The following is a 229,086-nucleotide window of genomic DNA, read 5'->3' on the forward strand; positions in this document are numbered from 1 at the left end:
TTCACACCGAATCACTAAATATCGTCAACCTGTCGCGGAAGATTTTTGCGCAGCTCCAGCGAAAACGCTGTACAGAGTCCCCAACTTTCACATCAGTCACAGATCTCCTAGCCGGGGGGTAATCGTCGGGGGTACTACATGTAGTACCCTCCCCCTATCCTGTGAACAATTCCAAGGTTTCTTCGGCGTGTCGCCACCCAGTCCGGCAAAACACATGGATCTCATTCGCACCACGAAAACCACGAGTCACGGCCACGTGTATCGCTTAGCCTTCGGTGCCGTTACTAATACACAAGAAAAGGAAAGCGCCGAGAGACACCCCCCTGCTCTCCGCGCTTTCCTATCGCTTTATTCCACTGCGCGGCAGCACTTAGGCGTCGGAACTAAAACGCACGCCCGCGTCCGGAATGCTCACACCAGGGAAGACGCGCATGCCGCCCTGCAGTTCGCAGCGCGCGCCAATAGTGGCGCCTTCACCGATAACGCAGCCATCGATATGCGCGTTGGCGCCGATGTGCGCACCCGAGGCAATGATGGAGTTATTGATGATGGCACCCGGCTCAATGGTCACGCCATCAAAGACCACCGTGCCATCCAAACGCGAACCCGCCCCAATGACGGAACCGCGGCCCACCGCCGTACCAGACAGAAGGAGCACGCCACCGGCAATACCCGCGGACTCATCCACCACGGACTCACCCGTGCGGCCCACCAACAACGGCGAATGCGCAATACCGCGCACCAGATCAGAGGAACCGCGGACGAAATCATCCGGACGGCCCATATCGCGCCAGTAGGAGTTGTCCACGTGTCCAACCACCAAGCGGCCGGACTCTAGCAGCTGCGGGAAGGTCTCACGCTCTACAGAAACCACGCGGCCTGCCGGGATAGTCTCGATAACATCCTTCTTGAACACGTAGCAGCCAGCATTAATCTGGTTCGTCGGCGGATCCTCAGTCTTCTCCAAAAAGGCCGTCACCCGGCCCTCAGAATCCGTCGGAACACAACCAAAAGCGCGAGGATCAGCAACGTTGAGCAGGTGCATCGTCACATCCGCATCCTTGGAGTGATGCGTATCGAGGATGCCGTTCAGATCCATTCCGGACAAAACGTCACCGTTGAACACCATGACCGTATCCTGGCGCAACTTGTCATAGACATTGCGGATACCGCCACCAGTGCCCAGAGCGGTCTCCTCCACCACGTACTCAATCTCCAAGCCCAACTCGGAGCCGTCCCCGAAGTACTCCTCAAAGACCTCCGCCTTATAGGAAGTAGAAAGCACCACGTGCTCGATTCCTGCTTCCTTGATACGAGCAAGCAAGTGCTGAAGGAATGGGTAGTTGGCCGTGGGCAACATCGGCTTCGGCGTGCCAATCGTCAGCGGGCGCAGACGGGTGCCGCGACCTCCCACCAGAATGACGGCATCGGCCGTCGATCCCCACTGGGGCGCTGATTCAGTCATATCGTTCCTTAGTCTCTTTTCAGATAAGCCACCGTTAGTGTATAAGCGCCCCAGCCCTAGGAGCCGTCGCGGCACGCGCTTAAAACCAGCCCGCGCACCCGCAACCCCAGCCACAAAGCCGCGCGCAGTGGCGCTTGGTACCAGTACGGGTGCCTATCCGCTTGGAAGCGATAGGCGGAGTCATGGTGGGCACGCAGCATCGCGCCGCGATGGGCCTGCGTCGAATGGCCCTTGGCGTGGGTAATCACCGCCGTGGGGCAGAAGATATTGCGCCAGCCGGCGCGGACAAAGCGGTCACCTAAGTCCACGTCCTCCAAATACATGAAGTAACGCTCATCAAAGCCGCCAATCTGCTCAAAAGCCTCCCAGCGCACCAACAGACAGGAGCCGGATAGCCAGCCGGCCGGGCGCTCGCTGTCCATGTCGGCATCATCGCGGTAGGCGCGCGACCACGGATTGGAAGGCCAGATTGTGCCAAAGAGCGCATGGCCAACACCCGTCAGCAACGTCGGCACCGCGCGAGCAGAGGGATAGTTGCTACCATCCGGCTCCACGATGCGCGGCCCCACCGCCGCGGCATCTGGGTGGCGGCGCGCACACGCGATCAGCTCATCCAGAGAACCTTCGCTAAACGTCACGTCCGGGTTAGCAATGAGAAAGAACTCTTCATCGACGCCCTTCGCCCGAGCGAAACGCGCGCCGGCATTCATTCCGGCGCCATAACCGAGGTTTCCCCCGGTATCGAGGAATTCCACGTCCGCGTGCTCCCGCGCGGCAGCTTCCGGCACCCCATCGGTCGAGCCGTTATCGGCGAGGATGGTGAGGGTTGGACGGGACGTCGCCAAGCGCAGCGAGGACAAGAAATCGCTGAGGTAACGGCCAGGAGAAAAGGTCACGGTGACCACGGCCAGGGGTTTCTGTATATTCTTCACGATAAATTTGAGCGTACCCAACGCCAGTGCGCGCACGCGCCCGCGACACTGCTTCACGTTTTTGCAGCGAGCTCACCTAAACTAGTCCCGTGACTTCCCCGAACTCCCCGCGCGCCGCCCGCCATATCCAGGCCGCGCCCTCGCAGTCCGCGCCCACCGCCCAACGAGGATCGACGCCGGTGAAAGCCGTCGTCGCGTTCCTGTCTGCTGTCGTCCTGGTGCTCTCCGGCGTGGGCTACTTCACCGTGGGAAAGCTGGGAAATGATATTTCCTCCGCCTCCAACCTGGCGCTGGGTAACCAGGGTGGTTTCAAGGACAGCAGTCTCGATGGCGCGGTCGATATCTTGCTCGTGGGCAAGGACTCCCGCACCGATGCCAAGGGGAATCCGCTTTCCGAACAGGAGCTGGCAGACCTGCATGCCGGCGTGGACGAAGGTGAAGAAAACACGGACACCATCATGGTGATCCGTATTCCCAACGATGGCTCGCGCGCCACGGCAGTATCCATTCCGCGCGATACCTATGTCCACGACGAAGACTTCGGAAACACGAAGATCAACGCCGTCTTTGCGCAACACAAGGTAGCCAAGATGGAGGAGCTGCAGCAGGACAACGCGGAGGCTGAAGCAGCGGGCAAAAAAGCACCTCACACGGACAAGGAGATTGAGAAGGAAAGCACGGAGGCCGGCCGTTCTGGCCTCATTTCGATGGTGCACCAACTCACTGATGTCAGCGTTGATCACTACGCAGAGGTGGGATTGCTGGGCTTCGTGCTGCTTACCGACGCCGTCGGGGGCGTCGACGTCTGCCTCAACGACGCCGTCGATGATCCGATGTCGGGCGCCAAGTTCCCGGCCGGGCGCCAAACCTTGCAGGGATCCGAGGGCCTCTCCTTCGTGCGCCAGCGCTATGATCTCCCGCGCGGTGACCTTGACCGCATCGTGCGCCAGCAGGCCTACATGGCATCGCTGACCTCGAAGGTACTGGACTCGGGCACGCTGACCTCCCCTGGCAAACTCAACAAGATTGCCGATGCCGTGGAGCGCTCCGTGGTCATCGATGACGGTTGGGACATCATGGGCTTCGTCACCCAGCTGGCCGGGCTGGCCGGCGGCAACGTGACCTTTACGACGATCCCGGTGACCTCAATTACCGGCGTGGGTGACTATGGCGAATCGGTGGTGACCATCGATACCGCAGAGGTCCACCGCTTCATGGAAGATTTGGCCAAGTCCCAAGAAGAAGCCGAGGAAGAAGAAAAGTCTGAGGATGCCGCCTCGGACGAGGGCGGCGACAACGGCGAGAAGCCCGTGGCTGAAAACCTCAACCTGCACGTCTTGAACGCCGGCAACGTCGACGGAATGGCCGGCGGAATCGGCGCGTGGCTGAAGAACGTGGGCTACACAGTTGAGCGCACGGCCAATGCGCAGTCGGGCCTGTATACCGAGTCCCAGATTGTGGCCGCGGATGCTAACGATGAGCGCGCCCGGGCCCTGGCTGAGCAGCTCGGCGGACTGCCAGTCACGGCCAACGAAGAGCTCGAGCCGGATACCTTCATCGTGGTGGCTACTGATGATTACTCCGGCCCGAAGGATGACTCCGCGCAGGAAGAAGAGGCTGCTGCGGAGCCCAGCCAGGGTGGCGACACTCAGCAGGTTGGTACCCCGGGCGATGATTTCGGTACCGCGGAGGTTTCGCCTGAGATCGACGCTGGCGGCGATGGCCCGCGCTGCGTGAACTAGTCTGCTGCGAGGTGAACTCGCAGTAGACTCAAGGGCCTAGTCACCGGTCGTTCGTGGCGGGCTGAGCGCCTGCCACCTACGATGGGCGGACATGGAACTCCTACAGCATCTCCTGTCCGCCGATGCCTCTGCTCCCCGGCTCAGTGTTTATAACGAAACTGACGGCACCCGCATGGACTTCTCGGCGCAAACGCTGGAGAACTGGACCTCCAAGATTGCCAACATGCTGTTGGAAGAGCTCGACCTCGAACCAGACACGGATTCTCGCATCCTCATTGACCTTCCGGTGTCCTGGCAGGCTGCCGTCATTGCGCTTGGGGCGCTCGCCGCCGGAGTCCCCTTCGACATTAAGAATGGTGCGGTTGCTACAGAACCGCACGCCGACGATATCGCCGTGGTTTTCACCTCCCCGGAGACCTATCTCAAGGCTGCGGCGGGCGCCGACTCTGCGTCAGCCCCACTGGTCGATACGGTGCTAGTCACGCAGGATCCTTTTGGTCGCGGCGTTGTCGAAAGCGGCGGCGAGCTGCCGCTGGGCACCATCGACTTCGGCCCCACCGTGCGCTTCTATGGTGATCACTTCTATGGCACCACGACCCCACTGCCGGAGCTTTTCCCCACGGATTTGGGCGCTGAGCGCGTGCTTTCACAGGGCTGGACGGACACCGCTTCCTTCCAGCGTGCAGTGCTCGAACCGCTGGCCGCGGGCGGCTCCGCCGTCATCGTGGCGGGCCTGTGCTCAGCCGACCGTTTGCAGGAAATCGCAGACAACGAGAAGGTCACCGTCCGCTCCTAAAAGCCTTCATGAGATAGTAGAACAATGTTCAGCTGGCTCTACATCTTTATCGGCGTGCTCATCCTCGTGGGGACAATCTGCCAGGGCACCATCGGATTTGGGCTGAGCACCATCGCCACCCCCATCTTGGCGCTGATCAAACCGGAGCTGGTTCCCACGCTCATTCTCTTGCTGGCCTTCGTCATTTCCACCACGACGATGCTCAAAGCGCGCTCGGCGGTGTCCTGGGACATCGTGGCCATCTCCTCCATCGCGCGAATACCCGGATCCCTGCTCGGCGCGTGGGCCATTGCTTCCCTCTCCCACCGCGGGCTCTCCCTATTCATCGGCTGCGCGGTCATCTTTGCCATGACTTTGTCCAGCCTCGGCTGGTCCCCCAAGCGCACCACCACCAACATTGCGGTGGCAGGCGTTGCCTCTGGGTTCCTGGGAACATCCACCTCCATCGGCGGCCCGCCCATGGCGCTGGTACTCAAGGGCTATGACCCAGCCCGCATACGCGGCACCCTGTCGGGTACCTTCATCATCGGCTGCACCATCTCGCTGGCGATCTTGGGCTTAAGCGGGCAAATCACCAGCCTGCAGCTCACCGCTGCCGCGGCTTACCTGCCGGTAGCCATCGTGGGCCTCATCGCCGCCAGCTACCTCAACCGTTTCATCAACGCCAAGGTGCTCAACCGCATCGTCCTCGTCGTGGCTATCAGCGCGGCCCTGGCGCTCATCGTTGAGGGGCTGGTTGCTGCCTAGCGTCAGCCGTATGCTGCCGGGCACAACTGCCAGGAACATGCCCCACACTGCCCGTCCTGCCAAAGTTTTCGCCTCTGACTCAAGATCTGGCAATAACTTCGTCACCTAGGGCAGTCGGGTGGCTCCGGGAAGTCGGGCGGTTCTGGATAGTCGGGTGGTTCCGGCGGCACAGGCGGCACATACCCCAAGTGCTCGCTGTATTCCCACGGTTTCGGCTTGGGCGGCAACACTCCCTCGTGCCAGAAACCGATGAACTTGAAGTAACGCTTCTCAAAGTCCGGATTCCTGGCATTAGCTATCTGGTCAATGACATAGTCCAGATGATGCGCCACGCAATGACCTGTATAGCGCAGCGTTAGCCACCCAATCAGTGCGCCCTCATTGTTCTTCCAATGGTCCCGCAACCATGACTCTTGCTGGGAATGGAATTTCATCCCGTTGATTTCTACCGCAACTTTGAGCTCTGGGAGCACGATGTCCCAGGTGTAGTGGCCGATAACAACGTTGCACTCGACCTTGAGCCCACGCCTTTTCAGCCCCTTGGCTACTTTCACCTCCGCACCAGAATCCGTGAACAACGCGGCCTGCTCTAGCATTCGTTGGCTTGCAACAGGGGTGACATTGAGTGCTTCGCGGTGACTATCCAGTCGGGCGCGTCCGGCCTTCGAGGAGTAGATGGACTCAAACACGCGAATCCCCAGTTCAGGACTAACAGATTTCATGGCGACAAGAGGATTAAGGACCCGGATCCCAGACGAGGTAACGAAACTCTCGACGCTCACCCGCGAGTGCACATAAAAGGTTGATGTCGGCATTCTCTCCACACTGGCGAGCCGCAGTGGAAAAGTCACGGTCTCGCCAAGAAGCACCTGGGCAGCCGTTGTTCCTGTCGCCTTAAGGAATGGCCTGTGCTCCTGTAATAGCTTTAATAGTTCTAATGGCTCGGGCCTGCCCCAGACATAAAGCCCCTTGGCAAGTCGCGTAATCTCTCCTCGGCGCACGCGAGTTGCAAGCGCACCTTTAGATAGGCCGCACACAATGCCATGTTTCATGTCATTCCCCCCCGGAAAGTTAGGCTCCAAGGTAACACGGCACGCCGCTGTGTGCTGCGCAACCGCCCTACTCGCCAAAGTTATTGTCTCCGCCTCAAGATCTGGCCAGATCTTTGGCAACTGGGGCAGTTTTGTCGACTGCGAAACTAGGCGCGCGAAGCGCCCAGCGCCAAGAAAACGCCCTAGCGAAGCGACCCCTCAATAAAACTGCGGAACCGTTGGGCAATCTGCGCAATCTCTTCCCCCGCATAGTGTCCCGGGGACCAGGCCGCGACCAGCGGTACCCCTGCCAGAGCGCGCTCACCATCGACCACGTCGAAGCCCACCAGCCGCACTGGTTGCAGCTCCGTCATGAGCGCTACGGCTCGCCCAGCACGCGCCAAGGCGCATAACGTTGCCGTATCATCGCACTCCACGTGCGAGCCTAAGGCGTAGCCAGCCGTGCCCACGAAGGAATCCACCACCCCGCGAGACACACTTCGCCGCGAGGGCAGCGCCACATTTTCCTGCAATAACCGTTTAACCTCCACGCTGGTCGAACCCGCACACTCCAGTGCTAAGGGATGCGTCGGCGGCACCCAGGCACGCACCGGAATCGTGCCCAAAGCCAGCGAGGCCACGTCATTGCCTGGCGGAATGGTAGCAATCACCACGTCGGCGGCGCCTTCCAGCGCGTCGAAAACGTCATAGTGCGTGACCGGGGTCGTGGTGAGCAGAGGGATAGTTGAGCCAGCGGCCTCAATAAAAGGGGCAAGTAGCGTCGAAATCGTCGTTGGCGTAGCCGCCACACGCAACGCCGGGACACTGCCCGCCCGAAGTGCCTCCACCGCCTGCCCGGCGCGCGCGGATTCCGCGAGGAGGCGGCGGCAAGTCGGGATGAGGGCATGCGCCGCATCGCTGAGCGCTAGCGAGGAACCAGCCCGCACGAAGAGCTCCAGGTCCAGTTCTTTCTCAAAGCGCCTAAGCTGCCGACTCAGCGCCGGCTGAGTTATTCCAAGGCGTTCCGCAGCAGCAGTCACCGTGCCGGAATCCACAACCGCAAGGAAATATTTGGCCTTCACCATGTCCATTTCCCTACTTTTACCACCAACCATGCCCTGAGGGTTTGGCTTTCCAGCTTTTTAGACATTAGACAACATGACATCACCAAAGAATAATGAGACCACCAACACAACTACTTCAGGGAGGTTTCCATGTCACACGTCGGCGCCGCCATTGCCGAATCCCTCGCCGCGCACAACGTCACCCGCGCATTCCTCGTGCCCGGCGAAAGCTTCCTTCCCGTGCTCGACGGCCTCTACGATTCCCCTGTGAAGGCCATCGTCACCCGGCACGAAGGCGGTGCCACCTACATGGCTGAAGCCCACGGCAAAGCCACCGGCCAGCCGGGCGTCGCCATGGTCACCCGCGGCCCCGGGGCGGCCAACGCCTACGTGGGTATCCACACCGCTTGGCAGGACGCCACCCCGCTCGTCCTCTTCGTGGGCCTCATCCCCACCTCCGACCGCGACCGCGAGTCCTTCCAGGAATTCGACCCTAAGGCCTGGTTCGGCACCCAGGCCAAGCAGGTCTTTGTCCTCGATGATCCAGAGCGCGCCTCCCGCGTTGTGGCCGAGGCATTCTTCCAAGCCCAGCAGGGTCGCCCCGGCCCCGTCATCGTGGGCCTGCCGGAGGATGTTCTCCACCAGGAGTTCACCGGTAGCATCCACCCACCCATCCCGGTATCGGAGGGCGCGCTTTCCGACGATCACCTGGACCTCCTTTCCCGCGAACTGAGTCACGCAGAGCGTCCACTCATTTTTGCCGGCGGTCCGCGCTGGACCCCGGAGGCCGCAGAGAAGATCACTCGCTTCGCCGAAGAGCACCGCATCCCGATCGTTCAAGACTTCCGCGCCGCTGACCGCGTGCCTTTCGACTCCCCCGCCAACGCCGGCTGGCTCGGATATGGCCGTGATCCGCGCGCAGCGCAGCTACTCGAGGACGCCTCCCTGGTCATCGAGGTAGGAGCTGTGCTGGGTGACGTCCCCACCGACGGCTACACCCTGCGCCAGTCTCCGCAGGCACGCAACATCGCCATCAATCCCGATACCAGCCTGCGAGGCCACTCGGTGGCGCTGCTAGAACACATCGTGGCAAGCCCCGTGGCCTTCGCTAACACGCTGGACCGCCTAAACGTCGAGGGCAAGGATAAGCGCGGCGAGTGGTTTGATACCGCGCACGCGAACCACCTCGACTTCGCCACCCTCCCCGAGCCAGCGAACTACCGCCCCGGAAAAGACGGCACCGCCCACATGGAGGCCATCCTCGCAGCACTCCACGAGCAGCTGCCGCAGGATCCCATCTACACCTTCGGCGCCGGCAACCACTGCATCTGGGCCCAGCAGTTCCTGCACTCGCAGGTCTACCCCTCCCAGTTCAGCGTGCGCAACGGGTCGATGGGCTACTCCATCCCGGCCGCGGTAGCCACCAAATTGCAGTTCCCGGAGCGCACCGTCGTCACCATTGCTGGCGACGGCGAATACCTCATGAACGGCCAAGAGCTAGCCACCGCGCTGCAGTACGGCGCGCCCTTCCTCATCATCGTCATGTCCAATGGCGAGTTCGGAACCATCCGCGATCACCAGAAGAAGCACTTCCCCGACCGCGTCTCCGGCACGCAGCTTATAAACCCGGATTTCGCGGCCGTCGCCCGCGGCTTCGGCGCGCATGGCGAGCTCGTCACCGATGACTCGCAGGCACAAGAGGCGGTAGCCCGGGCCTTGCGTGCCATCACCGAGGACGGCGTACCGGCGCTCATCAACGTCATCACCGACCAGGACCACTCCCTGCCCATCGAATAGAGGAGGCTCACCATGAGCTCTGCCAATACTCCACCAACACCATCCACGCCGCCCACCACTGAGCTGAAGGAAGGCGAGCACATTGTGGGCGAGGGGGACGCTGCCAAGCAGCGCCCCGCCGCCTCCACCGCATCGTGGATCATTACGCTCTTCGGCACCGCGGTGGGTGCGGGCATCCTCTTCCTTCCGCTCAATGCGGGCGGTTTCGGTTTCTGGCCGCTCGTCTTCGCTACGGTCTTCATCCTTCCGCTGGTGTATTTTTCACACCGCACCTATGCACGCATCGTTGCGGGCGCACCCAAGGAGGACCATGGCAAGGACATCCTCGAGCTGGTTTCGCAGTACCTGGGCAAAGGCCAAGGAATTGGCTTCGCGGTGCTGTACTGGATCACGGTCTTTTCCACCGTCCTGATCTACGGTGTCTCCATCACCAACGCAGTGGATAGTTTCATCGTCAACCAGCTTGGCGGGCCCTCCATCGACCGCTGGCTGCTCGCCACCATCTGCGTCGGAATCATGACCGGCGGCTTCGCCATCGGCCGCAAACCCATGATTTGGCTGGCCCAAGTGCTGGTCTACCCGCTGATTATTGCACTGGCAATCACCTCCATCTACCTCATTCCGCGCTGGGACCTGCACAGCTTCATCCATTTCGACGATGGTGCCGATGGCTGGGGCCAGATGCTCAAGGGCATCTTCCTCATCCTTCCGGTGCTGGTCTTCTCCTTCTCCCACATGGCGGCGCTTTCGCAGTTTGCCATCGACATGCAGCCGCAGTACGGCGAGAAGACCGAGAAGCGCGTCTCCCGCACGGAGTTCTACACCGCCATCCTGCTCGTCGTCTTCACCATGTTCTTCGTGTGGTCCTGCGTCCTCGCACTTGGCGCCGACGGCATGAATGAGGCACTCGAGCAAAATATTCCGGTGCTCTCCTACTTCGCTAACGTCACGGGCACTCCGTTCATGGCCTACATGGCCCCCATCGTGGTCATCTGCGCCATCGTTTCCTCCTACTTCGGCCACATGCTCGGTACCGAAGAGGGAACGGAATACCTGCTGAAGAACGCCGCGCCACAGCTGGCGGAAAAGGTCTCGCACCGCACGCTGCTCAACATCATCTATGTCATCGTCTTCGTGTGCACCACGCTAGTTGCCATCTTTAACCCCTCCATTATTTCGATGATTTCCGTGGTCTCCGGTGTCTTCGTGGCGTTCATCGTCTATCTGGTTCCGGTGTACATGTTCAAGAAACTGGACGTGTACAAGCAATTCCGCAATGACCCGTGGAACTACTTCGTCTTCGGCATGGGCCTGCTGATCATGGCCGTGACCATCTGGGACATGATTTAGAAAGGACGTGATTATGCTCCGTAGTGATCTCTCAAGCTTCCCCGAGTACAAGGTGGGCAAGGATTTCCCCAATGCCCTGAAACTTTCCTCCAACGAGGTCCCCTTCCCTCCCGCCGAGGACATCATTGCCGCGGTTGCCGACGCCGCCCGCACCACCAACCGCTACCAACAGCCCGGCAGCTTGGAGCTCACCAATGCCTTGTGCAATTACTTAGATGTTCCGGCGGATAATATCTTCGTCTCTGCGGGTTCCACGCCCATCCTGCAGGCCACCATCTTGGCTTCTTGTCAGACGGGTGATGAGGTCATCGTGCCCTGGCGCAGCTTCGAGGCCTACCCCCTCTACGTGCGTATGGCCGGAGCGGAGCCAATTCTGGTCCCGCTCACGGAGGATTACCGCGTCGATCTGGAAGCAGTGCTCGATGCACTGACAGACAAGACCAAGCTCATCATCCTGTGCAATCCCAATAACCCGACGGGCACCGTCATCACGCGCGGTGAATTCCGCGCTTTCATGGAACGGGTGCCCCAAGACGTCGTCGTACTGCTCGATGAGGCCTATTGGGAGTACAACGACGCCTCCGATACCCCGGATTCGGTGGAGGAATACCAGCGCTACCCCAATCTGCTCGGCGTGCGCACCTTCTCCAAGGCGTGGGGTTTGGCCGGCATGCGCGTGGGCTACGCGGTGGCAGGACCGGAAATCATCAACGCGCTGCGGCTACTCTCCCTACCGCTGACGGTGACCGCCATGGCAGAAACTGCCGCGGTGGAGGTGCTCAAGCGCCACGACGAGCTTGACGACGCCGTCGAGATCACCAAAGCACAACGCGACCGCGTCTGCACAGAGCTGGGAGCCGAGAAGTCCTACGGCAACTTCGTCTGGCTGCCGCGCCCAGATGCCGAAGAGGTGGAAACGAAGATGCTTGATGAAGGCGTGGTCATCCGCCGCTACCTCGATGAGGGCGTGCGCGTGTCTATCACGGACGAAGCCGAGACCACCCAGTTCTTGGAGGCCTGGCGCCGCGCAGGGATTCAGCCTTGGAGAAACTAACCAATTTTCTCCTCTGGAAGGTCCGCAAGGAGAGCTTCAAGGCCCAAGCGGAACGGCTCATCTGCATAAGGGTTGCTTTCCTCCGCGCCTTTCTCGGCAGAGGCAGCCGGCAAGAAAGCACCGCGCGCATCGGCTAGTGCCGGTGCGCGAGCTTCGCTATCCATTGGTAGATCAAAAATGTCCTCGGGGGCGTGGACATCGTAGGCGCTGCCGTAGATGAAGGATTCCAGCGCCACGATGCGGGGCATAATGGCCGAATTCGGCAAGCCTGTTTGTTTTAGGACTCGGGCTAGCACCTCGTACATCTCTACTGTGCGGGGCGCTCCGGAAATGGGGGTCAACGCAATAATCCGTACCAGCGGGACATGCCGTGCGCAGACGTCACGGTAGGACGTCGCCCAGCTAACTAGAGCATCACGGGGTGAAATCTTCGGGTCACTCTCAAGCGCGGCATACAAGGAACCACACTCCACCTGCTCCATAACCGCGTCTTCGATGAGCGCGAGCAAGTCCTCCTTCCCCGAAAGGTGGTTATACAGGGCACTGGTTCCCACATTCAATTTGCGTGCAATACGAGCCATTGTGAGCTTTTCATAGCCATCCTCCCCCACAATGGTTAGCGCAGCTTTAGCAATTTTTTCACGAGTGACCAGCGCTTTATGGGGCCGTCCTTTGGGGCGATGAGAACTCACAGCGTTTAAACCTTGTCTTGCGTTACGTTCCTTCTGTACAGTGATACGAGACACAAAATGAATGTTGTTCATTTTGCCGTATCTACCCTTCTATCGTCCCATAGGAACGGAGACACCTTCATGACTTCCCCCGTTAATTCCGACAAGGCCGTTATCGAGCGCGATGTCGTTGTCATTGGCGCTGGCCCCGCCGGACTCATGGCTGCCCACACCCTCAAGAAAAAGGGCTTGAGCGTAGCCGTCCTCGAGGCTCGCGAGCGCGTCGGCGGCCGAACCTGGAACGGGAAGGTTAAGGATGCGCAGGGTGTCGAGCACTTCGTCGAGTTAGGCGGCCAATGGATCTCCCCTGACCAGACCCGCCTCATCGAGCTCGTCGACGAACTTGGACTTGAGACCTTCTCCCGGTACCGCGAAGGTAAATCAATCTATGTTTCCCCGGATGGCACCCGCCACGAGTACGAGGGCACCGTATTCCCCGCTGATGAGAAGACCATTGCTGAAATGGATCGTCTCATCAAGATCATGGATGAGCTTGCGGCAGAGATGGACCCAGCAAACCCCTGGTCACACCCTCGCGCGAAAGAGCTCGACTCCATCTCTTTCCGCTCTTGGCTTGAGGAGCTTTCCGACGATACCGAGGCCATCGACAACGTTTCGATTTATGTGGCGTCCGGCATGCTGACCAAGCCTTCCTACACGTTCTCCACTCTTCAAGCAGTGCTCATGGCTTGTTCCGCAGGCTCCTTCAGCAACCTTGTGGATGAGGACTTTATTCTAGATAAGCGCGTCGTCGGCGGTATGCAGTCCGTCTCCTTAACGCTTGCCAAGGGCTTGGGCGACGATGTCCACCTCGGCACACCTGTGCGCGAGCTTCACTGGGCGGAGCCGGATGCATCTACCGCGGACGAACTCAACAACATCAAGGCAGATGTTCGCAACGGTGTCGCGGGAAATGGCGAGGCCGGAAACGTTACCGCCATTTCGGAGAAGGTCACTGTAAAGGCCCGTTTCGCTGTACTGGCTGTTCCGCCAAACCTGTACAACCGCATCTCCTTCGTCCCGCCGATGCCGCGCGACCAGCAGATTGCGCACCAGCACATCTCCATGGGACTGGTTATCAAGGTCCATGCCATCTACGACACCCCGTTCTGGCGCGAAGAAGGACTCTCCGGCACCGGCTTCGGTGGCGGCCGCCTCGTTCAGGAGGTTTACGACAACACCAATTACGGCAAGAATTTTGCCGAATCGACCGCAGACAAAGAAGACACCTACGGCACCCTCGTGGGCTTTGTCTCCGACGTTTATGCAGAGGAGATGTGGCACCTGCCGGCTGAAGAGCGCAAAGAACGCATTCTCGACGCCATAGCAGATTACCTTGGGCCCAAGACCAAGGAGCCCATCGCTTTCTACCTGTCCGATATGGCAGCCGAGGAATGGACCCGTGGCGCCTACGCTACCTCCTACGACCTTGGTGGACTCTCGCGTTGGGGACACCTTCAGAATCAGCCGACTGGTCCTATTTACTACGCATGCTCCGACATCGCTGCGGAAGGTTACCAGCACGTCGACGGCGCAGTACGCCAGGGCGAGATCGCCGCACTGGCTATCGCAGAGCAAGCGGCGAAGGCTTAAACATGGCTCCCGCAAGTTTCCCTCGCCGCAACACTAGTGGTTGTATCCTCGTGGGTTACGTCGCTACCGATTTCGGCAAAGACGCGTTGCGTTTAGGAATTGCTCTCGCAAAAGAGCGCAACGTGCGCCTCGAACTCGTTATGGTAGCCCCCGCTCATAGCTCCTTCTCGGGCGTTTATCCGCACGACCGTGGCTATGACTCCATTGTGGAGGAACAAATCGCTGGATGGCTGGAGGAGGCTCTCGCAGAGGTTCCTGAAGCAATCACTGCAACCGCACGCATCGTGACGGGGGATTCCGAAGCTGCCGCGCTCTGCGAAACTGCAGAGACCCTTGGTGCCGACTTGCTCGTCGTTGGTGCCCGGAAGGGTGGCCTCTTCGGACGTTTCCAGATGGGTTCCGCGGTCAATGCGCTCTTGCACTCTGCCCCCGTTCCTGTCGCGCTCGCGCCGCGCGGATACTCCTACCAAGGCCCTATCACTCGAGTCACGACCTTTTTTGGCCCTCGCCGTGGCACCTCCGACGTCATTGCGATCGGCCTTGATCGTGCACGTCGCCGTGAGATTCCCTTGCGCCTCGTCTCGCTCGTCCTAAGCGGTGAGTCTGACATGCATGGGCTCGGAACCGACGTGCCCAGCGCGCTCAATGCTTATGCCAACCGTAAACTGGCTGACTCCGCTCAGCACATGCTTGACGCCGGGCACGCCACCACCGAGGTGGCGTCTGGCAAAGACGTCAGCACAGCCTTGGAAAAGCTGAGCTGGCAAGACGGGGAAATCGCCGTTGTCGGTTCCTCCCGCATGGCCGTTCCTGGGCGTCTCTTCTTAGGCTCGACTGCGTCTCGAATGCTCCGCTTGATCCCAGTCCCCATGATTGTTGTGCCCGCCGGCTATATGCAGGCCGGCGAAGAGAACAATCTTCTATCGAAAGGTGGTGACAGCTCATGACCACCACGACCCCTTCGACGCCAACCACCCACTCTGTTAAAGAGACAGCATCAGACAAAGGGCTAGCTACGGGCCGCGTCGGATTGCTTGGTGCAGTAGTTATTGGCATCAGTTGCATCGCCCCTACCTATACGCTGACCTCCGGTATTGGCCCAACGATTTCAGCAGTGGGTCAATACGTCCCGGCAGTACTGTTGCTGGGCTTTATCCCCATGCTGCTTGTAGCGTTTGCCTACCGCGAGCTCAACAACGCAGTCCCTGATTCCGGTACTTCCTTCACGTGGGCTACGAAAGCCTTCGGCCCGTGGGCCGGCTGGATGGGAGGATGGGGACTTATCACCGCCACGATTCTGGTGCTATCAAACCTGGCGGCAGTGGCCGTAGATTTCTTCTACCTGCTTCTTGGCCAGCTCTTCAACAACCCGGCTATTAGTGATCTGACTCGGAACCTGTGGGTCAATATCCCCACTACCTTCGTCTTTATCGCTATCGCGGGCTACATCTCTTACCGCGGACTCGACTCAACGCAAAAGCTGCAGTATGTACTCGTTGCGATTCAGATTGCTGCCATTGTGCTTTTCGACGTCGTTGCAATCCACAACGCCTATAACAACGGCGGATTCGACTTCACACCGATTTCGCTCGAGTGGTTCAACCCGGTTGGCATAGGAAGCTTTTCCCTCATCGCGGCGGGCATTTCACTGTCTATCTTCATGTTCTGGGGATGGGACGTAACCCTCACGATGAACGAGGAAACGAAGAGCCCCGAGAAGACTCCCGGTCGTGCAGCTACGATTACGGTACTCATCATCATCGCGCTGTACATCCTCACCGCGCTGGCAGTTATCTCTTGGGCCGGCACAGGTGACACGGGCCTGGGCGCTGGTAATCCAGAGAACCAGGAATCAATTTTCGCGGTGCTTTCAGAGCCTGTCTTGGGCAAGGCCTCGATTCTAATCTATATCGCGGTCCTGTCCTCTTCCTTCGCCTCCCTGCAGTCCACGATGGTGGGCCCCGCCCGCACCTTGCTGGCTATGGGCTACTACCGCGCATTGCCGCCGGTGTTCGCCAAAATTAGCCCACGCTTCCGTACACCGTCGACGGCCACCATTGCGTCCGCTGCAGCGGCAGCCGTGTTCTACGCGGTAACCCGGCTTATTTCGGAAAACGCGCTATGGGACACCATCGCTACGATGGGCCTCATGGTCTGTTTCTACTATGGAATCACGGCCGTGGCCTGCATCTGGTACTTCCGAACTGAATTGTTTAGCTCGATGCATAACATCGTGTTCAAGTTCCTCTTTCCCACTGTGGGCGGCGGATTCTTGCTCATGATGTTCTTCATCACTGCATTCGATTCCATGGATCCGTCCTACGGATCCGGGTCTGAAATCGGTGGTATCGGCATGGTCTTCATATTGAGCGTCGCTGTCTTAGGGCTCGGCGTATTCATCATGCTGTTCACTCGCTTTGCCCATCCAGGATTCTTCAAGGGCGAAACCCTCACGCGAATTTCCTCGCGCGACGACGACCAGCAACCGCTGGTCTAACTACACACGAGAAAAGGAGTAATCAATGTCCAACACCTATCGCGTACAGAACCCCGTGACCAATGAGGTAGTCGAAACCTTCGATACCGCTACAGACGCTGAAGTCGAAGCAGCACTGGCAAAGTCCGCCGCGGCTTATAAAGACTGGTCTGCACGCCCCATCTCTGAGCGCGCAGAAATCATGACCCGCGTCAGCGAGCTCTTCGAGGAGCGCAAGGAAGAACTAGCCCAGATTGCCGGCGAGGAGATGGGCAAGTTCCACTCCGAGGGCATCGAGGAAGCTGAGTTCTCGTCTGCCATTATCAAGTACTACGCCGATAACGGCGCAGACTTCACCAAGGACCAGGAGATCCCGACTGCTTCCAACGGCACGGCAGTCATTCGCCGCTTGCCTATCGGCCCGTTGCTCGGCATCATGCCGTGGAATTTCCCCTACTATCAGATCGCCCGCTTCGTGGCGCCCAACCTGATGCTGGGCAACACCATCATTCTCAAGGATGCGGAAATCTGTCCGCGCTCAGCCCTTGCCGTTCAGAAAATCATGGATGACGCTGGCGTTCCTGAGGGCGTGTACAACAACGTCTTTGCTTCCCACGACCAGATTTCCACCATCATCGCGGACTCTCGCATCCAAGGTGTATCTCTTACCGGTTCTGAGCGCGCAGGTTCCATCATCGGCGCGCAAGCCGGCGAACACCTCAAGAAGGCAGTTCTCGAGCTCGGCGGCTCTGACCCGTATGTCCTGCTCGATACTGACAACGTCAAGGCAGCTGCGGAGCTGGCATGGGGCACGCGTATGTACAACACCGGACAGGCTTGCAACTCGAACAAGCGCATGATCGTTATGGACGATATCTACGACGAGTTCGTCGCTGAGCTTGAGCGTCTTGCGAACGCAGCCGTTCAGTCCACGCCGGACAACCAACCAGAAGGAGCATACTCTGCTCTTTCGTCCCGCGAAGCAGCAGAAAAGTTGCGTGACCAGCTAGACCGCGCTGTAGCGGCTGGTGCCAACTTGCGCGCCGGAGGTGAGCTGTCTGAGGTAGGTGCCTACGTCTCTCCTGCTGTCATCACCGATATCCCGGTAGGCTCCGACATCTACTACGAGGAGTTCTTCGGCCCGGTCGCCACTGTTTACAAGGTCAGCAGTGATGAAGAGGCCCTCGACTTGGCCAACAACACCCAATACGGACTCGGCGGCACCGTGTTCTCCCAGGACACCGAAAGGGCCGCTGCCATTTCCCGACGCCTCGAGTGCGGCATGGCCAACGTGAACACCCCTGCGGGTGAGGGCGAGGAGATGCCCTTCGGTGGCGTGAAGCGTTCCGGTTTCGGACGCGAGCTCGGCCCATTGGGCATGGATGAATTCGTCAACAAGCAGCTCTATTACGTAGAGAAGTAGACGAAAATAGAACAGTAAAAAGGACGTTGGGATTATCAAAAGATAATCCCAACGTCCTTTTTATTTAATCACCCCCTCACTCGAGAAAACTTGGTTACTCCGCTCCCTTTTAAATGCGGCCCTACCCCTCCGCTTAGCGGCAACATTAAACACACCTTATTCATTTCCAAAAACTAATACTGGATACACCTTTCCCATACATCTACCCCACCAGATCCCCCTAATAAAACCAGAAAAATAGGCCACTCACCATTAGTCCATCTTTAAATAACCTGGGCATTTAATGGACGTACCCCGATCTATACCCCCATGAGGGGGTGGTAAGCCTTTGGGAAAATTAGATACCAAATACCTATTTCCCCGTAAGTTCAGACCTATAATGGCAGCTCGATCGAAACACATCCATTGATAAAAGAGAGGGGATTAAATGGCTTTAAGGAGAAGTTAACCTATCGCTGAAATAGGGTCGTAAAAGGTTTCGCAAATCACATTTGCCAAGTACTATTGCCCACAACACCATACCGAGAAGAAAGGATTTTGAATGGCCACCAAAAATCAAAAGACAAACTCTGTTGGCTACCTCTGGGACACGCTCTACGGGTGGCACGATACGGGCACAGGTGGCAATGCTCCAGCGAATCCAGCCCAGGGCCTACAGCCCGTAAATCGCCACTTCTCTTCACCAGAACCGAAGCGGCGTCTACACGAGTTGGTGCAAGCCTCACAGCTTCGCACACACCTCACTAACCTTTCAGCTAAGCCGGCAACGAAGGTGCAATTGGAGCGAATTCACTCTACCCGGCACATCGACTCGATGCTCCAACAGTCGCAACTCCCGAAGGGTGGCGATTGCGGAGACGGGGGCTCGCCTTTCGGACAAGGAGGCGCTGACATTGCAATGTTGTCTGCTGGCGGCGCAATTGAAATGACGCGAGCTGTACTTGACGGTGTCGTCGACCGAGGGTACGCACTGATTAACCCTCCGGGCCACCACGCTGAGCGGAACCGCGGCCTAGGATTCTGCCTTTTCAACAATGCTTCGGCTGCAGCTTCCTTCGCCCTTGAAGAGCGAGGTCTAGAGAGAGTCGCAATCGTGGATTGGGATGTGCATCACGGTAACGGAACCCAGGATATCTGGTGGGAAGACGACCGCGTACTCACGGTATCCATCCATCAAGATAGAAACTTCCCAGTCGATAGTGGATTCGTTGAGGAACGGGGAACAGGAAAAGGTGAAGGTTTCAATCTGAATATCCCACTTCCTCCAGGAAGCGGCGACCTAGTGTACGAAACCGCGTTGACTGAGATTGTCGTTCCCGCCCTTAAGGACTTCAAACCAGAATTAATCATCCTTAGCACTGGCTACGATGCCGCAATGATGGATCCCCTTGGCCGCATGATGGTGACAACCTCAGGGTATTTCAACATGACACAGACCCTCCGAGCTGCCGCAGACACTCTTTCTGAGGGCAAGCTCGTGGTGGTTCAAGAAGGTGGCTATTGCCAGTATTACGTTCCTTTCTGTGGCCTAGCAGTTTTAGAGAGCCTGACAGGTGAAAGCTCTGGTTTCAAGGATGAATACGCCGAGATCGTGGAAGGACAAATTCGAAACACGTTCACACATGAACAAATCGATTATCTAAAAAAGGCCTATACCACTCACTTTGGTAAAAGCAGTCCGGCGCTCGAAAGCCACGTTCCTTCAATTAATGATGGTGCCGTATGAGCGAGAAGATTCGTACTCTTAAGACCCATAACATCGTCTTTCTAGTTATTGCGGCAGCTGCTCCTTTAACAGTCGTTTCTGCCGGAGTAACCGCGGCATACGCCACGTCTGGAATGTCAGGGGTTCCTCTCGGATACCTGCTTTGCGGAGCACTCGTCGCATTCTTTTCGGTCGGCTTCTGCGCTATGGCCAAGGAGATACCCAATACAGCTGCATTCTTCTCCTACGTCTCTGCCGGCCTCGGAAAAAGTCATGGATTAGCAGCATCTTCACTGGCGATCGTCTCTTACACTGCTATGCAGATCGCGCTTTACTGTCTCCTGGGATACACAGCATCTAGCCTGTTTGAATCAATAACAGGAACCCATGTCCATTGGGCTGTGTGCGCACTAATTGCATTAGCACTAGTGGCATTTCTGGGCATTAAATCTGCTGATGCCACCTCGAGAGTTCTAGGAGTACTCCTCCTTTTGGAGTCTTGCGCCATTGTTTTCTTCTGCATTCTCGCAATTGCCAACCCGGCAGATGGGATTTCAGTTGACACCCTGTCTCCTTCGGCACTGATTGGAGCTGGGACAGGAACTCTTCTCGCCTTCACTATCGCTGGGTTCATGGGCATTGAGAGCAGCGCTATGTACGCCGAAGAAGCAATCAATCCAGAGAAAACGATCCCAAACGCGACTCTTATATCAATTCTGATTATCTCCGGCTTTTATGGGTTCTCGTCATGGTCGATTGCCCAAAGCTCTGGAGAATCTCAGGTAGTCGAGGCGGCAAAAGAGTCAGGTTCGGATCTTTTCTTTAATTTCATCGCGAGCCAGGGATACCAATCTATCGTTCCGCTAATTCAGCTTCTCCTGGTCACGTCTCTCTTCGCCGCCGTTACAGCCTTCCACAATTCGATTTCGCGTTACCTCATGGCTATGGGGCGCGAGCAGGTTATCTGGAAGAACCTCGGCACCACTAGCGAGAGCGGCGCTCCTGTTACTGCGTCACTTTTCCAATCGTGCTTCGGTTTTATCGCTCTGTCCGCAGCCCTAGTCGCACAGATACTTTCGGGCTATGACGACAGTTTCCCATCAGCAATCGTATTCAGTTGGATGAGCAACGCTGGTGGTTTCGGACTCGTCTTCTTGCTTTTGACTACTTCGGTGTCGGTTTACTTCTATTTTAGGAAACACGAGGGGTTATACCCAGTTTTCGTCACGAAGGTCGCGCCATCTGTCGCCATAATTGGGTTCGGCACAATGTTCGTCCTAATCTTGGCCAACTTCGAGAACCTCATTGGCGATGCCGAGCTGTGGTATTTGGTTTTCGTGATTCCAACCATGATTCTCTTGTGTGGAGTAGCTGGTTTTCTTCGCGGTGAGCTGCTCAAACGTTCTCGCCCGCACATCTATAACAACATCGGCTCTGGACATCCCCCAAGCAAAAGCCACGTCCAGAGCGAAGAAAACACTGAGCCAGCCCGCCTAGCCACATCGGCACAAGATTGATCCAAAACCCGAAAGTGTGATTGCGGTATTAGTCGTACGCGGGACCCCTTGGGTCATTGGCCCCGCTTGCCTAGGGCTAGCAAATGAATCTAGCTGGGAGCGGCTTGGGCGGTGATGAAGCTACTTCACAGTAACGCCATCACCGCCCAAGATCATCGCTAGCTTGAGTCTAAGTTCTCTAACTTCTCTCAGAGCTATTCGCCAGTTTTAAGCCCAGCCTGCCGGCACCAACCCAAAGATGGAAATGATCGAGTAGATGAAGGCCAAGACGTAGACCACGATGATGGTGCCCTGGATTACCGGGTGTGCGAGTCCGCCCACGTTCCAGCCTGGGTCGCGGTCGCCCTTCTTTCGGGAAGCGTGCAACAGCATCACCGGGATGACGGACATGATGGCGCCCGCGAAACCACCAGCATAGGACAACGCCGCAACGAAGCCGCCGAGACCAGCAATGGAAATCACCAATGGCGGAACAACCGTCAGTGCTACTGCCACGATGCGCTGTCCCTTCACGCCTTCCCAGTGGAAGATGTCCAAGACGTTGCGCATGGTGGTAAAACCAATCGCCAGGAAGGAGGTCAACATAGCCGCCAGGGCAAAGATATTGGCCATGTAGTAGGCCACCGGGCCAAGGGCCTCGCCCCACGCGATGGTTACTACTTCGGTGACCTCCATGCCGAGCAGACCAAGGGCAGCAAAAGGAACCAACGCCAGGGTAAAGCCCGTGATGACCATGCCCATAACGATTGCCCGCGCGGTCTGCTGCGGCTTAGCCGGGTCCATGCCTTGCACCAGCTCCGGAACCACGTACTGCGCCAAGAAAGAAAACACCGCCAGGTTCAGAATCGGGACGATGAAGAACGGGTGAAGAACCAAAAGGTTCTCAATCTTGATTCCCGGGCCTAGGATCGTCCATCCGCACAGGACAGCGATGATGATGGCCATGCCTGCGGTGATGGCTCCTTCAGTCTTACCCGTGGTGTGCAGCCCGCGGTACATCACCCAGGAACCGAACCCAAAGAAGACCAATGTGCCGAGGAGCGGCGACAACCCGAAAATATTGTTGATCAGGTCGCCCGAACCAGCGGCATAAGCAATGAGCGCGCCGATGCCGTTGACGATGATGGCCACGAAAACCAACCACCGGCCCCATTGCCCCAGGTAATGTTCCGCCAATCCGGAAACCTGTAGCGGCGCCTTGGTGCGCATGGCAGACTCCGCCACGTACAGCATAGAAATGGTCGTCAGCGTACCGGCCACGAGCAAGGCGATAACGAGTGCGAGGAATCCTCCGTTGCGAGCGGCATAAGGAATGGAAAGGACTCCAGCACCGATGTTGGTGCCGAAAATAAGGGCGATGCCCTGCACGAAGGACAGCGCGGGTTTGAATTCCGCCGTGGACTCATCCCTCTGCGGCACGGAAATGTTGTTGGACAAAGACTTCTCCGATAACTAAGGACTAATAAAACAGGAGCTCACCCGGAAAGATCCGGGTGAGCGACAAAATGAACTACTTGTATTCGTTGAACTGCTTCACGACGACCTGCAGCGCTTCACGCCACAGATCTTCCGGAATAGCCAGGGAAGGCAGGAAACGGATGACGTTGTGGTCGAGGCCGCAGGTCAGCAGCAGGACGCCTTCGGCCTTGGCGGCGTCGGCAATCTTGTGCACCAGCTCGGAGTCCGGCTCACCCTCAGCGGTGACGAATTCGAGGGCGAGCATCGCGCCGCGGCCGCGGAATTCGGCCACGCGCTCATCGCCCAGGATGGGCTCCAGCTCCTCACGGGCAACCTTCTCTAGGTTCTGAGCACGCGCGCCGAAGTCCTTCTCTTCGAATTCCTTGAAGGTTGCCAGCGCAGCAGCACAGGCCACCGGGTTGCCGGTGTAGGTGCCGCCCAGGCCACCTGGCTGCGGGGCATCCATAATTTCTGCACGGCCAGTTACCGCAGACAGCGGCATGCCGGAGGCAATACCCTTCGCAATGGTCACCATGTCCGGAACAATGCCCTCATGGTCGGAGGCGAACCAGGTACCGGTGCGCATCATGCCTGCCTGGATCTCGTCGACGATGAAGACCACATCGTTCTCGTTGCACCATTTCTGGATTGCTGCGAGGTAGCCCTCGGCTGGGACGACGAAGCCGCCCTCGCCCTGAATCGGCTCAGCAACAACACAGGCTAGGTTGGCTGCACCAACTTCCTGCTCAATCATGGTGATGGTCTTCTGGGCTGCCTCGGCGCCGCTCAGGCCGTCACGCAGTGGGTAGGACATCGGCGCGCGGTAGATCTCCGGGGCGAAGGGGCCGAAGCCGTTCTTGTAGGGCGACTGCTTGGCCGTCATCGCCATGGTCAGGTTGGTGCGTCCATGGAAGGCACGGTCCATGACCACGACACCGCGCTTGCCGGTGTAGTTACGGGCAATCTTCACGGCATTCTCGACGGCCTCCGCACCGGAGTTGAACAGCGCGGTCTTCTTCGGGTGATCGCCCGGGGTGACCTCGTTGAGCTTTTCTGCCACGGCCACGTAGGACTCGTACGGGGAAATGGTGAAGGAGGTGTGGGTGAAGTGTGCGACAGCTTCCTGCACCGCGGCCACGACGGCTGGGTTAGAAGCGCCGGCAGAAGTCACGGCGATGCCGGAAGCGAGATCGATGAAGCGGTTGCCGTCGGCGTCGGCAAGAATGCCGCCATCCGCATCCACCACGTAGCCCGGAAGCGAGGGCGCCATGCCCGCGGGGAGGGCATTCTTACGACGCTCATCCAAGGCGGCACTCTTCGGGCCCGGGACCTGCTGGCCCAGGTGGCGGGACTGCTCAATGTGGTACTGAAGTTCCTGCATGGTCTTCCTTTTGTGTTCGGATGAATAGGATGCCACTTAGTGTGGCCCCTACCACCCTGACGCCACTATGGACAGGGTGTATAAATTTTTTGTGCATAGCTGTGTACTCTGTCCACCATGCGTGAGATAACCTTTCGCTGGCTTCTCAACCAGCGCTCTTTGAACCTGCGAAACATCGTCACCGGTAGCGCTACGTTCAACACTATCCACGCCTCCGAGCTCGCGGACCCCAGCGAGTTCACCTCCCCCGGCGCGCTCATGCTCACCCTGGGGCTTGCTTTTCAGGAAGAACCGGAGGGGTTTGAGCGCTATGGCGCGGCTCTGGCCACGGCCGGCGTGCAGGGCATCGGCTTCGGTACCGGGCTAGCCTTCGGTGAGGTCCCCACAGAACTTATCCGCGCCTGCTCCCAGCACAATCTCACCCTCTTTGAGGTCCCGCGCGCCACCCGCTTCGTTTCCATCACCACGGCCGTGGCTCAGGAACAGGCCCGCTTGGACAACAACGCGCACTTTGCACTCCACCGCCAGCAGGAGCGCCTCAACCAGGCGGCGGCCACGAGCATCGGCGCACTCATCGCACAGGCAGGCAAGGAACTCGGCGCCGCAGTAGCGGTAGCCAGTTTCTCCGGAGCGGTGGTCAGCCGCAGCGATCGCGGCCGGATCAGTGCGGCCGGCGCCGCGGTGGAGGCCGCGGAGCAGACGGGGCGGGGAACGGGGACGTCAACAAGCGCAGGCGCCACCATCACCAGCATCTTCGGATCGGCGGGACGACGCTGGGCCATCGCGGTAACGCGTGCAGGGAAGTTCGATTCCTACTCCCGCGCGCTCATCCGACACCTCGCGGGCCTGGCCAGCCTGCTCTTAGATCATCCCGACACCACTGCGCACACGATCCTCGGAGCCTTGGCGCTTGATGCCCAGCTGGCCGGCGTTGACTCCCCCGCCCTGCAGGCGGCTTTTCATATGGTCGATAGCCATGATCTCATCGATGTCCTGTTTCTCACGGCAGCTTCCCCCTCCCGCCTCGCGCGGGCTTTGAGCGAGATCGGAAAAGCCGAGCCTCTCAACCTCATCCGCCCGGAACACGATTCGGCGCTTATCGCGCTTCCCCCGGGCACCGCACACCCAGGTTTAAGCGGGAAACACACTCGCTACCTCCGCACATCCATCCTGCAGCGCACCCAATGGCAGGCGTTGACGCCGGCGCTCTTGTCCTCTCTCCAGAGCCACGCGCGCAGTCTGCCGCTCGGCGCTGTGGCGACCTTCGATTCGGCTGCCCCTACCTGGCTGTCAGAGCCCGGAGTACCCGAGGCCCTCACTGCCCGGCGCGCGGCGACGGTCAGCCGCCTGGCCGAACACGATGTTCAGCACAATACGGAGTTGCTCGCTACTTTGCGCGCCTTCCTCGTGGGCAACGCCAACCTAGCCACTGCCGCCGCGGAGCTTGGGGTTCACCGGCATACCGTGCGCGCTCGGTTGGATAAAGTGGAGCAACTTTGTGGCGTGGACTTGGCTAACCCCGTCACCCGCGCAGAACTCCTCTTACTCAGTATTGATTCTTAACTGACCGTTGAGGACTCAGTTCGGAACGCTGACCCCGAGGATGAGCAGCTCCGCCGCCACGAGAGGATCCTTGAGGTCGACTTCGAGGAGAGCCTCCAAGTCCGCGATGCGCTTGCGAACGGTATGCCGATGCGATTGCAGTTCCTCAGCGGTGCGGCTCACGTGGCCACCCGCGCGCAAATAGACCTCCAAGGTTTCCGCCAATTCGGTGCCGTGCTCCGCGTCGTACACGCGCACCTTGCCCCAGGTTTCTTCGGCGCGATTGTGCACCGCGCCCTTAACCCTGGGATCCCTGGTCCAGCTCAGCGTCCGCGATTCTGGTCCCGCCAACATTCCTGGCTGCAGCCCAAAGGCGAAGGATTCCAATTCACGGACAACTCCCACTCCCAGCTCGCCCCATGGCATGGGTTGCCCCACGACGATGCGCTTGCTTCCCCGAATATCACGCAACAAGTCCTGCAAGTTCTTCATCGAACGGCTCCCCCTAAAGAGCAGGAGGCTGGAGGAGTTATCCAGCGCGTACTCGAAAAGCAAGCGCCCGTGTTCCTGCAGTCGGGCGTCCAACGCCTGAATGAAGCGCTGGTGGGCGCGCTCCCCCTCAGATTTCACCAGCACAGGACGCACCCGACCCTGCGCATCACCCACCATGTGGAAGATGCGGCGCATGGGATCTTCCGGCTGGTCCATGCCCAACTGAATGGCCATGGCCATGGAGTTGAGTTCGTTTTGGGTGCGCCGCAGCTCCTGCGGGCGCTTCACGGTGAGTTCCGCGAGACCTGCAGCCTGTTTGAGCAGCGCGCGCTCGTTCACACCGAAACTCTCACGCGCCACCGCCAGCAGCCCGAAGGAGCGCGCACCGTGATCGGCCAAGCGCTGGGCCAAGACGTTCCACCCGCCGACGCGGCGTGCGGCGTAGAAGTTCTGCGCGCGGGTATCGGTAATTACCGGGCCCCACTCCACTGGGGGCAGGCCGGGGTGACTCGACTGCGCGAAGACCCGTCCGTCCTTATCCACGAGGCAGCAGTGCGCTCCCAACAGGCGTCCGGTCTTATCCACGAGGGCATCGAGACCGGCGATGGCGGCGTCGTTCAGCGCACCCTGCTGTGCAATGAAGAGTTCCAGGCCTTCCTCACGCTGACGCTGAAGCTCGTCGTGGAGACGCGCGAGCACGGAAACGAAGGGAACACGCCGTGCCACCGTGAAGAGCGAAATATCGCATTCCCGGGCGGCCTCCACCATGGAGGGCAGAACCTCGGCAAAGGCAATCCCAACGCCGAAGCCCACCCCCGTTACCCCACCTTCGGCCACCCTGTGGATGTACTCCGCCAGCTCTTCCGACTTCCCTTCAAAGGCCATGCCGGTAAGCAGGATAACCACCCCAGACCCCACAAACTCACGGGGATCGCGCAGTTCACACGGGTGCATTACGGAAAAAGGGCGCCCACAATCGTGCAGAATTTCTATCCCCAAATCAGGCTGATTAGCCAACCATCTCAGGGAAACGCTCCCCTCTTCCAGCCCGACCGCTACCCCCGTATCCATTGTGGACAAATTCTCACCATTCTTTCACCAGATTGTCTATGGCCCTTCTGAAGTTTAGCCATAAGAATGACCCACGTCATAAAAAATTCCGAGTATTAAGGAGCAGACAGCATGCAGGATCTCAAGCACCGCCTCCCCCAGGAGCGGAATGTCTCCACCGCAATCCCTGGCCCCCGCAGCCAGGAGCTGAATGCCGCCCGTGAAGCAGACGTCGCTGCTGGCGTCATCCCGGGCTACCCCTCCTACATCACCGACGGTGACGGTGGCGTGCTTGTCGACGTCGACGGCAACACCATCGTCGACTTCGCATCCGGCATCGCCGTGACCTCCGTCGGCGCCTCCAACCAGCGCGTTGCCAAGGCCGTGGCCGAGGCCGCCAGCCACCTCACCCACACCTGCTTCCTCAATGCTCCGTACCAGGGCTTCGTTGATGTCTGCAAGAAGCTCAATGAGCTGACCCCGGGCACCCACGAGAAGAAGACCTGCCTCTTCTCCACCGGTGCTGAGGCAGTGGAGAACGCCATCAAGATCGCTCGCCGCTACACCGGCAAGAACCGCGTTGTGGTCTTCGACGGCGCCTTCCACGGCCGCACCAACCTCACCATGACCATGACCGCCAAGAACAAGCCCTACAAGCAAGGCTTTGGCACCCTGGCCGCTGATATCTACCGCGCGCCGATGTCCTACCCGCTGCGCGACGGCCTCGACGGCAAGCAGGCTGCAGCGCGCACCCTGCGCTACATCGAGCAGTACGTCGGCACCGAAGAACTGGCTGCCGTCATCATCGAGCCGGTGCAGGGCGAGGGTGGCTTCGTCGAGCCTGCCAAGGGCTTCCTCCCGGCACTGCAGGAATGGTGCACCGACAACGGCGTTGTCTTCATCGCCGATGAAATTCAGGCCGGTATCTGCCGCACTGGATCCTGGTTCGCCTGCGACGATGAGGGCATCATCCCGGACCTCATCACCACCGCCAAGGGCGTGGGCGGCGGCATGCCGCTGTCCGCTGTGACCGGCCGCGCCGAGATCATGGATGCCCCGGACCCGGGCTCCCTGGGTGGCACCTACGCCGGTAACCCGGTGGCCTGTGCTGCTTCCCTGGCAGCTTTCGAGGAGATGGAGGAGCTGGATCTGGCTTCCCGCGCCCGCGAGATCGAGGCCATCACCCGCGAGGAGCTGGAGCCGCTGCTCGAGCTCACCACCGTCGCCGAGGTCCGCGGCCGCGGCGCCATGATCGCCATCGAGCTGGTCGACGACAACAACCAGCCGAACGCTGACCTCACCGCCAAGGTAGCCAAGACCTGCCGCGAGCAGGGCGTGCTCATCCTCACCTGCGGCCTCGATGGCAACGTCATCCGCCTCCTGCCCCCGCTGGTCATCAATGAGTCCACCCTGCGCGACGGCCTCCAGGTCCTGGCCGAAGCCATCCGCGCAAACTAATCCACACCACCACCGTCTAAAAGGAGACACACCACTATGAAGATCTACGATTGCATCATCCTCGGCACCGGCTACGGCGGACTGGGCATGGGCGCCCAGCTGGTCCGCGACGAGCAGAAAGACTTCCTCATCCTCGAGGCTGCCGATGAGGTCGGCGGCGTGTGGCGCGACAACACCTACCCAGGTGCTGCCTGCGATACCCAGGCTCTGATCTACTGCTACTCCTATTTCCTCAACCTTGGCGTCTCCCGCATGTTCGCCGGTCAGGACGAAATGCAGGGCTACCTCAAGGCTCTTGCTGAGGAATTCAACCTCTACGACCACATCAAGTTCAACCACCGCATCACCAACGCCGAGTGGAAGGAAGACCTCAAGGCCTGGGAGATCGAGGCCAACGGTGAGACCTACTACGGCCGCGTCTTCGTCGGTGCGTGGGGCCAGCTCTCCAAGCCGAAGGTTCCGAACTTCCCGAACCGCGAGGCATTCCAGGGCGTGCAGTTCCACTCCGCCGAGTGGAACCACGACGTTGACCTGGCCGGCAAGAAGGTCGCCGTCATCGGCAACGCTGCTTCTGCAGTTCAGCTGGTTCCGGAGGTAGCAAAGGTGGCGGAGAAGCTCTCCGTGTTCCAGCGCTCCGCTAACTACATCCTGCCGCGCAACCAGGTCATCTTCACCGATGAGGAACTTAAGGAGTTCCAGGAGAACCCGGATTCCTACCGCGCTATCCGCCAGGAGATCCACGAGGTCCGCGAGGAGGGCTTCGACCGCACCCGCAAGGGCACCGATTCCGCTGCTGAGGGTGTCGAGCAGGCCATGGAGCACCTGCGCTCCCAGGTCAACGACCCGGAGCTGGTGGAGAAGCTCACCCCGACCTTCGCCTTCGGCTGCAAGCGTATTCTGCGCTCCGATGACTTCTACCCCACCTTCAACCGTGACAACGTAGAGCTCATCACCGCTGGCATCGAGAAGTTCACCGAGACCGGCATCCGCACCGATGACGGAGCAGAGCACGACTTTGACGTGGTCATCTACGCCACCGGCTTCCACTCCCAGGAGTTCCAGGGTGATTTGCCGATTGCTGGCCGCGATGGCGTCGACCTGCGCGAGCGCTGGGGTAACTCCCCGGAGGCTTACCTGGGCATGACCGTGGACGGCTTCCCGAACTTCTTCATGCTCTATGGCCCGAACACCAACCTCAACCACCACTCCGTGGTGGCCATGCTCGAGGCACAGGACCGCTACATCTCCCAGGCCGTTGCTTACCTGCGCGAGAACCCGGAGGCAGCCCTCGACGTGAAGAAGAACGTCATCGACGAGTTCAACACCAAGATCCAGAAGGAGCTCGAGGCATCTGCGTTCTCCGCTGACTGCTCCTCCTGGTACAAGAACGAAGAAGGCCGCGTCATCAACAACTGGTCCGGCAACGTCGCTGAGTACTACGAGCTGACCGACAAGCTCGAGCTCAACGACTACGAGCTGGTCTAGGAGGTAGTTCACAATGCACACTCTGCACGACGATTTTTCCGGGCGTCCCGTCGCTGAGGATGCGTGGAAGGCGCTGAAACCTTTCCGCGATGGTGGGGCGAAGTCCTTCCATAACTTCCCCATCCCGCAGGTGCGTGAGAACTACGTAGCCTCGGCCCACGCCAACCCGCTCCACGAGGAGAAGGAACCCGCGACCACGGATTTCCAGGTTGACCAGTTCCAAGTTCGCCTCTACGACCCCCGCCCGGAGGCGGAGCGCGGCCAGGAGACCCCAGCGGTGCTCTACATGCACGGCGGCGGCTGGCTCATGGGCAACCTGGAGACCCACCACTCCTCGGTACGCCGTATCGCGGTGCTGACCGGTCTCCCGGTCGTTGCGGTGGACTATCGCCTTGCCCCGGAGCACACCTACCCGGCGGCTATCGACGATTGCCGCGCTGCCTACCGCTGGTTGTCCAACCCTGAGGCCGAGCACGGCCTGACCGTGACCTCCATCGCGGTAGCGGGTGACTCGGCCGGCGGCCAGCTCGCCGCTACCCTGGCGAACGAGTTCGTGGGCGAAGAAGACGTCGCCAAGCTCAGCTCCCAGATCCTGCTCTACCCCATCACGGATTGCTCCCGCGAGCGAACCGAGAACGGTGCCTCCTACAAGCGCTTGGAGGAAGGCTTCCCGCTGGCATCTGACACCATGCGCTGGTTCATCGATACCTTCGTCACGGAGGAGGCACAGCGCACGGCAACGGATCTCTCCCCGCTGTTGCTAGAAGAGCTACCGGAGGGCCTGCCCCCGTCACTCGTGATCACGGTGGATAACGATCCGCTCGCGGACGAGGGCATCGAGTACGCCGGCAAGCTGGCGAAGGCGGGCGTCGACGTCACGCACAAGCACCTTCTGGGCTACCACCACGGGCTGTTCACCTCCGCCGGTGTCATTGACCGCGGCGAGGAAGAGCTCGCAGTCGTCGCCGAGTTCATCAAGGCGGCAGCGAACTAGAAGCTTCCGCTCCATCACGCACGGGGCAGGCACCTTCAAAGGCAGCCTGCCCCGTTTGCATAAGTAGCTATTTCTGTCCACCTAAAGTTAGGTTCACCATGCTTAAACGCTCATTCGGCATCGCGATGGCCTTCATCGGCGTACTCGCGGGTGCCTCCTTCGCTTCCGGCCGCGAGGCCCTTCAATACTTCGTTGCCTTCGGCAACATGGGCATCGTCGGTGCCATCGTTGCTGCACTGGCCATGACCATCTCCGGTATCACTATTCTCCAACTAGGTTCTTATCACCGTGCCAAGGAGCACACCTCCGTCTTCAACGCGGTGTCCACCCCCATCGTGTCGAAGGTCCTCGACTTCGCCACGCTGACCTGTCTCTTTTGCATCGGCTTCGCCATGTTCGCCGGTGCCGGCGCCAACCTTAACCAGCAGTGGGGCTGGCCAGTATGGATCGGCGCGGTCCTCATGCTCGTGCTCACGCTGCTGACTGGCCTGCTCGACGTGGACAAGGTAACCATCGCCATCGGCGCTATCACCCCGTTCATCATCGTCCTGCTCACCATCGGCACGGTCTATACCGTGCTCACGTCCAACCCCGATTGGTCGCACCTCAACGAGCAGGCACAGCAGCTGCCGACGACGCTGCCGAACTGGTGGGTCTCCTCTATCAATAACCTGGGTCTTAACGTCATCGTCGTGGTCTCCATGATGATCGTTATTGGCGGTAACTTCCTCGATGCTAAGGAAGTGGGCTACGGCGGCATCCTCGGCGGCCTGTGCTTCCTATTCCTGCTAGCGGTCCTCGTCGGTGGCCTCTACGTCTCCGTGGGCCCGATCACCGAGGCTGAGATGCCAACGCTGGCCATGATTGAGCAGATTCACCCGTGGCTTGGTGTCGCCATGTCCGTTGCTATTTACGGCATGATTTATAACACCTCCATCGGCATGTTCTATGCCTTTGCCAAGCGCCTCACCCGCGGCAAGCCGCAGCACTTCTACAAAGTCTATGTCATCTCCGTGCTCATCGGCTTTGTCCTCTCCTTCATTGGCTTCTCCAACCTCATCGGCTGGGTTTACCCGATTCTGGGCTACATGGGCATCGCCATCATGTTCATCATCGGCTTCGCCTGGCTGAAGAACCGCGGGGAACTGCAGTCCGAGGCAGACCTGCGCCGCCGCGCACGCGAGCTCCTCAAGAAGCGCTTTGAGAATGACAACCACCTCTCCGATGAGGAGATGCGTGAACTCGTGGCCATTGCTCGCAACTCCTCCATCCCGGAGTCTGACTTCATCAAGGAAATCATGACGGAAGTTGATTCCGCGGATCTCCCGGAGGACATGCAGATTGGCGATGGCAAGCTCCACGCGCTCATCACCGGCAAGCCCATCCCACGCAGCAAGAAGAAGGTGTAGTTCTCTCCCCTCCCCCTCTCACTCTCTGCCCTCACACCTTCTCCGTGCCCCCGCATCCAGCCGCCTAGCGCTGCATACGGGGGCGCAGCGCTTTCCACAGCGCCCACAGGACCAGGTCTGCATCGGAGAAGCGGATACGTTCCGCCAGTGCCTCCAACCGGTGCCGGACCGTATTGGCATGTACACCCACGGCCTTGGCCGCACGGGCGACAGAAAACCCTTCGGCCTCATAAGCGTGGAAGATTTCTTCCCCATCTTTAATGGAGCCGATGGCGCGGTCGAGCTGCCGCACTGCATCTTCGAGGCCGCGCTGCCCCAGGTAGGCCGCTGCCTTCTCAATGGCACTGCACTGAGAAAACTCCATGCTCTGTAGATGCAGGGAATGTTTCCGTTCCACCACCACCGCGGCAAGCAATGCCTGCAGCCACGCCTGCGGGCCTTCCTCGACGGTATCGAAGCCGTCGGAAAGCCCCACTGAGCCGAAGAGCACATCCGCAATCTTGGTCTCAGTACCCGATTGCGTCGTCAGCACGCAGGTACGGCCAGCCACATATCCCAGCACCAGTGGCACGCCCGCATCTTGGGCCACGGCGAAAGCTTTGTCGCGCACATCACTGCGATAGGAATCCTTGATGGAATCGGAAACGATGAGGCGCATTTTCGCGTGTTCCGAAAAGCCCCGCCTGCGCAACGTGGTGGCCACTTCTTCCCTATTCGAATTCTCATCGCACAACGCCACCATCAACGCGCTCGATTCGGCAACGTGGTTGCGCAGGATGTTTCTCTGCGCCATGAGGGAAGCGGTGAGCAGTTCCTCCAGCGCTGCGAAAGCGGGGTCATCGAAGTCTGCATCCTGACTGGTCTGCCGCCCCCGGATCAGCCAGTAGCCATGGTCGAAGGAGGGGCTCTCACCAGCAATGTCAAGCCACCGAGCAAAGACCTTCCAACGCCCCACGTGCATGCTCGTGGTGCTGTGGTTGACCACCACCGACAGGGAACGTGCAATACTCCGCGCAGGCAGTTCGCCGGCGGCGGCAATAACCCGACCATCAACGGTCAACAACAACAAGGAATCTCCACTAAACCTGGCAAATCGCGCGAGGATCTCGGACTCCGGCGCCGGGTTAACCAACCCGGGGCTTAATTGCCCGATGGTGCTGAGCTTGCGCCAGGATGCCAGGTTGGGTTGGCGCCGCAAAAGCTCATCCACCGCGCGCCGGATATCTTGGCGCGTGATCCCATCGGTGCCGTACAGGAGGGCGCCGGTTCCCTCTACCGAGTCCAGGACTTCCTGCTCATCGAACTCGGAGTCGAGGAAGATGACCCCGGCGGCGTCGACCAGCCGGCGCTGGATGGTGCGTGGGCTTCCCTCCGGCTGGGGAAGGACTAGCCAGCCCGCCACGTCCCCATCGCCCTCGGCGCACAGCCCCACAAAATCCTCATCCTCGAGCGGCTTGCTCAGGCGCCGCAGCCGCGGTTCCATCACGACGAGATCGGCGATCCGCAGCACCGGATCATCTTGTGACGCCACTTAATCCTCCGAAAAATAGTGTCCTATCTTACTTTTAATCAGGTAATTCTAGCGCCCTTCAACCTGGCTTTTTGGAGTTTCCTCCACCGGTTTCCATCTTGATTCACTGTTTCTCCATTGCTCCCCTCCTCGTGCCATATCAAGATTCCTCTCAACCGAATTCACCATCTTTTGAAAGAGAGGTCCACACCATGACGGAGACCAAGCCTTTTCGCGTATCCGTTGACGTCGGCGGAACGTTCACCGACGTCGCGATTGTTAACACCGAGACCCACGAGTTGTCGGTAGCCAAGGTTCCCTCCACCCCGGATGACCCGATGAAGGCGGTGATGAACGGCCTCAAGTCGGCCGACGTCCAGCTCAACCAGGTCGAGGTGTTCTCCCACGGCACCACAGTGGCCACGAATGCGTTGATCCAGCGCCGCTTCCCGCCGGCAGCGCTCATCACCACGAAGGGCTTCCGCGATGTGTTGGAGATCCGTGACGGCACCAAGGATGAGCTCTGGGATGCCTACCACGACGTTCCGGATCCCTATATCCGCCGCCGCGACCGCTACGAGGTCGAAGAGCGCATCGACTTCGACGGCGCAGAGGTCACCCCGCTCGATGAGGCAGAGGCACGCCGCATCGCCGGCATCCTGCGCCGCAAGAAGATTGAGACTGTGGCGATTTGCTTCATCAACTCCCATGCCAACGCCTCCCACGAGGAACGCATGGCCGAGATCCTGCGCGAGGAGCTTCCCGACGCCGCTATCTCCACCTCCTCCGAAATCCTCCCGGAGATCTTCGAGCACGACCGCTTCTCCACGACCGTCGCCAATGCGGTCCTGGCCCCGCTCGTCTCCGGCTACGTCAACCGCCTATCCCGCCAGCTGGAGGAAGGCGGCTACGACGGTGACCTGCTGCTCCTCCACTCCGGCGGCGGTTCCATGACCCCGGAGATGGTCTCCCGCTACCCGGTCCGCCTGGCCGCCTCTGGAATTGCCGCCGGCGCCATCGCGGTGCAGGACATCGCTACGCGCTGCGGCTACTCCAACGCCATCGGCCTGGAGATGGGTGGTACCTCCACCGACATCGCCTTGGTCTACGAAGGTGATATTCGCATTACCAAGCAGTGGCAGGTCGAGTACGGCTTCCCCATCTGCTTCCCGTCCATTGAGGTGGGCACCATCGGTGCCGGTGGCGGTTCGGAGGCCTGGATCGATGAGGCAGGATCCCTGCGCAATGGTCCGCAGTCGGCCGGTGCGGATCCGGGGCCGGTCTGTTACGAGCGCGGCGGCACCGAAGCCACGAATACCGATGCCAATGTCACCCTCGGCCGCCTCGGCACTGAGCTCATCGGCGGCGCGCTGAAGCTCAACCCGGATGCCGCGCGTGAGGCCGTCAACAAGACCGTCGCCGATCCTCTGGGCCTCGATACCGAGACCGCCGCGGAAAACATCGTCCAGGTGGCCAACGCCAACATGGCTGACGCCGTTCGTCTACTGTCCATCCGCCGTGGTTATGACCCGCGTGACTTCGTCCTCGTCGTCGGCGGCGGCGCCGGCGCGCTGCACGGTGCCGAGGTGGCCCGCGACCTCTCCATCCCCACCGTCGTGGTCCCGCCGCACCCGGGCGTTACCTCCGCACAGGGCTGCCTGCTCGTGGATATCCGCCACGACATCACCAAGATGTACCAAGCACCCGTGGACGAGGTAGACACCGCGGACCTGCGCAAGGAATTCCAAGCGCTCATCTCCGAGGCCCGCGAGCGCCTCCACAAGGAGCACGTGCCTGAGGAGCGCATGAAGTTCAAGCTGACTGCGTCCATGCGCTACCGCGGCCAGTGGCGCTCCCTCACCGTGGAAATCCCCGAGTCCGATAACCCGCTCGATGATGCCGTCGCCATGTTCCACGACGAGCACGAGCGCGAGTACTCCTTCGCCGACCGCGAAGGCGCTGTGGAGTTCTACCAGATTGGCCTCATCGCTATCGGTGAGCTGGAGAACCCGCCTTTCAAGCACTATGACGTCGAAGAGCACGAGGCAGAGCTCCCGGAGACCACCCGCCCTGTGTACTTCTCCGCCCACGGCGGCTGGGCCGATGTCCCGATTTACCACCGCCCGGATCTGAAGGCCGGTGCAAAGCTCAACGGCCCCGCCATCATCGATCAATTCGACGCCACCACCGTCATTCCGCCTGGTGACCGCGCAGAAATTGATGAGTGGTCCAACATCCGCATCCACATCGGCAAGGCCACCAACGCCTAAGACGCTCGCCTAAGACTCTCCTTTGAAAGGAATCGACATGACTACTACTCAGACACAGCCACAGAAGCCGTCGCCGTCTTCTTCCAGCCGCCGTACGCTCGACCCGGTTACCTTCGAGGTGCTCAAGAACGCCTTTGCCACCTCGGTCAACCTCATGTCCGAGCAGATTCTTCGCACCTGCTATTCCTTCGTTATTTATTCGCGCGACTTCTCCTCCGCGCTCTGCGACGCCGAAGGCAACACCGTCATGCAGGGTGACCAGGACATCGCCGTCCACGTCGGTACGCTGCACTTCCAGTGCCAGGCCGTGCTCGAGGAATTCGGCGATGACATCCACGAAGGCGATGTTTTCGCCATCAATGACCCTTATCAAGGCGGCACGCACATGAATGACGTGTCCTTCCTGCGCCCCATCTTCTACGAGGGCACCCTGCTAGCCTTCGCGCAGAACAAGGGCCACTGGGCTGATGCCGGTGGCTCCGTCCCGGGCTCCTTCGATGTGTCCGCCACTAACTACTACACCGAGGGCCTGCGCATCACTCCGGTGCGCGTGTGGTCCAAGGGCGTGTTCCTCAAGGACGTGGCCAAGCTCCTAGCGGGCAACACCCGTAGCCCAGAGATCGTCATGGGTGACCTCAAGGCCCAGGCCGAAGCCACCGCGGTCTGTGAGCGTGAGATCCACCGTCTCGTGGACAAGTACTCGGTCGACATCGTGCGGACCGCGCTGCGTGAGGTCCAGGACTACGTGGAAGACATCGTCAGCGCCCGCGTCGCCGACTTGGAGGACGGCGAGTGGTCCACCACCGACTACATCGACCTCGACCCGGCCAAGGAAGAAGGCCTGGTTCCCATCAAGGTGACGATGCGCATCAAGGGCGGGCGCCTCTCTTACTCACTGGATGGTTCCGCACCGGCGGTCGCCAGCTTCCTCAACGCCGGCTATGGCTCCGCGTTCTCTGGAATCGTCGCCGGTACGAAGACTTTCTTCCCCGACGTTCCACTGAACTCCGGTCTTTACCGCGCCATGGACATCGACCTCGGCCCAGAGGGAACCGTGGTCAACGCCGGAATGCCGCACGCGGTGACCGGCTTCTGTTCCGGCCCCTTCGAGAAGATCATGAACGCCGTCTTCGAGCTGTGGTCCCAGCTCATGCAGGAGCGCGCCATGGCTTGCGCCTTCAACCTGGAATACCTGCTCATCGGCGGTTGGGATACGCGTGATGCGAAGAAACCGCAGGATAAGGGCGAGTTCTTCATGTGGTACGACTGGATGGCCGGCGGCTGGGGCGGTCGCGTCGACCGCGATGGTTCTTCTGCTACCGCACCGGTCTTCGGTCCGGGCCTGGCGGTCCAGCCGGTGGAAGGCCAGGAGCGCCTCTCCCCTGTGATCACCAGCCACCACGCGCTGGTCACCGACTCGGCCGGCCCCGGCAAGTTCCGCGGCGGCGTCGGCGTATCCAAGGGCGGCGTGCTCACGGACGCGAACCAGACCGTGATGAGCTACTGCTGTGACCGCTCCCGTTCGGTCACCTGGGGCATTGAGGGTGGTCTGCCGTCTATCCCGCAGGGCGTGTGGCTCAACCGCGGCACCCCGGATGAGAAGTACCTCGGCGCGCTCTTCTCCAACGTGCCAGTCGGCCCGGGCGATACCTTCGAACGCCCCTCTGCCGGTGGTGGCGGATTCGGCGATGCCCTGGAGCGTGACCCGCAGGCCGTGTTGGAGGACGTCATCGACGGTTACGTGTCCGTGGGCCGTGCTGCCAAAGACTACGGCGTTGTCATCCACGCCATCGACCCCGAGATCGATGAGTACGAGCTCGATGAGGAGGAAACCACGAAGCTACGTGAGGAACTTCGCTCCTCCCGCCTGGACAAGCTGGCGGAGGACCCGGAATCCGTGGCAGAGCGCTACAACGCGGGCGAGCTGGACCAGCTCGACCTGGTCCGCCACTACGGCGTCATCCTGGACTGGGCCACCGGTGAGCTCCTGCCCACCACCACTCAGCAATACCGCGAGCAGATGACCAAGCGTTCCTCTTCCCACTGGAAGTAGGTAGCGCTCTGACTAGCCCCTCGCTGTTAGCCAACAGTGGTTAACGGCGAGGGGAATTTCGTTTTGAAGTCTTTGGAAAATTCTAGGCTATTGGTTTCCTGTCCAGGTGACATCGTTAAAGACGGTCGGCATACCAGACTCAATGCGCAGTGCTGCGAGTGCTAACTGTACGTCTAGCAACCGCACCCCCTCGTTCCAGCCTTCACCTAATATTTCATCAATTCTCTTCATCCTGTTGCGAACAGTATTGACGTGAACATCAAGTTCTTCGGCTACGGTGGATGCTGAAAAGTGGTGCGAGAAAAGGGCTTGCATAGTAGGCACTAGCGCCTTTGAGTTTTCCCTATCATAGCGAAGCAAATTACCTATTGATTCGGCAACCAATGCTTTTCGCTGAGCATCAGTCATTCGCGCCAATAGACGCACAGACTGCGGAAGTGCAGCGTCGGTATACCACCCTGTTTCACTAGATAAACCCAGGGAAGCGATATCATCAAGAAACTGTATACAAGAGCGATATACTTCTGCCGCTCTACGAAAACCAGTAAATTTGTCTGACAGATACCCGTGAACTTTCAAGCGTCGCAAATCAGCAAGCTTTGAAAAGGTTTCAAAAAAGGATAAAAGCATGCTCGCCTCCCCTAAAACGCCAACCTGATCAGTAGACACACCAATCAAGAGCTTCCCCTTAGAGACCTCAGAACACCGTTGTGCAATCAGTCGAAGACCTGCTTCATCGCCAGAAAAGAGAAGTAAGCGATTTAAGCCATCCTCTACGATTTCCGCTTCGGTAAGCAAGCCTTGTTGGCGTGCCGTTAGCTGCGTTCTTCCAGAACTCACCAATGAAAAAAAGAGATTTGAGGACTCGACTACTCGCTGCGAATCAGCCTCCAACCCACTGACGTCTCTAATGCTCAAGGCGCGTGCTACCAAGTCAATAATCCGGGCTTCAGGGCTAGGCATGATCAAGTCGGCAACAACCACTCCCCAGGGCTTCCCACCACGAATTACGGGAGAGACATAGACCTCACGCTCACCCAACGATAAGGACTCCCCTCGTCCCGGCGAGGAAGTCCTCCGGACATAACTTTCGATAGGAGCGTAACCATCTACCGGAAGCCAGCCTCCAGCGCTATCGAGCATGAGGTCTTCCAAACTTGAAATGTGGATTTGAATCCCCATGTTTTCTGCAAGAAAAGCGGCTACGCGTGACTCAGTAAGCAAATCACTGACCATTGAAATGACCGTTTCTACAGTTTCTAGCGCTTTTGCAGAGTTCGTCAGCTCTACACGGCATTCTTCCGCAACCATCTTGAGGCTATCCACCTCCTTGTGGTGGCGATTCGACTCTTCCCCACGGACCCCTACCGCTAACACTTGGACTGCTAGCTGCTCAAGAATATAGATGTCGCCCGTGTGATAAATACGCTCATGCCTATCCGCAACGAAAAGAACTTGAAACCCTGACTCAGCTTCGACGGGAATCCCCAATAAGGACCGTATCCCTTCTCGCTTTATTGCAGTATCCAACACAGGATCATGTTCAAAGCCATCGTCTCTCAAGTAGTTTGCCACCTGCAATGGCGCAGCGACCTGATAAATCTCGAAAAAGAACCCCTTCTCGTTGGGCTCAACTTCTTGCAGTTCCGTGGTCCAGATTCCGCTGGAAAGAATAATGCTTGCACTGCCGGAAGTCTCATCAAGCTCCATAATGAACGCCGCATCTGCCCCCAACATCTGACGGGCCAAAGACAGAATTCTACCGAAAGCCACATCTACGTTCTCGTCACCATTGATGTCTAAGGACAGATCAGCAATTTCCGAAACCAGTGAACGGAGTTTGCGCGATGACTCGGCACGGTTACTAATCTCCAGCAGGACCTCTTTGAGTTCTGGAAACCTAGCTGAAACAACAGCATCTTGAAGCTCCTCCCGAAAGCTAACCGGTGTCAACTGCAACGCCTTACGGCATAGCTGTACCACGTCCCCAATCCCCAACTCCGACATTGATTGTCCTTTCCCACAATAACGAGGCCAACACTGTGTGATTAACCACTTTACGGGTGTGAGTTAGGCTGCGATACTCTTCCTCAAGTGATTCGAATCACCCGCATTTTCGCGCTACCTCACACCAAGGAAGGAGTAATCATGTCGAGCCCCAGCGATGCAGTTATTGTCGCCGGCGCACGTCTCCCTATCGGAAGAAAGGGAGGAACCCTGGCCGAATTTGATGGTGTACAGCTTGGTGCACGTGCCATCAAAGCCTTAATCGACAATCCAAGCATTAACGCACTTTTGAATGACGAGGCTATAACCGACGTCATCATGGGAAATACGCTTTCCCATTATGGGAATCCTGCTCGCGTCGCGGCGCTTAGCGCAGGACTGCCTGTAAATACTCCGGGACTTACGATCGACCGGCAATGCGGATCAGGAATCAATGCTGTAACGCTTGCTGGAAAGCTCGTGGCCTCTGACGGCGGAGTTTACATTGCAGGAGGAATGGAAAGTATGACTAACGAACCATTCCAATTATCACGCGCAAAGCGGGCGTACGATGCCACACCCCCGAGTTTCCTTCGCCGAGAGCTCTCTACAGCTGAAATAGGCGATCCCACAATGGGAGTAACAGCTGAGAACCTTGCAGAAAAATACTCCATCTCGCGGGAAGAACAGGATGAATTTGCTTTAAGAAGTCAAGAAAAATATGCAAAAGCAAAATCGCAAGGGAAATACTCGCATTTCCTAATTCCGACTGAGACCTCTAGCCATGGACCGGTGGAACACGATGAACACCCTCGGCCTAAGACCAGCGCAGAAAAATTAGCAGCATTACGCCCTGCTTTTATTTCCTCAGGCACTGTTACTGCCGGGAATGCCTCGGGAATTAACGACGGCGCTGCAGCAGTTTGCATCGTTTCAGCAGATAAGGCAATGCACCACGACCTCGCCCCCTTGGCACGCATCGGAGAAAGTTCTGTCGTTGGCGTTGACCCGAACTATATGGGAATTGGACCGGTACCTGCCATTCAGGCAATACTCAAGCAAACCGGACGGAATATCTCTGACTACGACTTCATCGAAATCAATGAGGCATTCGCGAGTCAAGTGCTTGCCTGCGCAAAAGAGCTTGCCCTCGACGTGGACAACATAAATCCACTGGGCGGCGCAATTGCCCATGGACATCCTATTGCCGCCACAGGCACCGTCCTAATCCAGAAGACAATCACCGAGCTTTCCGAGCGAGGCGGAGGCCGAGCAATCGTCTCAGCCTGCATAGGCGGCGGTCAAGGAATCGCTACTGAAATCATCGTGGAGGAGAAATAGCAATGAATCCAGCTGAATCTAGTGTCGCCATCTGCGGAGCTGGAACTATGGGTGCACAGATTGCCTTTCACTGCGCACTCAAGGGATACACAGTAACGCTTTACGACATCAATACTGACCAACTCGACCGTGCCGATTCCCTTCTACACGAGCTGATGGACAAGAAGCTAGCTAAGGGAAAAATCACACAAGACGAAGTTGACCAGGCTTTCGCTCGGCTAAAGTACGAAACCAGTCTCGAAGAAACTTGCTCCAACGCCAGCCTCATCATTGAAGCAATCATCGAAGACCTGCAAGCAAAGAAGAAGCTCTTCTCAGAGATTTCATCGTACGCCCCCAAAGAAGCGATTCTTGCCACTAACTCGTCCAGCATCGTCTCTTCGAAGTTAGCTAGCGAAGTCCACCATCCTTCTCGTCTGTGCAACATTCATTTCTTCAACCCGGCCCTGGTTTTGCCTCTTGTGGAGGTGGTCAAAGGCGACCACACCTCAGAGGATACTGTCGACCGAGCCATCGAATTTGTCGAGAGCATCGACAAAACGCCGGTCCGTTTGGAGAAGGAGATTTTCGGTTTCATCACGAACCGAATCCTTGCGGCGATTTTCGATGAAGCAATCTCCCTATACGAAAACGGGATTGCGGACTTTAAACAGATCGACACCGCTGTCAAGGCAGGGCTTAACCACCCGCTAGGCCCCTTCGAATTGCTTGACCTAACCGGAATCGATGTCAATTACGGCATCAAGGTATTAGAAGCTGAGGACTCCGGTGCCCCTTCTAAGGGCCCTTCTCAAACCCTTACGCGTCTCTATCAGGAAGGACGCCTTGGACGTAAGTCTGGCCAAGGGTTCTACGTGTACGAGAAGGAGAAGTGAGTGAGTATGTCTAATAACGAAAACTCAACGAACCCAGCTAACGTAGTCGAGTCCTCACATGAATCCGGGATCGGGATCGTCACTATTAACCGGCCCCGGCAGTTCAACGCATTAAACACTGAAGTTCTTAATGCGATTAACTCGGTACTGGATAAGTGGGAATCTTGCGACGCAGTGCAAGCCGTCATCTTCACCGGCGCTGGCGATAAAGCATTCGCTGCTGGAGCAGATATCAAGGAACTTTCTCAGCTGTCGCCCTGGCAGGTTGTCAATGAGTATCCGATGGCAGAGCTCTACAAGCGAATTGAGAGCTACCCCAAGCCCACTGTTGCAGCGGTTAACGGATTGGCACTAGGAGGCGGTTTCGAACTAGCTCTATCGTGTGACATTCGTATTGCGGATCCGCAATCTCGCTTCGCATTTCCAGAGCTAGGACTAGGAATCATTCCGGGTGCAGGTGGTACCCAACGGCTTCGTGAGGTCGCCGGTAAAGCTATCGCTTTAGACCTCATTCTGACACGCAAAGAACTCGATGCTGAAGCTGCGCTGCAATGGGGAGTCATCACCCGCATCAGTGATGATCCGGTCGCAACAGCGATGGAGATCTGCCACGTGCTTAATGAAAACGGACCGCTAGCTCAACGTGTTGCGCGGGAATCCATCAAAACAGGTGTGCTAGGCGGGCACCAACAGGAGCAGCTTTCACAAGGAATGGCCTTCAGCCATTCTGACCGTGCTGAAGGGCTGTCGGCATTCCTCGATAAGCGAGCCCCCAATTTCAACAGTTCTGTCTCTATCTCAACCGAAAAGGAAGAATCTCATGCCCCAACAAAATAGTCCGAACACCGACGACCTTGGCTTCTTTAAGCCATCGAAATTCCACCTTGGTTCGACAGTGTTCATCATCGCGCTTTCTGTCTTCGCCTTCCTGCCGATGAGCTTTAACACCATGATCAGCGGCACGACCCTAGTCAACTACGTTCTCGTAGCCATTATGGTCTTGAGCCTTATCATTCTGCTCGTCGATCTTGTCGTCAACAAGAATGACGATGGAGATGTTCACAATGCCTAAAGAGAATATTCTGCCCTTGGCCATACTGATCGTTTACATGGCCCTGACTGTCGGCATTGGTATTTATGCGCACCGTCAGAATGAAGACTCTTCTGCCAAGTCATTCCTGACCGGAGGCGGCGGTGTCGGCCTTTGGATCAATGGTTTCGCAATCTTCGCTGCTTTCGCGACCGGCGGAACTATGCTCGGAAACATCGGCCTATCCTATTCAGCTGGCTGGGGATACATCACTGCCTACAACGGTGGCGTCGCGCTGGGTTATCTCATTACGACGTTCTTCCTCGCAAAAGTCCTTCGTAATATGAATGTGGCTACTGTTCCTGAACTCATCAAGGCTCGATACAACCACCGCGCGATGAACCTAGTCGTACCAATCGTTCTCATCGGTACGCTAACTGCATACATCGTCGCACAGATGAAGATCGGCGGCTTGATCGGAGAACAAATTTTCGGCATCCCGTATAACTGGTCCGTTGTCCTTATCGGCGCTGTCTACGTGTTCTACACATTTGCCGGAGGTATGAAGGCTGTTACGCTGACTGATTTCCTTCAGGGGGTCATGATGATCGGCGTAGTTGTTGCAACTGGGTTCATCGCAGTTAACTCAAACGGCGGATTTTCAGTCTATGAGGTAGCCCAAGGCCTTCGCCCGGAATGGACAGGCGCTGAAACCTATCCTCCGATTGCATATATCGGTGCCTTCTTGATTTGGGCAACTTGTAATGCGGTTCTCCCTCACACGGTGATGCGTATCTTCGCTGCAAAGAACGAGCAAACAGGGCGTGCATCGTTGGCACTAGGACTGGGGCTGTACGTCATTACGTCTATTGCTACGTGTGTATTCGTCATCGCAGGAACCATTATCCTCACTGGTGGACAGGACATTGAGCAAAGCGATGGAGCTTTCCTCCTCTTCTTGGACCAGGCGGTACCTAATTGGCTTCGAGGTCTAGCATTCGCAGGAATTTTTGCTGCTGTTATGTCTTCTGTCTCGGCAATGCTCCTTGCATTGGCCGCAGCTCTTTCCTACGACCTGATCGGTCAGCTTAAGCCGAGCACGTCCGATGCGACAAAGCGTAAGATTACCAAGCTCGGAATTCTAGGATTTGGCGTACTCACGCTAGTTCTTTCTCTAAATCCGCCGCAATTCCTTACCCTTCTGTACTCAGCAGCAATGGGCCTCCTCGCTTCCTCCCTTTTCTTCCCGACGCTACTCGGAATTTGGTGGCGCAGAATTAGCGGTAGTGCCGCTTTCGTCGGTGCCAGCGTCGGTGGTATCGCATACCTTGTACTTCTCTTTGGATTCGATCTTCCACCGCTATCCGAGATTGCCTTCGCTCTGCCTTTGTCCGCTGTTGCTTGCATCATTAGCGCCTACATCTTCAAGCCTGCGACTCCAGAGCAAATTCGACGCATCACAATCGCTCACAGCCGTGAGGTAACTGACGCTGAAGCGGAGGAGTTTAATCGCATCGCCATGGCGGAGCTGAATGGAACACAGCCCTACGCTGATGCCAACGAGAGCTCCTTCGAAACGTCGAATTCTGGATCAGTCTCCAAAGAGGGAAACAATGTATAAGACGACTATCACGCCGCGCTTCAACGAAACTGACGCGGTTGGGCACATAAACAATACGAAGTTTCCTGCCTGGTTCGAAGCTGCGCGCAGAGATTTCTTCGCCGAGTTTGACCCTGATCTTGCGACAGATCCCTGGACGCTTCTCGTTGTTCGCTACGAATTGAACTTCTTAAAAGAAGTGAATTGGGTACCGGAAGTCGCAATCCACACGTCGATTTCGCGTCTTGGCAGAACTTCAGTGACCCTTCATGAGGAGCTCTACCAAGAAGGTGAACTGTGCGTTGAATCTGAGGTGACCTATGTAAACGTTGACCCGCGCACCAGAAGACCAGAGGAAGTACCCGAGCCGGTTCGAGTAAAACTGTCCGCGCACCTTAGCGCGCAGCCAAACGAATCTAATCAACAAGGAGCCAGTGATGCTTAAGTCTTTCACCGATAGCGTGGTGGTTGAAACTGAGGGTTCTATTGCTTCAATAACGCTCAACCGACCCGAATCCCTCAACGCTCTAACGTTCGAAATGCTGCGTGGCCTTGAAATTACGCTCGCGGAACTGGGCGATAATCCCGATGTTCGAGCGATTATTCTGCGCGGAGAAGGCAAAGCTTTCTGCGCAGGTGATGACCTCATCGATATGGGCACAGACAACTGTCCCGTGCCGGAGGACAAGATTCGAGAATTCTTGGACGGTTACCCAAAAGTCTGCACTGCGATTCGTGAATGCCCGAAACCTGTTGTTGCGGTATTGCACAAATTTGCTATGGGAGCCGGGCTAGAGCTTGCGCTTGCCTCTGACTTCATCGTCGCGTCTTCGAACACCAAGATCGGCCTTCCCTTCGTACTCCGTGGCTTCTCATCGGGAACAACCTTGCTCCCACGCCTAACAAACCGTCTTTTCGCAAACAGACTGTTACTAACGGGGGAATTTGTTCCTGTGTCCGAACTTTCAAACTTCGGACTCGTATCGACAATCTGTGAGCCCGAAGACTTGGATGCTGAAGCAGAGTCTCTTGCTAAGCAGCTAGCGTCACTGCCCACAAAGTCCATTTCGCTCATGAAGAAAACCATGGGCGCAACTCAGCATCTCGATGAAAGTGCAGCGTGGCTCATGCAGGCCCACTCCACGGTCTCGTCAACGCTTACCGAAGACCACATCGAGGGCCGTACTGCGTTCCGCGAAAAAAGGGACCCCTATTTCACCGGCCGCTAAACAAGAAAGGACTATCATGACCAAGCCATTGACCACATACGTTCCGGATGAAGGTCTGACCTTCTTCAAGCCGCAAACTTTGGCTCAGTATTTCTCGGAGCACGCCGAAAATACCCCAGAGAAAACCGCAATCTATTTTTACGGGTCTGAATTCACTTATGGATGGCTTGAGCAAAAAGCATTGGCGCTAGCAACGACCTTGGCCCACGAGGGGATCAGGACTGGAGACGTAGTCGCGCTTTACATGCAAAACTGTCCGCAATTTGTGATTTCTTATCTTGCTGTTCAGAAGCTAGGCGCGGTCGTCAGCCCTTGCAACCCCATGCTCAAAGCAAAAGAACTGTCATATCAGCTCAACGACCTGGAAGCAGTTGCACTCATCGCTAGCGAAGAATTGCTCGTCGAATATGAAAAGGCAGACGAAACCTCAGTTCATACTTTGATCGTCACTTCTTTCGACGATGCTCTAGATCGCGAAGAGCACTCACAGGAGTTCAACTTCCGTATGCCGGACCGGCGTACGACTGCGCTCGACCATATTTCTTGGGAGAAGGCAACGGCACAGAGCGATCCTGTGGACGAAGTTGAGTCTCTCCTTAAGCCAGAAATCAACCTTGATGAAGACTGCGCTCTAATCATCTACACCTCCGGTACTAGCGGGTTGCCCAAAGGCGCAATGCTGTCTTACACAAACTGCACTTTTAAAGCTAACTGCGTCGCAGCTAACTTTGGATATACACCGTCTGACAAGGTTTCCGCCTCGATGCCGATTTTCCATGTGGCTGGAAAAATTGTTGGAATGTCTGCTGTCTTCGTTGCGGGTGCTTCGATGATTCTTCAAGCGCGCTTCGATGGTGAGGACTTCGTAACTATGGCATCTCGGTACGGGATGACGGTCTCATACACAACGCCGCCGATGAATACTGAAATCCTAGCTACGGATCGTGCTTCTCAAATGGACAGGCTTCGTGTCTGCATGGGTACGAGCTTTGGCTCACAAATCACGGAATCACTGTCCGACCAGTGGAAAGAACAAACCGGTCAGGACTTCTTTGAGTTTGCCTACGGAATGAGCGAGACTCATACTGCGGATACGATGACTCCTCCTGACCAGATCGTTTGGGGAAGCACTGGGCGGCCTACTTTCCAGACCGACATCAAGATTACTGATCCGGAAGACCGCAACCGTGAGCTTAGCCCTGGCGAACTAGGAGAAATCAGTGTAGAAAGCCCAGCAGTCTTTCTCGGCTATAAGGGCAAGCCAGAAGCCACTGCAGCTGCGAAAATCGGTGGACGGTACTTCTCAGGCGACATGGGATATTTGGACGAGAATGGCTACCTCTTCTTCGAAGGTCGCTTCAAAGAGATGATCAAATCCAATGGTTATTCGGTCTTCCCAGAAGAAGTGGAGAAGTATCTCCAAGACCACCCTGCAGTCCAGCAGGCCGTGGCCGTTGGTTACCAGGACGACCGACGAGGAGAATCCGTCAGAGCTTTCATCGTGCTGCGTCCCGAATACAAGGGAGTGACCTCTGAAGAGGAGATCATTTCTTGGGCTAAGGAGAATATGGCTGCCTACAAGTATCCAAGGTCAGTGCGATTCATCGACGAGGTCCCCAAAACTGCGACTGGCAAGATGTTGCGGGCTAAGCTGCGCGAATAGATAAGCATAGTGGCGCCAATCCCGGCTACACTGCATGTAATCATGAGCGAGTTTGGCGAGATTCTAAACCACCTAAGCACTGGCACCCGTGTCCCCGACGAGCTGCGCGAGCAATTGGCGGCCGAGGAGCTTGGCGCGCTTCGGGCCATCGAGGAGACCATGCGCGCCAACCACACATGGCGGGTGATGTCGACCAAACTGCTCGACGTCTCCCACATGCTCAACTCCGGCCGCGAATCCACTGATATCTTCCAGGCCATCGTGCGCCACGCGCGCTCCACCATCGGCACCGACGTGGGCTATCTCAGCCTCAACGATGAGGACACCGGCTTTACCAAGGTGCTGGCCACCAGCGGTGTCGTCACGGAGGAATTCCGCACAATCAACATGCCGATGGGCTCCGGAGTCCTCGGCATCGTGGCCGCCACCAACCGCCCAGCGTGGACCTATGACCATTCCGCAGATCCCAACGTCACGCACGTGGATTACGTGGACCGCGCGGTAGAAGCCGAAGGAATCCGCGGAATCCTCGGCGCCCCGATCCGCATCGCCGGGCGCACGATTGGCGCGCTGCTGGTGGGCGACCGCCACCCCCGCCACTACACGCACGAGGAGATCGCGGCCCTCGAGGTGCTCGGCTCTATTACCTCCGTGGCGCTGGAGAATGCGCAAGTCATCGAGAGCCAAGGCGAATCCGTGGCCGAGTTGACCCGCTCCCAGATTGCGCTCAGCCGCCATGTCGAAGAACTGCAGTGGCTCAATGACGTCAACACGCAGCTGCTCCACGTGCTGATGAATAACGCGAGTTTTGAGGAACTCGAACGCGTGTTGGCTGAAAGCCTCGATGCACCGGTGATGCTGTGGACCACGGAAGGTGCCCCGAACACTCCCCCAACCAGTACCTTCCCCGTGGAGTTCAACGGGCGGGCCTTAGGCACGATTGGCGTGGACAAAGAGCTCAGCGATGCCGAACTGCGCGTCATCAGCCATGCCTCCGCTGCCTTTACTGCGATTGCTCTTTTTGCAGAAGCGCTTGTCGACGCCACCGCGCGCAAAGTCGATGACCTCGTCTACGCCGTGGCTCTGGGTAATGCTGGGCGCGAGGAGATCGCTCGTCTGCGCCACCTAACGGGAATCAGCCTGAATTCTTCGGTACAGCTCTATTTCGTCGGCTTACACTCGGCAAAGAGTTTGCCAACTCGCCCGCAACTAGAGCACCTTCTGCCGGGAAATGCCGCTATCACACACCACGACCAGCACGTGTGCGTGCTGTACCAGCCGGATCGAGCAATTGATAAGGCACTGGCCCCGCTGCTGTCTGAGTTTTCTGACTTGACGGTTTCTGCCATCGGCTTCGACGGGCTGGATTCGGCACGCAGCGCCCACGATTCCGCTATGGCCTACTTGGAGTCAGCTTTAGCGCTCGGCGTACAAGGCCGCTTAGTCACCGAAGATACCTTGGGCACCGTCGGCCTCATCTTGGGCGCGGACCCGCAGGCGTTGAGCGCGCTGTCCACGCGCACGATCGGCCCGTTGGTGCGTTATGACGCAGAGCATTCCACGGAGCTGACCGATACCGCGCACCACTACTTGCTCTCCGGCCACAGCATCCCGCAAACAGCTCGCGCCATGTTTATCCACCCCAATACGGTGCGCCAGCGACTCGACCGGATCGCTGAGCTCATGGGAGATGAGTGGGCCGTGGGCCAGCGCGGGCTCGATATCTTTGTGGCGCTGCGAGCCCACACACTCAGTAGGTAGAGAATTCTCCACCTGCGCATATATTGGGTGTAGTTTTTCCCATGCTGTTCTCGCCCTCTCCGACGTGACGTGGCGTACATTGCGATGCATTAACCCCATCCGATGTCTGGAGGTATCAATGTCTGACACGATTACCATTCGCGGCGCCGTTCTGGAGCGCTCCGGCGATGAGCGCCCCTACGCCGACTCTCAGCCCATCACCGTGAGCGAGCTCGAGCTCTCCGCTCCCGGCGAGGGCGAGATTCTGGTCAAGATCACCGCCGCCGGCCTCTGCCACTCCGACCTCTCCGTGGTCAACAACAACCGCCCCCGTCCGCTGCCGATGCTGCTAGGCCACGAGTCCGCCGGCATCGTCGAGGAAATCGGCCCGGGTGTTACCAACGTCAAGGTTGGCGACCACGTGGTCATGACCTTCCTCCCGCGCTGCGGCGAGTGTGCCGGCTGCAAGACCGACGGCAAGATGCCGTGTGAGGTTGGCTCCAAGACCAACAACGAGGGCACCCTCATCCGCGGCACCCGCCACCTCACCCGCAACGGTGAGACGGTTCAGCACCACCTCGGTGTCTCCGGCTTCGCCACCCACGCCGTGGTCTCCGAGCTCTCCGTCGTACCGGTGGGCTCCGATGTCCCGGCGGACATCGCCGCTATCCTCGGCTGCGCCATCCTCACCGGTGGCGGCGCCGTCCTCAACGAGATTGATCCGAAGCCGGAGGACAGCATCGCTGTCGTTGGCCTCGGTGGAGTGGGCATGGCCGCGATCATTACCGCCGCTGCACTCGGCGTGAAGGAGATCGTGGGCATCGACATGCAGAAGGACAAGTGCGAGAAGGCCCTCGAAATCGGCGCCACCTCCGCCATGACCCCACAGGAAGCCGAAGAGTCCGGCAAGAAGTTCACCGCCGTCGTGGAGGCTGCCGGCCACCCGAAGGCACTGGAGACCGCTTACAAGGTCACCGCACCGGGCGGCCTGACCGTCACCGTTGGCCTGCCGGCACCGGGCTCCACCATCACCATCGACCCGCTCGTAATGACCGGTGAAGCACGCCGCGTGCACGGCTGCTACCTGGGTTCCTCCGTTCCGTCGAAGGATATCCCGAAGTACGAACAGCTATGGCGTGAGGGCAAGCTCAACGCAGAGGCCCTCATCTCTGATCACATCAAGCTCGAGGACATCAACACCGCCATGGACCGCCTCTCCGACGGTGCAGCCCTGCGCCAGATCATCGAGTTCGACTAAACAGAGCTCGGCTAAACCTCAACAAATCTCTCACCTTTCCTCACCAAGCCCCGCGCGCTTCACGCCCGCTGGGCTTGGTCCCTTTTCTTTGAAAGGAGGCCGTCATGGCCGAAACCACCGAAGCCACCGAACCTGAAGACCAGGGCATCGGTCAAGCTTCGCCCCACTGGAAGATGGGGCCTTTCGATGTCCGCCTCCCCTTCGTGCACTACCGCATGGAATGGCCGGACTTCGCCCAAGGCCTGTTTATGTGCGTGGTCGACCTGGGCGCTATCCCCCTGATGACCGAGGCCCTCGGCATGCCCTACGAAGCGGCGCTGGCCGTCGTCATGCTCAATGGCCTTCTCTACCTCACCCACCACATCCTGGGCGACCCAGTTGTTCCCGGCTGGATTACCCCGGCCATTCCACTGTTGACGGTCTACATCCAGACCTTCCCGGAGGGTGAGCAGCGCATCTGGGCGCTGATCAGCTTCCAGCTCATGCTGGGCATATTCTCCTTAACGCTAGGCATAACGGGATGGGCATCGAAGGTCGTCCGCCTCATCCCCTCTGGCTTGCGCTCCGGCATCGTCCTTGGCGCTGGTATCGCTGCCATCATCTCGGTGTTCCAGGAAGGCGGACGTTTCCACTCCTTCCCCATTACCATCACCATCGCGGTGGCCGTGGCCTTCTTCCTCATGTACTCCCGTGGCTTCCAAGCCCTGCGACAGAAAGCCGCCGGCTGGCGCTTCCTGGCTTCGCTAGGCATCCTGCCTGCTATCTTCGTCGCGGTCTTCGTCGCACCGCTAGCTGGCGAGGCTCCCTGGCCGGACGTGGAGTGGGGTTTCTCCAAGCCGGACTTCATCACTCTGTGGTCTGAGTACACCGTCTTCGGCGTTGGTTTGCCGCCGGCGCACATGTTCCTTACCGCCATCCCCACGGTGCTGGCTGCCTACATCGTCGTCTTCGGTGACGTCCTGCAGGCCAACGCAGTGCTCAAAGAAGCCGACCACGTCCGCACGGACGAAGCCGTGGTCTACAGCCCGTCGCGCGCACACCTGCTTTTTGGTGGCCGCAACATGCTGATGTCCATTATCGGACCGGACGTCGCCATGTGTGGCCCGCTGTGGGCGGCAATGCACGTGGTCATCGTCGAGCGCTACAAGCAGGGCAAGCGCGCCATGCGCACCATCTTCGGCGGTGCGGGCTCCTTCCGTTGGGGCACCAACGTGGGTCTTCTGCTGCTGCCGATCACCTCCTTCGTTGAGCCCATCCTGCCGGTGGGTCTGGCGCTGACTCTCATCATCCAGGGCTTCGTGTCCGTGCGCGTGGGCATCATGGAATCCAAGAACCAAAAGGATCTTGGCATCGCAGGTGTCACCGCCGGCGTTCTCGCTACCCAGGGAGCCGCCTGGGGCTTCGCTGCCGGCATCATCATGGTGCTCGTCGTCTACGGCAAGGACATGTTCAAGGACGAGCGCGACGGCACCATCCGCAACTTCGATGAAATTGATCCGGAGGAAGGCTTCGCCGACGCGCAGGCCGACTTCACCGAACTGGCCGAGCTCAATGATCTGGATGCTGATGGCCGCCCGATCGATCCGAACGCCCCGAAGCCGAAAGACACGGACCTTAAAAAGCCCAGGTAGAACTTAGCTAGGCAGTTTCGAGTACCTATTTTTGCCCTCCCCGGTCATACGACACACCGGGGAGGGCTACGCGATCGTTGGCACGATTGCATTGATCAAGACGCCATGGCGTCTATAGGAGCGTTTGTATAAGCGCTTCCAGCCCCGCCTCAAAGGACCTGTCCGCACGAAGTCTAGCTTGTTCTTTTTCGTTAGATGATTGTTCTCTAAACTGCGCCAAGTAAATCGAATTCATCTTATTTAAAGCACTATCCTCGGGCCCCGGTGAAGCAAAAATATTCAAGGGGGCATGTACGTCATAGGCAGAGCCAAAAACCAATGCCTCAATTGCAACCAATCTCGTAATAACATCCCGTTCAGGTACACCAGCAAGTGAAATCACTTGAACTAGTGCTTCATACATCGCAATCGTTTGTGGCGATCCATAAAGAGGAAGCTGGGTAATCACGCGAATTAGAGGGATGTTGGCAGCCAGAATGTCACGATAAGACCATGCCCATTGTCGAAGCGCATCCACTGCCGAAATCTCGCCTGCGAGCGCACCTTGGAGCACTGAGATATCAACTTTGGCAATGATGTCATCCTGCACCAACGCCAATAACTCTTCCTTATTTGAAATGTGATTGTAGAGCGCTGCGGTGCTCACTTTCATAGATCTCGCCACCGCTGACATAGATAGAGCCTCAAGCCCTTTGCGCTCAACAATGTGCAATGCGGCTGAGGCAATTTTCTGCCGGTTTACCAGTGCTTTAACCGGACGCCCTTTGGGGCGCGAAACTTTTTCCACTGTGATCCCTACAATTCTCTCCGCAACTTTGTTACTGTAGTCACAGCGTTAAATTAAAGGGTTTAATTTAACGCTGGAGCACCGTCGTTCATACGAAGGTTCCCTCCCCCGCATACCTACTGCACGCGAAGGAGAAAAACTCCAATGGTCACACAACCAAATGGTAATACCAGCGCCGAAGAGCGCACAGTTGATGTTGTAATCGTCGGCGCCGGCGCTTCGGGTCTTATGGCTGCCCGCACCCTAAAGAAGGCAGGTAAGTCAGTCTGCGTTCTCGAAGCGCGCAATCGTGTCGGCGGCCGAACATGGAGCGGCAAGGTGCTTGATGCCCAAGGCACCGAGCATTTCATCGAAATCGGCGGTCAGTGGATCTCGCCCGATCAAACACGACTGACAGAGCTCGTAGAAGAGCTTGGTCTCGAAACCTTCGACCGCTACCGCGAAGGAAAGTCGGTTTATGTTTCCCCGGATGGCACGCGACACGAGTTCGAAGGAGATACGTTCCCGACCTCAAAGGAAACTGCTGCAGAAATGGATCGGCTGATTAGTAAGCTTAATCAGCTAGCCGAGGAAGTCGACGCGGATTCCCCTTGGGAGCACCCACGCGCAAAGGAATTAGACAGCCTATCGTTCCGCGACTGGCTAGAGAGCCTTTCCGACGATTCCGAGGCAATCGACAACATCTCCCTCTACATTTCCTCAGGGATGCTCACCAAGCCTTCTCGGACTTTTTCCGTGCTCCAAGCAGCCCTCATGGCTTCATCGGCCGGCTCATTCGACAACCTTGTTGATGAAAACTTCTTGCTTGACAAGCGCGTCGTTGGCGGCATGCAGTCCGTCTCCATAGCGATGGCTGAGGAGCTCGGTGACGACGTCATCTTGAGCTCACCTGTACGTACTCTCGAGTGGGCTACGCCAGATCCCTCGACGGCAGACGCCCCAAATAATGTTGAAGCGGATGTCCGCAACGGTGTAACCAACAACGGCGGCCCCGGCACCGTAACCGCCTACTCAGACCGAGCAACTGTCCATGCTCAATACGCAATCCTTGCGGTTCCGCCCAACCTCTACAATCGCATTTCCTATGTGCCACCGCTACCACGCGAGCAGCATGTTGCCCACCAGCACATTTCCATGGGCTTAGTGATTAAAGTTCATGCTGTCTATGAAACCCCCTTCTGGCGCGAAGACGGATTATCCGGTACTGCATTCGGCGGAGATCGACTTGTTGCCGAAATCTATGACAACACAAATTACGGAAAGAACTTCGCAGGCGGGGAGGAAGGAAAGGAAGATACCTTCGGCACATTAGTCGGCTTCGTCTCCGATGTTTACGCCGAGGAAATGTGGGCGCTCACCGCTGAAGAACGCAAGGAGCGAATCCTCGATGCAATGTCCATTTACCTTGGTGACAAGGTAAAGAATCCCATCGCATTCTTCCTCTCCGATATGGCGGCTGAAGAATGGACTCGCGGAGCTTACGCAACATCTTACGATTTGGGTGGATTATCGCGGTGGGGCCATCTCCAAAACCAACCAACCGGGCCGATCTATTACTCTTCCTCTGACATCGCTGGTGCAGGTTACCAGCACGTCGACGGCGCGGTACGTATCGGCGAAACCGTTGCGCAGCAGATCATTGGGCAGGGATAAGCGGTGACTGTCAATGAATCCACTCACCGATTTTCCACGCCGCAAAACTAGCGGCTCCTTGCTCGTCGCCTATATCGATACCAGTGATGGCCACGATGCACTCAACTTGGGAATCGCTCTCGCACGCGAGCGCCAAGTCACCCTAAAACTAGTCTCTGTCGTTTCGCCAATTACCCCCCAAGGGTTTGGCGTGCAGACTCAGGACCCTGGCTACAACGCAATCGTGCGAAAGCAAACTCAACAGCGTCTCACCGCCGCACTAGAGAGTCTTCCTTCTGATATCTCTGCGACGTGGCACGTTGTGGAGGGAACCGATCCCGCGCTCGCCTTGAATGACGCTGCGCAAGAACTTGAGTGCGATCTTATTATCGTCGGAGCACGCTCAGGCGGACTCTTGAACCGATTCCGCATCGGTACAGTAGCCAGCTCTTTGCTTTACACAGCGCAAGTCCCAGTCGCGCTAGCTCCCCAAGGCTATTCATATCCCGGACCGATAACGGGCGTTTCTGCGCTTGTCGGCCCGCGACAAGGACGATCAGATGTCGCTGCTATCGGGCTCGACCGCGCATTCCGTCGAGAAGTCCCGTTGCGCATCATTACTTTGAAGATTTCCGGAGAAGATTCCGGGGTCACTTTCGAGCAGCAGCTTTCCGAGGCGATCCAAGACGCGGTTTCCAAAGGCCGGGCGTCGCGCATCACCACATCGGGAGCAAGTGTCCAGTCAGCGCTACAAAACCTTAGCTGGAAAGAAGGCGAAGTAGCTGTGCTTGGTTCAGCACGTATTGCCAGTGAAGGTCGGCTCTTCTTGGGCGCTACCGCAAATCGAATCCTCAAGCATGTACCGGTTCCAACAATTGTTGTCCCTTCGGGCTACATGACGCTGAAAGGAGGTGAACGCTCATGAGTGAACAACCAACAGTTTCAGACAAAGGTCTGGCAGTCGGTAAAGTTGGTTTGCTCGGCGCAGTTGTCATTGGCATCAGCTGCTTAGCACCAACATATACCCTCACTTCGGGAATTGGACCTGCTATTTCGGCGGTGGGTGTCTTCGTTCCAGCCGTCCTCATTCTGGGCTTTATTCCAATGCTGCTTGTTGCTTTTGCCTACCGCGAGCTTAACAACCGTGCTCCTGATTCCGGTACCACCTTCACATGGGCAACAAAAGCTTTCGGTCCCTGGGTCGGATGGATGGGTGGCTGGGGCCTTATCGCCGCTACGATTCTGGTCCTGTCTAATCTGGCCGCCGTAGCCGTCGACTTCTTTTACCTGCTCATCGCACAGCTTGCAGGTAGGCCCGAGCTTGCTGAACTCACGCGGAACCTCTGGGTGAATATTCCAACAACCCTTGTGTTCTTGATTGCTGCAGCTTGGGTTGCATATCGGGGTATGGATACAACGCAGAAGATGCAGTACATCCTCGTCGCAATTCAAATCATCGCGATTCTCTCCTTCGACATTGCAGCTTTATGGCGGGCATACAACGGAGATGGCTTTGACTTCACTCCCATTCAATTCAGTTGGTTCAACCCATTCGAGATGAAGGATTTCTCGGTGGTCGCAGCCGGCATCTCGCTATCCATCTTCATGTTCTGGGGCTGGGATGTCACCCTAACCATGAATGAAGAAACCAAGAACCCAGAAAAGACTCCTGGACGAGCGGCTACCGTCGTAATCATCATCACAATCATCTTGTATGTTCTTACAGCGGTGGCTGTCATGGCGTGGGCAGGAATCGGTGAAAATGGACTAGGCGCTGGTAACCCCGATAATCAGGAATCCATTTTTGCGGTGCTTTCCTACCCGATTATGGGCCCGTTCGCCATCCTCATTTATATCTCGGTTCTAGCTAGTTCGTTTGCTTCCCTGCAGTCCACGCTTGTTAGTCCCGCCCGTACGATTCTTGCAATGAGCTACTACAAAGCTCTTCCCCCACAATTGGCGCGAATCAGTCCAAGGTTTCAGACTCCAACCGTCGCAACGATTATCGCAACCGCCGTTTCGGGTACGTTCTACGCCGTTACAAGGGTGCTCTCGGAGAATGCACTGTGGGACACAATTGCTGCTCTTGGTCTCATGATTTGCTTCTATTACGGGATCACGGCAGTAGCCTGTCTGTGGTATTTCCGAAAAGAGCTCTTCACTTCAGTGCGAAACTTCTTCTTCAAGTTCCTATACCCGCTGCTGGGCGGTGGCTTCTTGCTCATCATGTTTTTCATCACCGCCTATGACTCCATGGACCCGAGCTTTGGCTCTGGTTCTTCCCTCGGAGGCGTCGGAATCGTATTCATCTTAGGGGCCAGCATCCTAGTGCTTGGCCTGATCCTCATGATGATTACCCGTTTACGCAATCCCGATTTCTTCACCGGCTCAGTGATTAGCCGTAGTGATTCCAGTTCAGATAACACCCCAACCTTTTCCTAGGAGGAAAAATGTCTCAGTACCGTGTCCAGAACCCAGCCAACAACGAAATCGTTGAAACCTTCGATGCGCTAGATAATGCTGCCATCGAGCCAATCCTCGAAGCTTCGTCTGCGGCTTTCACAGAGTGGTCTACGACTCCCGTCGCAAAACGAGCAGAGATTGTAGCCAAGGCAGCCTCACTGTTCGAAGAACGCAAGGATGAGCTCGCCGCCATCATTGCTGAAGAGATGGGCAAGCCTCTGCCTGAAGGCGTCGAAGAAGCCGAGTTTTCATCTGCCATTATCCAGTACTACGCGGATAACGCGGAAAAGTTCCTCGCGGATCAGGAAATCCCCACGGAGGCTGACGGTAAAGCGTATATTCGCCGCCGCCCCTTCGGACCGCTGCTCGGCATCATGCCGTGGAACTTCCCGTACTACCAGGTAGCGCGATTTGCAGGTCCCAACCTTGTCGCTGGAAACACCATTATCCTTAAACACGCGGAGATTTGCCCGCGTTCTGCTCTGGCGATCGAAAAGATCTTTCTCGATGCTGGCGTTCCCACAGGGGTTTATACCAACGTCTTTGCAACCCACGAGCAAATCTCCACCTTTATCGCCGACCCCCGCGTTCAGGGAGTTTCCCTTACCGGTTCCGAACGTGCTGGGGCTATCGTTGGCGCTCAAGCTGGCGAGCACCTCAAGAAAGCCGTACTCGAGCTTGGTGGTTCAGACCCGTACATCATCCTCGACACGGACAATGTCAAAGCTGCAGCTGAGCTCGCTTGGGGAACACGCATGTACAACACTGGCCAAGCCTGCAATTCAAACAAGCGGCTCATTGTCGCAGAAGACATTTATGACGAGTTTGTTCAAGAACTAGTCAATCTTGCGCAGCACATGGAGCCGGGGCTGCCAGATGCTGCCGGCGGAACTGTGTATGCTCCGCTTTCTTCCCGTAGCGCCGCAGAGAATCTCAAAGACCAGCTCGACCGCGCTGTTTCAGCCGGCGGTCAATTGTTGGTTGGCGGAGAGCTTTCTGATGAAGGAGCCTACATCTCCCCAGCAGTAATCACAGATATTCCCCGTGGCAGCGATTCCTACTACGAGGAGTTCTTTGGTCCTGTAGCCACTGTCTACAAGTTTAAGACCGATGAAGAAGCACTCGAGATAGCGAATGACAATGTTTTCGGACTCGGAGCAGCGGTGTTCTCTCAAGACTCCAAGCGAGCCCAAGCTATTGCTGAACGCATCGATTCTGGAATGAGCAATGTCAACACCCCGACTGGTGAAGGCCCTGAACTGCCGTTTGGTGGTGTCAAACGTTCAGGTTTCGGCCGCGAACTTGGCTCACTCGGTATCGAAGAATTCATCAATAAGCAGATGTACTTCATCGCCAACTAGAAATAGTTAAGCCCGAAACCACTTGGAGGAGAGGTTTCGGGCTTATTTCTAGCTAAACGCCTGCTCCCCCGTCAGCACGCGCCCCAGAATCAACGTGTGGATCTCATCGGTGCCCTCGTAGGTGCGCACTGATTCCAGGTTGGCGGCGTGGCGCAGCGGCGAGTAGTCCGCGGTGATACCGTTGCCGCCCAGGATGGTGCGGGCTTGGCGGCAAATGTCGATGGCGGTGCGACAATTAGCCAGCTTGCCCACCGAAATCTGGTAGGGCTCCAGCGTGCCTGCATCCTTGGCGCGGCCCAGGTTCAGTGCCAGCAACTGCCCCTTGTTCAGCTCCACCGCCATGTCCACCAGCTTCTGCTGGGTGAGCTGGAAGGACGCCAGCGAGCGGTCGAATTGCTTGCGCTCCTTGGCATAGGCCAGAGCCGCCTCCAAAGAATCACGAGCAGCGCCCAAAGCGCCAAAGCTGATGCCGAAGCGAGCCTCGTTCAAGCACATAAACGGACCCTTGAGCCCTGGATGCTTGGGCAGCAGTGCATCAGCAGGCAGAGTAACGCTGCCCAATTCAATATCGCACTGAATGGAAGCGCGCATGGACAGCTTGCGGGTAATTGGGGTGGCGTTAAAGCCTGGCGTAGACGTCGGCACGATGAACCCGCGCACGCCCGCTTCCACCCCGGCAGCCGCCGCGTCCTCCTCAGAAACCTTCGCCCAGATGATGGCTACCCCAGCAACGCTCGCCAAACCGATCCAACGCTTCGCACCATCAATGACCCATTCACCAGAGCGGTAGCGCGCCACCGTCGCCATGCTTGCCGGGTCCGAACCGGCAGTCGGCTCCGTCAACCCGAAGCAACCGATGACTTCACCGGCGGCCATCTTGGGAAGCCACTGTTGCTTTTGATCCTCCGAGCCGTGCTTATAAATCGCCGACATTGCCAGCGATCCTTGCACCGATACCACCGTGCGGATACCGGAGTCCCCTGCTTCCAGCTCCTGCATGGCTAGTCCGTATTCAACCGCGGAGCACCCGGCGCAGCCATAGCCTTCCAGATGCATTCCGAACAGACCGGCCTCCGCGAGCACCGGGAAGATCGACTCTGGCAGCACCGCATCCTCGTACCACTGCCCCACATGCGGCCGAATGTGTTCATCCACCAGTGCGGCAACGCGGTCGCGGGTAGCTTTTTCTTTTTCACTCAGCAGAGCATCGATTCCCAGAAGATCTGTCATGGCATTCTCCTCACGATTCGAGCAACGAACCACAATTCGTATGTATAGTAGTGTGCATCACTCTACCCGCTTGCCCCAGGAGGAACAATGCGCGCGCCCGCCAACGCCATCCCGATACCCCTCGCCTTGCGGTGGTCCGACCAAGACGCCAACGCCCACGTCAACAACGCCACAGTGGTCACCCTCCTGGAGGAGGCGCGTGTCCGTGCAGCCGCCACTCTCACCGATCCCGTCGCCACCGATTCCTATGCTCACGTGGTGCGATCCCTCGAAGTCCAGTATGACGCCGAGCTCACCTACACCGATTCCATCGAGGCTCGCGTGTGGATCTCCCGCATCGGAAACACCTCCTATCAAGTCGCCCACGAACTCATTCAGGATGGCACCCCGTGCGTGTTTGCCACAGCGACGCTGGTACTTATCGACGTCTCCGCCCGCCGCCCCATCGCCCTGCCGGACGAACTTATCGAGCGCCTGCGTGCCCATTTTTCCGAATAACCATTCACTGCCCTTTTAGTTCAGAAACTCAGTCATCACTCCCCCACGCTTTCCCACCACGAAGGAGCACAACGCTCATGATTTCCACCCGTGTTACCGAGATGCTTGGCATCGAGCATCCCATCATCCAAGGCGGCATGCAGTGGGTCGGCCGTGCCGAACTCGCCGCAGCCGTATCTAACGCCGGTGGCCTCGGCGTCGTCACCGCGCTCACCCAGCCCACCCCGGAGGATCTGCGCCACGAGATTCGCCGCACCCGCGAGCTCACCGACAAGCCTTTCGGCGTCAACCTCACCATGCTCCCTGCAATTACCCCACCGCCCTATGCGGAATACCGCGACGTCATCATTGAGGAAGGCGTGAAGATCGCAGAAACCGCCGGTAACAACCCCAAGGACCACATGCCGGCTTTCAAGGATGCTGGCATCACTGTCATCCACAAATGCACCTCCGTGCGGCACGCGCTCAGCGCCCAGAAAGTCGGCGTGGACATCGTCAGCATCGACGGCTTCGAATGTGCCGGCCACCCTGGCGAGGATGATATCCCGGGCCTCGTCCTCATCCCCGCCGCCGCCGACCAACTCGACATTCCCATCGTGGCCTCGGGCGGCTTCGCGGACGGCCGCGGGCTAGCCGCCGCACTGGCATTAGGCGCCGAGGGCATCAACATGGGCACCCGCTTCGTGGCCTCCACGGAAGCCCCAGTGCATGAGAACGTCAAGCAAGCCATCGTGGAGCGCAGCGAGCTGGATACCCAGCTCATCCTCCGCGAATTGCGCAATTCCACACGCGTGGCCAAGAATGCCGTGAGCGATGAGGTGGCCGAGCGCCTCGCCCAAGGCGCTGATTTCGAGGATATCCGCCACCTCGTCGCCGGTAAGCGCGGCCGTGCCGTCTACGAGACTGGTGATTTGGATGCCGGCGTGTGGACCTGCGGTACCTCGCAGGGACTTATCCACGATGTCGCTCCGTGTTCTGACATCGTCTCTCGCATTTCCGCCGATGCCGCACGCATCATTTCCTCCCTCACCGAGCTTGTTAAGGACTAATCCATGACCGACGCCATCCTCACCCACCGCGAAGGCTCAGCGCTCATAGCCCAGATCAACAACTCCGCGCGGCGCAATGCCATTGCCAAGGAGCATTGTCTCGCACTCTCTGCAGCGCTTGCCACCGCCTCCCAAGACCCCTCCGTCCGCGCCCTCATCATCACCGGTGATGAGACGGCCTTTTGCGCCGGCGCGGATCTGGTCGCCGCCGCACACTCAGCAGCCGCCGCGCAGGCCGCGGGAAAAGCTCCTAACCCTGCCGAGTCCACCATGCTGCCGCAGCTCAATGCGCTTGTCACCGAAATCCAGGCCGCCGAGATTCCCGTCCTCGCCGCCGTCGAAGGCGCGGCCGCTGGCGCAGGTGCCTCGCTAGCCTTCGCCTGTGATCTCATCGTCGCTGGTGAAGAATCCTATTTCACGCTGCCTTTCGGCAAGATTGGCCTCATCCCCGACGGCGGCGTAAGCCTCACCGCGCTCGCCTCCGTCGGGCGTCACCGCGCACTTGCACTGGCACTTCTCCAGGACAAGCTCGGTGTCGCCGAAGCGGAGGCAGCTGGGATCGTCGCCCAACGCGCGCACCAGGGCCACGCCCTCGAGGCCGCGCTGCAGCTAGCGCAGCGCCTGCACATCGCGCCGCGCGATGCCCTGGCCAAGGCCAAGGAGGCCATCAACCGCACAGCCCTAGGGCAGCTCGATGAGCAGCTCGCGTGGGAGGAGCCCACGCAGTACGCGCAGATGGATTCGGACGGGCACAAGGAAGGCGTCATGGCTTTTCTGGAGAAGCGTCCCGCACGCTTTGATTAGGGCCAGTTTTGACTAGCAGAAAACTGCCAGGGAGAGCACAAGGTGATTCCAGCGTCGCCCGCCATACTTTGTCTTGTGCGTTTGAGAGAGCGCATGCGAGAGAGAGAACCCCTCACCCTCCAGAGGGCGGCCAATGGCTGATAGTTGGAGGGACTTGATAGAGACGCCGTTGGGCCCCTCCCCGAGGAATCGGAGGACGGGGCCCAACGGTGTTTTCACCTAGTCTGGTTCACATGAACTCCTGCTCAAGCGGCTCCAGCGCCCTGGACCTTCACTCCAGTGCCACCGCCCACGCCATGGAACTCCCTGGCGCCACGCTGACGCATCCTTTTGGACCAGACTGGGACGTGTTTAAGGTGCGCGGCAAGGTCTTCCTCCTTCTCACTGCGGTCACTGGCCGCCAGCAGGCCATCCTCAAGGCCGATCCCCTGGATGCAGAAGCGTTGCGTAGCGAGCACTCCTTCATCACGCCCGGCTACCACATGAATAAGAGACATTGGGTGTCGGTGCACCCAGCTCCCCAGCTGACCCCGAAACTTCTGGCCGAACTCGTGACGGACTCGTACCGCCTCGTAGTAGAAAAGCTCCCCCGTTCACAACGCCCCATCGATCCCTCCACCTTTGGATAGAGTTGCCGCTATAAACATTTGCGGCCACCAACCCCGAGCTCTTAGGCTTGATCACGTGACGGATTTTGACCTCATCGATGAGACCATCGCGGAATACCGCCGCTTCGAGCGCGCCCGCGCGCGCTTCGATACCGAAGCACGCCGCGAGTACGGCATCACCGGTTCGCACCTTTCGCTCCTCCGGCTCATTGATAAGAAGAGCCCCATTCCCATCTTGCAACTGCGCAAGGAGCTGGGTTGGCAGCCCGCCACCATCGGGCAGGCGGTCAAGCGCTTGGTGCGTGACGAGCTCATTGCCATCGACGATGATCCAGAGGACCTGCGCCGCCGCCTGTGCAGCATCACCGAGGAAGGCCGGCGCTTCCTGCTCCACGTCCCCCTCACCGGCCCGGCGCGCCTGCGCACCTATGAGTTCAGCGAGGAAGAGTTAACCACCATGAAGCGTGGGTTCGAGACCGCGCTGAAGGCTTTCGGGTATGTGCCGTGGAGTGATGAGGACTAGCGCGGATGACTAGTGCAGGACCGCGCTAGGGGCCTAATCCTCCCCGCAACCGTTTTCCACGAGGCGCTGCGCCACGTGCGCCAGCACGTCCAGCCCAGCCACGCAGTCTTCCTCCGTGGTGAATTCCTTTTCGTTGTGTGAGATGCCGTCGACGGAGGGGATGAAGAGCATGACCGTCGGCACCACCTCCTTGAGGTTGGTCGAGTCATGGCCGGCCACCGTGTAGATCTCCTGGTGCGAGTAGCCCAGCTCCTCCACGACCTCCTGGGCGAGCGCCACGCCGGCTGCTGGGTAGGGGTTGAGTGCCCACTCGTGCGTTGGGGATAGCTCGACCGAGGTGCGTGATTCCTCCTCTGCTTCGGCGATAATCTCCTGCAGGCGCGCTTGGGCTTTCTCCAGCACCTCCGTGGAGGGTGAGCGCACATCCACGTTGAAGCGCACCTCGCGGGCGATGGTCACGGGCGAGTTCGGCTCCAGTGTTAGCTGCGAGACCGAAGCCTGCAGCTGGCCTTCGGCGAATTCGTGGGTGAGGCGCTCTACTGAAGCAATGATGAGGGAGGCGCCGAAGAGCGCATCCTTCCTATCGGCCATCAGAGTGGAACCGGTATGGCCCTGCTCACCGGAGACCACCGCCTGGAATTTCTTCGCACCCCACGTGGCGGTAACCAGGCCAATCGTGTTGCCGGCAGCTTCAAGTTCCTTACCTTGCTCGACGTGGATCTCCGCATAGGCCGCGAGCTTCGGGGCTTCACCGCGCGGGGACCAACCGGCTTCCTCCTGGGCCTGCGCCACAGTGACGCCGGCAAGGTCGGTGGCGGAGTGGGCGCGATCAAGCGCCAGCGTCCCCACGAACACGGAACTGCCCATCATGGACGGCGCAAAACGCGAGCCCTCCTCGTTGAACCAGTTGATGACCGCCAGGTTATAGCGTGCCTTGGCGCCCGACTGCGCCACGCGCCCGGCAGCATGGGCTGCGGCCAGCACGCCATAAGCACCGTCGAAACGGCCTGCCAAGGGCTGCGAATCCAGGTGTGAGCCCAGGCCCACGTACTCGGCGCCGGGGGCGAGCTCAAAGAGCCCGTATTGGTTCCCGATCTCGTCATAGATGACGCGCGCCCCGAGGGACTCTAGGACCTCGTGGAACCAGGCGCGGTTGAGGTTATCGCCGGCACTGGCGGCTTGGCGCTCCACGCCACCGCCCGGAGTGGCACCGTTGGCGGACATGGCTTGGAAATCGGCCAGGAATTGTTCGTTGGTGGTTGCTCGCATGTCTACTCCTTAAAAGCTTCCGTAGCGCAGCTCGCCGCCCACGATGGTGGCGGCCACGTCGATGGTGGATAAATCTTCAGTCTGCAGCGGGTCCTGGGAAAGCAGCACGAAATCCGCCAGCTGCCCAGGCATTACCTGCCCCTTGCGCCCGGCCCAGCCCGTCGCCGCGGCCGAACCGGCGGTATAGGCGTAGAGCGCCTCGGCTGGGGTCAGACGATCCTTAGGCCCGTAGTCCCGGCCCGAGGCGGTGCGCCGCTCCACGAAGGCTTGCATGACCTCCAGGGGCACGCCTGGTGCCACGGGTTGATCGGAGCTGCCGGGGAGGATGAGGGAGGCGTCGAGAAGCCGCTTGCCCGGGTAGCTCCACGCGGTGCGCTCTGGGCCGAGGGCATCCGCCATCGCGTCACCGAAGGCCTGAATGAACAGCGGCTGTGGCACCACCACGATGGGCTTGCCGCGCAGGCGCTCAATCTGGTCGGGGCGCACCACCCCGCCGTGTTCGATGCGGTGCGGCATGGCGGGCACGCCATGCTTGTCGACGGCCTCCTCCAGCGTCTCTATCGCAAAATCTACCGCTGCATCCCCAATGGCGTGGATGGCCAGTGACCAGCCAGAATTCGCCGCTTGCAACGCGCGGGTGAGCATCTGTTCTGGGTCACCCTGGAAGTAGCCGTGGTGGGAGCAACAAGCATAATTTTCACTCAGCGCGGCAGTGGTTCCCAGCAGGGAGCCATCGCTGAAAATCTTCACTGGCCCGATCTGCAGCCACTCATCGCCGAAACCGGTGCGCAGCCCGCCATCCAGTCCCCAGCCGGTCCCGTCGGAGGCGTGTCCGGAAATCTCGTGGAGCACATCCATGGTCACCATCACCTGCATGCGGGTATGCAGGGTGGCGTTCTGATAGGCCGCAATCTCGCGCGGGCTGTGCCCAATCCAGCCGCCAGCCACACCGGCATCCGTGACAGAGGTCAGTCCACGTTCGAGGTAGCGGCGCGTGGCCAGTTCCAGGGCGCGGGCAATCTCCTCGCCGGATTCCGGCAGTGTCACCTCTTGGATAGCGCGCATAGCGTTTTCGTCGAGCAGCCCAGTGCAGTGGCCATCGGCATCGCAAACGAACTCGCCGCCTTCCACCTCCGGCGGGTTGGCGGGGTCAACGCCTGCCGCGTGCAGGGCCGCGGTGTTGACCGTATAGGCATGACCCGAGTTGTGTTTGATGAGCAGCGGAGCCCCGCCGGTCACGCGGTCAAGCTGCTCTATCTCCACCGGCGCATCCAGCCCGGAGGGGCGAAACCCTGCGGCCACTACCCAACCGTCGGGGTTGGGCTCGGCCTCGTGCAATGCAGAGTAGACATCCTCTGGCGTTGTGGCCTGGGAGAGGTCGACTTCCAGCAGCGTTTGGCCGAACCACACGGTGTGGGAATGCACGTCATTAAAACCAGGGCTCAGCGTGCGCCCGCCGACATCGCACACCTGGTCAGCTGGCAGGTCACGGGCGGCCTGCCCCACTGCCAGGATGCGCCCGTTGGCAAAGGCCACCGCATCCGTGACTGGCCGCGCAGGGTCTTGGGTCAGGATGTGGGCGTTGTCGATGCGCGTGATCATGCGTCCTCCTGTGTTCTCCTGTTTCTCCGACGAACTGCACGCGGTGCGTGCTGTGTCTGCCCCCACAGGTTAAACGTAGAAGTGATACGCCTCTCCGCATTGAGGGCAATTCACCAGTGACCACCGTGTAGCGTTGTGCACATGCACGAACAACGCTGGCACGATATCGTTGCGGAGGTCCAGGGCACCATCCCCCGGCTGGTGGAGGATTTCCTCACCGCCTTTAGCCGCTCAGGGCGCTATGGCGACTCACTAGTGAGCGAGGACGAGCTACGCCTTACAGCCTTTGAGGTCCTCGCTCGCATCTCCGATGTGCTGGTCGGCGCGATGGATGAGGAGGAGCTGCGCGCCCACGCGCAGAGCCTGGGTCGGCGGCGCGCACACCAGGGTGTGGAATTAGCAACGCTGATCGACGCCATCCAGCTCGACTTCACGGTCCTCTGGGAGCATTTACGCCGGGCCGCCGGCGCGGACCAGGAAGTGCTCATCGACCACGTGACCCAGCTGCATTCCGTTGTGACGATGTACAACCTGGTGGTACGCGACGCCTACCGCCTAGAAGAAGCGCGCGGGCAGCACGACGTGCACCGCGCCCACGCCCGACATTTGGAAAGGCTCTTTGCGGCCGAATCACTGGGCACGCTCGGCATTGCGGAAATCACCCGCGCGCTCAACCTGGATGCCGATTGCCACTTCGATGTCGTGGTGGCCCACCCCACTGCGGCGGTGGAGTTGCGCGCACTTCTCGACGAACCCATCTCCTCCGGCAAGGCCTTCGGCCACGGTGTGCGCGGGATGTTTGTGGCCTTTTGGCCCAGTGAACAGTGCCCCATCAGCCATTCCACAGGACGCAGGACCAAAGAGTTGGCAGATATTTCCGGGGTGCTCTTTCGCAACGTCACCGGACTAGCCGGAGCGCGCGCGGCTGCACATCAGGCACCACACATCTTCGACGCCACCGGGCCGCTGAACCAACTCACCGTAGCGCCCGATGCACTCTGGGCCGTCGCCGGGGATGCCCTCGCAGACTTCACCGCCAGCGGCATGACGGAGCTCACCCAGACAATCGCCGAGTTACGGCTTCACCACGCGCCGCTCTACCTGACCATCACCACCTACCTGGACTGCGGGTCCATCAAGGATTCCGCGGAAGCGCTGCACTGCCACCGCAATACCGTGCTCAACCGCCTACGCCACGTCAACGAACTCACCGGTCTTGACATCACTCGCCCAAAGGATGCCGCGCGAGCTTTGCTAGCACTCCATCGCACTGCCCGATAGCACTTGTGCACAGACACAACCACAACACTCAGTCAGTGGGGCAATGCATAGAAAACTCTCCACCCCATTCACCCCAAGGTGACACGCACCTAATGTTCCATAGAAAGGTAATGCATTTCACATAAGGAGCACCTCGATATGACTACCCATGCAGCGCCGGCCGCCTCGGCCCAATCCGGCGCCGAGGAAATCAAGGTCGACTCAAAGGACGTCTTCCGCATCGCCAGTTCCGCATTCGTCGGCACAGCCCTCGAATGGTATGACTTCTTCCTCTTCGGCACCGCCGCCGCGCTCGTCTTCAACGAACTCTTCTTCTCTGGAATGTCGGGCACCGGCGCCACCCTCGCCTCCTTCGCCACTTTCGGCGTAGGCTTCCTCGCCCGCCCACTCGGCGCGGTTATTTTCGGGCAAATTGGCGATAAGATGGGGCGCCGACCAGCCCTTATCATCTCCATCGTCGTTATCGGAGTAGCCACCGGAGTCATTGGCCTCCTGCCCACCTTTGACAGCATTGGCATCTGGGCACCTATCACTCTGGTCATCCTGCGTCTGCTCCAGGGAGTCGCCGTCGGCGGCGAATGGGGTGGTGCAACAACCATGGCTATCGAACACGCGCCGGCAGAAAAGCGCGGCCGTTACGCAGCCTTCGTGCAAATCGGCTCCCCCGCCGGTACGTTGCTCTCCTCCGGCGCCTTCGCGCTTGTACTCATGCTCGATGATGACGCGGTGAGCTCATGGGGCTGGCGCGTTCCCTTCCTCATCGCCTTCCCCTTCCTGGCAGTAGCACTGTGGATTCGCTCGAAGGCTGAGGAATCCCCGGTGTACAAAGCACTCGAAGAGGAGGCCGAGGCAGACGAAGCCGCGCACCAAGGCTCTCTGAAGGAGCTTTTCACACAACACTTCCCACAACTATGCCTCGCCTCTGCGGCAGCCTTCCTAGGCATCGGCGGGTTCTTCGTCATGAGCACCTACGTCCTCTCCTATGCCACAACCACGCTGGACTTCGAGCGCCAGACCGTCGTGAACGCCACCCTCCTCGGCGCTGTGTGCCAGATCTTTATCAACATCATCTTCGGCCGCCTCGGCGAAAAGATTGGCCCCGGTCGCGTTATCGGATACGGCGCGCTTGCCACCGCCATCATGGCGTGGCCGCTGTGGGCGATGATCGATACCGGCCATGCTGTACTACTCACGCTTGCTGTTTGCATTGGACTGTCCCTAGTTACAATCACCTATTCCGTGTCGGGCGTCCTACTCTCAGAGATCTTCCCGGCTAACGTCCGTTATTCCGGGGTGGCCATCTCTGCCAATATCGCCTCCGCAGTATCGGGACTGCTGCCTTTCCTCGCTACCGCGCTGAACGCCTCCAATGACACGCCTAGCTCTACACCGGGAATTATCATCCTGGCCGCCACCGCGCTCATTACAGCCTTCGGTGGCTTCGCCGGCGAAAGGCACCGCCGCGAGGACGACGTCACCATCGTCGACTAATACACAACCGCTCATAAGAAAAATAAGTTGGGACTCGGCGCCGCAAAGCAAGCTATGGCCTTGCCGGTCTCATCCTCATTCCAGCACTGGCGTCCTACGGCATGGCCATATGGAAAATCATCAACGGCGCCATTCCTGAACCGCTAACACTGTCCGGCACGGCCGTAGCCGCCATGCTCATCAATCTGCTCTGCGCGGTGTTATTGCTGCAACTGCGTCACGGCAGCGCGCTCACGCGCGGTGCTTGGTTGGCCGCGCGCAACGATGTTGCCGCCAACATTCTCATTCTTGGCGCCGGCCTTCTCATGCTGGCATGGGCAAGCCCGTGGCCGGATATCGTAGTCGGCCTCATCATCGGCACCATTAATCTGCGCGCCGCGGCAGAGGTCTTCGAGCAAGCCCGTTCGGAAGACCCGGAGATCGAAGAAGAATGACGCAGCCCCTTTAAGAAATCCCTTAATTCAGAAGCCTACGGCTGCGCCCACATCCCTGCCCCCTCAGGGCCAAACCACCCGCCGCCCATCCCCGACGCGCCCCTTAAGCACCCCTCGATGGGGTCATTCTTTAGTTTGTGAACGAACGGTCAAAGAGACGTTTTCCCAGAATACGGTCTACTGGGACAAAACCAAGGTTGGCGCAAATTTCTTAGTGAAATGTTCACGTCAGACCCACCCGATCGAAATGTACTTCCATGGGTAAAAATATTAACAATTCTAAGGGTGCGCGATCCTGAAAAGCGTCTTATCGTTGCAACACGTCACGCACTGGGCACAACAGCGCTCCTACAGCGCCACCGCAGTGCGTCACCACATTGCCCCAAAAATTTTCATCCAGGAGAACAACAATGACCAAGCGTCGTCGCACCGCCGGCCTCATCGCCGGCCTCGCGATTGCAGGCACTGCCCTCATCGCGCCGGCTGCCTCCGCAGCTACCCAGACCGAGTCCTACCCGGAGACCCCGGCCGTGAACGCCAAGCTACCCATCGTTCACACGTCCCACGGGTCCGACCACATGAAGGCCAACGTGCTCAACCCGCGCCCGGTCTGCAACCCGTGGGAGGACCACCGCACCGTGGTCTACAAGGTGACCGATAACTTCATGCCAGCAGGCACCATCTCCACCACCAACCAGACCAAGAAGGACATCCCGCTGCAGCAGGACCTGTCCAAGTCCCAGTCCATCACCTTGTCCGTCAACGGTGACCGCACTGAGACCACCTCCATGAACGCAGGCGGCAAGGGTTCCGGCAAGAACTCTGAGGGCTCCTTCGGCGTCTCCCACGAGATTGCTACCAAGCTCGGTGCTTCCGCGTCCTACTCCCTGTCCTGGGAGGCTGGCCAGTCCATCGGCCCGTACGATGTTCCGCCGAACCACACCGGTGAAGCTACCTACGGCTTCCGCGTTCTAAACATGACCGGTACCCAGCAGTACTGCAAGCCGAACGGCACCTGGTCCACCCCGACCTTCTGGTCCGCAATGCAGCCGATGAAGAACGAGGTTCGCGTCAAGCTCTACGACGACATCGCTGATTCCTACGCTCCGAACAAGGACGCTCAGAACACCACCGATGTCAACGACCCGAAGGTTGTTGAGGAAGAGAAGTCCCCGGAGGCTGACGCCGAGGTCATCAAGGACAACGAGGTCGCTCCGGAGGAGAAGGCCGTGTCCGAGGCTGAGGGTAAGAAGGAAGAGGAAGCCGACAAGAAGGTCCAGGAGGACCTTGATAACGGCAAGACCGATGAGGCCAAGCAGAAGCTGGACCTGAAGCCGGTTCTGACCACCTCCGGTGCTAAGCACGCTGGTTTCGCCGGCACCGTTGCTCTCCGCCTGGAGAACGTCGGTACCGAGCGCTACTACGGCGACTTCCCGGCTGTCCAGTACCGCGTTGACGTCAAGACCGCTGAGGGCCCGAAGGGCGTTGACCGCCTCATCACCCCGCGTTCCTCCAACGGTGCGCACATCCGCGACTTGGGCTTCGATGAGAAGACCTCCACCCGCTCCTTCGAGGTCACCCTGGCTAACCCGATTAACGCTGGCGAGAGCGCTCGCGTTGCCAACCTGGACTTCGGCGACGGCAACACCAAGGAAGGCCGCCTGAAGAACTACATCGAGGTGACCCAGATTTCCCGCCTGAAGGGTGATAACTCCACCGACAACGACCAGAACGTTGACTCCCGCGAGATCACCGTCAAGGACACCGGCAAGAAGGCTGAGGGCCTGTTCTAAGGAACACCCCACGCCCGCTTCACAGAGAGTGCAGCCCGCCGGCGCTTAGTCCGGCAGTGAGAGAGTGAGAGGAAACCCCCGACCGTGCGGTCGGGGGTTTCCTTATGCCTTGAACACCGCCGTTCCCGCGGACCTGTCAACGCAGACGCTTTTCGCGCTCCATGGGTAGTTGGCTATTGTGAACCAATGCATTTCTCTCGCACCGCACTAGCGGGCCTTCTTTCAGTGGGGCTGATCCTTTCCCCCACTCACGCTCAACCGGCGCACGCACAGGCGCCAGATGCGATGAGCAGCGATATCGCCAACATCGATCAACACTCCAGTGCCCTCGATCCCATAGCCCTAGGCCCACTAGCTCCAGTACTCTTTGCCGATAATATCTTCGCTGCCTGGGGGAAGTTACTTCAGCAAGTGAGAATCCCGACGGTCGCACCAGAAGCTACGCGCCCACCGGCGACCACCGCACCGGCACAACTGCGCGAACTGCGGCATATCCAAGACAACGTGTGGGAGCTTAAGGCCTATTCACCGGCCATGGACCGCGTGATCACCAACGACATCATTCTTCCTCTGGGAGGATTAGAGAATACTCAGCCTCGCCCGACCTATTACCTGCTGGGCGGCGCCGGCGGAGGCGAGGACGCACTGTGGTGGGACGGTGGCGGAGCTTCCGAGTTCTTCCGCGACAAGCACGTGAATGTCGTATCACCCCGCGGTGCTTATGGCTCGATGATGTCCGACTGGGCGCAGCCCCATGACACCCACGGAAAATACAAGTGGGCCACCTATCTCACCAAGGAACTCCCGCAGCTTATCGACGCCAAGTTTCACGGCAACGGCCGCGACGGCATCGCGGGCGTGAGCAACTCGGGCGGCCCAGCGCTGGAGCTTGCCACTTTTGATCCGCGGTTCAAGGTTGCTGGTTCCTTCTCCGGCTGCCCTTCGACCACAGGTATCCTCGCGCAGTCCTTCGCATGGGTAAGCGCGGCTTTCTACGGTACGGACCCAGCTCGTTCTTTCGGCGCGCCGTGGGATCCGGCGTGGGCGCAGCATTCGCCGGTTCTCAACCTCGATCACCAAAAGGGGCGGAAGACCTTTGTCATCGTCTCCCGCGGCGGCCCGGCAGACTTTGATGTCGATATTGAGGACTCACCGCTCCCAGCCTTGGGACTCAACGAACGCTTGGATTACTGGTGCAGTTCCTTTTACGCCAAGCGTGCCACCGCCGCTGGCGTTGATCTTGACTACTACGAGCTTCCGGCCGGGCGCCACACGTGGGGGCTCTTCCGCCGGGAGCTAGCCATCAGTTGGGCCACGGTGGGCCCGGCACTCGGCGTGGACTAGCACCGTCAATCACGCGCACAACTACATCGCGTGAGCTCTAGATCACCACGCACCGCGCACGTAAAATCAACATTCATGAATGTCATGGACACTTGGGAGCCCACGCTGGGCACCGGACCTCTATTAGGAATTGCGGTGGCGGCCATCGCCGTCATCCTCATCCTCGTCATCCACTTCAAGGTGCACGCCTTCGTCACCCTTGTCACGGTTTCCGCGCTCACCGCTTTGGCCGCCGGAATCCCGCTGGATGGCGTGGTTCCCACCATGACGAGCGGCTTCGGTTCGACTCTCGGTTCCGTAGCCTTGTTGGTGGGCTTGGGCGCCATGATCGGGCGCTTGGCAGAGACCTCCGGCGGAGCCAAAACGCTTGCCGACGCCCTCGTGAAACTCTTCGGCGAGGCCAAGGCCCCTTTGGCACTCGGCGTGGCTTCCCTCATCATGGGCTTTCCCATCTTCTTCGACGCAGGCCTCATGGTGATGCTGCCGGTCATCTTTGCCGTCGCCAGGCGCCTGGACGGCCCAGTCTTGGCCTATGGCATTCCTGCGGCCGGTGCTTTCTCCGTCATGCACGTCTTCGTGCCACCGCACCCAGGCCCCGTCGCAGCAGGTGAGTTCTTCAGCGCGAACATCGGTCTGATCCTTATCTTCGGCCTCCTCATCGCGTTGCCCACGTGGTATCTCTCCGGCTACCGTTTCGGGCTTCACTTGGGCAAGAAGTACCCCTACCGCCTTGAGGAGGCCATAACCGGTGCGCTGGTCAGCGATGCCGAATTGCCGGATCGCCCGGCCTCCCCGGCTTCAGTAATCAGCATCCTGCTCATCCCCATGGTCCTCATCTTTGGCAATACCGGGTTGACCACCTTGGGCACGGCTGGCGTTGTCGATCCTTCCGCCGCCTGGGTGCGCTTCTTCATCTTCTTAGGCCAGACCCCGATCGCGCTGATCATCACCACGCTTGCGGCGATGGCCGTGCTGGGCCTGCGCCGCGGGGAAGGCAAAAGCGCCATTGAGAAGACCATGGAGTCTGCGCTCGGCCCAATTTGCTCCGTCATCCTCATCACCGGTGCCGGAGGCATGTTCGGCGGGGTGCTGCGTACCAGCGGCATTGGTGATGCCCTCGCGGATTCTATGTCCGGCCTCGGCGTCCCCGTTATCTTGGCCTGCTACCTCATCGCGGTCGCCCTGCGCCTGGCGCAAGGCTCAGCCACCGTTGCCCTCACCACGGCCGCCGCGCTCATGACGCCTGCAGTGGAGGCCGGTGGCTTCAACGAAATCCAACTGGTCCTCATTACGCTGGCCACCGCGGCTGGCTCGGTCTTTGGCAGCCACGTCAATGACTCGGGCTTCTGGCTCGTGGGCCGCCTCATGGGCATGGATGTGTCGACCACACTGCGGACGTGGACAGTAAACCAGGCACTCATTTCCTCTATTGGCTTCGGCATTGTCCTTATCTTCTACGGTGCTGCCGCGCTGTTCTAGGCCTGCAGATACTCGGCCGCCGCGGCGACCAGCTCCTCCTTCTTCGCTCCCCTCGCAACGTGCAACATTTACGTGCCTTCATTGACATGCTGGAGGCGTCTGGCAAAAGGCATCAGTCATAAGGCGTTTTCACGGCTGAAAACGCCATTTACTTATCGCAGATGGCGTTTTTAGACCCAAAGATGCCTTTTGCCAGATGCCTTCTGCAGGACGCCCTTCAGACTTAGGCCATTTTAGTGCGGAACAATCCCACCCCACCGCCGAACAACACCAAGTAGCAGTGCAAGAGTGGCGTTGCTCATCCACCCATGACTTAAGTCAGGAAGCACCAGCTAAGCCCGCAAGTACTCGGCCGCCGCGGCGGCAAGCTTCTCCGGGGTGGCGCTGACGTCCAGCACCACTCCTGCTTCTTCTGGGCGCAGTTCCTCCAAGGTCTCGAACTGCGAATCAAGCAGGGATACAGGCATGAAGTGTCCGGAGCGTTGGCTCATGCGCTCTTTGAGCAGCTCATAGGAGCCGTGCAAGTGCACGAAGACCGTATCCGGCGCTGCGGTGCGAATGAGTTCGCGGTAGGAATGCTTGAGCGCGGAGCAGCCGACGATGGCTCCATTTTCTTGGTCTGCGAGGAAGCGCCCGATGGATTCGAGCCAGGGTTTCCGGTCATCGTCGTCAAGCGCCTGTCCCGAGGCCATCTTCTCGATGTTCGCTGCCGGGTGCATGTCATCCCCGTCCTGGAAGGGAAGGCCGGTGTGCTGCGCCAGCAACTCCCCGACCGTGGACTTACCGCAGCTTGAGACTCCCATGATCACAACGTGCTTGTGCATCATCCTCCTTCACACGCCACCCGATTTTATGCGCTACGCACTACGTGACGTAGCGCGGTTCAATACGGCGCGGCTTAGCCCAGCGGCGCGTAGCCAAAGTCACCGCGCTGCACCTGACTGCGGGCATTCCGGTCGAAGGTTGCGCACAAGGCAGCCGCCACGTAGCGCACACCGCCTGCCGGCGAAGAGGAGCCGACGCGCTCGGCGCAGTTCTCCAGGGCTGGCAGGCCGATACTCTCCCCAGGCGAAGTCATGGAGAAGAAGGACGCGGCCATCATGGTGTTGCCATCGGCGCGCACGTACTCTGAGGAGCCCTTAATAGCCTGCCAAGCAATCGCCCCGACGGGATCGGTGCGGAACTGGTCCCGCTCAGTTTGGGTCAGTTCGGCGTTAGCAGCAGGCACGGACAGTGTTGTGATGAGTAGTGCTGCTGTTGCAGCAAGGAGAGGAAACTTTTTCATAGGAACACTCTATCTCCCGCGCCACAGTTTTTCTCGGTATTGCCGGCCTCGGCTTAACTGATGACGCTGCGCAACTGTCGAATCTCGGCAGGCCCCACACGGCAACAGCCGCCCAGCAAGCTAACGCCTGCAGCCTGAAGCTCCACCGCTGCGTCGGTCAGGTTCATAGCACCGACGGGAGCAGGACGCCAGTCGCAAGCGCCGTGGTCCCAGTTCTCCCCGCTGTTGGGGCAGGCCAGAAGCGGCTTATCGGTGCCGCTTCGCAGTTGCTTCACCACCGCGCATGCCCGTGATGGGTCGACGCAATTTACGCCCAGAGCTCCCAGCCGCGGCAACTGGTTGGCAAGCTCAATAACCCGCGAGAGCTTCTCGGGGTCCGCCGCGATGGCGCCGGTAATACTCAGTGCGAAGGGCTTAGGCTGCTCCTCAAGGAGCTCGAGCAATGCGGCCGCCTCCTCGACGTTGGGAATGGTCTCCGCAAGGAGGAAGTCGGCATCAGTATCCGCGAGTACCGCTATCCTGCGGGCATGCCAGCGCTGTAGCTCACCGCGACGCAGATCATAAGCACCGTCATAGTCCGTCCCCTTCCCCGGACCCGCGCCATAGGGGCCGATGGATGCAGCGACCAGCAGATCACCATGGGCAGTGCGCTTGTCGACGGCCACTCGCACCGCCTCACGGGCCACTGCGACGCTGCGGCGAAGAAGCTTCTCCGCTTCTTCACCAAGCACATCGAAGGTGACTTGGTAGGAGGCCGCGGTAGCAACCTGCGCGCCGGCGGCGAAGAAGTCCACGTGCGCAGACTCAATGAGCGCGGGGTTCTCCCGCAACACCCGCGCCGACCACAGCGGGCCAGAGATGTCATGCCCCTGGGCTTCAAGGTGGGTTCCGAGGCCGCCATCGACAAGCATCGGCGCATCACACAGTGCCATGACGCACGAGCCTAGCAGCGCACCGTGCCCGCAAGGTCCAGCTCGACAACAGGAAGTTGTTATAGCTTCGTTATTTGCTTGAGATTGGTGGACTCCCACCGCGTCAGAACCCTAAGTATCCGCAGCACTCAGGCATGGGACTGCACTCTTCGCAACACGCGCCGCGAGCGCGCAGTTAACTGCGAAACCTGTCCGCAAGCTGATTTTTTGGTTGAAACAATCTGGATGTCATGACACGGTGGACGAGTTAGCGATTCCCGCAGCAAGGAGGGGAAATGGTAGCGATTACTGCCAAGAATCTGTACAAGGTCTTTGGCAAACATGCCAAGAGAGGGGTGGAATCCCTCAAGAATGGGTCTACTCGTGAAGATCTCCGCGAGCAGGGCCTCACCGCCGCGGTGATTGATGCCAGCTTTGAGGTTGAACCGGGGGAGATCTTCGTTGTTATGGGCCTGTCGGGCTCCGGAAAGTCCACGCTCATCCGAATGATCAACGGTCTGTGGGATGCCACCTCAGGCGAGATTTTCATTGGCGACCAAAACTTAGCAGCCATGTCGGAAGAGGAGCTACGCGCTGTAAGACGCGACCGCATCTCCATGGTTTTCCAGTCCTTCGCTTTGCTACCCCACCGCACTGTCGGTGAGAACGCGGCGTATGGGCTGGAAATCAAGGGCGTCGGAAAGCAAGAGCGTGAGACCAAGGCAGAGGAAGCCTTGGCCATGGTGGGGCTCGAAGGCTGGGCTGATTCCATGCCAGACGAGCTCTCCGGCGGCATGCAGCAGCGTGTGGGCCTCGCCCGTGCGCTGGCAGCAGATACAGACATCCTGCTCATGGATGAGGCGTTCTCCGCATTGGACCCGCTCATCCGCAAGGACATGCAGGATCAGCTCATCGACCTACAGGCTTCCCTCAACAAGACCATCGTCTTTATTACCCACGATCTCAACGAAGCCATGCGTATTGGTGACCACATCGCCATGATGCGCGACGGCCGAGTGGAACAAATTGGTACCGCCGAAGAGATTTTGCAAAACCCCGCCAATAATTACGTGGCCGACTTCGTTAAGGATGTCGACCGCTCCCGCGTACTCAATGCGGAGAATATCGTCGAACGCCCACAGAACACCCTAAACGCGAGCCAGGGCCCGCTCACCGCGCAAAAGCTCCTGCGCGAATCTCAAAACTCCTGGCTCGTGGTGCTCAATGCCGACCGCACACCAGCCGGCGTGGTCTGGGAAGAGGACATCGCCAAGGCGGTGCGCAACGGCAACAGCGAGCTGCCACTGGATTCCAGCACCACGCACATTGTCCATGAGGGCCAGAACATTGCGGAGCTCTTCGGATATGCCGCCGACACCACGACCCCTCTGCTCGTTGTCGACGGAAACGGCAAGTTCACCGGTGTTATTCCGCGCGTGACTCTCTTGTCCGCCGCATCGAGTGACATCGACACCACTGGAGAGGAGAACTAAGCCATGGATCAAAACGCATTGCCCCGCATCCCCGTGGGCGATTGGGTCTCGGACGGCATTGACTGGCTCACCGATAACGCCGCCGTGCTTTTCGACGCCTTCTCCGCCATCATGAGCTTCCTCATTGACGGTTTCTCAGAGGTGCTCCTCTCCGTCCCTGGCATCATCATGCTCGTCATCTTGGCGTTGTTGGGTTGGTTCTTCCGCTCGCCCAAGTTCGCCATCGGCTCCGCCCTGGGCTTTTTGCTGGTGATGTGCATGCGCCAATGGGACACCATGTTGGAGACCATGTCGCTGGTGCTCATTGCTACTTTGTCTGCCACCATCCTGGCGGTTCCACTGGGCATTTGGGCAGCAAAGTCGAACACTGCCAGCGCGATCATCCGCCCCATCATGGACTTCATGCAGACCATGCCGGCCTTTGTCTACCTCATCCCAGCGGTGACATTCTTCTCTATCGGCGTGGTCCCGGGCATTTTCTCCACCATCATCTTCGCGCTGCCTCCGGGTGTGCGCATGACCGAACTGGGCATCCGCCAGGTGGATAGCGAAACCGTAGAGGCCGGCAAGTCCTACGGTGCCACCAATTGGCAGATCCTCAAGGGCATCCAGCTCCCGCTGGCCGTGCCGACCATCATGGCCGGTATTAACCAGGTCATCATGCTCTCGTTGTCCATGGCGGTCATCGCCGGCATGGTGGGCGCGGACGGCCTAGGCAAGGAAGTGGTCTCCGCCATTTCCACCCTGGATATTGCGCAGGGTGTTGAAGCCGGACTCGCTGTGGTTATCTTGGCTGTCTTCCTTGACCGCCTCACCGCGGCTCTGGGTTCGCTCAAGAGCTACCCGGCCTCGATTCTGAACTTGGTGCGCAAGTAATACCGCGCACGGAGAAACCCTAGACAGACCGAAAACAGTCAACACAAAGAACAAGAAGGACTCACAATGTTGAAAAACAAGATAGTGGCCGCCGTTTCTATTGCGGCTTTAGCTTGTGGTTTGGCCTCCTGCTCTTCCTCGGGCGAGGATAAGACTCTTACCCTCGGCTACATGCCTGCGTGGACCGATACGGTATCCGGGGCCAACCTCCTCAAAGAACAATTCACCGAAGCAGGTTATGACGTAGAGCTCGAAGAGCTCTCCGACGCCGCCGTGTTCTACACCGCACTCGATAACGGTGACATTGATATCTTCCCGCTGGCATGGAGCGAGCGTACTCACAAGAAATACATGGACCAGTACGGCGAGAACCTCGAAGACTTGGGAATTGGGTACGACAAGGCCGAAAGCTTCTTCGCGGTTCCCACCTATATGGACGATGTCAATTCCATCTCTGATCTCAAGGGGCAGGCGGATCGCTTCGGCGGGAAAATCGTCGGAATTGAACCCGGTGCAGGCCTGACTGAGCTGTCCTCCAACACCGTCGATGCTTATGGCTTGGAGGATGAAGGCTACACGTTGGCAACCTCCTCCACCCCAGCGATGCTGGCTGAGCTAGAAAATGCCATCGACAATCAAGAGGACATCGTCGTCACCCTCTGGAGCCCTTTCTGGGCCAACAGCCAGTACGACATCAAGCGCCTAGAGGATCCGGAAGGTTCCATGGGAGAGCCAGAGAACATGCACTGGCTCGCACGCAAGGGCTTTAGCGAGCAGTTCCCCGACGTCGCTGACTACCTCGGGAACCTCACTTTGGATCAGGAGCAGTACGAGTCCCTCGAAAACCTCATCGTCAACGAGTACGAGGATGGCGACGAAGACAAAGCCGTCCAAGAGTGGCTCGGTACCCATGGCGATGCTTTGCCCAAGCTCAATGACGCTTAAACCTCCGGCGTGAGTGGCACCGCGCCTATCATTACCATTTCGATATCTGAAAGGACCATCAAAAATGTTCTCCCGTAAGATTCTGGCCACCGTCTCTGCCCTCGCGCTGAGCGCTTCCCTCGTGGCCTGCTCCTCTGACTCCTCGGACTCCGCATCTGGCTCCGACAATGACGGTGACAAGGGCACCATCACCATGGGCTACATTCCGTCCTGGACCGATGGCCTGTCCACTGCCCACCTTCTTCAGAACAAGCTGGAGGAGGCCGGCTACACCGTTGAGCACGAGCAGCTTAACGACGCCGCCGTGGTCTACACCGCCCTCGCTTCCGGCGACATCGACATCTACCCGTCTGCCTGGTCCGAGTTCACCCACAAGCAGTACATGGACAAGTACTCCGACAAGATTGAGGACTATGGCGCCTACTACGGAAATGCCCGCCTGACCTGGGCAGTGCCGGAGTACATGGATGATGTCAACTCCATTGAGGACCTGAAGGGCCAGGCTGACCGCTTCGGCGGCCAGGTCGTGGGTATCGAGCCGGGCGCAGGCCTGACCAAGGCCTCCCAGGAGACCATCGAAGGCTACGAGCTGGACGGCTACAACCTGTCCACCTCTTCCACCCCGGCTATGCTTTCTGAGCTGAAGTCCGCTACCGACGCTGAGGAGGACATCGTAGTCACCCTGTGGCGTCCGTTCTGGGCTAACGCTAAGTTCCCAGTCAAGGACCTCGAGGACCCGAAGGGCACCCTGGGTGATACTGAGGGTCTGCACTGGCTAGCCCGCGACGGCTTCGAGGAGGACAACCCTGAGGTGGCCGAGTGGCTCAAGGGCCTGAAGCTGGATGATGAACAGTACGGCACCCTGGAAGACCTCGTGGTCAACGAGTACGGCGAAGGCAAGGAGCTGGAGGCCGTCCAGGAGTGGCTGGACAAGAACCCGGACGTGGTAAAGGACATCAAGTAAACTCCCTCACCCGCTCCTAGCGCTGAACCCGTAGCGCCGAACTAGCCCCGCATTGCGTAATCTGACGTGATGCGGGGCTTTGCCGATCCCGCTGCTTAGCTCGGCTACTCACCGTACTGCCATGCCGAGCAAGCTTTCCGAGCGGCCCTTCTTGATATACCGGCAACCGCCACACCTCACTCAAATAGCCCACCCCAATAGCAGTATTATCTTTCCTAATCTTCAAACGGGACAAATGCCCCGCGCTCAAGCCCATTCGCGCTCGTCGTCGCACTTTCACTTGCCGTACCACCCCACTACACATAAGTGCACGCTATACGTTCACAGAAAGTCTCCATGCTTTTACAAAGAAACGGCCAAGGTTTCAACAATAGTTGCCCCCTTTTCACCTAAAACCCCTGAACACAAGGCTACAATCCTGAGCGAGCACCCCCGCACATTACCCCCACTGACTGAAACAATCGGCTCAACCTTTACAAAGTCGGGCCGAAAGTAGGGGAAATCTAAAGAAGCCTAAGGGGCGAGACATGAAAGGCGACAAACATAAAGGCAAAGCTTAAAACTGCTGGTCAACTGGTCTTTCTGCGCCAAAGAGAGCTTTAATTTTAAGTGAAAGTACCGATCGGTACGCGGCAAAAAGCTGCCACTTAACCCTGAAGCAGAAAGAGGTGCCCACTATGTTCCGCCTCCACTTTAGACATACCGCCACAAAAATTGTCGTCCCGATTGCTGCCACCGCAGCACTCTTCGCTGGCTCCCTCAACACCCCTGCTCAGGCTGCTAGTTCCTTCGGTTCTTCCGCCCCGGCCGCGCTCCTCAATACAAAGCCCTCTGCTAGCGGCCCAGCCGCCCCAGCTCCCCGCGCATCCGCCAGTGTGCAAGGCATTATTAAGCAAACCAATGCCCAACGCGTGGCCAATGGCCTCGCACCGCTGCGTGTTGACACGAATCTGACCAACCTCGCACAAGACTGGGCCAACACCCTAAGCCGCGATGGCAAGACCCGACACCGCCCGAACTACTGGACCCACTACCCCGCCGGCCTGCCAGCCGGGGGCGAGAACGTCCTCCAGGCATGGAGCGACTACTCCGACGCCCGCGTTGTCCAGCTGTGGATGGACTCCCCCGGCCACCGCAGAAACCTGCTCGACCCCCGAGCCACGTCCGTGGGCATCGGCATGGCCATCGGTGCTGATGGCAAGCTGTATGCTGTGCAGAACTTTGGGCGGTAGGCTTCGTGCGCCCCGCTACTAAAAGCGCCCGGTAGAGAGATGGTTTTCTCTTTACAGGGCGCCATTCAGGGATTTTTGGATCGGCAGCCTCGGTACGCCCCCCGATCCCAGCGTTCGTGAGGATCACACGCTGAGGCTGCTTGCTGTTCAGAGCGGAAAGCAGCTGAGGCTGCTCACCTAGCGGAGCAGAAAGCTCGGCAAACTGCACCCGTCCATCAGGTACCAGCCGCACCAGCGCCTAGATTGTCGGTGAACGACTATGTAGGCTGCTGCGCCTTTAAAGGCAACCACCCGATAACCAGCTTTAACGATAAGGTTGCCCCAACGCAGAAATCGACTGCATCTCGCGCGTACAAATTAGGTAGCCTGACTTGACAGCATCTCCAACGTCAGGAAATCACAATGAATGATACTCATGCTCTGAGCACTCCCCGGCTTCTCCTTGCGGTGCCGACGGATGCCGATATTGACGCCATCTTCGCCATTCACTCGGATGCCCGCACCTACGAGCACCGCCCTGAACTGGCTATGAAGACTAGGGAGGAAGCCGTGGAGCTGGCACGCGCATGGCAAGCCAATTGGCGAGAGAAGCAGCTGGGCTACTACGTGGTGTCCACGCTTGATGGCAGCACTATTGGTTTCACCGGTGTGCGCCATAGCGAGGAAGCTGGTGAAGAAGTACTCAACCTCTACTACCGCTTCGCACCCGAATCACAGGGACAGGGCTTTGCCAAGGAGGCTGCGTCCGTTGCGATTGCCAGTGCGCGAGAACGTTTCCCGCAGCTCCCTGTCGTCGCCATCATCGACCCCACCAACGAGGCTTCGATTGCTCTAGCATTGAAGCTCGGTCTGCAGCACGTTCCCGGCGCAGGTGTGCCGGATGACTACGAGGTGTACCGCCTCTCCTAGGTTTCGGCCTTCCACGGCACCAACCCCTTGGTCGGGTACCGCGAGTCGACAGTGAAACGCTGGCACACCACCTGAGTGTCATCGTTGATGTCTAACTGCCCGATGTATTCAACGAACTCGGGTGAGCGCCAGAATTGTTCATGCCCGGCGCGCCATTCGTCGGCATTGATGTAGCCCTCGCCCTCGGCGATGGCGTGCTCGTCGCTGACGTCGGCGAGCCGACAGACCTGGACCTCGGTGATACAGATGACGCACACAACGTTGTCGTGTGAATCGAGGACTGCTTCGAGGTTGCCCACGTCCTCCTGCGGTCTGTAGCCGTGCGGATATTCGGCCAACAAGGACGTCGTAGTGGTCTTGGTGCTGTTCAGGATGGCGGTGACGAGGGCGTCGCGAAGCGGGCCAGGGAATGCGAACTCACCGCGGGGCAGTTCCGCTATAGGTTTCAAAGCGTCCTGAGTCATACGTTTACAGTACGTGGCCAGTTAAATGTTGCTGAGTGAGTACGTGCTCGCTTTCTGTTCAACCCGGCGGGATGCTCGCTCCCCCAAACTCGATTCATCCACGACGATGTCCGGGGAGTTTCCCTTGCGCCAAAGATGCTCCTTAAAGGGCTGGTAAACCAGCTTCTTTCCCAATCGCTCCATGCCGCGCCGCCACTTCCTATTGATAGCGGCGCGGCCTTTCTTCAAACTTCAAAGCTCTTCATAAACTTCAAAGAATTCACAAAATTCATAAACTTCACAAGACTTCAAAAGCTCTGTGGTCTAGAGTGAGGGACATGAATCCGAAACACACCAACCCTTTTACGGCTACTCTCGGCGCCACTCCCCCGCTGTTGGTTGGCCGCAGCGATGCCATTCGTGATTTCGGTTTTGCACTCGATGAAGGCCCTGGTGCCCATGAGAGGATCTCACTCATCATCGGACCACGCGGCATCGGCAAGACAGTCCTTCTAAACGCCTTCGAAGACGAAGCGCTCGAGCGCGGCTGGCTCACGCTCAGTGACACTGCAACGACCGGTTTTGTTGAGCGACTGCGTAGCAGCATTATTCAGCTTCTGGCTAAAGAGAGGAAGCAGCTCAAAGGCCTCAACGTCTCCATCCTCGGCATTGGAGGCGGGCTCAATTGGGATACTCGAGCTATTGCAGAGTCCACATATTCACTGCGCAATGCACTGAAAGATTTACTGGCCTACAAACGTGAACTAGACCGGAAATCCCGCCAGGAGCCCGGTGGGGTACTTGTAACACTGGATGAAATGCACCACCAACGCAGCCAGGAGCTCATAGAGTTCGGCGCCACGATTCAACATTTAGTTCGCGAGGGTGAGGACATTTCCGTTGTCATGGCAGGCATCCCGTCCTCAATTAGACCTCTGCTTTCCGGGAAGCTGAACAGTCGTGGCGACACCAATCCAGTCACCTTTCTTCGACGCGCCAACCGCATTGAACTGGGCAGAGTCTCCGATTCGGATGTACGTGAAGCACTGGAGGAACCCCTTCACAGCGCCGCCACCTCATGGTCACAGGACGCTTTGGAAACCGCGGTTGAGGCATGCCATGGATATCCATTCATGATTCAGCTCGTCGGCCAGTGCTCCTTTAGGGAAAAGGCGCGTACCGCTGACGGAGGTACCGAGATTTCTATCGACGCTGCTCAGCGAGGAGTCGCAACAGCACAGCGCAAGCTCGGCCAACTTGTTCATGAGCCAGCGCTGTCGGACCTCTCCCCCGTCGACCGAAGCTTTTTGGTCTACATGGCTCAAAGCGATGGCCCTTCCAAGATGGCGGATATCAAGGCACGCTTCAATAAGACTGATTCTTATGTAGGCAATTATCGCCGCCGGCTTCTCGACGCCGAAATGATCACCACCACGGGCCACGGCGAAGTCGATTTCGCCTTGCCGTACTTACGTGACTACCTCCGCGAGCACGCGGCAAGCCTTATAGCTGAAGACTTCGACGCCCAGTAGCGAGGCCTCCCTCGCCCTCGGACTGCACGCCACACCTACCCCCGCGCGTTTACATCTCTACTATTCGCGCAGAGTTTCCATTCCTCTCAAAGTTATTCATCCGGCTCGCCGGGGAATGCAGCACCTGCCAGCGTCGGTGTTGTCGAAGTGGTGGAGGGAGGGCGTCGCCAAGCGCGGCGTGAAACCGCACCGTGTGCGCGCTGGGACCGTCTGAATAAACGCGGATAATAGTATGCAAACCGCCGCAAAACCTGCGCCTACGTGGGTTTTCCTCGCTGTCGGGAGCTTGAAAAAGTTCAAACTTATCTTAGAATTGTCATCTAGTTCACACTTCCTCCTTGCGGTGCCGCCTCTCACTACGCACGTGGCTGACACGGTTCACCGCGCGCGAAGAAAGGTTCACGCAGATGACAACTCCCCCGCTGGGCGTGTGGTCCGAGGTTGGCAAGCTCCACCAAGTCATGGTGTGTGCGCCGGGGCTCGCGCACGAGCGGCTGACCCCCAGCAACTGTGAGGAGCTGCTGTTCGACGACGTCCTCTGGGTCGACGAGGCCAAGAAGCATCACGCGGAGTTCGTCACCAAGCTGCGCAGCTACGGCGTCGAGGTGCTGGAGATGCACAAGCTCTTGGAGGAGACCCTAGCCACCCCGGGCGGGCGTGACTTCATCTTGGACTTCAAGCTGCTGGATAAGAACGTCGGTGTGGGCATCGGCGGCGAGCTGCTCCACTGGTTCAACGAGATGTCCAACGCGCACCTGGCAGAGCTCCTCATCGGCGGACTGCCTTTCGCCGAAATCCCGAAAGGCTTAGGCCACGGCACCATCGACGCCATGCGTGAGATCTACGGGCCTGACGCTTTTGCGCTGCGCCCGCTGCCCAATACGCAGTACGCGCGCGATAACTCGGCGTGGATTTATGGCGGAGTCTCGCTCAACCCAATGCGCATGCCGGCGCGCCACCAGGAAACACTCCTGACGCGGGCTATCTACAACTATCACCCGCGGTTTGCGCAGGCAGATTTCCAATTTTGGTACGGAAATACCGATGAGGAGCCGGGTCTCGCAGCACTAGAGGGCGGTGACATCATGCCGATTGGCAAGGGCATCGTCCTCGTCGGCATGGGTGAGCGCACCACATGGCAGGGCGTGAGCCAGCTGGCCATGCGGCTCTTCGAGGAGAGTGCGGCGGAGAAGATCATCATCGCCGCCATGGCCGCTGACCGCGCATCAATGCACCTGGACACCGTACTCACTTTCTTGGACGCCGATAAGGTCACCGCCTACCCCAAGGTCGTGGGCACCATCCGGCCCATCGTCTTGCGCCCTTCGACGAGCACGGCGCCTTTCGACGTCGAACTGCCCACCCAGTCTTTCCTCGATGTCGTCGCCCAGGCGCTCGGCATCGGAAGCTTCGAGGTCATCGAAACCGGCGGGGATGTTTATACCGCCGCCCGCGAGCAGTGGGATGACGCCAATAACGTCGTAGCCATCGAGCCCGGCGTGGTGGTGGCCTATGACCGCAACAAGCACACCAATAAGAAGCTGCGAGCCGCCGGCATTGAGGTCGTCGAGATCGGCTCCGCGGAGCTAGGCCGCGGCCGCGGCGGCGGGCACTGCATGACCTGCCCCATCGTGCGCGAGGCGGTGGATTATTAGCGGCCCGATGGGAATATACTTTCGCATTACCCAGCACGTACCCCGCCCCGCATAAGGGAGAGCAGGCGGCGGGGTGAGGGGGACGTCGCCAAGCTCAGCGCCAATTGCACCGTAGTGCCCTCCGCGCGTTTCTTACCCCGAGTGAGAGATTCGGACATAGCAGGACCGTTAGTCCCCTCAACCTCACGGTAGAAAACGGGCAGAGTGAAGCACACTGCCAGCGGATTTGATTAGAACCGCTAAAATTCACCAACCCCATATAGGGTTAATCAAATTATTGTGCACGAAAGGTCAAAACACTGGCAGTCACCATATTGACATTGCTAACTCCCCCATCGTCCTAAGAAAAACCATTCCTACTTTTCCTAGGAGTGCGCTTCCGACACCTAGGATTGCTTCAGGATTAAATTAGTTCCCCATCATTCTTTGAGTTTCTTTAAGGACGGTATCCAGGTGCACATCAAGGGACTCCGCGTGCTCGCGCCGCTGACAGCTACAGCCGCGATGGTAACCGCGGTCTTCATCGCGCCCGTGGCACAGGCGGCCAGCATTCCGCCCATGCCACAGGCCTACCCCATCACGAACCTCTACAAGAGCTGCAGCGCAGCAGGCGAAGATATCACCACGCCGGAGTGGCACTTCGCAGAAACCGGCCGCCGTTACCTAAGCGACGGCACCCTGCAGTTCAAGAACACCACGAACCAGGAGGTGCCATACACCGCCTCCGTGGAAACGGGCACCAACCACAAGATTGAGGCCAACTCCAAGGCCGCTATGCCTTCTGGCTGGGACACCACCGCCAAGTCCGATATCGGGTTGAAGCTGAGTAACGGCTGGCAGGAGAAGGAAACCTTTGGCCCCATCACGCTCAAGCCGGGCGAGTCCTTCCGCGTGGAATACGGCGTGGTGGAAAAGGACTTCATCTCCATGTTCGTCGGCTGCAACGACGACCGTCTGGAGAACATGCCCGGTGCAAACGTCATCCGCGGCAAGGGCCCGGCCGAGCGCTATGCCTTTGCCTACATCATCAAGGCGGACGGCTCCGTTTCGGACCTGGCCATGGAGATTCCCTCCCGCTCCCCGGGCGCCAATTCCAAGCCCATCGAGGGCAACTACACCTCCGTATCCGGCCCCAGCCTGGAAAAGATTGCGGATCCAAAGAAGGATGAAATCATGCAGCCTTCCGAGGAACTGCAGCGCGATCCCTCCTGGCCCAAGGAGGGCGAGACCTGCGAAGGCCGCGATAGCTCCTGGTACCCGCTGGACATCACTGCGGTGAAGCCGACCTTCCGCAAGCCGGGCTACTCCACGGACTTCCTCAACTGGTCCAAGGGTGACTACGAGTACGCGCCGGTCACCGACTTCGTCGTCGGCGCCGAGCACGCGCCGTACACCAACTGGCAGGGCAACCGCGGGGATATCCCGAAGGGCTGGCTCGAATCCGTCGGCGCGGTCAAGCGCGCTTACATGCCGGTGGGAACTGAACTCGAGCACATCGACCTCGCTCCCGGCGAACGCGTGCGCGTGGAGTACGGCACCACCATGACCCGCATCAACTACCGCGAAATCCACTGCGGTAAGGACGGAAAGTACAGCCTGACCTCCAACTACAAGCAGACCACCGCACCCAGCGGCTTCTGGGCGGAGGCCACCATCACAAGCAAGGACGGCTCCACCCGCACCGAGGACGTCACCCCGGAGGAGTACCACAACCTCCCAGTCCCGACCCAGACCATCTACTAATCCCCCTTTTACTTCCCAAAGGAGAAATCACCATGTTCAAGACCAAGATTGCTTCCACCACCGCCGCCGTGGCCGTCGCTTGCGGCCTGATCGCTACCCCGGCCGCCAACGCCCTCCCGGCACGTGACCTGGGCCCGGCCAACCCGACCACCATTGGTGAGCACTGCACCAACCCGGGCGACACCGGCCAGACCGTTAAGATCAAGCGCACCTACTTCGACGGCTCCGCTGGCTCCTGGACCATCTCCAACTACAACGATGAGCCGCTGCCGGTGACCCGCTCCATCAAGGAAACCAAGACCAAGACCTGGAACGTCTCCGCCGGTGTGGACTTCAAGCTGCTGGATCTGATCAACTTCACCTTCTCCTCCAGCTACACCGACTCCCAGTCCTACGAGGTCGGCGAGCAGGTCGGCCCGTACAACATCGCTCCGGGCAAGACCGCCGTCATGCGCGCGGGTTGGGTGGTTTCCGACTTTGAGGGCCAGAAGACCATCTGCGGTTCCGATAACACCTGGCAGGCTAACGGCGACACCTTCACCGCTACCTTGCCGAAGGAGCGCCACGTGGAGGTCTCCACCCGCGACAACAACGATTGGGGCTAAGACGTGCTGAAGAAGTCCATCGCGCGCGCTGCCGCGAGCGTCTTCGCTGCGCTGAGCCTGCTGGCAGCCGCTCCCGTTGCCCACGCCGCTGACTTCGGCGGGGACTTCGAGCTGCCCCAGCGTTGGAACGATGATTTCAAGCCGGGCACGCACTGCGCAACACCCGGTGAGAATGGCACCTATGTCACCGCCACTCGCCGCTGGTTCAAGCAGACGGATGCCACCAGCGTGGCCAACCGTAACGATGAGCCCGTGCCGGTCAGCCACACCGTGACCCAGGCCCGCACTCAGACCATTGAGGTCTCCGGCTCCATCAAGGGCGAGGGCGAACTGGCCAAGGTGCTGACCCAGACCTACGGTTTCAACTATGTCCACGAGCAGCACTGGAAGCTCAACCAAGAGGTTGGCCCGTACACTCTGCCGGCGAACTCCCAGGGCAAGCTGGTGTGGGGCTTTACCATGCTCGACACCGACGGGCAGGACGTTCGCTGCAACGCTGATCAGGAATGGGAGGCCGTGGGCAAGCCCTACTCCGCCACCGTTCCGGAGGCGCGCTACTCCGAGCTGCAGCTTGGCGATGCCCCCGTCTGGAACTAACCCAGCTATCTCACCCGCCCAGACTTTACAAAAGAGGGCACCTTCACACCGCTTCGCAGCGGCCGAGGGTGCCCTCTTTTTGGCGTTTCACAGCATGATCAAACGGCAGCGGGAGCATTGCAGAACGGCAATGGGAACCTTGCAGAATGGCAACGAAGTCTTTGCAGAACGGCAGCGCGAGCATTGCGGAACCACAACAGCGCAGGCGATTCCTACCAATAGGTGACAACCACTGGGCGATGCTAATCTCGTCGCTCTGGCACGGCTAACCCGCGACGCCGAACGGCCTCCACGCATTTCGAGGACCACGAATATACTGCGCCACATGCCTCATCGAATCTTTTCCGTGCCCTTCGCCGACATCTATCCGCACTACGTCAACAAAGTGGAGCGCAAAGGCAGGACTGTCAGCGAGCTCCACGAAGTCATCACCTGGCTTACCGGCTACTCGGTTGAAGGACTGGGGAGGGTCCGGGAGCAAAAGATCACCCTCGAGGAGTTCTTCGAGCAGGCCCCTCAACTGAACCCGTCTCGCCACCTCATCACTGGCAGCATCTGCGGGCACCGTGTCCAGGACATCGAGGACCCACTGATGCAGAATATTCGGTACCTGGACAAGCTCGTTGACGAGCTAGCCAAAGGAAAGGCCATGGCGAAAATCCTTCGCGGCTAGTATTCGCCAACTGCGCTATTCAAAGCTTCAAGCTTTAAGCCACAAAGGGGTACGGCGGCGCGGTCTTCTCACGGAAGAAGTAGCGCGCGTGCGTATGGCGGACGGATTCTAAATTCTTAGCGCCAATCGCCACAATCTCGACGTCAGGATCCTTATTTACTTGATCCAGTCTATGACGAGCGCGGGTTCCCTCGATGAGGGATTCGTACTCAGTTACTTCCAGTGCACCTGTCGGTCGATGGTATTTAATCAAATAGGCTGGCATCGATTTATTCTCCCTCCACGTCACGTTGAACTCGGCGTTCTTCGAATTCATGGATTAATTTATCTAGCATCTTATACATGCTACGTCGCAATTGACGTGCTTCTCTTTGCGTTGTATCAGCAGGTTGGTTGCCTTCGAAAGGCTCAGTAAGAATATCGACGAGCTTTTCCACCCTGTTTACGACTTCGGACAGTTCATGCAAAGCGCGGGTCTCAATCTCAAATCCTGCCGGAATTTTTCCGCCGAATTCGAGGTATCGGATTTCTCTCCCCTACAAGTCTCCTGCCATTTCATAAAGGTTTGCCCACTGCGACTGAAGCGCCGTTCGTAACTGAATTTCTGCACGCCCGGCCTCAGACATCACATGTAGGTGCACCGCGCGATAGCCCGAGTGCGGTTCCTCGCGCATGTCCCGGAGCTCTACCTTCCTCGCCCCAGCCTTCATAAGATCTCGAGAAAGAAGCTCCGCCAGTATCGATTGTTCCTTTAGAGTCACGTCGAGATCCAGCCGTACTCCAGAGACGTCTTGGATATTCTCCAAAGGAAAGCTCGGCATTCGACTCAACTTCTCCCTCAACGTGTCTCGTGTTTTTACACGAGAACCCAGGAAGTATGTATCTGAATCTGGCTCCACAATCGAGTCTGAACTCAGCGTCAACCGATTATCAAGTTGTGCCATGGTCTGACCTGCTTTTTGAATTATCGCATCACACAGGGCTGATTGCTGGCCCAAGAACAGACCAAACCGTTCCTCATCAACCGCTTCCCCATTCCGTAACGCACTTCCTATTCGATGTACTTGTCTCTTACTAAACGTCGTCGGCTTGTGTTCCAAGAACCTCAAGGTTCCCCCTTCTTCGATAATGGCAACCCCCAAGACGAAGTGTTGCCTGTAGCTCCAGACACCCTTGCTAGACCGCGTGCGTGCGGACGTGCATTCCCCCACCTCTTGGATGCCTGCTCTAAAGAATACGAGGGTGCCCGGACATCAACACCACAATGTCGCTCATGCGTTCGATGGTCAATTTCAAACGCACACCCCAGAAGTCAAGAGAAGACACACCCCACCTTCAGCTTTGCCATACTTAACGCATGACTTCGCTAGAAACTTGTGCCAGCGACTGGGCGGAAACAATTGCGGCCGCACTCGAGCGCGAATTCCCCGCCGCGATGCACCACACAAGCGCTTCCACAGAAGACTGCGACGTGCGCCCCGCAAGCTGCACCCCAGTTTCTACGGTTGTTTCAACTGGCACTCCAGCGTCCACATGCAGTATTCCGGCGCGCTACTAAACAAGGTTCTCGGACCGGAGTCCCCCACCAGTCTTGCCGCGCTTCTCGACGATCGCCTCAGCACAGAAGCCCTCACCACGGAATACAACTACCTCCTTGCCCACCCCGGATATGAAATACCCTATGGGCGCGCCTGGCTGCTGCAGCTCGCCTCGGTTCTCCTTTTTGGCGACGACCACAACTACCCGCTCGAATGGGAGCTGTCTGGGCACGATTTCCTGTCCAACGGACTATCGGAGGCGCTACTCATGTCGCGCGTTCTGCCGGATTTCCCGCGTTGGTTTGTTTCCTTTCTCCCCCGTCGCTCCGAAGCGCTGGACTTCTTGACCACGATCCCAGAGGTACTCGACCCAACCGATGGCCGTTTGGCCCACCTCTACGGCCTAGCGCTGACCAGGGCGTGGATGCTCATTGAACTCGCTGAGCATTTCGACGCCTCCGTCCTACCCCGCGCACAGGCGCTTGCTGCCAGCGCACAACCGCAGCTTGTCGACGGCCACTTCATGTCCACCCACTGGCTCATCACCTACGCACTACGCTTTCAGCTCGCCTGTGAGGGAAAACGCGTGGATGAGCTTCGGTAACAAGTGATTCATAACGCGCACTTAAGGAATGGTTACTGAGCGAGTAGTACTGTAATTTTCTAATTATCGTTCTTCTCAGGAGCTCACCATGGATTCTCGCTACTCGGCACAGCGCGATAGCTACCGCCTGCCGGAAGAAGGAATCCGTATTGATCTTCGTGCTGAGCGTGCACGCCGTAGCCGCTCTCTTCAAGGCCGCGCGGACGCTACCCTTGAGCGCTCGGCCTACCGGCCGCGACGCCGCCCCAGCCAAGAACGGTTAACTTCTCCCTCTTCGACCGCTACCCCTTCACGGCGATCCGCTTCCCTGTCGGCGCCTACCCAACAAACACCAACACGAACAGCACCGACGAGAAAACAAGGAACTTCACCACGGCGCCACACAGCGCGCCATCGCCAGCCTGACAGCCGTCGCGGGATGGGGGTCCTCCTGATTCTGGCGTTGGTGTTCCTCGGGATTGTCGCCGCTCTCAAATTCAATAAGGAGCCAGAAACACCCGCCCCGCAACCCACCGACGTGGTCGCGGAACCTGCCGCAGTCATCGAACCCTCCCCCGCAGTCGAAATGTACATCCCCGCGATTGACGTACGCACAGATTTCGAGGAAGGCTCCTGCCGAGTCAAAGACAACAAGATCAATCCGGACTCGATGAATAAGGCCTGCACCTATACCGCGGAGGATAAGCCCTATTCACTTCCCGGTACGGATGCACAGGACATCGTGGTTATCGCCGGGCATACTGGCGCGGGTGTGCCGGCAGTATTTAATAATCTCTACGACGGCCGGGCAGACGAGCACAAGGCTTCAATAGGCGACAAGCTATACCTGCGCACGCAGAACTCCGGCGATCAGTGGCTGGTATACACCGCGACAGATCTGCACGATCCCTCAAAGGACGGTCTCGAGCAGGACGAGAGCATCTGGGGCGCCGATGCCCAGCCCGGCCGCCTGCTCACCATCAGCTGCATCCAGCCAGCCAACCCACTGGCAGCGGCGGTACGCAATGCCGTGGTGGGATGGCAGTTTGAAGGCGTAGCCGAAACGCCTGAAGCTGCCACTAACCAAGGCTAGAGCCTCCTGCTGTACCCCCATAGAGGGGGATCCTCAGGCCACTACGCTTCTATCGAAAATTTTCCCAGCTCACAGGTTTTCATAGCGCATGTTTTGGCAGGTCAATAGACCCCATAGGCACAACCGATCAGGTCGCCACATGCCGAACATGCGGTCCGTTTGGCGCAAGAGACGCCTGCCATGTTAGTGAGCAAAACTTCCAAACCCTTGTGACTGATGTGAAAGCTGTGACTATTGTTGTTCATGTTGGATTAAATCCCTCTCACTACCCTCACTAGGAGAAACTTATGAAGCGCATCAACCGCACCCTGACCGCAGCAGTCCTGGCTGGTTCCCTCGCACTGGGTGGCACCGCCGTCGCCTCTGCACAGATCCCGGCACCGGCCGAGTTCGAGCTCGATGGCGTAACCTACCGCCAGCAGTCTGACGGCAGCTACCTGAGCGTCAACGAGCTCGGCCAGACCCCACTCAGCAAGGATCAGGCACAGGCAGCCTGGGAGAATTCGCCTGAGTACCAAGAACTCCTAAAGGAAACTTCGAACCAAGGTGAAGACCCGGCCGAAGGCGAAGAGCCGTCGAACAACGAAGAGGGCTCCGCCGATGGCGACAACTCCAACAACAACGGCTCCACCGATGGCGACAACTCCAACAACAACAACTCCTCCGAGGGCGAGTCTGACTTCGACAAGAAGCAGCTGGCTTGGCTGGCTCTGCCGGCTGCCCTCGTCATCGGTGGCGTGACCTGGTACCTGGCCAAGGATGGAAAGACCTACGTGAAGTCTCAGGAGGCTGCACAGAAGGACGCTCCGACCGCCGAGGAGAAGGCTGCTTCCGAGCAGATGCTGCAGGAGAACAAGGACGAGGTCATCGCCCAGGGTGGCCAAATTGCTGACAGCACCGCCGCACAGACCCCGGCACAGACCCGCGGTATCTCCGCTGAGACCGGCTCCAACACCGTTGCTCGCGGCCTTGCCGCCCTGGTCTTCGCAGCCATGATCGCTGCTGGCGCTTTCGCCGCTCGTCGCAAGTTCTTCGCTTAAGAACAACTAGCGCCACACACCGCGTTTCTCCCCCACCTAAAGGCGGAGGAACGCGGTTTATGCGTTTTGCCAACCTCCCGACGCGCAAATCACCACCGCCCAACCGGTGGCACACCTTGAGGCAAGTTAAAAATTCAACGAATGAACTAGAACATCGATAGGCCACAATATCGAAGTTAACCAGGAGCATTGCCACAAAATGGCTCCTCGCAGACACCCCCAACCGCCACCCCGCACCCTGAGACCTTCATGACAATTCCCGTGGAATAGCTTAAAAATACAAAATAGTTTGACTCATCTCACTTTTTTCTGGTTAGTATGTGGGCAGTCGAAATCAGTTAACGGTGACAACATCGTCTGATACGGCGTTGACCAAACTTTCCCAATCTATTCCCAGGAGAAGAAATATGAAGCGCATCTCCCGTAACCTCACCGCAGCAGCCCTGACCGGTGCCCTCACACTTGCTGGCGTCACCGCCGTTCACGCCGAAGAGGCCAGCAGCCAGGACACCAACAACAGCTCCTCCGCCGGTACCGAGGGTAATAACGGCAGCAGCGAGCAGGGCGGCGACAACGGCAGCAGCGACGGAGACAAGGGCGACAAGAACAAGGATGGCCAGAGCTCCTTCGATGACTTCAAGGGCAAGCTCTCCTCCGAAGACGGCAAGCCGACCGACTTGGGCATCGCCGCTATCGTCCTAGGTGTCCTCGGCGCACTGGCCGCAGTCGGCCCAGCCGCAGCACAGGCACTGGGAATCAACCTCCCGTTCTAGTTCAAAGCTTCTATACCTAAGCTTTTAAAGCGCCAAGCTAAAGGCGTTAACCAGCAACACCCCCATCACGCGACAGCGATGGGGGTGCTTTCACTTCCCACAGCCGCAAAGATGAGGGACACACTTCACAAATTGACGTGATGCGGGCTACACTAGTCACCCATAGATTGTTCAACAATTCGGGAACTATAGAAGAGGTGTCCTCCTGTAATGAGCGCGCTGCACATAGACCTCAACGCTGACCTCGGCGAAACCACCGCCGGCAACCCCGTGGCCGATGACGCCGCGATGCTCCAGCTTGTCTCCTCCGCCAACGTCGCCACCGGCTTCCACGCCGGTGACCCGCACTCCATCGCGGAAACGCTCAAGGCGGCCGCAGAGGCAGGAGTTACCGTCGGCGCGCACGTTGGCTATAACGACCCAGCAGCATTCGGCCGCCGCTTCATCGATTACGCACCTGCCGAGCTTGCCGCCGAAATCACCTACCAAATCGGTGCCCTCCAGGCCCTAGCCCAGGCCAACGGGACACAGGTGGCCTACGTGAAGCCGCACGGCGCAATGTACAACACCATCGTCCACCACGAGGCCCAGGCCCACGCAGTTATCGACGGCATCAAGGCCTTCGGCGACCTGCCCGTCATGCTGCTGCCCGGCGGCATCGCCGTCGACATCGCCGAGAAGAAGGGCCTCACCGTCATCCGCGAGGCCTTCGCCGACCGCAACTACAACCCCGATGGCACGCTCGTCTCACGGCGCGAGGCGAATGCGGTGATGGGCGATGAGGGGGACGTCGTCAAGCGCGTGCTCGAGGTCGCCGAAACCGGCTCTATTACCGCCATCGACGGCTCCGTACTCAACGTGGATGCCCAGTCGGTGTGCACGCACGGTGATTCGCCCGGCGCGGTCCAGCTGCTGCGCGGTGTGGTCAAGGAGCTGCAGGCGCGCGGGATTGAGATTCGGAGCGCCATCTGATGCATATTCACCCCGTAGGAACGCGCGCGCTGCTCATAGAGCTGGAGGACTTGCCCCAGGTCATGGCGTGGCACGCGGCCCTCGACGCTAATCCGCTCAAAGATCAAGTCGACGCGATTGCTGCCGCCACCACCCTGCTGTTGACCTTTGCCACGCCGAACTCCGCCGCCGCAGCCGCTGAGAAGCTGCAGGATTTCCACCCCACCGCGCAGGCAGGCGAGGATCCGCGCTTTGTGGAGATCGACGTTCTCTATGACGGCGAGGACCTCGATGAGGCCGCCGAGTTGATGGGCATGTCGCGCGAAGGCCTCATTGATTGGCACACGTCCACCGAGTGGCTCGCCGCTTTTGGCGGCTTCGCGCCCGGCTTTACTTACTGCACCCCGGCGGACTCGGCGCAGAATTTCAACATCGAGCGCCGTGCCACCCCGCGCACCGCGGTGCCGGCGGGTGCCGTCGGAATCGCCGGCGGTTTCTCCGCGGTCTACCCGCGCGTCTCCCCGGGCGGCTGGCAGCTGTTGGGCACTACTTCAACTCCGATGTGGGAATCTGATGCCCACCCGCCGGCACTGGTCCAGCCCGGTGACCGCGTACGCTACCGCGCGGTGAGCTCGCTGCCGGACGTGGTGTCCACCACGCCTTTTGGCCGCCGCACTCCCGCACGTCTGCCGCGCTTGGAGGTCCTCGATGCGGGGCTGCTCACCCTCTTCCAGGATCAGGGCCGCCCCGGCCGCGGCAACTTGGGCGTCACGCCCTCGGGTGCTGCTGACTTGGCTGCGGCCGCCACGGCCAACGTCGCGGTGGGCAACCCGCGCGGCGCCACCGTACTAGAGAATATCGGCGGCATTCGCCTGCGCGCGCTGACCGACGCCGTCGTGTGCGTCACCGGCGCCCAATCCCGCGTGCTTCTCGACGATATGCCGGTACACCTCGCGCGCCCAGTACTCGTCACCTCCGGCTCAACGGTCACCGTGGATCCCGCGACGGTGGGCCTGCGCAGCTACATCGCCATCCGCGGCGGCATCGTGGCGGATGCGGAGCTGGGCTCAGCCTCCACCGACGTGCTCTCCGGGCTGGGGCCTACACCGGTACGGCTGGGCGATGTCATCGGTGTCCTCCCCCGCTCCACCGCAATGACGGATGCGCAGCTGAGCAACCCGATGCGCGTGCGCGAAGGCGCGCACGGCCAGACCGAGGGTGTGCTGCGCTGCGTGCTCGGCCCGCGCGATGACTGGTTTACGCCCGAAAGTCTGGAGGCGTTCCTGGCCACCGAGTGGACCGTTACTGCACAGTCCAACCGCGTGGGCGTGCGCCTGGTCGGCCCGGAGGGCTCCGTGGCGTTGAGCCGCGCCCGCGAAGGCGAGCTGCCTTCGGAGGGCATGGTCGCTGGCTCCGTCCAGGTACCGCCGAGTGGCGAGCCCGTGATTTTCCTCCGCGATCACGCCGTGACCGGTGGCTACCCGGTCATCGCCACAGTCCTCGAAGAAGATATTGATATCGCCGCGCAGCTCCCGCCGGGGGCGACGGTCCGCTTTGAACTCGCTTAAACACTAGTAAAGGAACACCCACCCATGATCTCTGCAGTCCTTATTGCTAACCGCGGCGAGATCGCCGTCCGTATCGCCCGCACCGCGCGTGACCTGGGCATCCGCTCCATCGCCATTTATTCCGAAGCCGATGCTGGCGCACTGCACACTCAGGTGGCCGACGAAGCCTATGCGCTTCCCGGCAACTCCGCGGCGGATACCTACATGAACATCCCGGCTCTCCTCGATATCGCCGTGCGCGCCGGCGCTGACGCCATCCACCCCGGTTATGGCTTCCTCTCGGAGAACGCCGACTTTGCCCGCACCGTGGCCGAAGCCGGCTTGACGTGGATTGGTCCCTCGCCGGAGTCCATCGAGCTGCTCGGTGACAAGATTGCCGCGCGCCGCGTAGCCGAGGAGGTCGGCGCCCCGCTGGCACCAGGTACTTCTGATCCCATCGATGACTGGCAGGAGGCCCGCACCTTCGCTGAGGAGCACGGCCTGCCCATCGCCATCAAGGCGGCTTATGGCGGCGGCGGACGCGGCCTGAAGGTGGTGGAAAACCTCGAGGACATCGAGGCGGCCTTCAACTCCGCCGGCCGCGAGGCCAAGGAGGCTTTCGGGCGCGCGGAATGCTACGTGGAGAAGTTCCTGACCCACCCGCGCCACGTGGAGGCGCAGATTCTGGCCGATACGCACGGCAACGTCGCCGTGCTGGGTACCCGCGATTGCTCCACGCAGCGCCGCTTCCAAAAACTCATCGAGGAGGCCCCGGCGCCCGCGCTTTCCGACGAGCAGCGCACCGGCATCCACGAGGGTGCCCGCGCCATCTGCGCGAAGGTGGGCTACACCGGTGCCGGCACGGTGGAGTACATCGTCTCCGAAGATGGCACGATTTCCTTCCTCGAGGTCAATACCCGCGTGCAGGTGGAACACCCAGTGACTGAGATGGTCACGGGTGTGGACATCATCGCCGAGCAATTCCGCATCGCCTCCGGCGAGCCCCTCTCCTTCGCATCCTCATCTTCGTCCGATGCGTCTGAAGCGCATGCTTCAGACCCTGAAATGGACGGCCACGCCTTCGAATTCCGCATCAACGCCGAGGACATCCTCAACGGCTTCGCGCCGTGCCCCGGCACCATCGTGCGCTTCGAGCCGCCGACCGGCCCTGGCATCCGCGTCGATTCCGGCGTGCGCACCGGATCCATCGTGCCTCCCTACTATGACTCGCTCGTGGCCAAGCTCCTGGTCTGGGGCCCAACCCGCGAGATCGCGCTGAAACGCGCGCAGCAGGCCCTTCAGGAATTCGATATCGAAGGTGTTCGCACCGTGCTGCCCTTCCACCGCGATATGGTCTCCTCCCAGGTCCTCGTGGACCATGGCGACGCCGATGCCGCAGCGGGTATCTACACCGACTGGCTCGACCACAATTACCGCCCGTCAGCGGAGGCCACGAGCGCCACCGTTCCGGTGGAGGCCATCTACGCGCAGCGCACCCGCGTGGCGCTGGAAATCGACGGCAAGCTGGTCAGCGTGGGCTTCCCCACCGATATGTTGTCGCAGGGGCCGGTGAAGGGGGCGTCGGCAAGCGCGGCGTCTGGGGCCAGCGGCAGCGGCAACGAGGTGACCAGCCCCTACGAGGCCAACCTCGTGGCATGGAACGTAGAAGACGGCGAGACGGTCGAAGAAGACCAGGCTATCGCCACGATCGAGGCAATGAAGATGGAATCTGCGGTCAAGGCTCCGTCTGCGGGCAAGCTGAGCCGTGTGGCAAAGGAAGGCTCGAGGCTGGAACCGGGCGCGGTAATCGCCACGATTTCTTAAGCGGCGGGCTACTGTAAGTCGCATGCTTGCAGATTCCGTCGCCTCCGCGCTCCGCGCCGCCATCTCTGAGGGCGAGTACATGCCTGGGCAACAGCTCAGCGAGGTCCGCGCGGCCGAGCGCTTCGAATGCTCCCGCAACACCCTGCGGGAGTCCTTCGCCATGCTCGCTTCCGAGCGAATCGTGGAGCGCATCCCGCACAGGGGTGTCTTCATTGCCACGCCCGATGCCGATTTCGTGCGCGATCTTTATTTAGCGCGCGCCGCCATCGAGCCGGCCGCGGCGCGCTATGCCACCTTCGAGGACCCGGGCGAGCTGGTGCGGCTGACCGAATCCGCCGTGCAAGACGGCGCTCCCCGCCCCCTCATCAACCAGCGCTTCCACAAGAGGTTGGTCGCTGGTCTGGGCTCACCGACGCTGGACCGCTCCATGTCTCATCTCCTAGCGCGCATGCGACTCACCTTCTTGCTGACATTGGAGCGCTACCCGCAGATTCACGATAACCACGTGCAGGCCAACATCGACTTAGCCCACCTCATCGCGCAAGGCGAGCGTGAGGCCGCCGCCGATGCCTGCCGCGCGGACTTGATGCGCGCGATGGAATCGATCCTCCGGGTCCTCTAGCTGCGCCTGCGCTCCTGTTAGCCGGTTCCACCCGCGCGAAACTGCTCGGCCCACATGGTTCTAGTGAGATGGTTCGGGTCAAAAGGTTCGTTTACCCCCAAGTGAACCATGTACGCATTCACAGAAGGTTTGTTTTCCCCCAAACAAACCTTCTGACCAGAACCATCTGAGTAGAACCATGTATCGGCGTCATGAGAGCTAGAGGAAACGCCACCGAACTGGGGGCTCAGGGGATGAGGAAGTCGCGGTCCGGGATGTCGGTGACGAGCATCTTGCCTGGGGCGTGCGTGATGGCCAGGCTAGGCCGCGAGTTCATCACGATGGCCTGCGGAGTCACGCCGCACGCCCAGAAGACCGGGATTGTGCCCTCAGGAATGTCGACGGCTTCGCCGAAATCGGGCTGCGATAGGTCTTCGATGCCGATGGCGGCCGGGTCGCCCACGTGAACCGGGGCGCCGTGGACGCCTGGATAGCGGGAGGTGATGCGGACGGCATCGGACACCTGGCTCGCAGGAATGGGGCGCATGGAGACCACCATCGGCCCCGAGAAGGCACCCGCCGGGGTGCAGGGAATCGTCGTGCGATACATCGGTACGTTGCGGCCCTGCTCGATATGAGCGATGGAAATACCATCTTCCACAAGTGCATTCTCAAAAGTAAAGGAACAACCGATGAGGAAGGAGACGATGTCTTCGGAGTAGAAAGGGGAAGCGTCGCCAAGCGTCTGCGTGAGCTGGCCGTCCTCGTAGAGGTTGTAGGCCGGGATGTCGGTGCGGATGTCCCCGCCCGGGATGAGCTCAGAAGTGAACTGCCCGGCCTCCAGCACGCCGACGATGGGGCACGGCTTGGGATTGCGCTGCGCGAAAAGAAGGAAGTCGAAGGCGTACTCGCGCGGCAGGGCAATGAGGTTGGCTTGCATAAAGCCGCGGGCGTGGCCGGCAGTGGTGGTCATGTCGTGTGCGCGGGCAAAGGCGCGCACTTCTGCGGGAGTCTGCATCATGCCCATAGGTTAACGATTCCCGAGATGGATTTAACGCCAATGAAGATTTCCAGCACGAGTGCTAACACACCGGCGATGAGCAGCCACATCGGCTGCTTAACACCGTGGGTAAGGTCGTGGCGTTTGAACGCGACCCACATCACCATAGCGAAAGCGATGGGCAGGATGATGCCGTTGAAGGCACCCGCGAAAATGAGGAGTTTCTGCGGCGCGGAGTTGAGAATGCCGAAGAGAATGGCGCAGACAACGATGAAGCCTACGGTGAGGAAATTGCGGGTGCGCGGGCTGACCTTCTGGGTGGTCACGAAGGTGATCGAGGTGTAGGACGCGCCGATAACGGAGGACAAGCCGGCAGCGAAGAGCACAACGCCGAAGGCGCGGAGACCAAATTCGCCGGCGGCGTGGCGGAAGGCATCGGCAGCCGTGTTGTCTTCAGAGAGGGCAACGCCCGTGGCGACGACACCCAAGACCGCGAGGAAGAGCAGCACGCGCATGATGCCGGTGACGATGATGCCGAGGACAGAGGTCTTGGTAATCGCGTTGACGTTTTCCGGTCCAGACAGGCCGGAGTCGATGAGGCGGTGCGCGCCGGCGAAGGTGATGTAGCCGCCCACCGTGCCGCCGATGAGGGTGGTGATGACGAAGAAATCGACGCTCTCCGGCATGACGGTGTTCTTCAGCGCCTCGCCCACCGGCGGCTGGGAAACAATCGCCACGTAAAGCATGAGCAGAATCATGATGGCGCCCAGCGCGGCGACGATGCGGTCGAGCGCGACGCCCGCCCGCTTGGACAAGAAGATGAAGATGGCGATAGCGGAGGCGATAAGGCCGCCGATACGAGCATCGATGCCCAGCAGGGCGTTAAGGCCGAGGCCCGAGCCGGCGATGTTGCCGATATTAAAGACCATGCCGCCGATGAAGACGAGAATGGCGAGGAACCATCCCAGCCCGGGCAGAACAGTATTACCCAGCTCGTTGGCCCGCATGCCGGAGATGGCGAGCACACGCCACACGTTCAGCTGAATGGCGATGTCGACGATGATCGACAGCGCAATGGCGAAGGCAAAGGCCGCGCCCATCTGCACGGTAAAGACGGAGGTTTGGGTCAAAAAGCCCGGGCCGATGGCGGAGGTGGCCATGAGGAACATGGCGCCGGCCATGGCGCCGATGCCCTTGGGAGCCTGCGCTTCTTGCGGCGCGTTCTGGGCGGCTTCCTGGGAAGCGGAGGGATTGGTGGGTTCCGAACTCATTGTTGGGCACCTTTCGTGACGAAGGTCGCATTAAACGTTGGTGAAAGCATAAGGGTTGTTGAACAATCTGTAAACAGCGCGGGGGTGGCGCACGTTACACCCACGCCAAAAGTGCAGCCACCCCCACACCCCTCGCCAGATTCCATTGCGCGGCAATAGAAAGTGACCTAGGATACACGTTAACTAATGGCCATTCGCATAAATCTATGGAGGAATTCATGCCCCAGGACATTTACATCGCCGGGGCTGCACGCCTGCCTATCGGCAAATTCGGCGGCAGCCTCGCTCGGCTTTCCCTGACCGAACTTGGCTCCCTTGCGGCCGAAACGGCTATTGAGCGTTCGGGGCTTTCAGGAGCAGACCTCGACACCGCCGTGGCGTCCAACGTCATGCCCGTTGTGCCGAAGGACCTCTACCTCTCCCGCGCGATTGCCCGGAACGTAGGGTTGCCAGACTCCTCCACTGCCATGGGTGTTAACCGCCTCTGCGGCTCCGGTGTCCAAGCAGTCATCAGTGCGGCCCAACTCCTGCAGTCTGGCGACGGCTCTCTAGCGTTAGCCGTCGGCGCAGAATCCATGAGTAACGCGCCCTACTCCGTCGAAGGAGCGCGCTTTGGCAAGCGCATGGGGGATGGCAAACTCTACGACTGGCTCACCGGCGCACTCTCCTGCCCCTTCGGCACCGGCCACATGGGTGTCACCGCAGAAAACGTCGCTGCGGATAACAACATCTCCCGCGAACGCCAGGACGAATTCGCCGCCGAGTCCCAGGAGCGTGCCGCGAAGGCCCGCGCGGAGGGTGTGCATGCCGAGGAAATCGTCCGCGTCGGCGAGCTGGACTTTGATGAGAGCGTGCGGGAGACGAGCGTCGAGAAGCTGGCAAAGCTCAAGCCGGTCTTCGTTAAAGATGGAACCGTCACCGCCGGCAACGCCTCCGGCATCAACGATGGCGCTGCGGCCGCCGTGCTGGCCACCGCAGAGGAGGTGACCAAGCGTGGCCTAGACCCGCTGGCGAAGATTGTGTCCTGGTCCATCGCGGGCGTGGACCCGACGCGCATGGGCATCGGTCCGGTGGCTGCAGTGCCGAAGGCGCTTGAGAAGGCCGGCCTGGAGTTGCAGGATATTGACCTCATCGAATCAAACGAGGCCTTCGCCGCCCAGGCCATCGCCGTGCAGGACCAGCTGGGCTTCGACCCGGCCAAGACGAATATCTATGGCGGTGCCGTCGCGCACGGCCACCCGGTTGGTGCCACGGGCGTCATCCTGCTGACCAAGCTAGCTTATGCGCTGCGCCGCGAAAGCAAGCGCTATGGCCTGGTCACCATGTGCATCGGCGGCGGTCAGGGAATCGCCATGATTATTGAGAATGGAGCGAAGTAAATGAGCATCACCAAGGTAGCCGTCATCGGAGCAGGTTCTATGGGATCCGGCATTGCGGCGCTGTGTGCGTCGGCAGGCATGGACGTCGTGCTGCTGGACCAGGACGCGGAGGGTGCCCAGAGGGGCGTCGAGATCCAGCTCAAGCGCAAGGGTTTCCACCTGCCGGAGTTTGCCGAGCGCGTGCGCGCCAGCGATGACTACGCCTTGCTGGAGGACCGCGAGTGGATCATCGAGGCCATCTTCGAAGACCTCGGCGCCAAGCATTCGCTCTATCAGGCCATTGAGCCTCATTTGTCTGCGGATGCTCTGTTGAGCTCGAATACCTCTACCCTGCCACTGGCGTCGCTCCTGGAGGGCGTGCCGGAAGCCCGCCGCGACAAGTTCGCCATCACGCACTTCTTCAACCCACCGAAGGTCATGCGCCTGGTAGAGCTCATCGCTTCCGGCTCCACGGAGGCTGCTCTGCGAACGACCATCGAGCAAACCCTGGGCAAGATTGCGCTTGAGTGCCGCGATACGCCGGGCTTCATTGCCAACCGCGTGGGCTGTTACTGGATGGCCGCCGGCGTGGCCCGCGCCCGCGAGTTCGACGTGAGCTACGAGCTTGCGGACGCTGCCTTCGGCCGCGCCTTCGGCATCCCCCGCACCGGTATTTTCGGGCTGCTCGACTACATCGGTCTCCAGCTGGTCAAGCCCATTTGGAAGTCTTTGGAGACGGCCTTGCCGGCAGGTGATCCGCTGCTTGACGTCCCCCTTGGTGATGACTCCTTCATCGAAGGTCTCGTTTCTCGGGGGCTGACCGGCCGCACTGGTGAGGGTGGCTTCTATCGCGGCCGTGACGAGGTCATCAACTCCTCTTACGAGTACGTGCCCCGTACTCAGCCCTCCGATCCTGTCGTGGGCCTCAAGGATCCGCGCGAGGTCATGAACACCGACTCCCCCGGCGGCCGTTTTGCCCGCGCGGTCTTCCTCGACACGCTGGCCTACTGCTGCGAGGTAGCTCCCTCCATCGCGGACCACGTGGGCCTCATCGACGATGGCCTGACCTTGGGCTTCGGTTGGAAGAAGGGCATCTTCGCGCTTGCCGACGCCATCGGTATCGACCACGTCGCCTCCGCTTATGGTGCAGACGTTCCTGAATTGGTCTCCGCTGCTGCTCAGGCGGGTGGCTTTTATGGCGAGGGCTCAGTGCTGTCCTCGACGGGTTCTCGTCAGGAGCTCGCGCCGCGCGAGGGCGTCGTAACGCTGGCCTCTCTTGATACTGAGACCATCGTTTCTCTGGAGGCGGGCGCGGTCCACGCGGTGTCCACCTCTGCTGGACGCATCGGCATCATCGACCTGCACACACCGATGAACTCCATGCCAACCCCGGCCCTTTCAGTTATTCGCGCGGCCCTCGACGCTGTGTCCTCTTCCAACCTTGTCGCTCTGGTCATTGCTAACGACAAGCCGGTCTTCTGCGCGGGGGCGGACCTCGCGTCCATTGCGGCTGCGGGTGAATCGGGTTCCGCTTCGCGCGTCGAATCATTGATTTCGGATGGCTCCAAGACCCTGCGTGCGCTCAAGTTCGCCCCGGTTCCCGTGGTAGCGGCTGTGCGGGGTGTTGCCTTGGGTGGCGGCTTTGAAACTGCGCTGTCCTGCGACCGCATTGTTGCTCATGCCGATGCGCGCCTCGGTTTCCCGGAGCGCACCGTGGGTCTCTACCCAGGCTGGACGGGCACAATCTCCTCGCTGGAGCGGCTCAAGGCGGCCGGTGTCGAAGACTATCACCAGAAGGCCTTCGACTTCATCGCCTCGGCGCGCAACTTCTCTTCTGCTTTCGAGGCACAGAAGGCTGGTTTCTTGGCTTCGGATGACGTCGTGCTCATGTCCTTCGACCACGTCCTCGCTCACGCTTTGCTCGAGGCCGCGGACCTGGCTGCCTCCTACACCCCGCCTGCAGACGCTTCTATCGAGATGTACTCCGGCTCCCCCGCCTTGGACCATGACTGGCCCATCGAGGGCACCACCGAGAACGACCACGTTATCGTGGCCAAGCTCGCCGAGATGTATACCGCCCCTACTTCCTCCAACTCCGCCTCGGCTTCGCTGAGCTTCACCGAGTTCTGTGAGCGCGAAGTGGAATTCGACGTACCGCTGGTCCTCCTCCCAGCCAACGTGGAGCGCGCCAAACACATGGCCGCAACCCGCAAGCCCCTCAACAACTAGCCCCGGCCGCTTCTATTTCCCAACCCCGCTCCCTTTTTCGGAGTGGGGTTTCTCCTTGTTCGTTGCGACCTGGACCGGCAATTGACAGGCAGGTTTAAGCTGGTCACTTGCAAGTTTGAGCTGGTCATTCTGTGTACAGCTCAAACTTGCACATGGTTCCACTTAAAAGGCATTAGTCACATGGTTTACTTGCCCCCAAGTAAACCATCTAGGCGTTTACAAACGGTTCGTTTGCCCCCAAACAAACCTTTTCACTAATGCCTTCTGAATGAAACCATCTGGCAGCGCCCTCGTGCTGACAAGGAGGCTCGCTAGGCTGAACGAGGTTGCACGGTGTTTAACGCACCGCGCACCTCGTTAAGAACCTGTTCTCGGTTCTGGAGAAGATCCCGTGGTGAATAGCGCAGCACGATGTATCCGAGATTCTGAAGGTACTTCTCTCTTTGCCGCTCAGCCCGTATCACCGCTTCGGTAGATTTTCCGTAGGTCGCTCCGTCGTACTTCACAGCGCCGTCTATTTCCATGATGACTTTGCCGTTGAGAAGCAAGTCCGGCCGATACCCACCCTGAAGCTCTGGCTGAACCACGAGATTCTTTCCCAGACCTTCCACAATTAACATGCCGCGCGCATAGGACTCATAGGGAAATTCGGCGAGGGCGGTAGCATGCATAACCACTTTCCTAGCCTGAGCAGCACCTTTTACACGGCCCATTGCCGTGATCATTGACCGTAAATCGTCAATGCTAACGAGTCGTTTGCGCAAAGCGGAGTCGACAGCCATCAGCCCTTCCTCAAACGTCGCAAGCCGTGCGACGTCGATGCAGGTGCGCGCAACCGACGTGCACCGAAGCCCGAAGCGCTCCATAATGTCTGAGGTTGGCAGCCACATTTTTCGGTACATCACCTTGCTATCCCATTGCCGTCGCGGCGGGACTGTTTTGGATTGCCGTGCTAGAACAACCTGTGCGTCCCGAGACGACAGCGTCCACAAGCCCAACAGTTTGGCCGCAGATCTTTCCACGAGAACTGACCGATGAGCGCTACGCCCGAAGGCAACGATGTCAAAGAGATGGCGTTGGTAGTAAGGAAGAGCTGAATAGTACTCGCTGTTTATCGCGTAACGCGAGGTGAGGCGAATAAGTTCACCTGAAGCAAGTTGTTTCCACACAGGGTGGTTGTTCGAAAGGGGTCGTAGGTAAATGAGGTGTGAATCGTCAATCATGCTTCCATCATCATGGCTTCCAGCCCTCAAAAGCTACGGTCGATTCCCCGTCTGTGGATAACTACAACTCATCCATCGAATTGGCTGATCCTTCAACAAAGTAATCCACAAGGTTCCACTCACAAGGCTTCACTCAGAAGTCTCTAGTCAAAAGGCCCGTTTGCACCCAAGTAAACCTTCTAACAGCACAAAGAAGGTTCGTTTGCCCCCAAACAAACCTTCTCACTAATGCCTTCTGAGCAGAACCATCTTCGACCGCTCACGACGGTTCCAACAGAGGCCTCCCCACCAGGACTCGAACCTAGAATGACCGCGATAGTGGGAAAAGATGGGCACGGTGGAATATGGGGCCACTTCGAAACGCTACTTGTAGGCCGAGAAACCGGTAATCTTCTTGCCCATAATCAGGGATTGCACGGTATCGGTTCCTTCGTAGGTGTGCATGGCCTCGATGTCGGCGAAGTGGCGCGCGATGTCGTTTTCTAGCAGGATGCCGACTCCGCCGAGCATGTCGCGGGCATCAGCGGCAATTCGACGAGCAGCGCGGGTGTTGTGGAGCTTCGCCGCCGAGGCCTGCTCCGGGGCCAAGGTCCCCGCGGTTTCGCGCAAAGAGACCTCACGGCAGGTCAGCATCATTTGGCTCAAGTCAAGCACCATATTGGCCAAGCGCTGCTGAATAATCTGCGCTTTCGCCAGCTCGCGACCAAACTGCACGCGCTCCAGCACATACGAGCGGGCAATCTCGTAGCAGGCCACCGCGGAGCCCAGCGCCATCCAGGACACACCAATGCGGGTAGCGGTGAGAACGCGAGACACATCCTTGAAGCTGCGGCAGCCCGGCAGTTGGTTGGCGGCGGGGATGCGGCAGTCGGTCAACGTAATGTGTGCCTGGTGGATAGCACGAAGAGACAGCTTGCCTTCGATAACGGAAGCCGAGTAGCCGGGTGCGTCCTGCGGGACGATGAAACCGCCAACATTGCCGTCCTCCATGCGCGCATAAATGATCGTGATTCCGCCGGAAGCGCCGTTGCCGATCCACTTCTTCTCGCCATTAAGCACCCATTCATCGCCGTCGCGCACCGCGGTGGTCTCCAAAGCAATTGAGTCCGAACCGTGAGCCGGTTCCGTCAGCCCGAAGGCACCAAGCAAAGAGCACGAAGCCATCTGCGGCAAATACAAGGCCTGCTGTTCCGGAGAACCCAACATCGAAATTGAGCGCATGGCCAGCCCAGCCTGCACCGCAATCACCGTGCCCATCGAGGCATCCGCGCGCGTGACCTCCATGAGTGCCAGGCCAGCACCAAGCGTGGACATCTGTTCATGGCCTTCCACCGCCAGGCCATCCGTCATCACGTCCAAGTCGCCCAAGCGCTGAACCAAGTCCAGTGGGTACTCCGCAGCCTGCCAGTGCTGGTTGATCACCGGGGCGGAGTACTCACGAAACTGCGCTGCACGCTTCCACCCCGCAGCATCGGACTCAGAGAGGCTGTCAAAAACACCCAAGAAATCAGTGGTGGACTCAAAGAGGTTGTGAGACATGGTGAGTTCTCCAATAAACAGGCAATACGAATGGCTATTAGCCCTAATTGTGACCTGACCCTCCATTGGCTGTCAAGTGCCTCACACATAACGTGACACGACCACACACAACGCGGCACGACCACGCACAACGCGGCACGACCACGCAAGGACAGTCACCAGACAAACCAGCCCCCAACCGTCCCCCACACCCCACATCGCAGGTACACTAACCACCATTAGCTCATTGAGGAGGACGCCCACCATGGCCAACCAGAGACGCCGCGACCAAATCGCCGCCGCCGCACTCGACCTCTTTGACCAGCGCGGCTACCACGCCACCGGCATGGAGGACATCGCCAAGGCCGTCGGCATGCGCGCCTCCAGCCTGTACAACCACTACTCCTCCAAACAGGAGCTCCTCGCTGAAGTCACCATCACCGCCATGGAGGATCTCCTCCGCGCCAACGCCGCCTGCCTCGCCGGGCTCAGCGATCCCCGCGACAAGCTCGTCGCCACCATGAAAGCCCATGTCATCTACCATGCCACCCATGCTCGGCGCGTCCGCGTGGTCAACAACGAGCTCACTAACCTCGAAGAGCCCCACAAGTCCGTCGTTCTGCAGCTGCGCCGTGACTATGTCGCGCGCTGGATGGCCGTGGTCAACGAGGGCGACTTCCATGCGGAGAACCTCAAAATCGCCTGCTGGGCGCTCATCGATATGGGCATCGGTGTGGCCCAATGGTTTAGCCCCGACGGTGATTACACCGCCGAGGCTTTAGGAGAGATGTACGGCCAGTTCGCCCTGCGCCAACTTACCTAGGGCGCGCAGCCAATCTGCTGCTCTTCCTCACGCCCATCCGGGTACTGCACGCGCACGCGAGAGTAAACCTCGGCATGGTAGCCGCACGCCACGCGCTTATCGACGACCACCTTCACCCGATCCTCATTGAATGTGCCTTCCGCGCAGTTTGGGTCACAGTCATTTTCGATGGCCACGCCCTCTGCCTCTGCGGAATCGGCTCCCCAGCGCTGCCAGTCCAACTCGTTGACCAGATAGTTATTGTCAGCACAGGCCAGTGAGATGCGGTCCGGGCCCTCCAGGCCTGTGACGGAGACGCAGTCCAAGATCGCGGTGGCATCGATGGTGGTTTCCACGTCCGGGCCTACGAGGCCGACCACGCGCACCAGTTGGCCGGTCGCAGGCAAGACGGAGAAGGAGACGCGGTCAGAATCGCGAATCACGGTGACCAGCTGGTCCTCGCCTTCGCCCTCAACGGTGCCGACCTCATTGCCTTCCGCATCCGCCAGCATGTCATAAGCAATCTTCTGCTGCTCGCTACTTAGTCCGGGCTGGAGCAGCAGCTCCAGCGCTCCGAGGGCGTGGTTCGGGAAGGAATCCGCCAGCTTCTCCAACCCGGCGCGATCGGTCGCAACGACGAGGTCTTCTGGGTTGATGGAGGGCTGCGGATCGAAGCCTGGCACCTCGCCCTGTGAGGAAACCTCCACGGCACCGCCAGCATCCACCGCATATTCGGTGATCGCGGTGGCATCGCCAAGGGTATCGACGCGCTTCATGTATTCCTTCGCGGTCACGCCTTTATCCACGGCATCGGGCTGGGTGGCCGCAGCTTCGCCGGCCTGCGTCAGAATCTCTGCGGCCGAGGCCACGGGCTCCGAGTTATTGAGCAACGGGAAGGCACCACCGATGAGCGCAAGCACCGCGACGGAGGCCGCCGCTATTGTCCACGTGGGACGACGCTTCGTGATCTGTGCGAGGGTGTCTTCGGAGCGGGCGAGGGATGCGTCGTCAAGCGCGGCGTCCGGTACCGGATTGGCGGCGCGGAGTTTGTCGAGAGAGTTAGGCATCGGTTTCTCCTGTGAGTTCGGATAGGTGGGTACGCGCGCGGTGCAGTCGAACGCGCACGTTATTGCGGGAAATGCCGAGGACCTCGGCGATATCAGGGTGGTCGAGGCCCTCCCACGCATGGAGGGTGAGAATTTCGCGCTCGGCATGCGGCAACTGCATCAACGCGCGAGTGATGTCGAGATTGGCATCGACTGCGTCATAACCGGCATAAGATTCCAGCTCATGGTCGTCGAGGTTCTCCGTCTCCCGCCGGGTGCGGTAGAACTCCCGCATCACATTGCGGGCGATGCCATAGAGCCACGGCAGCGGCGTGCCGCGTAAAGAGTCGAAGCCAGCCCACGCTCGCTCAAACACATCAGCCGCCAGCTCTTCCGCGTGACTCGGTGGGACGCGGCGGCGCAAATAGGCCAGCACCACCGGGTAATGCTCGCGAAACAGGCGAGAGAATTCCCGCTTACGCGAACCAGGCAAGGTAAGGACAGACACTAAATAACTCCATATTGTTCGTGGGCTCACTGAGTATGTTGCATCAGACAGCCGAGCATTACAGAAAAGCGCTGAAATGGTTTACTAGTAGAGCTATGGAACCACTCGAGCTCTCCGCCCTGACGGGCACGCAGTCGCGCACCTACGGCACGCGCAAGATCACCAAGGACATGATCTCAGCACCCGTGCACGTGGCTATTGCGCTGTGGGATGAGCGCTGGGATTCCGCCGAGAACGGCACGATTGATGGCTGGGTCATCGCCGTTAACACCAAGAAAACGCGCTTCGTGCACAAGGGCCAGATTCGGAAGGGCGATATCGTTGAGGTAGCCGTCCGCGAATTGGAGAAGGCCACGAAAAGTATTCGAGGGCGCAAATGGATCGTCACTGGGCGCCGGCAAGCGGCACTTCGCGCCGCCCTGGAGGAACGCGGCTATACCGTGACGGGGAGTTTTGCGGAGGAGAATAGGGCGTCGAAAAGCGCTAGCTCCGTGCGACGCAAGCAGGCCGGGATCACCGCGCGCCGCGCGAAGAAAGAAGGCGAGGCCCCACGCAAGAAGCAGGTCGTCAAGGTGGAAACGCCGGAGGCGCACTGGTGGCCGAACTTCTCGACAGCCTCCTCGTGGCCCATAGACGCCACCGTGCGCATCGCCACGGATGCCTCCTCGGACACGGTGTTTAAGGGCTCCATGTGCTTCGTGGCCAGCAATGGTGACTACCGGTTGCGCACGCGCAAGACGACGGCCAGCACCGATGAGCTTGAGCTCGAATCCCTCACCCTGGCGTTGAAATACCTGCTCAAAGTCGGGGCAACCAAGGCGATCATCGAGTCAGATTCCGTCGCTGCATTAGAAGCGGTGGAACAGATTCGGCAGAAGGGCTCGAAGGCGATGCGCTCCCGCGGGGTGTGGCGGGGGCTGTCTTCAGGTTCGCGCTCGCGATTCCAGCAAGCGTGGAATGACGTGGAGGGAGTCTGCGCGGTGACCATCCGTCGGGTGATGGGGCATGCGGGTGACCCGCTGAACCGCGCAGCGGACCAAATTGCATACATGGGCCTGCGGGCGATTGCGCATCCGATGAAGCAATCACGGGCAACGCTGAAAGAAGGCATCCGGAAGACGCTGGCCAAGCTCTAATTCGGGGTTCGGTGTACTAGTGGCCTAGTGTGAATCGCATGAGCAATCCCTTTGACTCCAACCCTTTCGAGGAGCCGGCCAAGCCAATCAACGGCCGCGGGGCTAATCCCTTCGCGGAGCCCGCGCGCGAATCCTACGCGGCGCCTTCTGCGAATCCTTCTGCAGAGCGTTTCGCGGATCCGGCCGCGGAGCCTTCTGCTGAACCTTTCACTGAGCCTGAGCGCGCCTACGCACCGGCGTCGATGCAGGACTATTCCCTTGAACAGCACGCACCGGGCGGCACGATCCACAGCTTCTCCCTGTTCAAAGGGCTTTTGAGTCTGTTTTCGGTCCTCGTAGGCTTCACCGGAATTACTGATGGCGATGTAGCCATGGGCATCGGCTTCGCCTTGCCTGGAACGTGGTACTTCCTCAAGTCGCTGCAGCAGAAGGCCAACCCGACCACTCCGCAAAAGCGCCACTGGTTTGTCATTTGGATGATTGCCATCGTGCTCATGTTCTTCGGCGCCTAGCCACCACCCGCCGCCACACAATGCGCAGCAGCGAATGCGGCGTCGCCACCACCTCGCGCAGGTAGTTCCACCAGCGGTCTTTCCGCGGGGTCCGCACGCCGTGCATGTGAACGCGAATCCCTAGGTGCCCGGCCCACATGCGGGTGCGCAGCACGTGGAAGTCATTGGTCACAACGCGGAAATAGGTGTACTCCGGGCACAGCGCATGGGCGCGCTCGAGGTTCTCGTTGGTACTGGTAGCGAGTGGTTCGAGGAGAATCCTCTCCGGATTAACGCCCCGCTCGATGAGGTAGCGCGCCATCGGCTCCGCCTCCCCGAAGCCGGTCACGATGATTGGCTCCTCCGGCAACAGGCGAGCCAACACCACCGCTCGGTCCAACCGGCTACACAGCAGCGGACCAGGCTCGCCGCCCTCAACGCGCGCGCCCAACACCAGAAGCGGAAACTGCATGCCCGCTAGCTTAGCGTGCATACTGGGCAGCATGAGCATGTGCGTAGTTGGTTCCATCAACGCTGACCTCGTGGTCCACGCCGCGCGGCATCCCCAACCGGGCGAAACCCTCTTGGGGCACGGCGGCGCCATCACCGCGGGTGGCAAAGGAGCAAACCAGGCGGTCGCGGCTGCCCGGCTGGGCGCACAGGTGAGCTTCGTCGGCGCGGTGGGCAGCGATGCTTATGCCGCGCCCGCGATGTACTACTTGCAGGCCAGCGGCGTGGACCTCACCCACGTCGAGGCCAGCGAAGAGGTAACAGGTTTAGCCGTCATTACCGTGGATGAGCAGGGTGAAAACACCATCATCGTGGTGCCAGGTGCTAATGCGCTTGTCAGCGATTCATTCGTCACCACGCACTCCTCCCCTATCACCGCATCAGACCTCATTTTGCTCCAAGGCGAGATACCGGCGGAGGGTTTTGCACAAGCTGTCGAGCTGGCGAAGGGACGAGTCGTGGTTAATCTCGCCCCGATCATCGAAGTTGATAAGCAAGCTCTCCTGCATGCCGATCCGCTGCTGGCCAATGAACACGAAGCCGGTCTCATCTTGGAGCAGCTGGGGTTGAGCGGCCAGGGCGCGCCAGCGGAGCTAGCGCAGCGCTTAAGGGAGGCCGGCTTCGCCTCGGTGGTTCTCACGCTGGGCGCGCGCGGGGCGCTTGTGGCCGAGGGGGCCGAGCTTATCGACGTTCCCTCCCCACGCGTCACCGCCGTCGATACGACCGGCGCGGGCGATGCCTTCGCCGGCGCGCTGTGTGCCCGCTTGTTGGACGGCGATTCGCTGGTGGATGCCGCGCGCTTCGCCGCGCGGGTCGGGGCCTTTACCGTCACGGGCTCCGGCGCCCAGGCCTCCTACCCGGATCTGACAAGCGAGTTGCCCGGTTAAAGCCGCGTCTTATTCGCCGAGGAGCTGGGAACGCAGGTTCTCATCCTTCTTTTCTACTTCGGCGGCCATGTTCTCTTGGTAGGCTGCCATCTTCTCCACCAGTGCTGGGTCGCCCGCGGAGAGGATGCGCACGGCAAGCAGGCCCGCATTCTTCGCACCGCCGATGGATACGGTTGCCACCGGCACCCCACCCGGCATCTGCACGATGGACAGCAGTGAATCGAGACCATCGAGATCCTTCAACGCGCGCGGGATGCCGATGACCGGCAGTGGCGTGGCCGCGGCAACCATGCCTGGCAGGTGGGCCGCACCACCGGCACAGGCGATGATGGCCTTGAGCCCGCGCTCGTGGGCAGACTTGGCATACGCCAGCATCTTTTCTGGGGTGCGGTGCGCGCTGACGACGCCCACCTCAAAGGGCACGCCGAACTCGGCGAGCACTTCGGCTGCGGGCTTGACGGTGGGCCAATCGGAATCGGATCCCATGATCAGTCCGACGAGTGGTTCCATGAAAAATCTCCTTCTTTACTAGCGTTTAAGCTCGCTGCGGGCTTAAGAGTGCGCAGTGGTCTGAAGAGTGCGCTGTGGGCTTAAGAGTGCGCAGTGGGCTTACGCCCACTGCGCGTGGACGAGGAAGTGGGCGGCATCGTGGGCGATGCGGCGCGTTTCCTCCACGTCCTCACCAACGACGTTGACGTGGCCGATCTTGCGACCCGGCTGGTGGTCCTTACCGTAGAGGTGGATCTTCGCCTGCGGGTAGCGCTCCATGACTTCACGGACGCGCTGCGGCATGGGCATCTGCGGATCCTCCTCAGCCCCCAGCACATTGGCCATGACCGTTACGGGCGCCAATGGCGCGGTGGAGCCCAGCGGCAGGTCCAGCACGGCGCGCAGGTGCTGCTCGAACTGCGAGGTCACGCAGCCATCCTGCGTCCAGTGGCCGGTGTTGTGCGGGCGCATGGCCAGCTCGTTGACCGCAATATCTTCTTCCACAACCGCTCCCGGCGCGCCTGAAGCGGACGCGATGATGCAGCCGGCGTCTTGCTTCGTGGCAAAAGCGAAAAGCTCCACTGCCAGCACACCCGTAACGCCCAGCTCGGTGGCTACCTTGATGCCCACCTGCATGGCGCGCTCCGCGAGCGCTGCCGACAAGTTCGGGGCTGGGGCAAAAGCCTCGGCGCAGATGCCATCTCGCTGCACGGACTCGGTGACCGGACAGGCCTTTACTTCGCCGGAGGGGCGGCGGGCGACGAGCACGGACAGCTCGCGAGTAAGAGCCACTTTTTCCTCAGCCATAAGCGGAGTACCAGCGGCGAGAAGCTCTTCTACCAGCGGCTCCAGCTCCTCCGCTGACGGGAACCACACGCCATGACCGTCGTAGCCGCCGCGGCGGGCTTTGAGGCACACGTGACCGTCGACAAGCGCGGCGAAATCCCGGGCATCCTCCACCGATTCAATAGCGGCAAAGCGCGGCACTGGGGCGCCCAGCTCGGCCAGCTTCTGGCGCATGAAGAGCTTGTCCTGCGCGTAGAGGAGAGCGGAAGGCTGGGGCTGGACGTTGAGGCCGTCGGCGATAAGACGCTCGACGTGCTCCGTCGGGACGTGCTCGTGCTCAAAGGTAATTGCATCCGCGCCTTCCGCGGCGGCGGTGAGCACGTCGAGATCGTGGTAGTCACCGAGCACCACATCCGGGATCACCTGTGCGGCGGACTTGTCTGGCGCGGAGGCCAGCACGCGCAAGCTGATGTCGAGCTCTGCGGCGGCCGGCTGCATCATGCGTGCAAGCTGGCCGTCTCCATAAACAGTAACGAGGGGTTTGTGTTGTTCACTCACCCTTTCAATACTAGCCTTGGGGCCATGATTGTCCGGCATACCATCTTTCAGAACTCCCTCATGACCGCGCTGTTGGATGGCATTTACGACGGCGAAATGACCATCGGCGAGCTCTTGGGCAAAGGCAATTTTGGCATCGGCACCTTCGATGCGCTGGATGGGGAGATGATTATCCTCGACGGCGTGTGCTACCAGCTACGCGGCGATGGCACCGCGACGGTGGCGGACTTGGACCAGGGAACCCCCTTCGCGGTGGCCACGAACTTCGTCCCCCGTATTAAGGTGGCCGCGCCCAAGGGATTGAAGCGCGAGGAGCTTTCGGCCTTCATCGATGAGGTGGAGCCTTCCGCCAACTACATGTACGCGGTGCGCATCACCGGCCGCTTCAGCAACGTGGTTACCCGCACGGTGGTCAAGCAGAGCAAGCCTTATCCGCCGATGGCGCAGGCCGTGGGCGGCGATAAGGAACTGCGCTTTGAAAACGTCGAAGGCATCATCGGTGGTTTCCGCACTCCGGTGTTTGAGAAGGGTATTTCGGTGCCTGGCTGCCACGTGCACTTTATTGACGCTGCGCGCACCTCCGGCGGGCACGTGCTGGACTACACGGTGGATGAGGCCACCATTGAGCTGTGCCCTGGCACGGACCTGGATCTGCGCTTGCCGCTGACCCACGAGTTCCGCTCCGCCAACCTGGCCCCTGATGACTTGGACCAGCAGCTACACACGACGGAGATTAAGGACTAACCCCAGACCGGTTGTTCGTTGAGGATATCCTCGACGCGCTTGGCTTTGGGGATGGATGGGAAATACATCGGCTTTTCGTATCCGTGGAGTGCCAGCGAAATCCCGCCGCGACGGCGGCGCGCACCACGAATATCGGTGAGCGGGATCGAGTCAACGCGTTTGCCCTCGCGGGCGATGACGCGCAGGTTGGTCACGATGAAGCGCTTACGACGGGCCTTGACGAGGGGAACGATGAAGCGCCAGGCAGCAAGCAGGGCCCATAAAGCTACTAAGCCATTGCGAAGCGCCAGGTCCATGCCGTTATAGTCACACCAGCCGATGGCAATCCAGCACACCCCAGTAATCACGACGAGCTCTAGAAAAGGAAAGAGCAGCGTCCGAAAGGGAGCGGTCATGTCCGCGCGCACTACCTCGCCGCGGCCCATCTGCATGAGGTTCATGGGGCTCATGGTACCTGCCTGCTCCCGCTGTCCAGGCAAGAGGACGTCACGGCCTAGGCCTTGCAGGCCCAGCTAAGGCTTCGCACATGGCATTTCCTAAAAGGCGTCAGTCAAAAGGCGTCTTTGCCCCTGAAAACGCCATGTGGAGGCGTCCAAAAGGTGTCTTTGCCCCCAAAGACGCCTTTTGACTAATGCCTTCTGACAGACGCCTTTTGAATAGCGCCATGTGTCGAGCACGGCGTCTTCTATGGGGCCTCGCCGGTCGACGCTTAGACGCCACGCAGCGCGGGCGACTAATTATCAGCCGGGCGAAGGTGGATGACATCACCCGCGGAGTAATACTCGCCGCCAACGTTGATGCGGCCATCATCGGCCACGCCCTCGACGGTGCCGATGACGTCGCCGGCCGGGGCTTCGAGGCGGACTTCCTGCCCGATGGAAGAACACACCTTACGGTAATCAGCCAAAAGCTGTGGGTCCTGCTGCTCCCACTGGGTAATGCGGCGACGCAGGTTCTTCAGCACGGTAATCGCCAGCTGCGTGCGGTCGGTCTCAAGGCCTTCGAGCGCGAGCGATGTCGCGGCCTCGATGGGCAGTTCCTCGCGGGTCAGGGTGACGTTGATGCCCATGCCCACGACCACGCGGGCTGAAGGCGGGTTCGCAGACTGAGTCTTGAGGGCGATTTCAGCTTTACTGACCTCGGCTTTGTTGATCTCTGCCTTATTAATCTCTGCTTTGTTGATCTCTGCCTTGTTGATCTCGGCTTTGTTCACCTCGGCTTTGTTCACCTCGGCCTTGTTGATTTCAGCCTTGGAAACTTCCGTCTTCGGAGCAGATTTGAAGGCCTCGCCCACTGGACCAGCCTCGGCGAGGATGCCGCACAGCTTCTTGCCATCGATGTGCACGTCATTCGGCCACTTGAGTACCGCACCCTCTACGGAATCAGTCACGGCCAAGCCGGCAGCTAGCGGCAAAGTACCGAGGTGATCCAGCGAATCCGGAAGGATGAGAACGGAAAAGATGAGCTGCGAACCAGCCGGGCTCACCCACTGACGGCCCAATCGGCCCTTACCGGCAACCTGCTCATTGGCCAGCAAAACGGTGCCATCAGCCACCTTGTCGGCCTGCATGAGATCGGTGTTGGTGGAGCCAGTGGACTCGGTGTAATCGATAACAGCGAAGTCTTCGCTCAGCGCCTCGCGGATTCGGTCCATATCAAGTGCAGTCATGCACCCTAGGTTACCCGCCGGATCACTGCCGCCTCGAAGTAACTAAAAGTAATCCGGATTGGCCAGAATTGTGCGGGCAGTAGCATCGTCAAGACAGGTAGTCAGCACCGCCTGCGGCAACGCATGGGTGACCTGTTCAGGTGTGACGGTGATCTGCCGCGTATCCGCCAGGAAAGAAACAGTATCCCCGATCAACTTGTCGTAATCAGCGCGGTCTTGTGCCCCAAGGTTATCCGGCTTTCCTTCAGTCACCAGCACATAGCGAGTTGCTGGGGTAACCCATTCACAAACCCACTCGCCGTACTCTTGCAATTCCGAATCCGAGACATCCAGGCCCATCCCCTTCATGCTGGCACGCATGGTGGAGCGATTCACGTGGCCATTGTCCACCAACTGCGAGCGGACGTCAGATGCGTCGACAGTATCGGCAAAAATAGCGCGGAACACAGTATCGCGCTGCGCCTCTGCAGCCGAAGTCGTCGGCGATGTCGCGGACTCCTTCGAGGGCATCGTCGGGGAAGGCTCTTCCGAAGAAGATTTGGTAGTGGAGGTCAATGACTCCGTCGTAGTCTCCGAAGGCGCTGAAGACGCATCAGCAGTCCCAGTAGAAACGGTTGTCAGTGGCGTAAAGGACTCGGCGGATTCCGTACTGGAGCAACCGACCAAGAGCAGTGCGAGGAGTGGAGCGAACTTCTTCATAACAAATTCCAGCCTAATGCACGCACCGCCAGGTGCTAGTGTGAATCCATGGCAAAGGTCACTTTTGAGAACGTCGGCATCACCTATCCCCGTGCCGAGAACCCCACGGTCAAAGACCTCAATCTCGAGATTGCGGACGGCGAGTTTCTAGTCCTCGTCGGCCCGTCCGGCTGCGGTAAGTCCACCACCCTGCGCGCCCTCGCGGGGCTGGAGCCGGTCTCCAGCGGCCGCATCCTTATTGACGGCAAAGACGTCACGGGCCTTGAGCCAGGCGATCGCGATATCGCCATGGTCTTCCAGAACTACGCGCTCTACCCGCACCTCACCGTTGCCCAGAACATGGGCTTCGCCCTCAAGCTGGCCAAGATGCCCAAGGCTGAAATCAAAGCCAAAGTAGAAGAAGCAGCGAAGACCCTTGGGCTGACGGAGTACCTGCAGCGCAAGCCCAAAGACCTCTCCGGTGGTCAGCGTCAGCGCGTGGCCATGGGCCGCGCCATCGTGCGCGAGCCGAAGGCCTTCCTCATGGATGAGCCCCTGTCTAACCTCGACGCTAAGCTGCGCGTGCAAACCCGCGCGGAGCTGGCCAGCCTCCAACAGCGTCTCGGCACCACCACTGTCTACGTCACCCACGACCAGGTGGAGGCCATGACCATGGGTGACCGCGTGGCCGTGCTCAAGGACGGTGTTCTGCAGCAAGTCGCGCCACCGCGCGAGCTCTACGACGCTCCCGCTAACGAATTCGTCGCCGGTTTCATCGGTTCCCCCGCGATGAACATCTTCGACTACAACGGCGGACGCGTCGGCGTTCGCCCGGAAAAAATGTTCATCAATAAGGGGCCGATTGGCTTCCAAGGCACGGTGGAGTTCGTGGAAGAGCTGGGCTCTGAGTCCTTCGTCTACGTCATGGTGGGCGAGCAGCGCTTCGTCGCCCGCGCGAGCGACAACGTTCCGCAGCGTGGTGAGAACGTCGTGCTGACCTTTAACCCCCGCGAGGCTCACCGCTTCGATCCGGAGACCGGCCAGCGTATTGAGGCTTAAGAAACACCACGGACAGGGGTGATTTCACCCCCGTTTGAAGTGAATTAAAAGCCAAAACCACGTGCAGTGTGGGGATGATCCCCTATTTTGTAGTCATCAGAAGTTTTCCGAAAGGTGAATATTCAATGAAGAAGCCCTTCCTCCCCAGCTCGCTGCGTTCTGTCCGCCGCGGCGTTGTCGTCACCACCGCTGCACTCGCACTGACCTTGGCGGGTTGCTCCTCGAGCGACGAGGGATCGTCGTCAAGCACTGGCTCCGATGCCTCCTCGACTGATGGTGACGGCCGCGGCCCCATCACCTTCGCTATGGGCAAGAACGATACCGACAGGATCACGCCCATCATCGAGGCATGGAACGCCGAGCACCCAGATGAGAAGGTCGAGCTCAAGGAGCTCGCCGGCGAGGCCGACGCTCAGCGCGAGACCCTCGTGCAGTCCCTGCAGGCGGGCAACTCCGACTACGACGTCATGGCGCTGGACGTGGTCTGGACCGCGGACTTCGCCGCTAACCAGTGGCTGGCACCGTTGACTGGTGACCTTGAGGTGGACACCTCCGGACTGCTGGAGCCCACCGTGGAGTCCGCCACCTACAACGACACCCTCTACGCGCTGCCGCAGAACACCAACGGCCAGCTGCTCTTCCGCAACACCGAGTTGGCAGACAAGGCTCCGGAGAAGTTCGAGGACATCGCTTCTGCCTGCGAAGCTATTAAGGATGATGCTTCTTGCCTGACCACTCAGCTCAAGCAGTACGAGGGCCTCACCGTTAACACCGCCGGCTTCATCGAGGGCTGGGGCGGCTCCATCTTGGATGATGAGGGCAACGTCGCTGTTGACTCCGACGAGGCCAAGGAAGGCCTGCAGGCGCTTGTCGACGCCTACGAAGACGGCACCATCTCCAAGGACTCCACCGCCACAACGGAGGAGGAAACCAACCTCGCTTTCACTGAGGGCAAGACCGCTTTTGCCATCAACTGGCCGTACATGTACACCAATGCCGAAGAGGCTGGCGTGAAGTTTGAAGTCCAGCCGCTGGTGGGCAAGGACGGAGTCGGTGTCTCCACCCTCGGTGGCTACAACAACGGCATCAACATCAACTCCGAGCACAAGGCTACGGCCCTGGACTTCATGAAGTTCATCATCAACGAGGAGAACCAGAAGTCCTTCGCTGAGGCTTCCTTCCCGCCGGTGCTGGCCTCCATCTACGACGATGAGTCCCTCGTCGAGGAGTTCCCGTACCTTCCGGCTCTCAAGGAGTCCTTGGAGAACGCCGCGCCGCGTCCGGTCTCCCCGTTCTACACCGCCATCTCCAAGGCCGTGCAGGATAACGCCTACGCGGCTCTGACCGCTGACAAGTCCGTCGATGACGCTACGAAGGACATGAAGGCTGCCATCGAGGCAGCCTCCCAGGGTTAATCTTCCCAGCGTGAAATGGGGGCGCGAGTAAGTCCACGTGACTTGCCCGCGCCTCCTTCTTTGATCTGGATTTAAACCAATGGGCATCAAGGTGCTCGCGCGCAGAGGATGTCCAGAGGATGTCTACGCCACCCGCTATGATTTTCCCCAACCCCCGATAACCCCCTCCCCTATGAATCAGAAAGGCAGGCACCGCATGGCTGGAGCACCGCCTACCGCGCAGCCCCGCAGACAGTATCTGCGCGTTGCTGCGCTCATCGCGCCGGCGCTGATAGCGCTGGCCGTGGTCATTGGTTATCCCATCGTGCGCGCTGTGATGTTGTCCTTCCAGGGCAACAAGCGGCTTAACCCGACCACGGGTGTATTCGAGGAAGGCGCATTCGCAGGCCTCGAGAACTACCTGTACTGGATCACCAATCGCTGTATGTCTGCCACCGGCCAGGCCACCGCATGCCCGGATGGCGTTATCGCCACTGATTTCTGGCCAGCGCTCAAGATCACGCTCTTCTTCACCGTGGTCACGGTGACCCTGGAAACGATTTTGGGCATGTTCATGGCGCTGGTGATGAACGGCGAATACCGCGGTCGTGGCCTCGTGCGCGCGGCGGTACTGGTTCCCTGGGCTATCCCCACCGCGGTCACCGCGAAGCTATGGCAGTTCATGTTTGCACCGGATGGCATCGTTAACGCGCTCATCGGCTCGCGCATCGCATGGACCACGGACCCGTTCTATGCCCGCCTCGCGGTGATTATCGCTGATGTGTGGAAGACCGCCCCGTTCATGGCACTGCTCATCCTGGCAGGCCTGCAGATGATTCCGCGCGATGTCTATGACGCAGCACGCGTGGACGGCGCCTCGCGTATCCAAACCTTCTTCACCATCACCCTGCCACTGGTGCGGCCGGCACTCATGGTGGCCATCCTCTTCCGTACGCTGGATGCGCTGCGCATGTACGACCTACCGGTCATCATGATCTCCGCTTCCTCCAACGCGCCGACGGCCACCATTTCCCAGCTGGTGGTGGAAGACATGCGCCAGGGCCACTTCAACTCAGCCTCCGCGCTGTCCACACTCATCTTCCTGCTTATCTTCACCGTCGCGTTCATCCTCGTCCGCTTCCTCGGCGCTGATATCTCCGGTACTGCTCGCCAGAAGAAGGAGAAGAAGTCATGAAAAAGCTTGGCCACTACCTCGGCATCCTCTTCATCATGTTCTGGGGGCTCGCGCCCTTCTACTGGATGGTTGTCACCGCCTTGCGGCACAAGTCCCATACCTTCGACACCACCCCGTGGCCCACGCACGTGACCTTGGACAACTTCCGGGATGCACTGGCAACAGACAAGGGCAATGACTTCCTCAACGCACTGGGGAACTCTTTGCTTATCTCCCTAGCCACGACCGCTGTCGCAGTCCTCATCGGCGTGTTCACCGCCTATGCGCTAGCTCGCTACGACTTCCCTGGAAAAGGTATCGTCACCGGCATCATCCTGGCCGCCTCGATGTTCCCGGCCATCGCGTTGGTGACCCCGCTCTTCCAGCTCTTTGGCAACCTCGAGTGGATTGGCACCTACCGCGCGATGATCATTCCGAATATCTCCTTCGCGCTGCCCCTGACTGTCTACACGCTGCTGAGCTTCTTCCGTCAGCTGCCCTGGGAGCTGGAGGAAGCTGCCCGCGTGGACGGCGCTTCCCGCGGTCAAGCTTTCCGCCTCGTGCTCCTGCCCCTGGCCGCGCCCGCGCTGTTTACCACCGCCATCATCGCTTTCATCACAACGTGGAACGAGTTCATGCTGGCCAAGCAGCTATCCACCACTGCTACTGAGCCGGTGACCGTGGCTATCGCGCGTTTCTCGGGCCCCTCGGCCTTCGAGTACCCCTATGCCGCCACCATGGCCGCGGGCGCGCTGGTAACGGTTCCGCTCATCATCATGGTGCTCATCTTCCAGCACCGCATCGTCGCCGGCCTCACCGCCGGAGGTGTCAAGGCTTAATGCGCCGTGAACTGCTATGGGACACCGCGCTGGGATTCGTTGGCTTCTTTGCCTTCCTAGCGCTGGTGCAAGCAGTCCTCAATCTTTTTCACCCCTCCCCCGCCATCTGGCCGGGGCTCCTGGCGGGCGCGCTGTGCCTGGCGGAGTTTCTGCTGTGGCGGGCCAAACGGAAGGATCTCCGATGACCTGGCACGATAACGCCATTTTCTACCAGGCCCTCGTGGGCTCGTACAAGGACACCCACGGCGAAGGCGTTGGCACGCTACGTGGAGTTATTGAGAAGCTGGATTACCTCAAGTGGCTCGGAGTGGACTGCCTGTGGCTCTCCCCGTTCTATGCTTCCCCGCTGCGCGATGACGGCTATGACATCGCCAACTACTACTCCATTCACCCTGACTACGGCACGATGGAAGACTTTGACGAGCTCGTCACCGAACTTCACGCTCGTGGCATGCGCCTCATGACGGATTTGGCTTTCAACCACACCTCTACCGATCATCCGTGGTTCCAGGCCTCCCGCACCGATCCGGAAGGCCCTTACGGCGACTATTACGTGTGGGGCGATGATCCCCTGCGCTACCCCGAGATCCGCATTATCTTCACCGATACGGAAACCTCGAATTGGGCATGGGACCCGGAGCGCAAGCAGTACTACTTCCACCGCTTCTACTCACACCAGCCGGACCTAAACTACGACAACCCGAAGGTCCACGAGGAAGTATTCAAGATTCTTTCCTTCTGGCTAGATAAGGGCGTGGACGGCTTCCGCCTCGATGCCATCGCCTACCTGTACGAGCGTGATGGGGTGGGCGGCGAGTCTCTGCCGGAGACGGTCGAGTTTGTGGAGAAGGTCCGCGCCTTCATCGACGAGAATTACCCCGAGGCCATCATGATCGCGGAGGCTAACCAGCCGCCCGAAGAAACCATGGAGTTTTATGGCACGGGCAATCGCTTCCACATGGTGTTCAACTTCCCAGTGATGCCGCGGCTTTACCAAGCCCTCGCGCTGGGGGACGCCACACCGGTCTACGACATCATGGCGGAGCTTCCGGAGCTTCCCCAGGGTTGTCAGTGGGGCACCTTCCTGCGCAACCACGACGAGCTGACCCTAGAAATGGTCGACGAGGACCAGCGCGCCATCATGTACGAGCACTACCTGCCGGATGAGCAGATGCGCGCCCACGTGGGCATCGCGCGGCGCCTCGCGCCGCTGTTGGGCAATGATTACCGCAAGATTGAGCTTTTTTATTCACTTCTCATGACTCTGCCGGGTGCGCCCTTCCTGTATTACGGCGATGAGATTGGTATGAACGATGCCCCCGAATTGCCCGACCGCGATGCCGTGCGCACGCCCATGCAATGGGAGCCCGGGGAGGGCGCAGGTTTCACTACATCCGCTCACCCGCGCCGTCCCATCGTCGGCGGCGTAGGGGTCTCAGTGAAAGAGCAGCTTGCCGACGATTCCTCGCTCCTCCACCGCCTCCGCGGTCTAATCCAGCAGCGTAAGGCACATCCGGAACTCGGCACCACACCGTTCGAAGCCGTGGAAACCGGTCAGACGGGCGTTCTGGGGTTCCAGCGCGGTGAGTTGTTGTGCCTGCACAACTTCACGGATCAGACCGTCGACCTAGGCCCTGTGGAGCTCGGGCCCTATGGCTACGCCTGGCTGCCCATTGAGGCTTAAAAGGCGCTCGTTTCTCACCTCATATTTCGCGCTAGGTTAACTAAAAGTTAACTCGCCATGAACGAAAGCTAGCTTTTAGAGAACTTTACCTATATAGTTGGTTTAACCCCATGATGCGGACAGCCGCATCATTACGACAAGAAATAGAGAGGTGAGCCAAATGAATACCCTGACCGGATTCCTTTCCGCCATCACTAACGAATTCAAGAGTGCCACCGGAATCAACCTTGACACGGTGCACCCGGCGCCGCTGGTATCGCAGATCGCCGAAGATCTGCACAAGCACGGCCTTGTCCCAGCCACCCGCACCGACATCGAAGAGTCCTACGCGGCGCTGACCAACTCCTTTCCCAGCGAAGAGGATCTCACAGAGGTTGAACTCTTCCTTTGCAACCTCGGCTGGCTAGCCGACGCTCCAGATAAAGCCGCTTAACTCAAGCCTCGCCCCCGCCTCCGGGGAGCGAGGCTTTTCTTTTACCCGCACCAGCCAATCCCACCAATGCCACGCCAATTACACTGGCAACCATGTGCCCGACACACCATTCCCGAGGAAACCCTCATCTTTCCCACCCCACCTACCTGCACAAACGCGGACTGTGAGGGAAATCACCCGCGCGCCGCTATACATTCCCATACAAAACTTCTCTACACTGTCGAAACATGACTATTTCCTCACATTTGTCGGAGCTTGACTCCCTGAGCGCCGACACCACCGCAGGCAAGATCGCTGAACTGAAGAGGCGTCGCGAAGCAGCGGCGCAGCCCATGGGTGCAAAAGCCCACGACAAGGTCCACGCCCAGGGCCGCCTCACCGCGCGTGAGCGCTTGGACTACCTCCTCGATGAAGGCTCCTTCGTGGAGACCGACATGCTCGCCGTGCACCGCACCACGGACTTCGGGATGGGCAAGAAGCGCCCGCTGACCGATGGCATCGTCACCGGTTGGGGAACCATCGACGGCCGCGAGGTCTGCATCTTCTCCCAGGACGGAACCGTCTTCGGCGGCGCCCTCGGCGAGGTCTACGGCGAGAAAATGATCAAGATCATGGAGCTGTCCATCACCACCGGCCGCCCACTCATTGGCCTGTACGAGGGCGCCGGCGCCCGCATCCAGGATGGCGCCGTGTCCCTGGACTGGATTGCCAAGACCTTCTACCAGAACGTCAAGGCCTCCGGCGTCGTCCCACAAATCTCCGTCATCATGGGTGCTTGCGCCGGCGGCAACGCCTACTCCCCCGCGTTGACCGACTTCGTGGTGATGGTGGATGAGAAGTCCAAGATGTTCGTCACCGGGCCCGACGTCATCAAGACCGTCACCGGTGAAGAAGTCAGCCAGGAAGAACTCGGCGGCGCCGGCGTCCACATGCACAAGTCCGGCACCTCGCACTACACCGCTTCTAGCGACGAGGAAGCGCTCGATTGGGTACACGACCTACTGACCTACCTACCCTCCAATAACCGCCAGCTGACCCCGGTTGAGCCCTACGAGGAGCTGGGCGAAGAAACCGTCGACGACCTCGTGCTGGATAGCATCATCCCGGATTCCCCGAACCAGCCCTATGACGTCAAGGAGATCATCGAGGCTCTCACCGATGACGGCGATTTCCTGGAGATCCAAGCCGACCGCGCCGATAACGTGGTCACCGCCTTCGGCCGCATCGAAGGGCGCACCGTAGGGTTCGTGGCCAACCAGCCCCAGGTCTTCGCCGGCTGCCTCGACATCAATTCTTCAGAGAAGGCCGCGCGCTTCGTGCGCACCTGCGATGCCTTTAATATCCCGATCATCATGCTGGTCGACGTCCCCGGCTTCCTCCCCGGCGCCGACCAGGAACACGATGGCATCCTGCGCCGCGGCGCCAAGCTGCTCTACGCCTACGCCGAAGCCACCGTTCCGAAGATCACCGTCACCCTGCGCAAGGCCTACGGCGGCGCTTACTGTGTGATGGGCTCCAAGGGACTGGGAGCGGACGTCAACCTGGCCTGGCCCACCGCCCAGATCGCGGTCATGGGCGCTGCCGGCGCCGTCGGTTTTATCTACCGCAAGGAGATCAAGGCTGCCCACGAAAAGGGCCTCGACGTAGCTGAGCTGACCAAGTCCTTCGAGCGTGAGTATGAAGACCACATGCTCAACCCGTATAAGGCAGCGGAGCGCGGGCTTATCGACGCCGTCATTCTCCCCTCTGAAACCCGCAGTGCAATCGCCAAGAATCTGCGCTTCTTCACGGACAAGAATGTGGCTCGCCCGGCACGCAAGCACGGCAACATCCCGCTTTAGGCTGCGCTCGGAACGAGCGCAGCGTAGTGCAGCAGACGCACTGTATTACACTAGTGTCCCATGACTGACTTGAAGACGACCGCTGGCAAGATCGAGGACCTGAGCGCCAAGCTCACCGAGTCCCGGGCGCCGCAGGGAGAGGTTCCTGCGGCCCGCAGCGCCATCGAGGCGCTCTTTGACGCCGGATCCTTCGTGGAGACCGACGCGCTCGCTCGCCACCGCTCCACCGAGTTCGGCCGCGAGCACATCCGTCCTTACACCGATGGCGTCGTCACCGGCTTCGGCACCGTCGATGGCCGCAAGGTCTGCGCCTATGCGCAGGACGCCTCGCTTTTCGACGGCACCATGGGCGAGGTCTATGGCGAAAAGGTCACCAAGCTTTATGACCTGGCCATTAAGACCGGCGTGCCCATCGTCGCACTCGTCGCCAGCGATAAGCCCCGCGCCCAGGAGGGCATTGTCTCCTCCGCCATGCAGGCCCGCATCCTGGCCCGCGCCACCACCGCTTCCGGCCTCATCCCGCAGGTCACGGCGGTCTACGCGGACTCCAAGGAGGCCTCGCTGGTGGCCGCGCTGTCGGATGTCGTCATTGCTCCGGACGGCGACCTGCAGGCGGATGGGGAGCACGAGGTGAACGTCGCCAAGCGCGTGCTCTCCTACCTGCCTTCCAATAACCGTGCCGCCGCTCCCCGCACCGACGCCACCATCGTTGCGGGCTCTGTGGAGGAGAACATCACCGACGCCGACCACGCCCTCGATACCCTCGTGGGAGATGACGGCGCCGTCGATCTCGCGGACGTGGTCACCGCCACCTGCGAGGATGTTTTCGAGCTCGGCGCCCAGGTGCGCGGTGCCTTCACCGGCTTCGGCCGCGTGGAGGGACGCACCGTGGGCATCATCGCCAACCGCGACTCCTTCGATGCGGAAGCTGCCGCTAAGGCCGCGCGTTTCATCCGCCTCTGCGATGCCTTCAATACCCCCATTATCGAGTTCGTCGATACTCCGGCGCTGGATGTGGAGAAGGCAGCACTGGCCAAGCTGGTGCACGCCTACTCCGCGGCGAGCGTAGGCAAGATCAGTGTCATCGTCCGCCGCGCGCACGGCACCGGCTACATCGCTTTCGGCTCCAAGGAACTCGGTGCGGACCTGTCCTATGCGTGGCCGACGGCCGAGATCTCAGTGGCCGATGCCCCTGCACTGGCCGCAGAGCTAGAGCTGAGCGAGGAGGAGGCCGCCGCCTACCTGACCCCGTACCAGGCCGCTGAGCGTGGTCTCGTCGATTCCGTCATTACCCCGGCAGCCACCCGCGGCTCCCTCATCGAGGGCCTGCGCCTGCTGGATCGCAAGATTATTCCAACCCTGCCGAAGAAACACGGCAATATCGTTTTGTAGAGGTTTCCCTATGACCGCTTCCCTGTTTACCGTTCTGCGCGGCAACCCCACCGACGCTGAGGTGGCGGCCCTGTCCACGGTGCTCAGCCAGCTCGACTCTGAGGCGCGCGCCAAGGCCGCCGATATCCGCTCCGAGCGCGACCTGTGGGGCCAGCCGGGTGACGTATTCAACCCGTCCGCCTTCCGCAACGTCCGCTACTACTAAGCGCATGCGCCTGGTTCTAGCTTCCCAGTCCCCCTCCCGCCTGTCCATCCTGCGGGGTGCGGGCGTGGAACCCGTCATCGCCCCGGCCCACGTGGACGAGCGGGCCATCGAGGAGCGCCTGGCGGGTGCTGAGCCCGCCGAGATCGTCTGCGCCCTCGCCACGGCTAAAGCCGAGGCTATTGCTCCTGACTATCCTGAGGACGTCGTGGCGGGCGGGGATTCCATGCTGCTTCTCGACGGCTCCCTCCAAGGCAAACCCCATACCCCCGAGGCCACCGTGGAGCGCTGGCACGCGCAGGCCGGGCGCGCCGCGGAGCTCATCACCGGCCATTGCGTGCTGCGGGGCGATAAGCGCTTCGTAGAAGCCTCGCGCACGACGGTGCACTTTGCCCAGGCTTCGAACGCCGATATCGAGGCCTATGCCCGCACCGGCGAGCCACTCGAATGCGCCGGCGCCTTTACCTTGGAGGCCCTCGGTGGCTGGTTCATCGACCGCATTGAGGGCGATCCCTCCTCCGTTATCGGCCTTTCGCTACCAGTGCTGCGCCGCGCGCTGTATTCCTTTGGGCTCAACGTTTCCGATTTCTGGGCTCAGCACTAATTCTGGGCGAGCCCTTCTAGTTCCGGGCGAACCTTCCAGGTTCGCCCCTTCAAGGTTCGCCCCTTCCTGGTTCACCCCCTCTGGTGGCCGTGGCGCCACATGGCTAGAGTGGGGCGGCATGGAAATGAAAGATATGCTCGCTCCCCCGCCCATCAAGCTGCCCGCCGATCCGGGTGCTGACAGTACCTCCAATCTCACCGCAGGAATTGTCACCCACCCGGATTCCCCGCTGCTCTGGGCTCTGCTGGCGGAACAGGAACTAGACAAGAACAAGGGTGCTGAGCCCACCGCTTTCATCACCGCCTACGCCTATGCGCGTACCGGCTACCACCGCAGCCTCGACCGCCTGCGCGGCAATGGTTGGAAGGGCTGGGGCCCTGTCCCCTTCTCCCACGAGCCCAACCAGGGTGTGCTGCGCGCGATTGCCGCTCTGGGCCATGCTGCAAAGGCCATCGGTGAGGACGCGGAGTATGACCGCATCCGCCAGATGCTTTCCGACGCCGACCCCGAGTCCGTCGCCGCGCTGCTGGACTAAGCAGCTCGGCCAGCCCGACTGGCTAGGAACAACGCCGCTCTGCTCGCCGCGTAAACCGCGGCGGCCCCTGCATAGAAAAATCCCGCGGACCTCGAATACTGAGGCCGCGGGATTTGTTTGTCTGCCCTACAGCAGCGCGGAGAGTGACTTTTAAGCCTTATCGCCATCCGCCTTGGCAACCAGATCGCCGGTGTTCTGCGCGGTGCGGATGTTTGCCACGAAGAACTCCAAGATCAATCGGAACTGGATGACGTAAAAAAGGAAGGTGATTCCGCCGAAGATCACAGCACCGAGGAACGCAAGGATTCCCAAAAGAACGCTATCAGCGAAAAACGCGAAGGAGAAGAGGATCGTTCCTACCCAGAAGACTGCTGACAAAATGACGAGCAGCATATAAATGAAGGACGAGAACTTCAGGGTGATAAAGTTGCTGAAAGAGAAGTCAAATAGCGCCTTGAAGAATCCCGTGCCCTTGGAAGAACCGCCATTCGGCGCAGCCTGCTGCGGGTACTGATTCTGCGGGGAGGCCGCAAAGGGCGAGTTCTGCTGGCCAAAGCCCTGCTGCTCCTGGGTGCCGAAACCTTGCTGTCCTTGGGAGCCGAAACCTTGCTGCTCCTGTGCACCGAAGCCCTGGTTCTGCTGGGAGTAGCTACCAAAACCGGACGTGGAGTTGGAGTGAGAGGCCTGGCTACCGAAACCATTGCTTGACTGCTGCCCAAAGCCATGGCCCTGGTTGGATTCCGTCTGCGCACCACCGCCAAAGCCGTCGTTGCCATAGCCGTTAGTGCCGTAGCCGTTGTCGCTGTGGCTCTGGTTCGAGTTCGTCGACTCAGCGGCATGCTCGGCGCCAGCACCACTATCGGTGTTGTAGGAAGCATAGGAGGCGCCAAAGGAGTCCTGGGTGGAGTGGGTGTCCTGGTCCTTAGCGGACTCGGATGCGGGCTCAGCAGAAGCAAAGCCTTCGCTAAACGTGCTGTCCTTAGCTTCGCGGTCAGTGTCCGGCTGCGAATCCTGGGAAGAGGCGCTACCAAACGAGGAAGTCTCAGCGGAGTTCTCGGAGTAATCGCCGTATCCTGCCTGGCCACCCCAGCCAAAGCCGGAGTTCGAATCCTGGGCATTCCAGCCAGACGCCGAGCTATCCTTGTTGGACTGGGGGCTGCCGTAGCCGCCAAAGCTACCGAAGTTATCGTTCCCAGAGTTCTCGCCGTGGGAACCGTTAAAGCTGTTATCGCCCACGTTGCTATCGCTGTTGTCGGCGTTCTCACCAAACTGGTTGGGGTTCGTCATTATTCCTTAGACCTTTCGGAGAATCATCGAATTTCGCAGCACGCTACAGCACTACACTGGCGCAATTTTTACCCCTTCGAACGTACCTGAGATCTCGCTCACCGGCAGCCCGGCTCGGGGAATAAGCCCCAAGAAAATGCAAATTTCCCCTGCCGCGGCAGGGGAAACTCGATAAGGCTAGCGCGAAAATAAACGCTTATGCGTGCTTGGCCTCCACGCGCTTGATGGCTTCAGCCGCCACCTTTTCCTGGATGCCCATGTCCAGCTCAGAGGTGAAGCCCACGCAGGAGCAGTTGATCTCACCAAGGACATAGGTGTCTTCGCCGTTCTCACCGTCCGCCAGCATGAAGTCTGCGGTCCAGATCAGTGGGATGTTGTCACCACCGAGCTTCTCTGCAATGACCGGGCGGACCTCAGCGAACATGTCGACGAGTTCCTGCCATTCCTCCGGCTTCTGGTAGGTGTACTTGGCACCGGAGAACAAGGTCGCGGAGAAAGCGTCACCGCCCTCAGCCGGCTTCTTGTGCACCACGAAGACCGGATCCGGGCCCACGAGAAGAATACGAATCTCGCCTTCAACGATGCGCGGCATGAAGCGCATGTCCACGAGCATGCCGTTGTCACCCACGATGTACTGGTCGCAGAAATCCATAAACTCGCCGAGCTCGCGCTCCTCGGTGTGGTTGTCCACAGCCTCGGTGCACTTGATCTTGGTGTCGAGAGGCAGTGCGGTGCCCGGTTCGACGGACTCGGCCAGCTTCTCGTCGGCAAGGCGCACGCGCCAGATGCCGGAACCAGTGGAACCGCGGTTCTGCTTGAGCACGCGCTCGCCGTAGGACAGGGAGGCCGGGAAGGTCTTGTGGAAGGACTCGACGTCGTAGTAGGCGGCGGTGTCAGCCGGAACCAGGTCCGTGTCATTGAGCTTAACCAGGGCATCCTTGGCGCCGTAAGCCATCATCTCGTACGGGGTGGACATGCCGACCAGGCCGGCGTCGGACAGCTTGGTGAGCAAGTCGAAGTAGCCTTTCTCACCGCCCGGGATGTTGCCCGGGTTCACGCGGGAAATGTAGGCATCGAAGTTCTCAGATACATACTCAAAGAGCTTCTCAGACCACTCGGGACGGTAGAACACGACCTCTGCGTGCCAGCCTGCATCCTTGATGCAGTCGACGATCGGCATGGTGTCCTTACGGTGTCCATTGATCTGCTTGTCGGATCCGCCCTCGACCTCGAAGACGACGATTGCCTTGTGCACAGTGCTTCCCTTTCGCTAGGGGGTTAATGAGTGTCACTTCTTAAAATAACCCAGGTGAGGCCTGTTCGCTCACCTGAAGAAGCGACGCCAAAATGCGATAAAAGTCGAGCTTAACGCAGTTTTTAGCCCCTGACCTGCACACTTGTTATAACCAGTGCACGCGAGCTGGCGCCCTACGGCATAAAAATGTATCCAACACCACAAAGACCCCTCCCCCGTGACCACTTTTCGGCCGAGCGCGCTAGAGTTGAAGCGAACGTTTCCCCTTAACGAGAAAGGCAGGTGGACCGTGGCCGAATTCGACCCGAATCCCCCTTTCCAGGAGTACGCGCACCCTGAGCGCCTCGTGTCCGCACCGTGGCTATCCGCGCGACTGGGCATCAACGGCCTCCACGTCATCGAGGTCGATGAGGATTCACTCCTCTACGATATCGGCCACATCCCCACCGCTATCCGTATCAACGTCCAGACGGAGTTGCTCGATAACACAACGAGGGACATCATCAGCGCGGAAGATTTCACAGCCCTCCTTCGCTCGAAGGGCATCGAGCGCGATGACACCGTCATCCTGTACGGAGACAAGTCCAACTGGTGGGCTGCATTCGCCCTGTGGATCTTTGAGCTGTACGGCCACGAAGACGTGCGGCTTCTCGATGGTGGCCGGGATGCCTGGATGTCCGAGGAACGCGATACCTCGTTTATGGTCCCTGACCCGACCCCTTCCTCCTACCCTGAGGTTTCCCGCGAAGAATCATCCCGCATCTTCGTCGACGAGCTGCGCGGCTCCACCGCCACGGTGGTCGACACCCGCAGCCCAGACGAGTTCTGCGGCGAAGCTGCCCTCAAGAACGGAACTGGTGAGTCTGCCTACGGCACCACCTTGACCCACGGTCACATCCCAGGCGCCATCAACCTCGAGTGGGATCGAGCGGTCTACCCCAACGGCTGCTTCCGCGCGCTCAGCGAGCTCAAGGTCAACTATGGCGAGCTAGAGCCCGCAACGGAAACCGTCCTCTACTCGCATGTCGGCGCTCAGGCCGCACACACCTGGTTTGTACTCAAGTACCTGCTCGGCTTCGACAACCCGCGCGTCTACGATGGCTCGTGGGCAGAGTGGGGCAACATGGTTCGAATGCCCGTTGAGCGTTAAGAACACACCGAATTAACCCCGCATCCACGCTGGTGCGGGTTTATTTTTTGACACGAAACCAAGATGTGAAGGTATCCTCATGTTTTGGTGTGCAAGAATAGTACGCAGTCCTATCAGAAAAAATGGAGGAGGGTTCCTGCCGTGGCAGTTGAAACCAAGAACATCACCAAGGTCCTCGTGGCCAACCGCGGTGAGATCGCGGTCCGCGTTATCCGCGCGGCTCGCGACGCCGGCATCGCATCCGTAGCGGTCTACGCTGAGCCAGATGCTGACGCCCCATTCGTCACGCTTGCCGACGAAGCCTTTGCACTCGGCGGTCAAACTTCCGCAGAGTCATACCTCGACTTCAACAAGATTCTCGACGCCGCCTCCAAATCCGGCGCCGACGCCATCCACCCCGGCTACGGCTTCCTCTCCGAGAACGCCGATTTTGCCCAGGCCGTCATCGACGCGGGCCTGACCTGGATCGGCCCCTCCCCGAAGTCCATCGCCGACCTGGGTGACAAGGTCACCGCCCGTCACATTGCCGAGCGTGCTGACGCTCCCATGGCACCGGGCACCAAGGATCCCGTCGCCAGCGCAGAGGAGGTCGAGGCCTTCGCCGACGAGCACGGTCTACCGGTTGCCATCAAGGCCGCTTTCGGTGGCGGTGGCCGCGGCATGAAGGTCGCCCACACCCGCGAGGAGATCAAGGACCTCTACGAGTCCGCCACGCGCGAGGCCGTCACTGCTTTCGGCCGTGGTGAGTGCTTTGTCGAGCGCTACCTGGATAAGGCCCGCCACGTCGAGGCTCAGGTCTTGGCTGACCAGCACGGCAATGTCGTCGTCATGGGCACCCGCGACTGCTCCCTGCAGCGCCGCTTCCAGAAACTCGTTGAAGAAGCTCCTGCCCCCTTCCTCACCGATGAGCAGCGCGCCTCCATCCACGAATCTGCCAAGCGCATTTGCCGCGAGGCCGGATACTACGGTGCCGGCACCGTGGAGTACCTTGTGGGCGCCGATGGCCTCATCTCCTTCCTTGAGGTCAACACGCGCCTCCAGGTGGAGCACCCCGTTACCGAGGAAACCACTGGCTTCGACCTCGTTCGCGAGCAATTCCGCATCGCCGAGGGCCGCGAGCTTTCCATCTCCGAGGACCCGGCTCCGCACGGCCACGCCATCGAGTTCCGCATCAATGGCGAGGACACCGCCGCGGGCTTCATGCCAGCCCCCGGAACCGTCGCCACGTACTCCGAGCCTTCCGGCCCGGGCGTGCGCATGGACTCCGGCGTGCGCGAAGGTTCCGTCATTGGTGGCCAGTTCGACTCCATGCTGGCCAAGCTCATCGTCTGGGGCCCGGACCGCGCGACTGCCATTGCGCGTGCACGCCGCGCCCTAGCCGAGTACCGCATCGAGGGCCTGCCCACGGTTATCCCCTTCCACCAAGCAATCCTCACCGATCCTGCCTTCGTCGCCGAAGACGGCAACTTCACGGTCTACACCAAGTGGATCGAGGAAGAGTGGGTAAACGAACTGCCCGAATACACCGACACCACCGAGGCCCCCGAGGACGAAGAACAGGAGGCCGCCCAGAAGTTCGTCGTCGAGGTGGGCGGCCGCCGTATCGAGGTGGCCCTGCCGGGCAACCTCCTCTTGGGCGGTGGCAATAAGCGCAAGAAGTCGAAGAAGCGTCGTGGCAAGGGGGCGTCGGCAAACGTGTCCGGCGACACCGTGACCGCGCCGATGCAGGGCAGCGTCATCAAGGTCGCCGTCGAGGAGGGCCAGGAAGTGGAAGAGGGCGAGGTCGTCGTCGTCCTCGAGGCCATGAAGATGGAGAACCCCGTCAAGGCCCACAAATCCGGCACCGTGACCGACCTCAAGGTATCCACCGGCACGCAGATCAACAAGGGCGAGCCGATTCTGGAGATCAAGTAGTTCGCTAATGCGTCTCTGCCGGCAGAGAACAGCGCAAAACTGCGACAAACCTTGCCTCGATTAGCACTATTAAGTACTCTTTGACGTGATACCCCGGTGGAGCTCTGCTCCGGGTTACTTACCCGCTGAGTACTACTTACCGGGGTGCTGTTTTGCCGCTCCGGGGGGATGCAGCAATGGCGCATCAGGATTGCGCCACCAACTCCCCTCGAGTCACTCAGTTAGTGACTAAATTCAGAGATCAAGTAGCCTCGAAAGGCATGAGCGTTAACGATTCCGAGTTCGGCGTACGGTTGGCCAAGGAGCACGACCGTACCTACCTCTCCCGCCTTCTTTTCCTCGCCGATGTCCTCGGTGACGAGGACGCCCATATCGGGGACTTCCACACGCCTGACGTGGGGCTGTACGTCGATGAATGGTCTCCCCATGTCGACGGCGGCGTCATCGCTGTCTCCAGCCACCGCGTGCCCGTTGGTGGCGCGTGGCTGCGCTACTACACCACTGAAGCGAAGGGTGCTGCTTACACCGGCAATCCAGAGGCCGATCCTTTTGATGAGTCCCAGTGGGCCACCGACCTGGATCCGGAGGAAATCCCCGAGCTCTTCCTTGCGGTGGAGTCCCGCTACAGGGGCTTGGGCGCTGGGCGACGCCTCCTGCGCAACACCTGCGACCTCGCCGAGGCACAGGAGGCGCCCGCGGTATCGCTGTGGATTGAGCCGGAGAACACCGGCGCCCGCAAGCTTTATGAATCCGAGGGCTTCGTCGACATCGACGTCCCGGGCCGCCCGGATGCCCACGTGATGCTCAAGCGTTTCTAGCACCGCAAGCCGACAAAAGATGTCGACTATACTCGACACTTCCTCGGTTTCTTCTAAAAGTGTCGACTATACTCGACACCTTTCGCGGCGCGCCTACGGCAGCGCGAAGAGCGACGTTGCTCACCCACCGCGGATCCAAGTCGGGCCACAACGACGGTTTCCGTATAACGCTGCACGTATCTTCGCGAAAACGCGACTAGCTTCTTCGCTCCCCTCGCAACGCGCAACGTCTACGTGCCTCCATCGACATGCGGGAGGCGTCTGATAAAAGGCATCAGTCAAAAGGCGTTTTCACGGCTGAAAACGCCTTTTACTCAGTGCAGATGGCGTTTTTGGACCCAAAGATGCCTTCTGCCAGATGCCTTTTGCGAGGCGCCCTCCTGACTTAGGTCAATGTAGTGAGGAAGAATCCCATCCCACCGCCAAAACCACCAGGGAGCAGCGCCAAGAATGACGCTGCTCACCCATCCATGACCTAAGCCGGTCTTTAGTTGATGACCGCGATGAGGTCGCCGCCCTCAACCTTGGTGGCGGCGCCGATGGCGACGCGCTCGATGGTGCCATCCTTGGTGGCGGAGATGGAGGCTTCCATCTTCATGGCCTCGATGACGGCGATCTGGTCGCCGGCCTTGACCTCGTCACCCGGCTTGGCGGTCGGGTTCACCACGCCGGCAAACGGTGCGGCCACGTGGCCCTCGTTGGACGGGTCAGCCTTCTCCACGGTGGCGACAGTGGACTCAACGTTGTTGTCGCGAACCTTGAGCGGGCGGATCTGGCCGTTGACGTTGAGTACGACGTTGCGGATGCCCTTCTCGTCCGGCTCACCCATAGCATCAAGACGCAAGGTGATGGGCTTGAGGTCTGCGCGGTCGTTGGAGCCCTCCGGGAAGTGGTGGACAATGTAGTCCTTACCTTCTTCCAGTCCGTAGAAGAAGACGGTATCCGTCAGCGCCTCGGTATTGCCGTAGGTGCGGCGGAACTCGTTGAACTCCTCGAACTGCTTCGGGAAGAGCAAGCGGTTGAGGGAGGCACGGCGCTCGGTGGAATCATCCGAACTCAGGTGCTTCTTCTCCTCTTCGGGGACGGGCTTGACGGCGACGTCGCCAGGCGCGCGGCCCTCCAGGACCTTGTCGCGCAGCGGCGGCCAGCCACCCGGAGGCGTACCGAGCTCACCGCGTAGGAAGGCGATGACGGAATCCGGGATGTCGTACTTGGTGGGGTTGGCCTCGAAGTCAGCCGGGTCCACGCCAGCACCCACGAGGTGCAGAGCGAGGTCACCGACCACCTTGGAGGACGGAGTCACCTTGGTCGGGCGGCCAAGCATCTCGTTCACCGCAGCGTAGGTGTCCTCGATAACCTCGAAGCGGTCCTCCAAGCCCAGCGCAGTAGCCTGCGCGCGCAGGTTGGACAGCTGGCCGCCCGGAATCTCGTGGCGGTAGACGCGGCCGGTCGGTCCAGGAATGCCCTTCTCGAACGGCTGGTAGAGCTGGCGTACTGCCTCCCAGTAGGGCTCCAGGTCAGAGACTGCCTTGAGGGAAATACCGGTGTCACGCGAGGAGTTGGAGAATGCCGCGATGATGGCGGACAGCGATGGCTGAGAGGTGGTTCCCGCTAGCGGTGCGGAGGCACCGTCGACGATGTCCGCGCCAGAGAGGGCCGCCGCGTAGTAGGTAGCCAGCTGGCCACCCGCGGTATCGTGCGTGTGCACGTGAACCGGCAGATCAAACTCCTTGCGCAGAGCCATGACCAGCTTGGATGCGGACTCCGGACGCAGCAGGCCTGCCATGTCCTTAATGGCCAAGACGTGGGCGCCGGTGTTGACGATCTCTTCGGCCAGCTTGAGGTAGTAATCCAGCGTGTAGAGCTTCTCATCCGGGGAGCACATGTCGCCGGAGTAGGCCATGGCAACCTCGGCCACGGTGGTGTTGGTCTCTAGGACGGCGTCGATAGCCGGGCGCATCTGGGTGACGTCGTTTAGCGCATCGAAGATACGGAAGATATCCACGCCGGACTTAGCAGCCTCCTGCACGAAGCCGGTGCACACATCGTTGGAGTACGGCGAGTAGCCCACGGTGTTGCGGCCGCGCAGCAGCATCTGGATGTTTTGGTTCGGCATGGCCTCACGCAGCAGATCCAGGCGCACCCACGGGTCCTCCTTGAGGAAGCGCATGGCGACGTCGTAAGTAGCACCACCCCACGCCTCCACGGAGTAGAGTTCCGGGGTCATGCGGGCAACGGCCTCAGCAGCCGTGACCAGAGCGGTACCGCGCACGCGGGTAGCCAGCAGGGACTGGTGAGCATCGCGGAAGGTGGTATCGGTGACCGCCAGAGCATCCTGCTTACGGATCTTTTCTGCCCACTTCTTCGGGCCCAGCTCCAGCAAGTCGTCACGGGAACCGCGCGGCAACTCGGAGTTAAAGTCCAGATCCGGCAGCTTATCGAAGGGGCGCAGGGTGGTCGGACGCTCACCGTTCGGCTTGTTGACGGTCACGTCAGCGATGTAGTCGATGATGCGGCCAGATTCGTCCACAGCCGGCGGGGCCTTCAGCAGGTCCGGGTGCTCCGGAATGAAACTGGTGTCCACGCGAGTGTTGACGAAGTCCGGCTCGCGCAACAGAGCGCGCAGGAAGCCGATATTGGTGGCCACGCCGGCCACGGTGAACTCGTTGAGCGCGCGCTGCGCACGGGCCACGGCTTGCTCGAAAGTGACACCGCGGCAGGTCATCTTCACCAGCAGCGAGTCAAAGTTCGGGGAGATCTCCGCGCCGACGGCCGTTGCACCGTCGAGACGCACGCCCGCGCCGCCCGGCGAGCGGTACTGGGTCAGCGTGCCGGTATCTGGGCGGAAGCCGTTAGAGGGGTCCTCAGTGGTGATACGGCACTGCAGTGCCGCGCCGGTGATGTGGATATCTTCCTGCTTGAGGCCCAGCTCCTCCAGGGAGAGGCCCGCGGCAATCTGCATCTGGGACTTCACGATGTCCACGCCCGTGACCTCCTCGGTCACGGTGTGCTCCACCTGCACGCGCGGGTTCATCTCGATGAAGACGTGGTTGCCCTTCTCATCGACGAGGAACTCGACGGTACCGGCGCCTTCGTAGTTGATGTGCTCGCAGAATTTCACGGCGTCCGCACAGATGCGATCTCGCAGTTCCGGGTCCAGCGTCGGCGCCGGGGCGATCTCCACGACCTTCTGGTGACGGCGCTGCACGGAGCAGTCGCGCTCGTACAGGTGCATGACGTTGCCCTGGGAGTCAGCCAGAATCTGCACCTCAATGTGCTGCGGGCGAATGACCGCGGTCTCGAGGTAAACATTGCCATCGCCGAAGGCGGCCTCCGCCTCGCGGGAGGCCTCAGCGCACTTGGTCTTCAGTTCTGCTTCGTTCTCGATGAAGCGCATACCGCGGCCGCCACCGCCGGCCACTGCCTTCACGAAGACGGGGAACTCAAAGTCCTTGGCGTACTCCGCCAGCTTGTCGACGTCCGTCGAGGGCTTCGAGTCCTTCAACGTAGGCAGCCCTGCTTCCTCAGCTGCAGCCACAGCGGCGGCCTTATCGCCGGTCAGGTCGAGGGTCTCAGCCGTGGGGCCGATGAACTTGATGCCGTTGTCACGGCAGGCGCGAGCCAAATCTGCACGCTCTGAAAGGAAGCCATACCCCGGGTAAATGGCATCCGCACCGGACTTCTTGGCGGCGCGAATAACCTCATCGATATCGAGATAAGCCTTGACCGGCTGACCCTCGGTACCGATACGCACGGCTTCATCCGCGAAGGCGCGGTGGAAGGAGTTGCGGTCTTCTTTGGGATAAATTGCAACGGTCTTGGAACCGACCTCAAAGGCGGCGCGGAAGGCACGCACGGCAATCTCACCGCGGTTGGCCACCAAGATCTTGGAGAAGGACTTGTGGGCGGTATCAGACACTAGGAGTGATCCTTTCAGATAGGAACAATACGAAGACAAGGATAGTGTCCGAGGCGACAACGCGGGCGAGAATCGGCTTATATGTCAACAGGAATCCACACGCTGCACATAGTCGGACAAAGAAGAAAACCAGCCCACGAGAAGAAAGTTTCGTGCGCTGGTTTTACGCTGACTAGGTCCGCTTCTCTTAGATCTGCTTCGGAGGAACGGAGCGCTGCTCCTTGCCGTTGTAAGCAGACAGCGGGCGAATGAGGGAGTTGTTCTCGTTCTGCTCCACGATGTGTGCGGTCCAGCCAGTGATGCGGGCCATCACGAAGATCGGGGTGAAGAACTCGATGTCGAAGCCCAAGATGTGGTACGCGGGGCCAGCCGGGAAGTCCAGGTTCGGCTGGATCTTGATGGAGGTGTTCTCGTACATGGTCTTAGCCATCTTCTCGTACATCTCCACCCACTGCTCCTGGCCGTGGTCCTTGGCCAGCTCGCGGAAGGCAGCCTCCATGGTCGGAACACGGGAGTCACCGTTCTTGTACACGCGGTGACCGAAGCCCATGACGAGCTCCTTGTTCTTGAGCTTGTTGAGCGTCCACTCCTCTGCCTTGGCCGGGTCACCGACCTCCAGGAAGTTCTTCATCACGGCCTCGTTAGCACCACCGTGTAGCGGGCCCTTGAGGGCGCCGATGGCGGCGGTAACAGCGGAGTAGGTATCGGACATCGTGGAGGTCACCACGCGGGCAGCGAAGGTGGAAGCGTTGAAGGAGTGCTCCGCGTAGAGGATGAGGGACTTATCAAAGGCCTCGATATCGGAGCGCGAGAGGGCTGGGGAGCCTTCCTCCTCACCGAAGACCATCCACAGGAAGTTCTCCGCAAAGCCCTTCTTACGGGAAGGCTCGAGGTATCCCTCGCCACGGCGGCGACGGATGTCGAGTGCGACGATGGTCGGCAGCTTCGCCATGAGCTCCAGCGCGGTGCGGCGGATGTGCTCGGAGTCCTTGGTGTACTCCTCCGGATCCTGGGAGCCGATGAAGGAGACTGCGGTACGCAGCACGTCCATCGGGTGGCAGGACTTCGGCATGGAGGTGATCAGGTCGATGAGGTGGCGGTCCAGGTGACGCAGTGCCTTCTCACGGGCGGAGAAGCGGACCAGCTCATCCTGGGTCGGCAGCTCGCCATTCCACAGCAGGTAGGCAACCTCCTCGAAGGAGCAGTAGCGGGCCAGCTCCTGCACCGGGTAGCCACGGTAGGTCAGGGAGTTGGTCTCCGGGACAACCTTGGACACGGCGGTCTCGTCGACGACAACGCCGTACAGGCCCTTGCGGATCTCTGGGGTTTCAGACATGGTGTTTCTCCTTAAGTGGGGGGGGCCTAGCGTGTGGGCTAGGCCGGGGGGATTAGTCAAAGGTGGGCTTGTAGCTGTCCTTGGAGTACGTGAACACGCTCTGGTCGAAGGCGTTGTACTCGTCGTAGCGCACCAGCTCGTAGAGGCGAGAGCGGTGCTGCATGCGCTCGAGCCACTCCTCGGATTGCAGGCCGGTTTCCTGCATGTCGCGGAGGAACTCTTCGGTAGCACCCATAGCCACGCGCAGGGTGGACACCGGCCAGATGACGGCGTTGTAGCCCAAGTCCTCAATGCGCTTAGCCGACAGCAGCTCGGTCTTGCCAAACTCCGTCATGTTGGCCAGCAGCGGGGTATCCACGGCGGCGCGGAACTTTTCGAAGTCCTCCGGCGAGTACAAGGCCTCGGTGAAGATGAGGTCCGCGCCGGCATCGGCGTAGGCCTTGGCACGTTCGATGGCCTCATCGATGCCGTGGATGCCGGCGGCATCGGTACGCGCACAGATGATGAAGTTCTCATCGCGGCGCTCGTTGACGGCGGCGGTGATGCGGCGAACCATAAGATCCGTCGGCACCACTTCCTTGCCATCGAGGTGACCGCAGCGCTTCGGGTTGACCTGATCCTCCAGGTGGCAGCCGGCTAGACCGGCGTCCTCCAGCGCGGCAACCGTGCGGGCGGCGGACATGGGCTCGCCGAAGCCGGTGTCGGCGTCGACAAGCACAGGCAAATCCGTGGCACGGGCAATGTGCCCAGCGCGCTGCGCCACCTCGGTGAGCGTAGTCAGGCCGATATCCGGCAGGCCCAGGTCATTGGCCAGCACCGCGCCGGAGACGTACACGCCGCCGAAGCCACCGAGATCCTGGATAAGGCGCGCGGTGAGCGGGTTGAAGGCGCCCGGCAGCGTGGTGATTTCCGGTGCGTTCAGTGCCTCGCGAAAGCTCTTGCGCTTGTCTGCGTTGCTGATAGTGGAGCCAAATAGGCCAGCCATTTAGAACAGTCCCTTCGGGGTCTCGGGTGCGGTGGCGATAGCCTCGTCGGTGAGGCGAACGTTGAGTTCGTTCAGGTCGGTGAGGTTCTCCAGGTTCTGCGCGGCAGCGAGGAAACGCTCCTGCTCCTCCTCCGAGACCTTGCCGGCAGCGAGCTTCTTGAACTTGTTGATGTACTCCTCGCGGCCGAAGGGGCGGGCGCCGAGCGGGTGGGCGTCGGCCACCGCGCGCTCATCCTCAATGACGGTGCCGTCCTTGAAGGTGATGACGGCCTTGCCGCCGAAAGCCTTCTCATCCAGGTCGTTGGAGTGGTAGCGGCGGGTCCACTCCGGGTCCTCGACGGTGGAAATCTTGTGCCACAGGTCGATGGTGTCCTGACGGTGCTTGCGCTCGTCAGAGTAGGAGGTCTCGTAGTCCCACTCGCCGTCCTGCAGGGCTACGGCGAAGATGTACATGATGGAGTGGTCCAGGGTCTCGCGGGAGGCGTTCGGATCCATCTTCTGCGGGTCGTTAGCGCCGGTGCCGATGACGTAGTGGGTGTGGTGCGAGGTGTGCAGGACGATGGACTCGATGTCCTCCGTCTTCAGGCCCTTCTCCGCGAGGGTCTTCTTGAGGGCAAAGGCCATGTCGATCGGGGCCTGTGCCTGGTACTCCGCGGAGTGCTCCTTGGTGTAGGTGTCCAGGATGGCGCGCTTTTCTTCACCCTCCGCCGGAAGGGGGACGGTGTAGGTGCGCTCCGGGGAGTGCAGCATCCAGGCGATGAAGCCGTCCTCACCTTCCCAAATCGGGGCCGGGGCACCCTCGCCGCGCATGGAGCGGTCCACTGCCTCGATGGCCATCTTGCCCGCGAAGGCTGGGGCGTAGGCCTTCCAGGAGGAAATCAGGCCCTTGCGGGACTGGCGGGTGGCGGTGGTGGTGTGCAGTGCCTGGCCGATGGCCTGGTAGATGGTGTCCACATCGAGGTTCAACATGGTGCCGATACCCGCGGCGACGGACGGACCAAGGTGTGCCACGTGGTCAATCTTCCACTCGTGGAGGCAGATGCCCTTGACCAGGTTAACCTGGATTTCGTAGCCAGTAGCCAGGCCACGGATGAGGTCCTTGCCGGTCAGGCCCTTGTGCTGAGCCACGGCGAGAATCGGCGGGATGTTATCGCCTGGGTGGGAATAGTCGGCAGCAAGGAAGGTGTCGTGGTAGTCCAGCTCACGCACGGCAGTGCCATTAGCCAGGGCTGCCCATTCGGCGGAGTAGTTACCGTCCACGCCGAAGATGGTGGCGCCGCCTTCCTGCACCGGGTGGGCCTGCGCAATGACGCGGGCGGAGGTAACCGGGCGGCGGGTGGCGGAGGCAACGGCCACGGAGGCGTTATCGATGATGCGGTTGATGATCATCTCGGTGGTCTCGGCCGGAACCTCGACGGGATCGGCAGCTACCTTGGCAACCTTGTAGGCCAAGTGCTCTTCAATAGGAAAGTCCTCGGCGGACTTGTGGGTACGTACTTCGTGATTAATCAACGGGATTCCCTCCTAGACCAGAACAACGATTGCGATAGGCATCACACTAACCCCACCCCGTGTGACCTGCCACATGTGTAAACTGTGACTATCTGTTGCAGGGATTTGCGTTAGTTGCAAAACTTGTGGAATCCCCAGCTAGAGCAATCTTTTAGGAGGAAGCAGACTGTGACTAAGCACTACGCGGGGGCGAGAATCCACGCACTACGCAAGGAACGCAAACTCACACAAGCCGCCATGGCGAAGCAGCTGGGGCTATCCACCAGCTACCTCAACCAGCTGGAGAATGATCAGCGCCCCCTCACCGTCACCGTCCTCCTGCAGCTGACCCAGCGCTTCGGCGTTGACGCCACGTACTTTGCAGGGGACCGCGATCTGCGCGCTCTCGCCGAGCTGCGCCAGCTCTTCCCCGAAGCCTCCGAAGCCACCCTTACTGACTTAAGCGGGCGCTTCCCCGAACTTTTACCCCGGCTTGTCGACGCCGCCGCACACACCCCCGCCGAACCCGGCCCTTTCGAAGCGGTCCGTGACTTCTTCTACGACGCCCACAACTACGTCCATAGCCTCGACATAGCCGCCGAGGAGCTCTCCGATTCGCTCGGAGACCGAGTCCTGCGCCGCGGGCGCTTAGCTTCCGTCTTGCAGGATGAATTCGGTGTCACGACGCGATTCTCCTCCTCTTCACCACGGCGCCGCACCTTCCACGACCGCGAGTTGCACCTGCGCGCGGGCCTTACGGAATCCCAACTCGTCTTTGAAATGGCGCTCCAGTACTGCCTGCTGGCCTACCCGGAGCATTGCGCGGAACTCGTCGCCGAATTGCCGGGCGAGGAAGCACAGACTATTGGCACGCTGGGCCTCGCGCAATATTTTGCCGCCGCCGTGACCATGCCTTATACCCAGTTCCTCGCCACTGCGGAGGAAACGCGCTATGACATCGACGTCATCGCGACGGCCTTTGGCACTGGTTTCGAGACCACCGCGCAGCGCTTGTCGACGTTACAGCGACCCGGCCACCAAGGCGTTCCCTTCTCCTTCATCCGCACCGACCGCGCAGGAAATATTTCCAAGCGCCAGTCCTCCACCGCTTTCCACTTCGCCCGCAGCGGCGGCTCCTGCCCGTTGTGGGTCGTGCACCGCGCTTTTGAAACGCCCAACCGCATCACGAGGCAGGTGGCCTCGATGCCCGATGACCACACCTACTTGTGGATTGCGCGCTTCGTCCAAGGCCAGGCCCAGGCCTGGGGCACGCCGCGCAAAGAATTCGTCGTGGGCTTAGGCTGCGATATCGCACAGGCGGATCGCGTGGTCTACGCGGATGCGCTCAACCTCTCCCCTTCTGAGGCGACCCCCATCGGCCCTGGCTGCGCCGCCTGCCCACGTCCAGCGTGCCCGCAGCGTGCCTTCCCACAGGTGGGGCGGCCCGTCAGCCTCGACCTCAATGCCACGCCGGTTTCGGCTTATGCCACCTCATAGTTCTTTCATTTTCGCCTAGGCTTTCGAATTTCCTACTGCGATGTCCGGTGGGCTTGCCAAGATAGGACGTGTTCGGCACCACGCCGAGTTCTCTTCCCTCACCTACGCAGGAGGTTCTCTCTCATGCCCAACCCTTATGCAGCTCACCAGTGAATACGGCGAGCAGTTCACCATGGAAGAAGCCCAGCATGCGGTGAGCACACTGGGCTTATAAGAGCGGGCCGTAGATAAATCAGACCCGGGTCTGATTTAAGCGAGGTCTTTACTCAAGGTCATCGTGGGCAACGAGGCGGCGGGCCGCCTCCGTGATGGTGCCGGACAGGGACGGGTAGACCGCCAGGGAATCCGCTAGCTGGTTCACGGTGAGCTGGTTGGTCACGGCGACCGCGATGGGCAGAATAAGCTCGGAGGCGGTCGGAGCAACAATCACGCCACCGATGACGCGGCCGGAGGTCGCACGGCAGAAGAGCTTGACAAAGCCGTGCTGCAGCGAGCGCATCTTGGCGCGCGGGTTGGTATTCAACGGCATCGTGATGGTGCGGGCGGCAACCTCACCGGCCTCAATCTCCGCCTGGGTAAAGCCCACAGCAGCAATTTCTGGGCGGGTAAACACGGCGGTTGCTACGGTCTTCAGGCGCAGCGGGGACACGCCCTCACCCAGGGAGTGGTACATAGCGATACGGCCCTGCATCGCGGCAACGGAAGCCAGCGGGAACAGGTCGGAGCAGTCGCCGGCGGCATAGATGCCAGCGACATTGGTGCGGGAAACGCGGTCAACCTCGATGTGGCCGGACTTCGTGGTAGCCACACCAACGTGCTCCAAGCCGAGGTTCTTGGTATTCGGGATGGAACCGATGGACATGATGACGTGGGAACCATGGATCTCGCGACCATCCTGGGTCTTGACCACGACGTTGCCGTCCTCAGTGCGGGAGACTGTCTCCACGCGGCAGTTCTTCTCCAGCTCCACGCCGCGCTCAGCCAGGACGGTCTCGAGGACGTCGGCAGCGTCGGCGTCGTCGTGCGGCAGAATGCGGTCGCGGGAAGCCACCATGGTCACGCGCACGCCCATCTCGGCGAAGGCGGAAACGAACTCAGCACCGGTCACGCCGGAGCCGACGACGATGAGGTGCTCCGGCTCCTCCTTGAGGTCATAGACCTGCTGCCAGGTGAGGATGCGCTCGCCGTCCGGCTGCGCGCCCGGCAGAATGCGCGGGGTGGCACCGGTAGCAACGAGGACGAGGTCCGCGTCGAGGGTCTCAGTGGTGCCATCCTTATGGGTGACATCAACCTTGTGCGCTGCCCCCTTCACGCCATGCTGATCCTCAGAAAAGGCAGCGCGCCCATCAATGACCTTGACGCCGATCTTCTCTAGGCCCGCACGGACGTCACGGGACTGGTTAGCAGCCAGCGCCTGAACACGGCCGTTGAGGGCCTCCAGGCTCAGCTGCAAGGAGCTGAGCTGGTGGTTCAGGCCCATGTCATCGGCGCGGCGGAAGTCGGTGCGAATGTTGGCGCCAGCGATGAAGGACTTCGAGGGCACGCAGTCCAAGAGAACGGAGGAGCCACCGGGGCCCTGTTCCTCAATCAACGTAATGTGCGCGCCGTACTTGGCGCCGGCGGTCGCAGCCTCGTAGCCTGCGGGGCCACCGCCGATGATTACGATGCGGGGGGCTTCCTGTGACACTGTCGCTCCTTTTTTAAAATTCTGCCTATAAGAACTCTGGGAAATCCTTGTCACAGTGTAGTGCTTAGGCGCTTAATCCTCCACGTTGGCAAACTGCTCCGCCACGGAGCCGAAGAGTTTGACGCCCACGCCGATGGCTCGCTCATCGGGGGCCAAATCACCCATATGCAGATCATGCTGCTCGCCTTCACCGGACCAGCAGCCAAGGCGAGCCATGGAGCCGGGCACCTTTTCTAGGTACCACGAGAAATCCTCGCCGCCGGAAGACTGCGGCGCCTGAACCACAGCCTGCGGGTCAATGGCCTGGGCAGCGCTGGCAAGGAGGGCGGTAGAGACGTCGTCATTAAGCACGGGCGGAACCCCACGGTGGTAGACCAGCTCATGCTCCACACCCAGGGGCGCTAGCACCTGTTCCACCAACTCGGAGAAGAGCGTTTGCATATCCCGCCAGATTCCGATGTCTGCCGTGCGCATAGTGCCAGACACAGAGCCGGTCTCAGGGATCGCGTTCGGGGCATAGCCGGAATTCACCTGGCCGAAGACCAAGACGGTGCCGGTGCGCGGATCGACGCGGCGTGAGAGCAAACCTGGCAGGTCCGTCAGCAGCTTGCCCAGCGCATAGACGACGTCCGCCGACAAGTGCGGGCGCGAGGTATGCCCGCCGGGGCCGGAGACGTTGATTTCCACAACATCGGTCGCGGAGGTGATCGCCCCAGCGCGAACGCCGATACGCCCGACGCGCAGCTTTGGTTCGACGTGCACGGCAAAGATGGAGTTCACGCCTTCGAGCGCACCCCACTCGATGACATCGGTGGCGCCGCCCACCCATACTTCCTCAGCGGGCTGGAAGATGACACGAACACCGAAATCTAGCGGATGCTCGCGATTAAGGTCCGCCAGGGCGCAGGCCGTGGCCAGCGCAATGGTGGTGTGTATGTCATGCCCACACGCGTGCATGACGCCGGGGACCTCGGAGGTGTATTCGAGTCCGGTGACTTCGGTGACGGGCAGCGCGTCAATATCGGCGCGGAAGGCAAGGCGTCCGAGTTCCGTATCGGGGCCGATGTCCACCATGAGGCCGGTCTCGGGGAAAAGATGCGGCTCCAAGCCGTACTCGCGCAGGGTGCGGGACAGGAAGCGGGTGGTTTCCACCTCGTTATTGGAAGTCTCCGGGTGGCGGTGAATATGGCGGCGCCACGCGATGACCTCCGCGCGGTGGTTGCTGAACCACTCACTGACGTAGTCCGAGATCACTGCTTCCTCCTCCGTGGTTTCCTCTTGGGAAGAGTCTACAACTAGACCATGCGGTTCAGTTAGCCGGGCAGGTCACACGCTAGATATACTGAGCGGTCTGCCCTGACCGACGGTTTCGCTACAGGTCGATATTACGGGGGCCGTAGAGGCGATCGCCGGCGTCACCCAGCCCCGGCACGATATAAGCGTCCTCGTTGAGGGCCGGATCAATCGCTGCGGTGACCAAGCAAACTGGCAAGCCCGAGTTAGCCAGCGCATCAACGCCCGGCTGGGCGGAGACCATGCAAATCGCCGTGATGTCGGTAGCGCCACGGTCCGCAAGGAGCTTCAGGGAGTGCAGGAGGGAACCACCCGTGGCGAGCATCGGGTCAACCACGAAGACGCTGCGGCCGCTGAGATCCTCCGGTAGGGCCTCCAGATAAGGCACCGGCTCGTGGGTTTCCTCATCTCGCGCCATACCGATGAAGCCGACCTGGGCATCCGGAATCATGGACAGGGCCGGGTCAATCATGCCCAGACCAGCACGGATGATGGGCACGATAATCGGCGGGTTTTGCAGGCGGGTGCCCTCCGCCGTGGCGACGGGAGTGACGCAATCAAAATGCTCGACGGGCAAATCACGGGCTGCTTCATACACCAGCATGGTGCCCAGGTCTCGCAGGGCGGCACGGAAAGCGGTGTTATCGCTGCGGGCATCACGCATCAGCGTGAGCCGGGAGGCGGCGAGGGGGTGGTCTACTACGTGGATATCCATGCCCTTCACTGTATAAGAATCCGCCGGGAACCGATCAGCGGGCGGCGCAGTCTAAAAAGGCATGACTAGCTTTGACACATTCACTATTGACACCGAATACACCCGCCGGCTGGCACACGAACTGGCCACCGTCTCCCAAGCCTCCGCCACTCCCCCTCCTGCGTTACCTATAGATTCCGTTCTGGGTGGCTTCACCGGCGCATTTAACTCCGCCATGGAAAACCTCGCTGCCCGCCTTGCCCAGGTCAGGGCGGATGCCGGAGCTGTGGCGGACTCCAGCTTCCGCATGGCCCGCGAGGCCGAGGACGCTGACGGTGCTCTTGCTAGCGCCTGTGGAGGTCTGTGATGTTGGAGTCAGCACTCGCTCACATCGCCCGGATGCAGCCGGCACAGCTTCCCGATGTCTCCCTGCCCACTGTGCCCGATCTCACTGCTGCCGGGCCCTTAGCGGAGATAGCGCACGGAGATCCGCGGGCGCTTTTCGCCACCGCACGCCAGGCCACCGAGGACCTTTCCACGGCGCGCTCTGCGCTAGATTCCGCGCGCGGGCTCATCTCGGCGGCCGTCAGGGACCTCATCGGGCTGGGATTCGAGCTGCTCCAGCGCGGACTGCCTTTAGCCTTGGGCTTGCTCATCCCCAACCCAGCCACACAGGCCGCAGCCCGCTCGGCTTTGCAGGCCTTGGCAATGGAGTACGTCGGCAAGGCGATGCTGCGCGTAAAGCAGCTGGCCGGGGAGCTCCTTCAGGCGGCCGCGCCCCTCGTGCCCATTGCACAACGCGCGGTGCGCCCTTCAGTGCGCGGTCCGCAGGAGGAAGGCGGAGCACGCCACGCGCTGACCACGTCCTCGTCCTCTGATAGCAAAGGAAGCGCGCAAGGCCAGGCCGCGGTGCAAGCCGCACTCTCCCAGCTGGGCACACCCTATGGATGGGGCGGCACCGGCAACGGCAGCTTCGATTGCTCGGGGCTAACCCAATGGGCTTGGCGCCAGGCTGGGGTGGAACTGCCGCGCACCGCTGAAAGCCAGACCGTGGGCCGCCAGGTGAGCGCGGATGAGCTGCAGCCCGGCGACCTCGTTGTGTGGGATGGGCATGTGGCCATGTACTCCGGTGACGGGCAGATGGTGGAGGCCGGCAGCCCCGTGCAAACCAATCCACTGCGCACCAACAACATGGGGATGGCTTTCAAAGGCTTCTGGAGGCCCACAGGGTAGACTATTTGCCCATGAACACCCGCGCTATTGTCCCCATCAAGCTCTCCCTTTCTGAGGGCGATTTTTATACCCTATGGGCGCCAAAGTGGCGCCAGAACGGTTCCGAGTGGCAGGCCTTTCTCGGTGACGACGAATCCGTCCTGCTCTTTAACACCGAAGCCGAGATGCTCTGCTTCCTCGAATCCGGCACGAAGCACGACTTGCTCGACCACCCGAAGTGGGAAGCCTTTAATTCCCAAGCGGCGGACCGTGTCGTGCCAGAAAAGAAACGCGTCTACGACCTCATCGGCATGCCGAAGCACCTGGCCGGCCGCCCCAGCCACGAGAACGTGTCCACCGTCGCACGCTGCCTGGAGATTGCACAGGCACTAGCGGAGGTCTGCGCCGCGGAACACACCGTCATCTTCTTCGCATCGCACTCCATCCTGCGCAACCCTGCCCGCGGAGCCGATCACTACGCCGGTGAACAGGGCATGAGTGAGTGGTCCGGCGTGGGCCGCGTTATCCACAGCAACTGGCGCTCGGTCATCGAAGACCTCGACAAGGTGGTCAAGGTCGTTCCTTCCTCTGACTTCACCCAGGATGCAACCACCAACGCCGCCACCCGCATCTCCGCCGCCAGCGAAGCAGCAGAGGAAGCCCGCAAGAAGGCCGAGGAAGAGCGCAAGGCCGCCGCAGAATCCGCCGATCCTTATGACAGCTCCCCCTGGGCAGCCGCGGGCATCGACCCGGTGAAGATCACCGCCGATCAGAGGACGGTCTACACCCTGCGCACCTACCTCGACGGCAAGCCGGTTTTCTTGGGCAAGTGGGGCGAAATCTTCACCTTCCCCAGCTCCAAGGTGCTGGTGCGCTGGATCATGGAAAACGATGACCACGACCTAGCAAAGGTATCCACCTGGGAGGAAGTCGTTGCCGCAGCGAACGCTGGTGAGCTCGAGGTCACCGTTCACCCGGATAACCAGTACAGCTTCTACGGCATTGTCCGCGATATTGAAAAGGGCCCCGAATCCGTTGATACGGACCAGATGAGCCGTTGCTACGAGGTCTGCGCAGATGCCGCCGACTGGGCCGGGGATGACTCCATCAACTCCTACATGCTGCAGAACCCGCGCTTCCAGGACTACCTGGGCTACATGCTGGGTTCCACCGAGCACGCAGGCTACGTGCCCTCCAAGCCCTACACCGAGCACGCGGAGTCCTGGAAGGGCCTGGAGGAAATGCTGACGAAGCGCTTCTCCCGCTTCTAGTTTTTACTCGGAAGACTCGCTGTCTTCTTCCGCTTCGGAAGCGTTCACATCAGAAGCGTCTTCCGCGAATTCCGGATCCGCTAGCTCCTCGTAGGCGGGTAGGATTTCCTGCTCGATGAGGCGCTGGCGGTCTTCTTCACTGGCAAAAGAGTTCTCAATCGCCTTGATAGTGAGATCGAAGAACTCCTCCAGCCCATAGCCGAAGGTCTCGCTCAGGGCCAGGAAAACGTCACTGAGCTTCTCGCCTGCCACGGTGCAGGTAAAGCCAAGCTGCTGCAGCAGCGGCAGAGGATGGTCAGCCAGCTCCTCTGCGGGCAGCTCCTCCAGCGGCGCGAAGGTCAACGCGATGCGGCGATCCCGCACCCACGCGGATGCCTTGCCAGGGCGAACGCCGTCGAGATCAGCGCTGAAGTCATCGACAAGATCAGTGGCGTGCACAAGGCGTGTCGCACCCGCCTGCACAGCCACCACGGCATCCTCATAGGAGGCAACGTCCCGCTCCCACGGGATGAAATCTGCGCGGAGCTTCTCAGCCGCAGACAACTTTGTCAGCGCAGCACCAGCAACGCCTTCGCCTACATCCCAGCTATTGGCATCGCCCTCAACGAGGAGGCGAGCATCAATTCCAGGAACGTCGAGTCCTTCCCGCGCCGCAGCGAGCGCCTCGGCGGCACCGAAGGAGAAAGCACTGGGGCACAGGCGGAGCTCGGCGTAGACCACGTGGTCGCTGGCAAGCGCCTGCACAACAGCGTGCGTGGCCGCGCGGAGCTCCTCTGGGGTGGAAGCATCCGTGGGCAACGGCGCCAAGAGCGTCACCTTGGGCAGACCGGCGAAAATCTCAGCGCCGGAGTCTTTATTTTCGGGGCTAATCAGAGGTGCGTCATGCATGAGGATCATCCTAGGACGCGGTCTAGGATTAAGCACGCTATGAAACATGTCCCCGCGATCCTCACTGCCCTCGCCTTAGCCGCGACGCCGCCCGCGTTTGCAGAAGAGGAAGAGTCCTCATCGCCCACGCGCACCACCGCGCCGGATACCGACTCCTGCCCGCATTCCCTTGTTCCCGAGGAACCGACGACCACCTCTGAGAGGTTGGCACCTGGCCAGGAAGCGCCCACTCCCCTTCCCGCGGTTGAGGGCGCTGCGTGCGGTGTGACAGCCCCGCGCGGTTTTCGGGTCAATAAGGACGTTGTGGCTTCGGCGTGGATGGTTAGCGACCTGGATACTGGCGAAATCATCGCCATGAAGGATCCCAACGGGCGCTACCGCCCAGCCTCCATCATCAAGGCGCTGCTGGCGCTCGTGGTCATCGAAGAGCTGCCCCTGGACCAGCGCATCACCGCCACGCTTGACGACGCCTCCGTCGAAGGCTCCGCCGTCGGCCTCGGCCCCGATGGTGTCTATACCGTGGAGCAGCTTTTACAGGGTCTACTCATGGCTTCCGGCAACGACGCCGCGCACGCCCTCGCGCAGGCTGTTGGCGGGGATGAGAAGGCGCTGGAGAAAGTCAACGCGAAGGCACAGGAGATTGGCACGCGCTCGACGGTGGCGGCGAGCTACTCCGGTTTGGACGCGGCAGGCATGTCGACGTCCGCGGCGGATATCTCGTTGATCTACCGCGCGGCTTTTGCCAACGACACCTTCGCGCGCATCGTCGATACCGAGCACGTGGAGTTTCCCGGCTGGGGTGACATGCCCGGTTATGAGCTGTGGAACGACAATGGGCTCTTCCTCAACGACCCGGATGGTATCGGCGGCAAGACGGGCTATACCGAGGACGCGCACCATACCTTCGTCGGCGCGATTAATCGCGGCGGGCGCCGCCTGCAGGCGGTCCTCCTCGATACAACCGTCGAGCATGGTTTCCGCGCTTGGGAGCAGGCGCAGATGCTTCTCGACGAAGCCTCCGACGTCCGCCCCGGCGATGGCGTAGGGCTTGTGGATGATTTCGCGGCTGGACAAGAGGAGCCCTCGGAATCTGCACCAACCACCCCGGCTCCTACCACGCCGTCCACGCCCGCCACCCCGGAGGCGACTGCGGGGTCTTCATCCTTTGGGGACTCGCAGGGCTGGATTGGGTGGCTCGTGGCAGGGCTCGTCACTCTCCTGGTCGTAGTGGTTGCTACTTTTTCACTACTTCGGCGTTAGCCATAATGTCGTGCTGGCCGCGCAGCGCATTCTTCGGACCAATCGTGGTCACCACGTACAGGGCACCAAAGAAGGCAATGAGCGGGCCGATGAGCGGCACGAGGGAGGCCACGCGCCACCAGTTGCGCTTGATGCTCTGCTGCCAGGTGAGCTTGTTGTGGGTGGTGACATCGCGCACCGTGTATCCAGCTATCAGCTTCGCCGGCGTTGCCCCAACTAGGACTTCGAAGCAGATGTAATAGGCCACCGTGATGATCCCCGAGAAACTGGTGAGCCAGACCTCATTGAGAGTGGAGTTGTATACCCCGACGCTTAGCAAGAGGGACACACCAATCGCCGCAATGACGTAGTCGATGACGGCCAAAAGCACTCGGGTGCCAGGAGTAGCGCGCGGGGCGTCCTGAACAGGCGCGGCGGGTGTGGCAGCATGATAGCTCTCGCCCCAGCGGCCGGTAGTGGCGTAGTCATCGAGCTGCGCCCACGTGAGCCGAGCACCTGATTCCATCATTTGGTCATAGCTGGCTCGGGACGAGGGCTCGCAGAGAATGCGGGCGGCAACGGCGAGTTCCTCGCGTTCGGAGTCCTCGGGGAGGTAGCCGAGGCCTTCGAGGTGGGCGTCGGCAGCCGCTAGCTGCACGCTGAGCTCGCGTGAGGTCGCGCGCGAATCCAGGGTGAAGTGCGTATAAAGGTTCGGGGCAAAAGACGCTGGTAGCATCCCGCCCTACTTTCGCCGCAGCAGGGCCCACGCACCCGCGGCGGCCGCACCAAGGGCAGCACCGGCGCCCAAGGTCACGCCCGTGTTCGGGCCCTGGCGGATCTCGTTGCGGACGCGGATGACTGCCTGATCCGGAACCGGCGGAACCAGCAGCTCGAGGGACTCCTCGGTGGTGGCTGTCCAGGCGGAGACGTAAAGCACGACGCGCCAGACCAAGTACATGACCACCATGAGGACGATCACCGGGCCAAACACGGCGCCGGCCGGGTTGCCTGCCGCGGAGGACATGATGATGGTGGACAGCTGTTTGATGGCCTCAAAGATCACAGCGCCGATAGCCGCGCCCTTCAGACCAGACTTGGTGGGCACCTTCGTGCGCGGCAGGAAAGCCACCATCCACCAGAAGACGAGGAAGTTAGCGATGAGACCGATCACGATGCCGGCGATAACCAGCACCGTTCCCATTCCTGGGAAGGACTCGATACCAACCCACTCGAAGATCTTTTGGGTCAGTCCGGAGGAACCCGCCGCCGTCACGCCGAAGGCGATAACCATGGCCACGAGCAGGCCGATGAGCCCCAGCAGGTCGCTGAGCTTCTTGGTCACAAAGTTGCCCGGGGCGTCAGTCGGATCCTGCATCCACATCGCCGAAATGCCGATGCGCAGGTTATTCATCCAGCCGAGCCCAGACCACAGGGTGGTGAGGCCACCGATGCCGTACATCGCACCGCGCTGTTCAATCGCGGTATGGAGAAGCTCCGTAATCGAATCCCCCAGATCGCCCGACACGGCGTTCGCGATCTGCTCTTCCAGTTGTTGCATGAGATCGGGGCGATTGGCCAACACGGTGGCGATGGCTGCCACCGTGAGCATGAAGATGGGGAAGATAGCAAGAACCGAGAAATACGTAATTCCGGCCGCGAACTGGTTGCCGCCTTGGCTACCGTAGCGATCCAGCATCTTCATGATGTGGTCGATAAAACCGGACTTCTCGCGGACCTTATCTACCGCTCCCGGCTCATCGGCATATGCACGCTCGATGCCGTAATCATCAGTCTTTTTCTCATCGGGTTGAGTCGTTGGCGCCACAGGCTTTCCCCTTTTTATGAATTACAGAAATAAGTTACAGAATCCTCTACACAGTCTTCATCATGCTAGCCAACTCAGCCGCGACGCGCGGGGAGAAAGCCCACCGCCTCGTAGACCTTGTCCACGAGCGGGGTGGCAATCTCCGTGGCGTGCTCGGCGCCCTTGGCCAAAATACGCTCCAACTCGCCGCGGTCTTCCATGAGCTCGTCGTAGCGAGCCTTCAGCGGAGTGGTGAAAGCCTCAAGTGCTTCCGCCGTGTCCACCTTCAGGTGGCCATAGCCCTGGCCCTCGTACTTGTCCACGAGGTCCGGGATGCTCTCGCCAGTCAGCGCGGACTGAATGGCCAGCAGGTTGGACACACCGGGCTGCTTCTCGCGGTCAAAGGCCACCACGCCAAGGTCATCGGTCACCGCGGACTTGATGCGCTTGGCGGAGGTCTTGGGAGCATCGAGCAGGTTTACGATGCCCTTCGGGTTAGCACCCGACTTCGACATCTTGGCCGTTGGCTCCTGCAGGTCATAAATCTTGGCCGAACCTTCCGGAATGAAGGCCTCCGGCACACGGAAGACCTCGCCGTACTTGTTGTTGAAGCGCTCCGCCAGGTTGCGGGTGAGCTCAAGGTGCTGGCGCTGATCCTCCCCCACCGGCACATAGTGCGGGGAATACAGGAGGATATCCGCGGCCATCAGGACGGGATAGGTAAATAGGCCCACGGACGTGCGGTCCTGGCCCTGTTTGAGGGACTTGTCCTTGAACTGGGTCATGCGGGAAGCCTCACCGAAGCCGGTCAGGCACTGCAAAACCCACGTCAGCTCCGCGTGTGCGGGGACGTGGGATTGTACGAAGAGGGTGGATTTCGCCGGGTCAATGCCCAATGCGATGAGCTGCGCGGCGCCCGCCACGGTGCGGTGGCGCAGCTCCTCCGGGTTCTGCTCCACTGTGATGGCGTGCAGGTCCGGGATGAAGTAAAAAGCCTCGTGGGAGTCTTGCAGGTCAATCCACTGCTTGAGCGCTCCAAGGTAGTTACCCAGGTGGTAGGAGTCCGCCGTGGGCTGAATACCAGAGAGGACTCGAGAAGCGGAGGTCGATGCAGAAGTGGAGTCAGTCATGGTTGATCACTCTACTCTGCCGCCTCCGCCGGGGAGGCGCTGCGTCGGTTAAATCTTGCGGGAGGTCGGGCTAATAACGTCCATCATCACGGCGAAACCGGCCACCATGAACGCGCCGCCAACACCCTGGAGGACGATCGGGCCAAGGAAGGCAAAGGACGGTCCGACGATGGTCCACCACCAGATACCCAGGGCAAGCAGAATAGCGCCGAGGACAAAGTAGATGATTGCGCGGGTCATGAGCATCTCCTGCGAAATAGAAAAGGACGTTAAGACGGGATTATCGTACCACTACTTGATGTGGGCTACTTGTACTCCACCAGAAGCGGAGAGTGATCGGACCAGCGCTCCTCCACCGTCGGCGCCTTCTCCACCCACGTGCGCTGCGCGCGCTCCAGCATGGCCTTCGTGGCAGCCTGATAGTCAATGCGCCACCCGGCGTCGTTGTTGAAAGCCTGGCCGCGGTAGGTCCACCAGGTATAGGGCCCCTCGGCCTCCGGGTGCAGGCGCCTGGCGACGTCAAACCATTGCGGATCCTTGGCCGCCTCCCAGGCGGTCTTGGTTTCGTAGTCCACCACGCCGAGCCAGTCCCCAAGCCCCTTCTTCTCCTGGGGCTCATCATCCGGGAAAGAGCCAAAAACGCGGTCCATGAAGGCTCGCTCCTCCGGCAAGTGTCCGGACTTCTTCTCGTTGGGCTTGTTGTTCTTCAAGTCCTGGGCGCGGTGGCAGATGTTCCAATCACCGCCGATAACAGACTCCGGATACGTCGCGGCCATCTCATCCAAAACTTCAGAGAATTCATCCAAGAAGAGGTACTTCTCATCCTGCTTCGGGGAATCAGTATCGCCGGAGGGCAGATACAAAGAGGCCACGCGCACGCCTTCCACGGTGGCGGCGATGAAGCGGCCGGATTCGGCGAAGGAGCCGAAGCCTACGGAGACGTCGCCAAGCGCATGCTTCGATAGGATGCCCACGCCCGCGCGGCCCTTGGCGGCGGATTCGGCCTGCACCAGGTTCCATCCGGCCTCCAGGGCTGGGGCCAGGGCCTTCTGGGTCTGCTCGGGGTTGGCGCGCACCTCCTGCATGAGGACGACGTCGGCCGGCGTGGTCTCCAACCACGCGTTCATACCCGGGTTGTTCTCATTGCGCTGTTTGCAGGCCGCGCGGATGCCGTTAACGTTGACGGAGGCGATGGTGAAACTCATGCCGGCCAGTCTAACTCTGTTCAATAATCTTCACGGAAGGGGCTAGGCGGCGCTTGTCCCACATGGTGATAACCCAGGTGATGCAGCCGGCCACCGCCAACCCCGCACCAGCGAGGGCGGTGGAGTTATAGGAATAACCTGCGCCCACGACCGCACCGCCGATAGCAGCACCCGCCGCATTGGCGATATTGAGGGCCGACTGGTTCAAGGCCGCCGCGAGGCTCTGCGCATCCCCCGCCACGTTGACGAGGCGAAGCTGCAGAGAGGGCACGAGAATGGAGCCAAAGAAGGCCAAGACACCAAAGGCAATCGTGCCCGCCCACGCGTTGTGCGCCAGGAAGTAGAAGGCCACGGACACACCGACCATGCAGATGAGAGCAAAGATGATGCCAAATTCCAGGTTTCGGTCTGCCAGCGCACCGCCGGCGACGTTGCCGACAGTCATACCGATGCCATAGGCCATGAGCACAATCCAGGTGTGGTTCGGGTCCATGCCGGCGACCTCCGTCATGGTCCACGTGATGTAGGTGTAGACGGCGAACATACCGCCGAAGCCGACGGTGCCGAGGAACACGGTGAGCAGGACCTGGCTGTTCTTCAACGCGCCGAGCTCGGTGAACATATCCGTTTCCGGCATACGCGTCATGTGCGGGAAGAGGAAAAAGAGCAGCACCATCGTTAAGGCTGCAAGGACCACGACCAAGTAGTAGGCCGAATGCCAGCCCAGTCCCTGGCCTAGGGCTTGGGCTGCCGGTACACCGATCACGGTGGCAACGGAAAGGCCCATGCCCACCATCGACATGGCAAACCCTTGCTTGCCCGGTGGGGCCATCGAGGCCGCCGCCAGATTAGCTACGGAAAAGTATGCGCCATGCGGCAGACCCGCAATGAAGCGCGCCACCAGCAGAACACCGTAGTTCGGGGCCAGGGCCGTCAGCAGGTTACCCACGAGTAGAAAGCCTATGAGCAGGATAATCAGTCGGCGGCGTGGAAGTTTGCCCGTGAGCGCCGCAATCACTGGCGCGCCCACGACGACACCAAGCGCATAGACGGAGATAACCACCGACGCCGTGTCTTCCGTAATACCGAAATCATCCGCGATGAGTGGCAGCAGGCCCATCGAGGTGAACTCGGTGGTGCCGATGGCGAAGGCACCCAGCGCCATGGCGATCATCACGATGGTGCGGCGCGTCGCGGAGATTTCCGTCTGGCGCGGGACGGGACGGCGTTGGATACGGGTATTCATCGGTTTCACGGGGGCAGACCTTAGTACTCTCGCCGCGTTGCTCGTAAGTCCAGCCGGAAAGGTTGTGCCAAATACACAGACCTCCCCCGCTGGTGGTGCGAGTCACAGGGGGACCGGCACCGCGAGAAAATAAGACAGGTATCCTGTGAGGTTGAACAGTTTTCAACTTCTTTAGGAGAACCATGGCAAAGATTATCTGGACCCGTACCGACGAGGCGCCGTTGCTGGCGACCTACTCCTTCAAGCCAGTCGTGGAGGCCTTCGCGTCCACCGCAGGCATCGAGGTGGAAACCCGCGACATTTCCCTAGCCGGCCGCATCCTGGCCCAGTTCCCGGAGCGCCTTGGTGACAAGAAGGTCTCCGATGCCCTGGCTGAGCTCGGAGATCTGGCCAAGACGCCGGAAGCCAACATCATTAAGCTGCCGAACATCTCCGCTTCCCTGGTGCAGCTGAAGAAGGCCATCGCTGAGCTGCAGGCAGCCGGTTTTGATCTCCCGGAGTACGAAGAGGCTCAGGAGAAGTACGACGCCGTCAAGGGCTCCGCTGTGAACCCGGTTCTGCGTGAGGGCAACTCCGACCGCCGCGCCCCGATTGCAGTCAAGAACTTTGCTAAGAAGAACCCGCACAAGATGGGCGCGTGGTCCGCTGATTCCAAGACCAACGTGGCCACCATGGACGCTAACGACTTCCGCCACAACGAGAAGTCCGTCATCATGCCGGAGGAGGACACCCTCTCCATCGTTCTGAAGACCGCCGAGGGCGAGCAGCCCCTGCTGGAGAAGCTGCCGGTCCTCAAGGGCGAGGTCATCGACGGCACCTTCATGTCCGCCAAGGCACTCGACGAGTTCCTCAAGGCTCAGGTTGCCCGTGCCAAGGAAGAGGGCGTGCTCTTCTCCGCTCACCTCAAGGCCACCATGATGAAGGTGTCTGACCCCATCATCTTCGGCCATGTCGTCCGCGCTTTCTTCGCTGATGTCTTTGAGAAGTACGGCGAGGAGCTCGAGGCTGCTGGCCTCAACGGCGAGAACGGCCTGGGCGCTATCTACGAGGGTCTGGACAAGCTCGAGAACGGTGCTGAGATCAAGGCTGCCTTCGACGACGCGCTTGCCGCGGGTCCGGACCTCGCTATGGTCAACTCCCACAAGGGCATTACCAACCTGCACGTTCCCTCCGATGTCATTATTGACGCCTCCATGCCGGCTATGATCCGCACCTCCGGCCACATGTGGAACAAGAACGACGAGGAGCAGGACACCCTCGCCGTCATCCCGGATTCCTCCTACGCCGGCGTTTACCAGGCAGTCATCGAGGACTGCAAGGCTAACGGCGCCTACGATCCGACCACCATGGGGACCGTCCCGAACGTCGGCCTCATGGCACAGAAGGCTGAGGAGTACGGCTCCCACAACAAGACCTTCAAGGTGCCGGCTGCCGGCACCGTTGAGGTCCGCAACTCCAAGGGTGAGGCCCTTATCTCCCACGACGTGGAGGAGGGCGACATCTGGCGCGCTTGCCAGACCAAGGACGCCCCGATCCAGGACTGGGTCAAACTGGCCGTCAACCGTGCTCGCCTGTCCGGCATGAAGGCCATCTTCTGGCTCGACCCGGAGCGCGGCCACGACGCCAACCTCATCGAGCTGGTCAACAAGTACCTGCAGGATCACGACACCGAGGGGCTCGACATCTCCATCGAGGATCCGGTCACCGCGACCAAGATCTCCGTCGAGCGCATCCGCAAGGGCGAGGACACCATCTCGGTCACCGGTAACGTCCTGCGTGACTACAACACCGACCTCTTCCCCATCCTCGAGCTGGGCACCTCCGCAAAGATGCTGTCTGTGGTTCCGCTCATGGCTGGCGGTGGCCTGTTCGAGACCGGTGCCGGCGGCTCCGCCCCGAAGCACGTCCAGCAGGTCCAGGAGGAGAACCACTTGCGTTGGGACTCCCTCGGTGAGTTCCTGGCTCTGGCTGAGTCCTTCCGCCACGAGCACAACACCAACGGCAACGCCAAGGCTGGCGTGCTGGCCGCAGCGTTGGACAAGGCCACCGAGACCCTGCTGGATGAGGGCAAGTCCCCGTCCCGCAAGGTCGGCGAGAACGACAACCGAGGCTCCCACTTCTTCCTGACCCTTAACTGGGCCAAGGAGCTGGCTGCACAGACCGACGACGCCGAGCTGGCCGAGGCTTTCAAGCCGGTTGCTGAGTCCCTCGAGGCCAAGGCAGGCGAGATTGAGCAGGCGCTTCTCGACGTCCAAGGCTCCCCCGTCGACCTCGGCGGCTACTACGCCCCGAACGAGGAGAAGCTAGCCGAGGTCATGCGCCCAGTCGCTGCCTTCAACGACATCATTGATGGCCTGAAGAAGTAATTCTGCGCTTCTTCCCTAGCCCCGGAGTCTTAGACTAAGGCTAGGCCACCGCAAAGGCTCGATCCACGATGAGTGGGTCGAGCCTTTTCTTGCTTCATTAATCGCAAACAGACCTGAAACAGCACTCCGCGACGCTATTTATACCCGTTGAGCTGCGAAGACTTTTTCTTGACTGTTTCTTGCTTCTCGCGCATACTTTTACTCATGACTCCCATCAACTCTGCGCCTGAGGAACAACTTGTAGCCCGCGTGAAACGGTTTACGGCGCTTCCGGCTGAGCTACCGTGGCTCGAGTTCAAGGTAAACAAGCTGTCCTCTGGCGCGGAGATCGCAAAGTATGCCTGCGCTTTAGGCAACTCGGCGCGTCTGCACGATGAACCAGCAGGATACCTCATATGGGGAGTAAACGATGACCACGCTGTCGTTGGGACGTCGTTTGACTGGCAACGCGCAAAGGGGAAAGGCAACGAAGACCTACTCCCCTGGCTCAACCGCGTCATTAGTCCAGCTCCTGAACTAACCTTCGACGAGATCACGGTTGATGGGCGCCTCGTTGTGCTTCTGCGCATCCCCGCCGCATTGTCCGCCCCGTATTCCTTCGAAGGGAAACGGTATTTCCGCAAGGGCAGCTATGTAAAGAACCTCATGGATTTTCCCAATGAAGAACGTCAGCTCTGGCAGAAGCTCAATCAGTTCGAATTTGAAAACACTGTAGTCGCAGAGAACCTTGAGCCCGAATCGATTACCGACCTCCTTGATCCTGAGGCTTTCTTCCTTAATCGGCCGGAACTCCCGCATACGACAGGCGCTGCCCTTATCGACACATTAAGGAGCGCCAAAGCCATCTCCTACTCACACGAGCAAGGCTGGCATATTCCGGCGTGGTCCGCACTCATGTATGCGCGCTCTCTTCAGGACTTTCCGGAGCTGCGCGGGCGCGCTCCCCGCGTCCTATACTTCAACGGCCCTTCACGCACGGAGGTGGAACGAGAATGGGAATTCACCGAAGGCTATGCGTCTTCCTTCACCCACATAGTCACGCTTTTCAACACCATTCGTCCAGGTGGCGAACATATTGATTCCAGCGGTAAGCGCGTAGTGACTCCGTTGTTGCCAACGGTAGCCTTCCGCGAGGTACTAGCAAATGCACTCATGCACCAGGATCTCGAGCAACGTGGCAGATTCTTGACCGTGGAGATTTTCAGCGATCGGGTCGAAGTAACCAACCCAGGGACCCCGCTTATCGACCCCCAACGGTTCATTGACTCGGCGTCCACCACACGCAATACCCATCTCGGTGAAGCTTTACGTCTGGCGCATTTTGTCGAACAACGCGGAAGTGGCTGGGACAAAATCGTCTCTTCCCTCGAAGCCGAACACTTCCCACCTGCTCTCATTCGCGCCAACGGAAGTACCACCGTCTCCCTCAGCGCCTACCGCCCCTTTGCGCTGATGACGATGGAAGAAAAGACCCAAGCCGTTTATCAACACGCTTGCCTTCGCTTCCTTGAGAACCTCCCCGTTAACAATTCCTCAATCCGTCAGCGCTTCGGGCTGAAGAACTCACAAGCCGCTCAAGCCACACGCCTGCTTGCTGCCACCGTCGAGGAAGGACTCATCCATGCCTATGATCCCAACGCCGGTCCGCGTTCGTTGCGCTATGTTCCGTTCTGGAGCGAATAGAGATCACCTTCTTGCTTCATCAATCGCAAACAGGCCTTAAACAGCACTCCGCGACGCAATTTATACCCGTTGAGCTGCGAAGACTTTTTCTTGACTGTTTCTTGCTTCTCGCGCCTTATCTCGCGGGGCTTTTATCCTTTGAACACCGAGAACCCTAGTTAGTTAAAAAGTTTTTCACTACTTGGGAACCGAGAAACCATCGTCTCAGACTACTAGTGCAGTTGATATCAGCGCCTGTCCATCGCCCTTTGCTGAGCGCCCCGCGAACGTTCAGCAGGGGCCTTCACCAAAGACACTGAAAAGAGCACTACCTATGAGTCGGACGGCTCTGCGATCTTTCATTCAGCGCATTCACTTTTATGGCGGTATGTTCGTCGGCCCCTTCATTCTCGTTGCGGCCTTGACTGGCTGCCTCTATGCCATGGCACCCACCCTGGAGAAGGTGGTGTACCACGACGTCATGTCCGTTCCGGCGGTCGAGCACCCCGTGAGCTTGGAAGAACAAATCCAGGCCGCACAGCACGAGGTCATCGGGGACTACCCCACCTACTCCGGCCTGGGCGAGATGCCGCTACGCCGCTGGATTTCCTCCCTGCACGAAAGCTTCCACTTGGGCAAGGTCGGTGAGCTCTACTCAGAGTTGGCCGCCTCCTGGCTATGGGTCATGGCCTGCGGCGGTCTTTATAAGTGGTGGATTCGCCGCCGCCCGAAGAACAAGGCAACCGCGAACGCCGCGCAACAGCAGCCCAAGCGCTCTGCCCGCTGGAAGGCCACCCGTCTGCATTCCACCATCGGCGCCTGGATCTTCATCGGTCTTCTTGGCCTCTCCGCCACCGGTATCACGTGGTCGGGACTGGCCGGCGACAACGTCGATTCCCTCGTCGAGCGCATGCAGTGGAAGGCCACCCCCATCGAGACTGCCCTCCCCGGCTCAACCGCCGAAACGCATGAACACACCGGCCATGAAGGTCATGAGGGACATGGCGGCCATATGGGCGGGGCGTCGGAAAGCGCCAGCGTGGCCGCAGAGGCCGAGCGCGTCCTCGCCACCGGCCGCGACGAAGGTCTGACCGGCCCGCTTCGCCTGTACCCGCCGGAGGACGCCAACTCCGCCTGGCAGGTCAGCGAACGCTGGGTGGAATGGCGCACCACCTCCGATGCAATTTCGGTAGATGGCGCCACCGGCGACGTCATCGACCGCCAGCCTTTCTCCAGCCTGCCGCTGTTTAGCAAGCTCAGCAGCTGGGGCATCTACCTGCACATGGGCATCATGTTCGGGCTGCCATTGCAGATTGCGCTACTCACGCTGGGTCTCGCCACCGCCGCTCTCGTGGTGCTGGGGTACTACATGTGGTGGAAACGTCGCCCACGCTTCCTCCCGACTGCCCACTTCTCCTGGGCCACCACAGGACTGGGCGCGCTTTTCGCGGCCACCGTGGGCGTCTTCCTGCCGCTCTTAGGAATCACCTTGGCGGCGTTCCTGGTTCTCGACATCGTCCTGGTGTACCGTGCCACCACTCCACGCAGGGAACGCACACCAATCCCGGTGGGATAGTTTAGTGAAAGCCATCACATAGGAACGGGCTTATTAGGTACGGTAGTTTCTTATGACTAACCCACTACTGACCCCCTCTACGCTGCCCTATCAGCTCCCGCCGTTTGCGGAGATCAAGGTAGAGCACTACCGCCCCGCTTTCGACGAAGCACTCGCGCTTCACGACGCCGAGATCGCCTCCATCACCGACAACCCCGCCGCGCCTACGTGGGAAAACACCGTGGAGGCGCTCGAGCGATCCGGCCAGGACCTCGACCGCGTCATGGCCGTCTTCGGCAACCTCTCCGGTACGGATGTCACCGAGAAGATGGAGGAGATCGCCGCCGACATCTACCCGCGACTGTCCGCGCACTATGACGCGATGTACCAGAACGAGGTGCTCTACGCGCGCATCAAGGAGGCGACGCCGCCTGCCGACGACGCAGAAGGCCAGCGCCTCCACGACCACCTCCTGCGCACCTTTGCCCGCAAGGGTGCCGATCTCGATGCGACTGGCAAGTCCCGCCTGTCTGAGATCAACCAGCGCCTTTCTGCACTGTCGGAGGAATTTGGCCGCAACCTCATGGCATCTACCCGCGAGCGCGCGGTCTCCTTCACCGAGGAGGAACTCGAAGGCCTGCCCGCCGAGCGCATCGCTTCCGCCAAAGCCGACGCTGAGGCGCTTGGCCGCGAGGGCTATGCCATCCCGCTGGAGCTGCCAACCGTGCAATCGGAGCTAAGCCGCCTGGCGCGGGAGGATGCGAGGGAGAGGTTGTATGGGGCGTCGGCAAGCAGGGGATCCGAAAACAACATCCCGGGACTCATCGAAGCCGTCCAGCTACGGGCCGAGAGGGCCGAGCTGCTGGGCTTTGCCTCTCATGCCGACTACGTGATCGCCGAGGAAACCGCCGCGACTGCCGACGCCGCCCGCACCATGCTCTTCGACCTCGCCCCCGCCGCCGCGGCCAATGCCGAAGGCGAGCAGAAGCTCCTCGCTGAAGAGGCTGAGCTCAACAGCCAGGGATTCACCGCCGCCGACTGGCCCTACTGGGAATCCAAGGTCCGCGCCCGCGACTTCTCCCTCGACGAGGAAGAGCTGCGCAAGTACTTCCCGCTGGACCAGGTCCTAGAGAAGGGCGTCTTTGCCGCCGCCGAACGTCTCTACGGCATCACCGTTATCCCGCGCGATGACCTCGAGGGCTACGCGGAGGGGGTTCGCGTGTGGGAGGTGCGGGACGGTTCCGTCCCGCACGGGGAAAAGAACTCGCACGGGATCGGTCTTCTCCTCACCGACTACTTCGGGCGCCCCACCAAGCGCGGCGGCGCATGGATGAGCGAGTTCGTGGGGCAGTCCCGACTGCTGGAGCGCAAGCCGGTCATCGTCAACGTCATGGGCATCACCAAGCCCGCCGACGGCTCCCAACCGCTGCTGAGCATGGATGGGGTCCGCACTGTCTTCCACGAATTCGGTCACGCCCTGCACGGCCTGCTTTCCGACGTCCGCTACCCCACCTTCGCCGGCACCAACGTACCGCGTGATTGGGTGGAATTCCCCTCGCAGATCAACGAGAACTGGGCACTGGATAAGAACTTGGTCAAGGAGTACGCCCGCCACGTGGAGACGGGCGAACCTATTCCGGACGAGCTTCTCGACGCCATCTCCGCCGCCTCCGAGTTCGGCCAGGGATTCGCCACCTCGGAGTATCTGGGGGCGTCGATCATCGACCTCGCGTGGCATTCCCTGAGCGCGTCGGAGGCCGCCGAGTTGGAAGCTACACCGGAGGCCATCGCCGAGTTCGAGGCCGAGGCCCTGCGCGCGGCCGGGCTAGACAACGAGCTCATTGCGCCGCGCTATCGCTCGACCTACTTCAACCACATCTTCGCCGGTGGCTACTCCGCGGGCTACTACTCCTATCTCTGGGCCGAGGCCCTCGATGCCGATGGTTTCGAGTGGTTCAAGGAGCAAACCGACCTTCGCGAGGCCGGCCAAAAGTTCCGCGATGTCATCCTGTCGAAGGGCGCATCCCGCGACTTCACGGAGGCTTACCGCGAGTTCCGCGGCCGCGACAAGGACGTCGCCCCGCTGCTCAAGCGCCGCGGCCTTGCCGGCGCCTAGTGCCGACTAGTTATCCACAGATTTCGTCGGATGGCTAGTCCGGGGCTTGGCGGCAGGATGGGGTGCTTTTAGGCTGCGGAGTATGAGATTGCAGACATACTTCGCCGCACTCGGCCGCGCCATTGACCTGGTGGCCGAGTGCGCGGGCCTGTCTGAATCTGACTTGGTGTCCCTTGGCGCCACGCCTGCCGACGCCACCGTGTTCCTCTCTCTTCACCACACCTACTTCGGGCATACCTCCTCGACGAAGAAGCAGCGCACGGCGGTTGCAGCCGCCCGCCGGCGCGGGCACGGGCTGGTGACCTTGCAGCTTATCGAGCACTTCGTGGCCAAAGTCCGGGACCACAACAAAGCGTGGGATTTGCGGGTGGAGCTGTGCCAGACCAGCGCTGAGTTGGTGGAAAAGGTAGCGCGCAAGCGGTTGCGGATGATGCGCAAGCCCCGCACGTATGCCGAGCGCGCCAAGCTCACCCAGCATGGCAACGGCCTGGCCACGCTCACGGTCACCGCGGACTCGCTGCAGCTGACCGGCGTCTTCGAAGGCATCGACCAGGAACGCCCCGGCGAGAGCTTCTTGGAGAATCTGGAGGGCGGTGGCGTCAAAACTGAGGTTGCCACCATGGCGGTCCTGCAGCTCGATGACTACGCAGAACTGCTCAAGGGCAATACCGACAAGGATGGCGAAGAGTTCATCGTCCGCACAACAAGTGGCGCGACGATGACCGGTTCGCAGCTAGTGGAGCGCGCTCTGCTGGACAAGGGGATCATCGTGGCTGTCAGCCGCGAGCACGGCCCGCTCGATGTCTTCCGCTTCCAGCGCTTCGCCACCACGAAGCAGCGCCTCGCCTTGGCTGCGGAGAATCCGTGCTGTGCATGGGAGGGCTGCAAGGTTCCTTTTGAGAAATGCCAAATCCACCACATCAAAGCCTGGGCCCGCGGCGGGCCCACCAACATCCTCAACCTGGTGCCACTGTGTCCGTACCACAACGGAGTCAACGACGATGACCCCGATGCCCCGCCCTCACGCGGCCACATGGACCGTATCGGCGGGCGGGTGGCATGGATCCCGCCATACGACGCCGCACCGGTCTTCACCAGCGCCTTCAATTAGCCCCCCCTTCAACTACCCCCAATGCCCGCTAAGGCACCGGTGTGCCCCGTCCCGCCAGTGCAGGTAGCAGTGCAAGCAACGCCGCTACCAGCGCCAGGGCATTCTTCCAGCACTGTTTGGTCGTACCCCGCAGGAAACCGCCTCCTCGCGGGGCATTCGGCGTGCCGGCTTAATTCATGGAACTGATCATGCGCTCAAGCCTGTCCCGCAGGAATTTTGGCCGTGCCGGTTGGCCGTGCCGGTTGGCCGTACCGGTTGGCTGGGCGGTCGGTTTGGCGGGCGTGCCGGCTTAGCCGGCGTTGCGCAGCGCTGTGGCGAGACCATTCATCGTGACCTGGATGGTCTTGGACACCAGGAACTGATCGTCGCCGCGGCGGTAGCGACGCAGCAGCTCCAACTGGATGGCGTTGAGCGGAAGCAGGTACGGGTAGCGCCGCTTGAGCGACCGCGCCTGGCGCTGGTTCTCACTGACCAACTCCGCGTTGCCGGTGACCTTGAGGTAGACCTCGCGGGTGCGCTCAAACTCCTCGGAAATCAGGCTGAAGATACGGTCCGCAGTTTCTTTGTCATCAACCAAGTTGGCATACAGGCGTGCCAGCTGCATCTCCGCCTTGGCCATGACCTGCGCCATGTTGGCGAACACGGAGCGGAAGAAAGGCCACGTACGGTACAGCTCACGCAGCTCCTCCCAGCGCTTCTCCACTTCTCCATCGCCGCTTTTTACTCCGGCCTTTCCGGTTTCTGCTCCATCCGCAGTGGCATTTACTTCTTCTACGCTGGCCAGTCCTACTCCACATTCACCACCGGAGGATTGCTGTACCCACGCTGTCACCGCACTGCCCACGCCGAACCAGCCCGGAATGTTGGTGCGGGACTGTGACCACGACAGCACCCAGGGAATCGCTCGCAAATCCGTAATCGCGGTGGTCTGCTTACGCGAGGTCGGGCGCGAGCCCAGGTTAAGCTCGCCGATTTCGTGCAGCGGAGTGGACTGGGTGAAGTAGGCGATAAACCCGGGGTCATCAACCAGCTGGCAGTACGCCGTACCGCTCAAGTCCGCCAGCTCCCGCATGATGTCGTAGGCCCGCTCGGGATCCGCAATCGGCTCGGTATCCAACAACGATGCCTCCAACGCACCGGAAACGAAAGCCTCCAAATGACGGCGCGCGGTCTCCGGAGCTCCATACTTCGCAGAAATCACCTCGCCCTGCTCAGTAATACGCACCGAACCCGAGACCGCGCCCTTCGGCTGCGCCAGAATCGCATCATACGTCGGGCCACCGCCGCGGCCCACCGCACCACCACGGCCATGCGCCAAACGCAGCTCCACGCCGTGGCGCTCACACAGCTCAACTAGGGCCAATTCGGCGTCGTACAGCGCCCAATTCGCCTGCAGATACCCGCCGTCCTTGTTGGAATCCGAATACCCCAACATAACCTCTTGCACATCCCCGCGCGAGCGCAGATGCTCGCGGTACACGGGCACCTGCCAGAGCTTCTCCAGGATGCCAGCACCCGCTTTCAAATCCTCGATGGTCTCAAACAGCGGCACCACATCTACCTGGTTCAGCCCCACCTCCTTGAGCAGCACCATCGGCTCCAAAATATCGGAGACCGTTCCCGTCATAGAGATAATGCAGTGCGACACCGACTTCGGTCCAAAGTCCCGCACAGCGCGGGCCGCCGCACGGAAAATCCCCAGCTCCTTGGCTGTATCCTCGGTGAATTCCTTTTCAGTGCCCGGGAAGAGCAGCGGACGATTTGTCTGCAACTCCCGCACCAGCAGCGCGACCTTCTCCTCCTCCCCCAGCCCGCGATAGTCCGAGGTAATGCTGGCTGCGGCGAAAATCTCGGTGAGGACGTTCTCAAAGGATTCCGAATTCTGGCGCATATCCAGCGTCGAGAGGTGGAATCCAAACGTGGTCACCGCCGAGCGCAATCGGGCAAGGCGGTCATCGGCGATGATGTCATCGTTGAACTGGCGCAGCGAGCGGTCGATCACATCCAGGTCCCGCTTGAGCTCCTCCGGAGACGCATAGGCGCTTGGCGACGCCTCCCCTTCCAACCTCGCCAGCACCTTCTTCCGGATGCCGAAGATGGCCCGGCGATAGGGCTCGTCGACGCGAGATTTTTCGTCGTTGTGGGCGGCGTCGGCAAGCGCGCCCAGCTCCTTGGAGCTGGAGGAATAGCGGTCTGATAGAGAGAGTTCGCGCTCCAGCTCGCCGAGCTCGTCGGCGTAGTACTGGAGCACCGTCGCCGCGGCTTTGCGGGTGGCATAGGTCAGGGTGTGCTCATTGACAAAGGGGTTGCCGTCATGGTCGCCGCCAATCCAAGAGCCAGGGCGGACGACGGGGGAATCGGGAAGCTGCTGGCCAAAGGTCTCACGCATGGCGTGACGGATAGCGCGGTTGAGGGCGGGGACCTGGTCGAGCAGCGAGAGTTTGTAGTAGCGCAGGCCGACGTCAATTTCGTCTTCAAGGGTGGGACGGGCGATGCGAATCAGCGCGGTCTGCCACAGTAGCGTCATGCGCAGGTACATTTCCTTCTCAATCGCCGCCATGTCGCCGCCGCGGTGTGCTTCCTTGAGGAGGTTCTTGATGCGGGTCTGGGTATCGAAGACGGTACGGCGGCGAGTTTCGGTGGGGTGCGCGGTGAGAACGGGGGCAACGTGCGCACCGCGGATGACGGAGGCGGCGTCGGCGGGCGCAACACCTTCTTCTTTGAGCTTGGCGAATGTCTTGCGCAGGGAAACCGGCGCCTCGACGGACTCGTCATCCAAGTCCTCCGCTAGGTTCGCGATGAGCGCGAAATAGCTGAACGCTCGCGCCACGAGGTTGACTTTGGTGATGTCGAGGTCGCGGAAAATAGCGACGAGATCTTCCGGCTTGGCATCGCCGTGGGCGATGTCGAAGGCCATGCGGCGGGTGGATTCGACGAGCTCAAAGACGTCCTCGCCTTCCTGCTGCGCGATAACTCGGCCGAGCACCCGGCCGAGGAAGCGGATGTCTTCGCGGACTTGTTCTGGGGCGGGTGTGCTCACGGCGAGGAGCCTTTCTGGGAGTGATGTGTTCGGCTGGCACATCTCAATGTAGCCCAGAGCACTGTTGGGTGATAGTTATTTGCCGAAAGAGCTCGCGGGCAGAAAGGGGTGCGGACAGAAAGAGTTAATGGGCAAAGGACGCGAGCCACGCGGCGTGGAGGCGCGAGTCGCCGTTTTCTTCCGGATGGAAGCTCAGCGCTGTGACGTGTCCCTGCCTCACACCGACGATCACTTCGTGTCCCGCAGTAAGACGAGTTAGCTCCCCGTCATGCCCGGCACTAGCTGCGCACGCCACACCAGATTTAGCGCTCGCACCCGCACTGAGAACTTCACTGCTGCTTGCCGCGCCACCAGCCGCAGTACCACGCGCAGGGGCAGGCACCGTGGCGATGACCTCGACGCCTTCACCCACGCGGGTAACGATGGGCGCGCGGATGAAGCTCGCCTCAATGTCTAGCGTGATGCTTCGGGCCCCTGTGTCATGAGCCTCGGTGCCGTCATGCGCCGCGGCGTCTCGGGACTCGGTGCGCCGCGTCCCGGCCTCGGAGGTCTCTACATCGGGTCGCTGACTTTGCATCGCGACGGGAACGACGCGCTCCTCGGAGAAGCGTTGGTTCCCGAAGGCGTTGCGGCGCACGGTGACGTCGATAAGCCCCAGCGTCTGCTGGCCCGGCGCGGGGTTCTCCAGGTCGCGAGCGCTGTAGATGAGCCCCGCGCAGGTGGCAAGAACCGGCAGCCCGCCCTCGACGGCTCGGCGCAACGGCTCCGCGACGCCGAAGGAGCGCGCCAGCTTATCGATGGTGCTCGACTCTCCACCGGGCAGAATGATTCCGCCCAGCCCGTCGAGATCCTGCGGCAGGCGCACCCGGCGTGTTTCAGCGCCGAGGCTCTCCAACACGGAGAGATGTTCCTCCACACCACCCTGCAGGGCAAGCACGCCGACGAGCGGTCGCGCCGTGTCCGCCGCAGTCATTCCCTTTGCACGCTCTGTGTTCATTACGCGGTTCATTGCGCGGTTCATTACGCGCACCGCGTTTACCAGCCGCGCTCGGCCAGGCGGTGCGGGGCGGGGATGTCGTTGACGTTGATGCCCACCATGGCTTCGCCCAGGCCGCGGCTAATCTTGGCCAGCTCGGCTGGCTGATCATAGAGGGTGGCAGCCTTAACGATGGCTTCCGCGCGCTTCGCAGGCTCACCAGACTTGAAGATGCCGGAGCCGACGAAGACGCCTTCGGCGCCCATCTGGCGGACGAGCGCGGCGTCGGCAGGCGTGGCCACACCACCAGCGACAAACAGCACGACCGGCAGCTTGCCGGTCTCCGCAACCTCAGCAACAAGGTCATACGGTGCCTGCAGTTCCTTGGCTGCGACGTAGAGCTCGTCGCGATCCAGGTTCTGGAGGCGCGCGATTTCACCCTTGATGGTGCGCAGGTGCTTGACGGCCTCGGAGACGTCGCCAGTGCCAGCCTCGCCCTTGGAGCGAATCATGGCCGCACCTTCGGTGATGCGGCGCAGGGCCTCGCCCAGGTTCGTCGCGCCACACACGAAAGGAACGTCGAAATCCCACTTGTTGATGTGGTTAACGTAGTCGGCCGGGCTGAGCACCTCGGACTCATCGATGAAATCGACGCCCAGCTCACCGAGAATCTGCGCCTCGACGAAGTGACCGATGCGGGCCTTCGCCATCACCGGGATATCCACGGCGTTGACGATGCCCTCGATGAGGTCCGGGTCAGACATGCGAGCCACGCCGCCCTGAGCGCGGATATCGGCCGGTACGCGCTCGAGCGCCATGACGGCGGACGCACCCGCATCTTCAGCAATTCGAGCCTGCTCCGGGGTCACGACATCCATGATGACGCCGCCCTTGAGCATGTCAGCCAGTCCACGCTTGACGCGCGTCGTGGCGCGTCCCTGTTCAATCTTCTGTTCAGTCATGGCTCACATAGTGGACCAGGAAATTGGTCCAAGACAAGAGCCATTTTTAGAGTGTTGAATTAGACCACTTATGATGGGGTCGTGTCTTTCCGCCTCGATCCATCTGATACGCGCGCTCTGCCGGTGCAGATTGCCGAAGCCCTCCGCACCCAAGTCGCGGCGGGCATTCTGCTGCCCGGAGAGCAGGTTCCGTCAACCCGTTCGCTGGCGCGCGATTTGGGCATTTCCCGAGGCAGCGTGGTTACCGCCTACGAACAGCTCACCGCCGAGGGCTACCTCACTGCGTCGGTGGGCTCGGGCACCATCATCAACCCTCACCTACCCCACGGACGCACCCCACAGCCCGCCCCGGCACCGCGGCCCTCCCCTACCCCACCGCGCGTAGAGTTGACGCCGGGTTTGCCCGATACCGAAGGAATCATCACCCCCGAATGGAGGGCGGCGTGGCGCAAGGCCGCGGTGAATCCTTCCGGCGATCTCCCCCGCGAAGCGGCCGCGCACCTGCGCCACATGCGCGGGCTCACCGTCGACCCGGCCTACGTCGTCATCACCGCCGGCGCCCGCGACGGGCTGTCGGTGCTGCTGCGCGCGCTGGGCAGCCAGTTGCGCGTGGGCGTGGAGTCCCCCGGGTACCCCAGCCTGCGCCGCGTTCCCCAAGCGTTGGGCCACACGCTTGTCGACGTCCCCACCGACGCCCACGGCGTCACCGTCCCCACCGTTGACCTCGACGTTCTCATCGTCACCCCCTCCCACCAGCACCCTTATGGCGGTTCCCTGCCGGCGGCCCGGCGCGCGGAGCTCGTCGAATGGGCACGCAGCAACGACGTGCTCATCATCGAGGATGACTTCGATTCCGAGCTGCGCTACGTCGGCCAACCTCTTCCTGCCCTGGCCGCGCTCGCCCCAGAGCACACCGTCTTGCTGGGAACGTTTTCTTCGGTGATTTCGCCGTCGATTGCCTGCGGCTATCTGGTCGTGCCACCGAGCTTACGCTCGGCGGTGAATCGCGTGCGGGAGGTCTTCGGCCAGCCCGTCGGCGCAATTCCCCAGGCGGCGCTGGCGAACTATCTGGCCAGCGGTGCGCTGCGGCGGCATACCGGCCGGATGCGCCGCGCCTACAAGCGCCGCCGCGACCTCGTCCAAGCCGCGCTGGAAGACGCTCCCGCTACCCTTCTGCCCATCCACGGCGGACTCCATGCGGTGTTGCTATGCGACAACGCCGTGGTCGACCGCGCGGCTTCCCTAGGGCTGACGCTCACCCCGCTCAGCGATTACTGGGGCGGCGTGGCCGCCGAGGAAGGCGTGGTCTTGGGCTTCGGGCATTTGAGCGATGTTGAGCTCGCCGCCGCGCTGGAGCTGGTTAAGCAGGCCCTAGCGTAATAATCCGTGGCGCAGCCACTCTGCGCCACGCTAGCGTTGGCGGCATGAAGATTTCGTTACATGGACAATCCGCCGTGGCCGTCAAAGCGCCCCAGGGCCGCATCATCATCGATCCCGGTCCTCTTTCAGACCTCAGTTGCCTGGATAATGCCGGCGCGGTGCTGCTCACTCACGCACATGGCGACCACCTCGACGTCGACACCGTGCGCGCGAGCGGCCTACCGGTGTGGGGGACGCAGGAAGCCGTAGACGCCATCGGTTCCGGCACCGCAGTCCACACAGGCGAGGAGTTCGAAGTCCTGGGCCTGAGAATCCGCGCGGTGGGCGGGCTCCACGAGGAAATCCACCCCAACATCCCACGTCCGGAGAACCTGGGCTATTTCTTCAATGGAGTGCTGCACCCCGGCGACCAGTGGGTTACCTCGGAAGGACGCGCGGTAGACGTCCTCCTGCTCCCCATCGCCGGGCCGTGGGTGCGCGGGGCGGATGCCGCGGATTACGCCATGCGCATCGGTGCGCGCGTGACAGTACCCATCCATGACGCCGTGCTGTCCGACGCCGGCAAGCAGATCACCGACGGCATGCTCCAACGCGCCGGCGTGACCGGCTACCAGCGCCTGCTCGTTGGGGAAAGCATCGACATCCAACAGCGGCCTTGAGCCTTCGCACTGCATGGAGATCTACAGCACACACAGGCCTCCAAACCAACCGCTCGGTCTATTTTTATTCTCGGGCTTGCCTGCGGTTTCTAGAAAGCCACTAACAGCACTGAACCGCTTGGTCTAGCCTTTTGTGACATGAGCACCAAATACGATAATTCCGCAGTCAACGAGTGGTCGTTCGCGACCCGCGCCCTCCACGCCGGCCAGAACCTGGACGGCTCCACCAACGCACGCAACGTGCCGATTTACCAGACCACGTCCTACGTCTTCAACGACGCCGAGCACGCCGCCAACCGCTTTAACCTCTCGGATGCCGGCCCGATTTATACCCGCCTGACCAACCCCACGCAGGATGCGCTCGAGGAGCGCCTCGCTTCCCTCGAGGGCGGCGTCGCCGCCGTAGCTTTCGCCTCCGGCCAGGCCGCCGAGACCGCCGCCATTTTGAACCTGGCCTCCGCCGGCGACCACATTGTTACTTCCCCGCGCCTCTACGGCGGCACCTCCACGCTGTTTACCGTCACCTTGAAGCGCCTCGGCATCGACGTCACCCTCGTCGAGAACCCGGATGACCCAGCCTCCTGGCAGGACGCCGTCCAACCGAACACCAAGGCCTTCTACGGCGAGACCTTCGGCAACCCAGTCGCCGATGTCCTCGACATCCCCGCCATCGCCGAGGTTGCGCACAAGAACCAGGTCCCGCTCATCGTGGACAACACCATCGCCACCGGCGCACTCGCCCGCCCGCTGGAGCTGGGCGCGGATATCGTCGTGGTCTCCACCACCAAGTTCTACAGCGGCAACGGCTCCGCCATCGGCGGTGCCATCATCGATGGCGGCTCCTTCGATTGGACCGTCGAGCGCGACGGCGAGCCGGTCTTCCCCTACTTCATTACCCCAGACGAGGCTTACCACGGCCTCAAGTACGCCGACCTGGGCGCCCCAGCCTTCGCTGTCAAGGCGCGCGCGGGCCTGTTGCGCGATACGGGTGCCGCCATCTCCCCCTTCAACGCCTGGCTGACGCTGAATGGTATTGAGACGTTGCAGTTGCGCGTCGAGAAGCACAATGCCAACGCTCAGGCCGTGGCCGAGTACTTGGAGTCCCACGCCAAGGTCACCACCGTCAACTACGCCGGCCTGGACTCCTCCCCATACAAGCAAGTCAAGGAGAAGTTGGGCTACGACTACACCGGCTCCGTGCTCTCCTTCGACATCGACGGCGGCCGCGAAGAGGCCTGGGCGTTCATCGATGCGCTGAAGCTGCACTCCAACCTGGCCAACATCGGCGATACCCGCTCGCTGGTGGTGCACCCGGCGACCACCACGCACTCCCAGTCCGACGAGACCGCTCTCAAGGCCGCGGGCATTACCCAGGCCACGGTGCGCCTGTCGGTGGGCATCGAGGATGTCAACGACATCATCGCCGACCTCGAGCGTGGGTTCTCGGCCATTGGTTAGCCCGATTCCGGAACTCGCGCCCGAAGGCGAGCTCGCCGTCGTCCCCATCGGTGACTTCACCACGGAAGCAGGCGCCGTGCTTGCCGACGCCCACGTGGCCTACCAACGCTGGGGTGCTTTCGCCGGCGACCCCGACGGCGTCAACAACGTCTTGGTGGTTGAGCACGCGCTGACCGGTGATTCCAACGTGGTGGATTGGTGGTCCGACCTGGTCGGCCCCGGCAAGGCCCTAGATACGACGCGCTGGTGCGTTATCGCCACCAATGCGCTCGGCGGCTGCAACCGATCGACGGGGCCGAAATCGTTGCACCCGGATGGCAAGCCGTGGGGCGGGCGCTTCCCGGCGCTGTCGATTCGGGACTTGGTGGAGGCTGAGCACGACTGCCTGAAGCAGTTGGGTATTTCGCGTGTGCACGCGGTACTCGGCGGCTCGATGGGCGGTGCGCGCACGCTGGAGTGGAGCTTGTTGCACCCAGAAAGCGTGTCGGCGGTGTGCGTGATTGCGGTATCGGCTCGGGCTTCGGGGTGGCAGATTGGTATCCAATCGGCGCAGATTTCCGCCATTGAGCGCGACCCGTTCTGGCACGGCGGAAATTACTACCTCACCGATAAGTCGCCGCGGGATGGTCTGGCGGCGGCGCGCCGCATTGCGCACCTGACGTATCGCGGCGAGCAGGAGATCGATGAACGCTTTGGTGCCCAGCCACAGCAGGGCGAAAACCCTTTGGGCCCGCACCGAGAGCTCAACCAGCGTTTCGCGGTGAACTCCTACCTGGATTACCAGGGGGCGAAACTCACCGAGCGCTTCGATGCAGGTTCCTATGTGGTGCTCACGGAGGCGTTGAACCGGCACGACGTCGGCCGCGGACGCGGTGGGCTCATCAAAGCACTGGCGGCATCGCAAGTGCCGACGATGGTCGTGGGCGTGGACACCGATATCCTCTACCCCTATCACCAGCAGGAGCACATCTCCCGCAACGTTAACCACCTGCTGGCGATGGCCAAGATTGTCTCGCCCGTAGGGCACGACGCCTTCTTAACGGAGACTCGGCAGATGAATCGCATCCTGCGCAACTTCTTGTTACTCTCCGCTCCGAATGGCCTCGATGTGGGCCCTGCCTACGTCGGCGACGAATACTATATCTAAAGAGCCGTGTGGCTCTTTTCAGGAGCCACACGCATCACGATCCCAGCGCGTCACGATCCCAGCGCGTCAATGGAAAAAGCCAAGAACGCCATCGCCGCGCCCAAGATGCCGGTAAACCAGGCATCGAAGCGCCGGGAGCGGACCGCGAGCACGCCGACTCGCGAGGAATCACACGTCAGGCGCACCACCGTAAGCCACACCAGCGCCCCGCCCAACAGCAGCGTGGCGCGGCGCCAGTGCTCAAACACGGCATAAAAACCCGAGACCGCGACCGCCACCACGAACAGTCCAATGGCCACCCACTGCACCGCCGGCGGCAGCGCCGAGGGTTTCAGATGCGCGTCGTGGGGATTGACCAAAGACACCGGCGGCACAGCTTTCCCGCGGGCCTGGTTGGCTCCACGGTTGCGCACGCGGCTGGGGGCTTGGCCTTCAGCCTGCGCATGGGCTCGCCCCTGAGCCGAGGGCCGGGGAACTCGTCGCGCTTGGCGCTGCGGGGTCGCCTGTGACTGTGCAGGTTGATCCGTCATTCTTGCTACTCACATGCTCAAGTTAGACGTGCGTTTACAGTGCACGTTCTTATAGTGAACGTTATTCAGCGGCGAGCTTTTCGGCGCGCTCGACGATATTGCTGACCAGGAACGCACGGGTCAGCGGACCCACGCCACCCGGGTTCGGGGAGACGTAGCCAGCCTTCTCCCAGACGTCCTCGGCCACGTCACCGGCGAGTTTGCCGTCGACGCGGGATACGCCGACGTCGAGAACCGCGGCGCCTTCCTTGACCATATCGGCGGTGAGCATGTGCGCCTTGCCTGCGGCCGCGATAATGACATCGGCCTCACGGGTTTCTGCGGCGAGGTCCTTGGTGCCGGTATGGCACAGCGTCACCGTGGAGTTCTCGGTGCGGCGGGTGAGCATCAGGCCGATCGGGCGGCCCACGGTCACACCGCGGCCAATGACCACGACCTTCGCGCCATCGAGCTCTACCCCAAAGCGGCGCAGCAGGTGGATGCAGCCATTCGGCGTGCACGGCAGCGGGGCATCCTCGTTGAGGACCAGCTTGCCCAGGTTGATCGGGTGCAGACCATCGGCATCCTTGGCTGGGTCGATGAGCTCCAGCACGCGGTTTTCATCCAGGTGCTTCGGCAAGGGCAGCTGCACGATGTAGCCGGTGCAGGCGTCATCATTGTTGAGCTCTGAGATGACGCGCTCCAGCTCCTCCTGGGAGACGTCGGCAGGCAGATCCTTGCGAATCGAGTTGATCCCGAGCTTCTCGCAGTCGCGGTGCTTCATCTTCACGTAGGAATGCGAGCCCGGATCATCGCCCACCAGGACTGTGGCTAGGCCCGGGGTAATCCCCTTCTCCTTGAGGGCGGCCACGCGCTGGGCTAGGTCCTCGAAAATCTCGTCGCGGTACAGGTTGCCATCTAGTTTGGTAGCGCTCATGCACACCATCCTAGACTGATGCCTATGAGCAGCTTGCACATCGTCTTCGACAACCCCGTGATCCCCACGAACACCGGCAACGCTATCCGCACCGCCGCCGTCACGGGCGCGAGCCTGCACCTCATCGAGCCGCTCGGCTTCAACTTCGAGGACAAGCACCTCAAGCGCGCAGGCTTGGACTACCACGACCTGGCAGACCTCAAGATCCACAAAGATTTCGATGCCTGCATGGAGGCCCTGCCCGGCGCGCGCGTTTTCGCGTTCACCACCCACACTGATAAGTGGTTTACCGATGTGGAGTACCAAGAAGGCGATGTCCTCCTCTTCGGCACCGAGCCGACCGGCCTGCCGGAGGAGCATGCCTTCCACCCCCGGGTAACGGAGCGCGTGCGGATCCCAATGATGCCGGCACGACGTTCGATGAATCTCTCCAACGCGGCCTCAACTGCCGTGTATGAGGCTTGGCGCCAGCTCGGCTTCCGTGGCGCGGTCTAACAAGTCGCGGCACAATATGGGTGGACTTTCACATCGAAGGAGACACCGTGCCTAGCCTGCGCCCACTGCTTGATTCCCTCATTACCCGCGTCGAAGCTTCGTCTGCCGCCCACGCCGCGCAGATAGCGCGCGTGGATCCCGTCCACCGCCCCGGCGCGGTCAACCTCGTGCGTTATATGGAATTGCGTTCCCAGGACGCCGTCGAACTGCAGGAAGGCCTCACGGCCTTGGGTGCTACGAGCCTGAGCCACCCGGAGCCCGCGGTGCTGGAGCGCCTCCACGCCGCTCGCAATGTGATTGATGCCTTCGACGGCCAGGCGCCGACCTACCCCGTGCAGCCCATCGCCTCGGCGTATGCAGACGCCGACGATATCCTCGACGCCAACACCGAGGCCCTCCTCGGCCCCACCCAGGAGGACACGCACGCGCGCATCATGGTGACTCTTCCCACCGAGGCTGCGGAGGATTATGAGCTGGTCCTCGGTTTCGCCCGCGCGGGCATGGAATTAGCCCGCATCAACTGTGCCCACGAAGACCAGGCGGCGTGGGAGAAGATGGTGGAGCATGTTCACCGCGCCGCTGAAGAGGTGGGGCGCGAGATTCTGATTTCCTGCGATATTGCTGGCCCCAAGGTCCGCACCGGCACCATCGAGCCGGGCCCGCAGGTCATCCGCGTGCGCGGCGAGCGCACCGCAGCAGGCGAACTGCTGAGTCCGGCAACGCTCGTGCTTCACGACGCCCCCTCCACCGCCCGCGCCCACGGGGTGGCGGGGGAGGCGTCGCCAAGCGCGGCACGCCCAGCGGTAGCGCTAGAGGTAGAAGGTAAGTGGCTAGCAGGGCTTCAGCCCGGCAGCGAGGTCCGCTTCACCGAAGCGCGCGGGCGCTCGCGTGTGTTCACCGTGGAGAGCGTAGAGGCAGGCGTGGCCGTGCTGCACGGGGAGCGCAACTGCTACCTCGCCGAAGGCACGGTGCTCAACCACGGCGGGGAGATCACCCGGGTGCATGGGGTTCCGCCCCTCGAGCAAAAGATTCGCCTGCACCGCGGCGAGGAATTGGTGCTCAGCACATCCGCAGAGCCGGCGCGCATCGCGGAGGGTGAGGTGACCACTATTGGGTGTACGCTGCCGGAGGTGGTCGGTGCGCTCGAGGTGGGCGACCGGGTGATTTTCGATGACGGCGCCATCTCCGGTCGCGTCCGCGAGGTGCGGGAGAATGGTGCGGCGCACGAGGCCGTCATCACCGTGGAACATGCCGGGCCTACCGGCACCAACCTGGCGGCATATAAGGGAATCAATGTGCCGGATACTGACGTCCCGCTGCCCAGCCTCACCGAGGAGGACATCGAGGCGCTGCGTTTTGTGGCCACGCACTGCGATATCGCGGCGGTCTCCTTCATCCGCACGCCCTCTGATGTGTCCTTCCTCTACGACACACTCGAGGCGATTGCCGCTGAGCAGGACTCGGAAGAGATGGCACAGCGTGTGCGTGACCTGGGCATCGTGCTCAAGATTGAGACGGTTCCCGCCTATGAGCAGCTGGGAAGCGTGCTGCTGGAGGGCATGCGGCATGCCAAGTTCGGCATCATGATTGCGCGTGGTGACTTGGCTGTGGAGCTGGGATTTGAGCAGATGGTCCAGGTACCGGGGCGCATCATGAAGGTCGCGGAGGCGGCTCATATCCCAGTCATCATGGCCACCCAAGTTCTGGAGACCCTGGCCAAGACCGGGCTTCCCTCCCGCGCGGAAATCACGGACGCTGGCTATGCGCTGCGCGCGGAGTGCGTCATGCTCAACAAAGGCCCGCACATCACGGAGGCCATCCAGATTCTGGACCGCATGTCCCGCAAGCTGGGCCAATCACGACTGAAGAATCGCCAGCGACTACGCCAGGTGAGCAGCTGGTCCACTCCAAACGCTTAATGCGCCGCGTGGTGAGGATCACCTAAGACAAGTCGCCGAAAACTAGACACACCTATCTTTACTAAGGGTAACCTATATCGGTAGTGCTGATCGAGAAAGAGAGCCCACCGTGACGTTGCCTGAATGTCCACGACAAACCGCCGACGCTATCCCCATGGGATGCACCATCACCTTGGGGAAAGAGTGCATTTCCTGCACCTGTGACGCCGCGCTAGCGGTGCGCCTCGGCGAGCTGGGAATCCGCCCCGGCGCCACGTTGACCATGGGCCCGCGCGTCGCCGGCGGCGCGCGGGTGGTGTCGGTGGGCAGCTGCCGCTACGCCATCGACAAGGCAACACTGCAAGCCATCGAGGTCTAAACCATGGCCACCACGAAACCCAGCTGTCACGGCAATCCGGGCGGCGCGGTCGCCCCTGCCGGAGCACCCATCATCGCACTCGTCGGCTCCCCGAATTCCGGCAAGTCCACGCTCTTTAATGCCCTGACCGGTGCGAAGGCGCAGACCGGCAATTGGCCGGGAACTACGGTTGAGGTCAGCCGCGGCGCCTGGAAGCTGGGTGAATCCACCGCCGATCTCATCGACTTCCCCGGCACCTACTCGCTCGACCCGCTCAGCCCCGATGAGGCGCTCACCCGCGCCATGCTCATCGATTGCCCCGCAGATGAGCGCCCCGACGCCGTCGTCGTGGTCGTCGATGCCAGCGCCGTCGCGCGCGGCCTCAACGTCGCCCTCCAGTTGGCGGAGCAGCCCTACCGCCTCATCATCGCGCTGACGAAGACCGACGTGGCGCTCAACCAGGGACAGGTCGTCGACGCCTCTGCTTTGGCCGAGGCCACCTCCATCCCGGTGGTGGAGGTTGATGGGCGCAGAAGGGAGGGCGTCGAGAAGCTGCGCGAGGTTGTAATGGAGTCTTTGGCAACTGAGCCCGTGCAGCTGCGCGAGAATGCTGGTTTGGAGGACCGCTTCGCCGAGCTCGACGCCGCCGCAAAGGCCTCGGTGAGCGAGGTCGAGCACGCCACGCCCCTCTCCCACCGCCTCGATGCGGTAGCCCTTCACCCGGTAGCCGGGCCGTTGCTGTTCTTGGCCGTGATGTGGGCGGTCTTCCAGATCACCACCACCGTGGCCGCTCCCCTGCAGGATGGCTTGGAGGCGCTGGTCTCCGGCCCGTTGAGCGACTGGGCGCGGGCGGGGCTAGAAACCATCGGCTTAGGCCACCCCCTCGTGATGGGCCTGCTTGTCGACGGCCTCATCGGCGGCGTCGGCATGGTCCTCACCTTCGCCCCACTCATGGCGCTAATGTTCTTGTGTTTGGCGGTGTTGGAGGATTCCGGCTATATGGCGCGTGCGGCGGTGGTCACGGATCGCCTTATGCGGGCCATCGGCCTGCCGGGCAAGGCGTTCATCCCCATTGTTGTGGGCTTTGGCTGCAACGTGCCAGCGATTTCGGCCACCCGTGTGCTGGGCAGCCCGCGGCATCGCATCATGACCGCGCTGCTCATCCCGTTTACCTCGTGTTCGGCGCGTTTGGTGGTCTTCGTCATGCTCTCGGCTACGTTCTTCCCGGAGCATGCCGGCAGCGTGGTGTTCATTATGTACGTCATTTCCATCGCGCTGCTCGTGCTGGTGGGGCTAGCCCTGCGCAGGACTCTGTGGCGCGCGGTTCCGGAAGAAGCACTCGTTATTGACCTGCCGACGTATCAGCTACCCACGGTGCGCTTGGCGCTCAGCGTGATGTGGACGCGCCTGAAGGGCTTCTTGCAGACGGCTGGCGGCATCATCGTGAGTACCGTGGTTGTGGTGTGGCTGCTCATGGCCATCCCGGTTGGCGCTGCGGCGCAGGATTCTTCGTGGGGTGAACCACCAGCCCCGGAGGATTCAGCCTATGGCGCGGTCGCGCACGCTATCGCCCCGGCCTTTGCACCGGCCGGCTTCGATTCTTGGTCACTGACAGGTCCGCTGGTAACAGGTTTCGTGGCCAAGGAGGCGCTGATTTCTACATGGGCACAGACTTACGCAGTCGAGGACGTTACCGACGCCTCCGCCGAGGAGCAATCGCACAGCGCGCTCAGCGATCACGTACGGGCTGACTTCGAGCAGGCTTCCGGCGGTCACCCGCTCGCCGCGGTGTGGGCCTACATGCTCTTCCTGCTGGCCTATACTCCCTGCGTGGCCACGATTGCCGCGCAGCGGCGCGAGATCGGCTGGCGCTGGACGCTCTTCGGCTTCGGCGTCCAGCTGGCCACCGCGTGGGTGCTGGCCGTAGCGGCCTTCCAGGTGTTGAAGGTGTTTATCTAATGCCTGCCTCCCCCATCCAGGCGGTGCAGGAAGCCATCGAGGCCGGCGTTCGCTCGCGCGTGGGCCTCGTGGCGAAGACAGGGCTGGAGCCCGGGACGGTCGATGTCATCCTGGATCACCTCACCGCCAGCGGGGTCCTCGATATGGAGCCGCTCGACTCCTGTCCCGCAGGCGGATGCGGGTCCTGTTCGGCGGCCTCGGCGTGTGCCGGCCCTAGCAGCACCCGCGGTCCGGTACTGCTTAAGCTTCGTCGCCGGCCTTAAGCTCCTGCGACCCACGGCTCGCACCGTCGCGAGAGTTGTTACGCGGTTTGTTGCGTAGGTCTTGGTGGAGCCCTCTCTGCAGTTTGCCGTTCGGTTCATTGATCTGCTCCAGCACGGCGTCCAGGGATGGCAAGGGGCGGGAGCGCAGGCGGGCGAGGAGCTCGGAGGCGTCGGCAGGCGTGAGGTCCTGGCCAGCCATCTTGACTGGGCCCGCCACAAGGTCGAAGCGCACGGTGCGCACGCCTGCAAGGTGACCCAGCGGCCCCACCTTCAGCGTGAGTTCCTGGATGTGCGGGGTCCCAATCACCATGACGCGGCGGTTGATGCGGCCGCGGTGCACGATGGTCACGGGAAACGGGGAATCCACCAGTGTCACCGACTGCTGTTTGCGGTCGATGGGGCTAATCCAGGTAGCCCGGCGCGGGGAGGTATAGGTGGGCTGGGTGTGGCCCTCGGGGCGTGCGTAACCCTCAATCTGCACGCGGTCCAGATCGGAGATGAGCTCTAAAAGCTCCAGCGCCTGCTCGCGGGTGCCCACCGGCAGGATGCGCGTAGAACCAGATTGCTTGCCGCTGCCCTTAGCGCCGTAGCCGGCCACCGACACATTCACTTCGTACCAGCCCAAACGCCGCCACAGGAAAGGCTGGCTCACCCGCACGCCGTGGATGCGGCTGATGCGGATAGTTTGGCGGCGGCGGTCGGCAAGGCCGTAGGAGACGTTGAGGGCGTTGGTGGGGGCGTCGTGAAGCGCGGTGAATTTCCAGGAAGAATCCACCAAACCCCACACACTTCCCACGTAACCCACGATGATGGGCAACAGCGCGGTCCACATGCCCGGAATGAAGAGCAAACCGCCAATAACGAGCGCGCTAATCAGCGTGGGCAGACGCAGCGCCTCGGCAGCAATCGTGCGCAGAATGGGAATTTCCGGGATCAGGGCGGTGGCTTCCTCCGCTTCTGGTGCCGGCTCACTGGTAGGACCTTTATTCGTGCGCCGCAGCAACTCCGCGCGTAGTTCTTCCGCCTTCGCTTTGGGCAGGTATTCAATCTTGATCACTGAGGACGTGCCACCGGCCGTTTCCACGCGCACCGCTGCCAAGCCCAGCAGGCGCGCGATGATGGATTCCACGACGTCCACCGCTTGGATTCGCTCATAACGCGCCGAACGGAAAGACGTAGAGATAACGCCGTGGCGCAGTGCAATTTCATCCTCGGTGAGCTTGTAGCCCAGCTTGCGCCACCAGATTCCTGACATCAGCCAAATCACCGCGCACACGAGCACGAAGCCGCCGGCACCCAGCAGGCTTCCGCGGCCGACCTCGCCCAAGTGCCCGCCCTGCAGGTAAGACAGAACATCAGAAATCATGGAGGCGTTGATGTTCACCGCAAAAATGGCGAGCAGCGCCAGAATCAGCGACCAAAAGCGCAGCAGCGGGGTGAGGCGGTGGACGCGGGTGTAGCCGTCGACGTCGACAAGCGCGCGGTCCTTCACAGCCCACTCATCCTCTCGCGGGCCTTGACGGCGAGGCGCTCGCGCAGGGCGTCGGCGTCTGCGGCAAGGAGGCCGGGAATGGTGGCGTCGCTGCTGGGCGACGCCGTGTGCAACTGCACCTTCTTCAGCCCCATCGCGCGCTCGATAGGGCCGGCGGTGACGTCGACGAATTGGATGCGGCCATAGGGCACGACGGTGAAGGTGTGCCAGATTTTGCCGCGCGTAACCAAGAGTTCGTCGGCGGTTTCCTGCCAGCCTAAGTTCCTGACTTGCGCGGGGATGAGCCAGAGTTCGTAGAGCGCCCACACGATGAGCGCGCCGGCGACCCAATAGAGCCAATCCCACCAGAAATACGCCGCCCCGGCCGCCAGGGCAGCAAGAATGACGTCCCAACTCAAACGCGAAATGTAGCGGGCTTTAGTGAGTGACGGGGATACGGAATTCATGCCGCAACTTTAACACGAACCCTTGACAAGTCGTTGGGTTTATACAACACTGCGGTGTATGTCCCCAAAGAAAAAGCCCACTCGCCCACTGTTTAACCGGGTACGCGTGCTGCGCGTTGAACGGGACATGACGCGTGCACAGCTTGCCGACGCCATCGGGGTCAACCCCCAAACCATTGGCGCCCTCGAGCGCGGTGACCACTCCCCCAGCCTGGATCTTGCTTTCAACATCTGCGAGGTCTTCGACTTACCCGTGGAAGCCGTGTTCTCCCGGACCGAATTCACTCCTATGTCCTCCGAAATCTACCGAAAGGGATAAGCCACACATGTCCGCCTCTATTCCCGATTCCGTCAAGGCCCGCAAGCGCTACACCACCCTGGCTGAGCTCTCCACCCTCCTCATCTGCCTTCCCTTCCCCTGCAGTTCTGGGACCTGTTCACCTCACTGATGGTGGCCGCCCTCGGAACGCTACTACCGCACTGCTGACCGCCCGCCTCCGCACAACGATTGGCGCTGCCGACCTGCCCACAGCCGAACTCGATGAGTACCAAATGCAGCAGCACGTCGAAGCGCGTGACGACGGCCTCAAGTTCTCCCTCGCCGCACTTGTCATTCTGCTGCTGCTCACCGGCATCATTAGTTGGGGTGCGCGAACCATGCCCATCACGGATGGCGTGTTCGTATCCCTGCTCTACTTCAAGCTCATCCTGCTCTTGCTGGTGTGGCTACCCTTCTCCGTGGCGCGTTCCCTCGCTGGAAAGATGAACCACGACGAGCTCATCTCCAAGGAGTAAACCGCTTAGCGGAAATCCCGCGAGCCGCGCGAGAGCGCCTCGCCAAAGGCCAGCGGCTCCAGCTGGTCCGCGGCAACGGTGACCGCGCCGGAGGCGTTCTGCACGATACCACGCACGATGAGCGCGGGTGCCGTCCGAGCCGTCACCTTATCCCGGGCCCACAGGCCGGGCGAGACCATCACGTTCATCAACCCGGTCTCATCCTCCAAACCAAAGAAGACCACACCGCCTGCAGTCTGCGGGCGCTGGCGGTGCGTGACCACCCCGGCGATGCGCACGCGGGTGCCATCCTCCACGGCCGGTAGATCCGCCGCCGACAGAATTCCACGGGCCTGCAATTGCCCGCGGATCTGCTCCATCGGCTGCTGGTTGTGGGTCACGCCGGTGCTTGCCACGTCCGCCGCCATGAGCTCAAAGGCACTCATCCCCGGCAAAGACGGCGCCTCGATAGCAGACAGACCCGGCAGCATCCCCGCCCGTTCTGTTGCGGCCACGCCCGCCTGCCACAGTGCTTGGCGGCGGTCCACCCCAAAGACATCCAAGGCCCCCGCCACCGCGAGGGCCTCCACGTGATCGACGGTGAGATCGGCGCGGCGGGAGAGATCGGGGACGTCGGCAAACGGCGCGGCCGCCTCAATGCGGTCAGCGGCTTTATTAGCCAAGCCTTTGATGAGGTTCAGACCCAGCCGAATGCGTACCTCACCGTCCGCGCCCACCACCACGCGCGCTTCGCGACCCGACTCGTTGACGCTGACCGGCAGCACCTCCACGCCGTGGCGGCGCGCATCCTGAATGAGGGACTGCGGCGAGTAGAAACCCATTGGCTGCGCGCGCAACAGGCCCACACAAAACTGCGCCGGATAATAGCGCTTAAACCACGCCGAAAAGTACACCAAGGAGGCAAAAGACTGCGAGTGAGACTCCGGGAAGCCATAGGCGGCGAAGGCCACGATCTTGGCCCACAGCTTGTCCGCGATTTCCCCGGTAATCCCGTTGGTTTCCTCCAAGCCCTCATAGAAGCGCTGCTTGAGCGCTGCCATCTTGGCCGGCGAGCGTTTCGAGCCCATCGCGCGCCGCAGGTCATCCGCCTCCGCACCGCTGAACCCGGCAGCATCGACTGCAATCTGCATGAGCTGCTCCTGAAAGAGCGGAATTCCCAGTGTCTTGCCCAGGGACTTCTCTAGCACCGGATGGTCATAGGTGACCGGCTCCTTACCATCGCGGCGGCGCAGATAAGGGTGCACCGAACCACCCTGGATGGGGCCCGGCCGGATGAGCGCGACCTCCACTACAAGGTCGAAGAAGACCCGCGGCTTGAGCCTCGGCAGCGTGCTCAGCTGCGCTCGCGATTCCACCTGGAACACGCCCACCGCATCCGCGCGGCAGAGCATGTCATAGACTTCCACGTCAGCCAGATCCAACTCCCACAGGTTGACCACCCGGCCAGTACTCTCCTCCACCAAGTCCATCATGTGATGCAGGGCTTCCAGCATGCCCAACCCCAGCAGGTCGAACTTCACCAGCCCAGCTGCGGCGCAATCATCCTTATCCCACTGCAGAACCGAGCGATTTTCCATGCGCGCCCACTCCACGGGCACGACATCCGCAATCGGCCGGTCGCACAACACCATGCCGCCGGAGTGAATACCCAGGTGGCGCGGCTGGCCCAGGAACTGCTCAGCCAGGGATTCAACATCCGAAGGCGCGGGCGCCACGCCCTTCGACCACGCATCGGCCGAGCCTTGCGGGTAGCCCAACGCCCGGGCGGCATCCCGCAACGCGCCCTTGCGGCGATAGGTATTCACGTTGGCCACCTGCGCCGCCCTCTCGCGGCCGTGCTTGGCATAGACGTACTGGATAACCTCCTCGCGCCGCCCGGATTCAATATCAATGTCAATATCCGGCGGACCATCGCGGTCCGGGGAAAGGAAACGCTCAAAGAGCAGGCCTGCGGAAATCGGCTCCGCATTCGTAATCCCCAGCGCGAAACACACCGCCGAATTCGCCGCCGACCCGCGCCCCTGACACAGGATGTTTTCCCGTTTACAAAAGTCCACCAGATCACACACGATGAGGAAGTAGCCGGGAAATCCCAGCTGCTTGACCACACCCAGCTCATAGCGCATCTGCTCCCACGCCCTGCGCCGAATCTCCTCAGGGCGCGTGGCATAGCGAACTGCCGCGCGCTCGAAGGTGAGGTGCTCCAGCCAGGACATCTCGGTATGCCCTTCCGGCACGTCGAAGTCAGGCAGGTTCGGGGCCAGCGCCTCCCAGGTAAAACTGCATTCTTCGAGGACGCGAACGGTTTCCGCAATCAGCTCGGGGCGCTCAGGCAGCAGGCACGCCATCTGTTCCCCGGAGCGCAGCCAGGACGAGCCCATGGGGTGGGAGTTGGGGGAGGCGTCGGCAAGCGCGAGGCGTCTAGACAGGGCTTGTTTGGCCCCGGCCAAGCGCGCGCGATCCCGCGTGGCGGCAGCCGGGTGGGCAGTAGCGATGGCGCGTGGAACCGGCAAGGAGTCCAGCAGTAGGTGGTGGTCCGCGTCCTCTGGGAGCTGGGTACATGCGTACTCCAAAACCATGCTGTCTATTTTTATTCCATCGACCAGATGATCGAAATGTTCCGACCACTCCCAGCCCACCAGAAAGAGGCACTCATCCTGCAGCAGTGCACCAATCTCCGGCAGTGAAGGATAGGACACGACCCCCTTCTCCCCCGCCTCCATGCGGGCGCGGGCAATGAGCCGGGATAGACGCCGGTACCCCTCCGGGGTGCGCGCCAGGACAGTCAGCGGGGCCGGGTCGAGGCTAAGCTCCGCACCAAAGACCGCGGGCAGACCCGCCGTGGCGGCAGCCTCCGCAAATTTCATAAGGCCATAGAATCCATCCCGATCTACCAGCGCAATCCCCCGCAAGCCCAGCTCGACGGCGCGCGCCACAAGTTCCTCCGGCTCAGAGGCCCCCCGCAGGAAGCTATAGGAACTTACCGCGTGCAGCTCCGCGAAAGGCACGGAAGAATGCCCTACTTTCGGCACGTCCGTGGCCTGCGGCAGATGATCCACCGAGACCGGGACGGGCCCCGGGCGACCAGAGAGAATCCTCTCCACCCGGGACCACGGCAGCGCCTTGCCCCCATTAAACCTCATAGCCTCACACAGTAGATTCGAACACAGGTTCCCGTCAAGGCTGTCGTTGAACAATTCCCTAAATAGACAAAGCGGTTCAATCGTTGCTAGTTTTTCCTGCAGTGAACACTCCTGCGGTGACACGACTTGCCGCACAAACCAAGAAGGGACACTAGAACCCACCATGAGCATCCGTCGCGTACTTGCCGCCACCTCGGCAGCCGTCATCGCTGCAACCGGCCTGGTTGCTTGCTCCTCCGATTCCTCGGACTCCGCTGAGTCCAAGGATTCCGGCGAGGCCATTACCAAGGACTCCACCATCACCATCGGCACCACTGACGCCAACATGGAAGAGTGGGCCGTATTCCAGGACCTGGCCAAAGAAGCCGGTTTCGACGTCAAGTTGGAGAACTTCGCCGACTACAACACCCCGAACCAGGCTCTGGACCAGGGCAAGCTGACGACGAACAAGTTCCAGCACCTGAAGTTCCTGGCTGAGTACAACAAGGGCAACGGCACCGACCTGGTCCCGCTGGCCGCCACCGAGATCTACCCGCTGGCCATCTACTGGAAGGACCACAAGGACCTCGCTGACATCGAGGGCCAGGAAGTCGCCATTCCGAACGACTCCACCAACCAGGGCCGCGCCATCGGCCTGCTGGTTCAGGAAGGCCTGGTCACTCTCAAGGAAGGTAGCCCGCTGACCCCCACCCCGCTGGACATCGATGAAAAGAAGTCCAAGGTCAAGGTCACCCCGGTGGATGCCGCCCAGACCCCGGCCGCGTATGGCGAGGGCAAGCCGGCTGTCATCAACAACTCCTTCCTCGAGCGCGCTGGCATTGACCCGCAGTCTGCCGTCGCTCAGGATGACCCGGACTCCACCGAGGCTGAGCCTTACATCAACGTCTGGGCCGTGCGCGCCGACGACGCCGATAACGAAACCCTCCACGAACTGGCTGAGTTGTGGAAGGACCAGAAGGTCACCGACGCCGTTCTGAAGTCCTCCGGCGACACCGCCGTGGCCGTCGACCGCTCCCAGGAGGAGCTCCAGGAGATCCTGGACCGCCTCGAAGAGCAGGTCTAAACAAACCCACCACCGACTAGTAAAGGACGAATCATGCGCATCCGCCGTCTCGTAGCAGCCGCCGCTAGCCTGCTTGCTGCTACCAGCTTGGTCGCCTGCTCGTCTGCAAGCTCCGATTTCGCCGCCGGCACCGCCGAAGATCCCATCATCGTCGGCACCACCGACGCCGAACTTCCGGAGTGGGGCGTGCTCAAGGAACTCGCTGCCGAGGAAGGCATCGAAATCGAGATGAAGAGCTTCACCGACTACGCCACCCCCAACCAGTCCCTGGCAGAGGGCAGCACGGATACCAACAAGTTTCAGCACTTAAAGTTCCTCGCTGAGTACAACGTGGGCAACGGCACGAACCTCGTTCCGGTGGCCTCCACGCAGGTCTACCCCATGCCGCTGTTCTGGAAGGGCCACGACAGCATCGACGGCATCGAGGGCCAGGACATCGCCATTCCCAACGACGCTACCAACCAGGGCCGCGCCATCAACCTGCTGGCTGCCAACGGTTTGCTGGTACTCAAGGAAGAGGGCAAGCTCACCCCGGACCCCGCCGACATCGACGAGGCCGCATCCAAGGTGAGCGTCACCCCGGTCGATGCTTCCCAGACCCCGTCCGCCTTCGGCGAAGGCAAGCCCGCCATCATCACCAACTCCTTCTTCAAGCGTGCGGGTATCAACCCGGCCGACGCCGTGCTTTACGACGACCCGGAAAACCCCAACGCCGACCCGAAGATCCTGTTCGACCCCTACGTCAACGTGTGGGCTGTGCAGGAAAAGGACAAGGACAACGAGAAGGTCAAGAAGCTGGCCGAGCTCTACCTCTCCGACGAGGTGAAGGCCGCAGTGCAAGACACCACGGGTGGCACCACTATCTTTGTGGATAAACCACAGGCAGAGCTTCAGGAGATTCTGGAGCGGCTGGAAGAGGAAGCCTCCTCTAGCTAAGCAAATCTCCCCCTCCCCCGCGCTCACGCTTAGTTGCGTGACCCGGGGGATTTTGCCCGTTACTCCCTCCTCGCTCACTACACGGACACGTACAAAGGAAAACCACGTGACTGAACAACAAGGCGCCCACCGGGGCACCCGGATTGAATTCCGCAATATCACCAAAGTCTTTAAGAACAAGAAAACCACCACGAAAGCGCTTGATGATGTCTCTTTGACCGTCGAGCCCGGTGAGATCATCGGCATCATCGGCTTCTCCGGTGCCGGCAAGTCCACGCTGGTGCGCATGATCAACGGTCTGGATAAGCCAACCTCGGGGCAGCTGCTTCTCGACGGCACCGATGTCGTCCCCCTGCCCGAATCCAAGTTGCGGGGCATTCGCCGCAACATCGGCATGATCTTCCAGCAGTTCAACCTCATGTCCTCGCGCACCGCGGCGGGCAATATTGAGTACCCGCTGAAGCTGCAGGGCGTCGACAAGCAGGAGCGTCAACAGCGCGTCCAGGAGCTGCTAGAATTCGTCGGCCTGGCGGACAAGGGCGATAACTACCCAGAGCAGCTCTCCGGTGGCCAGAAGCAGCGCGTCGGCATCGCCCGTGCCCTGGCTAATAACCCTTCCCTGCTGCTGGCGGATGAAGCCACCTCGGCGCTCGACCCCACCACCACCCACGAGGTGCTCGACCTGCTGCGCAAGGTCAACCGCGACCTCGGCATCACCATCGTGGTCATCACCCACGAGATGGACGTCGTGCGCTCCATCGCCGACAAGGTAGCCGTCATGGAAAACGGCCACGTCATCGAGGCCGGCAGCGTCTATGAGGTCTTTTCTAATCCGCAGACCAAGGTGGCGGAGAAGTTCGTGGCCACCTCGCTGCGCAATACCCCGGACGTCGTTGAGGCCGATGACCTGCTGGCCCACGAGGGCCGCCTGTTCACCATCAACCTGACGGAAAAGTCGGGCTTCTTCGACGCCGCCGGCAAGCTCGCGGACAAGGACGTGTCCATCGCCGTGGTCCACGGTGGCATCACCACCTTGCAGAAGCACTCCTTTGGCAAGATCACCGTGCGCCTCAACGGGCCGGAAGCGGCCATTGAAGATTTCTACGCACACATGCAACGCACCACCGATATTGAGGAGATCCAACGATGAACGTCACCTACCTCGCGCAGGCCAATTGGGATCGACTGGGCGGCACGCTTGTCGACGCCATCAAGGACACCCTCATCATGGTCGCCACCACCCTGGTGGTCGCCGGCATCATCGGTCTCGTGCTGGGCATCCTGCTCTACACCACGCGCCCAGGCGGCATCCTGCAGAACAAGCCTATCCACTTCGTCATCAATATCCTGGTGAACTTTATTCGCCCGATTCCGTTCATTATCTTGCTGGCCTTTGTGCAGCCGCTGACGGTGGCGGTGCTGGGCAGCTCCATCGGCCGCGAACCGGCCACGTTCGTCATGGTTATCGCGGCTACCTTCGCGGTGGCGCGCATCGTCGAGCAGAACCTCGTGGCGCTGGATCCGGGCGTGATTGAAGCAGCCCGCGCGATGGGTGCTTCGCCGTGGAAGATCATCACCACGGTCATCATTCCGGAAGCACTCGGCCCGCTGGTGCTGGGCTACACCTTCCTGTTCATCGGCATCGTCGATATGTCTGCGATGGCGGGCTACGTCGGCGGCGGTGGCTTGGGTGACTTCGCCATTGTCTACGGCTACCGCGCCTTCGAGTGGGAGGTCACCGTGGTGGCCACCCTCATCATCATTGTGCTGGTCCAGGCAGCTCAGTTCTTCGGCAACTGGCTCTCGGCCAAGATTATGCGCCGCTAGCCGCGCCTGCGCATGGCTCGGCGCGGTTTAGGGTGCCACGCCCGTACTCTAAGCGCCGCGTTCGTATCTTATGCGCCGCGTCCTTATCCTACGTGCCGCGTCGCAAGACGCGGCGCGCGGCAAAGTAGGAAGAGGTCTTCGGCTCGTCTCCACAGGAGGAGACGACGCCGGAGGCCTCTTTTTCTTCGAGTTCCACGTCCCATGCGCGGCCGTCGCGGTGGCGCACAACGACGCTATTCTTCGCGGCGGGGGTTTCCGCCGCGTCGACGGTGAGGTCGCCGTAGTGGAGGGACTCGGAGGCGTCGAGAAGCTGGCGTGCTACTGCAAGCTCCGCTACCTGGCCTTGGGGAGTGTGAAGACCGGAACCACGGTTGGCGGGGTAGAAATACTCGCCGTGCAGAGCCTTGCCCACGAGCTCGCGGCCAGCGTCCACGTTGAGGCGGCCGAAAGAATATCCCCACGGCATCAGGAGCACCGACGGTGCGAAACGGTGTCCCTTGGTGTGGGAGGTTTCCCACACGGTCTCCTCAAATTCGCACGCCAGGGAAGCAGCAAGCGGGCGGCCCTTGATAGCGCAGCAGGCATCGCGCTTGGCGTGGGTACACACGAGCACCAGCGGCAGGCACGTGCCAGTGGGATGCTCCAGATCCAGATCGAGGATGTCCTCCGGGCCGTTGAGGACGTAATCCTGTACCAACCCCTCGCGTGCCCACACGACGAAACAGCGGAAGTGACCCGTCCCCCGCTCATGCCCGGCACGCCCAGGGCGGCGAATGAGTTGCAGGCCCGCCACGCCTTTGAGCTTGGCCTTGAGCTTCGCAGTCAAGCCGGGGCCAAAGGTACGCCCGTCAAGCACGTCACGAGACCAGGCCGTGGGCCACTCAAAGAGGACGTACACAGATTCTTGTTTTGCGGTACCGGCCAGGGGCTCGACCTGGACGTCGGAGCAGAAGGTCATGACGCCATCTTAACTGGCATCACTTTCTTCACAACAATGTGGTTACGATGCTTAGCTCGATGCATATAATTTCCCGTAGTGCCACTACGCTCGAAGTCATGCCGAAACATAACCTCTTGCGCACAGCCGCCCCAGTGGCCGCACTCGTTGTCTCGGGTGCACTCGCGCTTCAGGGATGCGCTCCGTCTTCCGCTCCGGACGGCAGCTCCGACGGCCCCACGAAGACTCTCGACGCCACCCTGTCCGGCGCCTCCACCTCCACGGCTACCGTTACTCCCACTGCCCCCTCCCCCGCCGCACCGGCTGGGCTGACCCCGCTGGGCGACGCCAACATGGAGATGAAAACCCTCCGCCCACCGGCCCCCTCGGAACTGGTGGTGACCGATGTCCGCGTGGGCAAGCATGAAGGTTTTGACCGCGTGGTCTTCGAGTTTGTCGGGGACGGTTCACCGGGCTGGTTCATCGATTACACCGATTCCCCCGCCCAGCAGGGCTCCGGCAACCCGATTGCTTACAACGGTTCCACCGCGCTCGACGTCAGCATCGACGGCACCGCCTACCCTTTCCAACTTGATATGGAAGACCCGAATATCGGTACCGTGAAGGGCGCCGGCGGGCTGGTGCCCCAGGTGGTCAGCAGCGGCACCTTCGAGGCCCGCTCGCAGTTTGTCATCGGGCTTGATGGGCGCCACCCATACTCGGTTCAGGTGCTCAAGGCACCGACGCGCCTGGTTATCGACATTCTGAACTAAACAGTTCAGGCATAGGTTGCCTCCACCGACCAGCGTCCGCCTGCCCACACGAGGAGCCAGGCGCGCTGGCCTTTCTCGTTTTCCCCGACGACTTGCAGGCGCGCGCAGCGCTGCGCCGCACCTGCTTCCCACCACTCAGAGTCCACGGGCCACGGGCCAGCCCAACCGGTCACCCGGTAGCGGTGGCGCCCCCACCCCAGGCCCGCCGGCTCCCCGGAGAGGAGGGCCTCGGCGGTGACGATGATGTCTTTCGATGAGGCGTCGATAAGCCGGATCCGCGCGGCCGGGTGCGCCAGGCTTGCCGGGAGCGGCGCGGGGATGCGCCCAGGCCAGGTGCCCTCCGGCTGCGGGTCACGCTGTTCGCCGTAGGGGACGTACTCGATGCGCTCGGCCACCCCACGCCCGCCCGCCGGGCGGGGCTGCAGCACGCGATCTACCCCCAGCTGGGATTGCACCCGCGCGATGACGCGCTTGGCCTGCTCCGCGGATTCGCCCGCGCCCCACAGGAGCCCATCCCCTGGCGGAGCGACCTCCACCGGCTCCAACGCCAGCTTGACGATGCCCCCTCCCTCACCCGGCGCACTACCCGCCCGCGCAGCACTCAGCCAACCATCGAGCTGCCAGCGCACGCGGTCCGCTGTAGCGGCCTCGCTGAGCGCTTCTTGGGTACGCCAGATCCGCTCCAGGCGCTCGCCGCCCTCGAACTCCGCGGCAACGCACAGCCGCAGGCACACCACGCCGGCCTCATCGAGTAGCACGTGCAGGCGCGCCGCGAGCTGACGCGCGGCAAAGGCCGCAGCATCCACGCGCTCCAAGGGTTCTTCGAAGCCCTGCTCCACGCCTAAGTCGGGGCGCACAAGCTCCGGCGCCACGCGCCGATCCGGTGCCGCCGCAGCCACCGCGTGGCATCGCCGTCCAGCCTCGCCGAAACGGGTGGTGACTTGGCGCAGCGACAAGCTCGCCAACTCCCCTAACGTGCGCACGCCCAGCTGCTCTAAGGCATGCACCACGTCCGCCGTGCATCCCAGCGCCACCTCCGCGGCCAATACCCCCACCGGCTGCTGAGCCAGAAAGCTACGCGAGCCGCCTGCCGGGACTACCGCGCCCAGGTTGTGGTGGCGCGCGGCAATCAGCGCGGTGGCGATCTCATCAGCGACGCCGACGGTGGCGTCGAGGTGGGATCTGGCGGTGGCGTCGACAAGCATCTCCACTGCTTTCTCCTCGCTGCCGTGGAAACGCCCGGCCGCGCCCGCATCCACAATGACCAGGCCCGGACGCAGCACCTCCACCGAGGAGGCCACCGCGTCCAGCCCCGCGGCAATCTCCGCGAAGACCACGCCGTCTCGGTCCGGGTTGGCCTCCTCCACGCGCAGCTCCGGTAGGAGAGCTTGGGCCTGGCGCACGCGCATCCCGCGGCGCACCCCCGCCCGGCGCGCCGCCGCGTTGCACACCGCCACGCGGTGCTGGGCAGCGATAGCGCATGCTGCCCTGTCTGCGTCCTGCAGCGCCTGGATAGGCCAATCCGGGAACCACAGCGCCGCGACCCTCACACGACCTCCAAGTGCGGGCGCGCGTCCGGACGCTGCCCACATGTGAGCACTCCACGGCGCGGGCGCATGCTTGCCGACGCCACCCGCACCCCTATATCAACCCCCCGAATCCGCCCGCTGCCCCGGCCCACGCCATGCACAGCGATAACTTCCGCGCCTATCTCCACGGCTGTGCCCGGCAGCCGGGTTCCCACGGTAAGCAGGGCCGCCTGCCCAGCCCGCACTTTTGCCAGCACGGGGCGCGCCCGCGTGGGGCTCAGCGCGCCTGTGCCTTTGTGCACGACTAGATCCAGCCCCTCGCACAGCACGCCGGTCACCGCCCAGGGCTCTACGCCTGGATCGGGCACCGTGATAACCCGGGAGACATCACCCTCCTCGGCCACTTGTGCGAGTAGGAGATCGGGCCAACCCACCACCCCGACGTGTCCGCCTGCCGCGCTAACATGGGATATCAGCTCCACCACGAGCGCAGCACATTCCGCACAGGCGGTTGCCTGCTTGCGGGGCAGACCACCACCCGGGAGCAGCTCAGATAGCTTTTCAGGGACTCCGAGGAGCTCCGCCTCCGGCTGCACCTGCGCAGAATCATCCGGGGTTTCCAGGCGTTGAATCTGGGCGCGCAGAACCGCAATCCGGTCAGCCCGGGAGCCACCCGCCACACGAACACCTGTTTGATTCATGGCCCCTATTATGAACCTCTTCCCGGACGCGCGCAATTGCGCTGGTAGCGTTAGGCGCCATGAATCCCCTCCGCGCGCACACCACCCCTATCCCCACTCCGCCGTGGGTACGCCTCGGTGCCTCGCTGCTAGCTGGCGCTGCCGTGGCGGCAGGTAGCAGCCGCATCCACTTCGGCCTCGCGCTAGGACTCAGCCTGCTCTTCCTCATCGCCGCCTGCGCGCTCGTATTCCTGCACCCCTACCGTGCTGATCTGCGCGATTATGCCCAGCGCCACAACGTCACCATGCTGCCCAACGCCGCACAGCTCATCCCGCTTATGGCGCTGTGGCTGATGGTCATGTTCTCCCCGCTCCTCGCGCTTCCTGCCTGGGGCAGCGCGCTGGTGTGGGCGCTCGTTTCAGGCGCGGCCTTCCTGCTCTTCCCCCACGTTGACGGCTCCCGCAAGCTCGCCTACGCGCCCCCTGCCTAACCCCGCCGGACTAACTGCGTGAGCGGCGACCACCTCCACCGGCCCCCGATCCTGGTTTGTGCGGGGCTGTCTGCGCCAGCGCCTTTGCCAACCCGCCTCGGCCGGGCGTCTAAGCCAGGTCGCGCGAGGTGGCCCAGCGCGTGAGCTGATGGCGGTTGGACTGCTGCGTCTTGCGCAAAATATTGGAGGCGTGCGTTTCCACCGTCTTCACCGAAATGAACAGCTGCTTGCCAATCTCGCGGTACGTATAGCCGCGCGCAAGCAGCCGCAAGACCTCCAGCTCGCGCCGCGTGAGCGCATCCACCGCTGGGTCTTGCCCCTCCTCCGACTCCGGGGCGGGCGAACCGGAGGCAAAAGCATCAAGGACAAAACCCGCCAGGCGCGGCGAGAAATACGCATCCCCGCTGTGCACCTGCACCACCGCCTCGGCCAGGTCCGGGCCGGAAATATTCTTCGTCACATACCCGCGCGCGCCCGCCCGAATCAGCGCAATCACATCCTCCGCCGCATCCGACACGCTCAGCGCCAAAAACACCGGACGCGACGGCTGATGTGCCGTCCCATTAATAACGGCGAGGCCGCCGCCGTCGGGCATGTGGACATCAAGAAGCACCACGTCCGGGGAGGTCCGCGCAATGCCCTCCAGCGCCTCCGCGACAGTGCCAGCATCACCCACGATCTCAATCTCCGGGGCCACCGCCAGCTCTGCGCGCACACCCGCGCGGAAGACGGAGTGATCATCAACCAAAAAGACCTTCACCATGCTCATAACGCTACCTCCAACTCCACCTCGGTGCCCTCCCCCGGGGTCGAAGAAATCCGCACGCACCCACCTGATCCCTCTACGCGCGCGCGAATACTGTCACGAATCCCGTGCCTATCAGCGGGAATATCCTCCACGCTGAAACCGACCCCACGGTCGCGCACGAAGATACTCAGCTCGCCCGCCAACAACTCCGCGTAGACATCCACCACGTCCACGCTTGCGTGCTTGCCGGCATTCACCATGGCCTCGCGCGCTGCCTGGATAAGCAGCTTCGCGGATTCCGTTAGCTCCGCGTCTTCGCCCACCGTCACCGCGGATACCCGCATATCAAAGAGATCCTCCACTTCCCCGCACGCCGCTTCGAGAGCACCAAAGCAGGTGGTGGGGGCGGCAGAGGGGGCGTCGAAAAGCCAGGCGCGCAGCTCCCTTTCCTGGGCGCGCGCCAAACGCGTCACCTCACGCGAATCCCCCGCCCTCTTCTGAATCAGCGCCAGCGTCTGCAGCACCGAATCGTGCAGGCGGGCGGCAATCTCGGCGCGCTCCTCCGAAACCGCCTTCGCCGCCTGCTCCTGCGACAGCGAACGCCAGAGCTTCAGCACCAGCGGCACCACCAGCGCCCCAAATCCCACCAGCGTCAGCGCCGTGGCCAGGATCGCCGAGCCCGATCCGCTTTCCCACGTCACCGCCGCCACCACGACGCCACCGATGACCAGGACGGCACCCGCCGCCACGGCAACCAGACCCACCGGCGTGTTCAGGCCGCGGTCATAGGCCAACCACGCCAACACCGCGCCGATGGCCACCACCGCCAACGGCACCGCCGCGCTTAACGACGCCCCCGAAACCCCCAACACGCCCACCGCGCTACCCGCCAGCGCCAAGAGCACCAGCACGAGGGAGAGGGGGCTGCGGCGGGTGGAGGGGGCGTCGTCAAGCGCGGGCGTGAAAATCCACAGACCGGCATAGGCCATCGCCCCCACCCCGCCCAGCAAGGTCAACGCGGTCAAAGCGATGCGCACGGAGAGCGCCGAGACCCCAAGATTCTGCGCCAATCCCGCCGCCACGCCGGCGACCACGCGGCCAGACTGGGGGCGCGACATCACGGGATAAGGCGCCGCGTTTTCTGCGGGCACATAGGGCGAAGTCATACTAGCCATAGTCCCACGCCCCACCCTCGGGCACATCAGGGACAACCCTGAGGCCGAAAAATCAGGGCGATTACCGATACCGCCACGCGGCCCCACGCGGCACCATAAAAGTATGACGAAGAACAGCACGCTCAACCAGATGTGGACGACCCGCCCCGTCCGCCTTCCCAAGAAACAGGGCGGCGACGCGCAGATCGCTGGTGTCTGCGAAGGCATCGCGGTGCGCTATCAGCTCGACCCCACGATCGTGCGCGTAGCCTTCGTGGTCGCGTCACTCGCCTTCGGCGGTGGCATCGCCGCCTACCTCGCCGCGTGGGCGCTCATGCCGCGCTTTGGCTCGCCCTACTGCCCGCTCGATGCGGCCTTGGGCAAGGATGGTGTCAAGGAGGAACAAGAGCTCGGCTGGATTCTGATTGTCGGTGTTCTTCTTACTTTTAGCTCCGGCCCACTGTTCCTCAGCGGACAATTCCTCGCCGGACTTCCGCCCGCTGTGTTGACCTTCGGACTGTTGGCGCTGGCGTGGTACGCCCTTCACCAACGCGAACCGCTACCGCCCAGCGGGCTATTGGCCGCCGAGCAGCCGGTGCGCGAGGAACCTGTCAACCTCAACCCTTATACCCCGGCAGACGGCCACCCCTTCCCGCCAGGGCGTAGGACTCCGCCGTCCTGGGATCCACTCGGTGTGGTGCCCGATGCCTGGGACCTGCCGGAGCCGGGCCCGCGGGAGGAACCGACAAAGAAGCGCGGTTCGCAGTGGGTCGAGGGCGCGATTGCCCTCGGCGCTGTGGGAGCGGCCCTGACGATTGCCTTCCTTGGAGTCACCTTCGTCGCCGAGGCCGACGAGGAGTCCGGTTTCAGCTTCCGCTTTAACGCCGGTGAACAGCACTTTGCCCCCACCAGCGTGGAGGAGCTTAAGGAGTACTATGACCTGGGCATCGGCGAATCGACGGTAGACTTCAGCCAGCTCCACGGCCTGAAAGACGAGCACGATGTCACCGTCGACGCCGGCATCGGCGCCGTCGAGGTCATCCTCCCGAAGGACATCCCTGTCTCGCTGACCTGCGATGACGGCCTGGGTGAGAGTAACTGCACCGAACGTCAGGACCCTGATGCACTGTTGAAGATTCACATCGACGCAGGTATCGGCGAGCTTACCGTCACCGGCTAAACTGGCCCACCATGATTCACTTCGGCAACGACTACCACCGCTCCGCTCACCCCCGCGTCCTTGATGCCATCGCGGGGGCAGGCGGGGCTTATGCCGGCTACGGCACCGACGAGCTTTGCAACACGGCCGCTGCGCGCATCCGCGCTGCCTGCCAGGCACCGAACGCCGAGGTGCATTTCATGGTCGGTGGCACGCAGGCCAACGCCACCATCATCGCCCACCGGCTGCGCCCCTGGGAAGGTGTTATTGCGGCGGATAGCGGGCACATCGCCACCCATGAGACGGGTGCTATCGAGCACACCGGGCACAAGGTCATCACGCTGCCAAACCAGCTGGGAAAGATCACCGCCGCACAGGTCCGCGCGTGCATGGATGAGTACCGCGCCTCCGGGGTGGAAGAGCACATGCCGGAGCCGGCGCTGGTCTATATCACCCAACCCACTGAGTTTGGCACCACCTACTCCCGCGCCGAACTCGTGGCCCTGCGCGCGGTCTGCGATGAGTACGGGTTGGGCCTGTTTGTCGACGGCGCCCGCCTCGGCTACGGTCTGTCCGCTTCAGATATCACCCTGCCGGACCTGGCCGCGCTTGTCGACGTCTTCACCATCGGCGGCACCAAATGCGGCGCCCTCTTCGGCGAGGCCATCGTCTTCCCCGCGGGTGCTCCGCGCTTTCGCAATGCCATGAAACAAAGCGGTGGCCTGCTGGCTAAGGGCTGGTTGCTCGGCGCGCAATTCGCCGCCCTCTTCAGCGCCCCTCCTACTGTCTCCGCCGACGCGCTCGCTGAGTCGAACGCAACCTGCACTCGCGCTCAAGCAGCCACCCCGGGCAATGAGGTAAACAGCGCTGCAGCAACCACCCTCTACGAACAGATCTGCGCCCGCGCCAACGCCCAGGCCCAGCGCATCGCCGAGGCATTCCGCGCCGCAGGCATCGACATGCTCTTTGACTCTCCCACCAATCAGCAGTTCGCTCTGCTAACCCGCGAGCAGGAAGACAAACTCTCGCAGGACTTCGTGTGCCAGTTCTTCGAAGAACACGAAGGCCTGCGGGTGGTGCGTTTTTGTACGGCGTGGTCGACGGAAGAGGGGGACGTCGATAAGCTCTGCGCTGCGATTTCTGCGCTCAAGTAGCGTGGTTCCCCGGCCTGGTTTAGGCTGTGGGCTATGCAACTGGGGGGTTACATTCAAGCACTAGCGCGCGGGCTGGACGTCGTCGAGCAATGCGCCGGTGTTACGCGCGCGCAGCTGGTTCAGATGGGTGCGCGACCAGATTTCGCGGAGAAGCTGCTGAATCTGCACGCGGTGTATTTCGGGGACACGATGTTCCGCTCCCGGCAGCGCAAGGCACGCCGTACGGGCCACGACGTGTTCACGCTCCTTGAGATTGAGCGCTACTGTTCCAAGCTTAAAGCCCGCAGGGCCTGGGAGCTGCGCCAACTACTGGCTGCTACCCCGCGGGAGAAAATCCCCATGGTGGCGAAGGCCAAGCTCAAAGAATGGCGTCCGCCGAAGGACCCTGCACCGGGCGTGCGGGTGACGCGGCGCGCGGGCCGCAACCACACGCTGAGCATTACGGATTCCTCGCTCAATATTTCCAAGCTGTTGGCCGTGCTCAAGTCCACGGATCAAGATTTGCTCACCGCAGCGCATACCGTGTTCCGCGGCGGCGGTGGTTCCGGCCAGACGCTGCAGTCGAACGTCATCGTGCGCTTGGATGAGCTGGACCGCATCGTCGATGGTGATGGTGAAGAGATCGAACTGCAGCTGACGAATGGCGCGACGATGACGGGTGCGGAGTTCGTGCGCGAAAAGCTTGCCGACGTCGGCCTCATCACCCTCGTCCATCCCCATCACGGCCCCGTGAACCTGTACATGGCGAGCCGCTTTGCCAATTTAAAGCAGCGGCTCGCCTTGTCTGCGGAGCACCCGACGTGCGCGTGGCCGGGATGCAACGCACCCGCCGAGGACTCACAGATTCATCACCTCACCCGCTTCCAAGATGGCGGGCCGACGAATATGACCAACTTGGTGCCGTTGTGCGCCTACCACAATGCGGTCAATGACGATGACCCGGAAAAGCCCACCGGCCGCGGGCACCTCGACCGCATCGATGGCCGCGTGCACTACCTGCCGCCGTGGGCGGGGCCGCCAATTCCCATCGAAAGCCCGGCTCACCCGCCGCGTTCCGCTCCGGGCCCTGCGACACCTGGATCCACTCCGCATTCGGCCCCAGCTTCTGCTCCACCTGCGGCCCCGGGTTCTGCTCCACCTGCGCCTCCGGATCCTGCGTCCAGTACTACATCGGGGCCAGCACCAGGTTCTGTTCCAAGGCCTGCTAAACGTACAGCTACTCATCCGCCAGAGGGCAGGGCTGCTCGAACATCCACGGATCCGCCGATATCCGGCCCGTAGAATTTCGGTTCTGTACTCGGGGCAGAAACTAACCCCATCGGCTCACTGGCTTGTGACACGCTGCGTCACACAGCCGCTTTAACCAGCCGCTCGCTGAGAAAACCCGCTCGGCGTGCGGCTACTCGCGCGCGCGTTATAGAGGTATGCGTCCTAGCCCCGTGCAAACAGTGCTAACTAACGCGGCGGATGCTAGCGCCGTGGATGCAGGCAACGAGCACGCTAACGGCATGCGCGCTCACGATGCGTGCTAGCGGCATGCATGTTTAAGGTACGTGGACTGGCGGCGGGTGAGCGCTCAGCGTCCGGCGCACAAGGCATGCAAGAACTCGCCTCCACTGTTTGCCCAATTCGCGAAGCGCGACAGTATCAAAGCTTTACAGACTCTCTATGCCGCACCGCGGACGGAGCTCACGCCGAGAAACATGGGACCATCGGCCACGCGAGCAGAGCGTTAGGGGCCGAAACGGGGAACGCGGCCGCGCCCCGTTGGTTAGAGGCACGGCCGCGCTACGCAGCGTCGGGGAGTTTGCTTCCCTTCGCGCTTTGAGCACTACGCTATCTCGCTGAGAACACCGCTGCACTGATGCAGTGCTTGTTCCAGTGTCTTTCGGCAGTGTTTATTCCCACTCGATGGTTCCCGGCGGCTTCGAGGTTACGTCGAGCACCACGCGGTTGACTTCCTTGACCTCGTTGGTGATGCGGGTGGAGATCTTCTCCAGCACGTCGTACGGCAGGCGGGTCCAGTCCGCGGTCATGGCGTCCTCGGAGGACACCGGGCGCAGGACGATCGGGTGGCCATAGGTGCGGCCGTCGCCTTGGACGCCGACGGAGCGGACGTCGGCAAGCAGCACCACCGGGCACTGCCAGATCTCGCCGTCCAGGCCAGCGTTGGTCAGCTCGGTACGCGCGATGAGGTCCGCCTGGCGCAGCGTCTCCAGACGCTCCTCGGTGACCTCGCCGATGATGCGGATTCCCAGGCCCGGGCCCGGGAAAGGCTGGCGCGCCACGATTTCCTCCGGCAGGCCCAGCTCACGGCCAACCGCACGGACCTCATCCTTGAAGAGCAGGCGCAGCGGCTCGACGAGCTCGAACTCGACATCATCAGGCAAGCCGCCCACATTGTGGTGGGACTTAATATTCGCAGTACCGTCACCGCCACCGGACTCCACGACGTCCGGGTACAGCGTGCCCTGCACCAAGAACGCGGCATCCTGGCCGTCCAGAGCCTGGTCGACGGCGCGCTCGAAGGAACGGATGAACTCCGCACCGATGGCCTTGCGCTTGGCCTCTGGCTCGGTCACACCGGCCAGCTTGTTGAGGAAGGCCTCGCGCTCATCCACGGTGATGAGCTTGGCGCCAGTCGACGCCACGAAGTCCTTCTCCACCTGCTCACGCTCACCCGCGCGCAGCAGGCCGTGGTCAACGAAGACACAGGTCAAACGGTCACCGATAGCGCGCTGCACGAGGGCTGCGGCTACGGCGGAATCCACGCCACCGGACAGGCCGCAGATTGCACGGCCTTCCTCACCGATCTGCTCGCGCACATCGTTAATGAGCTGCTCCGCAATGTTCTCTGCGGTCCAGTTCTGCTCCAAGCCTGCTACCTCAGTCAAAAAGCGCGTGAGCACCTCCTGGCCGTACGGCGAGTGAAGGACTTCCGGGTGATACTGCACGCCGGCCATCTGCTTGGACAGGCACTCGAAGGCTGCCACGGGAGCGCCTTCCGACGACGCGGTCACCTCAAAGCCCTCCGGGGCTTCAGTGACCGAATCGCCGTGAGACATCCACACCTTGTGGGTGTCCTCCAGGCCCTTGTGCAGCACGCCGCCGGACACGGTCATGTCCGTGCGGCCGTACTCGCGGGCACCAGTGGAGGCCACGGTGCCGCCCAGGGCTTGGGTCATGGACTGGAAGCCGTAGCAGATACCAAAGACCGGGATGCCGAGCTCGAGCAGCTCCGGCTTCAGAGCAGGGGCGCCGTCCGCGTATACGGAGGACGGGCCACCGGAGAGGATCAGCGCGGCCGGGTTCTTGGCCTTGATGTCCTCCACGGAGGCAGAATTGGGGACAACCTCGGAGTAGATGTTGGCCTCACGCACACGCCGGGCGATGAGCTGCGCGTACTGGGCGCCAAAATCCACCACGAGGACAGGACGCGGGGTTGTATTTGGGTTAGTCACGGTCATCAGTTTAACGCAAGAACCCGCGCCCTAGACCGCAGGGAGTGGCCCATAATCTTTCGCAGTAATAGCGGCCTTGCCCAACGCGGCCCGAAACGCCCGCAGAGCGGGGTGTCCCTCGCGTCCAGCACGCACCGCTGTGTAGAGCGTGCGGGTGGGATTACCAGGCAAAGCAACCACACGCACGCCTTCGATCTCCTCAAGAAAGAGGTCCGAAATCACCGCCACCGCGTGGCCCGTGCGCACCAAGTGCGCGTGCAAGAAGGGATCCGGGGTTTCATAGAGCACGCTGGGGTTAAAACCATGCCGGCGGCACAACCTGTGAACGAAGCGCCCCAGTAAAAACTCCTCCGGGTCCATGGCAAAAGGGATTTCGTCATCGAACGCTGCAAAATCCTCTAAGCACAACTCGCTCCAGGGGCCGGTGAGCGGGGTGATGAGGCGTAGGGGGTCGTCGAGAAGCAGCTCCCGGTGGGTGTGCTCATCCGTGGCGGGCATGTCCGACTCATACTCTTCACCCAGGATGAGGTCCACCTCCCGGCGCGCCAGCAGCTCCATCGCGCCATCGGCTTCGCGCTGGATGATCTGCACGCGCAGGTCCGGGTACTCCCTGGCTAGCTCCGTCAGCGCCCGCGGGACCAGCGAGGACATGATGGTCTGAAACGTCGTGACCTTGATCGTGCCACGCACCGCGTTGGTGGATGCAATGACCTGTGACTCGGCCTCATCCGCCAAGGCGAGCATCCGCTCAGCATAAGACGCGAGGATTTTCCCCTGCTCCGTCAAACGCACTCGCCGGCCGACTTTCTCATAGAGCGCCACGCCGACGTCTTTTTCACACTGTGCCAGTTGTTGGGAGATGGCCGAGTGCGTATAGCGCAGCGATTCCGCCACGGCAGTGACGGTGCCGAGGCGTTGCAGCTCGTAGAGAATGCGCAGGCGATGCAGATCCAACATGACAGAATCCCTAACAGGTACGTGTTAAAAACTGTAGATAGACTAACAGTTCTTCCCACCCCACAATGGTCTGCATGACCAATCCGATTGCAGTTTTGTGCGTCATTGGCTCGTGCATTTCAATCCAGCTCGGAGCGAGCCTCGCCATCCAGCTCTTCCCCATCGGCGGCCCGTGGGGCACCGCTTCGCTGCGTTTGCTCTTCGCCGCCGTGATTCTGCTCGCCATTGCGCGACCGCGCGTGCGCACGTGGAGCCGTGAGAAGTGGATCTCCGCGAGCATTTTCGGCCTCACGCTGGGTCTGATGAATGGATTCTTCTATGCCGGCATCGAGCTTGTTGCGCTAGGTCCTGCCGTGACCATCGAGTTCCTCGGCCCGCTACTGCTGGCGGCGTGCCTCTCACGCTCGCTTCGCGACGCCACCTGCGTCGCCCTCGCTCTTCTCGGTATGGGTTTGATGGGCCTGGACTCTTTCAACGGAGATCCCCTCGACCTGCGAGGTGTGTTCTTCTTGCTGTGCGCCGGCGCGATGTGGGCTGCTTACATCCTGGCCAGCAAGAAGGCCGGCGCGCTCTTTAGCGGCCAAGACGGTTTGGCCGTGGCTTTCCTCATCGGTGGCTTGGTGCTCCTGCCAGTGGGTGGGCGCGGGGCGATGGCTCTAGCGAGCGATCCTTCGCTACTGCTGCTTGCTCTGGGCACGGGCGTGCTGGCTTCTCTCATCCCCTACTCGTTGGAATTCCTTGCGCTGCGCAAGCTTGCCCCCAACGTCTTTTCCATCCTGATCGCTTTGGAGCCCGTCTTCGCCGCACTCTTTGGCTGGCTCCTGCTCTCCCAGAACGTGTCCCAGCTCAAGCTGGCGGCCATCGGGCTGGTCGTGGTGGCCTCGGTGCTACAAACCATGGCACCGGCGCGCGGGCACGTGGTTTTCCGCAAAGTGGCACTGCGCCCACGCCGCCTGAAGAAGCCCCGACTGCTGTTGTTTCAGAAGCCACGCAACTGCAGCTGCAACTCCAACGTGGAAGCACCATCGGTGCTCAACCCCGCAGAGCGCTAAGCCAGGACACGAGCCGCCAAGACAGCGAAGTAGATCGAAGCTTTGTCGATCATTACAGTGCCCCTCCGGCAATCGGCTGCCCCGACGGGTAGCCGCACCTACAGGCAGCCACTCCCGCCGGTGGCCGCGCGTACGGGCAGCCGCGCCTGCGCACAGCTGCGTCCGCAGCACTAACGGACGGCCAGACCAACCTTCTGGAAGGACTTCAAATCCGTGTAGCCGCACTTTGCCATGGCGCGCTTGAGTCCACCGACCAAGTTGAGCTCACCCAGCGGCTCGTTGGACGGGCCATGGAGCACGACCTCCAAGGAAGGCGCACCCGCTGAGGCATCCTCGGCGGCGCCAGAAGTTGCGTTGCCAGAAACGTCGGTGCCCGAAACATCGGCGCCAAAAGTGCCGGTGCCCAGGAGGGAATTGGCCACGCCAATCGGCTCAATGAGGCCGCGCGGGAAACGCGGGTGGCCGGCCGTGGACGGCCAGTACCAGCCCTTGCCACCAGCCTCCGCCGCGCGAGCCAGGACTGGCCCGAGCACGACCCCATCAGCGCCACAGGCAATGGCCTTGGCGATGTCTGCGGAGGTGAAGATGTCGCCGTCGGCAAGCACGTGCACGTAGCGGCCCTCGGTCTCATCCAGGTAGTCGCGGCGTGCGGCCGCAACATCCGCGATGGTCGTCGCCATGGGGATATCAATACCTACGGTCTCCGGGTTGGTGTTCACACCGGCGCCAACGATGATGCCCGCAGCGCCCGCGCGCATGAGGTGCAGCGCCGTGGTGTAATCCGCCACGCCACCGGCCACCACCGGGGTATCCAGCGAGCCGATGAACTCCTTCAAGTTGAGCGGCTCGCCGCCAGTCTGCACGTGCTCGGCGGAAATCAAAGTGCCGTGGATGAACAGCAGCTCCGCGCCGGCCTTAATAACCACGGGCGCCAGCTCGCGGGCGTGCTGCGGGGAGACGCGCACGGCCACGGTCACGCCGGAATCGCGCACCTGCGCGATGCGCTCTGCCAGCAACTCCTCATTCAGGGGTGCTGCGTGCAGCTCCTGCAGCGTGGACAGGTCGCCGAAGTTCTCCGTCACGCGGGCAATCGCGCCTTCCAAATCCTCGTGACGGCCCCACAGGCCTTCGGCATTGATGACGCCTAGACCGCCCTGTTTGCCCATCTCGATGACAAATTCGGGTGTGGCCAGCGCGTCGGTCGGCGCCGAAACGAACGGGACCTCAAAGGTGTAGGCGTCGATGTGCCATGAGGTGTCCACGTCCTTGGAGGAACGGGTGCGGCGAGTCGGCACCAGGGAAATCTGGTTCAAGTCATAGGTGCGGCGGGCCTCGCGGCCCACGCCGATTTCTACGTAATCGCGCATTCTTAGTCCTTAGCGGTAGTTCGGAGCTTCGACGATCTGCTGAAGGTGGTGCGGGTGAGACTCCTTAAGGCCCGCAGCGGTGATCTGGACAAACTGCTTGGTCTTGAGCTCAGCCAGGTTAGCGGAGCCGGTGTAGCCCATGGAAGCACGCAGGCCGCCCACGATCTGGTGAACGATGGCATCAATATCACCGCGGAAAGGCACGCGTCCCTCGACGCCTTCTGGCACCAGCTTGTCCTCACTCTTGACGTCGGCCTGGAAGTAGCGGTCCTTGGAGTAGGAGCGCTTCTCGCCCGTCAGGCCGCGGCCCTGCATGGCACCCATAGAACCCATTCCGCGGTAACGCTTGTACTGCTTGCCCTGGACCACGACGATGTCACCCGGTGCTTCCGTGGTACCGGCCAGCATGGAGCCCAGCATGACGGCATCGGCGCCGGCCGCCAGGGCCTTGGCGACGTCACCGGAGTACTGCATGCCGCCGTCACCAATAACCGGCACACCCGCCGGACCTGCCACGGCGGCGGCCTCCATGATGGCGGTGATCTGCGGGGCACCTACACCCGCCACAACGCGCGTGGTGCAAATGGAACCCGGTCCGATGCCGACCTTGATGGCGTCGGCGCCGGCCTCAATCATGTCGCGTGCAGCAGCACGGGTGGCCAGGTTGCCACCGATGACGTCAATGCGGTCACCAAAATCCTTCTGCACGCGGGAGACCATCTCCAGCACGCGGTTGTTGTGGGCGTGGGCGGAGTCGACGACGAGGACGTCTACGCCGGCGTCGACAAGCTGGCCTGCGCGCTGGTAGGACTCCTCACCGGTACCGATGCCCGCCGCCACGAGAAGGCGCCCGGAAGCATCCTTGGAGGCGTTGGGGAATTGCTCGGTCTTGACAAAGTCCTTGACGGTAATGAGGCCGACGAGCTTGTTCTCATCATCAACGATGGGCAGCTTCTCCACCTTGTTGGCGGACAGCAGCTCCAGCGCCTCTTCCTTGCTGACGCCTTCCTTGGCCACGACTAGCGGCATCGGGGTCATGATCTCGGAAACCTTGCGGGAGAAATCCGGCTCGAAGCGCATATCACGGTTAGTGCAGATGCCCACGAGGGTGCCTTGCTTATCGACGACCGGCAGGCCCGAAATCCGGTACCGCGCGCACAGCGTGTCTACCTCGTCGATAGTCATGTCCGGGGTGGCCGTGACCGGGTCGGTGACCATGCCGGATTCGGAACGTTTGACGATCTCTACTTGCTGAGCCTGCTCCTCTGCGGAAAGGTTGCGGTGCAGGACGCCGATGCCGCCCTGACGCGCCATGCCGATGGCCATGCGGGCCTCGGTCACCGTATCCATCGCGGCGGAAGCCAGAGGCACGCCGAGGCGAATGTTGCGGGTGAACTGCGCCGAGGTATCCACCTCGGAGGGAACGACGTTGGATTCTGCGGGAAGCAGCAGAACATCATCAAAAGTAAGGCCGTAGAGTGCAATCTTGTCGGGGTTGTCTCCGCCGGTGTGGACGTGGCTCATGAGGGTGGGGCTCTCCTAAACTGACCAGATAGTTGTATGCGGTAGCCCTCACTGTAGTGCGTGGACGCCCCGTAGTGGTAGCCGTGGGTATAGAAAAAGTCTCCATAGGGAATTGCCTTGCGCGCACGGAGTCAATAGGCTCGCAGACGTGAACTTTTTCGCCAACATGCCCCGCGATCCTTTCGCGGACGACCCGAACGACCCAGCTTCCTTCCTCGAGGAGGATGAGCACGTCGAGCCGCTGTCTGAGGAGGACCGTCTCGCCGTCATTCATGATCTGGCCATGGTCCAAGAGTTTGCGCGTGTTTTGAGCCCGCGCGGCATCGACGGCATCTTCTTTTTCTGCGAGGACTGCGAAGAAAACCACTTCTACGAGTGGGACATTATGGCCTCCAACATGCAGGCTACGCTGGCAGGCCAGCTCGCCCCCGTGCACGAGCCGGGTGCCGAGCCGGATCCGATGCGCTATGTTCCGTGGGATTATGCGGTGGGTTACCTCGACGGTATGGATTCGCGCTACTAGCGCGGCTGAAGTACCGCGCAGCTCAACGACAAGAACCTCTTTCCTCCTGGTGTGGGAGGAAAGAGGTTCTTTGTGGTTTTATTGCTGGAACTGCGGCGGCGGGAGCTGACCGTTATCCCCAGCGCCATCCGAGTTGTCATTCTGCGGTGGCGTCGCCTGCTCTCCACCACTCGGCCGACTTGGCTCCGGCTGGTTCTGCGTCGGCGGCTCCAGTGGGTTACCTGCCGATACCGTACGTGTCACCACGACGGTAGAGACCGCAGTCTCGGTCTGCGTGACGGTCTCCGGCTCCGGTGGCTTCTGCTCCTCTACAGGGGCGGGCTTCTCCACCGTCTGCGTCTGCGTCACCGTGGTGCGGGGCTGTTGTTTCGTCGTACTCGGGGACTCCGCCTCGCGTTCCCGCTTGGCCTGATCCACCATCTTCCGGGCTTCTTCAAGCAGCTGACGGGTGCCGTCCATATCGCCCTCAGCGGAACGCCTCTCCATTTCATCGAGTGTTCCGGCGAGCTCGACCACAGACACATCGTGCTCGTCTGCGCCGAAGAGCGACTGGTTCACGCCATACAGCGGGGAACCCGGTCCGGCGTTGACCACCACAGCTCCGGTACCTGCAATGAGCAGCGTAGCTGCGGCCGCTCCAATGAGGCCGTGCATGAATGGCTTGCTCCGACGGCGACGTGCCGCGCCGAGGGAAATAACCTCCGGCTCCTCCTCCGCGCCTTCGATGAGGGGGGCCGGGGGCATCTGCTTTTCGACGTCCCCGCGCAGCTCCAGCAGAAGACCCGCCAACTCATCACCGCCATCGGAGGGATCCGTTCCTTCGGAGAGAGTGGTGAGGAATGCATCATCATCGACCAAAGGCTGCAGCTGCTCAGCGACACCCTGCTGAGGCTGGTCCTTTTTTGCCATGATGTCCTCCCTTCCTTATTAGTAAAATTTTAATTTGTCGGTGCCAAGTACCGATGGCTCACTGCTAGCTCTGGGCTAGCCCAACTACTGGTTCACACTGCTGGTTCACGACGTCTCGTGCGAATCGAGGGATTTGCGCAATTGCGCAAGTGCACGATGTTGCGCCACGCGGACTGCGCCAGGGGTAGACTCCACAATTTCCGCAGTCTCCTCTGCCGACAGCCCCACGAACACACGCAAGATGATAATGTCCCGGGCCTTGTCACTTAACGTATCGAGCATTGCCCGCACTCTGTTACTACCGTCTACTTCAAGGGCGGATTCTTCGGGGGTAGCGTCCTGAGCGGCGTCTTCCGGAAGGTCTTCCGTCGGGTGGGTGTGGTCGCGGCTGAGGGCCCGGTGAGCGTCGGTCACCTTGTGGGCAGCGATGCCATACACATAGGCCATAAACGGGCGGCCCTTGTCCTTGTACGTGCCAATCGACGTCGCCACCGCCAAGCAGATCTCTTGTGCCACATCCTCCGCCGTGGGCTGGCGGTGACCGCCAATGCGTGCGCGGCAATAGCGCAGGACCTGCGGGTGAATGATGCGCATGATGCGCTGCAGGGCACGGCGGCTACCGTCGACGGCTAGCGGAACGAGGTCCGCTAGTTCCTTATCGCTGTCGCGCTTCGCCGCTGTGGAGGAGCCGCCTGCGCCTGTAGCATGTGTAGCCACTGCCATCCTTGCTCTTCTGCTTTGTGCTCTTCTGCCTAAAGTCTTTTCTGAATGAATTCGTTTAATTCATTACTACATATTCTGCATGAACATCATGTCATAACCATTTGGCGAAACCCGAAACGACGGGTCCATTCCCCGGCTTTTGAGCTGTGATAAAAAGTTCATTCATCGTTCATCTTAACCTTAAATGCAGGTCATACTGGGTAAACGTGAGGAATTTCGGCTCGTTACACCTGCATGTCAGCAATGCTTAACGCGCCGTTTACCAAGGGAAGACACACTTCTATCTCGTCTTACTTCGCCCTAGCGCTCACGGGACCATCTCCCGTGTTGAGTCGCGCTTACAGCACGCCTCGCGCTTGGAAACTCTATCTTTGACGAATAAGGAGAATCGAACGTGTCTCAGCCTTTCCTGCTCCCCGGGCCCAATACGGACTTCTGGGATTGGCAGCTACACGGCGCTTGCCGTGGGGAAAACTCTGACGTGTTCTACCACCCAGACGGCGAGCGCGGTCGCGCCCGCGCCCAGCGCGAAAACCGCGCCAAGGCTATTTGCCACACCTGCCCAGTCATCGAATTGTGCCGCGAACACGCCCTCGCATCCGGCGAGCCCTATGGCGTGTGGGGCGGCATGAGCGAATCCGAGCGCGTCGTTGCCTTGCGCTCGCGCCGCACCCACGCGACCGTCGGCGCCTAGTCCGCCCTCCCCCAGCCATGGCGTTAAGCAGGCTGCGCTGATATTCAGCAGCCGGCAATTGGAGGCCGGTAGAAGCCGCCAGTTCTACAGCACCTGCGCTAGGTAGCGGGCGGTCAACGTGTCCTTGTCGAGGAACTCGCGCGCGTTCTGCGCCAAGCACGTACCCTGACACTCTGGGGCAACCTACAAAGACCACTGCGCGCTCGACAAAGGCACGAATATGCTTCTGTAGGGACTCCACGGGTTTGCTCAACACGTTCGTCTTGAGCCGCGTGACCAGCCTCATGTAACTCATGCTGACGCCGCCGACCTTGACCTTGGTCTCGGTCTCATACAGGTTGCGTTTTTGCTCCTCGGTGAAGTCTTGGACCGGCACGTCGGCCGAATACAGCCCGGACTCGGCGTAGGCGCGCCACATCCACGAGTCCACCTTCATGCCGGGGTACATGATGGAGCCATCGTTGAGGGAATAAGCTGCGGGCTCGCCCGCGCGGGATTCTGCTAGGCGGGAAAAGCACGCGCAGGTGCCCGGTGATTGTCGGTGGCGGTGCCGAAGGTGGAGCGCGCAGAGGCCGCCCTGGGTTCCTGGCCTACGACGATGGCGGCGGTCAACCCTTCCAAGCGGTCCACGTCGGGGCGCGGTGGAGCTTGCATGAAGCCCGGGTAGGTTTCGTTGATGAGCCGCTGCGATTCGGCAGCGATGGTGTCGAAGACCAGCGAGGTCTTGCCGGATCCGGACACGCCGGTGACAACGGTGAGCTTGCGCTTGGGGATGCGCACATCCACGTTCTTGAGGTTGTTTTCGCGGGTGCCGGTGGCGGTGATGAATTCTTGTTCTACGGCTCCACAGTCTCATAACGGGGCAGAGATTCCCGCCCCACGGCAAAGGCCCGCCTCCCCGCGATGGATGCGGGCGGCGGGCCTTCCTTATGGCCACGCGGGGAGCTACCGCTCCCTGCGGGAACCCTTGTGGCGACGCGGGAAACGTAGGTTTCCCGCGTGCACGTTTAGTGCGCGTGCGCGTGTCCAGCCTGAGCCGGCTCTTCCTCAGCAGGCTTCTCCACGACGGAAGCCTCGGTGGTGAGCACCATGCGGGCCACGGAGGCGGCGTTAACCACGGCGGAGTGGGTGACCTTTACCGGGTCGATGATGCCCTGCTCCAGCAGGTTGCCGTACTCCAGGGTGGCGGCGTTGAAGCCTTCACCGTTGGCTTGCTCGGCAACGCGGGCGACGACGACGGAACCATCCAGGCCGGCGTTCTCAGCGATCCAGTAGGCCGGGCGGGTCAGCGCACGGGCCACAGCCTGCACGCCAATCTTGGCCTCGCCCTCGAAGCCCTCGGCAAAGGCCTTGAGCTCCTGGGAGATCTGAACCAGTGCGGAGCCGCCGCCGGCGATAACGCCTTCTTCAACGGCCGCGCGGGCGGCGTTGATGGCATCCTCGACGCGCAGCTTGCGCTCATTGACCTCGGTCTCGGTAGCGGCACCAACGCGGATGACGGCAACACCGCCAGACAGCTTGGCCAGGCGCTCCTCGAGCTTCTCCTTATCCCAGGTGGAATCGGTGCGCTCGATCTCGCGCCGGATCTGCTCGCGGCGCTCCTCGACGGCCTCAGCAGTACCTGCACCATCCACAATCACGGTGTCCTCCTTGGACACGGTGACGCGACGTGCGGAACCGAGAACCTCGGGGCCGACCTCCTTGAGGTTGATGCCGACCTCCGGGTCGACGACGGTCGCGCCGGTGACAACAGCCAGGTCATCCATGAAGCCCTTGCGGCGCTCGCCGAAGTACGGCGACTTCACGGCGGCGACCTTGAGGACCTTACGGATGGAGTTCACGACGAGCGCCTGCAGCGGCTCGCCCTCGATGTCCTCAGCGATGATCAGCGTCGGGCGCGAGGACTCCGCGATCTTCTCCAGCAGCGGCAGGAAGTCCGGCAGGGAGGAGATCTTGTTGCGGACGAGGAGAATTGCGGCGTCGTCAAGCACGGCGTTGTAGGTCTCCTCCTCCGTCGCAAAGTACGGGGAGAGGTAGCCCTTGTCGAAGGAAATGCCCTCGGTCACGTCCACGGTGGACTCGATGGTTTGGGACTCCTCGACGGTCACGACGCCGTCCTTGCCCACCTTGTCCATCGCGCCGGCAACCATCTCGCCGACCTCCGCATCGCGGGAGGACACGGTAGCAACCTGGGAGATTTCCGCGGAGGAGTTCACCGGGGTGGCGCGCTTCTTGAGCTCCTCGACGACCTTCTCAGCGGCCGCCTCGATGCCCTTGTTGAGCTCCACCGGGTTAGCACCGGCAGCAACGTTGCGCAGGCCCTCGAAGACGAGTGCCTGGGCCAGCAAGGTCGCGGTGGTGGTACCGTCACCGGCGATGTCGTTGGTCTTGACGGCCACGGACTTCACCAGCTGGGCGCCGAGGTTCTCAAAAGGATCGTCGAGATCAATGTCGCGGGCGATGGTGACGCCGTCATTCGTGACGGTCGGGCCACCAAAAGCCTTGGACAACACGACGTTGCGGCCGCGGGGGCCGAGGGTGACCTTGACGGCGTCGGCCAGCGTGTCTACACCGCGCTGGATGCCCTCGCGGGCCTCCTGGTCAAATGCAATCAGCTTTGGCATAGGGTTAATCGCCTACTTTTACTTCTCGATGACAGCGAGCAGGTCGCGAGCGGACAGCAGGAGGTACTCCTGGCCGTCGTACTTCAGCTCGGTGCCGCCGTACTTGGAGAAGATGACGGTGTCGCCCTCGTTGACGCCGACCGGGACAACCTCGCCCTTGTCGTTGGTGCGGCCCGGGCCGACGGCTACGACGGTGGCCTCCTGCGGCTTCTCCTTCGCGGAGTCCGGGATAACCAGACCGGACGCGGTGGTGGTCTCAGCTTCAACGATCTGGACGAGGACCTTGTCCTCCAGCGGCTTGATGTTTGCCATGATGATTTCCTCCAAAGTGTTCCTAGTGCACGTCCACGTGGACGTGCGTGTGCCGGTTGTGGGTAGCCCAGCACAGCCGTCGTCGCGGGTGAACAACTGTGGGTCAAAACAACCTGCCTAGCACTCTACCCGCGCGACTGCTAGCCCTCAACGTTGTGGGCCGCTAACCCGTTCGCCCTCCGCGAACGCCACTTCAAGCACGAGAAATGTCTCCTGCAAGCAGGCCGGTCTTCCCACCACGCCGCCTACCGCGGCGCCCCGCCAGGATGATGCTCTCACGCGCGCGAGAGTTATCACGATTCCCGCCGCTGCCTGGAATCTTGTGAGATCCAAAACTACAAAAGACGCTCGGGCCCATTCGGGCCGTCGCGTCCTTGAGTACTTGACGGGTGCGCGAGCGCGCGCACAGTCTTCTTGCCGAATCTAAGCCAGCCTGCGGGTTTAGGGGCGTCCTGCAGGATTGAGGCAGCCTGCGGGTTTAGGGGCTGCCTGTCAGATCTAGACCTGCCTATCAGAGTTGATGACGGCCGCGCGCCAGAGGTTGTACTCCTCCGGGTTGTCCTCGCGGTAGTTCTTCACCGCGCGGATGCCGTGCTCCACGGCTTCGACGACTTCGTCGATGTTCTTATCGTCACCGTCGGCAGCGACAAAGATGACCGGTCCGCAGATGGAGCGGATTGGGTCCTGCAGGAAAGCGGAGTTGCCGGTAGCCGCAGCGTTGCGGGCTAAGGAGGCCACCGGGTTCGGGTCGGCGTCGTCAGCCTTCGCGTTCGGGTTAAACAACGCCGCGTAGGTCTGGCCATCATCCTGGAAGGCCACGGAAACGCGATCCTCGGTGGTACCACCGAGGAATTGATTTGCCTGTTCGAGCTCAAACTCGATGATGCGGCGGGACAGATCAGGGTTAACGAGGAATCCAGTGGTCATAACGGTGTGAGCTCCTTATGTGTGAGCCGGACGATTATCGGTCATCACACTACCGGCACCCTGGGGGTTGCGCATCCGCTAGAGCGCACCCCCAAGTACGCCTCCGCTAGAGCGCGGCCGTGACCGGCGTCCTCAATCTCGACGACACAGAGCGCGGTACGAATCTGCTAGCGCGCGGCGGCGACGAGGGGGACTTCCACCTCAAGCTGCGTATCCGTCCCGCATGCCAGGCCGGAAGGCTCGGCGCCTTCGTGAATGAGCTGGGCGGCCACCGCCGCAATCATCACGCCGTTGTCGGTGCATAGCTTGAAGCGCGGCACACGCAACTCAATGCCCGCAGACTCGCAGCGCTTTGCCGCCAGTGCGCGCAGCCGCGAATTCGCTGCTACTCCGCCGCCGAGCAGCAGCACCTTGGCGCCTGTGTCCTGGCAGGCGCGCACAGCTTTGGCAGTCAGCACATCTGCCACCGCTTCCTGGAAGGAGGCGCAGAGATCCTCAACCTGAACAGTCGAGCCTTCTCGCTCGGCCTTTTCCACGTGGCGCGCCACCGCAGTCTTGAGCCCTGAGAAAGAGAAATTGTGGCGGTTGGGCCCGCGCAGGTCCTCAGCCTTGGACAAACCCCGCGGCAGGTCGATGGTGGGCTTTCCTTGGGCAGCCAGCTTATCGATGATCGGCCCTCCCGGATACCCCAAGCCCAGCAGACGGGAGACTTTGTCGTAGGCTTCGCCGGCGGCGTCGTCAAGCGTGGTGCCCAACTCCTTCATGGGTTTGCCCACGGCTTCCACCTCGAGCAGCTGCGTGTGGCCGCCGGAGACGAGCAGTGCCACCGAATGCGGCAGCTCCTCGCCCTCCAGGTTCGCCACCGCGACGTGACCGCCGAGGTGGTTGACGCCGTAGAAGGGCACGCCCCACGCGGAAGCAAAAGCCTTGGCTGCCGACGCTCCGACGAGGAGCGCGCCGGCTAGGCCCGGGCCCACGGTGGCGGCCACCGCATCTGGCTTCTCGACGCCCGCTTCCTCCAACGCCGCCTTCATCACCTGTGGCATGGCCTCGAGGTGGGCGCGGGAGGCAATCTCCGGAACCACGCCGCCGAAGCGCGCGTGCTGCTCCATGGAGGAGGCGACGACGTCGGCGCGGATCTCCATGTGGCCGTTATCAGACAGCTCGATGATGCCCACGCCGGTTTCGTCGCAGGAGGACTCGATGCCGAGGATTAACATCTTTCACTCTTTCGTGGTCGATACATGGTGTGGGCGTCCGCACCGGAGGGTTGATAGTAATTGCGGCGCAGGCCGTTGATGACAAAATCATAGGCCTCGTAGAGGCGGATGGCCGGATCGTTGCCTACGCGCACTTCGAGGAAGATGGGCGCGTCGTGGGAATCTGCACGTTCGACGATGGCGTCCATCATCAGCCGCGCGATGCCCTGCCGTTGGGCCGCGGGGTCGACGCCGATGGTGCGGATTTCGTACTCCGGCCAAGCAGCGGGGCCCATGCGGCCCACGCCGGCGTAGCCGAGAACTTCCGCGTGGTTGTCGTTGTGGCCCACGCGGTTGACGCTTGCGTCAACCGCCCAGTACGTGGTGTGGCCCGCCGCGATTTCCTGCTCGAAGGCTCGCGCCGGCCATGGGCTTTCGCCGGGGAAAAGGACCTTCTCTAACTCGGCACAGCGCGGTGCGTCCGCGGACGCTAATGGCCGCAGCCTCATGATGCCGGTATCTCCTCGATGCCGCCGACCAAGGCAGCCGAGCGCGGCTTGGCCTGTGGTTCCACGGCATCGGGACGGCGAAGGTAGAGCGGGACAAGCGGCTCAGGTTCAGCGGACAGATCAGCGCAGGCAACCAAACCCGCTGCGCGCGGGGTAGCCCACTCACGGGGAAGGCCAGCGATGCCCTCCGGCAAACGAGGGGCAATAGACTCTGGGAACACTAGGCGCACGCTGTCCGGGATCGCGAGTCCGGAAGCGCTCAGATCAAGGGTTTCCGGCTTCGATACGTTTGGGCCGCTGCGACGCTCCCCATCGGCAAAGGTGGCCCAGTAGACCTCTTTGCGGCGAGCATCGATGGCCACCAGCCACTCCCCCGTGCGCCCGTGCGCGATGGCATCCAGAGTGCACACACCATGGACCGGCAGATCAAGGGCCACTCCCAGGGCGGAAGCGGTAGCCATGCCTACGCGCAGACCGGTAAACGGCCCGGGCCCCATGCCCACGACGATGGCGGAGAGATCTGGGTAGGTCAGGGAGGCGTCGGCAAGCAGCTCTTCGATAGTAGGGATGAGCTGCTCGTTGTGGGCGCGCGTACCGCTGATAACACGGTCGATGCTCTCCCCGGTGTCGGTATCAACGATGCCCGTGACCAGATCCGTGGTGGCGGTATCGAGTGCGAGAACCTTCATTAGCCTGCGAGGTGCCAGTCGGTCTCAACGTAGTCAGGGTTGTTCTTCCCCAATTTCTCCACGTATTCCGGGGTATCGCGCATAAACTGCAGCGGCTGTCCCTGCTGGAACGGCAACAGCGGCGGGATATTCTGGCTAGCAGCTTCCGGTGTCTTCAGCTGCTGCAGGAAACCATCACAGAGGTCCACCTTCGCGCGCGGCAGCTTCTCCGCCTTGAATTCGTTGTACTGCGAGACCAGCAGCATGTAGTTCACGTCATCAGGCACAGCCCCATCGACGAAGTCGATATTCAGGTTTCCCGTCTCCACTCCGCGCTCCTTGAGCTGCTCTTCGGTGATACCCGGGCAGACGGCTGCGGCCGCACTCCACTCTGGGCCGTACACATCCTGCGGGATGAACATAGCGAAGTCCAGATTCTTCGGGTAGGCGCTCAGGGACTGAGCAACGGTTGAGGGCTCCTTCGACTCCGCGTCCGCCGTCCGGACCATCGGCAGCACGATGAGCGCGGCAAGGAATACGGCGAAGCCGCCGATAACAACGGTGGTGATGAACTGTCCGATTTTGTTCATAAAAGGGATGTGCTCCTAATTAATAGGGAGTTCAGTACGGGAGATATCCTACGCGACCACCTTGCCGCGAACCTGAACAACCCTTGTGAAGGCCCTGCGCTGAAGCGCCACGCCCAGCATAAAAAATCAGGCACACAGGGTCACACGATCAACAACGCTAGGACCTGACACATGAGGATCTTGCCGATCATCGTCGTGGGATACACGGTGGCATAGCCGCGCTCTGCCAGCTGAGTACCGGTCTGCGGGTTGAGGTAGGCCATGATCGCCGGGTTCGTGGTCATACCCGCGGCGATGCCCATCGACTCATCAAACTTCAGGCGCAGCACCAGCATGGATACCGCGACGATGCCGATGGCGGAGACCAGCGACAGCACCATGCCCACACCGATGTACTTCAGGGAGGTCGGATCCGACAGCGCATCACGGAACTGGCCGCCTGCCGACGTACCCACGCCCGCCAAGAACAAGGTCAAGCCCAGCGTGGAGATTGTCTGCTTGGCGTGGAAAGGAAGCTGCCAGTTAATCGGGCCCGAGCGGCCCAGCGCGCCCAGGATGAGGCCGACGACGATGGGGCCGCCACCGAAGCCGAAAGAGAGCGTCGTGCCACCCGGCAACGGAATCGGGATAGCGCCGAAGAGCAGACCAATGAAGAGACCGAGGGCAAAGGGGAAGAGATCAACGTTGCCGAGTTTGGCTTCGGAGTCGCCGAGGAAACGGCGGACGTCGTCAAGCCTGCCCGGCGCGGTGATAACGCGCACGCGGTCCGAGTAATGCAGGACGGTTTCCTCGTTCGGTACAACGTCCGAGTCACCGCGGCGCACGCGCGCGATGAGGAAGCCTTCCTTCACAGTGTCCAAGTCCTTGAGCTGATAGCCCGCAACACGTGGGCTGGACACGGTCAGGCGGCGGTAGACCAGGCCATCTTCCTCGTGGAGGTTGAGGTGGATCTCCTCACCCAATTGGGAAATCGCGCTATCCAGCGCTGGGGCCGTGCCGTTGAGCAAAAGCTCCATGCCGGCGCGCAGCGGCAGCTCCGGGTAGGCCAGGTTGTGGTTGTGGGGATTGTTGACGTGGCGGGTAGCGATGACGCGCTCGCCAGTCACCTCCTGCAGCTGACCTACCGTTGCGTCAAAGTCGCGGGTCAGGCGCACCGCCCGCCACTCCAGTGGCTCCGCAATCATGCCCTCGGCGCGGGCGTCCTCAACGTGGTTCACACGCAGGACTTTCGCACCGATGGCGGCCACCAGGATGGTTCCGATGATGCAGCCTGGGTAGGCCAAGGAATAGCCCACCACCGGGGTACTGTCACCGCCCAAAGCCTCGACGACCGCTGCCATACCCGGCGTCGAGCTCAGCGAACCTGCAAGGGTACCCACGCTGATTGCGGGGTCCAGATCAAAGAGGCGCATCGCCAGGGTTGTCAGCCCCGCCAGAATGAAGAAGAAGACGATGACCACCATGGACATCTTCCAGCCGCGCCGGCGGAAATCTTCGAAGAAGCTACGGCCGAAATTCAGGCCGATGACGTAAACGAAGATGGCCAGGCCAAATTGGTACACGAACGCCGGGACCACGATGTCCGGGTTCGCCGCGGACAAGCCCAAGGCCACGAACATCGCAGCCGCGGCGCCGAGCGAGATGCCGAAGACATTGATCTTGCCCACGGCCAGTCCCACCGCCATGATGAGAAAGAGCGTCAGCAAGGGCTGTTCAGCAAGAAAAGCCAGCACGTTAATTCACCCATTTCCATGTAAATACGCGGACATCATCGTCCGAGTCGCGGTTAATTGTGATAGCGAGGTACGCATCAGACAGGCGCTCCATGAAGCCCCCACCCCACTCGGCAACGACCACGGCGTCCTCTATTTCGGTGTCCAAGTCTAGACTGTCCAGCTCCCCCAACGGATCATCCGAATGATCGAGCAGGCGGTAGGCATCCACGTGCACCAACGTCGGCCCGCCCACGCGGGAAGGGTGCTCGCGGGCGATGACGAAGGTCGGTGAGGTCACCCGCCCCTTCACCTGCATCCCGCGGGCAATGCCCTGCGTAAAGGTGGTTTTCCCGGCGCCTAAGGGGCCGTCGAGGATAACTAGGTCTCCTGCTTCCAGCGCCGCGCCTAGCTCTTCACCAAATGCCTGGGCATCCTCTGGCGTGGCGGCCTCACGGCGTCCTTCGTGTGGAAAATCACTGCGCATCGCTAGCTCCTTCGCGGTATGTACGCTCGGTGCGCCCGGTGGGGCGGCACACCACTTCATAGTTGATGGTCCCGGCTGTCTCGGCCAATTCTGTAGCGCTCATACCGCCGCGCCCGAAGATAACGGCAGTGTCTCCGGCGCGCACGCCGTGAGGGCTCGCGCCGAGGTCGACGACGAACTGGTCCATGCAGACCCGCCCCACCTGCGGGTAGAGCTCGCCGCCAATGCCTACCTGCAGCGCCCCCTGAAAGGCGCGCGGTAGGCCATCGGCATAGCCCACGCTGACGGTGGCGAGCTCGCGGTCGCTATCCGCGGTCCAGGTCAGGCCATAACACGTGGACTCCCCCGCCGAAATCGGCTTCACTGCGACGACGGAAGCCTCCCACGTCATGGCGGGTTCCAGCCCATGGTCGCGCCCGGCGACCGGTTCGAGCCCATACAGGGCCACACCGACGCGCACCTGTTCAAAACGCGCCGAAGGGCGAGTCAAGGCCGCGGGCGAGTTAGCCAGGTGGTTCAGCGGGCACTCCAGCCCCACCTCACGGGCAAGCGTTAGGGCCTGGCGGAACTCAGATTCCTGATGATCATTGTGCGGGTGCGCCGGCTCATCAGCGCAGGCGAAGTGGGACATGAGGCCTAGGACGGTGATGTGGGGGGCGTCGGCAAGCAGGCGGAAGGTCTCCTCCCACGCATGCTTGTCGACGCCCGATCGGTGCATCCCCGTCTCCACCATCACGAAGACTTCGGTGGGAGTCTCAGCAGCAATGAGTGCTTGGGCGTGCGCCAGCGAAGGGATGCCGATCTGGATACCAGCGGCGAGGGCCGGGGCGATGTCCTCTGTTGGCTCCCACAGCCAAGCAGCGATGGGGAGGGTGTCAATGACCTTCCGCAGTGCGACAGCCTCGGCCAAGGTGGCCACCCCGAAGGCGTCTGCCCCAGCCTTCGCCATGACCGGTGCGCAGCGCTCGATGCCGTGGCCATAGGCATCCGCCTTGACCACGCACATGAGGCGGGCCGGAGCCACCGCCTCCTTCACGCGAGCAACATTGTGGGCAATAGCGTTGAGGTCAACGGTGGTTTTTAACATACCCACCATTGTGCCACTTGAGGGCTCAGCGCTATTCGACGGTCACGGACTTCGCCAGATTGCGCGGCTGGTCCACGTCATAGCCCTTGGCGGTGGCTACACCGCAGGCGAAAATCTGCAGCGGAACGGTAGCCAGCAGCGGCTGCATCAGCGTCGGCGCCTGCGGGATGCGGATGATGTGGTTGGCGTAGGCCTCGACTGCCTCGTCGCCCTCTTCCGCGATGACGATGGTGATAGCACCACGGGCGCGGATCTCCTGGATATTGGAGACAACCTTGGCATGCAGGGAATCGCGGCCACGCGGGGAAGGCACGATGACGAAGACCGGCTGCCCTTCCTCGATGAGCGCGATGGGGCCGTGCTTGAGCTCACCGGCGGCGAAGCCCTCCGCGTGCAGGTAGGCAATCTCCTTGAGCTTGAGCGCGCCCTCCAGCGCGACGGGGAAGCCGACGTGGCGGCCCAGGAAGAGCACCGACTTGGCGTTCTCCATAGCGTTGGCTAGGTCGTAGACCTGCTGCTCGTTGTCGATGATTGCCTGGACCTTTTCCGGCATGCCACGCAGGTCTTCGAGGACCGAGTTGACCTCATCGGAGAACATGTTGCCGCGCAGGCGCGCCAGGTAGAGGCCCAGCAGGTAGGTCGCGGTGATCTGCGCCAGGAAGGCCTTGGTGGAGGCCACGGCGATCTCCGGGCCGGCGTGGGTGTAGAGGGCGGCGTCGGACTCGCGCGGGATGGAGGAGCCCTGGGTGTTGCAGATAGCAATCACCTTGGCGCCCTGCTGGCGGGCGTGGCGTACTGCCATGAGGGTATCCATGGTCTCGCCCGACTGGGACAGGGCCACGACCAGGGTCTTTTCGTTGACGATCGGATCGCGGTAGCGGAACTCATGGGCCAGTTCCACCTCACACGGGATGCGGCACCAGTGCTCGATGGCGTAGCGCGCGACGTGGCCGGCGTAGGCGGCGGTGCCGCAGGCGATGACGATGATCTTGTCGATGGACTTGAGCACCGACTCCTCGATGCGGATCTCATCGAGGATCAGGTTGCCGGTCTCATCGAGGCGGCCCAGCAGGGTATCGCGCACGGCTGCTGGCTGGTCGTGGATTTCCTTCTCCATGAAGGAGTTAAAGCCGCCCTTTTCAGCAGCAGCGGCATCCCACTTGATCTCGAAAGGCTTGCCCTGGGCGGGGTTGCCCTCATAGTCAGTGATTTCGATGTCATCCGCGGTGATGGTCACGACCTGGTCGTTGTCCATCTCCACGGCAGACTTGGTGTAGTCGATGAAGCCGGAGACGTCCGAGCCCAGGAAGTTCTCCCCCTCACCCAGGCCGATGACCAGCGGCGAATCGCGGCGTGCAGCCACGATGCGATCCGCCTGCTCGGCGTGAATAGCCAAGAGGGTGAACGCACCTTCCAGACGCTTGCCGGTCAGCTGCATAGCCTTGGTGAGGTCACCGCCGGCTTCGTTGTGGAACACATCTGCCAGAAGGGTGGCGGCTACCTCGGTGTCGGTCTCGGAGACGAAGTTATGTCCCTTGCCCTCCAGCTCGCTTTTAAGCTCAGCAAAGTTCTCGATGATGCCGTTGTGCACGACGGCGAGCTTGCCGCCATCCACCACGTGCGGGTGGGCGTTCAGATCGGTCGGGCCACCGTGAGTAGCCCAGCGGGTGTGGCCGATGCCCAGGACGGAATCCTTCAGTGGACGCGCAGCGATTTCGGCTTCCAGCGCAGCGACCTTTCCGGCCTTCTTGCGCCAGCCGATCTCACCATCGGCGTACATTGCGACGCCTGCTGAGTCATAGCCGCGATACTCCAGTCGGCGCAGGCCCTCCAGCACAACGTCTAGGGCGTAATAATCATGGTCTCCAGAAACGGGACCCACATATCCAACAATTCCACACATATTTACTGAGCCTACCTCACCGCTTCACATGCAAATATTTGGGACAGAGCTGCAAAAAGAGGGTGTTCCGGAGCAATCCCGGTCAGCTCAGTAACCAGGCTATTTGTCGCCTCTTCGTTATCTGCGACTTGCTTCAAGCGCTTACGCAACTCCACCGATTCGGGATCTTCAGGTACGTCAAATTCCAATGCTGCCGACACCGCTTCGACGAGAGCCGTGACCTCATGCCCGCGTTCCGCTAGTTCGGCTGCTGGGCCGATGAAACGTTCATTGCGCGAAATCTTACGCAGCGGGGCACGTCCAACGCGGTCGGTAGTATCAGGAAGCTCAGGGTTCTGGAATCGTGTCAGAATTTTCTCTACGTAGTCCTGCTGAACCTGTGGGTCAAAGTCAAACTTTTCAACAATGAGTTGTTTGGTTTCAGCCAGAACCGCAGCGACCTTTCGCTGGATTTCCTCCTGCGATAATGCTTCCGCAATAGTAGAAATTCCTGCTTGTTTTCCGAAGTAGGCAGTCGCAGCATGTCCCGTATTGACAGTGAAAAGCTTGCGAGTGATGTAGGGTGCGAGGTCATCCACCCAAGTGATTCCTGCAATCTCAGGGATTTCGATCCCTGCAGTTTTAAAAGGCCCAGATTCCACCGCCCACTCATGGTAGGTTTCGACAACTACGTCGAGCGCCTCGGCGCCAGTTCGACGCTCTTGGTTCGGCACGATGCGGTCAACTGCTGTGTTGGGGAAAAAAGCAATCTCATCAACGCCCGGGTATACCTCTCGAATGGCCGCGCTTAGCCCATCCGTAGCGTTGATCGCATTCTCACAAGCCATGACCGCAACCTTGTCTTTGCCTGCTTCTGCTCTACGTTTCAAGCCTTCAGCGATCGAAGGTGCAATAAGTTGTAGAACAGTAGGTCCGACTGCAGTCGTGATGAGATCAGCCTCCACGACCTCTGAGTAAAGTCCTTCAAGGTCCTCAGCGGAGTTGACTCCCGAGAAATTAGTCACGCGTACTTCGCGGGCACCGTTTCCGACCTCATGCACTGTGTACGACTCAAGCTCATTGAGAGAATCAATAAGGGGAGCCGCGACATCCGCAAAGGCTAGTTCGTAACCTGCCTCGTGCAAGATGACGCCGACAAATCCTCGACCAATGTTGCCAGCTCCAAAATGCAGTGCTTTCTTAGTTGTCATTACTTGTTCACCTTCTCAAAAATAGTGAGGATTTCTTCCTTCGTCGCGGCGCTTTCCAACTGCTCCACCGTGTCAGCCTTGCCGAAAATCTTGGCAATTTTGGCGAGTGTCTTGAGGTGAGAACCGTCAGCACCAGCGATACCAACAATGAAGGTAGCGGGCTTGCCGCCCCAGTCTACGGGCTCATCTAGGCGGATGAAGGAAACAGCGGACTTCTTAATGGAGTCCTTAGCTTCATTGGTTCCATGCGGGATAGCGAGGCCGTTTCCCATAAAGGTAGACACGGACTTCTCCCGCTCATGCATCGCGTCTACATAGGCGCGATCAACTGCACCGGCAGAGACGAGCAATGCGCCAGCTTGGTTAATTGCGTCTTCTCGGTCGGATGCGTGTCCATCGAGCACGATTGTGTCTAGGCTGAGAACTTCTTCACCGGCAGACTCAGACGACTCCGATGCGCTTGCCCTCGCCATTTCAGCTTCAGTTGCCGCGGCAGTGGTACCCGATTGCTGTTTGCGGATAAGGTCCACGACTTCGTCGTAGCGAGGTGAAGCCATGAAGTTATCCACGGCAACGTGGATTGCCGAAGGAGTAGCCGGCTTGGCGCGTTCTGCCAAGTCTTGGTGAACTACGACCAACTGATAATCATCTTTGAGATTATTGATCGCCGAGTTGGTTACTGTAACGATATTGCCGAAACCGGCTTCCTTGATCTTGTTTCGAAGCACCGAAGCGCCCATTGCAGAAGAACCCATGCCGGCATCGCACGCAAAGACCACATTCCGGATCTCTGGAGCATCTTCAGCGGACTTCGTCGTCAAAGCACCAGCAACCGACGACTTCTTGCCCTTCATGGCTTCCATATCCGCCGTGGCCTTGTCGAGGTCATCTTCGCCCTTGGTGAACTTCAGAATCGGAGCAGCGATAGCGAACGATACTGCAGTCGATGCAACCACAGCGATAGTCACGCCTAGGTAGGAATCAGAAGCAACCGTTCCGTAGATGGCAAGAATGGACCCCGGTGCCGCCGGAGAACGCAGTCCAACGTCCATGATGGTGTTAATCGCAACGCCTGTCATGCCTCCGCCGATGACAGCAAGAAGCAGCTGCGGGCGCATCAGGACGTAGGGGAAGTAAATCTCGTGGATACCACCGAAGAAGTGAATCAATGCCGCGCCTGGGGCAGTCGCGCGAGCAGAACCAGCACCAAACACCATAAAAGCAAGAAGGATACCAAGGCCAGGGCCTGGGTTTGCTTCCAGCAAGTACAGCACAGATTTACCGGCTTGGGACGCTTGATCAGTAGCAAGCGGAGTGAGCACGCCATGATTAATGGCATTGTTCAGGAAGAACACCTTTGCGGGTTCAATTAATGCGGAGGTCAACCACAACAGGTTATGCGTGATAAGGAACTCAACCGCTCGACCTGCCAAATCCATGATCAGGTTCATCACTGGAGTCAGGAGGTACATGGAGGCGATAGCCCCAGCGAAACCGAAGATGCCCAGGGAGAAATTATTGACGAGCATTTCAAAACCTGGGCGAACCTTGCCATCCCACAGTGACTCAAGCTTCTTGAAAAGCCATGCAGCCAAAGGACCACAAATCATCGCTCCAAGGAACATCGGCGACGCATGACCGTCCTCACCGATCCACTCCGGTGCTGACGTTCCCATAATGACGCCCATCGTGACGATGGCGCCTACAACGCCTCCGCGCACGCCGTGTACAAGCTTGCCGCCGGTGAAAGCGATGAGAATCGGCAACAGG

At 60.9% G+C, this 229,086-nt stretch carries 203 protein-coding genes (1 of these 203 only partly in view); 122 read left to right on the forward strand and 81 right to left on the reverse strand.

The annotated features are described in order from the left end of the window. Positions 1-370: 370 nt before the first annotated feature. Positions 371-1,465 carry a mannose-1-phosphate guanylyltransferase gene (locus HMPREF2781_RS02600; protein WP_070446197.1) on the reverse strand — a complete coding sequence of 365 codons (1,095 nt, stop codon included), beginning with the start codon at positions 1,463-1,465 and terminating at the stop codon, positions 371-373. 56 nt (positions 1,466-1,521) lie between these two features. Continuing rightward, entirely contained in the window at positions 1,522-2,397 is an 876-nt protein-coding gene (locus HMPREF2781_RS02605; RefSeq protein ID WP_070446586.1) for a glycosyltransferase family 2 protein, read from the reverse strand. 89 nt (positions 2,398-2,486) lie between these two features. Here HMPREF2781_RS02605 and HMPREF2781_RS02610 point away from each other — a divergent pair, with 89 nt between their 5' ends. The 3 genes from HMPREF2781_RS02610 (at position 2,487) to HMPREF2781_RS02620 (ending at position 5,682) form a co-directional block, all read left to right on the forward strand. Then, entirely contained in the window at positions 2,487-4,139 is a 1,653-nt protein-coding gene (locus HMPREF2781_RS02610; protein ID WP_210385991.1) for an LCP family protein, read from the forward strand. A gap of 91 nt (positions 4,140-4,230) precedes the next feature. After that, positions 4,231-4,935: a TIGR03089 family protein gene (locus tag HMPREF2781_RS02615; RefSeq protein ID WP_070446201.1), complete on the forward strand. Its 705-nt coding sequence runs from the start codon at positions 4,231-4,233 to the stop codon at positions 4,933-4,935. 24 nt (positions 4,936-4,959) lie between these two features. Continuing rightward, positions 4,960-5,682 carry a sulfite exporter TauE/SafE family protein gene (locus HMPREF2781_RS02620; RefSeq protein ID WP_070644152.1) on the forward strand — a complete coding sequence of 241 codons (723 nt, stop codon included), beginning with the start codon at positions 4,960-4,962 and terminating at the stop codon, positions 5,680-5,682. 101 nt (positions 5,683-5,783) lie between these two features. Here the strand turns inward: HMPREF2781_RS02620 and HMPREF2781_RS02625 are convergent, their stop codons facing one another. Both HMPREF2781_RS02625 and HMPREF2781_RS02630 read right to left on the reverse strand, forming a co-directional pair. Further along, entirely contained in the window at positions 5,784-6,734 is a 951-nt protein-coding gene (locus HMPREF2781_RS02625; RefSeq protein WP_070644155.1) for a type IV toxin-antitoxin system AbiEi family antitoxin domain-containing protein, read from the reverse strand. A gap of 182 nt (positions 6,735-6,916) precedes the next feature. Next, the gene (locus HMPREF2781_RS02630; RefSeq protein WP_246821758.1) at positions 6,917-7,798 is read right to left on the reverse strand and encodes a LysR family transcriptional regulator; all 882 of its coding nucleotides are present in this window, start codon (positions 7,796-7,798) and stop codon (positions 6,917-6,919) included. A 129-nt stretch (positions 7,799-7,927) separates the two neighbouring features. Between HMPREF2781_RS02630 and HMPREF2781_RS02635 the strand changes: the two genes are divergently transcribed. Genes HMPREF2781_RS02635 through HMPREF2781_RS02645 form a run of 3 tightly spaced genes read left to right on the forward strand, consistent with a single transcriptional unit; the run spans position 7,928 to position 11,978 of the window. Further along, positions 7,928-9,574: a thiamine pyrophosphate-dependent enzyme gene (locus HMPREF2781_RS02635; RefSeq protein ID WP_070644161.1), complete on the forward strand. Its 1,647-nt coding sequence runs from the start codon at positions 7,928-7,930 to the stop codon at positions 9,572-9,574. A gap of 12 nt (positions 9,575-9,586) precedes the next feature. Further along, complete coding sequence (locus tag HMPREF2781_RS02640; protein ID WP_070644163.1) at positions 9,587-10,924, forward strand: aromatic amino acid transport family protein; 1,338 nt, start codon at positions 9,587-9,589, stop codon at positions 10,922-10,924. Between the two features lie 13 nt (positions 10,925-10,937). Then, positions 10,938-11,978 (forward strand): histidinol-phosphate transaminase, encoded by a 1,041-nt coding sequence (locus HMPREF2781_RS02645; RefSeq protein ID WP_070446213.1) that lies wholly within the window; start codon positions 10,938-10,940, stop codon positions 11,976-11,978. Here HMPREF2781_RS02645 and HMPREF2781_RS02650 read toward each other — a convergent pair. After that, entirely contained in the window at positions 11,975-12,724 is a 750-nt protein-coding gene (locus HMPREF2781_RS02650) for a TetR/AcrR family transcriptional regulator (RefSeq protein ID WP_371325742.1), read from the reverse strand. The two genes, HMPREF2781_RS02645 and HMPREF2781_RS02650, sit on opposite strands and share 4 nt — an antisense overlap. 66 nt (positions 12,725-12,790) lie before the next feature. Between HMPREF2781_RS02650 and HMPREF2781_RS02655 the strand changes: the two genes are divergently transcribed. The 6 genes from HMPREF2781_RS02655 to HMPREF2781_RS02680 all read left to right on the forward strand — a co-directional run bounded on the left by HMPREF2781_RS02655 (position 12,791) and on the right by HMPREF2781_RS02680 (position 21,423). Beyond that, positions 12,791-14,302 (forward strand): flavin monoamine oxidase family protein, encoded by a 1,512-nt coding sequence (locus tag HMPREF2781_RS02655; protein WP_070644166.1) that lies wholly within the window; start codon positions 12,791-12,793, stop codon positions 14,300-14,302. A gap of 2 nt (positions 14,303-14,304) precedes the next feature. Further along, entirely contained in the window at positions 14,305-15,249 is a 945-nt protein-coding gene (locus tag HMPREF2781_RS02660; protein WP_070446221.1) for a universal stress protein, read from the forward strand. Next, positions 15,246-16,799, forward strand: a complete 1,554-nt coding sequence (locus HMPREF2781_RS02665) for an APC family permease (RefSeq protein WP_070644168.1) — start codon at positions 15,246-15,248, stop codon at positions 16,797-16,799. Before HMPREF2781_RS02660 ends, HMPREF2781_RS02665 begins: the two co-directional genes overlap by 4 nt. Positions 16,800-16,824: 25 nt before the next feature. Continuing rightward, positions 16,825-18,201: an NAD-dependent succinate-semialdehyde dehydrogenase gene (locus HMPREF2781_RS02670; RefSeq protein ID WP_070644169.1), complete on the forward strand. Its 1,377-nt coding sequence runs from the start codon at positions 16,825-16,827 to the stop codon at positions 18,199-18,201. Between the two features lie 541 nt (positions 18,202-18,742). After that, on the forward strand, positions 18,743-19,927 hold the full coding sequence (locus HMPREF2781_RS02675) for a class II histone deacetylase (RefSeq protein ID WP_070644172.1): 1,185 nt from the start codon (positions 18,743-18,745) through the stop codon (positions 19,925-19,927). Continuing rightward, positions 19,924-21,423 (forward strand): APC family permease, encoded by a 1,500-nt coding sequence (locus tag HMPREF2781_RS02680; protein ID WP_070644175.1) that lies wholly within the window; start codon positions 19,924-19,926, stop codon positions 21,421-21,423. Before HMPREF2781_RS02675 ends, HMPREF2781_RS02680 begins: the two co-directional genes overlap by 4 nt. A 207-nt stretch (positions 21,424-21,630) precedes the next feature. Here HMPREF2781_RS02680 and HMPREF2781_RS02685 read toward each other — a convergent pair whose 3' ends face one another. Next, positions 21,631-22,860 (reverse strand): aromatic amino acid transport family protein, encoded by a 1,230-nt coding sequence (locus HMPREF2781_RS02685; protein ID WP_070644177.1) that lies wholly within the window; start codon positions 22,858-22,860, stop codon positions 21,631-21,633. Positions 22,861-22,933: 73 nt separating this feature from the next. Next, positions 22,934-24,262 (reverse strand): 4-aminobutyrate--2-oxoglutarate transaminase, encoded by a 1,329-nt coding sequence (gene gabT / locus HMPREF2781_RS02690; RefSeq protein ID WP_070644180.1) that lies wholly within the window; start codon positions 24,260-24,262, stop codon positions 22,934-22,936. A gap of 117 nt (positions 24,263-24,379) precedes the next feature. Here gabT (HMPREF2781_RS02690) and HMPREF2781_RS02695 point away from each other — a divergent pair, with 117 nt between their 5' ends. Continuing rightward, positions 24,380-25,825, forward strand: coding sequence for a PucR family transcriptional regulator (locus tag HMPREF2781_RS02695; protein ID WP_070644193.1), 1,446 nt, complete (start codon positions 24,380-24,382; stop codon positions 25,823-25,825). A gap of 15 nt (positions 25,826-25,840) precedes the next feature. Here HMPREF2781_RS02695 and HMPREF2781_RS02700 read toward each other — a convergent pair whose 3' ends face one another. Then, complete coding sequence (locus HMPREF2781_RS02700) at positions 25,841-27,367, reverse strand: helix-turn-helix domain-containing protein (protein WP_246821759.1); 1,527 nt, start codon at positions 27,365-27,367, stop codon at positions 25,841-25,843. Between the two features lie 111 nt (positions 27,368-27,478). On the opposite strand from HMPREF2781_RS02700, the gene gabT (HMPREF2781_RS02705) reads away from it, so the two are divergent. The 4 genes from gabT (HMPREF2781_RS02705) to HMPREF2781_RS02720 all read left to right on the forward strand — a co-directional run bounded on the left by gabT (HMPREF2781_RS02705) (position 27,479) and on the right by HMPREF2781_RS02720 (position 32,692). Continuing rightward, on the forward strand, positions 27,479-28,804 hold the full coding sequence (gabT, locus tag HMPREF2781_RS02705; protein ID WP_070644200.1) for a 4-aminobutyrate--2-oxoglutarate transaminase: 1,326 nt from the start codon (positions 27,479-27,481) through the stop codon (positions 28,802-28,804). Positions 28,805-28,840: 36 nt separating this feature from the next. Beyond that, positions 28,841-30,289, forward strand: coding sequence for a flavin-containing monooxygenase (locus HMPREF2781_RS02710; protein ID WP_070446241.1), 1,449 nt, complete (start codon positions 28,841-28,843; stop codon positions 30,287-30,289). 13 nt (positions 30,290-30,302) lie between these two features. Beyond that, positions 30,303-31,283, forward strand: coding sequence for an alpha/beta hydrolase (locus HMPREF2781_RS02715; RefSeq protein ID WP_010189241.1), 981 nt, complete (start codon positions 30,303-30,305; stop codon positions 31,281-31,283). 98 nt (positions 31,284-31,381) lie between these two features. Further along, the gene (locus HMPREF2781_RS02720) at positions 31,382-32,692 is read left to right on the forward strand and encodes a YkvI family membrane protein (protein WP_070446244.1); all 1,311 of its coding nucleotides are present in this window, start codon (positions 31,382-31,384) and stop codon (positions 32,690-32,692) included. A gap of 64 nt (positions 32,693-32,756) precedes the next feature. Here the strand turns inward: HMPREF2781_RS02720 and HMPREF2781_RS02725 are convergent, their stop codons facing one another. Then, positions 32,757-34,223, reverse strand: a complete 1,467-nt coding sequence (locus HMPREF2781_RS02725) for a helix-turn-helix domain-containing protein (protein ID WP_070644204.1) — start codon at positions 34,221-34,223, stop codon at positions 32,757-32,759. A 191-nt stretch (positions 34,224-34,414) separates the two neighbouring features. Here HMPREF2781_RS02725 and HMPREF2781_RS02730 point away from each other — a divergent pair, with 191 nt between their 5' ends. Both HMPREF2781_RS02730 and HMPREF2781_RS02735 read left to right on the forward strand, forming a co-directional pair. Next, complete coding sequence (locus HMPREF2781_RS02730) at positions 34,415-36,472, forward strand: hydantoinase/oxoprolinase family protein (RefSeq protein ID WP_070644207.1); 2,058 nt, start codon at positions 34,415-34,417, stop codon at positions 36,470-36,472. A gap of 37 nt (positions 36,473-36,509) precedes the next feature. Beyond that, positions 36,510-38,525, forward strand: a complete 2,016-nt coding sequence (locus HMPREF2781_RS02735) for a hydantoinase B/oxoprolinase family protein (protein WP_070644210.1) — start codon at positions 36,510-36,512, stop codon at positions 38,523-38,525. Positions 38,526-38,612: 87 nt separating this feature from the next. On the opposite strand, the gene HMPREF2781_RS02740 is transcribed toward HMPREF2781_RS02735, so the two are convergent. Then, positions 38,613-40,508 carry a helix-turn-helix domain-containing protein gene (locus HMPREF2781_RS02740; protein ID WP_168163671.1) on the reverse strand — a complete coding sequence of 632 codons (1,896 nt, stop codon included), beginning with the start codon at positions 40,506-40,508 and terminating at the stop codon, positions 38,613-38,615. A gap of 165 nt (positions 40,509-40,673) precedes the next feature. Between HMPREF2781_RS02740 and HMPREF2781_RS02745 the strand changes: the two genes are divergently transcribed. From HMPREF2781_RS02745 to HMPREF2781_RS02795, 11 genes are all read left to right on the forward strand, one after another. Beyond that, on the forward strand, positions 40,674-41,852 hold the full coding sequence (locus tag HMPREF2781_RS02745; protein ID WP_070644215.1) for a thiolase family protein: 1,179 nt from the start codon (positions 40,674-40,676) through the stop codon (positions 41,850-41,852). Positions 41,853-41,854: 2 nt separating this feature from the next. Next, entirely contained in the window at positions 41,855-42,727 is an 873-nt protein-coding gene (locus HMPREF2781_RS02750; protein ID WP_070644218.1) for a 3-hydroxyacyl-CoA dehydrogenase family protein, read from the forward strand. Between the two features lie 6 nt (positions 42,728-42,733). Beyond that, entirely contained in the window at positions 42,734-43,564 is an 831-nt protein-coding gene (locus tag HMPREF2781_RS02755) for an enoyl-CoA hydratase/isomerase family protein (protein ID WP_070644221.1), read from the forward strand. Then, positions 43,548-43,799: a hypothetical protein gene (locus HMPREF2781_RS02760; protein WP_070644224.1), complete on the forward strand. Its 252-nt coding sequence runs from the start codon at positions 43,548-43,550 to the stop codon at positions 43,797-43,799. Before HMPREF2781_RS02755 ends, HMPREF2781_RS02760 begins: the two co-directional genes overlap by 17 nt. Next, on the forward strand, positions 43,792-45,378 hold the full coding sequence (locus HMPREF2781_RS02765; protein ID WP_070644226.1) for a sodium:solute symporter family protein: 1,587 nt from the start codon (positions 43,792-43,794) through the stop codon (positions 45,376-45,378). The genes HMPREF2781_RS02760 and HMPREF2781_RS02765 overlap by 8 nt, the downstream gene beginning before the upstream one ends. Further along, a complete protein-coding gene (locus tag HMPREF2781_RS02770) occupies positions 45,371-45,802 on the forward strand; it encodes an acyl-CoA thioesterase (RefSeq protein ID WP_070644232.1) in 432 nt (143 codons plus the stop codon). Before HMPREF2781_RS02765 ends, HMPREF2781_RS02770 begins: the two co-directional genes overlap by 8 nt. Beyond that, entirely contained in the window at positions 45,795-46,586 is a 792-nt protein-coding gene (locus HMPREF2781_RS02775) for an enoyl-CoA hydratase/isomerase family protein (RefSeq protein ID WP_070644239.1), read from the forward strand. Before HMPREF2781_RS02770 ends, HMPREF2781_RS02775 begins: the two co-directional genes overlap by 8 nt. 16 nt (positions 46,587-46,602) lie before the next feature. Continuing rightward, positions 46,603-48,249 (forward strand): AMP-binding protein, encoded by a 1,647-nt coding sequence (locus HMPREF2781_RS02780; RefSeq protein WP_070644242.1) that lies wholly within the window; start codon positions 46,603-46,605, stop codon positions 48,247-48,249. 42 nt (positions 48,250-48,291) lie between these two features. Continuing rightward, the gene (locus HMPREF2781_RS02785; protein WP_070644245.1) at positions 48,292-50,010 is read left to right on the forward strand and encodes a helix-turn-helix domain-containing protein; all 1,719 of its coding nucleotides are present in this window, start codon (positions 48,292-48,294) and stop codon (positions 50,008-50,010) included. Between the two features lie 118 nt (positions 50,011-50,128). Next, a complete protein-coding gene (locus HMPREF2781_RS02790) occupies positions 50,129-51,247 on the forward strand; it encodes an alcohol dehydrogenase catalytic domain-containing protein (RefSeq protein WP_070446252.1) in 1,119 nt (372 codons plus the stop codon). Positions 51,248-51,351: 104 nt separating this feature from the next. After that, the gene (locus tag HMPREF2781_RS02795; protein ID WP_070644248.1) at positions 51,352-52,878 is read left to right on the forward strand and encodes a permease family protein; all 1,527 of its coding nucleotides are present in this window, start codon (positions 51,352-51,354) and stop codon (positions 52,876-52,878) included. Positions 52,879-52,990: 112 nt separating this feature from the next. On the opposite strand, the gene HMPREF2781_RS02800 is transcribed toward HMPREF2781_RS02795, so the two are convergent. After that, positions 52,991-53,665 (reverse strand): TetR/AcrR family transcriptional regulator, encoded by a 675-nt coding sequence (locus HMPREF2781_RS02800; protein ID WP_083308510.1) that lies wholly within the window; start codon positions 53,663-53,665, stop codon positions 52,991-52,993. A 144-nt stretch (positions 53,666-53,809) separates the two neighbouring features. On the opposite strand from HMPREF2781_RS02800, the gene HMPREF2781_RS02805 reads away from it, so the two are divergent. The 4 genes from HMPREF2781_RS02805 to HMPREF2781_RS02820 are packed head-to-tail and all read left to right on the forward strand — an operon-like array spanning position 53,810 to position 59,121. Further along, entirely contained in the window at positions 53,810-55,318 is a 1,509-nt protein-coding gene (locus HMPREF2781_RS02805) for a flavin monoamine oxidase family protein (protein ID WP_070644254.1), read from the forward strand. Between the two features lie 13 nt (positions 55,319-55,331). Next, a complete protein-coding gene (locus HMPREF2781_RS02810; protein WP_070644257.1) occupies positions 55,332-56,222 on the forward strand; it encodes a universal stress protein in 891 nt (296 codons plus the stop codon). Further along, positions 56,219-57,739: an APC family permease gene (locus HMPREF2781_RS02815; RefSeq protein ID WP_070644259.1), complete on the forward strand. Its 1,521-nt coding sequence runs from the start codon at positions 56,219-56,221 to the stop codon at positions 57,737-57,739. The genes HMPREF2781_RS02810 and HMPREF2781_RS02815 overlap by 4 nt, the downstream gene beginning before the upstream one ends. 8 nt (positions 57,740-57,747) lie before the next feature. Further along, entirely contained in the window at positions 57,748-59,121 is a 1,374-nt protein-coding gene (locus tag HMPREF2781_RS02820) for an NAD-dependent succinate-semialdehyde dehydrogenase (RefSeq protein WP_070644262.1), read from the forward strand. A 48-nt stretch (positions 59,122-59,169) separates the two neighbouring features. Here HMPREF2781_RS02820 and HMPREF2781_RS02825 read toward each other — a convergent pair whose 3' ends face one another. Further along, the gene (locus HMPREF2781_RS02825) at positions 59,170-60,351 is read right to left on the reverse strand and encodes an acyl-CoA dehydrogenase family protein (protein WP_070644265.1); all 1,182 of its coding nucleotides are present in this window, start codon (positions 60,349-60,351) and stop codon (positions 59,170-59,172) included. Between the two features lie 87 nt (positions 60,352-60,438). Here HMPREF2781_RS02825 and HMPREF2781_RS02830 point away from each other — a divergent pair, with 87 nt between their 5' ends. The 5 genes from HMPREF2781_RS02830 to HMPREF2781_RS02850 all read left to right on the forward strand — a co-directional run bounded on the left by HMPREF2781_RS02830 (position 60,439) and on the right by HMPREF2781_RS02850 (position 63,833). Further along, positions 60,439-60,849, forward strand: coding sequence for an acyl-CoA thioesterase (locus HMPREF2781_RS02830; RefSeq protein ID WP_070644268.1), 411 nt, complete (start codon positions 60,439-60,441; stop codon positions 60,847-60,849). Between the two features lie 77 nt (positions 60,850-60,926). After that, positions 60,927-61,898: an NAD(P)H-dependent flavin oxidoreductase gene (locus HMPREF2781_RS02835; RefSeq protein ID WP_070644270.1), complete on the forward strand. Its 972-nt coding sequence runs from the start codon at positions 60,927-60,929 to the stop codon at positions 61,896-61,898. A gap of 3 nt (positions 61,899-61,901) precedes the next feature. Next, a complete protein-coding gene (locus tag HMPREF2781_RS02840; protein ID WP_070644272.1) occupies positions 61,902-62,702 on the forward strand; it encodes an enoyl-CoA hydratase-related protein in 801 nt (266 codons plus the stop codon). Between the two features lie 233 nt (positions 62,703-62,935). Beyond that, entirely contained in the window at positions 62,936-63,331 is a 396-nt protein-coding gene (locus HMPREF2781_RS02845) for an MmcQ/YjbR family DNA-binding protein (protein WP_236659315.1), read from the forward strand. 55 nt (positions 63,332-63,386) lie between these two features. Next, positions 63,387-63,833 (forward strand): MarR family winged helix-turn-helix transcriptional regulator, encoded by a 447-nt coding sequence (locus tag HMPREF2781_RS02850; protein WP_070644274.1) that lies wholly within the window; start codon positions 63,387-63,389, stop codon positions 63,831-63,833. Positions 63,834-63,866: 33 nt separating this feature from the next. Here HMPREF2781_RS02850 and HMPREF2781_RS02855 read toward each other — a convergent pair whose 3' ends face one another. Then, entirely contained in the window at positions 63,867-65,102 is a 1,236-nt protein-coding gene (locus HMPREF2781_RS02855) for a M20 family metallo-hydrolase (RefSeq protein WP_070644277.1), read from the reverse strand. Between the two features lie 9 nt (positions 65,103-65,111). Next, entirely contained in the window at positions 65,112-66,704 is a 1,593-nt protein-coding gene (locus HMPREF2781_RS02860) for an amidohydrolase (protein WP_070644281.1), read from the reverse strand. A 141-nt stretch (positions 66,705-66,845) separates the two neighbouring features. On the opposite strand from HMPREF2781_RS02860, the gene HMPREF2781_RS02865 reads away from it, so the two are divergent. The 6 genes from HMPREF2781_RS02865 (at position 66,846) to HMPREF2781_RS02890 (ending at position 74,526) form a co-directional block, all read left to right on the forward strand. Further along, complete coding sequence (locus HMPREF2781_RS02865; protein ID WP_070446273.1) at positions 66,846-67,985, forward strand: helix-turn-helix domain-containing protein; 1,140 nt, start codon at positions 66,846-66,848, stop codon at positions 67,983-67,985. A gap of 138 nt (positions 67,986-68,123) precedes the next feature. Then, positions 68,124-69,476: an MFS transporter gene (locus tag HMPREF2781_RS02870; protein WP_070644284.1), complete on the forward strand. Its 1,353-nt coding sequence runs from the start codon at positions 68,124-68,126 to the stop codon at positions 69,474-69,476. A 101-nt stretch (positions 69,477-69,577) separates the two neighbouring features. Further along, positions 69,578-69,910 carry a cation efflux transmembrane domain-containing protein gene (locus HMPREF2781_RS02875; RefSeq protein WP_070644287.1) on the forward strand — a complete coding sequence of 111 codons (333 nt, stop codon included), beginning with the start codon at positions 69,578-69,580 and terminating at the stop codon, positions 69,908-69,910. Positions 69,911-70,320: 410 nt separating this feature from the next. Further along, positions 70,321-71,703, forward strand: coding sequence for a hypothetical protein (locus HMPREF2781_RS02880; protein WP_070446277.1), 1,383 nt, complete (start codon positions 70,321-70,323; stop codon positions 71,701-71,703). Positions 71,704-71,889: 186 nt separating this feature from the next. Beyond that, the gene (locus tag HMPREF2781_RS02885; protein WP_070644289.1) at positions 71,890-73,047 is read left to right on the forward strand and encodes an alpha/beta hydrolase; all 1,158 of its coding nucleotides are present in this window, start codon (positions 71,890-71,892) and stop codon (positions 73,045-73,047) included. 84 nt (positions 73,048-73,131) lie between these two features. Beyond that, the gene (locus tag HMPREF2781_RS02890) at positions 73,132-74,526 is read left to right on the forward strand and encodes a GntP family permease (protein WP_070644292.1); all 1,395 of its coding nucleotides are present in this window, start codon (positions 73,132-73,134) and stop codon (positions 74,524-74,526) included. Between the two features lie 332 nt (positions 74,527-74,858). Here the strand turns inward: HMPREF2781_RS02890 and HMPREF2781_RS02895 are convergent, their stop codons facing one another. The 3 genes from HMPREF2781_RS02895 to mmuM all read right to left on the reverse strand — a co-directional run bounded on the left by HMPREF2781_RS02895 (position 74,859) and on the right by mmuM (position 76,743). Continuing rightward, entirely contained in the window at positions 74,859-75,350 is a 492-nt protein-coding gene (locus HMPREF2781_RS02895) for a gluconokinase (protein WP_070644295.1), read from the reverse strand. A 74-nt stretch (positions 75,351-75,424) separates the two neighbouring features. Further along, positions 75,425-75,811 (reverse strand): hypothetical protein, encoded by a 387-nt coding sequence (locus HMPREF2781_RS02900; RefSeq protein ID WP_070644297.1) that lies wholly within the window; start codon positions 75,809-75,811, stop codon positions 75,425-75,427. 53 nt (positions 75,812-75,864) lie between these two features. Next, positions 75,865-76,743 (reverse strand): homocysteine S-methyltransferase, encoded by an 879-nt coding sequence (mmuM, locus tag HMPREF2781_RS02905; RefSeq protein WP_070644300.1) that lies wholly within the window; start codon positions 76,741-76,743, stop codon positions 75,865-75,867. A 275-nt stretch (positions 76,744-77,018) separates the two neighbouring features. On the opposite strand from mmuM, the gene HMPREF2781_RS02910 reads away from it, so the two are divergent. The 6 genes from HMPREF2781_RS02910 (at position 77,019) to HMPREF2781_RS02935 (ending at position 83,141) form a co-directional block, all read left to right on the forward strand. Beyond that, positions 77,019-78,215 carry a quaternary amine ABC transporter ATP-binding protein gene (locus tag HMPREF2781_RS02910; protein WP_070644303.1) on the forward strand — a complete coding sequence of 399 codons (1,197 nt, stop codon included), beginning with the start codon at positions 77,019-77,021 and terminating at the stop codon, positions 78,213-78,215. 3 nt (positions 78,216-78,218) lie between these two features. Further along, on the forward strand, positions 78,219-79,091 hold the full coding sequence (locus HMPREF2781_RS02915) for an ABC transporter permease (RefSeq protein WP_070446289.1): 873 nt from the start codon (positions 78,219-78,221) through the stop codon (positions 79,089-79,091). 66 nt (positions 79,092-79,157) lie between these two features. Further along, a complete protein-coding gene (locus tag HMPREF2781_RS02920; RefSeq protein ID WP_070644306.1) occupies positions 79,158-80,036 on the forward strand; it encodes a glycine betaine ABC transporter substrate-binding protein in 879 nt (292 codons plus the stop codon). Positions 80,037-80,100: 64 nt separating this feature from the next. Further along, positions 80,101-81,000 (forward strand): glycine betaine ABC transporter substrate-binding protein, encoded by a 900-nt coding sequence (locus HMPREF2781_RS02925; protein WP_070644309.1) that lies wholly within the window; start codon positions 80,101-80,103, stop codon positions 80,998-81,000. A gap of 677 nt (positions 81,001-81,677) precedes the next feature. Beyond that, complete coding sequence (locus tag HMPREF2781_RS02930; protein WP_070644310.1) at positions 81,678-82,232, forward strand: CAP domain-containing protein; 555 nt, start codon at positions 81,678-81,680, stop codon at positions 82,230-82,232. 402 nt (positions 82,233-82,634) lie between these two features. Then, positions 82,635-83,141, forward strand: a complete 507-nt coding sequence (locus tag HMPREF2781_RS02935; RefSeq protein ID WP_070644312.1) for a GNAT family N-acetyltransferase — start codon at positions 82,635-82,637, stop codon at positions 83,139-83,141. On the opposite strand, the gene HMPREF2781_RS02940 is transcribed toward HMPREF2781_RS02935, so the two are convergent. After that, complete coding sequence (locus tag HMPREF2781_RS02940; RefSeq protein ID WP_070644315.1) at positions 83,138-83,605, reverse strand: ASCH domain-containing protein; 468 nt, start codon at positions 83,603-83,605, stop codon at positions 83,138-83,140. The two genes, HMPREF2781_RS02935 and HMPREF2781_RS02940, sit on opposite strands and share 4 nt — an antisense overlap. 317 nt (positions 83,606-83,922) lie before the next feature. Here HMPREF2781_RS02940 and HMPREF2781_RS02945 point away from each other — a divergent pair, with 317 nt between their 5' ends. The 6 genes from HMPREF2781_RS02945 to HMPREF2781_RS02970 all read left to right on the forward strand — a co-directional run bounded on the left by HMPREF2781_RS02945 (position 83,923) and on the right by HMPREF2781_RS02970 (position 90,389). Continuing rightward, entirely contained in the window at positions 83,923-85,116 is a 1,194-nt protein-coding gene (locus HMPREF2781_RS02945; RefSeq protein ID WP_083308512.1) for an ATP-binding protein, read from the forward strand. Between the two features lie 407 nt (positions 85,117-85,523). After that, a complete protein-coding gene (locus HMPREF2781_RS02950; protein ID WP_070644316.1) occupies positions 85,524-86,771 on the forward strand; it encodes an arginine deiminase in 1,248 nt (415 codons plus the stop codon). Between the two features lie 504 nt (positions 86,772-87,275). Continuing rightward, positions 87,276-88,514 carry a hypothetical protein gene (locus HMPREF2781_RS02955; RefSeq protein ID WP_210385994.1) on the forward strand — a complete coding sequence of 413 codons (1,239 nt, stop codon included), beginning with the start codon at positions 87,276-87,278 and terminating at the stop codon, positions 88,512-88,514. A gap of 32 nt (positions 88,515-88,546) precedes the next feature. Next, complete coding sequence (locus HMPREF2781_RS02960) at positions 88,547-89,119, forward strand: hypothetical protein (RefSeq protein ID WP_070644318.1); 573 nt, start codon at positions 88,547-88,549, stop codon at positions 89,117-89,119. 3 nt (positions 89,120-89,122) lie between these two features. Further along, entirely contained in the window at positions 89,123-89,716 is a 594-nt protein-coding gene (locus HMPREF2781_RS02965) for a hypothetical protein (RefSeq protein ID WP_070644320.1), read from the forward strand. A gap of 325 nt (positions 89,717-90,041) precedes the next feature. Further along, a complete protein-coding gene (locus tag HMPREF2781_RS02970; RefSeq protein WP_070446309.1) occupies positions 90,042-90,389 on the forward strand; it encodes a DUF2200 domain-containing protein in 348 nt (115 codons plus the stop codon). Between the two features lie 34 nt (positions 90,390-90,423). Here HMPREF2781_RS02970 and HMPREF2781_RS02975 read toward each other — a convergent pair whose 3' ends face one another. Together HMPREF2781_RS02975 and HMPREF2781_RS12695 are read right to left on the reverse strand one after the other, a co-directional pair. Beyond that, positions 90,424-90,705 (reverse strand): hypothetical protein, encoded by a 282-nt coding sequence (locus HMPREF2781_RS02975; protein ID WP_236659317.1) that lies wholly within the window; start codon positions 90,703-90,705, stop codon positions 90,424-90,426. A 220-nt stretch (positions 90,706-90,925) separates the two neighbouring features. Next, positions 90,926-91,333 (reverse strand): nucleotidyltransferase family protein, encoded by a 408-nt coding sequence (locus tag HMPREF2781_RS12695; RefSeq protein WP_246815740.1) that lies wholly within the window; start codon positions 91,331-91,333, stop codon positions 90,926-90,928. A gap of 274 nt (positions 91,334-91,607) precedes the next feature. Here HMPREF2781_RS12695 and HMPREF2781_RS12130 point away from each other — a divergent pair, with 274 nt between their 5' ends. The 8 genes from HMPREF2781_RS12130 to HMPREF2781_RS03020 all read left to right on the forward strand — a co-directional run bounded on the left by HMPREF2781_RS12130 (position 91,608) and on the right by HMPREF2781_RS03020 (position 100,360). Beyond that, the gene (locus HMPREF2781_RS12130) at positions 91,608-92,531 is read left to right on the forward strand and encodes a DUF2891 family protein (RefSeq protein WP_141750566.1); all 924 of its coding nucleotides are present in this window, start codon (positions 91,608-91,610) and stop codon (positions 92,529-92,531) included. A gap of 418 nt (positions 92,532-92,949) precedes the next feature. Continuing rightward, positions 92,950-93,603, forward strand: a complete 654-nt coding sequence (locus tag HMPREF2781_RS02990) for a sortase family protein (RefSeq protein WP_246821760.1) — start codon at positions 92,950-92,952, stop codon at positions 93,601-93,603. A 287-nt stretch (positions 93,604-93,890) separates the two neighbouring features. Beyond that, positions 93,891-94,643 (forward strand): hypothetical protein, encoded by a 753-nt coding sequence (locus HMPREF2781_RS02995; protein ID WP_070644322.1) that lies wholly within the window; start codon positions 93,891-93,893, stop codon positions 94,641-94,643. A 407-nt stretch (positions 94,644-95,050) separates the two neighbouring features. Then, positions 95,051-95,416, forward strand: coding sequence for a hypothetical protein (locus HMPREF2781_RS03000; RefSeq protein WP_070644324.1), 366 nt, complete (start codon positions 95,051-95,053; stop codon positions 95,414-95,416). A 210-nt stretch (positions 95,417-95,626) separates the two neighbouring features. Next, on the forward strand, positions 95,627-96,388 hold the full coding sequence (locus tag HMPREF2781_RS03005) for a 5-oxoprolinase subunit PxpA (RefSeq protein ID WP_070644325.1): 762 nt from the start codon (positions 95,627-95,629) through the stop codon (positions 96,386-96,388). Then, positions 96,388-97,935, forward strand: coding sequence for a 5-oxoprolinase subunit B/C family protein (locus HMPREF2781_RS03010; RefSeq protein WP_070644327.1), 1,548 nt, complete (start codon positions 96,388-96,390; stop codon positions 97,933-97,935). The genes HMPREF2781_RS03005 and HMPREF2781_RS03010 overlap by 1 nt, the downstream gene beginning before the upstream one ends. Positions 97,936-97,959: 24 nt before the next feature. Further along, positions 97,960-99,738, forward strand: coding sequence for an acetyl/propionyl/methylcrotonyl-CoA carboxylase subunit alpha (locus tag HMPREF2781_RS03015; RefSeq protein ID WP_070644328.1), 1,779 nt, complete (start codon positions 97,960-97,962; stop codon positions 99,736-99,738). 22 nt (positions 99,739-99,760) lie between these two features. After that, positions 99,761-100,360 carry a GntR family transcriptional regulator gene (locus tag HMPREF2781_RS03020; RefSeq protein WP_070446320.1) on the forward strand — a complete coding sequence of 200 codons (600 nt, stop codon included), beginning with the start codon at positions 99,761-99,763 and terminating at the stop codon, positions 100,358-100,360. Between the two features lie 226 nt (positions 100,361-100,586). On the opposite strand, the gene HMPREF2781_RS03025 is transcribed toward HMPREF2781_RS03020, so the two are convergent. Next, complete coding sequence (locus HMPREF2781_RS03025; RefSeq protein ID WP_371441025.1) at positions 100,587-101,366, reverse strand: putative hydro-lyase; 780 nt, start codon at positions 101,364-101,366, stop codon at positions 100,587-100,589. After that, positions 101,357-102,610 (reverse strand): NRAMP family divalent metal transporter, encoded by a 1,254-nt coding sequence (locus HMPREF2781_RS03030; protein ID WP_070644330.1) that lies wholly within the window; start codon positions 102,608-102,610, stop codon positions 101,357-101,359. Before HMPREF2781_RS03030 ends, HMPREF2781_RS03025 begins: the two co-directional genes overlap by 10 nt. A 218-nt stretch (positions 102,611-102,828) precedes the next feature. Between HMPREF2781_RS03030 and HMPREF2781_RS03035 the strand changes: the two genes are divergently transcribed. Both HMPREF2781_RS03035 and HMPREF2781_RS03040 read left to right on the forward strand, forming a co-directional pair. Beyond that, the gene (locus tag HMPREF2781_RS03035) at positions 102,829-103,989 is read left to right on the forward strand and encodes an acetyl-CoA C-acyltransferase (protein ID WP_070644459.1); all 1,161 of its coding nucleotides are present in this window, start codon (positions 102,829-102,831) and stop codon (positions 103,987-103,989) included. Further along, positions 103,990-106,197, forward strand: coding sequence for a 3-hydroxyacyl-CoA dehydrogenase/enoyl-CoA hydratase family protein (locus HMPREF2781_RS03040; RefSeq protein ID WP_070644331.1), 2,208 nt, complete (start codon positions 103,990-103,992; stop codon positions 106,195-106,197). It begins immediately after the preceding gene. 311 nt (positions 106,198-106,508) lie between these two features. On the opposite strand, the gene HMPREF2781_RS12135 is transcribed toward HMPREF2781_RS03040, so the two are convergent. Together HMPREF2781_RS12135 and HMPREF2781_RS03050 are read right to left on the reverse strand one after the other, a co-directional pair. Next, a complete protein-coding gene (locus HMPREF2781_RS12135; RefSeq protein ID WP_083308514.1) occupies positions 106,509-107,420 on the reverse strand; it encodes a DUF559 domain-containing protein in 912 nt (303 codons plus the stop codon). Positions 107,421-107,783: 363 nt separating this feature from the next. After that, a complete protein-coding gene (locus tag HMPREF2781_RS03050) occupies positions 107,784-108,959 on the reverse strand; it encodes an acyl-CoA dehydrogenase family protein (protein ID WP_070644334.1) in 1,176 nt (391 codons plus the stop codon). Positions 108,960-109,203: 244 nt separating this feature from the next. On the opposite strand from HMPREF2781_RS03050, the gene HMPREF2781_RS03055 reads away from it, so the two are divergent. Further along, entirely contained in the window at positions 109,204-109,761 is a 558-nt protein-coding gene (locus HMPREF2781_RS03055; protein ID WP_070644336.1) for a TetR/AcrR family transcriptional regulator, read from the forward strand. Here HMPREF2781_RS03055 and HMPREF2781_RS03060 read toward each other — a convergent pair. Further along, a complete protein-coding gene (locus HMPREF2781_RS03060; RefSeq protein WP_070644338.1) occupies positions 109,758-110,807 on the reverse strand; it encodes a hypothetical protein in 1,050 nt (349 codons plus the stop codon). The two genes, HMPREF2781_RS03055 and HMPREF2781_RS03060, sit on opposite strands and share 4 nt — an antisense overlap. Continuing rightward, positions 110,800-111,294, reverse strand: coding sequence for an RNA polymerase sigma factor (locus HMPREF2781_RS03065; protein ID WP_070644340.1), 495 nt, complete (start codon positions 111,292-111,294; stop codon positions 110,800-110,802). Before HMPREF2781_RS03065 ends, HMPREF2781_RS03060 begins: the two co-directional genes overlap by 8 nt. A gap of 95 nt (positions 111,295-111,389) precedes the next feature. Between HMPREF2781_RS03065 and HMPREF2781_RS03070 the strand changes: the two genes are divergently transcribed. Both HMPREF2781_RS03070 and HMPREF2781_RS03075 read left to right on the forward strand, forming a co-directional pair. Then, complete coding sequence (locus HMPREF2781_RS03070) at positions 111,390-112,430, forward strand: RNase H family protein (RefSeq protein ID WP_070644341.1); 1,041 nt, start codon at positions 111,390-111,392, stop codon at positions 112,428-112,430. 38 nt (positions 112,431-112,468) lie between these two features. Then, positions 112,469-112,942 carry a hypothetical protein gene (locus HMPREF2781_RS03075; protein ID WP_070644343.1) on the forward strand — a complete coding sequence of 158 codons (474 nt, stop codon included), beginning with the start codon at positions 112,469-112,471 and terminating at the stop codon, positions 112,940-112,942. Here the strand turns inward: HMPREF2781_RS03075 and HMPREF2781_RS03080 are convergent. Beyond that, positions 112,923-113,393, reverse strand: coding sequence for a YdcF family protein (locus tag HMPREF2781_RS03080; RefSeq protein ID WP_070644460.1), 471 nt, complete (start codon positions 113,391-113,393; stop codon positions 112,923-112,925). The two genes, HMPREF2781_RS03075 and HMPREF2781_RS03080, sit on opposite strands and share 20 nt — an antisense overlap. Positions 113,394-113,424: 31 nt before the next feature. On the opposite strand from HMPREF2781_RS03080, the gene HMPREF2781_RS03085 reads away from it, so the two are divergent. Beyond that, positions 113,425-114,318, forward strand: a complete 894-nt coding sequence (locus HMPREF2781_RS03085; RefSeq protein WP_070644345.1) for a ribokinase — start codon at positions 113,425-113,427, stop codon at positions 114,316-114,318. A gap of 9 nt (positions 114,319-114,327) precedes the next feature. Here the strand turns inward: HMPREF2781_RS03085 and purE are convergent, their stop codons facing one another. Continuing rightward, positions 114,328-114,828, reverse strand: a complete 501-nt coding sequence (purE, locus tag HMPREF2781_RS03090) for a 5-(carboxyamino)imidazole ribonucleotide mutase (RefSeq protein WP_046647007.1) — start codon at positions 114,826-114,828, stop codon at positions 114,328-114,330. 99 nt (positions 114,829-114,927) lie between these two features. Then, a complete protein-coding gene (locus HMPREF2781_RS03095) occupies positions 114,928-116,190 on the reverse strand; it encodes a 5-(carboxyamino)imidazole ribonucleotide synthase (protein ID WP_083308517.1) in 1,263 nt (420 codons plus the stop codon). Between HMPREF2781_RS03095 and budA the strand changes: the two genes are divergently transcribed. Continuing rightward, entirely contained in the window at positions 116,176-116,895 is a 720-nt protein-coding gene (gene budA / locus HMPREF2781_RS03100) for an acetolactate decarboxylase (RefSeq protein WP_070446344.1), read from the forward strand. The two genes, HMPREF2781_RS03095 and budA, sit on opposite strands and share 15 nt — an antisense overlap. Here budA and HMPREF2781_RS03105 read toward each other — a convergent pair. The 3 genes from HMPREF2781_RS03105 to HMPREF2781_RS03115 form a co-directional block, all read right to left on the reverse strand. Next, a complete protein-coding gene (locus tag HMPREF2781_RS03105) occupies positions 116,892-117,335 on the reverse strand; it encodes a hypothetical protein (protein ID WP_070446346.1) in 444 nt (147 codons plus the stop codon). The genes budA and HMPREF2781_RS03105 overlap by 4 nt on opposite strands. 293 nt (positions 117,336-117,628) lie before the next feature. Continuing rightward, positions 117,629-118,564: a biotin--[acetyl-CoA-carboxylase] ligase gene (locus HMPREF2781_RS03110; RefSeq protein WP_070644349.1), complete on the reverse strand. Its 936-nt coding sequence runs from the start codon at positions 118,562-118,564 to the stop codon at positions 117,629-117,631. 42 nt (positions 118,565-118,606) lie between these two features. After that, positions 118,607-119,263: a hypothetical protein gene (locus HMPREF2781_RS03115; RefSeq protein WP_246821761.1), complete on the reverse strand. Its 657-nt coding sequence runs from the start codon at positions 119,261-119,263 to the stop codon at positions 118,607-118,609. A 48-nt stretch (positions 119,264-119,311) separates the two neighbouring features. Here HMPREF2781_RS03115 and HMPREF2781_RS03120 point away from each other — a divergent pair, with 48 nt between their 5' ends. The 12 genes from HMPREF2781_RS03120 (at position 119,312) to HMPREF2781_RS03175 (ending at position 130,399) form a co-directional block, all read left to right on the forward strand. Next, positions 119,312-120,301, forward strand: coding sequence for an ABC transporter ATP-binding protein (locus HMPREF2781_RS03120; RefSeq protein ID WP_070644350.1), 990 nt, complete (start codon positions 119,312-119,314; stop codon positions 120,299-120,301). Positions 120,302-120,426: 125 nt separating this feature from the next. Continuing rightward, positions 120,427-121,716 (forward strand): ABC transporter substrate-binding protein, encoded by a 1,290-nt coding sequence (locus tag HMPREF2781_RS03125; protein WP_070644352.1) that lies wholly within the window; start codon positions 120,427-120,429, stop codon positions 121,714-121,716. A 196-nt stretch (positions 121,717-121,912) separates the two neighbouring features. After that, positions 121,913-122,890, forward strand: a complete 978-nt coding sequence (locus HMPREF2781_RS03130; protein ID WP_070644354.1) for a carbohydrate ABC transporter permease — start codon at positions 121,913-121,915, stop codon at positions 122,888-122,890. Continuing rightward, positions 122,887-123,708, forward strand: a complete 822-nt coding sequence (locus HMPREF2781_RS03135) for a carbohydrate ABC transporter permease (RefSeq protein WP_070446356.1) — start codon at positions 122,887-122,889, stop codon at positions 123,706-123,708. The genes HMPREF2781_RS03130 and HMPREF2781_RS03135 overlap by 4 nt, the downstream gene beginning before the upstream one ends. Continuing rightward, on the forward strand, positions 123,708-123,893 hold the full coding sequence (locus tag HMPREF2781_RS03140; RefSeq protein ID WP_070446358.1) for a hypothetical protein: 186 nt from the start codon (positions 123,708-123,710) through the stop codon (positions 123,891-123,893). Before HMPREF2781_RS03135 ends, HMPREF2781_RS03140 begins: the two co-directional genes overlap by 1 nt. Further along, on the forward strand, positions 123,890-125,392 hold the full coding sequence (treS, locus tag HMPREF2781_RS03145) for a maltose alpha-D-glucosyltransferase (protein ID WP_070644356.1): 1,503 nt from the start codon (positions 123,890-123,892) through the stop codon (positions 125,390-125,392). Before HMPREF2781_RS03140 ends, treS begins: the two co-directional genes overlap by 4 nt. 160 nt (positions 125,393-125,552) lie before the next feature. Next, positions 125,553-125,825, forward strand: a complete 273-nt coding sequence (locus HMPREF2781_RS03150) for a hypothetical protein (RefSeq protein ID WP_070644358.1) — start codon at positions 125,553-125,555, stop codon at positions 125,823-125,825. A 227-nt stretch (positions 125,826-126,052) separates the two neighbouring features. Continuing rightward, on the forward strand, positions 126,053-127,666 hold the full coding sequence (locus tag HMPREF2781_RS03155) for an acyl-CoA carboxylase subunit beta (protein ID WP_070521352.1): 1,614 nt from the start codon (positions 126,053-126,055) through the stop codon (positions 127,664-127,666). Positions 127,667-127,726: 60 nt separating this feature from the next. Continuing rightward, positions 127,727-129,058, forward strand: a complete 1,332-nt coding sequence (locus HMPREF2781_RS03160; protein WP_070644359.1) for a carboxyl transferase domain-containing protein — start codon at positions 127,727-127,729, stop codon at positions 129,056-129,058. 10 nt (positions 129,059-129,068) lie between these two features. Then, on the forward strand, positions 129,069-129,263 hold the full coding sequence (locus HMPREF2781_RS03165) for an acyl-CoA carboxylase subunit epsilon (protein WP_070644361.1): 195 nt from the start codon (positions 129,069-129,071) through the stop codon (positions 129,261-129,263). 4 nt (positions 129,264-129,267) lie between these two features. Next, positions 129,268-129,864: a Maf family protein gene (locus tag HMPREF2781_RS03170; protein WP_070644362.1), complete on the forward strand. Its 597-nt coding sequence runs from the start codon at positions 129,268-129,270 to the stop codon at positions 129,862-129,864. Between the two features lie 118 nt (positions 129,865-129,982). Then, complete coding sequence (locus tag HMPREF2781_RS03175) at positions 129,983-130,399, forward strand: DUF3151 domain-containing protein (RefSeq protein ID WP_070644364.1); 417 nt, start codon at positions 129,983-129,985, stop codon at positions 130,397-130,399. 150 nt (positions 130,400-130,549) lie between these two features. On the opposite strand, the gene HMPREF2781_RS03180 is transcribed toward HMPREF2781_RS03175, so the two are convergent. Continuing rightward, positions 130,550-131,686 (reverse strand): DUF4282 domain-containing protein, encoded by a 1,137-nt coding sequence (locus tag HMPREF2781_RS03180; protein WP_070446381.1) that lies wholly within the window; start codon positions 131,684-131,686, stop codon positions 130,550-130,552. Between the two features lie 196 nt (positions 131,687-131,882). After that, positions 131,883-132,941: a Cj0069 family protein gene (locus HMPREF2781_RS03185; protein WP_010189357.1), complete on the reverse strand. Its 1,059-nt coding sequence runs from the start codon at positions 132,939-132,941 to the stop codon at positions 131,883-131,885. Positions 132,942-133,230: 289 nt separating this feature from the next. Between HMPREF2781_RS03185 and HMPREF2781_RS03190 the strand changes: the two genes are divergently transcribed. From HMPREF2781_RS03190 to HMPREF2781_RS03200, 3 genes are all read left to right on the forward strand, one after another. Further along, positions 133,231-134,091: a sulfurtransferase gene (locus HMPREF2781_RS03190; RefSeq protein ID WP_070446383.1), complete on the forward strand. Its 861-nt coding sequence runs from the start codon at positions 133,231-133,233 to the stop codon at positions 134,089-134,091. A gap of 141 nt (positions 134,092-134,232) precedes the next feature. Further along, positions 134,233-136,005 (forward strand): ATP-binding protein, encoded by a 1,773-nt coding sequence (locus tag HMPREF2781_RS03195; protein ID WP_070644366.1) that lies wholly within the window; start codon positions 134,233-134,235, stop codon positions 136,003-136,005. Positions 136,006-136,265: 260 nt separating this feature from the next. Then, positions 136,266-136,823 carry a GNAT family N-acetyltransferase gene (locus HMPREF2781_RS03200; protein ID WP_070644368.1) on the forward strand — a complete coding sequence of 186 codons (558 nt, stop codon included), beginning with the start codon at positions 136,266-136,268 and terminating at the stop codon, positions 136,821-136,823. A 487-nt stretch (positions 136,824-137,310) separates the two neighbouring features. Here HMPREF2781_RS03200 and HMPREF2781_RS03205 read toward each other — a convergent pair whose 3' ends face one another. From HMPREF2781_RS03205 to prpD, 4 genes are all read right to left on the reverse strand, one after another. Beyond that, positions 137,311-140,742, reverse strand: coding sequence for a pyruvate carboxylase (locus tag HMPREF2781_RS03205; RefSeq protein WP_070644370.1), 3,432 nt, complete (start codon positions 140,740-140,742; stop codon positions 137,311-137,313). Positions 140,743-140,929: 187 nt separating this feature from the next. Beyond that, positions 140,930-142,078: a bifunctional 2-methylcitrate synthase/citrate synthase gene (locus HMPREF2781_RS03210; RefSeq protein WP_070446391.1), complete on the reverse strand. Its 1,149-nt coding sequence runs from the start codon at positions 142,076-142,078 to the stop codon at positions 140,930-140,932. Positions 142,079-142,130: 52 nt separating this feature from the next. After that, positions 142,131-143,063 (reverse strand): methylisocitrate lyase, encoded by a 933-nt coding sequence (gene prpB / locus HMPREF2781_RS03215; protein WP_070521380.1) that lies wholly within the window; start codon positions 143,061-143,063, stop codon positions 142,131-142,133. Next, positions 143,064-144,575, reverse strand: coding sequence for a 2-methylcitrate dehydratase PrpD (gene prpD / locus HMPREF2781_RS03220; RefSeq protein ID WP_070644372.1), 1,512 nt, complete (start codon positions 144,573-144,575; stop codon positions 143,064-143,066). A 168-nt stretch (positions 144,576-144,743) separates the two neighbouring features. Here prpD and HMPREF2781_RS03225 point away from each other — a divergent pair, with 168 nt between their 5' ends. Both HMPREF2781_RS03225 and HMPREF2781_RS12140 read left to right on the forward strand, forming a co-directional pair. Beyond that, on the forward strand, positions 144,744-146,051 hold the full coding sequence (locus HMPREF2781_RS03225; protein WP_070644374.1) for a short-chain fatty acyl-CoA regulator family protein: 1,308 nt from the start codon (positions 144,744-144,746) through the stop codon (positions 146,049-146,051). 136 nt (positions 146,052-146,187) lie between these two features. After that, the gene (locus tag HMPREF2781_RS12140) at positions 146,188-146,265 is read left to right on the forward strand and encodes an Ltp family lipoprotein (protein ID WP_236659433.1); all 78 of its coding nucleotides are present in this window, start codon (positions 146,188-146,190) and stop codon (positions 146,263-146,265) included. A 48-nt stretch (positions 146,266-146,313) separates the two neighbouring features. Here the strand turns inward: HMPREF2781_RS12140 and HMPREF2781_RS03230 are convergent, their stop codons facing one another. From HMPREF2781_RS03230 to upp, 3 genes are all read right to left on the reverse strand, one after another. Further along, entirely contained in the window at positions 146,314-147,738 is a 1,425-nt protein-coding gene (locus HMPREF2781_RS03230; RefSeq protein WP_070446399.1) for an NAD(P)H-quinone dehydrogenase, read from the reverse strand. 72 nt (positions 147,739-147,810) lie between these two features. After that, entirely contained in the window at positions 147,811-148,992 is a 1,182-nt protein-coding gene (locus HMPREF2781_RS03235; RefSeq protein ID WP_070446401.1) for a M20 family metallopeptidase, read from the reverse strand. A 118-nt stretch (positions 148,993-149,110) separates the two neighbouring features. Continuing rightward, the gene (upp, locus tag HMPREF2781_RS03240) at positions 149,111-149,746 is read right to left on the reverse strand and encodes a uracil phosphoribosyltransferase (protein WP_070644462.1); all 636 of its coding nucleotides are present in this window, start codon (positions 149,744-149,746) and stop codon (positions 149,111-149,113) included. 61 nt (positions 149,747-149,807) lie between these two features. Here upp and HMPREF2781_RS03245 point away from each other — a divergent pair, with 61 nt between their 5' ends. From HMPREF2781_RS03245 to HMPREF2781_RS03255, 3 genes are read left to right on the forward strand one after another with little or no spacing between them, the layout of a single operon-like run. Further along, a complete protein-coding gene (locus HMPREF2781_RS03245; RefSeq protein ID WP_070521391.1) occupies positions 149,808-150,092 on the forward strand; it encodes a hypothetical protein in 285 nt (94 codons plus the stop codon). Then, positions 150,092-150,958, forward strand: coding sequence for a C40 family peptidase (locus HMPREF2781_RS03250; protein ID WP_070446404.1), 867 nt, complete (start codon positions 150,092-150,094; stop codon positions 150,956-150,958). The genes HMPREF2781_RS03245 and HMPREF2781_RS03250 overlap by 1 nt, the downstream gene beginning before the upstream one ends. 11 nt (positions 150,959-150,969) lie before the next feature. Next, entirely contained in the window at positions 150,970-152,208 is a 1,239-nt protein-coding gene (locus tag HMPREF2781_RS03255; RefSeq protein ID WP_070446405.1) for a hypothetical protein, read from the forward strand. 3 nt (positions 152,209-152,211) lie between these two features. On the opposite strand, the gene HMPREF2781_RS03260 is transcribed toward HMPREF2781_RS03255, so the two are convergent. Continuing rightward, the gene (locus tag HMPREF2781_RS03260) at positions 152,212-153,096 is read right to left on the reverse strand and encodes an amidohydrolase family protein (RefSeq protein WP_201828658.1); all 885 of its coding nucleotides are present in this window, start codon (positions 153,094-153,096) and stop codon (positions 152,212-152,214) included. Positions 153,097-153,135: 39 nt separating this feature from the next. On the opposite strand from HMPREF2781_RS03260, the gene HMPREF2781_RS03265 reads away from it, so the two are divergent. Next, positions 153,136-154,356 carry a D-alanyl-D-alanine carboxypeptidase family protein gene (locus HMPREF2781_RS03265; protein ID WP_070644376.1) on the forward strand — a complete coding sequence of 407 codons (1,221 nt, stop codon included), beginning with the start codon at positions 153,136-153,138 and terminating at the stop codon, positions 154,354-154,356. On the opposite strand, the gene HMPREF2781_RS03270 is transcribed toward HMPREF2781_RS03265, so the two are convergent. From HMPREF2781_RS03270 to HMPREF2781_RS03295, 6 genes are all read right to left on the reverse strand, one after another. Beyond that, on the reverse strand, positions 154,331-155,071 hold the full coding sequence (locus HMPREF2781_RS03270) for an RDD family protein (RefSeq protein WP_070644378.1): 741 nt from the start codon (positions 155,069-155,071) through the stop codon (positions 154,331-154,333). The genes HMPREF2781_RS03265 and HMPREF2781_RS03270 overlap by 26 nt on opposite strands. 6 nt (positions 155,072-155,077) lie before the next feature. Beyond that, positions 155,078-156,160 carry a YhjD/YihY/BrkB family envelope integrity protein gene (locus tag HMPREF2781_RS03275; protein WP_070446413.1) on the reverse strand — a complete coding sequence of 361 codons (1,083 nt, stop codon included), beginning with the start codon at positions 156,158-156,160 and terminating at the stop codon, positions 155,078-155,080. A gap of 74 nt (positions 156,161-156,234) precedes the next feature. Next, the gene (gene trpS / locus HMPREF2781_RS03280; protein WP_070446415.1) at positions 156,235-157,269 is read right to left on the reverse strand and encodes a tryptophan--tRNA ligase; all 1,035 of its coding nucleotides are present in this window, start codon (positions 157,267-157,269) and stop codon (positions 156,235-156,237) included. Positions 157,270-157,317: 48 nt separating this feature from the next. Continuing rightward, entirely contained in the window at positions 157,318-157,509 is a 192-nt protein-coding gene (locus HMPREF2781_RS03285) for a hypothetical protein (protein ID WP_049157254.1), read from the reverse strand. 65 nt (positions 157,510-157,574) lie between these two features. After that, positions 157,575-158,474 (reverse strand): exodeoxyribonuclease III, encoded by a 900-nt coding sequence (locus HMPREF2781_RS03290; RefSeq protein ID WP_070446419.1) that lies wholly within the window; start codon positions 158,472-158,474, stop codon positions 157,575-157,577. Between the two features lie 10 nt (positions 158,475-158,484). Further along, positions 158,485-159,720, reverse strand: a complete 1,236-nt coding sequence (locus tag HMPREF2781_RS03295; RefSeq protein ID WP_210385996.1) for an MFS transporter — start codon at positions 159,718-159,720, stop codon at positions 158,485-158,487. 182 nt (positions 159,721-159,902) lie between these two features. Here HMPREF2781_RS03295 and HMPREF2781_RS03300 point away from each other — a divergent pair, with 182 nt between their 5' ends. The 5 genes from HMPREF2781_RS03300 (at position 159,903) to HMPREF2781_RS03320 (ending at position 168,530) form a co-directional block, all read left to right on the forward strand. Beyond that, positions 159,903-162,086: an NADP-dependent isocitrate dehydrogenase gene (locus HMPREF2781_RS03300; protein ID WP_070644381.1), complete on the forward strand. Its 2,184-nt coding sequence runs from the start codon at positions 159,903-159,905 to the stop codon at positions 162,084-162,086. A gap of 204 nt (positions 162,087-162,290) precedes the next feature. Beyond that, positions 162,291-163,769 (forward strand): RNA-binding domain-containing protein, encoded by a 1,479-nt coding sequence (locus HMPREF2781_RS03305; protein ID WP_070644383.1) that lies wholly within the window; start codon positions 162,291-162,293, stop codon positions 163,767-163,769. Between the two features lie 313 nt (positions 163,770-164,082). Continuing rightward, the gene (locus HMPREF2781_RS03310; protein ID WP_070644385.1) at positions 164,083-165,324 is read left to right on the forward strand and encodes a PepSY-associated TM helix domain-containing protein; all 1,242 of its coding nucleotides are present in this window, start codon (positions 164,083-164,085) and stop codon (positions 165,322-165,324) included. Positions 165,325-165,376: 52 nt separating this feature from the next. Further along, the gene (locus HMPREF2781_RS03315; protein WP_070644386.1) at positions 165,377-167,419 is read left to right on the forward strand and encodes a M3 family metallopeptidase; all 2,043 of its coding nucleotides are present in this window, start codon (positions 165,377-165,379) and stop codon (positions 167,417-167,419) included. Between the two features lie 82 nt (positions 167,420-167,501). Further along, complete coding sequence (locus HMPREF2781_RS03320; RefSeq protein ID WP_070644388.1) at positions 167,502-168,530, forward strand: HNH endonuclease signature motif containing protein; 1,029 nt, start codon at positions 167,502-167,504, stop codon at positions 168,528-168,530. Positions 168,531-168,819: 289 nt separating this feature from the next. Here HMPREF2781_RS03320 and ppc read toward each other — a convergent pair whose 3' ends face one another. The 3 genes from ppc to pdxS form a co-directional block, all read right to left on the reverse strand. Then, complete coding sequence (gene ppc, locus HMPREF2781_RS03325) at positions 168,820-171,570, reverse strand: phosphoenolpyruvate carboxylase (protein WP_070446432.1); 2,751 nt, start codon at positions 171,568-171,570, stop codon at positions 168,820-168,822. A gap of 124 nt (positions 171,571-171,694) precedes the next feature. Next, positions 171,695-172,543, reverse strand: a complete 849-nt coding sequence (gene pdxT / locus HMPREF2781_RS03330) for a pyridoxal 5'-phosphate synthase glutaminase subunit PdxT (protein WP_070644463.1) — start codon at positions 172,541-172,543, stop codon at positions 171,695-171,697. 62 nt (positions 172,544-172,605) lie between these two features. Further along, the gene (gene pdxS, locus HMPREF2781_RS03335) at positions 172,606-173,508 is read right to left on the reverse strand and encodes a pyridoxal 5'-phosphate synthase lyase subunit PdxS (RefSeq protein WP_049157099.1); all 903 of its coding nucleotides are present in this window, start codon (positions 173,506-173,508) and stop codon (positions 172,606-172,608) included. A gap of 81 nt (positions 173,509-173,589) precedes the next feature. Between pdxS and HMPREF2781_RS03340 the strand changes: the two genes are divergently transcribed. The 4 genes from HMPREF2781_RS03340 (at position 173,590) to HMPREF2781_RS03355 (ending at position 178,152) form a co-directional block, all read left to right on the forward strand. Continuing rightward, positions 173,590-174,888, forward strand: coding sequence for a MocR-like pyridoxine biosynthesis transcription factor PdxR (locus HMPREF2781_RS03340; RefSeq protein ID WP_070644390.1), 1,299 nt, complete (start codon positions 173,590-173,592; stop codon positions 174,886-174,888). A 44-nt stretch (positions 174,889-174,932) separates the two neighbouring features. Beyond that, complete coding sequence (locus HMPREF2781_RS03345; RefSeq protein WP_070644391.1) at positions 174,933-175,547, forward strand: MBL fold metallo-hydrolase; 615 nt, start codon at positions 174,933-174,935, stop codon at positions 175,545-175,547. Between the two features lie 138 nt (positions 175,548-175,685). After that, the gene (locus HMPREF2781_RS03350; protein WP_070644393.1) at positions 175,686-177,005 is read left to right on the forward strand and encodes an O-acetylhomoserine/O-acetylserine sulfhydrylase; all 1,320 of its coding nucleotides are present in this window, start codon (positions 175,686-175,688) and stop codon (positions 177,003-177,005) included. Beyond that, positions 176,953-178,152 carry a homoserine O-acetyltransferase MetX gene (locus HMPREF2781_RS03355; RefSeq protein ID WP_246821762.1) on the forward strand — a complete coding sequence of 400 codons (1,200 nt, stop codon included), beginning with the start codon at positions 176,953-176,955 and terminating at the stop codon, positions 178,150-178,152. The genes HMPREF2781_RS03350 and HMPREF2781_RS03355 overlap by 53 nt, the downstream gene beginning before the upstream one ends. 50 nt (positions 178,153-178,202) lie before the next feature. Here the strand turns inward: HMPREF2781_RS03355 and HMPREF2781_RS03360 are convergent, their stop codons facing one another. Together HMPREF2781_RS03360 and HMPREF2781_RS03365 are read right to left on the reverse strand one after the other, a co-directional pair. Then, positions 178,203-178,517 (reverse strand): DUF3017 domain-containing protein, encoded by a 315-nt coding sequence (locus tag HMPREF2781_RS03360; protein ID WP_070644465.1) that lies wholly within the window; start codon positions 178,515-178,517, stop codon positions 178,203-178,205. A 226-nt stretch (positions 178,518-178,743) separates the two neighbouring features. Further along, a complete protein-coding gene (locus HMPREF2781_RS03365) occupies positions 178,744-179,598 on the reverse strand; it encodes a bifunctional methylenetetrahydrofolate dehydrogenase/methenyltetrahydrofolate cyclohydrolase (protein WP_070644394.1) in 855 nt (284 codons plus the stop codon). Positions 179,599-179,622: 24 nt separating this feature from the next. Between HMPREF2781_RS03365 and HMPREF2781_RS03370 the strand changes: the two genes are divergently transcribed. The 5 genes from HMPREF2781_RS03370 (at position 179,623) to HMPREF2781_RS03390 (ending at position 184,571) form a co-directional block, all read left to right on the forward strand. Further along, positions 179,623-180,093, forward strand: coding sequence for a tRNA (cytidine(34)-2'-O)-methyltransferase (locus tag HMPREF2781_RS03370; protein ID WP_070644396.1), 471 nt, complete (start codon positions 179,623-179,625; stop codon positions 180,091-180,093). Between the two features lie 47 nt (positions 180,094-180,140). After that, entirely contained in the window at positions 180,141-182,012 is a 1,872-nt protein-coding gene (locus HMPREF2781_RS03375) for a pyruvate kinase (protein ID WP_070644397.1), read from the forward strand. A 109-nt stretch (positions 182,013-182,121) separates the two neighbouring features. Next, positions 182,122-182,370 carry a FeoA family protein gene (locus HMPREF2781_RS03380; RefSeq protein ID WP_070644399.1) on the forward strand — a complete coding sequence of 83 codons (249 nt, stop codon included), beginning with the start codon at positions 182,122-182,124 and terminating at the stop codon, positions 182,368-182,370. Between the two features lie 3 nt (positions 182,371-182,373). Then, positions 182,374-184,308 (forward strand): ferrous iron transport protein B, encoded by a 1,935-nt coding sequence (gene feoB / locus HMPREF2781_RS03385; protein ID WP_070644401.1) that lies wholly within the window; start codon positions 182,374-182,376, stop codon positions 184,306-184,308. Continuing rightward, entirely contained in the window at positions 184,308-184,571 is a 264-nt protein-coding gene (locus tag HMPREF2781_RS03390; RefSeq protein WP_070644403.1) for a hypothetical protein, read from the forward strand. Before feoB ends, HMPREF2781_RS03390 begins: the two co-directional genes overlap by 1 nt. On the opposite strand, the gene HMPREF2781_RS03395 is transcribed toward HMPREF2781_RS03390, so the two are convergent. After that, positions 184,549-186,063 carry a PH domain-containing protein gene (locus HMPREF2781_RS03395; RefSeq protein ID WP_246821763.1) on the reverse strand — a complete coding sequence of 505 codons (1,515 nt, stop codon included), beginning with the start codon at positions 186,061-186,063 and terminating at the stop codon, positions 184,549-184,551. The two genes, HMPREF2781_RS03390 and HMPREF2781_RS03395, sit on opposite strands and share 23 nt — an antisense overlap. Then, the gene (locus HMPREF2781_RS03400; protein WP_070446450.1) at positions 186,060-186,509 is read right to left on the reverse strand and encodes a PH domain-containing protein; all 450 of its coding nucleotides are present in this window, start codon (positions 186,507-186,509) and stop codon (positions 186,060-186,062) included. The genes HMPREF2781_RS03395 and HMPREF2781_RS03400 overlap by 4 nt, the downstream gene beginning before the upstream one ends. Before the next feature lie 58 nt (positions 186,510-186,567). On the opposite strand from HMPREF2781_RS03400, the gene HMPREF2781_RS03405 reads away from it, so the two are divergent. The 3 genes from HMPREF2781_RS03405 to HMPREF2781_RS12700 all read left to right on the forward strand — a co-directional run bounded on the left by HMPREF2781_RS03405 (position 186,568) and on the right by HMPREF2781_RS12700 (position 187,304). Further along, positions 186,568-186,828 (forward strand): helix-turn-helix transcriptional regulator, encoded by a 261-nt coding sequence (locus HMPREF2781_RS03405; protein ID WP_070446452.1) that lies wholly within the window; start codon positions 186,568-186,570, stop codon positions 186,826-186,828. A 7-nt stretch (positions 186,829-186,835) separates the two neighbouring features. After that, complete coding sequence (locus HMPREF2781_RS12755) at positions 186,836-186,958, forward strand: hypothetical protein (RefSeq protein ID WP_256364858.1); 123 nt, start codon at positions 186,836-186,838, stop codon at positions 186,956-186,958. Positions 186,959-187,061: 103 nt separating this feature from the next. Further along, positions 187,062-187,304, forward strand: coding sequence for a hypothetical protein (locus HMPREF2781_RS12700; RefSeq protein WP_245168368.1), 243 nt, complete (start codon positions 187,062-187,064; stop codon positions 187,302-187,304). Between the two features lie 5 nt (positions 187,305-187,309). Here HMPREF2781_RS12700 and HMPREF2781_RS03415 read toward each other — a convergent pair whose 3' ends face one another. Continuing rightward, a complete protein-coding gene (locus HMPREF2781_RS03415) occupies positions 187,310-190,447 on the reverse strand; it encodes an error-prone DNA polymerase (protein WP_070644404.1) in 3,138 nt (1,045 codons plus the stop codon). A gap of 163 nt (positions 190,448-190,610) precedes the next feature. Between HMPREF2781_RS03415 and HMPREF2781_RS03420 the strand changes: the two genes are divergently transcribed. From HMPREF2781_RS03420 to HMPREF2781_RS03435, 4 genes are all read left to right on the forward strand, one after another. Next, positions 190,611-191,510 (forward strand): MetQ/NlpA family ABC transporter substrate-binding protein, encoded by a 900-nt coding sequence (locus HMPREF2781_RS03420; protein ID WP_070644405.1) that lies wholly within the window; start codon positions 190,611-190,613, stop codon positions 191,508-191,510. 33 nt (positions 191,511-191,543) lie between these two features. Continuing rightward, positions 191,544-192,446, forward strand: a complete 903-nt coding sequence (locus HMPREF2781_RS03425; RefSeq protein WP_070644406.1) for a MetQ/NlpA family ABC transporter substrate-binding protein — start codon at positions 191,544-191,546, stop codon at positions 192,444-192,446. A gap of 106 nt (positions 192,447-192,552) precedes the next feature. After that, entirely contained in the window at positions 192,553-193,596 is a 1,044-nt protein-coding gene (locus tag HMPREF2781_RS03430) for a methionine ABC transporter ATP-binding protein (RefSeq protein WP_070644407.1), read from the forward strand. Beyond that, on the forward strand, positions 193,593-194,273 hold the full coding sequence (locus tag HMPREF2781_RS03435; RefSeq protein WP_070446463.1) for a methionine ABC transporter permease: 681 nt from the start codon (positions 193,593-193,595) through the stop codon (positions 194,271-194,273). The genes HMPREF2781_RS03430 and HMPREF2781_RS03435 overlap by 4 nt, the downstream gene beginning before the upstream one ends. Before the next feature lie 88 nt (positions 194,274-194,361). Here HMPREF2781_RS03435 and HMPREF2781_RS03440 read toward each other — a convergent pair whose 3' ends face one another. After that, on the reverse strand, positions 194,362-195,231 hold the full coding sequence (locus tag HMPREF2781_RS03440; RefSeq protein WP_070644408.1) for a sucrase ferredoxin: 870 nt from the start codon (positions 195,229-195,231) through the stop codon (positions 194,362-194,364). A 98-nt stretch (positions 195,232-195,329) separates the two neighbouring features. Between HMPREF2781_RS03440 and HMPREF2781_RS03445 the strand changes: the two genes are divergently transcribed. Continuing rightward, positions 195,330-195,983 (forward strand): AMIN-like domain-containing (lipo)protein, encoded by a 654-nt coding sequence (locus tag HMPREF2781_RS03445; protein ID WP_070644409.1) that lies wholly within the window; start codon positions 195,330-195,332, stop codon positions 195,981-195,983. Between the two features lie 5 nt (positions 195,984-195,988). Here HMPREF2781_RS03445 and HMPREF2781_RS03450 read toward each other — a convergent pair whose 3' ends face one another. Together HMPREF2781_RS03450 and HMPREF2781_RS03455 are read right to left on the reverse strand one after the other, a co-directional pair. Continuing rightward, positions 195,989-197,533, reverse strand: coding sequence for a DNA polymerase Y family protein (locus HMPREF2781_RS03450; RefSeq protein ID WP_070644410.1), 1,545 nt, complete (start codon positions 197,531-197,533; stop codon positions 195,989-195,991). Further along, on the reverse strand, positions 197,530-198,213 hold the full coding sequence (locus tag HMPREF2781_RS03455; protein ID WP_070446471.1) for a hypothetical protein: 684 nt from the start codon (positions 198,211-198,213) through the stop codon (positions 197,530-197,532). Before HMPREF2781_RS03455 ends, HMPREF2781_RS03450 begins: the two co-directional genes overlap by 4 nt. A 59-nt stretch (positions 198,214-198,272) precedes the next feature. Here HMPREF2781_RS03455 and HMPREF2781_RS03460 point away from each other — a divergent pair, with 59 nt between their 5' ends. After that, a complete protein-coding gene (locus HMPREF2781_RS03460) occupies positions 198,273-198,683 on the forward strand; it encodes a hypothetical protein (RefSeq protein ID WP_070644411.1) in 411 nt (136 codons plus the stop codon). A 109-nt stretch (positions 198,684-198,792) separates the two neighbouring features. Here the strand turns inward: HMPREF2781_RS03460 and HMPREF2781_RS03465 are convergent, their stop codons facing one another. Further along, positions 198,793-199,446, reverse strand: a complete 654-nt coding sequence (locus tag HMPREF2781_RS03465; RefSeq protein ID WP_070644466.1) for a response regulator — start codon at positions 199,444-199,446, stop codon at positions 198,793-198,795. Positions 199,447-199,448: 2 nt separating this feature from the next. Beyond that, complete coding sequence (locus tag HMPREF2781_RS03470; protein WP_210385997.1) at positions 199,449-200,597, reverse strand: ATP-binding protein; 1,149 nt, start codon at positions 200,595-200,597, stop codon at positions 199,449-199,451. 112 nt (positions 200,598-200,709) lie between these two features. Between HMPREF2781_RS03470 and HMPREF2781_RS03475 the strand changes: the two genes are divergently transcribed. Genes HMPREF2781_RS03475 through HMPREF2781_RS03485 form a run of 3 tightly spaced genes read left to right on the forward strand, consistent with a single transcriptional unit; the run spans position 200,710 to position 204,179 of the window. Next, a complete protein-coding gene (locus tag HMPREF2781_RS03475; RefSeq protein WP_070644413.1) occupies positions 200,710-201,765 on the forward strand; it encodes a PspC domain-containing protein in 1,056 nt (351 codons plus the stop codon). Between the two features lie 11 nt (positions 201,766-201,776). Continuing rightward, complete coding sequence (locus HMPREF2781_RS03480; RefSeq protein WP_070644414.1) at positions 201,777-202,898, forward strand: threonine aldolase family protein; 1,122 nt, start codon at positions 201,777-201,779, stop codon at positions 202,896-202,898. 33 nt (positions 202,899-202,931) lie between these two features. Continuing rightward, a complete protein-coding gene (locus HMPREF2781_RS03485; protein ID WP_246821764.1) occupies positions 202,932-204,179 on the forward strand; it encodes an HNH endonuclease signature motif containing protein in 1,248 nt (415 codons plus the stop codon). 617 nt (positions 204,180-204,796) lie between these two features. Here the strand turns inward: HMPREF2781_RS03485 and guaA are convergent. Beyond that, positions 204,797-206,365 carry a glutamine-hydrolyzing GMP synthase gene (gene guaA, locus HMPREF2781_RS03490; RefSeq protein WP_070644415.1) on the reverse strand — a complete coding sequence of 523 codons (1,569 nt, stop codon included), beginning with the start codon at positions 206,363-206,365 and terminating at the stop codon, positions 204,797-204,799. A gap of 24 nt (positions 206,366-206,389) precedes the next feature. Beyond that, the gene (locus HMPREF2781_RS03495; protein WP_070446485.1) at positions 206,390-207,316 is read right to left on the reverse strand and encodes a LysR family transcriptional regulator; all 927 of its coding nucleotides are present in this window, start codon (positions 207,314-207,316) and stop codon (positions 206,390-206,392) included. 74 nt (positions 207,317-207,390) lie between these two features. On the opposite strand from HMPREF2781_RS03495, the gene HMPREF2781_RS03500 reads away from it, so the two are divergent. Beyond that, positions 207,391-208,368 carry an EamA family transporter gene (locus HMPREF2781_RS03500; RefSeq protein WP_168163673.1) on the forward strand — a complete coding sequence of 326 codons (978 nt, stop codon included), beginning with the start codon at positions 207,391-207,393 and terminating at the stop codon, positions 208,366-208,368. 170 nt (positions 208,369-208,538) lie between these two features. On the opposite strand, the gene HMPREF2781_RS03505 is transcribed toward HMPREF2781_RS03500, so the two are convergent. Together HMPREF2781_RS03505 and guaB are read right to left on the reverse strand one after the other, a co-directional pair. Continuing rightward, on the reverse strand, positions 208,539-209,735 hold the full coding sequence (locus HMPREF2781_RS03505) for a GuaB3 family IMP dehydrogenase-related protein (protein WP_070644417.1): 1,197 nt from the start codon (positions 209,733-209,735) through the stop codon (positions 208,539-208,541). Positions 209,736-209,744: 9 nt separating this feature from the next. Continuing rightward, on the reverse strand, positions 209,745-211,259 hold the full coding sequence (gene guaB, locus HMPREF2781_RS03510; RefSeq protein ID WP_070446490.1) for an IMP dehydrogenase: 1,515 nt from the start codon (positions 211,257-211,259) through the stop codon (positions 209,745-209,747). A gap of 148 nt (positions 211,260-211,407) precedes the next feature. Between guaB and HMPREF2781_RS03515 the strand changes: the two genes are divergently transcribed. Further along, positions 211,408-211,782, forward strand: coding sequence for a DUF5319 domain-containing protein (locus tag HMPREF2781_RS03515; protein ID WP_010189463.1), 375 nt, complete (start codon positions 211,408-211,410; stop codon positions 211,780-211,782). A gap of 78 nt (positions 211,783-211,860) precedes the next feature. Here the strand turns inward: HMPREF2781_RS03515 and HMPREF2781_RS03520 are convergent, their stop codons facing one another. Both HMPREF2781_RS03520 and HMPREF2781_RS03525 read right to left on the reverse strand, forming a co-directional pair. After that, positions 211,861-212,691: a hypothetical protein gene (locus tag HMPREF2781_RS03520; protein ID WP_070644418.1), complete on the reverse strand. Its 831-nt coding sequence runs from the start codon at positions 212,689-212,691 to the stop codon at positions 211,861-211,863. A 105-nt stretch (positions 212,692-212,796) separates the two neighbouring features. Continuing rightward, positions 212,797-213,414, reverse strand: coding sequence for a sigma-70 family RNA polymerase sigma factor (locus tag HMPREF2781_RS03525; RefSeq protein ID WP_070446495.1), 618 nt, complete (start codon positions 213,412-213,414; stop codon positions 212,797-212,799). Between the two features lie 394 nt (positions 213,415-213,808). Here HMPREF2781_RS03525 and HMPREF2781_RS03530 point away from each other — a divergent pair, with 394 nt between their 5' ends. Further along, positions 213,809-214,108: a WhiB family transcriptional regulator gene (locus HMPREF2781_RS03530; RefSeq protein WP_070446497.1), complete on the forward strand. Its 300-nt coding sequence runs from the start codon at positions 213,809-213,811 to the stop codon at positions 214,106-214,108. Between the two features lie 501 nt (positions 214,109-214,609). Here HMPREF2781_RS03530 and HMPREF2781_RS03535 read toward each other — a convergent pair. The 14 genes from HMPREF2781_RS03535 to HMPREF2781_RS03600 form a co-directional block, all read right to left on the reverse strand. Beyond that, positions 214,610-214,894, reverse strand: a complete 285-nt coding sequence (locus HMPREF2781_RS03535; protein ID WP_070446499.1) for a P-loop NTPase family protein — start codon at positions 214,892-214,894, stop codon at positions 214,610-214,612. Positions 214,895-215,115: 221 nt separating this feature from the next. Continuing rightward, positions 215,116-216,732: a chaperonin GroEL gene (gene groL / locus HMPREF2781_RS03540; protein ID WP_070644420.1), complete on the reverse strand. Its 1,617-nt coding sequence runs from the start codon at positions 216,730-216,732 to the stop codon at positions 215,116-215,118. A gap of 18 nt (positions 216,733-216,750) precedes the next feature. Then, the gene (gene groES, locus HMPREF2781_RS03545; RefSeq protein ID WP_167595557.1) at positions 216,751-217,050 is read right to left on the reverse strand and encodes a co-chaperone GroES; all 300 of its coding nucleotides are present in this window, start codon (positions 217,048-217,050) and stop codon (positions 216,751-216,753) included. Positions 217,051-217,542: 492 nt separating this feature from the next. After that, on the reverse strand, positions 217,543-217,971 hold the full coding sequence (locus HMPREF2781_RS03550; RefSeq protein WP_070644421.1) for a hypothetical protein: 429 nt from the start codon (positions 217,969-217,971) through the stop codon (positions 217,543-217,545). 167 nt (positions 217,972-218,138) lie between these two features. Next, positions 218,139-219,191 (reverse strand): tRNA (adenosine(37)-N6)-threonylcarbamoyltransferase complex transferase subunit TsaD, encoded by a 1,053-nt coding sequence (gene tsaD, locus HMPREF2781_RS03555; protein WP_070644422.1) that lies wholly within the window; start codon positions 219,189-219,191, stop codon positions 218,139-218,141. Continuing rightward, positions 219,185-219,679, reverse strand: coding sequence for a ribosomal protein S18-alanine N-acetyltransferase (rimI, locus tag HMPREF2781_RS03560; protein ID WP_070644423.1), 495 nt, complete (start codon positions 219,677-219,679; stop codon positions 219,185-219,187). Before rimI ends, tsaD begins: the two co-directional genes overlap by 7 nt. Beyond that, entirely contained in the window at positions 219,676-220,368 is a 693-nt protein-coding gene (gene tsaB / locus HMPREF2781_RS03565) for a tRNA (adenosine(37)-N6)-threonylcarbamoyltransferase complex dimerization subunit type 1 TsaB (RefSeq protein ID WP_070644424.1), read from the reverse strand. Before tsaB ends, rimI begins: the two co-directional genes overlap by 4 nt. Continuing rightward, positions 220,368-220,937: a hypothetical protein gene (locus tag HMPREF2781_RS03570; protein ID WP_070446520.1), complete on the reverse strand. Its 570-nt coding sequence runs from the start codon at positions 220,935-220,937 to the stop codon at positions 220,368-220,370. Before HMPREF2781_RS03570 ends, tsaB begins: the two co-directional genes overlap by 1 nt. Positions 220,938-221,077: 140 nt before the next feature. After that, positions 221,078-222,670 (reverse strand): aspartate:alanine exchanger family transporter, encoded by a 1,593-nt coding sequence (locus HMPREF2781_RS03575; RefSeq protein ID WP_070446522.1) that lies wholly within the window; start codon positions 222,668-222,670, stop codon positions 221,078-221,080. Between the two features lies 1 nt (position 222,671). Continuing rightward, positions 222,672-223,136, reverse strand: coding sequence for a tRNA (adenosine(37)-N6)-threonylcarbamoyltransferase complex ATPase subunit type 1 TsaE (gene tsaE, locus HMPREF2781_RS03580; protein ID WP_070446525.1), 465 nt, complete (start codon positions 223,134-223,136; stop codon positions 222,672-222,674). After that, positions 223,126-224,229: an alanine racemase gene (gene alr, locus HMPREF2781_RS03585; protein ID WP_070644467.1), complete on the reverse strand. Its 1,104-nt coding sequence runs from the start codon at positions 224,227-224,229 to the stop codon at positions 223,126-223,128. Before alr ends, tsaE begins: the two co-directional genes overlap by 11 nt. A gap of 25 nt (positions 224,230-224,254) precedes the next feature. After that, positions 224,255-226,126 (reverse strand): glutamine--fructose-6-phosphate transaminase (isomerizing), encoded by a 1,872-nt coding sequence (gene glmS, locus HMPREF2781_RS03590; protein ID WP_070644425.1) that lies wholly within the window; start codon positions 226,124-226,126, stop codon positions 224,255-224,257. 11 nt (positions 226,127-226,137) lie between these two features. Next, positions 226,138-227,316 (reverse strand): mannitol-1-phosphate 5-dehydrogenase, encoded by a 1,179-nt coding sequence (locus HMPREF2781_RS03595; RefSeq protein ID WP_070644426.1) that lies wholly within the window; start codon positions 227,314-227,316, stop codon positions 226,138-226,140. Continuing rightward, a protein-coding gene (locus HMPREF2781_RS03600; protein WP_210385992.1) for a PTS mannitol transporter subunit IICBA crosses the window boundary here: on the reverse strand, positions 227,316-229,086 show its 3' portion. 191 nt of this gene lie beyond the right edge of the window; only the last 1,771 of its 1,962 coding nucleotides appear in the window; the start codon falls outside the window, past its right edge; the stop codon is at positions 227,316-227,318. The genes HMPREF2781_RS03595 and HMPREF2781_RS03600 overlap by 1 nt, the downstream gene beginning before the upstream one ends.

The sequence above is a fragment of the Corynebacterium sp. HMSC062A03 genome (assembly GCF_001811145.1).
In the GTDB taxonomy this organism is placed as follows: Bacteria; Actinomycetota; Actinomycetes; order Mycobacteriales; family Mycobacteriaceae; genus Corynebacterium; species Corynebacterium aurimucosum.

Excerpts from the sequence above, each read along its gene's own strand:
- rimI (WP_070644423.1), bottom strand. The coding sequence starts at position 219,679 with ATGAGGCTGCGGCCATTAGCGTCCGCGGACGCACCGCGCTGTGCCGAG.
- upp (WP_070644462.1), bottom strand. The coding sequence starts at position 149,746 with ATGGATATCCACGTAGTAGACCACCCCCTCGCCGCCTCCCGGCTCACG.
- groL (WP_070644420.1), bottom strand. The coding sequence starts at position 216,732 with ATGCCAAAGCTGATTGCATTTGACCAGGAGGCCCGCGAGGGCATCCAG.
- HMPREF2781_RS03445 (WP_070644409.1), top strand. The coding sequence starts at position 195,330 with ATGCCGAAACATAACCTCTTGCGCACAGCCGCCCCAGTGGCCGCACTC.
- HMPREF2781_RS02700 (WP_246821759.1), bottom strand. The coding sequence starts at position 27,367 with ATGGATACGGGGGTAGCGGTCGGGCTGGAAGAGGGGAGCGTTTCCCTG.
- HMPREF2781_RS02820 (WP_070644262.1), top strand. The coding sequence starts at position 57,748 with ATGTCTCAGTACCGTGTCCAGAACCCAGCCAACAACGAAATCGTTGAA.
- HMPREF2781_RS02755 (WP_070644221.1), top strand. The coding sequence starts at position 42,734 with ATGTCTAATAACGAAAACTCAACGAACCCAGCTAACGTAGTCGAGTCC.
- HMPREF2781_RS02840 (WP_070644272.1), top strand. The coding sequence starts at position 61,902 with ATGACCGACGCCATCCTCACCCACCGCGAAGGCTCAGCGCTCATAGCC.
- HMPREF2781_RS03025 (WP_371441025.1), bottom strand. The coding sequence starts at position 101,366 with ATGGGCATGATGCAGACTCCCGCAGAAGTGCGCGCCTTTGCCCGCGCA.
- HMPREF2781_RS03285 (WP_049157254.1), bottom strand. The coding sequence starts at position 157,509 with ATGACCCGCGCAATCATCTACTTTGTCCTCGGCGCTATTCTGCTTGCC.
- HMPREF2781_RS03175 (WP_070644364.1), top strand. The coding sequence starts at position 129,983 with ATGGAAATGAAAGATATGCTCGCTCCCCCGCCCATCAAGCTGCCCGCC.
- HMPREF2781_RS02910 (WP_070644303.1), top strand. The coding sequence starts at position 77,019 with ATGGTAGCGATTACTGCCAAGAATCTGTACAAGGTCTTTGGCAAACAT.
- HMPREF2781_RS03320 (WP_070644388.1), top strand. The coding sequence starts at position 167,502 with ATGAGATTGCAGACATACTTCGCCGCACTCGGCCGCGCCATTGACCTG.
- HMPREF2781_RS02620 (WP_070644152.1), top strand. The coding sequence starts at position 4,960 with ATGTTCAGCTGGCTCTACATCTTTATCGGCGTGCTCATCCTCGTGGGG.
- HMPREF2781_RS02860 (WP_070644281.1), bottom strand. The coding sequence starts at position 66,704 with ATGATCACGCGCATCGACAACGCCCACATCCTGACCCAAGACCCTGCG.
- HMPREF2781_RS03300 (WP_070644381.1), top strand. The coding sequence starts at position 159,903 with ATGGCAAAGATTATCTGGACCCGTACCGACGAGGCGCCGTTGCTGGCG.
- HMPREF2781_RS02925 (WP_070644309.1), top strand. The coding sequence starts at position 80,101 with ATGTTCTCCCGTAAGATTCTGGCCACCGTCTCTGCCCTCGCGCTGAGC.
- HMPREF2781_RS02935 (WP_070644312.1), top strand. The coding sequence starts at position 82,635 with ATGAATGATACTCATGCTCTGAGCACTCCCCGGCTTCTCCTTGCGGTG.
- HMPREF2781_RS02645 (WP_070446213.1), top strand. The coding sequence starts at position 10,938 with ATGCTCCGTAGTGATCTCTCAAGCTTCCCCGAGTACAAGGTGGGCAAG.
- HMPREF2781_RS03010 (WP_070644327.1), top strand. The coding sequence starts at position 96,388 with ATGCATATTCACCCCGTAGGAACGCGCGCGCTGCTCATAGAGCTGGAG.
- HMPREF2781_RS03040 (WP_070644331.1), top strand. The coding sequence starts at position 103,990 with ATGAGCATCACCAAGGTAGCCGTCATCGGAGCAGGTTCTATGGGATCC.
- HMPREF2781_RS02655 (WP_070644166.1), top strand. The coding sequence starts at position 12,791 with ATGACTTCCCCCGTTAATTCCGACAAGGCCGTTATCGAGCGCGATGTC.
- HMPREF2781_RS02710 (WP_070446241.1), top strand. The coding sequence starts at position 28,841 with ATGAAGATCTACGATTGCATCATCCTCGGCACCGGCTACGGCGGACTG.
- HMPREF2781_RS03350 (WP_070644393.1), top strand. The coding sequence starts at position 175,686 with ATGAGCACCAAATACGATAATTCCGCAGTCAACGAGTGGTCGTTCGCG.
- HMPREF2781_RS02915 (WP_070446289.1), top strand. The coding sequence starts at position 78,219 with ATGGATCAAAACGCATTGCCCCGCATCCCCGTGGGCGATTGGGTCTCG.
- HMPREF2781_RS03365 (WP_070644394.1), bottom strand. The coding sequence starts at position 179,598 with ATGAGCGCTACCAAACTAGATGGCAACCTGTACCGCGACGAGATTTTC.
- HMPREF2781_RS03030 (WP_070644330.1), bottom strand. The coding sequence starts at position 102,610 with ATGAGTTCGGAACCCACCAATCCCTCCGCTTCCCAGGAAGCCGCCCAG.
- HMPREF2781_RS03245 (WP_070521391.1), top strand. The coding sequence starts at position 149,808 with ATGACTAGCTTTGACACATTCACTATTGACACCGAATACACCCGCCGG.
- HMPREF2781_RS03210 (WP_070446391.1), bottom strand. The coding sequence starts at position 142,078 with ATGTCTGAAACCCCAGAGATCCGCAAGGGCCTGTACGGCGTTGTCGTC.
- guaA (WP_070644415.1), bottom strand. The coding sequence starts at position 206,365 with ATGACCGTGACTAACCCAAATACAACCCCGCGTCCTGTCCTCGTGGTG.
- HMPREF2781_RS02715 (WP_010189241.1), top strand. The coding sequence starts at position 30,303 with ATGCACACTCTGCACGACGATTTTTCCGGGCGTCCCGTCGCTGAGGAT.
- HMPREF2781_RS03355 (WP_246821762.1), top strand. The coding sequence starts at position 176,953 with ATGTCAACGACATCATCGCCGACCTCGAGCGTGGGTTCTCGGCCATTG.
- HMPREF2781_RS03390 (WP_070644403.1), top strand. The coding sequence starts at position 184,308 with ATGCCTGCCTCCCCCATCCAGGCGGTGCAGGAAGCCATCGAGGCCGGC.
- HMPREF2781_RS03000 (WP_070644324.1), top strand. The coding sequence starts at position 95,051 with ATGAAGCGCATCTCCCGTAACCTCACCGCAGCAGCCCTGACCGGTGCC.
- HMPREF2781_RS03035 (WP_070644459.1), top strand. The coding sequence starts at position 102,829 with ATGCCCCAGGACATTTACATCGCCGGGGCTGCACGCCTGCCTATCGGC.
- HMPREF2781_RS03345 (WP_070644391.1), top strand. The coding sequence starts at position 174,933 with ATGAAGATTTCGTTACATGGACAATCCGCCGTGGCCGTCAAAGCGCCC.
- HMPREF2781_RS03115 (WP_246821761.1), bottom strand. The coding sequence starts at position 119,263 with ATGAAGAAGTTCGCTCCACTCCTCGCACTGCTCTTGGTCGGTTGCTCC.
- HMPREF2781_RS03170 (WP_070644362.1), top strand. The coding sequence starts at position 129,268 with ATGCGCCTGGTTCTAGCTTCCCAGTCCCCCTCCCGCCTGTCCATCCTG.
- HMPREF2781_RS02930 (WP_070644310.1), top strand. The coding sequence starts at position 81,678 with ATGTTCCGCCTCCACTTTAGACATACCGCCACAAAAATTGTCGTCCCG.
- HMPREF2781_RS03550 (WP_070644421.1), bottom strand. The coding sequence starts at position 217,971 with ATGACCACTGGATTCCTCGTTAACCCTGATCTGTCCCGCCGCATCATC.
- HMPREF2781_RS02790 (WP_070446252.1), top strand. The coding sequence starts at position 50,129 with ATGTCTGACACGATTACCATTCGCGGCGCCGTTCTGGAGCGCTCCGGC.
- HMPREF2781_RS03155 (WP_070521352.1), top strand. The coding sequence starts at position 126,053 with ATGACTATTTCCTCACATTTGTCGGAGCTTGACTCCCTGAGCGCCGAC.
- purE (WP_046647007.1), bottom strand. The coding sequence starts at position 114,828 with ATGGAACCACTCGTCGGACTGATCATGGGATCCGATTCCGATTGGCCC.
- HMPREF2781_RS02880 (WP_070446277.1), top strand. The coding sequence starts at position 70,321 with ATGACCAAGCGTCGTCGCACCGCCGGCCTCATCGCCGGCCTCGCGATT.
- HMPREF2781_RS03480 (WP_070644414.1), top strand. The coding sequence starts at position 201,777 with ATGATTCACTTCGGCAACGACTACCACCGCTCCGCTCACCCCCGCGTC.
- HMPREF2781_RS02955 (WP_210385994.1), top strand. The coding sequence starts at position 87,276 with ATGGTAACCGCGGTCTTCATCGCGCCCGTGGCACAGGCGGCCAGCATT.
- HMPREF2781_RS03020 (WP_070446320.1), top strand. The coding sequence starts at position 99,761 with ATGCTTGCAGATTCCGTCGCCTCCGCGCTCCGCGCCGCCATCTCTGAG.
- HMPREF2781_RS03465 (WP_070644466.1), bottom strand. The coding sequence starts at position 199,446 with ATGGTGAAGGTCTTTTTGGTTGATGATCACTCCGTCTTCCGCGCGGGT.
- HMPREF2781_RS02640 (WP_070644163.1), top strand. The coding sequence starts at position 9,587 with ATGAGCTCTGCCAATACTCCACCAACACCATCCACGCCGCCCACCACT.
- HMPREF2781_RS02675 (WP_070644172.1), top strand. The coding sequence starts at position 18,743 with ATGGCCACCAAAAATCAAAAGACAAACTCTGTTGGCTACCTCTGGGAC.
- HMPREF2781_RS02810 (WP_070644257.1), top strand. The coding sequence starts at position 55,332 with ATGAATCCACTCACCGATTTTCCACGCCGCAAAACTAGCGGCTCCTTG.
- HMPREF2781_RS03130 (WP_070644354.1), top strand. The coding sequence starts at position 121,913 with ATGGCTGGAGCACCGCCTACCGCGCAGCCCCGCAGACAGTATCTGCGC.
- HMPREF2781_RS02975 (WP_236659317.1), bottom strand. The coding sequence starts at position 90,705 with ATGAATTCGAAGAACGCCGAGTTCAACGTGACGTGGAGGGAGAATAAA.
- HMPREF2781_RS03160 (WP_070644359.1), top strand. The coding sequence starts at position 127,727 with ATGACTGACTTGAAGACGACCGCTGGCAAGATCGAGGACCTGAGCGCC.
- HMPREF2781_RS12700 (WP_245168368.1), top strand. The coding sequence starts at position 187,062 with ATGCAGCAGCACGTCGAAGCGCGTGACGACGGCCTCAAGTTCTCCCTC.
- HMPREF2781_RS03425 (WP_070644406.1), top strand. The coding sequence starts at position 191,544 with ATGCGCATCCGCCGTCTCGTAGCAGCCGCCGCTAGCCTGCTTGCTGCT.
- HMPREF2781_RS02785 (WP_070644245.1), top strand. The coding sequence starts at position 48,292 with ATGAGCGAGTTTGGCGAGATTCTAAACCACCTAAGCACTGGCACCCGT.
- HMPREF2781_RS02970 (WP_070446309.1), top strand. The coding sequence starts at position 90,042 with ATGCCTCATCGAATCTTTTCCGTGCCCTTCGCCGACATCTATCCGCAC.
- pdxS (WP_049157099.1), bottom strand. The coding sequence starts at position 173,508 with ATGACTGAACAGAAGATTGAACAGGGACGCGCCACGACGCGCGTCAAG.
- HMPREF2781_RS03475 (WP_070644413.1), top strand. The coding sequence starts at position 200,710 with ATGACGAAGAACAGCACGCTCAACCAGATGTGGACGACCCGCCCCGTC.
- HMPREF2781_RS03050 (WP_070644334.1), bottom strand. The coding sequence starts at position 108,959 with ATGTCTCACAACCTCTTTGAGTCCACCACTGATTTCTTGGGTGTTTTT.
- HMPREF2781_RS02760 (WP_070644224.1), top strand. The coding sequence starts at position 43,548 with ATGCCCCAACAAAATAGTCCGAACACCGACGACCTTGGCTTCTTTAAG.
- prpB (WP_070521380.1), bottom strand. The coding sequence starts at position 143,063 with ATGGCTGGCCTATTTGGCTCCACTATCAGCAACGCAGACAAGCGCAAG.
- HMPREF2781_RS03595 (WP_070644426.1), bottom strand. The coding sequence starts at position 227,316 with ATGACAACTAAGAAAGCACTGCATTTTGGAGCTGGCAACATTGGTCGA.
- HMPREF2781_RS03400 (WP_070446450.1), bottom strand. The coding sequence starts at position 186,509 with ATGAATTCCGTATCCCCGTCACTCACTAAAGCCCGCTACATTTCGCGT.
- HMPREF2781_RS02635 (WP_070644161.1), top strand. The coding sequence starts at position 7,928 with ATGTCACACGTCGGCGCCGCCATTGCCGAATCCCTCGCCGCGCACAAC.
- HMPREF2781_RS03060 (WP_070644338.1), bottom strand. The coding sequence starts at position 110,807 with ATGCCTAACTCTCTCGACAAACTCCGCGCCGCCAATCCGGTACCGGAC.
- HMPREF2781_RS02735 (WP_070644210.1), top strand. The coding sequence starts at position 36,510 with ATGACTACTACTCAGACACAGCCACAGAAGCCGTCGCCGTCTTCTTCC.
- gabT (WP_070644200.1), top strand. The coding sequence starts at position 27,479 with ATGCAGGATCTCAAGCACCGCCTCCCCCAGGAGCGGAATGTCTCCACC.
- HMPREF2781_RS03270 (WP_070644378.1), bottom strand. The coding sequence starts at position 155,071 with ATGCTACCAGCGTCTTTTGCCCCGAACCTTTATACGCACTTCACCCTG.
- HMPREF2781_RS02920 (WP_070644306.1), top strand. The coding sequence starts at position 79,158 with ATGTTGAAAAACAAGATAGTGGCCGCCGTTTCTATTGCGGCTTTAGCT.
- HMPREF2781_RS02750 (WP_070644218.1), top strand. The coding sequence starts at position 41,855 with ATGAATCCAGCTGAATCTAGTGTCGCCATCTGCGGAGCTGGAACTATG.
- HMPREF2781_RS02900 (WP_070644297.1), bottom strand. The coding sequence starts at position 75,811 with ATGAAAAAGTTTCCTCTCCTTGCTGCAACAGCAGCACTACTCATCACA.
- HMPREF2781_RS12755 (WP_256364858.1), top strand. The coding sequence starts at position 186,836 with ATGTCCGCCTCTATTCCCGATTCCGTCAAGGCCCGCAAGCGCTACACC.
- HMPREF2781_RS02845 (WP_236659315.1), top strand. The coding sequence starts at position 62,936 with ATGAACTCCTGCTCAAGCGGCTCCAGCGCCCTGGACCTTCACTCCAGT.
- HMPREF2781_RS02890 (WP_070644292.1), top strand. The coding sequence starts at position 73,132 with ATGGACACTTGGGAGCCCACGCTGGGCACCGGACCTCTATTAGGAATT.
- gabT (WP_070644180.1), bottom strand. The coding sequence starts at position 24,262 with ATGCAGGAACTTCAGTACCACATTGAGCAGTCCCGCCACCTGGGCCAG.
- HMPREF2781_RS03070 (WP_070644341.1), top strand. The coding sequence starts at position 111,390 with ATGGAACCACTCGAGCTCTCCGCCCTGACGGGCACGCAGTCGCGCACC.
- HMPREF2781_RS02825 (WP_070644265.1), bottom strand. The coding sequence starts at position 60,351 with ATGACAGATCTTCTGGGAATCGATGCTCTGCTGAGTGAAAAAGAAAAA.
- HMPREF2781_RS02745 (WP_070644215.1), top strand. The coding sequence starts at position 40,674 with ATGTCGAGCCCCAGCGATGCAGTTATTGTCGCCGGCGCACGTCTCCCT.
- HMPREF2781_RS02855 (WP_070644277.1), bottom strand. The coding sequence starts at position 65,102 with ATGCGAGCAACCACCAACGAACAATTCCTGGCCGATTTCCAAGCCATG.
- tsaD (WP_070644422.1), bottom strand. The coding sequence starts at position 219,191 with ATGTTAATCCTCGGCATCGAGTCCTCCTGCGACGAAACCGGCGTGGGC.
- HMPREF2781_RS03150 (WP_070644358.1), top strand. The coding sequence starts at position 125,553 with ATGAATACCCTGACCGGATTCCTTTCCGCCATCACTAACGAATTCAAG.
- HMPREF2781_RS02990 (WP_246821760.1), top strand. The coding sequence starts at position 92,950 with ATGGGGGTCCTCCTGATTCTGGCGTTGGTGTTCCTCGGGATTGTCGCC.
- HMPREF2781_RS02775 (WP_070644239.1), top strand. The coding sequence starts at position 45,795 with ATGCTTAAGTCTTTCACCGATAGCGTGGTGGTTGAAACTGAGGGTTCT.
- HMPREF2781_RS02670 (WP_070644169.1), top strand. The coding sequence starts at position 16,825 with ATGTCCAACACCTATCGCGTACAGAACCCCGTGACCAATGAGGTAGTC.
- HMPREF2781_RS03570 (WP_070446520.1), bottom strand. The coding sequence starts at position 220,937 with ATGAACAAAATCGGACAGTTCATCACCACCGTTGTTATCGGCGGCTTC.
- HMPREF2781_RS03440 (WP_070644408.1), bottom strand. The coding sequence starts at position 195,231 with ATGACCTTCTGCTCCGACGTCCAGGTCGAGCCCCTGGCCGGTACCGCA.
- tsaB (WP_070644424.1), bottom strand. The coding sequence starts at position 220,368 with ATGAAGGTTCTCGCACTCGATACCGCCACCACGGATCTGGTCACGGGC.
- HMPREF2781_RS12140 (WP_236659433.1), top strand. The coding sequence starts at position 146,188 with ATGCAGCTCACCAGTGAATACGGCGAGCAGTTCACCATGGAAGAAGCC.
- HMPREF2781_RS02780 (WP_070644242.1), top strand. The coding sequence starts at position 46,603 with ATGACCAAGCCATTGACCACATACGTTCCGGATGAAGGTCTGACCTTC.
- HMPREF2781_RS03255 (WP_070446405.1), top strand. The coding sequence starts at position 150,970 with ATGAACACCCGCGCTATTGTCCCCATCAAGCTCTCCCTTTCTGAGGGC.
- HMPREF2781_RS02615 (WP_070446201.1), top strand. The coding sequence starts at position 4,231 with ATGGAACTCCTACAGCATCTCCTGTCCGCCGATGCCTCTGCTCCCCGG.
- HMPREF2781_RS02945 (WP_083308512.1), top strand. The coding sequence starts at position 83,923 with ATGAATCCGAAACACACCAACCCTTTTACGGCTACTCTCGGCGCCACT.
- HMPREF2781_RS03470 (WP_210385997.1), bottom strand. The coding sequence starts at position 200,597 with ATGACTTCGCCCTATGTGCCCGCAGAAAACGCGGCGCCTTATCCCGTG.
- HMPREF2781_RS03460 (WP_070644411.1), top strand. The coding sequence starts at position 198,273 with ATGAATCCCCTCCGCGCGCACACCACCCCTATCCCCACTCCGCCGTGG.
- HMPREF2781_RS03180 (WP_070446381.1), bottom strand. The coding sequence starts at position 131,686 with ATGACGAACCCCAACCAGTTTGGTGAGAACGCCGACAACAGCGATAGC.
- HMPREF2781_RS02630 (WP_246821758.1), bottom strand. The coding sequence starts at position 7,798 with ATGGTGAAGGCCAAATATTTCCTTGCGGTTGTGGATTCCGGCACGGTG.
- glmS (WP_070644425.1), bottom strand. The coding sequence starts at position 226,126 with ATGTGTGGAATTGTTGGATATGTGGGTCCCGTTTCTGGAGACCATGAT.
- trpS (WP_070446415.1), bottom strand. The coding sequence starts at position 157,269 with ATGACTGACTCCACTTCTGCATCGACCTCCGCTTCTCGAGTCCTCTCT.
- HMPREF2781_RS02720 (WP_070446244.1), top strand. The coding sequence starts at position 31,382 with ATGCTTAAACGCTCATTCGGCATCGCGATGGCCTTCATCGGCGTACTC.
- HMPREF2781_RS03085 (WP_070644345.1), top strand. The coding sequence starts at position 113,425 with ATGAGCATGTGCGTAGTTGGTTCCATCAACGCTGACCTCGTGGTCCAC.
- HMPREF2781_RS03435 (WP_070446463.1), top strand. The coding sequence starts at position 193,593 with ATGAACGTCACCTACCTCGCGCAGGCCAATTGGGATCGACTGGGCGGC.
- HMPREF2781_RS03135 (WP_070446356.1), top strand. The coding sequence starts at position 122,887 with ATGAAAAAGCTTGGCCACTACCTCGGCATCCTCTTCATCATGTTCTGG.
- HMPREF2781_RS03165 (WP_070644361.1), top strand. The coding sequence starts at position 129,069 with ATGACCGCTTCCCTGTTTACCGTTCTGCGCGGCAACCCCACCGACGCT.
- HMPREF2781_RS03455 (WP_070446471.1), bottom strand. The coding sequence starts at position 198,213 with ATGAATCAAACAGGTGTTCGTGTGGCGGGTGGCTCCCGGGCTGACCGG.
- HMPREF2781_RS03110 (WP_070644349.1), bottom strand. The coding sequence starts at position 118,564 with ATGACTGCACTTGATATGGACCGAATCCGCGAGGCGCTGAGCGAAGAC.
- HMPREF2781_RS03310 (WP_070644385.1), top strand. The coding sequence starts at position 164,083 with ATGAGTCGGACGGCTCTGCGATCTTTCATTCAGCGCATTCACTTTTAT.
- HMPREF2781_RS03290 (WP_070446419.1), bottom strand. The coding sequence starts at position 158,474 with ATGAGTTTCACCATCGCCTCCGTCAACGTTAACGGCATCCGCGCGGCC.
- HMPREF2781_RS02815 (WP_070644259.1), top strand. The coding sequence starts at position 56,219 with ATGAGTGAACAACCAACAGTTTCAGACAAAGGTCTGGCAGTCGGTAAA.
- HMPREF2781_RS03485 (WP_246821764.1), top strand. The coding sequence starts at position 202,932 with ATGCAACTGGGGGGTTACATTCAAGCACTAGCGCGCGGGCTGGACGTC.
- HMPREF2781_RS02830 (WP_070644268.1), top strand. The coding sequence starts at position 60,439 with ATGCGCGCGCCCGCCAACGCCATCCCGATACCCCTCGCCTTGCGGTGG.
- HMPREF2781_RS02895 (WP_070644295.1), bottom strand. The coding sequence starts at position 75,350 with ATGCACAAGCACGTTGTGATCATGGGAGTCTCAAGCTGCGGTAAGTCC.
- HMPREF2781_RS03520 (WP_070644418.1), bottom strand. The coding sequence starts at position 212,691 with ATGGCAAAAAAGGACCAGCCTCAGCAGGGTGTCGCTGAGCAGCTGCAG.
- HMPREF2781_RS02680 (WP_070644175.1), top strand. The coding sequence starts at position 19,924 with ATGAGCGAGAAGATTCGTACTCTTAAGACCCATAACATCGTCTTTCTA.
- HMPREF2781_RS02600 (WP_070446197.1), bottom strand. The coding sequence starts at position 1,465 with ATGACTGAATCAGCGCCCCAGTGGGGATCGACGGCCGATGCCGTCATT.
- HMPREF2781_RS03105 (WP_070446346.1), bottom strand. The coding sequence starts at position 117,335 with ATGAACCTCATGCAGATGGGCCGCGGCGAGGTAGTGCGCGCGGACATG.
- HMPREF2781_RS02940 (WP_070644315.1), bottom strand. The coding sequence starts at position 83,605 with ATGACTCAGGACGCTTTGAAACCTATAGCGGAACTGCCCCGCGGTGAG.
- HMPREF2781_RS03260 (WP_201828658.1), bottom strand. The coding sequence starts at position 153,096 with ATGCATGACGCACCTCTGATTAGCCCCGAAAATAAAGACTCCGGCGCT.
- HMPREF2781_RS12695 (WP_246815740.1), bottom strand. The coding sequence starts at position 91,333 with ATGGCACAACTTGATAATCGGTTGACGCTGAGTTCAGACTCGATTGTG.
- HMPREF2781_RS02805 (WP_070644254.1), top strand. The coding sequence starts at position 53,810 with ATGGTCACACAACCAAATGGTAATACCAGCGCCGAAGAGCGCACAGTT.
- HMPREF2781_RS03495 (WP_070446485.1), bottom strand. The coding sequence starts at position 207,316 with ATGTTGGATCTGCATCGCCTGCGCATTCTCTACGAGCTGCAACGCCTC.
- HMPREF2781_RS03525 (WP_070446495.1), bottom strand. The coding sequence starts at position 213,414 with ATGGCAGTGGCTACACATGCTACAGGCGCAGGCGGCTCCTCCACAGCG.
- HMPREF2781_RS02625 (WP_070644155.1), bottom strand. The coding sequence starts at position 6,734 with ATGAAACATGGCATTGTGTGCGGCCTATCTAAAGGTGCGCTTGCAACT.
- HMPREF2781_RS03315 (WP_070644386.1), top strand. The coding sequence starts at position 165,377 with ATGACTAACCCACTACTGACCCCCTCTACGCTGCCCTATCAGCTCCCG.
- HMPREF2781_RS03125 (WP_070644352.1), top strand. The coding sequence starts at position 120,427 with ATGAAGAAGCCCTTCCTCCCCAGCTCGCTGCGTTCTGTCCGCCGCGGC.
- HMPREF2781_RS12135 (WP_083308514.1), bottom strand. The coding sequence starts at position 107,420 with ATGATTGACGATTCACACCTCATTTACCTACGACCCCTTTCGAACAAC.
- HMPREF2781_RS03295 (WP_210385996.1), bottom strand. The coding sequence starts at position 159,720 with ATGAATACCCGTATCCAACGCCGTCCCGTCCCGCGCCAGACGGAAATC.
- HMPREF2781_RS03140 (WP_070446358.1), top strand. The coding sequence starts at position 123,708 with ATGCGCCGTGAACTGCTATGGGACACCGCGCTGGGATTCGTTGGCTTC.
- HMPREF2781_RS03415 (WP_070644404.1), bottom strand. The coding sequence starts at position 190,447 with ATGAGGTTTAATGGGGGCAAGGCGCTGCCGTGGTCCCGGGTGGAGAGG.
- HMPREF2781_RS03505 (WP_070644417.1), bottom strand. The coding sequence starts at position 209,735 with ATGCGCGATTACGTAGAAATCGGCGTGGGCCGCGAGGCCCGCCGCACC.
- HMPREF2781_RS03055 (WP_070644336.1), top strand. The coding sequence starts at position 109,204 with ATGGCCAACCAGAGACGCCGCGACCAAATCGCCGCCGCCGCACTCGAC.
- HMPREF2781_RS03120 (WP_070644350.1), top strand. The coding sequence starts at position 119,312 with ATGGCAAAGGTCACTTTTGAGAACGTCGGCATCACCTATCCCCGTGCC.
- HMPREF2781_RS02865 (WP_070446273.1), top strand. The coding sequence starts at position 66,846 with ATGCACGAACAACGCTGGCACGATATCGTTGCGGAGGTCCAGGGCACC.
- HMPREF2781_RS03370 (WP_070644396.1), top strand. The coding sequence starts at position 179,623 with ATGAGCAGCTTGCACATCGTCTTCGACAACCCCGTGATCCCCACGAAC.
- HMPREF2781_RS02730 (WP_070644207.1), top strand. The coding sequence starts at position 34,415 with ATGACGGAGACCAAGCCTTTTCGCGTATCCGTTGACGTCGGCGGAACG.
- HMPREF2781_RS03015 (WP_070644328.1), top strand. The coding sequence starts at position 97,960 with ATGATCTCTGCAGTCCTTATTGCTAACCGCGGCGAGATCGCCGTCCGT.
- tsaE (WP_070446525.1), bottom strand. The coding sequence starts at position 223,136 with ATGCGCAGTGATTTTCCACACGAAGGACGCCGTGAGGCCGCCACGCCA.
- HMPREF2781_RS03265 (WP_070644376.1), top strand. The coding sequence starts at position 153,136 with ATGAAACATGTCCCCGCGATCCTCACTGCCCTCGCCTTAGCCGCGACG.
- HMPREF2781_RS03005 (WP_070644325.1), top strand. The coding sequence starts at position 95,627 with ATGAGCGCGCTGCACATAGACCTCAACGCTGACCTCGGCGAAACCACC.
- HMPREF2781_RS02795 (WP_070644248.1), top strand. The coding sequence starts at position 51,352 with ATGGCCGAAACCACCGAAGCCACCGAACCTGAAGACCAGGGCATCGGT.
- HMPREF2781_RS03420 (WP_070644405.1), top strand. The coding sequence starts at position 190,611 with ATGAGCATCCGTCGCGTACTTGCCGCCACCTCGGCAGCCGTCATCGCT.
- pdxT (WP_070644463.1), bottom strand. The coding sequence starts at position 172,543 with ATGACTGCGGCGGACACGGCGCGACCGCTCGTCGGCGTGCTTGCCCTG.
- HMPREF2781_RS03200 (WP_070644368.1), top strand. The coding sequence starts at position 136,266 with ATGAGCGTTAACGATTCCGAGTTCGGCGTACGGTTGGCCAAGGAGCAC.
- HMPREF2781_RS03075 (WP_070644343.1), top strand. The coding sequence starts at position 112,469 with ATGAGCAATCCCTTTGACTCCAACCCTTTCGAGGAGCCGGCCAAGCCA.
- HMPREF2781_RS03500 (WP_168163673.1), top strand. The coding sequence starts at position 207,391 with ATGACCAATCCGATTGCAGTTTTGTGCGTCATTGGCTCGTGCATTTCA.
- HMPREF2781_RS02875 (WP_070644287.1), top strand. The coding sequence starts at position 69,578 with ATGGCCATATGGAAAATCATCAACGGCGCCATTCCTGAACCGCTAACA.
- HMPREF2781_RS03080 (WP_070644460.1), bottom strand. The coding sequence starts at position 113,393 with ATGCAGTTTCCGCTTCTGGTGTTGGGCGCGCGCGTTGAGGGCGGCGAG.
- mmuM (WP_070644300.1), bottom strand. The coding sequence starts at position 76,743 with ATGGCACTGTGTGATGCGCCGATGCTTGTCGATGGCGGCCTCGGAACC.
- HMPREF2781_RS02885 (WP_070644289.1), top strand. The coding sequence starts at position 71,890 with ATGCATTTCTCTCGCACCGCACTAGCGGGCCTTCTTTCAGTGGGGCTG.
- treS (WP_070644356.1), top strand. The coding sequence starts at position 123,890 with ATGACCTGGCACGATAACGCCATTTTCTACCAGGCCCTCGTGGGCTCG.
- HMPREF2781_RS02995 (WP_070644322.1), top strand. The coding sequence starts at position 93,891 with ATGAAGCGCATCAACCGCACCCTGACCGCAGCAGTCCTGGCTGGTTCC.
- HMPREF2781_RS02835 (WP_070644270.1), top strand. The coding sequence starts at position 60,927 with ATGATTTCCACCCGTGTTACCGAGATGCTTGGCATCGAGCATCCCATC.
- HMPREF2781_RS02870 (WP_070644284.1), top strand. The coding sequence starts at position 68,124 with ATGACTACCCATGCAGCGCCGGCCGCCTCGGCCCAATCCGGCGCCGAG.
- guaB (WP_070446490.1), bottom strand. The coding sequence starts at position 211,259 with ATGAGCCACGTCCACACCGGCGGAGACAACCCCGACAAGATTGCACTC.
- HMPREF2781_RS03095 (WP_083308517.1), bottom strand. The coding sequence starts at position 116,190 with ATGCCGGACAATCATGGCCCCAAGGCTAGTATTGAAAGGGTGAGTGAA.
- HMPREF2781_RS12130 (WP_141750566.1), top strand. The coding sequence starts at position 91,608 with ATGCCTGCTCTAAAGAATACGAGGGTGCCCGGACATCAACACCACAAT.
- HMPREF2781_RS03305 (WP_070644383.1), top strand. The coding sequence starts at position 162,291 with ATGACTCCCATCAACTCTGCGCCTGAGGAACAACTTGTAGCCCGCGTG.
- HMPREF2781_RS02660 (WP_070446221.1), top strand. The coding sequence starts at position 14,305 with ATGGCTCCCGCAAGTTTCCCTCGCCGCAACACTAGTGGTTGTATCCTC.
- HMPREF2781_RS02765 (WP_070644226.1), top strand. The coding sequence starts at position 43,792 with ATGCCTAAAGAGAATATTCTGCCCTTGGCCATACTGATCGTTTACATG.
- HMPREF2781_RS02665 (WP_070644168.1), top strand. The coding sequence starts at position 15,246 with ATGACCACCACGACCCCTTCGACGCCAACCACCCACTCTGTTAAAGAG.
- HMPREF2781_RS02950 (WP_070644316.1), top strand. The coding sequence starts at position 85,524 with ATGACAACTCCCCCGCTGGGCGTGTGGTCCGAGGTTGGCAAGCTCCAC.
- HMPREF2781_RS03250 (WP_070446404.1), top strand. The coding sequence starts at position 150,092 with ATGTTGGAGTCAGCACTCGCTCACATCGCCCGGATGCAGCCGGCACAG.
- feoB (WP_070644401.1), top strand. The coding sequence starts at position 182,374 with ATGGCCACCACGAAACCCAGCTGTCACGGCAATCCGGGCGGCGCGGTC.
- HMPREF2781_RS02770 (WP_070644232.1), top strand. The coding sequence starts at position 45,371 with ATGTATAAGACGACTATCACGCCGCGCTTCAACGAAACTGACGCGGTT.
- HMPREF2781_RS02695 (WP_070644193.1), top strand. The coding sequence starts at position 24,380 with ATGCGTGAGATAACCTTTCGCTGGCTTCTCAACCAGCGCTCTTTGAAC.
- budA (WP_070446344.1), top strand. The coding sequence starts at position 116,176 with ATGATTGTCCGGCATACCATCTTTCAGAACTCCCTCATGACCGCGCTG.
- HMPREF2781_RS02960 (WP_070644318.1), top strand. The coding sequence starts at position 88,547 with ATGTTCAAGACCAAGATTGCTTCCACCACCGCCGCCGTGGCCGTCGCT.
- HMPREF2781_RS03405 (WP_070446452.1), top strand. The coding sequence starts at position 186,568 with ATGTCCCCAAAGAAAAAGCCCACTCGCCCACTGTTTAACCGGGTACGC.